The sequence below is a fragment of the Dechloromonas sp. HYN0024 genome (genome assembly GCF_003441615.1).
Classification (GTDB): domain Bacteria; phylum Pseudomonadota; class Gammaproteobacteria; order Burkholderiales; family Rhodocyclaceae; genus Azonexus.
Genome location: NZ_CP031842.1, coordinates 1,275,934 through 1,506,619, shown reverse-complemented (window position 1 = coordinate 1,506,619; position 230,686 = coordinate 1,275,934). Strand labels below are relative to the sequence as shown.

The window sequence follows — 230,686 nt, the reverse complement described above, 5'->3', positions numbered from 1 at the left end:
GGTTGGGTATTCACCGTCTGCGTCAGCGCTTCGGCCGGACCGTCGGCAACCATTGCCCAGAGGTCGTCACCGAGGGAAGCCGAGGCTTCGTCGAAGGTTGCACGGACTACGGCGGCATCGCCGTAGGCGGCCATCATGCCAACGCTCTGCGAGCCCTGGCCGGGAAATACGAAGGCAAAAGACATCAATTCGTCTCCTGGATCAGAATTCAAAAAGGGCTGCGCCCCAGGTAAAGCCACCACCCACGCCTTCGACCAACACCTTCTGGCCGCGCTGGATACGCCCGTCACGCACGGCCTCATCAAGTGCCAGCGGCACCGAGGCGGCCGACGTATTGCCATGGCGATCAACGGTAACGATCACTTTGTTGCGATCAACACCCAATTTCTTGCCAGTGGCTTCAATAATGCGGATATTGGCCTGATGCGGGATCAGCCAATCTATATCGCTGGTTTGCATGCCGGCAATCTGACAAACTTCTTCGGCGATGTCGGCCAGTACGCGCACGGCGAACTTGAAGACAGCCTGACCATCCATGCGCAGGAAGGGGTCACCGGTCACCTGGCCGCCGCAAATCTGGCCGGGCACGTTGAGGATGCCATTCTGGCTGCCATCAGCATGCATCGCCGTGGCGAGAATACCGGGCTTTTCCGAAGCTTCCAGTACGACAGCGCCGGCACCATCGCCAAACAGGACGCAGGTGCCACGATCGTTCCAGTCGAGGATGCGCGAAAAGACTTCCGCACCGATCACCAGCGCCTTCTTGTGGCTCCCCGAGGCGATGAACTTCTCGGCAATGCCCAAGGCGTAGGTAAAACCGGCGCAAACAGCCTGAACATCAAAGGCAGCAGCGCCCTTGTTGCCCAGCTTGGCCTGAATCAGGCAAGCCGTGCTCGGAAAGATGAAATCAGGGGTCGACGTAGCGACAACAATCAGATCAAGCTCGGCGGCGGCAATACCAGCCATTTCCAGAGCCCGTTGCGCGGCGATCAGGCCGAGTTCACTCGACGTCGTACCCGGCGTCGCCAAATGACGGCTGCGAATGCCGGTACGCGTAACGATCCACTCGTCGTTGGTATCGATCCCGCGAGTTGCCAGGTCGTCGTTGCTGACCGGGTTGCCCGGCAGATAACTACCCGTACCGATCAGGCGTGCATACATTCAGACATTCTCCACGACGACAGCCGGATTCGGCGCCATTTGCGCCAGACGACTGGAAATACGCTCGACAACGCGGTTTTCAGCCGCGTCATAGGCACGTGAGATGGCATTGCCAAAGGACAGCACGTCGGCCGAGCCGTGGCTCTTGACCGAAACACCCTTGAGACCGAGCAGGATGGCACCGTTGTAGCGACGATGATCGAAACGCCGCTTGAAGTTATTGAGCACCGAAATGGCGATCAGGGCAGCAATCTTGGTCAGCCAGTTGCGCTTGAATTCCTCGCGCAGCGACGACGCCAGCATCTGGGCCAGGCCTTCCGAGGTCTTCAGGGCGACATTGCCGACAAAACCGTCGCATACGATGACGTCGGCTTCGCCCTTGTAGATCCCATCACCCTCGACATTGCCGATGAAATTCAGACCAGAGGCGCGTAGCAGCCCGGCCGCAGCCTTGACCACTTCATTGCCCTTGATGTCCTCTTCGCCAATATTGAGAATGCCCACCGTCGGCTGATCCTTGTGCTCCATGGCCGAAATCAGCATGGCGCCCATGATCCCGAACTGCAGCAGATGCTCCGGCCCGCAATCGACATTGGCACCCAGATCGAGCATGTGCGTGTGGCCATTGACGGTTGGCAAGGGTGCGCAAATCGCCGGCCGGTCGATACCCGGCAGCATTTTCAGGACAAAGCGGGAGATCGCCATCAGGGCGCCCGTATTGCCAGCCGAAACGCAGGCATCGGCCTCGCCGGACTTGACCTGATTGATGGCCACCCGCATTGACGAATCTTTTTTATTGCGCAAGGCAAGCGCCGGCGACTCATCCATGCCAACGATTTCGGAGGCGTGAACAAGACGGATGCGTGAATCGTTGACATGGTTGCCGAGCAGCGGGCGCAACACTTCTTCCTGACCGACCAGGACGAGATTGGCTGACGGATGCTCCGCAAGAAACTGAATGGCCGCCGGCACCGTCACTGACGGACCGTGGTCACCCCCCATGCAATCAATGGCAATGCGGGTTGTCATGGCAAAATAAAAGGCAGGCGGCTCGTTAGAACCGCCTGCCCTTCATTGAACGATTACTCGCCCTTGCCCTTGACGACTTTTTTGCCGCGGTAGAAACCGGCCGGCGAAATGTGGTGACGCAGGTGGGCTTCGCCGGTGGTCGGCTCGACAGCCAGCGGGGGAGCGGTCAGGAAATCATGAGCACGGTGCATGCCACGCTTGGACGGGGACTTTTTGTTCTGTTGAACGGCCATTTTGTGTTACTCCAAAAAAATCAGTTCGGCTTACCTTTTAGCCCGGACAATTTCGCGAACGGATTGATCCGCTCGCCAGCATCGGCCGCACCAGGTAAACCACATTTTTCGTGCCGCGGCGCCACTGGCAGGGCGAGGAGGATTTCATCCTCAACCAACTCGACCACATCCAGTTCGCGTTCCACCGGCAGGAAATCCCGGGTGTCGTCTTCCAGTTCGTCTTGCGACAAATCGGCACCAAGCGGAACGAGTTCCAGCAAAGCATCGACATCAAGATCGCAAGGCACGGCTTCCAGGCAACGCTGACAGGCCAGCGGGATGATTCCCGAAACCTCCAGATGCAGCATGGGCTCTCCACCATCACCCTTGAACCCGGTCAACTGGAAAGAAACCTCTCCACTGATCTCGGCCAGCAAATCATGCAGGCGTTCAAGGCCCTCAACAGCCAGCGTTCCCTCGAGAACACGACCATCACGGGCAAATGCGAAAGCGTCCGAAATCCTTTTCAATCTTGATCTGTTGCGACTTAAACATTGAATGATATTATTTTTGGCTTTCCAAGTCAAAACAAAGTGCTTCTTGAAGTGTTCAATGCAAGGCTTTGTTGTAACGGATGTTTATGTCGCTTAACCTGATTCTGGCCTCAACTTCCCCATTCCGCCGCGAACTCCTCGGTCGCCTCGGCCTTCCCTTCACCGTTGCCAATCCACAAACCGACGAAAGCGCCCTGCCCGGTGAAACACCCGAACAGATTGCCTTGCGGCTGTCGGAAGCCAAAGCCAGAGCGGTGGCCGCCAGCCACCCCGATGCACTGATCATCGGTAGCGACCAGGTGGCAACGGTCGACGGCAAGATCTACGGCAAGCCGGGCACACACGCCCGTGCCGTTGAGCAATTGCGCGCCCTGTCCGGAAAAACCGTCAATTTCTATACCGGCCTCTGTTTGCTCAACGCCCAAACCGGGGAGGCACAGGTTCGCGGCGTCCCCATGCTGGTCACCTTCAGAGACCTGAGCGACCAGGAAATTGAAAATTATCTGCAACGCGAACCGGCCTACAACTGCGCCGGTTCCGCCAAGTCAGAAGGACTCGGCATCGCCCTGCTCAGCAGCATGCGTGGCGACGATCCCAATGCGCTGGTCGGCCTGCCCCTGATTGCCCTCTGCGACATGTTGCGCCACCAGGGCGTGGCGGTTCTCTGATGGCCGGCACCCTTTTCCTGATTCCCGTACCGCTCGGCCCGACAGCACCGCAGGAATCCCTGCCAGCCAATGTTCTGGCTGCCGTCCGGCCCCTGACGTACTTTGTCGTCGAGCAGGCCAAGACGGCACGCGCCTTCCTGAAAGCCGCCGGCACCGACCTCCCTCTGCAGGAACTGCAACTGCAGGAACTCAACGAGCACACCAAGGCAAACCAACTGGATCGCTTGCTCGAACCGCTGCGCGCCGGTCACGACGTTGGCTTGCTGTCAGAAGCCGGCTGTCCGGCAGTCGCCGATCCCGGCGCCAATCTGGTCGCCCTGGCACAACAGGAAAACATTCGGGTTGTACCACTCATCGGCCCCTCCTCCCTCCTCCTTGCCCTGATGGCATCGGGATTGAACGGCCAACGCTTCGCCTTTCAGGGCTATTTGCCGGCCAAGGACGCAGATCGCACGAAAATGCTGCGCGATCTCGAGAGCGAATCGAAAAAGCGCCAGCAAACGCAATTATTCATCGAAACACCCTACCGCAACCGGGCGATGTTCGATGCCATTCTGCAGGCCTGCCAGCCATCAACCCGACTCACCGTGGCAACCGACCTGACCTTGCCGGGAGAATCGGTCCTGACCCGCTCCATCGCTGGCTGGAAAAAACAAACGCCGCCCGAAATCGAGCGGCGTCCGACGGTTTTCCTGTTGCTGGCCTAGGCTAACGCAGACTGACGCCAGCCGCGCTTTCCGAAAAACCCTTCCAGAATCCAGCCGAGGTACTGGCCCCGAGGCGCTTGGCAAACCGTTCGGCGATATTGTCCTTGACCGAATAATCAAGGACCTTATCAGCCTTGATCACATCGCGTGCTACTGAATCGACGCTACCAAAATCGTCGGCCAGACCCAACTGGATGCTCTGGGCCCCGGTCCACATCAGGCCGGAGAACATTTCCGGCGTTTCCTTGAGGCGTTTGCCGCGCCCGGTCTTCACGACATCAATGAATTGCTGGTGAATATCGTTAAGCAAGGTCTGGGCATGCGCCTTGTGCTGCGGCGCCTGGGGCGAGAACGGGTCAAGGAAGCCCTTGTTTTCGCCAGCCGTCAGCAGGCGGCGCTCGACACCGGCCTTATCCATCGTGCCGGTAAAGCCAAAGCCGTCCATCAGCACGCCGATCGAGCCGACAATGCTGGCCTTGTTTACGTAGATCATGTCCGCAGCAGCAGCCACGTAATAGCCGCCGGAAGCACACATGTCCTCAACCACGACATAGAGCAGTTTGTCCGGGTGCTTGCCGCGCAGACGGCGAATTTCGTCGTTGATGATCCCGGCCTGTACCGGGCTGCCGCCCGGACTATTGATGCGCAGGATGATACCGGCGACGTTCTTTTCCTCGAAGGCACTGTTCAGCGCGGCAACGACATTCTCGGCATTGCTCTCGCCCTTTGCCTCGATCACCCCATGCAGGCTGACCAGCGCCGTGTGGCGCTCCTGGTGCTCGGCACCGGTACCCCAATCGACGACAGCAATAAGCACCGCCAGCAGATACACAAAACCGAGGGTCTTGAAGGCGATGCCCCAGCGGCGACGGGAGCGCTGCTCGTCAAGAGCGGCAAACACCAGTTTTTCCAGGGTTTTCCGCTCCCAGGCGGAATCGTTGTTGGGCGGTTGGGGGCTATCCATGTTTATTTTCTTGGTGTAAAAAAAATCTGTCCGTCGATCTCGTGCATTTTCAGGGGCTTCAAACCTTTCCCCTGACAACGTCCACCGAGACATCTACCCGACTCCGGAGCATAAAGTGCGCCATGAACCGAGCAGATCAAGTATAGCTTGGAATGATCGAAGAATTCGCCGGGCAGCCAGTCGAGTTGGGCCGGAACGTGGCCGCATTCGTTGTAATAGCCATGAACTTGCCCACGAAAGCGAATGACGAAAGCCGGAACCTCCTGGTCGTAACGTTTGACCGTAAAGCGAAAGCCCGCGCCGGCCTCGACCACGTCCTGGCTGGCACAAATCAGGCGAAGTCCTGCAGCCACCTGTCGAGTTCCTGAACAGTATGCAGGCAGGCCACCGGCTTGTGTTCCAGCAGGTGGTTGTGGGGATGGGCACCGTAGGTCACCGCCAGGCTGTCGACACCGGCGTTGCTTGCCATCAGCAGATCATGCGAGGTGTCACCGATCATGATGGTCGACTCGGCAGCGATACCAAACTCCGCCATCAACTCTTCGAGCATTTGCGGATGCGGCTTGGAATGGCATTCATCGGCACAGCGCGAAGCCTGAAAAAGGGGACGCAACCCCGAGTGATCGAAGGCCCGCTCAAGCCCTAGGCGACTCTTGCCGGTAGCCACCGTCAGGATGTGTCCGGCCGCCTGCAGGCGCTGGAGCATTTCCGGAACACCTTTGAACAGGGTCAGACCATGGTCCCCGGAGAGATAGTGAAAACGATAACGCTCAACCATCGCTGCCGTCCCGTCGGCCGGCAGATCTGGCACGGCATGGCGCAAGGCATCGGCCAGTCCGAGCCCAATGACGTGCCGGGCCCGGGCGTCATCCGGGACGGCCAACCCGAGATCCCGGGCCGAGGCCTGAATGGCATGAACGATGGCACCGGCCGAGTCGAGCAGCGTGCCATCCCAGTCAAAGACTACCAGTTCGTATTTCATTGATCGCTCAGTATTTCTTCGAGATTGTCGGCCGTAAATTGACGGTCAGTTCTGACATCGACCGCCGCAATATAGCCGCCAAAACTGTCCGGTAACGGCGCGATACATTCCAGCGGTGCCCCCGTCAGCGGATGGCGAAAAACCATTCGCCAGGCATGCAGGGCCATGCGTTTAAGGCCGTCGCGCTTGAGATTCTTGTTGAGGACGAAATCACCATATTTTTCGTCGCCCAGAATGGGAAAGCCGAGATGCGCCAGATGCACGCGAATCTGATGGGTGCGCCCGGTTTTCAGTTGCGCTTCAAGCAGGCTCATGTCCGGCCAGCGGGCCAGCAGGCGGAAGATGGTATGCGCCGCCTTGCCTTCGGGATTGACCGAAACCCGCCGCTCGCCGCCCTCTGTCAGATATTTGTGCAGGGGCAATTTGACGTGCTGAGTATTGTTCATCCAGCGCCCCTTGACCAGCACCAGATAACGCTTGTCGGCGCCTGCCCCGTGCTCGCGGAACATGTCGTGCAGCGCGGTGAGCGCCAGCCGCTTCTTGCCGACCAGCAGCACCCCGGAGGTTTCCCGGTCCAGCCGGTGGGCCAGTTCGAGAAACTTGGCCTGTGGCCGTTGCCGACGCAAGGCTTCGATAACACCGAAACTGACCCCACTGCCACCATGGACAGCGATGCCTTCCGGCTTGTCGATAACCAGCATGGCCTCGTCTTCGTAGATGATCGGCAGATCGACCCGCGTCTTGGCCGCTTCATCCACCTCATTCTGAGGCCGCTCGGCAATCCGGATGGGTGGAATTCTGACCTTGTCGCCATTGCACAGACGGTAGGTTGCGTCGACCCGACCGCTATTCACCCGTACTTCGCCGCAGCGCAGAATCCGGTAGACATGGCTCTTCGGGACGCCCTTGCAGTGCCTGATCAAAAAGTTGTCGAGGCGCTGTCCTGCTTCTTCTTCGCCAATGATCAAATGGCTGACTGAATTGTTACCTGGGCCGGTCATTTTCTAATATACTGCCTGCGTTCTACGTCTCGGTTTGCAAGAGATGCCGAACCGTCAGACCGTTCATGCCCTCGCGCTAACAGCGCGACCGCCAGGCGGCAGGCTCGGAAGTCTCACCTGTGCCAACTGCCCAGGCCAGACCAACGTAAAACGACTGGTTAAGTTCACTCACCAAAAGTAGTGATGTTAATGGATAAGCCCACTGTAAGCACGCACGGATTGCCCGTTGCAGGAATTTTCAGGTCGCGCATTTCAATAAAAAGCACGCGACCGTTTGTTGATCAGCACATTCACCATCGCCTTTGCCCACCATCTCTCATGACGCAACCCGATAACTGAACCTGTCGCTGCCTGCCCGGGCGTTTCGTTGCAGCGTGCCGCTGTGCGCTGGAGCCCGAAAACAATGAAACGCATGCTATTCAATGCGACACAGGCGGAAGAACTCCGTGTCGCCATTGTCGATGGTCAGAAACTGATTGACCTCGACATTGAGTCCGCCGCCAAGGAACAACGCAAAAGCAACATCTACAAGGGTGTCATCACCCGCATCGAACCGTCACTCGAAGCCTGCTTCGTCGACTACGGTGCTGACCGTCACGGATTCCTGCCGTTCAAGGAAGTCTCCCGCGCTTTCTTCCAGCCAGGCACCGAAGTAGGCCGCGCCCGCATCCAGGACGCCCTCAAGGAAGGTCAGGAACTGATCGTCCAGGTCGACAAGGACGAACGGGGCAACAAGGGCGCCGCCCTCACCACCTACGTTTCCCTGGCCGGCCGCTACCTCGTCCTGATGCCGAACAATCCGCGTGGCGGTGGTGTTTCCCGCCGCGTTGACGGCGACGAGCGCGCTGAACTGCGCGATGTCATGGATCAGCTCGAAGTGCCCAACGGCATGAGCCTGATCGCCCGCACCGCCGCCATTGGCCGTCAGGCTGAAGAGCTGCAGTGGGACTTGAACTACCTGCTGCAACTGTGGACCGCCATCGACGGCGCCGCCCAGCAGCAAAGCGGCGCCTTCCTGATCTACCTCGAAGGCAGCCTGGTCATTCGCGCCATCCGCGACTACTTCCAGCCCGACATCGGTGAAATCCTCATCGATACCGACGAAGTCTACGAGCAGGCCCGCGCCTTCATGGGCACGGTCATGCCGGGCAACGTCAATCGCGTCAAACGCTACCGCGACGACGTGCCGCTCTTCTCTCGCTTCCAGATCGAACACCAGATCGAAACCGCCTTCGCCCGTCAGGTTAACCTGCCTTCCGGCGGCGCCATCGTCATTGACCACACCGAGGCCCTGGTTGCCGTCGATGTGAACTCGGGGCGTTCGACCAAGGGTTCCGACATCGAGGAAACGGCGCTCAAGACCAACCAGGAAGCGGCCGACGAACTGGCCCGCCAGTTGCGCCTGCGCGACCTTGGCGGCCTGATCGTCATCGACTTCATCGACATGGAAAGCCAGAAGAACCAGCGCGACGTTGAAAACCGTCTGCGCGACGGCCTGCGCTTCGACCGTGCCCGTGTCCAGATGGGCAAGATCAGCCGCTTCGGCCTGATGGAGCTGTCGCGTCAGCGCCTGCGTCCGGCCCTTGCCGAAACCAGCTACATCCCCTGCCCGCGCTGTACCGGTACCGGCCACATCCGGTCGACTGAATCGGCTGCCCTGCATATCCTGCGCATCCTCGAAGAGGAGTCGATGAAGGAAAACACCGGTGCCGTGCATGTCCAGGTCCCGGTCGATGTTGCCACCTTCCTGCTCAACGAAAAGCGCCCGGACATCCAGGCCATCGAGTTGCGCCACAAGGTCACCATCCTGCTCATTCCGAACATTCATCTCGAAACGCCGGCCCACACCATCACCCGCCTGCGCCACGATGACCTGAACCAGGATGATCTGCGCGAACCTTCCTACCGCATGGTCGACATGCCGATTGAGGAAGCCATCAAGCAGGCCACCCAGCAGGAAGCCGCCAAGCCGCGCCAGGAAGCTGCCATCAAGGGCATCTCCCCCGATCAGCCGGCCCCCATCCTGCCAGAAAAGGCCGAAGCCCCGGTGGCTGCACCGGTTCAGCCGGAAGCCGGTCTCTTCTCGAAAATCTTCTCCTGGTTCCGTTCTCCGGCCAAGCCGGTCGAACCGGTGGTCGCTCCCGAGCCGGCCAAAAAGCCGCGCGAAGGTCGTGGTGACAACCGCCGCGATCGCGATGGACGTCGCGGTGGCCGTAACGGCAACAAGCGCGATGAAGAGCGTGGCGAACGCAACAACAAGGACCGCGGCAACCGCAACGAACGCAATGTCGAAAAAGCACCGGCGGATGACGCTGCTGCCGCTGGCCATGGCGAACGTCAGGAACGCCGTCCGCGTGGCGAACGCAAGGGACGTGGCGAGCGCCCGCAAGCCGAATCCAACGAAAGCAAGCTGAATCAACAAGCTGCTTCCGCCGACGCCTCGGCCAACGTTGCTCCGCTGGCCGGCAATGGCTCGCCGGATGCTGCTGGCAGCGAAGAACAGGGCAACCGCCGTCGCGGTCGTCGTGGTGGTCGCGGTCGTGGCGAACGTCGCAACGAAACTGAGACGGCCACGCCGGTCGTCGACTCTGCCGAGACCGTCGCTGCACCGGTTCAGGCGATGACCGAAGCGGTCAGCCAGGAACCGGTTGTGGTGGTTATTCCGGCCCCGGAACCGGCCCCCCTGGCGGTGGCCGTTGTTGAGTCAGTCGCACCCGTCGCACCGGTCGCTGACGTTGCGCCGATCATCGCAGAGCCGGTGGCCGTCGCACCGGTCATAGTGATCGAAGCTGCCCCGGTCGATGTTGCACCAGTCGAGCCCGCCCCGGTTGAACCGGCGCATGTTGAAACCGTTACCGTCAGCACTCCGGTCATCGCAACCCCCGTGGTTGAACCGGTAGCTGCTCCGGAACCGGTCGACATCGCATCCGCTCTGGCCGAAAGCGGTCTGGTTCTGGTTCAGACCAGCGCCGCCAGCATCGCCGTCGCACCTGCCGAGCCTCCGGTGAAATTGGGTCGTCCGCGTAAGCCGAAGGCTGTGGTCACCGATGGTGAGCCGCTGATGATGGTTGAAACCGGCAAGTAAATTGACGGCCATGCCGTCATGAAAAAGGGGCTCCCACGGGAGCCCCTTCTTTTTGCGGCTGCGCTTCAGGCGCTGCCGAGTTTCTTCTTGATTTCTTCGACCAGCCCCAGCGATGCATCCTCGACCATATCGAGAACAAGATCAAAGCCGTGGCCGAGGCCGTAGTAGGGATCAGGCACTTCATCGTCGTCGAAGTTGTGCGAGTAGTCCATGAAAAGTCCGATTCGCTTTTGCTGCTCGGGCGTCGCCATGCGCAACAGGTTGTCGAGGTTGCTCTTGTCCATGGCCAGAATCAGATCGAAATAATCGAGATCCTGGCGAGCTACCTTACGTGCCCTTAGCTGTGACAGGTTATAGCCACGTGCGGCGGCAGCACGTTGCGTCCGGGAATCGGGCGCCTCACCGACGTGATAACCGTGCGTTCCCGCAGAATCTACTTCAACATTACTCCCCAAATTATTGATTTTTATGAAATAACGAAAAACGCCTTCCGCTGTCGGTGATCTGCAGATATTGCCCATGCAGACAAGTAGCACGCGATAGCTCATTTTGTCTCTCCATCAGGGTCGTGTCGCGCCACGCCGAACACCCGCTCCCTCAGCCGGAACAGTTCGTCGCGGGCTGCCGCCGCTTTTTCGAATTCCAGGTTTCTTGCGCACTCCAGCATCGATTTTTCGAGACGCTTGATTTCCCTGGCCACTGTCTTTTCATCCATGGCCTCGTAGATTGCCAACTGCTGGGCGGCCTTCTGTTCGGTCTGCGCCGATTCTGCGTTATATACCCCGTCAATGATGTCCTTGATTTTCTTGGACACCCCGCGCGGTGTAATGCCGTGCTCACGATTGAAGGCAATCTGCTTTTCCCGGCGCCGCCCTGTTTCGGCAATCGCCTGCTGCATGGATCGTGTAATCGTATCAGCGTAAAGGATCGCTGTGCCATGAATATGACGTGCGGCCCGGCCAATTGTCTGAATTAATGATCGTTCGGAACGCAAAAAGCCTTCCTTGTCGGCATCGAGAATGGCGACCAGCGAGACTTCCGGTATATCGAGGCCTTCGCGCAGGAGATTGATGCCGACCAGCACATCGAACTCGCCGAGACGGAGGTCGCGGATGATTTCGACCCGCTCGACCGTATCGATGTCCGAGTGCAGGTAACGGACCTTGATCCCGTTGTCGGCGAGAAAATCCGTCAGGTCTTCTGACATCCGCTTGGTCAGGGTCGTCACCAGAACCCGTTCGCCGACCACCACACGCTTGCCGATTTCTTCGAGCAGATCATCGACCTGGGTCGAGGCTGGGCGCACGATAACCTCAGGATCAATCAAGCCGGTCGGCCGCGCCACCTGCTCGACCACCTGGCCGGCATGCTGGTTCTCGTAATCGGCCGGAGTCGCCGATACGAAAACAGTCTGCCGCATGTGCGCCTCGAATTCGTTGAACTGCAAGGGCCGGTTATCGAGAGCCGAAGGCAGGCGGAAGCCGTAATCGACGAGGTTTTCCTTGCGCGAACGGTCACCCTTGTACATGCCGCCGACCTGCCCGATGCTGACGTGCGATTCGTCGATGAACATCAGGGCATCAGCCGGCAGGTAGTCGATCAGCGTCGGCGGTGATTCACCCGCCTGGCGCCCGGAAAAATGCCGCGAATAATTCTCGATACCCTTGCAGAAACCGATCTGGTCGAGCATTTCGAGGTCGAACTTGGTGCGCTGTTCGATACGCTGGGCCTCGACCAGCTTGTTGTTGCGCGTGAAGAAGTCGATGCGCTCGCGCAATTCATCCTTGATCGCCTCGATGGCGCGGAGCACGGTGGCGCGGGGCGTGACGTAGTGCGAGGCGGGGAAGACGGTGAACCGTAGCGCCTTGTGCAGCAGGTGGCCGGTCAGCGGGTCGAAAAACTGCAAGGCTTCGAGTTCGTCGTCGAAGAGCGAGACGCGAATGGCGTGTTCCGCGTGTTCGGCCGGGAAAATGTCGATCACGTCGCCGCGCACGCGGAAGGTGCCACGGTGAAAATCGACGTCGTTGCGCTCGTACTGCATGTCGGTCAGGCGCTTGACGATGGCACGCTGGTCGAGCCGGTCACCGACGCGCATGGTGAGGATCATGTTGTGGTATTCGTCGCGGTCGCCGATACCGTAGATGCACGACACGGTGGCAACGATCACCACGTCGCGCCGTTCGATCAGGCTTTTCGTCGCCGACAGCCGCATCTGCTCAATGTGTTCATTGATCGAACTGTCCTTTTCAATGAACAGGTCGCGTGATGGTACGTAGGCTTCCGGCTGGTAGTAGTCGTAATAAGAGACAAAGTATTCAACAGCGTTTTCCGGGAAGAACTCCTTGAACTCGGAATACAACTGCGCCGCCAGCGTCTTGTTGGGTGCCAGAACCAGAGCCGGGCGGCCGGTGCGGGCGATGACATTGGCCATCGTGTAGGTCTTGCCCGAGCCGGTGACCCCGAGCAGGGTCTGAAAGGACAGGCCGTCGCCCAGCCCCTCGACCAGTTGACGAATCGCCTCGGGCTGATCGCCGGCCGGTGGAAAGGGCTGGTGCAATCGAAAGGGGCTACCCTCGAAGCAGACAACCGGAATGATGTGCTTGGTTTCGCTCATGCTAAAATTCTATGGTTTTCGTCGCGCTGCAAATCCGCTGCGCGGACATTGTTTGTATTATTTCACGGAGTTCCTATGTCCTCTTCGATCTTCGCTGCGGTGGAAATGGCCCCGCGCGATCCTATCCTCGGTCTGAACGAAGCTTTCAATGCCGATGCGCGCACCACCAAGGTCAATCTCGGCGTCGGTGTTTATTTCGACGACAACGGCAAGATCCCCCTGCTGGCCGCCGTCAAGGCCTCCGAGGATGCTCGCGTTAAAGCCGCCCTGCCCCGTGGCTACCAGCCGATCGAAGGCAACCCGGCCTACAACACCGCCGTGCAGAACCTGCTGCTCGGCAAGGACTCCGCCCTCATCGCCAACGGTCAGGTCATCACCGCCCAGGCTCTCGGCGGCACCGGCGCCCTGAAAATCGGTGCCGATTACCTCAAGCGCCTCAACCCGGCCGCCAAGGTCTACATCAGCGACCCGTCCTGGGAAAACCATCGCGCCCTGTTCGAGTCGGCTGGTTTCGAAGTTGAAACCTACCCGTACTACGACGCTGCCACCCGTGGCGTCAATTTTGCCGGCATGAAGGCCTGCCTGAACAGCCTGCCCGCCGGTTCGATCATCCTGCTGCACGCCTGCTGCCACAACCCGACCGGAGCCGACCTGAGCGACGCCCAGTGGGGGGAAGTCGTTGCCATTTGCCAGGAACGCGGCCTGGTGCCCTTCCTCGACATGGCCTACCAGGGCTTTGCCGATGGCATCGATGCTGACGCCGTCGCCGTCCGTGCCTTCTCGGCTTCCGGCCTGCAATTCTTCGCCTCCAGCTCGTTCTCCAAGAACTTCTCGCTGTACGGCGAGCGCGTCGGTGCGCTGTCCATCGTGACCGCTGCCAAGGAGGAGTCTGGCCGCGTCATGTCGCAACTCAAGCGCGTCATCCGCACCAACTACTCCAACCCGCCGACCCACGGTGGCGCTCTGGTCGCCGGCGTCCTCGCCTCGGCCGAACTGCGTCAGATGTGGGAAGCCGAACTGGCCGGCATGCGTGACCGCATCCGTGCCATGCGTACTGGTCTGGTCGATGCCATCAAGGCACAGGGCGTGGCGCAGGACTTCTCCTTCGTCGCCCAGCAGCGCGGCATGTTCTCCTACACCGGCCTGAGCGTTGCCCAGGTTGATCGCATGCGCGAAGAGTTCGGCATCTACGCCGTGTCCACCGGCCGTATCTGTCTGGCCGCCCTGAACACCAAGAACCTCGACTACGTGGCCAAGGCCATCGCCGCCGTCACCAAGGCCTGATCGATCGGGCTTTGAGAAACAGCAGGGGCGGAACTTTGGTTCCGCCCTTTTTCATTTCCGCGAAGTGGCGGTCAGATTCGGCAACACACCCACAATACGAACCGCGCCATTCTGGCTCGATACGGATGTTTGCATGGTGACTGACATGCTGCTCTCGACCTCACCGTTACGCCCGGCCGTAAACTGACCGACCGCCGTCACCATGCCGCCATCCATCCTGACATCACGCCCGACCACTTGCGTCGGTGTCACACTGATCGTTGACCGCAGCTTGTCAAAGCGTGTCACACCGGCCCGCACGTCGGAGACACCACTGCGCCGGACAGCTTCGCCCAGATCGACACCATGAAACGCGCCACGGGTAATTTCCGTTCCCAGCGTCGCTTCGAGATTGGCCCACAGGCCGGCCCAATCACGACCGCTGGCACGCAGGCGCAAGGTGCCGCTTATTTCGCCATCGATTTTCAAGGACGGGACAAAAGCCGCGCCGACCTTCCGGGTATCCAGCCCGCTGAAGTTGCCTTCGCCGGCCATCGCCAGGCCGGCACTCCAGTCGAGTAGCCAGTTGCCGTGCAGAATGCCACCGAGGAAAGTGGTATCAATATTCTGGATAAGCAGCTTGTCTTTCAGCAACAGCCCCTTGGCTTGCAGCGAAGCAAAGGAAACCGTTGTTCCGGCCGGTGTCCAGGCCCGTCCTTCGATATTCAAAACCAGCCCCTGACTGCTCGGGAGGGCATTGACCAGCAGGCTGCGATCAGCCGTCTCCAGCGTGGCCTTTTCCACGACCCCGTCAGGACGAAAAGCGATGTCCCCGAAAAGATCATCAAATGCCAGCCCATCGTTCAGCTTGAGCCGGAAATGATCAAACACTAATTTCCCGACAAGCAGATCTTGCCCACCCGCCTTTTCACCCTTGAGCATTGGCAGGGAAACGAGGCGATTGGCGGTAAGGTTGGCCCCGGAAACCTCTATCCTGGCGACCCGATGCGGGGCACCACCGAGCAGGGAAAGCGGAGCCGCAACCCGAATCTCGGCAATTTCGCCATCGCCCGCACTGCCAAGGTGAACTCCGGCCAGCTTCAGCATAGGTGCTGGTAGAAACGAGACACCGACATGATCAATTCTGACCGGTGTATTGAGCATCCGCGAAGCCGTAGCCTCAAGGGCTGGCTTGAATTGCGCGTAAGGGTAGAAAACCATGGTGGCGACCAGCAGACCAAAGACCACAGCCAGCGCCCATAGGACCTTGCTGCCGGTCGACCGCCCCGGCTGGTACGTCGACTCTTCTGGCTCGGCCAGCTGGGGAGTCGGTCGCGCCGTCTCGCCACCTTGCTTAGACGATGCGGGAAGAATCGGCTTGCCGAAGGATGAAAAATTGCTGGTAACGCTATCGTTTCTCTTCGGTTCCTGAGCTGCCGACGATTGCCGACCAAAACCGGAAAAACGCGACATCGGGCGGATCGAAGCCGGTGACTTGTCGGGCACGGACTTGACCAGCTGGGCCGCCTTCTCCCAGGCCGAGGGTGCATCAGCCAGGGGCACGATGTAGCCGCCCTCTTCGAGCTCGCGCAAAGCCGATTCCACGAGCCGGGTATTGCCGATTTTCGCGGTCAAATCCTCTACGCTCGTATTGCCGTCGATTTGCACCAGGACCATGCGCAGATTCCGCTGTACGACCCGGGTACTCTGGCGAACAGCCTCGTCGCCAATCGGCGTTTTTGCATAAACCAAACTGGAATCCATAAGCCTGTTAATTCTTCTCAAAAAACCACAAGATGCTTGACCAGAGGGGATTCTACTACTATAATGCGCCTCTCTGTTCCTCGATAGCTCAGTCGGTAGAGCGCCGGACTGTTAATCCGTAGGTCCCTGGTTCGAGCCCAGGTCGGGGAGCCATAGAATTAAGCACTTAGCCCAGTTTTCGGACTGGGCTTTTTGCTTTTCTAGGCGACCGTAGCTGAATCGTAGCCAAGGAGCACGGAATTCAGTCGTGAGGCAGCTTCGGCGAGGTGTTCCGGAGCCAGATGAGCATAACGCTCCACCATTGCCCCAGTTCGCCACCCACCCAAGCGCTGTAACTCATGAGTCGGTGTTCCCGCCTGTCGTTGCCACGTTGCCCAGGTATGCCTCAGATCATGCCAACGGAAGTTATCGATCCCCGCCCGTTTCAGCGCCTTTCTCCAGGCACGCGTGTTGGCGGTGTTCAACGGCCTTCCCTGAAACGTAAAAACGCGCTCTAGGTGTTTCCCCTTCTGTCGAAGAAGGACCGCATAGGCTGCCTCATTCAACGGAATGGAAATCGGTCGCCGGTTCTTCGACTGCCAGGCATGAATCCATGCATGGCGCTGTTCCAGGTTGATCTGTGACCATTCGAGCTGGAGGACATTGCTTTGCCTGAGTCCAGTCGCCAAAGCGAATAAAACAACATCGCGCTGGTGTTCCGGTAACTCATCCAATAGACGCCCCGCCTGCTCTCGGGTTAGAGAACGTTCACGGCTTGCAGATTCTTTAAAGAGCCTAATCTTTGGCACCTTGTCGATCCATTCCCATTCATCCCTGGAACGGAGCAGGATGGAGCGCGTCAGTGCCAAATAACGGTTGGTCGTCGCCTTGGCCGCTTCCTTGAGTTTGGCCGATCTGATGGTGTCGATCACATCCAGGGTGATCTCATCCAACATCAGCGCCCCGAGGTAAGTATCAAGCCAATTCAGCTTGCGCTTGTCCTCCTGGTGCGTGGCCTTCTCCGAAGTTTCCTCCAGCCAACGAACTACCGCTTCCTTCCAGGATCGCCGAGCTTTGACCCCCAGACGATTCTGTTCCCACATCTGGGCTTTTAGCCGGTCGTGGAATTCCTGGGCTTTGATTTTGTCGTCAGTCCCAGTACTGCGTTGTATCTTTCGTCCGTCGATGATGATTTTGACCCACCAGCAGGACGAGTCTTTGCGTTTGAAGAGTGACATGTGATGTTCCTTTCATGCGCACCCTGCAACGCTCGCCGCCGGTATTGTGACCGGATGTGCTCGATCAGGTCAATTTCCAGAAAGACCCAGCATTTACCGATCTTGGCGCCGGGAATCTCACCAGCCCTGGCTTTCTCTTGCAGAGTGACCGGATGAATCTTCAGGAAGGCGGCAGCCTGTTGCAGGGTGAGCGTGTCCATGGGATTACTTCCAGGAGCAGGCCCAGCCCGCCGTTTTATCGTCGGCGTTCCAGACAAAGCCAATTGATCCCGTTGCCTGGTGAAGGCTGCTCAAGGCGAAGCCGGTAATATTGCCGTGTTGATCTTTGGGTACTGTCAGGAACTCAATAGGAACCTCGATACCTAATGAGGCCCGAAAGCGACGGGCGTTAAGGTTTCGATCTGTGGAGCTGAACCCCTTTGCTAAGTACTTGCCGAGGTACTTCACAAGGGCGAGCTCCCGAAATCTACTCTTACCCTTAGGTGCGCTTACGTCGATGTTTCCTTCGCCAACGACTTCAAGCCAACAAACACGTAGCAGATCAACATCCTGACGACCACAGACTGCAAGATGCCAATGCCAGGCCCCACGCTCTTGGCGTTCCGCAACGCCAACATAGACCCAGCCGGGGAGCTTTGTTTTGATCTTTCTAACGAATTTCGCCAGGTCGATGGTGGCCTGATTGAAATCAGTTACGTTGGCCCGGTAGGTCATGGTTAGAAGGTGATTGGCTCTCGTAGCCAGGATCAAATGACGTAACCGAGATTTGGCACGACGAGCCGAACGGTCGACGTTTTCTTCGCGCTTTTCGGAAGTGCCGCGCAATGCCTTTGAATGAGGCAATGCTGGAATGAATGACCAACCAATTTCTGCAAGACCGTTGCCGTAATTGCGCAACTTGATCCGATAGGTGGCTTCGTCGAGATGTGTCCTCTTTTCAAGTCTAACGGCGGCTTCGCCGCCTCCCGCTCCAATCGCCGGCGTTCCCGCTTCAAGCACCGCGTTTCCTCCCTCGTTTGGCCGTGCGGTTGCCGCTGGCGCGGCAATCCGCGCGGCCAGCCCGAGGGAGGTCGATTTCTTCTTTGATTCGTGCATACATGCCTCCAAAAAGCAGATGGAGGACGGCTGCCCTGGACCGTCCAAATAAATGGGCAGCCCGAACTATTAAGCACGACCTAGCGGTGAGGCACGGACCGGGTTTCGCCTAAACCGTGTCCTTGATCACCCATGCAATTTTTTGAGATGGCGCAAGAGAGCGGTATTTCGCCTTAAATCGGCGCACTGTTTTGGCGAGGCTCTCTGTGTCACATGCGTCGTTATCTGGTCCATAGATACCAAGTTCCTGGCAGAGATCAGCAAACCGCTCGAAGTCTTCCAGATAGGCATCGAGTAACCCCATGCCGTCCAGTAGGCTGAGAACCAGATATAACGGCTGCAGCGCTGTTCCCGTTTGAAAGGCAGGCTTCTTGCGATATTGCATCAGTCGGCGCACGAAGTTGTCTTCCCCGGCAATCGCCGCCTGGATCAGACGCTCCTGGAAATACGGAATATCGGCCAAGCATTGCTTGTCGATCTGGATGGCTTTCAGCAGCGACTCATCGTCACCCGCTTTGGCTTCTGCCACCAGTTGGAAAAGGGATTTACGGTGCACCATGCACGCGAAGTGGTTGAAGACAACTATCAGTGCTACGGTGATAAATAAAGCTTGGCGAGAAATTGGCTTGCTGTCGTCATCGACGGTGATACCTGGGATCAGCTCAGGTAATCCCATTGTCGCAGCATCAATGGCGTCGTCACTGTCATCGTCCAATACCTGATCAAGGATTTGCCAGGTTTGATCAGCCCAATCTTGGAGGTCATTCAGCGTTTTGACGACCAGGAGTGGCGCAAGGCTCTCGAGTGGATTTCCATAAACGGGTAATGCTGACAAGTGTATCAGCAGGAAATTACCGAACTCTTCATAGGCGCTGGCCCAGCCTCCCACCTCATAGCGGCTGTTCCACTCCTTCAGCTTCGGCGTCAAGCCATCCGGGTCAGCATTTGCTTTGAATAACGCAACCGTCTCGGTGATGAGTGGCGTCATTTTTCGAATGAGCTTATCTATGAGGCGGCGAGGTATGGATAGCGGTTGGAACATAGAGTGAATTATTGTGCCATTTTCGTTATGTACCCAACCCCGACATTCAGGCAACAAAGTCTTGATGGATTATAATCAGCAAAATATAGTCAAAAAACCACGCAAGCGCCCGCAAAATCTACTGATATTAGTCAATGCAAAATACACAATGTAAGTACTTTCCTGCTGTTGATTTCCTGCGAGGCCTTGGGGCATTTGTTATTCTGGTTTGGCACTATCACCACTTTTATTTTGTCCAACCATATTTTTCCCCTGAAACAGGAAATCCGGTCTGGGACTTTGATGTTCAGCCATTCTATGGATGGCTCTGGCCTTTTTATCACTACGGAGCTTGGGCTGTTCAGTTCTTTTGGGTTATTTCTGGATTTGTATTTGCGCATGTATATTCAAATAAGAAAACGGGAGCGAAAACATTTTTCATATTCAGAATGTCAAGGCTATATCCTCTACACATTATTACTCTTGCATTTATTTCGGTCCTTCAATATGGAAGTCTGTATTCAACCGGCAAATTCCAGATTCTAGCAATAAATGATGCATATCATTTTTTTCTTCATTTGCTATTTGCTTCTAATTGGGGGTTTGAAAAAGGTTATTCATTTAATAGCCCAGTATGGTCAATATCTGTTGAAGAAATAGCTTACTGGTGTTTCTGGATAATAGCGGCTCGGCACGGAAATTTCTCCGCAGGAAAATCACTTTTTTCTCAGTCATAGCATTAATTTCAATGCCAATTGCGGGGATAATCGGACAGTGTTTTTTCTATTTTATGTCTGGGTCGACAGCGTATATGTTTTTTGGCTTAGCCTGTACATTAAGATTAAAAAATTATCTGACTATTGCTGTTGCTTCGTGCGCAGTGGCAATTTTTTATCTTAAGACCAATCATTTGTATTTCGATGGGATCCCGTTGGTCTCCTCAAATTTTGCGAAATTCGATAGCTTAATGATGCATTTAGGGATGTCTAGTGCATTCTGTTTTTGTGTGTTGCTTGCAGCAACGATAGATGCATCACAGCTGTGCGTAAAAGCAGAAAAAATCTTTCTTTTTGTAGGAAGCTTGACGTACTCAACGTACCTGTGGCATTTGCCAATCCAGATTGCGGTGATAATTGGTTTTGATATATTTTCTCTTGACAGGTCTTTTTTTAATTATCCGTTGGCGCTTGTGTTATTTTTGTTTTTTATGGTCGCAGTAGGACGTCTTTCATTCATCTATATTGAGAGGCCGATTCAAATTAAAATAAGGAATTATTTCCTATAGCAAAGGTCTATCTAACGGCACACTATAACGTAATTCATAAATGGCAAAGATTGATCGTTATATATAATTACCTTCCAGTGCAGAATGCTGATCCCATTTTCTATTCATGGTTATTCCTTCGCAGGCATCACCTTTTCGCCAGCCTGCTCATATGCCGCCCTTGTGGTTGCCTTCACAGGGTGACTTTGTAAATCGCCGACGTGTGCCAGGTCAGTTTCGCTGGCTACATTTTTTCAGACTTCGAGAAACAGGAAGTCTTTCTCCCCACGAGCTAGTTCTTGCTTCCCCATTTCGGTCGCCGCAATTGATGGGAGGGAGGCTAAAAAATGATCAAACCGAGCGCGAGCCTCCATTTCATCGATTAATTTGTAGGCTTTTGTGTTAGGCACTTTTCCCGAAGGTAAGTGTCGTTTTTGGCTGATTGTTGCCTGTTAGGTGTAGCCAGTTCGTAGCTGTACCTAGGCAAATCGGGACTTTGCTGGCCTGTTTAGGCCTGTTTTTTGAGTTGGCGATCATTGCAAGGTGCTGATATATATACGATTATCTATCGGCTAGTGATTCTGTTAATCCGTAGGTCCCTGGTTCGAGCCCAGGTCGGGGAGCCAGAAAACACATCAGAAAACCCAGCCAATTTGGTTGGGTTTTTTGTTTTCTGGCCAAAAATTCGGTCGATTCCCATCGATTGGGGACACGGCAAAATCCTGGCCTTGCCCCCCCGATAATCTCGGGCAATTTAGCGAAGCTTGCGCAGTTCCTCGGCAAACATCTGGCGTGAAGCATCCAGCATGTCGCCGCTGCGCCGGTAATAGGACTCCTGGTCGAACTGGCCTGCGCCACGGTTATAGGCATCTTTTTGTGTTGTTTCAACCGCCATGCCGGTCGCGTTGAAGTTTTGGGTGCTGACCTGCCCCTTGACCGTCGATGTTTCCGCAATCAGTCGAACATCCGAAACCAGAGGCTGCTTGAGCTTGACGACCATGAGTTCAGGCTGGGTTGTGCTGATGAAGCGGTAGAAGGTGTTGCTGGCGTGCAGATGGTGCAGATTTGCCCCTCGCGTCGAAGCCACCGAAAGAAAACTACTGCCCGAACTCTTCAGTGCGGCGAAGTCGACCACCATGTTGACCGAGACCAGATGAACCTCCTGATTGAGGTCATAGGTCATCATGATTTCCTTCATGCGGGTGTTGGTACCAAAGGTAAAGCCCAGTCCCTTCAGAAAATCTGCCCGGTTGGGGTTGTCCATGTAGAGCGGCATGCCGCTTGGGGCGATGAATACCGATTGTGAATCCTTGGTATCGGTCAGCCAGGGCGAGGCATGCTGGGCAGGCGCTAGCTCGGCGAAATGCTTGGTCGCCTTCAGGCGTTCAAAGGGCACGACTTCGATGCCCATCGAAGCAAAATCTTGGGCAGTTCGGGCATAAAGGCTATCCACCATCTGCTGCAAGCGCGCCACCTCGGGCTGCGGGATTTTCATCGACTTGGTCGAATCGCGTGCGGTACCACCCTGATACTGGCTGCCACCCATGGCGCTAACTTCTTTGAACAAGGCGAATTCGACACTGAAATTAACGATACCGACTTTCTTGATACTCTTGAAGTTGCTACCACGCACGGTCTCAACATATTGCGCGGACTGGCTGGCAGCGGGTGCCTCGAAGCGATAGGGTGGAAATTTCTTGCTGGTATCCTCTTCGAAATCGGCATCACTCTTCGCATCCGCTTTGGCATTGCCCTCGCTGATGGCTTTGGAGAGGTCGGAAATCGCGTCGAAAACCCCGGCCTGCACGGGCGGCGAGAGGGCAAGCAACAGCAATGCGGCAATCCGTACCAACGCAAACCGGTCTGATCGGCTAACCCAAGGGCTGAGAAAGGCTTGAAACATAAAATGCTCCTCTATTGGCGGTTACATTTTGTCGTGATCATACGTCTGGCGACATATTTTTCCATAAATGCATGGCATCGGGTTTACGCACGGAACGGAGCTTAATAGCCCATGAATTGTCCTGGCCAAGGTCGCTCAATGTCCAGATGAAAGAAACTTTCCCGAATTTTGATGTCTCTACTTGTTGAGTCCCTATCAGGCGTTGATAATCGCCCATCAAACAGGCCCCTGACCCTTTGTCGGCCATCACAGAATCGTCCGCCATGCACAATGAGACACTCCGGCAGGAAATGACACCCGCCGGCCTTGCCGATTTCACGCCACACGTTACGCCACCTGCTGCGGGGCATCGCGAAGGCACGCTGCTCGATAAATACGGGCGGCGGATTTCCTATGTCCGGCTATCGATCACCGACCGCTGCGATTTTCGCTGCACCTACTGCATGGCCGAGGAAATGACCTTCCTGCCGCGTCAGGCGGTAATGAGTCTGGAAGAGTGCCTGCGTGTGGCGACGGTGTTTGTCGGCCTGGGCGTCAACAAATTGCGGATTACCGGCGGCGAGCCGCTGGTACGCAAGGATGCGATGTGGCTGATCGAGCGCCTCAGTGCCCTGCCCGGCCTCGATAACCTGGTGCTGACCACCAACGGTTCGCAGCTTGACCGCTTTGCCGCGCCATTGAAGGCGGCCGGCGTCAAGCGCATCAATGTCAGCCTGGATACCCTGAACCCGGAGCGCTTCCGGCAAATCACCCGGATCGGAGATTTGTCCAAAGTGCTGCGCGGCATCGAGGCGGCCCGTCAGGCCGGGTTCCGGCGAACCAAGCTGAATGCCGTCATGATGCGCGGCACCAACGATGACGAGTTCGTCGATCTGGTCAATTTCGCCCTTGAAAACAAGCTGGATATTTCATTTATTGAGGAAATGCCGCTGGGCGATATTCACGGGCGGGGCAACACCTATATTTCGTCCGAGGAAACCCGGGACATGCTGTCGCGCCATCTCGAGCTGCTTCCTTCCACCGAAGATTCCGGTGGTCCGGCGCGTTACTGGCGCACCCCGGGCAGCGAATCACGCATTGGTTTCATCTCCCCGCACAGTCACAATTTCTGCGATACCTGCAATCGTGTCCGGATTACCGCCAAGGGAGAACTCTACCCATGCCTCGGCCAGAACGATGCTGCGAATCTGCTGCCAGCCCTGCGCGAAGGCGACGATGCCGCCCTGCGCCAGGCAATCATCGACAGCATGGGCATCAAGCCCTACGGGCACGACTTTACCCAGCAAATGGATGCACCCCAGGTTGTCCGTTTCATGTCGATGACCGGCGGCTGATAACCGGTTTTGCAGACACAAAAAAGGCGATCCGGAGATCGCCTTTTTTCGTTTGGGCCTGAATTACAGGCCGCGCACGGCGCGCTTGCGCTCGATTTCCGTCAGGTAACGCTTGCGCAGACGAATCGACTTCGGCGTCAGTTCGACCAGTTCGTCTTCCTCGATGAACTCGACGGCGGCTTCCAGGCTAAGCTGGACGGCTGGGACCAGACGGACGGCTTCGTCGGTGCCGGAGGCACGGACGTTGGTCAGCTGCTTGCCCTTGATCGGGTTGACCACGAGGTCGTTTTCACGGCTGTGGATACCGATGATCATGCCTTCGTACAGCTTGTCGCCCGGCACCACGAACATGCGGCCGCGATCCTGCAGCTTCCACAATGCGTAGGCGACGGCTTCGCCGTTGTCCTGGGAGATCAGCACGCCGTTACGGCGCTCGGCAACAGTGCCGTCCTTGACCGGGGCGTATTCGTCGAAGACGTGGCTCATCAGGCCGTTACCGCGCGTCAGGTTCATGAATTCGCCCTGGAAGCCGATCAGGCCACGGGCCGGAATACGGTATTCGATACGGACGCGGCCGCGACCGTCCGGCACCATGTCCGTCAGGTCGCCCTTGCGCATGCCGAGGCTTTCCATGACGCCACCCTGGGTGTCTTCTTCGACGTCAACCGTCAGCAGCTCATACGGTTCGCACTCAACACCATTGATCGTCTTCTTGACGACGCGCGGACGACCGACGGCCAGTTCATAGCCTTCGCGACGCATGTTTTCGAGCAGGATGCCAAGGTGCAGTTCACCACGACCCGAAACGTCGAACACGTCACCATTACCGGTGTCATGAACGCGCAGGGCCATGTTGGTCAGCAGTTCTTTGTGCAGACGGTCACGGATCTGGCGGCTGGTGACGAACTTGCCTTCAGTACCGGCCAGCGGGCTGGTGTTGACCATAAACTGCATGGACAGGGTCGGCTCGTCAATCTTGAGCAGCGGCAGGGATTCCGGCTGTTCCGGATCGGTCACGGTGCAACCGAGTACCAGATCTTCAATACCGGTGATCTGAACGATGTCGCCAGCGTGGCCTTCTTCAAGTTCGATCTTGTTCAGGCCCTTGTAGCCGAAAACCTGACCAATCTTGGCCTTGATCGGGGTGCGCTCGTGTTCGGCGGCTTCTTCTTCGGTACCGAACATGACCAGCACGTTCTGACCGGTCTTGACCTTGCCGCGATTGATCTTGCCAACGCCGATACGACCGACGTAGGAAGAGTAATCGAGGGCGGTAATCTGCAGCTGCAGCGGCGCTTCGATATCGGTATCGGGAGCCGGCACGTGGCGCAGGATGGTATCGAACAGCGGGATCATGTTTTCGCGCGGCTGGTCAAGTTCCATAGCCGCCCAACCATTGAGGCCGGAAGCGTAGACAATCGGGAAATCCAGTTGTTCGTCGGTCGCACCGAGCTTGTCGAACAGGTCGAAAGTCAGATTGACGGCCTGATCGGGATCGGCACCGTCGCGGTCAACCTTGTTGACGAGAACGATGGGGCGCAGGCCGAGGGCCAGTGCCTTCTTGGTGACGAAACGGGTCTGCGGCATCGGGCCTTCAGCGGCATCGACCAGGAGAACGACGCCATCGACCATGCCCAGCACGCGTTCGACTTCACCGCCGAAGTCGGCGTGTCCCGGCGTATCGACGATATTGATGTGCACGCCCTGATATTCAACGGCGGTATTCTTGGACAGAATCGTGATGCCACGTTCCTTTTCCAGGTCGTTGGAGTCCATGACGCACTCGACCAGTTGCTGGTGGGCGGCAAACGTACCGGACTGACGGAGCAGTTGGTCGACCAGGGTGGTTTTACCGTGGTCAACGTGGGCGATGATGGCGATATTGCGAATCGGGCGAGCGGACATGGGAAGGCCTGAAAAATCAAAGGCGTGATTCTATCATCGATGGTGCGCCGCACCATCCCCGCCCGGACTTTTATCCTTCTTTATTTCGCATAAAGTCGGCTGTGTGGAAGAAATTGTTCAGCAGCACCTTGCGAATATCCTCGCTCAGACCGACATCCTCCATCGCCAGCGCCATGCAGGCCACCCACTGATCGCGCTCGGCAACACCGATTTCAAAGGGCATGTGCCGTCCCTTCAGACGGGGATGGCCGAATTTTTCGACAAAAAGATCCGGTCCGCCCATCCAGCCGGACAGGAACATGTACAGCTTGTCGCGTGATCCGGTCAGGCTGGCCGGATGCATGACGCGAATGCCCTGAAACTGGGGAATAGTGTCCATCAGTTCGTAAAAACGATCGCAGAGTTTGCCGATGGTGGCTTCGCCGCCGATCTTTTCGTAGGTCGTGGTGGTGGTAGTTTCCATAAGTGTTTCCGACACGGTGATTTAAGGTTTTCGTCCTGATGGGCGTCCACGTTGCGGCAGCGCCGGCTTGCCGGGGCGTGCCGGGGCTTGCCCGGACGGCCGCGCGGCACGCTGGACAGTGCGGGGCGCGCTACCTGGCTTTTGGACTTTCGAGGCATGCTCCGACGTCCCGAAGGTCTTGCCGGGCACGCCGGCCGGCTGCCAGGCCGGGATCAGTTGTTTCTTGCCATTGCCGATCAGGTCGGCGCGGCCCATTTCCTTGAGCGCCTCGCGCAACAGCGGCCAGTTGACCGGATCGTGGTAGCGCAGGAAGGCCTTGTGCAGCTTGCGCTGGCGACCGTTACGGACGGTGCCCACCTGCTCGCTGCTGCGCGTCACCTTGCGCAGCGGATTACGCTCGCTGTGGTACATCGTTGTCGCCATCGCCATCGGCGTCGGGATGAAGGTCTGCACCTGATCGAGGCGGAAGTTGTTCTTTTTGAGCCAGAGGGCGAGATTGAGCATGTCCTCGTCTTCGGTCCCCGGATGAGCGGCGATGAAGTACGGGATGAGGTACTGCTCCTTGCCCGCCTCGCGGGAGAAACGGTCGAACAACTGCTTGAAGCGGTCGTAGGAACCGATGCCCGGCTTCATCATTTTCGACAGCGGGCGCTCTTCGGTGTGTTCCGGCGCGATCTTGAGATAGCCACCGACGTGGTGGGTGACCAGTTCCTTGATGTACTCGGGCGAGCGCACGGCGAGGTCGTAGCGCAGGCCGGAGCCAATCAGCACCTTCTTCACGCCCTTGAGTTCGCGCGCCTTGCGGTAGAGCGAAATGAGCTTGCTGTGGTCGGTATTCATGTTCTCGCAGATGTCCGGGTAGACACAGGAGAGGCGGCGACAGGCGGACTCGATTTTCGGGTCCTTGCAGGTCAGGTGGAACATATTGGCGGTCGGCCCGCCGAGGTCGGAGACGACGCCCGTAAAGCCCGGCGTCTTGTCGCGCATTTCCTCGATTTCGCGAATCACCGAATCTTCCGACCGGCTCTGGATGATGCGCCCCTCGTGCTCGGTGATCGAGCAGAAGGTGCAGCCACCAAAACAGCCGCGCATGATATTGACCGAGAAGCGAATCATCTCCCAGGCCGGAATCTTCGCTTCGCCGTAGGACGGATGCGGCCGACGGGCATAGGGGAGCTCGTACACCGCGTCGAGTTCTTCGGTCGTCAGCGGGATGGGTGGCGGATTGAGCCAGACATCGCGTTCGCCGTGCGCCTGAACCAGCGCCCGCGCATTGCCAGGGTTGGATTCGAGGTGGAAGGTGCGCGAGGCATGGGCATAGAGCACCGGGTCGTCCTTGACCTGCTCGTAGGATGGCAACCGAATCACGGTATGTGCCCGGCGCTCACGGCGACCCGCCAGTCTTTCCTCACGGGAGACAATGCGAACGGCATGCTCGCCCGGCGCCGTAGCTGGCGCAGTCGTCTGCGCCGAACTCCCGGTATCCATGGCGTAGGGATCGGTATGCCTGACCAGCGGCCCCGGCGTATCAACCGAGGTCGAATCCATCGCCTCCCAATCATCCGAAGGCAGCCAACCCGGCGACACCATGAAGGCGGTGCCACGCAGATCGCGGATATCGCTGACTTTTTCGCCTTTGGCAACGCGATGGGCGAACTCAACGATAGCCCGCTCGGCATTGCCGAAAAACAGCATATCGGCCTTCGAGTCAGGCAACACGGAGCGGCGCACCTTGTCCGACCAGTAATCGTAGTGGGCGATGCGGCGCAGGCTGGCCTCGATCGAACCGGCAATCACGATGCTGCCGGGGAACGCCTCGCGGCAACGCTGGGCATAGACCGTCACCGAACGATCCGGCCGCTTGTTTGGCTCGCCATTCGGCGTGTAGGCATCGTCGGAGCGAATCTTGCGGTCGGCCGTATAGCGATTGACCATCGAATCCATATTGCCGGCGGTCACGCCAAAGAACAGATTTGGCTTGCCCAGTTTCTTGAAGTCGGTCGCGGAATTCCAGTCCGGCTGACAGACGATGCCGACGCGGAAACCCTGCGCTTCAAGCAAACGTCCGATCAACGCCATCCCAAAACTGGGATGGTCGATATAGGCGTCACCGGTGACGAGAATGATGTCGCACGAGTCCCAGCCGAGCGCATCCATTTCGGCGCGAGACATGGGCAGGAAGGGGGCGGGACCGAAGCGGTGGGCCCAGAATTTACGATGACCGAAAAGCGGGCGGGTAACTGGCTGATTTGAATCCATGCAATATTTTACCTGAGAGCGTTTGGTGGCGTGGCATACTTGCCTTTTGTCATAGAATCCACCTTGCGTGATGATGAAACTTCCCACCCGCGAACAGGCCGGCATCCTGATCGTTTCCGTCAGCGGTCGCATAGACCACAACGCGAGCGAAGAGTTCACAAAAGCACTCGACCCCCTGCTTGATCGCTGCACCCAGGGAGCATCTCCCCTCCTCCTCGATTTTTCCGGGGTCGATTACATCAGCAGTGCCGGACTGCGTGTCCTCATGATGGCCTCCCGCCGAGCCAAGGGGCAAATGGGCATATTCGCCATAACCGCCCTGCAACCGATGGTTCAGGAAGTCTTCGCAATCAGCCGTTTCAACCTCATCGTCCCTTGCTACGCCAGCATTGAATCAGCCTGCAAAGCACTGGGCTCATGAAACAGGTTGTTTTCTGGGGAACGCGGGGTTCGCTACCGGTCTCCCTCTCGCACCACGACATCCGGGAAAAAATCGTCGCCGCCCTGACGGCAGCCAATGGCAAGACATTCAAGACCCGCGCCGCCCTCGATGAATTCATCGACAAACTACCCTTTTCGGTGGCCGGCACCTTTGGTGGCAATTCATCCTGCGTTGAAATCATTACCGACCGCAGCGAGCATTTCATTTGTGACATGGGCAGCGGTGCCCGCCCCCTCGGCCAGGCCAAAATAGCCCGCTTCGGCACGCCCAACCCGCAGACCTATCACATCTTCATTTCCCATCTGCATTGGGATCACCTGATGGGTTTCCCCTATTTCGCGCCGATGTACATCGCCGGCAACCGCATCGTCATTCACGGCTGCCATGCCAATCTCGAAGAGGCGGTCCGCCAGCAGATGCAGTCGCCCAATTTTCCGGTCGATTACGCCCAGGCCGGCGCAAAAATTGAATTCGACCTCATGGTCCCGGATGAAACCCGCACGATCTCGGGCATCAATGTAAAGCCAAAGCGCCAGCGACATGCCGGCGATTCGTACGGCTATCGCTTTGAAAGCGGCCACAAGACCGTCGTCTACTCCACCGACTCCGAACACCGGCTGGACAATCCTGCCGAGTACGCCGCGTTCAGCCAGTTTTTCAGCAAGGCCGACCTGGTCATCTTCGATGCCATGTATTCGCTGGCCGAAGCCGTTTCGGTCAAGGCGGACTGGGGCCATTCGAGCAACATTGTCGGGGTTGAGCTGTGTCAGGCAGCGGCGGCCAGGCGACTGGCCCTCTTTCACCACGAACCGGTGCATGACGACAAGCAGCTTTCCCGCCTGGTCGCTGAAACGCGGCGGCTCGAGCAGATTACACGCGGTTTTCGGGCGCCGCTGGAGATCATCTCCGCCTATGACGGCCTGACTATCGACCTGTGAGGCGTCTGACCGGTCTGCTCCTCGCTGCCATCCGGCTCGAACACAGCCGGATCCTCCCCTTGCTGCTGCTCGTTGCCGCCTTGTTGCTACAATTTTCCAGCGAACAGACGCCGCTACTCACCGTTCGGGAAGCCCTGTTCGACCAGTACCAGCGGCAGATGCCGCGAGAGCGCAGCAGCGAGCCGGTTATCGTCGTCGGCATTGACAGCCAGAGTCTGGTCAAACATGGTCAATGGCCGTGGTCACGCGACCTGATGGCGCAACTGGTCAATCGCATTCAGGCCGGGCAGCCGCTCTCGCTCGGCATCGATATCGTTTTTTCCGAACCCGACCGCTTCAGCCCGGCCGGACTCGCCGCCCGCTACCCCGATCTGCCGGCCGACACCCTGGCCCGGCTGCCTGATCCCGACCAGCAACTAGCCAGCGCCCTGAGCGTCCGACCAACGGTCCTGGCGGTCGTTGGTTTGAGCAAGGAGTTACCCGGCTCGACCCAAGCGGCCCGGCCACTCCCCGCATTCAGGGCAGAAGCCGCAGTGCAACAGCAGTTGCCAAACTATGCCGGCGCCCTGGCCAGCCTGCCGCTGCTCGAAAAGGCTGCCGCCGGGGAAGGACTGATCAATGGCAGCCAGGGCCAGTTGCAAGCCGATAGCGAGCGGGGGGTACTGCGCCGCATCCCGGCGCTGGCCACCATCCAACAGTTGCCTTTCCTCTCTCTGCCCCTCGAAATGGTTCGTCTGGCACTGGGCGATCCTGCAGTGGTGCCGGAATCGGGAAGCGATGGGATGACGGCGATACGGATCGGCGACTATCGTTTGCCGACCCAGGGCAATGGCGAAGTGCTGCTGCATTTCGGGCGCGCCTCTTCAAATTACTACCTCTCCGCCGCCGACGTCCTGGCCGGTGTTCATCCCACCGAAATTTTCACGGGCCGCTTCGTCATTGTCGGCTTCAACAGCACCGGGCTGCAGGACCGCATCATCACACCCCTCGGCGAAAGCCTGCCGGGTATCGACATCCACGCCCAGGTGATCGAAAGCCTGCTTGAAGGTACTGCCCTGAAGCGTCCGCCCTGGATGTCAGGCCTGGAAAGTGCGACGCTGCTGCTCGGTGGCCTGCTGCTCATCGTGATGATCCCGGTGTTGCGGCCACGCTATGCCGTTATCAGCTTCGCCACGCTGGGCCTGCTTCTGGTTGGCAGCGGTTTCCTCGCCTTTTTCACCGGTCGCTGGCTGTTCGATGGGCTTACCCCGTTCGTGTTGCTTGTCCCGGTGTTCATCCTGCTTCTGGGAAACACGCTGATTGCCGCCGACAGCCAGCGCCGCACGGCTGAACGAACACTGCAGCAAAGCCGCGAAGAAGCGGCCCGCGCAGCCGGCGAACTGGATGCCGCCCGGCGCATCCAGAGAGGCCTGCTCCCCAACCCGGCGACCCTCTTTGCCGATGAGCAACGCTTTTCCATTGCGGCACTGCTCGAACCCGCCCTGGCGGTCGGCGGTGACTATTACGACTGTTTCATGCTCGATCAGCAGCACCTCTGCCTGGCCATCGGCGATGTCTCGGGAAAAGGCGTCCCCGCCAGCCTGTTCATGGCCATGTCGAAGACATTGACCGGCGCGCTGATGCGCCGCCAGAGCGATCTTGGCCTGGCCGTGCGCGAACTGGAATGTGAGCTTAGCCGCGACAACAGCGAATATCTCTTCGTCACCGCCTTCATCGGCATCCTCAATCTCCAGTCAGGCCATCTCGAATACGTTTGCGCCGGCCATGATGCCCCGATCATCCTGCGTCATGGCCAGCTATTGCGCATCGATACGGCAGAAAAAGCCGGCCCGCCACTCTGCGCCCTCGGCAATTTTCCCTACCAGGCTGGCCATCTGCAGTTGCTGCCAAGCGACCGCCTCTACCTGTTTACCGATGGTGTGACCGAGGCCGGCAATGGTAAGGCAATGTTCGGAATGACCGGCCTCCATGCAGCGATTCTGAAGTCCGGCGCAGACCCGGTCGAACGCGCGACCACGGCCCTGCGCGATGCTGTACGCCGCTTCGAATCAGGTCACCCGCCGACCGATGACCTGACGCTTTTAGTGATGCACTGGCACGGCCAGACCACTAGCGAACGCTGATTTCAACCCGCCGGTTTCTCGGTTCATCGACGTCGTCATCGGTTGGCACCAGCGGATCGCGTTCGCCGCGTCCGACTGCTTCGAGCTTGTCGGCGGCAATGCCTGACTCGATCAGCAAATCACGCAAACTCTCAGCCCTTTTTCTGGAAAGCCGGTCATTGGCCTCGGCGCTACCCACCCGGTCGGTATGGCCGATGACCATGACTTCGGAAGCAGCACGCTGGGCAATCTCCTGACGGATGCTGACCATTGCCGCCTGTGACTCTGCCGTAAGGACATTACCGCCAGCCTCGAAATACAGCACGTAGTTCGACGGTCGGGGCGGTTGCGCAGCAAGAGCCTGGGCGAAACGTGCCCGGACATCATCGGCTGACGACTGGTACGTATCCTTGCCTCCTGCACTGCGCGTTGTTGCGGCATAGGGTTTATCGAGGACCACCTCGCCGCGCCCGTCGCGCACGACAACGGCACTCGGCCGACCATCGTTCGACGGCAACAGGATAACCCGCTCGTTGGCACAAGCCCCGAGCAGCAAAAACGCCATCACGGCCAGGTAGCGATGACCCTTATTCATCGCGATCACCGACGACTTCGACGACGAACTCGGTACCGCGCACGCCGAGCACCGAGGTCGGGGTATGGAAATCGACCGACTCAGGCGTCCGTTTGGCAATCTTGCCCGAGGCGACAGACAGTGTTCCCTTGCGAATCCCGATCGACATGTGGCCATCCTGTGTGGCGTGGTCGAAGGCAAATTTGTCGATGACGAGGACCGAGTTCGGACCGGCCGACAACAGTGTATTGTCGCGCAGGGTCACACCGACCGAGCCATTGGTCCCGGTGCGGAGCTTGTCGGCAATTTCGATGATGCTGCCGACAACCGCTGGCAGTCGCTTGCCGCCGCGTTCGATACTGACTTCCCCGCTGGCGACCTTGATCATCCCTGCGGGTTCGGCTGCCTGGACGGAAAAGGCCAGCAGCGTACAAAGCGCAGCCCAATGTGCTTTAATCATGTGAAAACCTTGATGAATCGATGACTGATTATTCTACGGACATTTCTGTCAGTGCGCGCTACTCCGAGCTTTCCGGACTACTTGCGACCATGACCAAGCATGCAGCCAGCCTCGGCGTTGCCGATGCAGACGCATTGCGCCTGCAACTGGTGGTTGAAGAATTGTTCATGAACACGATCAATCACGGCCATCAGGGCGAGACTGAGCACAAGGTCGGCATCGCCCTTTTTCTCAACGACAATGTCCTGACCCTGCGTTATGAAGACAATGCACCGCCTTTCGACACGTCAGCAATCCGCACGGGAAATGCCGCGCCCGACACCCTTGGCGGCTTGGGCCTGGGTTTGATCCACGGTATGGGAAAGTCCCTTTGCTACCGCCGGATCGATCAGTGCAACGTCACTGAAATTGCCTTTTAGGCGCCGTTGCGCAGCGCCAGCAAGGGTGGCGTGGCGATTAACTGACGAACCGCCAGCCAGCCGATGACGACCGCCAGAAAACCGCCGCCGACCATAGCCAGGGCCGGCAACCACAGCGCGAAAGACAAATCCAGCTGGAACACCTGCTGACCGACTATTTTGCCGAGCAGCATGGCTCCGAGGGCGGCCATCAGCCCGGCGGAACAGCCGATGATGCCCAGCTCGACCAGCATGGCCTGACGCAGTTGCGCCCGCTGCGCCCCGAGGGCCCGCATCACGGCGAGTTCGTGGCGGCGCTCGTCGAGGCTGGCCAACAGCGCGGAATACAGAACAATGCCGCCCGCCAGCAAGGCAAAGAGAAAGACAAACTGCACCGCACCGGCGACCTGACCGATGACCGAACGCAACTGGCCGAGGATGGCCCCGACATCGATCACCGTCAAACCAGGAAAACGCCGGACCAGTTCCCCTCCCGCCTCGGCTTGCCCAGCCGGCAGATGAAAACTGGTGATATAGCTGGCCGGTGCATCCTCGATAACGCCGGGGGGGGTCAGGACAAAGAAATTGACGCGCATCGAATCCCAGGAAAGTTTGCGCAGACTGCTCGTCCTTACCCGCTTTTCAACCCCGGCGATCATGAAAACCAGTTCATCACCCAATTGTATGCCCAGTGTCTTGGCCAAACCCTCCTCGACCGAAGCCAGCCCCTGCCCCGCATCTTCTGCCGCAAACCAGCGGCCGGAAGTGATCTGGTTGCCAACTGGCAAGGTGCTGCGCCAGGATAGATTGAACTCCCGCTCAATCAGGCGCTGAGCCCGTTCGTCATCGGGAAAACTGGCCGGACTGACCGCACGCCCACCGATGCTGATCAGCCGGGCACGGATCATGGGCAGCAGTTCAGCGTCGACACCGGCGGCGCGCAGCAAGGCGTCGATCGGCTGGCGTTGTTCAGGCTGGATATTGATGACGAACCGGTTGGGCGCATCGGCCGGTACTGACTTTTCCCAGGCATCAAGCAATTCAGCCCGTATCACCGTCAGGAGGAGCATGGCCATCAGGCCGATTGCCAGCGCCACAATCTGTACCGCACTGGACGAGGCATGACGCGTCAGGCCGGCCAACCCCTGACGCCAGCCGAACCCGACACCCCCGCGGAGACGGGCGACAATGGCGATGAGTAGTCGGGCAAGCAGCCAGAAACTGCCGAGGGCAACGACAAAGCCAACAACCGCCCAGGCACCCAGCCTGACATTGCCGGCAACACCGATGATCAATCCGGCGAGAAGGACGAGTCCAAGCCCATAAGCACCCAATGAGGCGGGTTTGGCAGTACCCAGTTCGCGGCGCAGCACACGCAGGGTAGGCACACTGGCTAGTTGCAGCAGAGGAGGAAAAGCAAAGCCGAACAGCAGCACGCCGGCAACCCCCATCCCCCCTACCAGCGGCCACCCGCCGGGTGCCGGCAAATCAAGGACAAGAAGGCCGGAAAGCCAGTGAATGAGGACAAAATGTCCACCATAGCCGACCGCACTACCGAAACTGGCGGCGCACAGGGCCAGCCACAGGAACATCCAGCCATGCAGGCGCAACAGGCCGCCCTGGGTCATCCCCAGGCAGCGCATCACGGCACATGCATCGAGATGGCGCTGCATGTAGCGGCGGGCGGCCAGCGCGGCGGCGACTGCAGCCAATACAACGGTGAGCACTGTCGCCAGGCCCAAAAACCGCTCGGCGCGATCCAGCGCCCCGCGGATTTCCGGACGCGCGTTGCGACTGTCCTCAAGCCTTTCACCGCGCGCCAGACGTTCCGCCAGCCAGGCTTGATAACCGGCAACCGCTGTCGCATCACCGGCAGCAAGTAGACTGTAGCGGATACGGGCCCCGGGCTGGATCAGTCCGCTTGCAGGAAGGTCATCGACATGCATCATCAGGCGCGGTGCCAGACTGAAGAAATTGATGCCACGGTCGGGTTCGCGGGTCAGGATGGCGGCAACCCGCAAGGCCCGCGCCCCGACCGTCACGTCACCGCCCGGCATGACCTGCAGAGCCGCTGCCAGTCGCTCATCGAGCCAGACCGTCCCGGGCGGCGGGCCACCATCGGCCGGAACGCCAGCCAAGCCGGCCTGCTGACTGGTTTCGACCCGACCGCGCAAGGGATACCCCGGGCTGACCGCCTTGATGTCGGCCAGTTGCGCCCCTCCCGGACTGACCACCATGCTCGGGAAAACGAGGGTTTGGGCGAGATCGAGGTGACGGCGGCGCGCCTCGGCAGAATAGCTGTCGGGCAAGGCGTGATCGGCGATCAGGATGAGATCGCCGCCCATCATTTGCCGAGCCTCGCGCTCCAGTGCCAGACGTACGCGATCGGCGAAAAAACCAACGGCGGTAACGGCAGCCACCGCTATGGCCAGGGCCGCAAAGAGCAGGCGAAGCTCGCCTGAGCGCAACTCGCGACCGAGCATGCGCCAGGCGGCCCCGGTGTTCACGATTGAATCGACCAGCGAGCGTGAAATTCCGTCGGAGCGACGGCCTTCCCGTGCAGATACCCCTGCAATTGCTGACAACCCAGGGCGGCCAGAAAATCTGATTGTTGGACGGTTTCCACCCCTTCGGCGACCACCTCGAATTCCAGGCTGCTAGCCAGAGCCATGACCGTCCGGATAATGGCTTCATCACCCTGGTTCTTGCCGATGCCATCGATAAAGGATTTGTCGATCTTGAGCTGCTGCACCGGTAGCATCTTCAGGTAGCTGAGTGACGAGTAGCCGGTTCCGAAGTCGTCAAGCGCCAGGCTGATGCCCAGGTCGCGTACCCGTTCCAGCAGCGAAAAAGCGTCACCAACGGCCATCACCACCGACTCGGTCAGCTCCAGCTTGAGACTGGCTGCATCTATTCCGGTTTCATCGAGGATGTCGCTCAGTACCTCGACAAATTCGGGCCGTTCGAGCTGCTTGACCGAAAGATTGACCGAGACCTGGGGCAGGTCAAAACCACTGGCCCGCCATTGCATGACCTGGCGACAGGTTTCACGCAGCACCCAGTTGCCGAGTCCGACGATCAGACCGGAATCCTCGGCCAGCGGAATGAAGCGCATCGGCATGACCAGGCCAAGCTCGGGACTGTTCCAGCGCACCAGCGCCTCGGCGCCGACCAGCTGGCCGGTCGATGTCTCGACCTGGGGCTGTAGATGCACCGATAGCTCGCCGTTATCAAGAGCTCGCCGCAGCAGGTTTTCCATGCGGATGCGCTCCTGCGCATCACGTGTCATTTCCGGCGTGTAAAAGTGGAAATAGCCACGTCCCATGGCCTTCGCGCGGTACATGGCGGTATCGGCATTACGCATCAGATCAAGCACGCTATCGCCATCACCAGGCGACAGGCTGATGCCCACCGAGGCACTGAGGAATAGTTCGTGGTCACCGAGAACGAAGGAATCCTCGAAAGCACCAATGATCTCGCGCGCCAGCATTTCTACCTCGTCCTTGTCGCGCACCCCTTCCATGAGGCAGATGAATTCGTCGCCACCAAGGCGGGCCAGCATGTCGATCAGGCTGACCCGGTCGGACAGCCGGGCAGCGACAGCCACCAGCAGTTCGTCACCAACGCCGTGACCGAGGGAGTCATTCACCTGCTTGAACTGATCGAGATCGATGAAGAGAACCGCAAGGCGGTCATCATCCGGGGCCAGTTCACGAAGATTCTGCTCGAGTCTTTCGATGAAGCTACGCCGGTTGGCCAGCCCAGTCAGGGGATCGTGATAAGCCAGGTAATTTAGCTTGTTCTGGGCCTGACGCCGCTCGGCAATTTCGGCCTCGAGCTGGGTATTGGTTCTTTTCAGTTCATCGGTCCGGGCCGCCACCTGAATTTCCAGCGTATCGCGGGCAGCAGCAATATGCCCCTCCTGGTCTTCGAGGATGCCCTGGGCACGCCTGACAACCAGAAACTGCAACAGGTAGAGACTGGCAAAGACCAGCGCCACCCCCCCGGTGACCAGCCACATATTGCGATGCAGATGGCTGACAAAGGGCGTGACGTTCTGGTACAGCTCGAAAACACCGGTAACCGACTGGTCCGTGCCACGGATCGGTATATAGGTTGCAAGGACATCGACCTTGGCCAGAACCCCCTCGAAACTATCGATGGCGTCCCGGTGCGTCAATTCGCTGGTGATGCCGCCACTGATCGCAGCGCGAAATCCCGGGTTGTCCAGACGGCTCTCGCCGATTTGCCCGGGATCAGTGGAAAACACCGTACTGCCCAGGCGGTTGTAGAGCTTGACCCGGATCACCGCCGTATCGCGCATCAATTCAAGGACATCACCATGAAGACGGCGAGATTCCTCGGATTGCCTGAGGAAATCGGCATCGCGCCCCACCGAATCGTCCATCACCGCATCGAGCGAATGGCGCAGGGAATTCTGAAAGACCTGTGCCATCGCAATATTTCGCCCCTCGGCGAGTTCCTGAAGCTGTTGCATGGACAACTTCTGGTAGAGCGGACCAAGAACGCCTGCGGCAAGCACGACAAGGATGAAGCTGACCGTCGAGAAGTAGCGGGAAAGGTTAAACATATAGGCCGAAAGTTATATACCGGTAGCTTATTCGATCTCGCGAATCCGCGCCACCGCCTCCTCGACGCGCTTGACGGCAATCACCTCCATGCCGGGAATGGCCTGCTTGGGGCGATTCGCTTCGGGAATCAGCGCCCGGGTAAAACCCAGCTTGGCCGCCTCCTTCAATCGCTCCTGGCCGCGTGGTGCCGGGCGGATTTCCCCGGCCAGACCAATCTCACCAAACACTATAAGTTTCGACGGTAATGGTTTATTTTTAAGGGAAGATGTTATTGAAAGTAACACCGCGAGATCGGCTGCCGGTTCGGTAATCTTGACCCCGCCGACGGCATTGACGAAGACATCCTGATCAAAGCACACAATACCGGCATGGCGATGCAGGACAGCCAGCAGCATGGCCAGTCGTTGCGGATCGAGGCCGACCGTCAGACGTCGCGGATTGCCATGCGAGGTATCGACCAGCGCCTGTATTTCAACGAGAAGCGGCCGCGTTCCTTCCTGCGTCACCATCACACAGGAGCCGGCCACATCCTGCCCGTGCTGCGACAGGAAAAGCGCCGACGGATTGTTGACGCCTTTCAGGCCCTTGTCGGTCATGGCAAAGACACCGAGTTCATTGACCGCCCCAAAACGGTTCTTGACGGCCCGTACCAGACGGAAACTCGAATGCGTGTCACCCTCGAAATACAGCACGGTGTCGACGATGTGCTCGAGAACGCGGGGGCCAGCCAAAGCCCCCTCTTTCGTGACATGGCCGACAAGAATCACCGTGATACCGGCCTGCTTGGCCAGACGGGTCAGTTGCGCCGCGCATTCACGCACCTGCGCCACCGAACCCGGAGCGCTGGAAAGCTGGTCGGACCATAGCGTCTGGATCGAATCGATGACCGCTACCGTCGGTCTTTCGGCCTGCAGGGTGGCGAGGATGCGCTCCAGATTGATTTCGGCCATCAGTTGCAGACGCCGGGTATCAAGGCCAAGTCGCCGGGCGCGCAGGGCCACCTGCTCACCGGATTCTTCGCCGCTGACGTAAAGCACCTTGTTGGCGACCGAGAGGTGGGCCAGTGCCTGCAACAACAAGGTGCTCTTGCCGATGCCCGGATCACCACCGATCAGCACGACCGCACCATTGACCAGCCCGCCGCCGAGCGCCCGGTCGAATTCACCGATGCCGGAGGCGATGCGCTCGACTTCACGCGCCTCGATTTCCGAAAGATTCTGCAATTTGGCGGTCGGCGCCAGGGATTCGAAGCGGCTGTTGGTCGGTGCCTTGTCGGCCACCGTTTCGACCAGTGTGTTCCAGTCGTTACAGCCGGGGCACTGGCCCTGCCATTTAGGGCTGGTGGCGCCGCATTCGGTGCAACTGTAGATGGTTTTTATTTTGGCCATTATTTGCCGTCAACAATCACTGGCACACGCGGTGCGACAGCGCAGAACAGTTCGTAGGCGATAGTCCCTGCTGCTGCCGCCACATCGTCGGCCGGAACGCTGCCGGCAATACCGTTGCCCCACAGTGTGACCGGCGCACCGATACCGGCGGCCGGAATATGGCTGAGATCGCAGGCCAGCATGTCCATCGACACGCGGCCGACCGTTTTCGTCGGCTGCCCCATGACGGCAATCGGCGTGCCACTTGGCGCGTGACGCGGATAGCCGTCGGCATAGCCGCAGGCGACAATGCCGAGTCGCATTGGCTGCTCGGCGGTGAAGGTGCCGCCATAACCGACACGGTCACCAACTGCCAATTCCTGCACGCCAATAATCGCACTTTCCAGGGTCATGACCGGCCGCAGACCGAGTGATTCGGCGCTGATACCGGCAAACGGGCTGGCACCATATAGCATGATGCCCGGCCGCACCCAGTCGCCATGGGTGGAGGGATGACGCAGGAGAGCGGCTGAATTAGCCAGACTGACCGGACCACGCCAGTCACCAGCCAGCCCGTTAAAGCGTTCAAGTTGCTCACTGACACCACGCTCACCATCCGCTTCGGCAAAATGGGTCATCAGGGTGACATCAACCTGTGGCACTTCGCGCAGAATCTGCCAGGCTCTGGCCAGCGTCGTAGCCGTAAACCCTAGGCGGTTCATCCCCGTATTCAACTTCAGGTAGATCGACAGCGGTGCAACGACGGCAGCGCTGCCCAGCAGTAATTCGAGTTGCTCCTGGCAATGCACGACGCAGGTCAGCCGATGTTCGACGACCGCCCGCGCATCGCGGGCACTGAAGACGCCTTCGAGAAGCAGGATGGGCTGGGTGATGCCGGCCTCACGCAGGGCCACGGCATTTTCGCATTCGAGCAGGGCAAAACCATCCGCCTCGCCGCGCAGTGCTTCCACGGCCCGCCACTGACCGTGGCCGTAGGCATTGGCCTTGACCACCGCCCAGGCTTTGCTTTGCGGCGCGCTTTCCCTGGCCAGCCGGTAGTTGTGCAGGATCGCCGCCGGGGCGATGCGCGCCCGAATGGGACGGGAGGTTTTCATGACGCCATTTCTTTCAGTTTCTGTCGGGCAAATTCTATAAAGGTAGCCGTTAACCTGGACTGGAAGCGACTTTCCTGGAAAATCAGATAAAGGCTGCGCCTCAGGCACGGATTAAGCGGGATGGCGACCAGCTCGCCGAGCTGGGTTTCCTTGTCGACGACCGCCTTCGATACGATGGCAAAACCCAGTCCGGTCGACACCACGCCTTTCAATGCCTCGGGGCTGCCGAGTTCCATCTGCATCTTCAGGCTGTCGGGTGATACCTTGTGCTTGAGGAAGTAGGCATCCGTCATTTCCCGCGTTCCCGAACCTGGTTCCCGCGAAATGAACTCATAGTCGGCCAGGGCTTTCGGCGTTACCGACTTCATGCCGGCCAGCGGATAGTCGGGGGCGCAGATGACCTGCAACTCGTCCTCGCAGCAAATCTGGCTGGTCAGGCCGGCCAGTTTGGCCGGAACCTCAATCAGGCCGACATCAAGCGTATGTTCGGCGACCCGCCCCTCGATGCTTTCCGAGTTGGCGACAATCAATCGCGCCCGCACCTGGGGATAGGCCGCATTGAATTCACCCAGTACCCGCGGCAACATGAATTCGGCAATGGTCGTGCTGGCACCGACCAGCAGGGGGCCACGCATTTCCCCGGTCATCTCTGATAGACGGGTCTCCATCTCATCGGACAGAGCGAGGATTTTTTCAGCAAAGGAGAGCACCAGATCGCCGGCCGGCGTCAGCGAAATGCCGCCGTGCCGCCGCTCGAACAGGCGCGTGCCATACTGTTCTTCCAGTTGCTTGATCTGGAAGGTAACGGCCGGCTGCGTCATGAACAAGGCGTCGGCCGCCCGCGTAAAGCTCAGATGTTTGGCGACGGCATGAAAGACCTGCAAGCGCCGGTCAGCCATGATTTCTCTCCTAAAGGGTTGCGGGCGATATTCAATCACATTCCGCGCTCCTTCCGGCGGGCTTTTCGGATTTTGGCAAAAATTCCGGACGGCAAGGCCGCCAGCGAAAATCACCTGCATTTTCGACGCCTTGGCTGTCATCAAGACTTAACCGGCGCCCCCTAGGCTCAATTGATTTGCTCAGGGCGCGCGCAACCATGCATAACCGCGACAACCACGCAAGGCTTGCGCCGAATTCTCAGCGTGGTATAAACCTCGCCCAAAGTCATATAAGAGACAACTATTTCGTGCCGTTCGGCTTCTACATCATCATGGCCGCGCAATTCTTCTCCGCGCTGGCCGACAACGCCCTTCTGATCGCCGCCATCGCCGCCTTGCGCGAGATGCATGCACCGTCGGAATACGAACCGCTGCTCAAGACTTTTTTCACCGTTTCCTATGTCGTATTGGCCGCCTTTGTCGGCGCCTTCGCCGACTCGATGCCCAAGGGCCGGGTCATGCTGATCAGCAACGGCATCAAAATTATCGGCTGCAGCATGATGTTTTTCGGTGCCCACCCCCTCGCCGCCTATGCCGTTGTCGGTCTCGGTGCTGCCGCCTATTCGCCGGCCAAATACGGCATCCTGACCGAATACCTGCCACATCGTCTGCTGGTCGTCGCCAACGGCTGGATCGAAGGCCTGACCGTCGGTGCCATCATTCTTGGCGTCGTCATCGGCGGTACGCTGATTCGCCCGGATGTCGCCGAGCATCTGCTCGCCTTCGATTTTCCCATCATCGAAACCGGGGTCGATACCGTCGGCGAAATGGCGCTCTCCGTGGTTGCCGTCCTCTACATTCTCGCTGCCGTCTTCAACCTGTACATTCCCGATACCGGCGTCGACCACAAGGCGCTCAAGAAAAACCCGATCTACCTGATCCACGAATTCAATCACTGCCTGACGCTGCTCTGGCGTGACCGCCTCGGCCAGATCTCGCTGGCCGTCACCACCCTGTTCTGGGGAGCCGGCGCAACGCTTCAGTTCATCGTCATCAAATGGTCGGAGACGGCGCTCGGCCTCGGCCTCTCAAAGGCCTCCATGCTTCAGGGGGTGGTCGCCGTCGGCGTCGCCATCGGGGCCATCGCCGCCGCCAAGTTCATCACCTTGCGCAAGTCGATCCGGGTCATCCCGCTCGGTATCGCCATGGGCCTCATCGTGCTGATCATGAATTTCGTCCACGACATCTGGCTGGCCGTGCCGCTGCTCATTCTCATCGGCGGCCTGTCGGGCTTTTTCGTCGTACCGATGAACGCTCTGCTCCAGCACCGTGGCCACATCCTGATGGGTGCCGGACATTCGATCGCGGTCCAGAACTTCAACGAAAATATCTCGATCCTGATCATGACCGGCCTGTATTACCTGATGGTCAAGATGGATCTGTCGATCTACTGGGTGGTTTCACTGTTCGGCCTGTTCGTCAGCGGCCTGATGTACATGATCCGCCAACGCCATATCGCCAACCAGGCCGAGCAGGACGATGTCCAGCATCTGGACGATTCAGCCCACCACTAAAGCCGTCTAAAACGGCAACTCAGGTGCCATTTGCTCGCGCAACAGACGACGGGCAAAAAGGAGGTCCTCCCAGGCCTTGGCCTTGTCCGGCAGATTGCGCAGCAGGTAGGCCGGGTGATAGGTCACCACCACCGGAATCCCCGCCACCTCGTAGCGTTTGCCGCGCAGGGCAGCCAGCGCCTTGTCATCGTGCAGGAGGGCATGCACCGCTACCTTGCCAAGCAGAACAATGATCTTTGGCTTGAGCAGGGCGATCTGCCGCTCCAGATAGGGCGCACAGGCGGCCAGCTCAACCGCTTCCGGCGTCCGGTTGGCGGGGGGGCGGCATTTGACGGCATTGGCGATATACACCCGCTGGCCGCGGACGATATCAAGCGAGGCCAGCATGTTGTCGAGCAGTTTGCCGGCCTGACCGACGAATGGCTCGCCCTTGGCATCCTCCTCGGCACCCGGCCCTTCGCCGATGAACAGCCAGTCCGGATTGAGATCACCAACACCCAGCACCGCCTGCTTGCGCTGCTCGCACAGCGGACAGGCGCGGCAATCGGTAACCTGCCGCGCCAGTTCCGGCCAATCCAGCGTATCGACCGCCGTCATCGGATGCAGGGCGAAGTCGGCCGGCGGACTGGCAGCCGGCGCAACGACGGCGACGGCCGCGGCAGTCTCCGCTTCGGCCGGCACCACCTGACTCACCGCTGCAGCCGGTTCAACCGGCGCTTCATCGCGCAACACCCAGATCGGCGTTATGCCCATCTCGACCAACATCTGTTCGCGGCTCAGGCTCATGCCAATTCCTTGTCAAACACCAGCGCGTCCTCGCGCCCGATTACCGCCGGATAGTAGCCTTTGCGCAGCCCGATCTGGCGGAATCCGAAGTGGCGATACAAATCGACCGCCCGCTCGTTGGAGGGCCGGACTTCGAGAAACAAGGTTTTGGCGCCACCCAGCCGGGCGTATTCCATGGCGTGGCGAAGCATGCGCGCCCCATAGCCCTGCCCCTGATAACGCTTGCAGATTCCGATGGTAAGCAGATGCGCTTCGTCGATCACCGGCATGACCACCGAAAAGCCGATCAGATCACCGCCCAACCGGAGCACCCAGACGCTATAGCCAGCCACCAGTGAGTCGGCAAAATTGCCGCGCGTCCACGGAAAGATCTGCAGTGTCGCTTCGAGGGCGGCCACCGCGTCGAGGTCGCGCTCGTTCATCGGAAAGAACTCGGCCGGGAGACTCAGGACGCTCACGCCCGGCCGCCTTCGCTGAGTCGTTCGGCCACGGTCTTGGCCACTTTGTCGCGAATATAGAGCGGGACAGCCAGGGCGGCGTCGATCCCTTCACCACGGGCAGCGCGCGGTGCGGCCAAGCGGGCTACGACTGCGGCGGTAGGGGCAATATCGGCGCGAACGTCGATGCCGTCCGCTTCCAGACGGGCCGCCAGGGCCGGATAAGCCGCGATGGCATTGCCACAGGCGAGCCAGCCAGGTTCGCTCGGCAACGGCACCGCATCGGGCGGCGAAACGCGAATATCGCCGCGCAGGATATAGCCGCTGTCGCCACGTTGATAGCTACCGGAATATACCTCGCCCATGCGCGCATCGAGCAGTGCCAGAACACGCTCGCCAGCCGCCTGCGCCACCATCGTTTCAAGACTGGTCACCGGAATCAGCGGCAAATTGGCGGCAACCGCCAGTCCCTGCGCTGCCCCACAGGCAACGCGCAAGCCGGTAAAGGCCCCTGGCCCGACACCAAAAGCGACGGCGTCCAGCTGACTGACTTTCAAGCCAGCCTCAGCCAATAGTTCACGGACCAAAGGCAAGAGCGTTTCGGAATGCGACTTGCCCGGCGGGCAGATGCGTTCGGACACGACTCCGTCGCGCCAGAGCGCGCAGGAGCCGAGTTCGGTCGAGGTTTCGAGTGCGAGGATCAGCATGGGCCAGCATTTTACCGGAGGCGTGGCCCGACCGGGACTTAAGCTGAAAACGCCCAGCCACGAACAATGCAGCCGGACCAGGCGGATTCAGTCTCGACGCCAGCCCCGACCACCGCCCCGCCCTTCGCGTGGCTCGCCCCAGCCCCGTTGCTGACGCTGATCCTGCCAGCCACGCTGCTCACGCATGTCGTCACGCAAGCGACGGCGATCTTCCGGCGGCACGTCACGCCAGCGCGGCGCACCTTCGTCACGGCGAATTTCACGGTCCTGCTGCCAGTGTTCGCGCATCTGCTGCCGCATCTGCCGCCGCTCGTCCGGCGGCAGGTCGCGCCACGATGCCTGCGCCCAGACGCCACCAGCCGAGCCTAGCAGGCTGAGCAGCAAGAGCGAAAGGACAAGACGATGTTTCATGGCAGTGGCACAAAGAAAGTTCCGATGGGGATATTGTCCAACGACCGGGGTCCAGGCCACAGGCCCAAATGTAAGAATATGTTTCCCGGCAAGTCCCTGACAATCCTTGTTACCATTCAAATCGTTCAATTCACTGTCCGCCCTTATCCTTGCCAGCATGAACGAACAACACCAACACATCCTCGTCGTCGATGACGACGCCCGCCTGCGTGACCTGCTGACGCGTTACCTCGGTGAACAGGGCTTTGCCGTAAAAGCGGCTGCCGATGGCCAGCAGATGGACAAGCTGCGCGCCCGCGAACATTACCACCTGATCGTTCTCGATCTCATGATGCCGGGCGAGGACGGCCTGACCATCTGCCGCCGCCTGCGCGGCCAGGGTGACCGGACGCCGATCATCATGCTGACCGCCAAGGGCGATGAAATCGACCGCATCGTCGGCCTCGAGATGGGTGCCGACGACTATCTGCCCAAGCCCTTCAATCCGCGCGAACTGCTCGCCCGCATCCATGCCGTACTCCGCCGCCAGGGCAGCAAGCCACCCGGCGCACCGGCGGACGACCAGGAAAAGATCACCTTCGGCAACATCGAAGTCGACCTCGCCGCCAGAACGCTGACCCGTGGCAACGAATTGCAGTCGCTGACCACCGGCGAATTTGCCGTACTCAAGGTACTGCTCCATCACCCTCGCCAGCCCCTGTCGCGCGACAAGCTGATGACCCTGGCCCGCGGACGTGAACAGGGGCCATTCGACCGCGCCATTGACGTTCAGGTATCGCGCCTGCGCAAGCTGATCGAGATCGACCCGGCGCAGCCCCGCTACCTGCAGACCGTCTGGGGCTTCGGTTACGTCTTCGTGCCGGATGGCGCCGCCAAGGAATAGGCCGTGCCCCCGATCACCCACAGAACAGTGGCGTCGCCCCGGAGCACGAGCTGATGCCGCGCACCCTGCTGGCCCGTACCTTTCTGCTCCTCGCCCTGCTCGTCCTGCTGACCACGGCAGCCTGGCTGAGCCTCTTCCGCTACATTGACGCCGAACCACGGGCGCGTGAAACAGCCCAACTGGCGGCATCCGCGGTCAACCTTATTCGCGCCTCGCTGTTTGCCGCCGCACCAGAAAAGCGTCTGGGTCTGTTTGCCGAATTCTCGACCCGGGAAGGTATCCGTCTATTGCCCGCCGAACCGGAAGACAAGCTCGAAGCAATGCCCGATTCACGTTTTTTTCGGCTATTGCAGCGCGAACTGACGGCACGACTGGGTGATCACACAAGGATCGCCGCCAGCGTCGATGAGGTTTCCGGCTTCTGGGTCAGCTTCCGCCTCGATGAGGCGGACGACGAGGAATACTGGCTGGTCTTGCCCCGCGAGCGGGCCGCCCGCGACTTCGCCAGCCATTGGCTGCTCTGGGGCCTGCTTGCCGTCAGCCTCGCCATGGCGGTGGCCTGGCTGATCGCCTCACGCATCAGTCGCCCCCTCAAAGCCATGGCGCACTCGGCCGAAACCGTAGGGCGTGGCCTGAAACCAGAGCCACTGCCGGAAGACGGGGCCGAAGAACTGAGTCGACTGGCCGCTGCCTTCAACACCATGGCGGCCGATCTCGAACGCCATGAAAACGATCGCTCGGAAGTGCTAGCCGGCATCTCGCATGACCTGCGCACGCCACTCACCCGGCTCCGCCTTGAGGCCGAAATGAGCGTCGCAGACAGTGCCCGTCAGGCCGTCATTGCCGACATTGAACAGATGGAGGCGGTGATTTCGCAATTCATGGATTACGCCCGCACCGAATCCGGCGAAGCGCCGGTCCTCACCGATCTGGCTGACGTTCTGTCCGGGATTGCCGAACGGCAGCGATACGTTGGACACCCCCTGAGCACCGCCATCGAACCACTACCGGAAACGCTGCTCCGGGCGAAAGCAGTCAGCCGCGCCGTTACCAACCTGATCGACAACGCCGTCAAATACGGCGGTGGCGAAATCACTCTGGCGGCCTCTGCGGTCAATGGTGAAATATGGATCGAAGTCCGTGATCATGGGCCGGGCGTCCCCCCCGAAGACATTGAACGCCTGAAACGACCGTTCACCCGACTCGAAAGCGCCCGTACCAATGCAACGGGAACCGGACTTGGGCTTGCTATCGTCGAGCGCATCGCCCGGTTGCACGACGGGCGACTTGAACTACTGCCCAATGCCGGTGGTGGGCTGCTCGTTCGGCTAACCTTACCGATTCGACACTGAGGGTTAGTAGACAGAGAGGTTCCGAGCGGCGGTATATAGAGCCAACCCGCCGTACCAATGGCGCGGAGCGGATCATGACCAGAACGGGATTTGCCACAATCTTCGTGATACCGAGTACCTTTAGCGCAAGATTTACCCACTCAACACCCGGATACGCGCTAATTTCTCAAGGCCAGTGTCCCAGTAAATAGTTCGTTTACCGACGTTACAAGGTCTGAGAGCTCTCGATTCAAGCATCGTCTTACCAGGATGCAGCGTTTCACTCGCAATTCGCATTAAATGCAAAATTAACCAAATTTGATATCAGTGGATATTTATTGTATTTTTGCGCATGAATACGGCATCGCCGAGGAGAGGCAATGAAGCAGAAAATACTCATCATTGAAGATCATGAAGGAGTCGCGACTGCCATTGAACATCAACTGCAGCAAATCGGTAGTTTTCACGTCGACCAGTCAAGAAATGTCGTTCAGGCGCTGAAACGCTTCAGCGCAGCCCACAAGCATCCTTATGATGCCGTGCTCTGCGATTACAACCTTGGCGAAAGCACCAACGGTCAGCAGCTTCTTGAATACCTGCGAGCCGAAAAGCGCATTCCTCGCCGCACGGGATTTATCATGATTACGGCCGAGGCATCTTATAGCAGCGTCGCCAGTGCCGTGGAGCTTGCGCCAGATGCCTATCTCCTCAAGCCGTTTACTCAAGCAGGGCTGGCACAGCGCCTCGAATTTGTCCTGGAAAAGCGCAAGGCGCTGAAAACGGTGTACGGGGCTCTCGATTTGGCATCCCCTGATCTGGCAGCTGCCATTGATGGTTGCAATGCGCTGGTGGTTGCCGCCGACCGCTTTGCGCTCGAAGCCCTAAAGATCAAGGCAGACTGCCTGATTCGCCAGGAACAATGGGGGGAAGCTGCAAACGTCTACGACAAGATAATTGCCTGGCGCCCTACCCCTTGGGCCGAGGTTGGGCGAGCCCGTATTTTGCGGCTAATGGGCTACCCGGAACTGGCTGAAGAAAAGCTGAAATCAACCCTCAGCAATTTTCCCCAGTTTGTCGCCGCGTACGACGAAATGGCCTCGCTGGAATCGGATCGGGGCGAAACCGTCCGGGCACAGGAAATTCTCGAACAGGCGCACGCCATTGTTCCATCTAACCGCCGTACTCGTGCCCTCGGTCTGATGGCACTGGAAAACGGCGACCATGAAAAGGCCAGCCGCTTCCTGAAAATTGTCACCCAGCGGGATCGCCATGGCCTGCTGCGAAGTACTGAAGATTTCTTCGGTTTAGCGAATGCCTTGCGTCAGATGGACCGTCACGATCAGGCGATGGAAGTCCTGAACAGCATTACTGAGCACTTCCCCGAAAGTCGCCCACTGATGGTGCGAAAAATTGCGGCCGAAGCAATCACCCTGGTTGCCGCGAATCGCTCTTTCGATGCCAAAAAGCGGGTACGCGATGCACTTGAACTCCTTAGCGAACAAATGGCCCCGCAAGCCCAGCTTGAACTGGCTGAAGCCTGCCATCGATGCGGCGAAGTCGAGCGTGGCAACGAAATTTTCATCCATGTCGCTGAGAACTGGCAGGAAAATGCAGCAGTTGTCGCACAAGCCAAGGCGGTGATGGGGCGTACTGCTGCCGGCGCCGAAGCCGCCGCGATCATTGACGAATCACTGCGCGAACTTATCAAGATAAATAACGAAGCGGCCCGGCACATGAAGGCCGGCCATTTTGATGATGTAGTAAATAACATGCAGAGGATTGCCAAACGTCTGCTAAATCACGCCACCATTCAAGCCAACTACGTCCAGGCCCTCCTGCGATGGGTAGAGCACAATGCGCCGCAAAATTTGATGAGCCTGCCGCAGCACAGCAGACCACGGCAATATCTGGAACTCGCCCGTGATCACTTGCAACAACTGGCCAAGATTAAACCTGATCATCCCCGCCTGCCGCCCTTGCAGCGCCTGTTGGTCAAACTCACTGGGGAAACGGACATGCTGAAGCCTGCGGTTGACGATCACGGCTCGCTCGACGACGCCTGCACCATGGAGATTGGCGAATGATCGACGTACGAATTGCCAGTCTCATTCACAACGCCCGCAATCGCTTGATGCCCGTCATCGACAGGCTGCGCCGCGAGGGTAATCCCGATGCCGCTGCAGAAATCGACCATATCGGCGCCTTGCTCGGCTTGGCCATGACGCTGTTTCGACAAGGGCGGGAAAGCATCGAGGTTTTTCCAGGAGAGGTCCATCTCGAAGAGTTTTTCAAGGAACTCAGCTCTGAAATCCAGAAGTTCGCGCCCCTTGGGATCAGTACCGAATTGCACTCGGACCTGTCATGCATGCCTTACCCGGTATGGCAGATGGACTACCAGCTGATACAACTGGTTTTGCTTGATGCGCTGATGAATGCTTGGCGCCATGCTCGACATAAGGTCAGCATCAAGATGCAACTCGTTGATGGATACCTTTGTTTCGAGATTCGCGACGATGGTGCAGGCTTCCCAGCGGAATGGCTCGATGAAAACTGTACGTTCGAGAAAAAGTCGGTCGGTACTGGCGTAGGCTTGACGATCGCCCGCCAGGTTGCCGCGCAACATCTCTGCAAGGGACGCCATGGACGTATCGACCTTGAAAACTGTGCTGGGGCGGTATTCAGGCTATTGCTGCCCTAACGACCATGGTGATTGGCATCACGGCTCTCCGCAGCTGCGCTCAAGCCAGAACATCATCATGATGACGAACCGTTACCGTTTGACGACCGTGGTCGCGCCGAGAAACTCCTGCGAACCCCGGGGGGCACCAAGGCAGTCAAATTCGATAGCCAGGGGATACGCGTCAAGTCGTCAGCGATTCCCATCCGGCACTTTCCCCAGTTCCGCCTTTCTCCGCAGCGCCGGGAAAGTTTCCCTCTCGAACCAGCGCCTGAAGCGCAAGACGTGGTGATGCAGGTTTTGCCCCTTGTCAGCCAGCCAGTCGAGCAGGGCCGTGTCAGCGAACCACCATTCCTTCTGGGCGCATTGATAGACATCGCCTGGATAGCGGAGGGCAAGACGGCGGATTATCTTGCGCTGTTCGTCTTTCGGAATGCGAAGGACATTCAGCACATCGACCATGGCCACTTCGCAGAAAGCCCCGTTCCAGCGCACACGGACCTGGAGATCGTCATAGGCGTGATAGATGCCGTCAGTGCCGGCATATGCTCGTTTTCTGAACCACCGAAAGGACTTCCCAGCCCAGTGCTGGACCAGCCAATACGCCAGCAAGCTACCAAACACAGGAGATGTCCAGACCGTCGCCAATACCAGGCCGAGGTACGAGGCCAGAGCAACGTACCCGCACGCCAGAAGGATCAGGGCGAGTAGAAGATAACGCCGGTTTCGCTGGCGAATCTCCTCATCGAGATCCATGACGGCTTTTCTCTTGCTCACCCGACGGACCAAAGAAGACGTTAGGGTTCAGGGACATTGGGTTTGATCAGGTTTGGCCTTCACTCAACCCGTTCGACCAGAACCACCGCCTGGGCCTCGATCGCTTCTTCCCGACCGAGATAGCCAAGCCGCTCGTTGGTCTTGCCCTTGATATTGACGCAATCGGCCGCGATACCGAGATCAGCCGCGACATTGGATACCATCGCGGCAGCATGTGGAGCCAGCTTCGGTTGCTGAGCGATGATGGTGGCATCCACATTGACCGGACACCAGCCACGCTCGGCGAGCAGGGCGACGGCAGCACGGAGGAGGACGCGGCTGTCGGCCCCCTTATAGCGCGGGTCGGTATCGGGAAAATGGCGGCCGATGTCGCCCAGAGCAACCGCACCAAGCAGCGCATCGGTAATCGCATGCAGCAAGGCGTCGGCATCGGAATGGCCGAGCAAACCCGTGGGGTGGGGAATTTCAACGCCGCCGAGGATCAGTTTGCGCCCCTCGACCAACTTGTGCACATCGTAGCCCTGCCCGACGCGGAAATTCATTTGCGTGCCCTCAGTATCATTGCCGCCAGGGCCAGATCGGCCGGATAGGTAACCTTCAGATTGGTCGAATCGGCGCGCACCAGTTTCGGCTTGAGACCCATCGCCTCGATGGCACCGGCTTCGTCGGTGACAGCCATTTCGGTTTTGAACGCCTGATCAAGCAGGGCGTAGCGAAACATCTGCGGTGTCTGGGCCTGCCAGAGGCCATCGCGAGGCTCGGTCACGGCAACGCGCTGTTCGCCATCCGCCCGCTTGAGGGTATCGGCAACCGGCACGGCGAGAATGCCGCCGATCGGGTCGTCGGCCAGTTCGGCAAACAGCGCATCGAGCATGGCGGCGGACAGACAGGGCCGTGCCGCGTCGTGCACCAGAATCCAGTCGTCGTCAGCCGCCACCATCGCTGCTCCGCGCAGCCCGTTGCGCACACTCTCGGCCCGTGTCGCCCCGCCGCAGCGAACCGTTTCGAGTTTGGGGCCGAGGTCGCTCCAGTCGTAACGCGGCCACCACGGATCATCCGGGGCCAGCACAACCCACACCCGTTCGATGTCCGGGCAAGCCGTCAAAGCCTTCAAAGTATGGTAAATCAGTGGGCGACCGAGGAGATCGAGATACTGTTTGGGCTTCTCGCTACCAAAGCGGGAACCGCTGCCGGCAGCGGGAACGATTGCGTAATGGCGTGGCATGGCTTAATTTTACTGAATAACCATCGGAAATGAGGAATCGCATGAGCTTCGTCGTTCCTGAACTGGCTGCGCCGGTCGAGGCTTTTGGCACGGCGCTGGGTATCGGCCTGCTCATCGGCATGGAACGCGAACGGCGTCCCGACGCCTCGGCCGGCCTGCGCACCTTCGCTCTGGTTGCCATGCTCGGTTGCCTGTTTGCCCTGCTCGGCGAAAAAACCGGCGGACCCTGGTTGCTGGTGGCTGGCCTGCTGGTCATCTCGGGCAGCATGGTCGCATCGAATTTCTCGGCGCAGCAAGAAGAGCAATATCGCGGTTTCACCTCGGAAGCTGCCATCATCATTACTTACGGTCTCGGCGCCGCTGTCTGGTTTGGCTATTCGACCCTGTCCGTCATGCTCGCCATCACCGCCACCGTACTCCTCTATTTCAAGGCAGAACTACGCCAGTTCAGCGAACGAACGACACCCAAGGATATCAACTCGATCCTGCAATTCGCCGTGCTCTCGCTGGTCATCCTGCCCATTCTGCCAAGCGAGGACTTCGGGCCGTACAACGCCATCAATCCACGCCAGGTCTGGTACATGGTCGTTCTGATCTCCGGACTGGCGCTGGCCGGCTATCTCGCCCTGCGCATCGTCGGCGCCCGCCACGGGGCTGCACTGCTCGGCATCTTCGGGGGGCTGGCCTCGTCGACCGCAACGACCATGATGTTTTCCCGCCACGCGCGCGACCATGCCGACCTCATCCACATGTCGGCCATCGTCATCCTGATTGCCAACATCATGGTGATGATCCGTATCGGCATCGTCGCCAGCCTCGTCGCCCCCGGACTGGCCACGCCCATTGCCATTGTCTTCGCCTGCGGCATCGTACCGGGCGTGGCGATGTCCTTGTATGGCTGGAAGGTGCTTAGTGCGGCCGGTCCGCTGCCCATGCCGGAGGTCAAGAATCCGACCGAATTGCGCACCGCCATTTCCTTCGGTCTGCTCTACGCCATCGTCCTGCTGGCCTCCGCCTGGCTGCAGGACATCGCCGGCAGCAGCGGTGTTTTCATCGTCGCTCTGGTCTCCGGCCTGACCGATGCGGACGCCAGCGTGCTATCCAGTTTGCGCATGTTCAACCTGCAGAAACTGCCGGGTGGCGATGCGGTCATCGCCGTCACGCTGGCCCTGATGGCCAATCTGATTTTCAAAATTGGCCTGGTGCTCAGTATTGGCGGCAGCAAACTGGCCCGTCACGCCCTGCCCGGGCTGCTCGCCATCGGTGGCGGCATGGCCGCCGGATTATTCTTTATATGAGGCGGCAACCGTGATCAACACCCGTCCTCCCGCCGTCGCCGGCACCTTCTACCCGACTGATCCGGCCACCCTGGCCGCCACGGTCGATCAGCTGCTGGCCGGCGCCGGGGCGACTTCGGCCATCCAGCCCAAGGCGCTGATCGTGCCGCATGCCGGCTATGTCTATTCCGGCTCGACCGCTGCCATGGCCTACGCCACCCTGGCCCCGTGTGCAACAAGCATCCGCCGCGTCATCCTGCTCGGCCCGACGCACCGGGTTGCCGTCGATGGCATCGCGCTGCCCGAAGGCGACGCCTTTGCCACGCCGCTCGGCACTATCCGGCTTGACGCCGAGGCCATCGCAGGAATTGCCGATCTGCCGCAGATTGTCTTCAGTGACCGCGTGCATGCCCTGGAGCACTCTCTGGAGGTGCACCTGCCCTTCCTGCAGCGCGTGCTGCCATCATTCACGCTGGTTCCCCTGGCCGTTGGCAATGCGTCACCGGAAGCCGTTGCCGAGGTGCTCGACCGCTTATGGGATGGCCCGGAAACCCTGATCGTGGTCAGTTCCGACCTGTCGCACTTCCTGCCCTATGCGACGGCCCAGCAGGTTGATCGGAATACCTGCGCGCATATCCTCCAATTCGACACCACGATCAATCCGCAGCAAGCCTGCGGTGCCTACCCGGTCAACGGCCTGCTGTTGGCGGCCCGCCAGCGCGGACTGGCGGCAAGGCTGCTCGGCTCTTGCAATTCCGGCGACACGGCAGGCGACAGGAACCGCGTCGTCGGTTATGCCTCTTTCTCCTTCACGGCAGCCAGCCACCATGACTGATCCGGGTCCCACGCTACTGGTGCTGGCCCGCAACGCCATCGCCGCACAATTAGGTGACACCAGCCAGACCACGGTCGACGACCCGGCATTGCAGAAAATGGGCGCAACTTTCGTCACCCTGACCCAGCACGGCAACCTGCGCGGCTGCATCGGCAGCCTTGAGGCCTGGCGGCCACTGGCCGAGGATGTGGTGCAAAACGCCCGTGCCGCAGCCTTTCGCGACCCCCGCTTCAAGCCGCTGACAGCCGGGGAACTGCCGATCACCCGCGTTGAAGTCTCTTTGCTGGCGCCACCCGAAGCGATGTCATTCACGAGCGAGGCCTACGCCCTCGCCCAATTGCGTCCGAATATCGACGGCGTGATCTTCACCGCCGGCCAGCGTCGTTCGACCTTCCTGCCTCAAGTCTGGGAGCAGTTACCCGACCCTGCAACCTTCATGGCCCACCTCAAACAGAAGGCCGGACTGCCCGCCAATTACTGGGGGCCAGATGTCCGCCTTGAACGCTACGCTGTCAGAAAATGGCGAGAAACTGCGCCATGAGCCACGGCCAACCCAACTTTCCCGGGCGCTGGTGGCATCCACTGCCCGACGGCCGCATTCAGTGCGATCTCTGCCCGCGCGACTGCCAGCTGCACGAGGGCCAGCGCGGCGCCTGCTTCGTCCGGCAGATGGTGGACGGCTCGATGCAACTGACAACCTATGGCCGCTCATCCGGTTTCTGCATCGACCCCATCGAGAAAAAGCCGCTCAATCATTTCTATCCGGGCAGCAGCATCCTGTCCTTCGGCACCGCCGGCTGCAACCTCGCCTGCAAGTTCTGCCAGAACTGGGACATCTCGAAATCAAAGGACATGGACCGCCTGATGGACAGTGCCAGCCCTTCGACGATTGCGGCAGCGGCCCGGCGTTACGGCACTGACGCGGTTGCCTACACCTACAACGACCCGGTCATCTTTGCCGAATACGCCATCGACACGGCGTTAGCCTGCCGCGAGCAGGGAATTCGCAATGTAGCGGTGACTGCCGGCTACATCCACCCCCAGCCAGCCCGCGAGTTCTTCGCCGTCATGGATGCGGCCAACGTAGACCTCAAGGCTTTCACGGAAAATTTCTACCACAAACTCTGTCTCGGCCATTTACAACCGGTCCTCGACACACTGGCCATCATTCATCACGACACCGACTGCTGGCTGGAGATCACCACCCTGCTCATCCCCGGCCACAACGACAGCGCTCAGGAAATCAACGAACTGGCGACCTGGATTGCCCGTGAACTCGGCCCCGACGTGCCGCTGCACTTCTCGGCCTTCCATCCCGACTGGAAAATGGGTGACCTCCCGCCCACACCGCCCGCCACCCTGACCCAGGCCCGACGGATCGCCCTTGATGCCGGCCTGCATCACGTATTTACCGGCAACGTCCACGACCCTGAAGGGGGCACCACCTTTTGCCCGAACTGCAAAGCCGCACTGATCGTCCGCGACTGGTACGATATTCGCCGCTACGACCTGACCCCCGACGGCCATTGCCCACACTGCCAGACCACCATCGCCGGCCGCTTCGGCAAGGTGCTTGGGCATGCCGGTAGAGCCTTCGGCCCCAAACGCATTCCCGTCCGTCTCTCCGCATGAACCGCTACATCACCCAGCAAACTCCCCACGGCTCGCTACACGGCCAGCTTGAACTACCCGAGGAACCACGCGGCCTGATCCTCATCGCCCGCGCCCATCACGCGGCCCAGGATGCCGCCATTTCATCGTGCTTCGTCGAATTCGGCTTTGCCCCCTTCACCATGGAACTGCTGACTGCCCAGGAGATGCAATTCGCCGATGCAACCCAGAACGTACCTCGCCTCACCCAGCGCCTGATCGACCTCCTCGACATGATCCGCCTCGACGGCGACATGGAAAAATTGCCACTGACCATTTTCACCACCGGCGATGTCGCCCCGGCCGCCATTCGGTCAGCTGCCCAGCGCGATACGCAAGTCAAGGCCGTAGCCTGTCATGGCGGTCTGATCGACCGCGCCGGGGGGCAGGCGCTCGACCTCCTGATGGCCCCCCTGCTCATGCTGTTCAACACTGACGATCAGGCCGCAAAGGCCGCCTATCAACGTGCCACCTCGCACCTGGCCTGCCTTCACGAGATGCAGACCATCAATATCGGTGAAGATCCTGCCACGCCGGCCGCCGTATGGTTTTTGCGGCATCTTCCCGGTTAAGCAGGTTTTGGCCAGTACGCCCATTCGGGTGTGGTCTATTGTGGGTATCGCGACTAGACTGATCATGTAGCCAAACATTCAGGAGACTCCGATGTCCATCTTCGATGCTCCCCTCGCCCGTTGCGAGGATTTTCATACCCTCGTCCTGACCGACGAAACCCAGGCCGAATGCGCTCACGAACATGACTGTCCGCCTGGCCACAAGTGTCCGCTCGACACCTACTTCACCAAAGACAGCGGCATCAGCGAAGAGGCCAGCGCGGTAGCGCTGAACGCCAGCCATCAGGCAAAGCTGCCGCATTAGGTTCAGCAAGCCGTTTTGCGGTCGAAAGCCGGGATTTCCCGGCTTTTTCTATTTTTCCGATGATCCGGCGAACCGACAGGAATCGGCTGCGCCATAACGCTATAATTCCTGCCCCTCAACGCTGCCCTTTCCCGAGTGTCCGCTTCACCGCCCCTGCTTCCGCTTCCCGCTCTGCCCAAGGCCGGCAGCCGCATTGACCTGCCGGCGCTGGCCGGCTCTGCGGATGCCCTGGCGCTGGCCGAGATCGCCACGCGCCACCCCGGCAAGTTGCTCGCCGTCGTGACGGCCAGCGCGGCAGACGCGCAGCGACTGCTCGATGAAGTTCCATGGTTCGGGCCTGGCTTGCGCGTCCGCCTGCTACCGGACTGGGAAACGCTGCCCTACGATCATTTCTCACCCCATCAGGATCTCGTATCCGAACGCCTGGCCACCCTCTGGGCCGCCACTCAGGGCGACATCGACATCCTCCTCGTGCCGGCCTCGACGGCCGTTTATCGACTGGCACCGCCGGCTTTCCTGGCGGCCTATACCTTCGCCTTCAAGAAGGGCCAGACGCTCGACGCCGAGAAATTCCGCAGCCAGGTGACGCTGGCCGGCTACGCCCATGTCACCCAGGTCGTGTCACCGGGTGAATACTCGATTCGCGGCGGTCTGATCGATCTCTTCCCGATGGGCTCGCAACTGCCTTACCGGCTCGACCTGTTCGACGATGAAATCGAAAGCATCAAGACCTTCGACGTCGATACCCAGCGGACGGTCTATCCGGTGCCGGAAGTCCGCCTGCTGCCGGCCCGCGAATTCCCCATGGACGACAAGGGACGGACGCATTTCCGCCAGTGCTTCCGCGAGCGCTTCGAGGGCGACCCGGCCAAGTCGGGCATCTACAAGGACATCTCGACGGGCATTGCCAGCGCCGGCATCGAGTACTACCAGCCGCTCTTCTTCGACGAGATGGCCAGCCTTTTCGACTACCTGCCGAAGGATGCCGTCTTTGTCACCCATGGCGACGCACCGGCCGCCATTGCCGCCTTCTGGGCCGATACCCGGTCGCGCTACAACCTGTTGCAGGGCGACAAGTCACGACCGCTACTGCCACCGGATGAACTTTTTCTCTCCGACGAAGCCTTTTTCACCGCCGCCAAGGCCTACGGACGGCTCGCCTTTGAGCGCCAGAATGCGGCCGGCACGCTACCCAACATTGCCGTTGACCGACGCAGCGATACGCCGCTCGGTGCACTGAAAGACTACCTCACCGGTTTCGCCGGCCGCATCTTGCTGGTCGCCGAAACCGCCGGTCGGCGTGAAACCCTGGCCGCGATGTTTGCCGAACATGGCCTGAAACCCGAGGGCCTCGCCGATCTGCCAGCTTTCCTGACCGGCAAGGCCCATCTGGCACTCGGCATCGGGCCGCTGCAAGCCGGTTTCGCCCTGGAAAAACTGGCCTTCATCACCGAGACTGAACTGTTCGCCGGCAGCCCGCGCCGCACCCGGCGGGAGGCACAGAAGAAAGCCAGCTTCGATAACTGGCTGAAGGATCTCACTGAACTCAAGGTGGGCGACCCGGTGGTTCATGAAAGCCACGGCATCGGACGTTATCAGGGTCTGGTCCGCATGGATCTCGGCCTCGGCGAACAAGAGTTCCTTGAACTTCACTATGCCAGCGATGCCAAGCTCTTCGTTCCAGTGGCGCAACTGCACGTCATTTCCCGCTACTCCGGCGCCGACCCGGACAGCGCCCCGCTGCACATCCTCGGTTCCGGCCAGTGGGAAAAAGCCAAGCGCAAGGCCGCCGAGCAGGCCCGCGACACCGCCGCCGAACTACTCTCACTGTATGCCGCCCGCGCTGCCCGTCAGGGCCACGCCTTCGACTTCAAGGAAACCGATTACGAGGCCTTCGCCGACGGTTTCGGCTTCGAGGAGACCAACGACCAGGCCACTGCCATCGCTGCCGTCATCAACGACATGCGCTCTGGCAAGCCGATGGACCGCCTGGTCTGTGGCGACGTCGGTTTCGGCAAGACCGAGGTCGCCCTACGCGCCGCTTTTTGTGCTGTGGCCGGTGGCAAGCAGGTCGCCGTGCTATGCCCGACCACCCTGCTCTGCGAACAGCATTACCAGACCTTTACCGACCGCTTTGCCGACTGGCCGGTGCGCATCGCCGAAATCTCCCGCTTCAAGACCGCCAAGGAGTCAGCGCAGGCGCTGCAGGAACTGGCTGACGGCAAGATCGACATCATCATCGGCACCCACAAGTTGATCGGCAAGGACGTCAGGTTCAACCGCCTCGGCCTCGTCGTCATCGACGAAGAACACCGTTTCGGCGTACGCCAGAAGGAAACCCTGAAAGCCATGCGAGCCGAGGTCGATGTCCTGACCCTGACGGCAACGCCCATCCCGCGCACGCTGGCAATGAGCATGGAGGGCCTGCGCGACTTTTCGGTGATCGCCACTGCGCCGCAGAAACGTCTGGCCATCAAGACCTTCGTCAGCCGCTTCTCCGACGGCATCATCCGCGAAGCCGTGCTGCGCGAACTCAAGCGCGGCGGCCAGGTGTATTTCCTGCACAACGAGGTCGACACCATCGACAACATGCGCGAAAAGCTCGAAAAGCTGGTGCCCGAGGCGCGCATCGTGATCGGCCACGGCCAGATGAACGAGCGCGAACTCGAACGCGTCATGCGCGACTTTACCGGCCAGCGCGCCAACCTGCTGCTGTGCACGACCATCATCGAAACCGGCATCGACAACCCGCACGCCAACACCATCCTGATCAACCGCTCCGAGAAATTCGGCCTCGCCCAGTTGCACCAGTTGCGTGGCCGGGTCGGCCGTTCACACCATCAGGCCTACGCCTATATGCTGGTGCAGGACGAAAAGTCGATGACCAAGCAGGCCAAGATGCGCCTCGAAGCCATTCAGGCCATGGAAGAACTCGGTTCCGGCTTCTTCCTCGCCATGCACGACCTCGAAATCCGGGGCGCCGGCGAAGTGCTCGGCGACAACCAATCGGGCGAGATGCAGGAAGTCGGCTTCAACATGTACGCCGAGATGCTCAACCGCGCCGTTTCCGCCCTCAAACAGGGCAAGCATCTGGCCGCCACCGACCTCACCCAGCCGCTCGGCATCGGCACCGAAATCAACCTGCGTACCCCGGCCCTGCTGCCCGACGCCTACTGCCCCGATGTGCACGAACGCCTGACCCTCTACAAGCGTCTGGCCAATGGCGAAAGCGCCGAGGAAATCGACACCTTGCAGGAAGAACTGATCGACCGTTTCGGCGAACTGCCCTTGCAAGCGCAATCCCTGCTCGCCACGCACCGCCTGCGCCTGCTGGTCAAACCGCTGTGCATCCAGAAGCTGGATGCCACCAATGACCAGATCACCCTGCAGTTCAGTCCGGAATTTGCCCGGCTCGCCCCTATCGAACCGATCAAGATTATCAATTTGATCCAGAAAGACCGCAGCTATAAGCTGGCCGGACAGGATAAAATTTCACTTTTACGCCACTGCCCCACCCTGAATGACAAGGTAGCCGCAGTGAAAGACATGATTCGCAAGCTGACCCAATAGATTATGACCACGCAAAAAATCGACAACGTAAACGTTAGTGCCTTCGACGCCATGCCGACGCCGGACGAAATCCAGCATCGCCTGCCGCTCTCTGCCAAGGCTGCCAAGACCGTCACCCACGGCCGCAACCTGTTGCGCAAGATTCTTGACCGCAAGGACCACCGCCTGTTCGTCGTCGTTGGCCCCTGCTCCATCCACGATCCGATCGCTGGCATGGACTACGCCCGCCGCCTGAAAAAGCTGGCCGATGACGTCGGCGACACGCTGCAGATCGTCATGCGCGTCTATTTCGAAAAGCCGCGTACGACGGTCGGCTGGAAGGGCTACATCAACGACCCGTTCATGGATGATTCCTTCCAGGTCAATGTCGGTATGGAAAAGGCCCGCCAGTTCCTGCTCGACGTTAACGAACTCGGCCTGCCCACCGGCACCGAGGCGCTCGACCCCTATGGCCCGCAATACTACGGCGATCTCATCACGTGGACGGCTATCGGCGCGCGTACCACCGAATCCCAGACGCACCGCGAAATGTCATCCGGCCTGTCCACGCCGGTCGGCTTCAAGAACGCCACCAGTGGCGATCTGGCCGTCGCCACCAATGCCATCCTGTCGGCCTCCAATCCGCACTCCTTCCTTGGCCTCAACAGCGAAGGCCGCGTCGCCATCGTGCGCACCACTGGCAATGCCTACGGCCATGTCGTACTGCGTGGTGGCGACGGCAAGCCGAACTACGATGCGGTATCGGTCGCCGTGGCCGAACAGGCCATGGTCAAAGCCAAGCTGCCGACCAATATCGTCGTCGATTGCTCGCATGCCAACAGCTCGAAAAAACCTGAATTGCAGCCGCTGGTCATGGCCGACGTGGTCAACCAGATCCGCAATGGCAACAAGTCGCTGCTCGGCGTCATGATCGAATCGAACATCGAAGCCGGCAACCAGCCCATCCCGGCCGACCTGAGCCAGCTCAAATATGGCTGCTCGGTCACCGATGGCTGCGTCGACTGGGCCACCACCGAAAAGATGATCCGCGACGCCGCCGTCATGCTGCGCGACGTTCTGCCGGAACGGTTGTCCTGAGAAACTCATAACGCGGAATAATCGCATGACCGGTCAAACTGAAAACCAGCCGCCCGAGCCCCCGGAAACCGCCGCCTGTCACCCCTCCGTTCGCCGGTGGATTTACCTGCGCGGTGCGCTGATCGGTTTGCTCGTTGGCGCCTGGTGGATTTTCTTTGCCCCCGACGACCTTATGGAATCCTCGCTCAAGATCACACTCGGCCTTGTCGCCGCAGTGATCGCCACGGGAAGCTATCTGTTCAATCTCCGCCAGACGCTTTGGCCGTCGACAAATGCGCCGGCTGCCGGCGAGAGCGCCGGGGCACCACGGGAATAAACGCAGCGTCCACCTCAATCGGAACACCATGAACCTGATCATCCAGGGCGGCGCCCTTCCTACCTTCCTGCTTGAACGTCTGGTCGCCGCCACTGGCGCATCGACCGTCGAACCCCGCCCACCGCAGGTGGTTCGCCTCAAGGGTACGACGCGGACGGCGGAATTCGACGCCCTGATCCCGTTGATCGAAGCAGAAAAGCTCGACTGGGCCTTTGTCGAAACCGGCAAGAAGCTCTCCGACTTCGGCCTGATCTGCTTCGACATGGATTCGACACTGATCACCATCGAATGCATCGATGAACTCGCCGACTTCGCCGGCAAGAAGGAAGAAGTCTCGGCCGTCACCGAAGCCGCCATGCGGGGCGAGATTGACTACCGCGAAAGCCTGCGCCAGCGTCTCGCCCTCCTCGCCGGGCTGGATGCCCGCGTCCTCGCCCGCGTCTTTGGCGAGCGCCTGCTGCTCTCACCCGGCGCCCGCGAACTGCTTGAGGCCGCCCAGAACGCCGGACTGCGCACCGCCATCCTGTCGGGAGGCTTTACCTATTTCACCGAACGCCTGCGCATCGAACTCGGCTTCGACTTTGCCACGTCGAACGAACTCGAGATTTCTGGCGGCAAGCTGACCGGCCGCGTCGTCGGCGACATCGTCGACGCCTCTGCCAAAGCCCACCACCTCGCCCGCCTGACCGACGAACTCGGGCTCAAAAAGGCCCAGGTCATCGCCTGCGGCGATGGTGCGAATGACCTGCTGATGATGGCGCAATCAGGACTATCCGTAGCCTTCCGGGCCAAACCGGCAACCCGCGCCAAGGCTGACATTGCGATCAACTTCGGCGGCCTGGATTCACTGCTTAACCTGTTCGACTAGCCCCACCGGCTGGCGCGAATCTACCCCGTCAGTCGATACCGTCCCCCGCCCTGAGCCTTTAGTCACCCGAATGACTACAAGAACGATGGGCTTGGTGGTGGCAAAACCGGTTTTTGGGTATGCGTCACGATTGCCTTGCGCAGTGTAACGAGGCCCTCGAGAAGCACCCGGCTGCAGGCATTTTGCTCGGCCAGCAAGGCACTTGCCTGAGTATGCTCACCACGAGAAAGGCAGGCCCCGATTTCTGCACTGATGCGATAGACGTTCATGTGCAAATCAGGGATTTTCTTGAACTCGGGCATGCTCCCGTAGCGGTCCTTGGCGATTCCGTAATACCAGTGGCCAAAGGAGCTTTTTTGCAAACTGCGGATGCGTGAAAGCAGCAGCTCACTATCTTCGCGCTTGACTGCCGTGGCGACAATCTTTATCCAACGTCGCTGTTCAACTTCCGCCGCGAGTAAGGGAAAGTCGCTACGGCGCCATGGCAACTTGAGGCTGGCTGCCCAGGCCGGGTCTGGTCGATAGGTCTCGACCCAGTTTTGAACTTCGTCGGCCGGCATCGGACGGGCGATGGCATAGCCTTGTACGACGTCGCAGTTAAGGCGCAGGAGCACGATACCCTGCTCGATAAATTCAACACCCTCGGCAACAATTTTACGTTTGAATGCCGAGGCCAGGGCCTGAATGCAGACAATCGCATCGGCGCCTTCCGGGGTATCCAGCAGATCACGCACGAACGACTGGTCGATTTTCAGGGTTCTGGCAGGCAGTCGTTTCAAATAGAGCAGGGACGAATAGCCCGTGCCAAAATCATCCAGGGCAAACTGGACGCCCAGCTCGGTACATTTTTTGATTACCTTTGAAACATGCGCGACATCTTCCAGAGCGGCAGTTTCGAGAATTTCGAGTTGCAGGTCACGTGGATTCAGCTGCGGAAATGCGGCTAGTTGATTGGCAAGACTTGAGACAAAATCCGGATCGAGCAGATGACCACCGGAGATATTCACGCTGACGGGAAGTTGATGCCCTTCCGCCTGCCATTTGGCCATCTGACCGAGGGCCTCACGAATCGCCCAGTTGCCGATATCGACCAGTAGCGGATGGTCGCCGAGGGGCAGCAGAAAGTCGGCGGGAGACAGCAAGCCAAGCTCAGGATGCTGCCAACGGATCAGCGCCTCCATGCCGACAACCTTGCCACGCCGCATATCGACCTTGGGTTGATAGAAAAGGCGAAACTCGTTGTCCTGACAGGCTTTCTTGATACGCGAGACATTCTCCCGCTTACTTCTGGTTCGCTGGTCGTGTTCGATATCGAATAAATGAATCCGGTTTCGGCCTTCCTCTTTTGCGACATACATAGCCTGGTCGGCATGTCGCAACAGGTTGTCCGGGTCTCCATCGTCACCCGGGATCAGGGTGTAACCGATACTGGCCGAGATTACAGCCGTTGCCGAATCGACTGAGTAAGGCCGTGCCACGCTGTCCAGCATGCGCAATATGACCGTTTTGGCATCCTGGGGGCCTTCCAGATCGGTCAGCAGTACCGCGAATTCATCGCCGCCGATACGCGCCACAGTATCCCCTTCGCGGACCGCCTGCTTCAGTCGCTGAGCCACTTCGATCAGAACCAGATCGCCGTTATTGTGCCCGTACAGATCGTTGATCGGCTTGAAATCATCCAGATCGAGAAAACAGACGGCAACCAACCCCTTTCGCCGCGTTGCCTGCGCCAGCCCATGCTGGATCCGATCGACCAGTAGCACGCGATTGGGCAATCCGGTCAATGCATCGTGATAGGCAAGATGCTCGAGTTGTCGCTGACTTTCCTTTAATGCCGAGATATCGGTATAAATGGCAACAAAATGCGTCACTTCACCTATCGAATCGTAGACCGCACTCACCGACATAAACTCGGTACATAGTTTCCCGTTCTTCCGCAGGTTGCTGACCTCTCCGCGCCAGAAACCTTTGGTCTGAAGGCTTTCCCGCAGGGAATCCCGGAATTCAACGGGGTGATGATCCGATGTCAGCAGATTGGATTGACGCCCAATCAGTTCGTCCGGGGGAAAACCGGTAATTTTGCTATAGGCGCGATTCACATCGACGACCACCCCAAGGGGGTCAGTAATCATGATACCGTCATGTGAATTGGCAAATACATTGGCAGCCAGACGTATCCGGCTTTCATCCATGCGTATGACATGAGTGTCAATGGTCGGATTATTGAGTGAGCCGCTGCTAACCAGATTATGTAAGCCAAAGATGGTTGATTCGATCCAGGCCTCGTCATCCAGGTCGACGTGGCGCGCCTCCATCGCGGGGTGCTTTCTAGAAAATGGCATTGCGAATAATTGGCATTGGACGTTAAACAGGCTTATTCCAGAACATACCGATAATTTGATTTTCGTCGCTCATGCAGAATCAACGAGCACAAGCGATACCTCATGGTCTGTTAAAAAATTATTCATGTCATCACCCCGTGGCATGAGAAGGGTGAAACGCCAGACTCCTGTCTGAAACTACCCGATGACCTTCGATAAATTTGTCTTCTCTTCAAACCTGAGCCTCAGGATTGAAAAGAAGGCGGGTAGCAATGCAATGTGAATACAGCTGGATCGCACCCACTCAACGCAGCACATCCGCTTTTGTGACCAGTTCCACCACCGACGCGACTTCCATCTTCTGGAAAACCGCAGCTCGGTGGGTTTTGACTGTATTGACCGTGACGCCCAGCTCCTCTCCAATTTCACGGTTCGTCTTGCCGCTAACAACTAGCCAGAATACGGCGCGCTGAGCCGGAGAGAGTGACTCGAAGCGCCCCCGAACTTCCATTCTTTTCCGTACCGACAACGATCGGGTGGTCGCCGGCTTCGCTATCGTCGGTCGATTGGGAAACACATGCTCGTCGAGCATGGCGACCAATTCACTATCAAAATCAATGCCTTGCCTTATGGCAGAACTGAGATCCACCAAACGGTTATCAAACAGGACAACGTGATCACCCAGCCAATCCTTGAGAAGGCGGTTCATTTGACTGGCTGCAGTCCCCAGATTGTCGTGAATGAATTGAGGCGTGAACTTCTTCAGTTGCTTCAACATCCCTTCGTGAGAAGCCTTGTGCGCCCTGATGTGAGCCTGGCAATTCGACGTTGATGGCAACAATTCCATCATTCTTTCTTCGTAGGTGGAATGTCCGATATGAAACGCCATTAGCTCGCTGACAATCACCGCCAGGGACGTGGCGCATTGCTTGCACTGTAGCGAAGTGCATTCATTGCATGGCGCGCAGAGACTTTGGTCTGCCCTAGGACAAAACGTTGCCAACTCGCCAACCATGCTCTCCAGGATCTGATGCTGCTGATCGATTTCGGCGTGACCAGTATGGTGTGTTTTCATCGGGTTCTCAAAAGACTGATGGGTTTATAACTGTATGAATTATAGGGAGATGGATGCCACGAGACATCACCCCATGGGGTGATGTCTCGGACAGTCGGTGCACCCACTCCTCCGCCAGACAACAAAGGCAAGGCAAAACCGCATTTTTCGTGGTGAATGTCTCAACCCACACTGGCTTGATTACCTCTGGAGAAGCCGAAAACTTTCACTCAAAACCGGCAATAAATCCCGCACGGCACCACCTCACACTATAGGGACATCGCCAAACTGGAAACCACTACAAATAGGGAGGAAAACTGGCCAGGCAAAAGCAAACCCGAATACCAGGTTTCGACGTCGAATGGTGAGTGCCCTGACAGACAATTTCTGTCAGGGAGACAATTGCTCATTAGCAATGCCGGGAAATTCAATCACGGCGGCAACAAGGACCATTCGTCGCAACACTACGGCAACCCTGTCGCATTTGCGACAACGAGACCAACACGACCGTCAGAACAAAGCCCCATCTCACTGATTTAACTGCGAAATTATCACTGGCACAGCGATTGCTGAATAGGCTCCGACTGCATTCGAGGAGCCGACATCGTGGAACTACCAGTTATCAGCAACACAGCCCCCGCCGCTGAAGGTGGCGGTTGTGCATCCAGCGGCTGCGGCACGGCGCCTGACGCCCTGGGCCACCTGCCCGATCATATCCGCGCCAAGGTCCAGGATCACCCCTGCTATTCGGAGGAAGCGCACCACTACTTTGCCCGCATGCACGTGGCCGTCGCCCCGGCCTGCAACATCCAGTGCAATTACTGCAACCGCAAGTATGACTGCTCGAACGAGTCGCGCCCCGGTGTGGTTTCCGAACTCCTCACTCCCAAGCAGGCGATCAACAAGGTGCTCGCCGTCGCCGCCGCCATTCCGCAAATGACGGTACTGGGCATCGCCGGACCTGGCGACCCCCTGGCCAACCCGGCGCGTACCTTTGAAACCTTCGAACAGCTTTCCGAGCGCGCCCCGGATATCAAGCTCTGCGTGTCGACCAACGGCCTCAATCTTCCACAGTACGTGGACCGCATTGCCCAACACAATATCGACCACGTAACCATCACCATCAACTGCGTCGATCCCGAAGTCGGCGCCAAAATTTATCCGTGGATCTACTGGGAGAACAAGCGCATCACCGGCGTCGAAGGTGCGCGCATTCTCATCGAACAGCAGCAGAAGGGCCTGCAGATGCTGACTGACCGGGGCATCCTGGTGAAGGTCAATTCGGTACTCATCCCTGGCGTCAATGACGAGCATCTCAAGGAGGTCTCGAAGATCGTCAAGGCCAAGGGTGCTTTCCTGCACAACGTCATGCCGCTGATCGCCGAACCCGAACACGGCACCTACTACGGCATCATGGAACAACCGGAACCAACGCCCGAGCAGTTGCAGGACCTGCAGGACGCCTGTGCCGGCGACATGGCGATGATGCGCCATTGCCGCCAGTGCCGTGCCGATGCGGTCGGCCTCCTCGGCGAGGACCGCGGTGAGGAATTCACCATGGACAAGATCGACGTCATGGATGTCGATTACGAGTCCGCCATGGTCCGCCGCAAGGAAGTGCATGACTCGATCATCGAGCAACTCGAAGCCAAGCGCGGCGTCGCCAAGCCCAAGGCCGAAGGTATTCCCGAAGGATCGCGGCCGGTGCTCATGGCGGTCGCCGGCAAGAATGGCGTCGTTGCCGAGCACTTCGGCCATGCCAAGGAGTTTCTGATCTACGAAGCCTCGCCGGAAGGCGTGCGCTTCATGAGCCACCGCAAGACCGAACTCTATTGCGGCGGCATGGATGCCTGCGGCGATGGCGATGTCGTCGATGCCGGGGCGACGGAATCCCTGCTCGACCGCAACATCCGCATTCTCGAAGGCTGCGAGGTGGTGCTCTGTTCGAAGGTCGGTTACGAGCCGTGGGCCAAGCTGGAAGCCGCCGGCATTGCGCCGAATGGTGAACACGCCATGGAGCCAATCGAGGAAGCGGTGATGGCGGTGTACAAGGAAATCGCAGCGACCGGCAAGTTACTGCCCAAATCCGAAACTCTCAAGGTGGCGTAAATGGCACTGCAAATCACCGAATCCTGTGTCAATTGCTGGGCCTGCGTCGATGTCTGCCCGAACGATGCGATCTACCAGGACACTCCGCATTTCCTCATCGACGATGGCAAATGCACCGAATGCCTGGGCGATCACGGCGTGCCCCAATGCGCTGCGATCTGCCCGATCGAGATGGCCATCGTCAATGAACTGGGCGAGTTCCTCAACCCGCCCGGGTCGCTGACCGGCATCCCGATTGAAAAACTGAAGGAATTCGGCCTGTGGCGGGAAGCAGCTTAATGGCCATCGTCACTTTCTACGAAAAGCCCGGCTGCAAGGGCAATCTTCGCCAGAAGACCCTGCTCGCCGCAGCCGGCCATACGGTCCAGGCAAAAAGTCTGAAAACCGAGCCGTGGACAGCCGACCGGCTACTCGCCTTCCTCGGCAAGCTACCGGTCAGCGCCTGGTTCAACCCGTCTGCACCGGACATCAAGTCGGGCGAGATCGTGCCGGAGAATCTGGGCTTCGAAGATGCCCTGCACATGCTCCTGCACAACCCCCTGCTCATTCGTCGCCCCCTCATGGAAATCGGCGACGAACGGCTGGTCGGTTTTGACATTGCGGCAGTCGATGCCTGGATCGGGCTGAACAACGTCGAACTGCCGGAAGGCAATATCGAAGCCTGCGTGCATGGCCCGGCCGGCCACGGCAGCTGCGGCAGCCACGCTCACGAGGCAGAGGAAGGCCAGGATGGCCGCTGCGGGACTCACTAAGCTCGCGGTAGAAATCGCGCCGGGCGTCCACTGGGTGGGCGCCCTCGACCCGCATCTGCGCAGTTTCGACATCATCCTCAAAACCGCCAACGGCACCAGCTACAACGCCTATGTCGTGCGCGGCGAACACGGCGTGGCGATCATCGACACGGTGAAAGAAAATTTTGCCGACGACTTCTTCCGTCGCCTCGAATCGGTCGCCCGCTACGACGAAATCACCACCATCGTCCTCAATCATCTCGAACCGGATCACAGCGGTGCCCTGCCCGAATTGCTCAAGCGCGCCCCGCAGGCCAAGGTGTATCTGTCGAGCCGCGCCCAGATGATGCTCAAGGCGCTGCTCAAGCCGACCGGCGAGAAACCGCCCGAATACATCCCGGTGACCACCGACGACGAGGTCGATCTCGGTGGCCGCACCCTGCGCTTTTTGCACACGCCCTACCTGCACTGGCCGGACACCCAGTGCACCTATCTGGTCGAGGATGGCCTGCTGTTTACCGGCGACATCTTCGGCTGCCATTTCTGCGATACCCGGCTGTTCAACGACACCGTCGGCGATTTCCGCTTTTCCTTCGAGTACTACTACGCCCACATCATGCGGCCCTTCCGCGAGTATGTGCTCGATGCCATCGCCCTGATCGAGCCGCTTGATCTCAACCTGATCGCCCCGGCGCACGGCCCCATCCTCCGCCATGCGCCGCGTGACTACGTGCACCGCTACCGCGAACTGGCAACACCGCGTCTATTCAACGAGGCGCGCAGCGAAAAGACGCTGGTTGTCTTCTATATCTCGGCCTACGGCAACACCCGGCGCATGGCCGAAGCACTTGCCGCCGGAGCCGAATCGATGGGTGGCGTACGCGTCTCGCTGTACGACCTGGAAGGTGGCGAATCGGGCATCTTCACCGACCTCATCGAAGAAGCCGACGGCCTCGCCTTCGGCAGCCCGACCATCAATGCCGATGCCGTCAAGCCGATCTGGGATGTGCTGTCCTCACTGACCACCGTCAACGTCAAAGGCAAGCTCGGTGCTGCCTTCGGTTCCTACGGCTGGAGCGGCGAGGCGGTACGCCTGATCGAGGACCGCCTGCGTGGCCTCAAGCTGCGCGTCCCGGTCGAAGGCCTGCGCATCAAGCTGGTACCGGACGCCGGCGAACTGGAAGCCTGCCGTGATCTCGGCGAACAACTGGCGCGTCACCTCACCGGCCGGGTCGAACACCGTGAAATTGACCTGGCGACACTCGCCTAATCCATAACAAACAGGGGGAATCAATGCCTAAAGCCAAAGTTACTTTCGAAGATATCGGCGTCTCGGTCACCGTACCGGCTGGCACCCGGCTCATCGAAGTCTCCGAAAAAGTCGGGGCCGGCATCACTTACGGCTGCCGTGAAGGCGAGTGCTGCACCTGCCTGACCAAGATCGTTTCCGGGGCCGAAAACCTCGCCCCGCCGAGCATGCTCGAAGACCAGGTACTCAAGGACAACCTCGCCCCGCGCAACCATCGTCTGGCCTGCCAGGCCCAGATCATTGGCGGCGACATCGTGGTGAAGCCCGCCTAAGAGCCGGTGCGACCGAACAAGATTAAAAGCCATAACCCAACCCCAACCGAGAAATTCAAATCAACCCGCTATCCAGGAGAACTCAAGCATGGCCCTCATCACTTTCACCAGTCCGCTGCACAAGGACAAGACGGTCTACGCCGTTGCCGGCAGCCACACCCAGACCATTCTGTCGCTGGCCAAGGAACATCACATCCCGATCGACTTCGGCTGCCAGGAAGGCAACTGCGGCACCTGTCTGGTCAAGGTCTCATCGGTTGACGGCAAGCGCGCCCCGATGGGCGGTCCGCTCAATGTCCGCGAAGTCGCCGCACTGAGCGAACTCGGCCACATCACCAAGGCCCAGATCGAGCAGATGTACGTCGACGACATCCCGCCGACCCAGTGGCGTCTGGCCTGCCAGATGATTGTCCGCGACGAGGACATCCTGGTCGAGTATCCGAGCAAGTAAGGCGCTGATCATGAACGGACCGGACCGGCTGCCCTACCGCAGCACCCTGTTTGCCGAGTTGCTGGCCATGCCGGTGGCGACGGCGCGGGCGGCAGCCGATCCGAACCGTTCCCTGCTCGCCAGCCTGGTCGCCGGGCAGATCACCGGCAGCGGTTGCCTGCCAACCGATCTGGGACTGGGCAAAGCCGTCCACACCCACCTCATCACCACCTATTTCCCGGAACTCGACACCCACGGACCGCAACGTAGCGTCGAATCAATTCCGGAATGGAGCGACCTGCAAAAACTGTTGCTCGAGAACCGCGCCTGCGAACATCCGTCCGAACTGCTGATTGCCAATATTGTCGCCACCGCCTGCGCTGGACGCGACCATCTCTGGCAAGATCTTGGCCTGGCCAACCGCGAGGAATTGTCGCGGCTGATGTGGGTCAACTTCCCCGCCCTCGCCCGCGCCAACACCAGCGACATGAAGTGGAAGAAATTCCTCTACCGCCAGTTTTGCGCACAGGAAGGCATTTACGTGTGCCCTGCTCCGTCCTGCGGGGTCTGCAAGGATTACGCCCAATGTTTTGGTCCGGAGAACTGATCGCCCGAACCGCGCCGGTGCGCCGTCGCACCGGGCCGGCCTACCCGCCGCATGTCAACCGGGGCATCGCCGCCTATCTCGGCCTCGCCGTCGGCGACGCGCTGGGGGCGACAGTCGAGTTCCTGACCCCCAATGAAATCCGCCACCAGATCGGCCTGCACTGCGATATCACCGGTGGCGGCTGGCTGCGTCTGAAGGCCGGCCAGGTCACCGACGACACAACCATGTCACTGGCCCTCGGCGAGGCCATCATTGGCCAGGGCCGCGTCGACGCGCAGGCCGCAGCCGATGCCTTCGATGCCTGGATGCGTGGCAAGCCGGTGGACATCGGCAACACCGTGCGTCGCAACCTGATCACTTTTCGCAAAACGGGCAAGCCGGAAGCCGCCGCCTCCGAACACGATGCCGGCAACGGCGCCGCCATGCGCGTCCTGCCCGTCGCCCTCGCCTGCTACGGTCATCCGGAAGAAGACAGCCTGGCCGCCAGCCGCGCCCAGGCTCACGTCACGCACCACAACACGCTGTCTGACGCAGCCTGCGAAACGCTGACCCTGATGGTCCAGGATTTCCTCGCCGGCCGCGATGCCATCGATGTCGAACGGCAGCGGGCCGGCAAGCTGGTCAGCGAGTTTCCCGTTTTTGCCTACGACAAGCGCCGCCGCGAAAACCCCAGCGGCTTCGTCGTCGACACCCTGCAGGCCGTCTTCCAGGCCTTTTTCGCGACGGAAACCTTCGAGGATTGTCTGATCGACGTGGTCAACCGCGGCGGCGATGCCGACACCACGGGCGCTATCGCCGGCATGCTGGCCGGTGCCCGCTACGGCCTGGACAGCATCCCCAACCGCTGGCTCAAGGCCATTGACGAGAAAATCTCAAGTCTGTGTTCGGCTCAGGCCCGCGCCCTGCTGGCCCGGCCCATGGCCGACCAGGCTGAATTCACCCCCGACTGACCAGAAAATCAGGAACCGCCCGGCCGGCCAGCTTCAGGATTCATTCATCGGCAGCTCAAGCCAGTGCACCAGGGTTTCGTACAGTTTGTCAGGCTCGACAGGCTTGCTGACATGGTCGTTCATCCCGGCTTCAATACAGACTTGCCTATCCTCATCAAACGCATTGGCCGTCATCGCCAGAATCGGCGTCTGGCGGTATCCCGGCAAGCCGCGGATTTCCCGCGTCGCATCGATCCCGTTAACATTCGGCATCTGCATGTCCATCAGGATCAGTGCATAGCGGTTTCGCCCGGCCAAAACCACCGCCACGCCACCATCTTCAGCCAAATCAACGACCAGCCCGACCTCTTCGAGCAAGGCCCGCGAGACCTCCTGATTGATCGGCTCGTCTTCTGCCAGCAAGACCTGGGTGCCGGCATGCTGGTTGCGCAATCTTTCTGCGGCAGCTTGCCCAGACATGGGCTGTAGCGCAGCCACAAGGCCGGCACTCGATGTCCCCTTGCCAACCCGGACGGTAAACCAGAAAGTACTGCCTACGCCCAACTGGCTGTCGACACCAATATCGCCGCCCATCAGCTTGGCCAGCCGCTTACTGATGGCCAGCCCGAGCCCGGTACCACCGTACTTGCGGGTCATCGAGCCATCGATCTGCTCGAAAGCAGTAAACAGACGCTTCTGATCGTCGCCCGAAATGCCAATGCCGGTATCCTCAATCTCGCAGCGCACCAGGACGCTGTCAGGACTTTCTTCGACTAGCCGGACGCGCACCGAAACACTGCCGACCTCGGTAAATTTGACGGCGTTGGCGGTCAAATTGAGCAGAATCTGGCCCAGATGCTGGGGATCACCCAGCAAATTCATGCGGGCCAGTACAGGGGGCAAATCGACATGAAATTGCAGGCCTTTGTCCGCGACCTTCTGGCTGATCAGGCTGGTCAGGTTTTCGAGCACGGTGCCGAGCATGAAGTTGTTCTGCGCCAGCGTCATCCGCTCGGCCTCGATCTTCGAGATATCAAGAATATCGTTGATGATGCCGAGCAGGTGATGCGCGGCCTTGTCGACCTTCTCCAGCTGATCCCGAAGTTTGGGGTCATTGGCATGGCGCAGGGCAATGCTGTTCATGCCCATGATGGCATTCATCGGCGTCCGCAACTCGTGGCTCATATTGGCCAGGAAGGCGCTCTTGGCCCGGTTCGAAGCCTCGGCCAGCTCCTTGGCGACGGACAGGGCAGCCGTGCGTTCCTGGACCAGTGATTCGAGATGGTGGCGATGCTGCTCGAGTTCCTGCTCAGCCGCCTTGCGCTCGGTGATGTCGGTGTGGGTCCCGCTCATTCGGATTGGCTTGCCGCTGGCGTCTCGCTGCAGCACATTGGCCTGATCAAGCACCCAGCGAATGCTGCCATCCTTGTGCAGCATGCGATATTCGGCATTATGCGATCGGGCCCGACCTTCAAGGACGTTGTTGATCGACGCCCAGGCCGCCACCCGGTCGTCGGGAAAGATAAAGTCCGTCCATTGTTGCGCCGTGGTCTGGATTTCCTCGTAGGAGTAGCCGAGGATGGTCGCCCAGCGTTCGTTACGATAGACCACACCCGCGGCAATGTTCCAGTCCCAGAACCCAAGATCCGCCCCCTCCAGCACAAAGCGCAGCTGCTCTTCACTGGCCCGCAACTCTTCGGCCCGGGCTTTCAGGGAGGATTCACGCTGACTCAACATCTCCAGCAGCCGGTTGAAGCCGCCGATCAGTTGGCCAATTTCATCCTGACTGGTCACCGGCAAAGGCTGCACCGGTTCGTCGCCAGCCACCTGGGTGGCCAGCACCCGACTGGCCGTGAGCATTGGCGCCAACTGTCCCTGCAGGATGCGAGAGATTAACCACCAGGTCACAGCGCCAGCCAGCAGGGTCGCCAGCAGCGCGCCCAGCAACAAGCGATCAAGGACCGTATCAACCGGGGCGAAGGCTTCCTGGCTGGGCAATGTCGCCAGAACGTACCAGCCCGCCACCGGAATGGTTTTGCCCGACACCAGCACCTGGACACCTTTCGGATTGACGGCAACAGCGGACCCTTCATAGCCGTCAGCGAATTTATCAACCCAGGCATTCACCCCCGGCGGAGGCAGTTGCTCCATGATCCGCGAACGCTCGGTGGCGGTGATGACCAGCCGGCTTTGTGCCGCAATCAGCACATAGCCACCGCTCTGCCCGTAACGGCTCGCGGTCAGTTTGTCGAGAAAGTTGGGCCGCCCCAGATTGACCGCTGCCACCAGGGCGCCGATAACCTTGCTGTGACCATCCCGTATTGGCGTAACCAGGCTTAGCACAGGTGCCTTCAGCGCCTTTCCGATGACGGGTTTGGCGAAGCCCGACCTGCCTTCCCTGAGTGCAGCCGCGATGAAATCACGATCCATGTAATTGGTGCCGACCCGCCCATCAAGCCTCGGCGAATCAGCAATGGCCGTGCCCTCCGACCCGATGACAAAGACGCCGGCGTTGAACAGGATATTGACGAAGGGACGCTGGTCGAGCAGTTCCTGAATCTCCGCCGGCTTGGTCATCATCGACGGCGTAATCTGCCTGGCGATTCCCTCCAGCCCTATCATCCGGTCACGCAACTCCTCGTTCACATGGGCGGCGACAAAAGACACTGTCGCGAACTGCTGCTCACCCAGAGTGCGCTCCATGTCTGCCCGCAACAGGCGACTGCCGTATAAGGCCAGCGACCAGATACTGATCACGAAAACCAGCAGCATAAGCAGGGTTACGCGGGTTTTCAGCGAATACCAGTAGAAGCTATGCAAGGGCATACCTGCTTCCTTGCCCGGATCGGGCAGACGGTCTGGGGTATCGTCTGGTGGCACTGAAAATTCAGCAACACCACACGGTAATCTATAAAACCAACAAAGGTGTTAAAAGTGTATACCGCATCGCCTCTTAAATACAGGGCTTTTCGTTCAGCCCGTCGCTTTCTTGCTGCGCAGCAGGATCAGGCACTCCCGTGAAGCGGCCAGATCAAGGGCACTGAAGTCGTCGAAGTTCTTCAATGTCGCGTTGGCGCCTTTATTCAGCAGCAATTCGACGAGGTCGGGCTTGCTGTTCGAGGCGACGTACATCAGGCAGGTCGCACCGTTGCCGTTCTGCACATCGATACCGATGCCGGCGGCGATCAGCCGCTCGATGAGGGCATGGCTGCCGTTGTAGCAGGCCAGCCACAAGGCATTGCAGCCATCAGCATTGAGGGCGTCGAGGTCGACCCCCAGGGAAATCAGCTCATCGACCAAATCGAGCCGGCCAAGCTTGGCAGCGCGCATCAATGGCGTGAAGCGGCCGTCGGCCTGCGGCGCATTGATGTTGTCGGCGGCAAAGCCGTGTTCGGCGAGGAAGGCTGCAAGTTGTGGGGTCATGGCTGGTCCTGTTGGCGTTGCGGGTAAGGCGGGCCGGTTTCGATCCGTTCATCGGTGATCGCGGTGCCCACCGTAAAGTGATAGACGCTCTGGTAACGCGAATCGCGCAAGCCGATCAACTGGTGCACCGGGTCATCGAAAAAGCAGCCGATACCGGTGCCGCGCACCCCGGCAGCCTCGGCTTCAAGATAGAGCACCTGACCAATCAGACCGGCTTCGCGCAGCAATTCGCGGTAACCGTTCCCCGCGCCGGCGGCGACATCGAATTCGCCGAGCATGCCGAGGGAGAAGGCACTGGTTGAAGCAATATCCTGATGGCAGGAGAGTGATCGCGCCAGACGCTGCATTTCCTGCAACCCGAGTTTGGCCAGCCGGATCAGGCCAAGATGGGGCGGGCATTCGGGGTCGATCTCAGTGACCGGGCAACGGGCGGCAAAGCGCTCGTCGGCCGGCATCAGCGCCTCGGTGAGTTCGCTGGCCGCAGCCGGGGTGCGGGGCAGCAGGTAGAGGCCGGGGGACAGGCCATCGACGCGCAGCACAAAGAGCAGGAGATGGATATGCGGATTGGCATTGTGTGCCAGCCAGGGGCTTTGGGAGCGGGGCAAAACGGCATCGAGCATCCGGTAGAAGACCGCTTTGGGCAGGCTGCAACGGGGATCGAAGCGCTGACCACTGCGTCGCTGGCGAATGATTTTGGCCGCGCCGGCCAGCGTCGTATGAGGGGCCAGCGCCGGCAGTGACAGCAGGCTCGATTCCGGCTGGCGCTCCGCGACACGACTGGCCGCCGCCACCTGATCGATGGCCGGCCAGCGATAGCCGGGCGATGCGTCGATACGGCTGGGCTTGCCTTGCCAGTCGGCGCTTTGCAGCCAATCGGGCAGCGCCATGCCGACGGGCACTGCACTCAGGCCGGCGGCGCGGATGGCGAAGAGGATTTCCGGCTCTTCGTTTTCAGTAAAAGCGAAACGCGAGGCGGGGAAGTCGTCAGACCGGTCAACACCGAGGCAATGGCCCAGCGTGTCGGTGCTGATGGCCAGCGGCACGACTTCCCAGCCGAGCAGCGCCGCCGCATAGGCGAGCGCCCCGGCGGCATGGCCGACATCGAGCTGGCAGTAGCGAAAGGCGCGTTCGCCGTATTTCCAGGCTTCACGCCACATGATGCTGGTCAAACCGACGGCCAGCCAGGCATCACCGCCCCCCGGGGCAGTGAGCGCCCGGCCTTCGAGGGCGTGGTTCTCCGGGTCGTAGTGATGCAGGCCATCGCCGACCCCGGCCAGACCGCAACTCAGAACATAGGCTTCAACCGGGTGCAGGTTGCCGGATGAAGGATTGCAACGCAGCGCCCAGCGGTTCGGCCCCCAGCTTTTCCAGGCGGACAGGCCGAAGGACAGTTCCAGCAAGGCCCCCAGGCTGTTGAGGTCAGCGGCGATGGCAACTGCCGGCTTGTCCGGAAGTTGCCGGTAGGGCCGCTCGAAGCGATCGGCGGCCAGCGGCAATTCGCACAGGGGTGCCCCCGGATAGTGGCGAAAGGCCGCCGGCTGGGCATCCCAGTCAAGCTGACCGGGGCCTTCGGCATAGGCGTCGAAGCGGTGCTTGGTCCGGGCGTGGTAAGCGCGTACAACATCTTGTGAGGTATCCGACACGATGGGGGGTTTCCTTGGCGTTTGGTGGATTTCAGCAAGCCCCGTGCCCGCGTCACATCAGAATCAAGCCAATACTGAAGGGCGGACCGACCGGCGACGATCCCGTCTGCCACGTTGTTTCCGTCAGCAGCCGGGCACCGCCAGCTTACCCCTTCACACGCTCCATCTGCCACGGTGCCAGGCCAATCTGGGTGAGCACCGTACCTTCGTCACCATTCCACCACAGCGCCACCCAGGCAGCACCGTCGGCATCGATGCGCTCGATGTCACAGATGGCACCGACCATATCCCGGAACATCTCGAGATCGTCCTCGTCAAGGTCGGCATCGGTAGTGACTTCAAGTACGCGGACCTTGTCACCCAGACTGACGCTCTGGCCCTTGCAATCGATGGTACTCGGCTTCATGACGAACTCCGTTGGGGTTGGGCTGGCGTTCTCGGCCATGTCGCAAAGTCGACGCTGGCCATGGGTTTCACCCTCCCTCTGCAACGGGCGTGCCAAGTCCGCAAGCATGCCGCCCGGATCGCCGTCGGTCGGTCCGGGCGGTGTTGCTTAGTGGCTGCTACCTGCCGACGCGGCCAACGATGGCGCCGGAACGGCCTTGTTGATGCGGGCAGTGAACCAGAAGACACATCCGTCTCCGGGCGAACTGATGACATCGATCTCGCCACCCATCAGACCAACCAGGCGCTTGCAGATACTCAAACCCAGACCCGTACCGCCGAACTTGCGCGTGGTCGAGTTATCGGCCTGCTCGAACGGACTGAAAAGACGCTCCCGGTCTTCCGGATTGAAGCCAATCCCGTTGTCTTCCACCTCAAAACGCAGCAACAGGCTGTGCTCGTCTTCGGCGCCGACGCCCAGGCGGATGTTGATATCGCCACGATGCGAGAACTTGATGGCATTGCCGACCAGATTGATCAGGATCTGACCCAAGCGCAAGGGATCTCCCTGCAATGCGCGCAGGGCCAAGGTCGGCGATATATCAACCAGCAGATTCAAGCCCTTCTCCGATGCCCTCTGGTCGAACAGCGACACGACATTATCCAGCACACTATTCAGCGCAAACGGGACGGATTCGAGCGTCATTCGGTCGGCCTCGATTTTTGACAAATCGAGAATTTCATTAAGGATAGCCAACAGACGATTGGCCGATATCTTGGCTTTTTCCAGCTGATCCAGGCTCTTTTCATCGACAATCCGACGCTGCAACAAATTCAGCATGCCCAGAATGCCGTTCATCGGCGTGCGCAATTCGTGGCTCATATTGGCCAGAAAGGCGCTCTTCGCCCGGTTGGCTGACTCTGCCAGTTCCTTGGCGACCACCAGGGCTGCAGTACGCTCTTCGACCAGCAACTCCAGATGATTACGGTGTCGATCCAGTTCGTCTTCGGCTTGCTTGCGACGGGTAATGTCATGACCAATACCCAATACCCCGATCAGCCGCGCATCGGCATCACGGATCGCCACCTTGGTGGTTTCAAGTATTTCGCGATGGCCGTCTGAAGCGAAAGGCACTTCTTCTTCATTAACCGCAGGACAATTTTTTTCGATGGCAATCCGGTCATTTTTTCTGAACAAATCGGCCAGATCCTTACTGACGAAATCGTAATCCGTCTTGCCGACGATCTCCGCTTCACGGGCACCAAAAAACAATTCGAACCGGCGATTGCAACTGAGATAAACCCCTTCACCATCCTTGAGCCAAATAAGATCGGGTAACGAGTCGATGACCAGGCGCAGACGCAACTCACTCTCAGCCAATGCCACTTCTGCCGCTAGTCGCGCATCGCTATCAGCCGCCGCCAGACGCATCTGGATGGTGTGGAGGAAGGTGTAGGAGAGCAGTTTTCCGCTATGCGCCACCATGGTGAATTTCTCATGCGGCGACGTTGAAAACAGCATGGAAAGGTCAGACAGAAAGAGCAAGGCACACATCCACGAGATGCCTTCGTAGAGGGGATGTGCCTTTCGTTGCCGGTAGAAAGCGACAACAAGCCAGGCCAACAGCAGCAAAAGCGGGGCCTGAGTTGGCCGCTGAATCCCCAGAATGCCGGTATCCACGTATTTCGGCAGGGACCAGGCCACCAACAACAGGGACACCATAAGCAGCGCCATGATCCCGGCAAACAGTGTCGGCCTGAAAGCAATCCGGCCCTTGAGCAGCAACCAGGGATAAACCAGTCCGATTGGCAGAATGTAGGCGGAGGGTGGCCAGGTGGCTGGCCGTAAGGTTTTAGCCGACTCACTGACCCACTGCATGGGCCCTGACCACTCGATACCAACCAGCGCATGAAGAATTTCGGCAAAGGCGGCATAAGCGAAACAGATCGCCAGCGCCTGACGGACAGCAGCCGGCATGCGGCTCTGCTTGGCGAGCAGGAAGGCCGCCAGAAGGAGGGACAAAATCCCGTTTACGGCATCGAGTTCAAGGTGCAGATGTTCGTAGATATCGGCACCGGAACCCAGCAACCCGACAGCGATCAGCGCATAAGCCGCGAGAAAGCCTGTCGCCAGACGCATTATCCGTTGTGGTTGTGGGCTATGCACAGGGCTCCCTTGAAACCCTTGCATCGTCCAACACTTGATGCGCAGGCAATTTGAGTCGCGAACGAACCTGGAACACGAGGCAGCATATTTAACATAAATATGAAACCAGTGCGACACTAACCCGTGCCCCGACACCTCACCGGATCAGTCGGGATTTCATCTCCACAAGTGCCCTGCCAGCGGACGCTTGTACCTTATGGATAGCCGCATAGGTGAGGTCTGCGTGTACGGTGGCCGGCGCATCAAATGCTTCTGCCCGGCATTTTCTGGTGGTAAACGATCAAACGGGTGGCGCTGACTGGCTGATCGAAGAAACCCGGAAATCGGCAATACCGACCACCCCGCTTTCTTCGTAGCTATCGACCGCATGCAGACGTTCGCCTTCGCACATGGCGCTGACCGAAGCGCCGGTTTGCGGTGTGTAGACGATGCCGTGCATGGAGCAGCGCAGGTAGCGCCCGCTCTGGTCAAAGATCTGCTTCTCTTCGCAATCGAGACGGCGCGGCATATGCACGCAACGGTTGAGATAGGCGAATATCCGGCCATCAAAGCGCAGGACGAGACATTCTTCCTCTTTCGCCTCGAACACCAGGAGCAGTTTGCGATACTGGCCGTTGGCCAGTTCCTGGCTAGTGCAGACGGGGAACTTAGGGGCCATGCGGTCCATCGCCCTCACCCCTTTTTCAAACACCCCGCCAGCGCCGAATCCATGGTGGACAGATGGGTGGCGAACCAGGCCGGGAGGTTGCGGACGTAATCACGAGCCAGTCCAAGGCGGCCGGCTGCCACCCCACGGGCAAAGAAAGCCAGTTCGCCAAGCACCCGCAGGTGCTCGCTGTTGTGTTCGCCGGTCGCCGGGAAGCGGCACGCCTTCATGAGCTTGTTTTCGTCGTCAAAATGCTGGCGAGTATGCTCAATCAGACGAACAAAAAGCCCCGGAAACGCCTCGTCGGACGCCACCAGCAAGGCATACGACAACTCGACGAACTCCCGGTGGGTGTCATCCATTTCGGCGACACCCAGAGCGTGACGGGCCGCATCCCAGGCCATCAGATTGCCCCGTGCGTTTCGCGCTTGGCGTTGTTGGTGGTCTTCAGCGCCTCTTCCACGCTCTGCTCGGCATACTTGAACTTGTAGCTCTTGAGGGCGCCATACACTGTCGCCACCTTGTCAGCGGCGCTCTGCCCCTTGAAATCCCCCTTGTCGAGCGCCACCAGATCGCACAGCTCGGTCCACACCATGCCCTGGACCAACGGGATAAAGGCGATGCTGGCACCATTGGCCGTCGTCACGAAGCCTTTGGGAATATTGACGGTAAAGAAGACCGCAATGGTCCCGGCATTGAAATCGGCACCGAATTTTTCGACGACCAGCGGGAACTGCTGCAATTCGTCGAGTGAACCGGAAATCAACCGGAGACCACCGGCATCGCCGAGCAGGACAGCCTGTTTGAGGACTTCCGTCGGCGGCTTGCGGCGGCCGTTGGCATCGGCCACTTCGCCTTCCTCGAGGATCAGTTCGCCGCGATAGGCGACGAGCGCCCCGGTGCTGGCGGATTCCTTGAAATTGGCGTTAAAGAAAAGGGGTTCGTAACGATCGAGCGACATGTTTCTTCCTTGGTGGATTGAGTAATTTCAGGCAGCGATGGCCGCACCGATCAGATCGAAGACATCCGCTTCGATCAGTTCGAGCTTCTGTTTCTTGCAGAAGCGGCGCTCCTTGTCGGTCGGGTTCTGGATCAGCACCCAGCCAGCCGGCTCAGCAGCGGCGTAGATAACGTCAGACATCACCATGCGTTCGGTGTCGCGGTTGAGGCGCAGGCCCATCAGCAGGTATTGCTTGCCCTTGCGCAGTTCCTTCACCTCGGGCGGAATCGAGAAACCACCCATCAGTTCGGTGATGAAATCGACGTAATCGGCGTCGGAAGCGATGTAGTTGGCTTCCGGCCTGGGCGTCCCCATCGGCTTGTAGAGAATGGGGATACCCGGATTGATCACTGTCGTCTTCTGATAAGCCGTGCCATCCCAGAAATACAGCTTGTAGCGGAAGTCGGTGCCGCCGAGGCGGGCGATGCCGACGATCAGGTTGTGCGGCACATCGGCGTAAGAATCCTGCAACTGGGTATCGCGGTTGATGTCGATCACGTAATGCGGGGCAATCGCCTTGATCCAGTCATGCACGGCGCCCCGCGTCCAAGCCGTCTCGCCGTAGGTACGATTGAGGAACTTGGTGACAGCGCTACGCCCGCGCTTGAGTTCGACGTTCATCGCGGCACGGGGAAATTCGTACATCAGCTTGGGGGCCATCGGCTTGCCATCGTTCATGGCATAGATCAGTGAATTGCTGTCGGCCGGAATGGGTGCTCCGGTCGCTGCATTTTTCACATCCGCCAGCACACCGGGGCCAAGGTAGGGAACGATGCTGCCATCCTTGAGGCCGGCCAGCAGTTTTTCGCGCAGTTCTGGAGTCATTTTGTTTGCTCTGTAAGGGGATGTAGCCCTTTACAGCAAATTCCACGCCCGATTCCCGGTCCTTATTGGGTGCGGCTTTCCGGCCGAAGCATCGGTCGATTGTCGGGTTTGTGACAGGGCATCCAGGGGGCCGCCCGACAATTTTCCGACCGCGCCACCCGCACCGACATTACGTGACGATATTCACGAAGCACCGAAAAAAGCTGCCAAAACCATTCATTTTTGAACGCTGGCCTAGGCCCAAAGCGATAGAATAGTTACTGATTTTATATTTTTACCGTTTCTAATAGATGGCGACGCCATGAAGTCGATCGACATATTTCCGTGGGATGACAATTTCGATACGGGTTTGCCCAAAGTCGACGAACAGCACCGCCAGTTAGTAAGGATGCTCAACGAACTGGCCGGGCATATTGCCTTCAAGGACGATGTTGACCGCCTGGATAAACTGTTTGAACAACTGGCTGACTACACGGTTTATCACTTCGGTTACGAAGAGGGCATCTGGCATACGTATCTGGCAGACGATCCCTACGAACACGAGCACCGCAAGAGTCATGAGGCTTTCATCGACGAGGTTGCCCGGCTGCGTAGCTCGCTCACGACCCGACCATTAACGGAGGTCGCTGACGAAGCACTGTCATTTCTGGCCCGCTGGCTGGCATCACACATCCTTGAATTCGACCGGAACATGGCTTACACCGTGCTGGCCATTCAAGCCGGTTTGTCGCCTGATGCAGCCAAGCAACAGGCCAAGGAGCAGATGGGTGGAACAACGCGTGCCCTGATCGACATCATTCTGTCGATCTACGCCACCCTGTCGAACAATACCCTGCGCTTGATGCGCGAACTATCCGAGCATCGACAGGCAGAAAACGAGCTTTTTCAGGCAAAGGCCGCGCTGGAAAAATCCGAAAAACTCCTGGAAACCATCGTCGACACAGCGCCGATGCGTATCTTCTGGAAAGACCGCGACCTCAACTACTTGGGGTGCAATTCCATATTTGCCCGGGATGCCGGAAAAGACACCCCCGATCAGCTGATCGGTCAGAACGACTACCAGATGTGTTGGGCGGCGCAGGCCGACCTGTATCGCGCCGATGACGAGGCGGTCATTTCATCGACCATTCCCAAGCTGAATTATGAAGAGCCACAGACTACGCCTGATGGCCAAACACTTTGGGCACGCTCGTCGAAAGTGCCGCTACGCGACAGCAACAATGAAGTCATTGGCATACTTGGCATCTACGACGACATCACCGCGCAAAAAAGCAGCACGGTTGCCCTGCAGCAAAGCGAGGAAAGGTTTCACTCTCTCTACTCGGCGATGACAGAAGGGGTTGCCTTACATGAGCTAGTTTTTGATAACGAGGGCACGCCCGTCGATTACCGCTTGCTCGACGTCAATCCGGCCTACGAATCGATTCTTGGCCTGACCAGGGAATCTGTCATTGGGCGACTGGCCAGTGAAATTTATGGCGAAGCCGCATTTCTTGAAGAATTCAGTTCGGTTGCGCAGACCGGCAAGCCGCTCAGGTTTGAACCGCCCTACGAGCCGATGGGCAAGACATTTGCCATCTCGGTCTTTTCGCCGGGGAAAAATCAGTTCGCCAGCATTTTCCGGGATGTGACAGAACAAGCCAGGGCTCAGCTTGCCCTGCGCGACAGCGAAGAAAAGCTCAGGCAGGCGCTGCATGCAGAAAAACAGGCCACAGAAGAACAACGACGGCTCAATCGGGCCTTGCGCCTGCTGAGCCAATGCAACCTGACCCTGCTGCGCGATGCCAGCGAGACAGACCTGTTGAACGACATCTGTCGGTTGATCGTCGAAAACGGCGGCTACCTGATGGCCTGGGTCGGATACGCTGAAAATGACAGTAAAAAGACCGTCCGCGCCGTCGCCCAATCAGGCTATGAAGATGGCTATCTGGAAAATTTGAATGTCTCCTGGGACAGCAACACCGTGACCGGTCAAGGCCCGACCGGCCTGGCCATTTGTACCGGGGAAACCCAGATAAACCAGAATGTCCTGACCAACCCGCGGATGGAACCGTGGCGTATTGCCGCCGTTCAGCGTGGTTATCGCGCCTCTATCGCACTGCCCCTGGGTCGAGACAATGCGGTCTTTGGCTCTCTCACCGTTTATGCGGCTGAACCCGATGCCTTTGGTGCCGAAGAGGTTGCCTTGCTGGAAGAATTGGCCCTGAACCTGAATTTTGGCATTCAGGTACACCGTACTCGCCTGCAGCGCGAAGCGGCCATCGCGGCCAATCAAGCGAAGAGTTCGTTTATCGCCAACATGTCGCACGAAATCCGTACCCCGCTCAATGCCATCAGCGGCATGGTTCATTTGCTCAAACGATCAGGCGTCACGCCCGAACAAGAAGACAAGCTGTCCAAAATTGACACGGCGGGACAACACCTTCTGCAAATCGTCAATTCGGTACTCGACCTGTCCAAAATCGAGGCCGACAAACTCGTCCTGGAAGAAAAGCCGATCCATATTACGACGCTGCTCACCAATGCCGCATCAATGATCAGTGAGAAAGCCAAGGCAAAGAACCTGACGCTGGTCGTTAAGGCGCTCCCCGAGAACATTGCGCTGCAGGGGGATGAAACGAGACTGCAGCAAGCGCTGCTGAATTATTTATCGAACGCGGTGAAATTCACGCAGGCTGGCGAGATCGAAGTATCTTGCGCCGTCATTGAGAAGCGGGTCGATGACGTCAAGATTCGTATTCAGGTCAGAGATACCGGTATCGGCATCGAGCCCGACGTGCTGCCCAGGCTGTTTTCTGCCTTTGAGCAGGCCGACAATTCAACGACCCGGAAGTACGGCGGGACCGGTTTGGGTCTGGCCATCACCAAGGAAATCGCCCGTCTGATGCAGGGCGAAGCCGGTGTCGATAGCACGCCCGGCCGTGGTAGTACGTTCTGGCTGACGGCACGATTGAAGTGTTCGCCGGTCATCGACGAGAAAGAGCCGGCCGTGCCTTCGGCGCAGATCGAGGCGGCATTGATCGATAAATTTTCTGGTCGAACGGTTTTGCTGGTTGAAGATGAACCGATCAATCAGGAAATCGCCCGAATGTATCTGGAATGCGTTGATTTGAAGGTCGATTCGGCCGGCGACGGGGTCGACGCCATTGCCATGTCAAAGGCCAAAACCTACGACCTGATTCTGATGGACATGCAGATGCCGCGCATGGACGGGCTGGAAGCTACCCGGCAAATCCGGCAGCTGGCCAACTATGCCCATACGCCAATCATCGCCATGACCGCCAATGCCTTCGTCGATGATCAGCAGCATTGCATGGAGGCCGGCATGTCGGACTTCATCGCCAAGCCGGTCAGCCCGGACATTCTCTTTGCCACCCTGCTCAGGAACCTGCAGGATTCAACGACGTGAGATGACGGCTTAACAACCGGACAGAGCGCGAACTCCGCCGCTTTGACGTCGATTGCCGGCCGATCCATGGCTGGACGAACCCCCTGCCATCATCACATGGTCGACAACGTCACCTCGACGACACCGCCAATGACCAGGAATTCGTCCTCGCCCTGCAGCACGCCGGGGAGCAGGCCGCAGTGAAAGAAGATTTTGGTCAGGGGAATATCGACCGCCAGAATATAGTCGCCAAACTCACAGGCACGTTCGCGGCTGCAGGTGAATGAATTGAGGTTGTTGAGGAGGACGACATGCTGGCCACCTTCCCCCTTCTTCAGCACTTCGTGATCAGCCAGGCGATTGACCCCCCGATAGAGCGTGACATGTCGCGCCCCCGGATGACGCTCGGCCAATTCGAACTGGCAGAAGGTATATAGCAGGTCGAACTGGGCTTCGAGGGCATTGGTCCCGTAGAGACCATGCGACCGCATTTCCTGATAGCGCCGGTAGCCGTCGCCCGCCGGATCGCGCAGCGGCTGGCCGTGATAGCGTGGCATCAGGCCGAAGCGTGACTCGACCCACCCCTTGAGTACGGCCCCCTCGCGGCTGTCTGAATCAAAACTCCAGCCGCGCACCATGCGAATGTAGTTGGCCTTGGCCCGGCTTTTTTTGTGGCTGCCCGGTTCGCCGCTCAAGCCGATCTCCTCGGGCCGTTCCAGCCGGAAATGCACGGTCAGGTAATCGCGAAATACCTCGCCCCTCGCCTCCGGCCTGGCCGCTGCCAGACGCCGGAAGAGATCAGCATGCAGTTCGGCCACACCGTCGATCAGGAGTGGACTGGGATAGTGCTGATAGGTGAGGCCACCGAGCACCACCGCCGGCAGGTTGCAGCGATTGATCGGCAGACGGGCGTCGCGAGGCAGTGTCGCCTTGTGCGTTGCCCCGTCGGGAAGCCCATGGTGACCTCGCACATTGTCGTCACCCCTACAAAGCGTGGGGGAATTGTCGGAAGCATACACCCCGACAGACGCCGGCTCATTTTCAGGTTTCATTGAATAATCAATCGATTACGGTCTGCCAGTCGACCTGGCACGCTACGTGCAGAAGGTGAGGTGCGACTCTCAATGAATCCTTCGCAAATCGACTGACAGACTAAGGAGATTACACCATGGCAAAACTCCGTCAATGCGCCATCTACGGCAAAGGCGGTATCGGCAAGTCAACCACCACCCAGAATCTGGTGGCGGCACTGGCCGAATCCGGCAAGAAAGTTATGATTGTTGGCTGCGACCCGAAAGCCGACTCGACCCGCCTGATCCTGCACAGCAAGGCTCAGACCACGGTTATGCACCTGGCGGCTGAAGCCGGTTCGGTGGAAGACCTCGAACTCGAAGACGTCCTGTCGGTCGGTTTCGGCGGCATCAAGTGCGTTGAATCCGGTGGCCCGGAACCCGGTGTCGGCTGTGCCGGCCGCGGCGTCATCACCGCCATCAACTTCCTCGAAGAAGAAGGCGCCTATGACGAAGATCTCGACTTCGTCTTCTACGACGTGCTCGGCGACGTGGTCTGTGGTGGCTTCGCAATGCCGATCCGCGAAAACAAGGCGCAGGAAATCTACATCGTCTGTTCCGGCGAAATGATGGCCATGTACGCTGCCAACAACATCTCCAAGGGTATCGTGAAGTATGCGAACTCCGGTGGTGTGCGTCTGGCCGGCCTGATCTGCAACAGCCGCAACACTGACCGCGAAGACGAGCTGATCATGGCCCTGGCCTCCCGCCTCGGCACCACCATGATCCACTTCGTGCCGCGTGACAACGCTGTGCAGCACGCTGAAATCCGCCGCATGACCATGGTCGAATACGATCCGAAGCACAAGCAGGCCGACGAATATCGCCAGCTCGCCAGCAAGATCGTCAATAACACCAACTTCGTCATCCCGACCCCGATCGAGATGGAAGAGCTGGAAGACCTGCTCATGGAGTTCGGCATCATGGAAGCGGAAGACGAGTCCATCGTCGGCAAGACCGCCGCCGACCTGGCCGCCTAAGCAAGACCCCGCAAGCTACGGCGGGGGCCTTGTCCCCCGCCACTTTCAACCAGCACGTCGGCCACAGATTGGTGGCGGCGTCAGGAGGAAAACATGACGACTCTGTCTCGCGAAGAAACCGAAGCCCTCATTGCCGAGGTGCTTGAGGTTTATCCGGAAAAAGCCCAGAAGGACCGCGCCAAGCATCTCGCGGTCAATGACCAATCTGTTGAACAATCGAAGAAGTGCATCACCTCCAACCGCAAGTCCCTGCCCGGTGTCATGACCATTCGTGGTTGCGCCTACGCCGGCTCCAAGGGTGTGGTCTGGGGTCCGATCAAGGACATGATCCACATTTCGCACGGCCCTGTCGGCTGCGGCCAGTATTCCCGCGCCGGGCGTCGTAACTACTACGTCGGTACGACCGGCGTCGACACCTTCGGCACGATGAACTTCACCTCTGACTTTCAGGAGAAGGACATCGTTTTCGGCGGCGACAAGAAGCTGGCCAAGCTGATCGACGAAGTCGAACTGCTCTTCCCGCTGCACAAGGGTATCTCGGTCCAGTCCGAATGCCCGATCGGCCTCATCGGCGACGACATCGAGTCGGTCTCCAAGAAGGCTGCTGCCGTCATCGACAAGCCGGTCGTCCCGGTTCGTTGCGAAGGCTTCCGCGGCGTTTCCCAGTCCCTCGGCCACCACATCGCCAACGACGCGATCCGTGACTGGGTGCTCGACAAGCGCGATGGCGCCGCCTTCGAATCGACCCCCTACGATGTCGCCATCATCGGCGACTACAACATCGGTGGCGACGCCTGGGCGACCCGTATCCTCCTCGAGGAAATGGGCCTGCGCGTGGTTGCCCAGTGGTCGGGCGACGGCACCATTGCGGAAATGATGAACACCCCGAAGGTCAAGCTGAACCTGCTGCACTGCTACCGTTCGATGAACTACATCTCGCGTCACATGGAAGAGAAGTACGGCATTCCTTACCTGGAATACAACTTCTTCGGCCCGACCAAGATCATCGAGTCGCTGCGCAAGATCGCCGCCTTCTTCGACGATTCCGTCAAGGAAAAGACCGAAGCCGTGATCGCCCGCTACCAGCCGATGATGGACGAGATCGTCGCCAAGTACAAACCGCGTCTGCAGGGCAAGAAGGTCATGCTCTACGTCGGCGGCCTGCGTCCGCGTCACGTCATCGGCGCCTACGAAGACCTCGGCATGGAAGTCATCGGCACCGGCTACGAATTCGGCCACAACGACGACTACGACCGGACCATCAAAGAGATGGGTGATGCCACCCTGCTCTACGACGACGTCACCGGTTTCGAGCTGGAAGAGTTCGTCAAGCGCCTGAAGCCCGACATGGTCGGCTCCGGCATCAAGGAAAAGTACATCTTCCAGAAGATGGGCATTCCGCTCCGCCAGATGCACTCCTGGGACTACTCGGGCCCCTACCACGGTTACGACGGTTTCGCGATCTTCGCCCGTGACATGGATATCGCCCTGTCCAACCCGACTTTCAAGAACCTGACCCCCCCGTGGAAGAAGGTTGAAGCTGAAGAAGTCAAGAAGGCCGCCTAAGTTTCAGGAATTGGGATAAAGCAGCGGCGGCGGGTGATTGCGGACTTCGTGTCCTTCACCCGCCCCGCCGCCGGAAGCCCTGATCATCAACCTTTCGCCGGGCACCGCAGATGAGCGGTCCGGGCAAGGAGATAGCAATGCAAACCGCTGACAACATCAAGCCGTGCTACCCGCTGTTTCGTGACGACGACTACAAGAAGAATCTTGCAGAAAAGCGCGAACAGTTCGAAGAAGGTCATGGCCCCGCCAAAGTCTGGGAAACCTTCATGTGGACGACCACACAGGAATACCAGGAACTCAACTTCAAGCGCGAAGCCCTGACGGTTGATCCCGCCAAGGCCTGCCAGCCGCTCGGTGCCGTCCTCTGCGCCTCCGGCTTCCACAAGACCCTGCCCTACGTGCATGGTTCGCAAGGCTGCGTCGCCTACTTCCGCACCTACTTCAACCGTCATTTCAAGGAACCGTGCTCCTGCGTGTCCGACTCGATGACCGAAGATGCCGCCGTATTCGGCGGGCAGAAGAACATGCATGACGGTCTGGCCAACGCCAAGGCCATCTACAAGCCGGACATGATCGCCGTGTCGACGACCTGCATGGCCGAAGTTATCGGTGACGACCTCAACGCCTTCATCAACAACTCGAAGAAGGACGGCCACATCCCCCAGGATTACCCGGTCCCCTTCGCCCACACGCCGTCCTTCGTCGGTTCGCACACCACCGGCTGGGACAACATGCTCGAAGGCATCATCCGCTCCTTCACGCTGAACAGCATGGACGGCAAGAAAGTCGGCTCGAACGGCAAGATCAACATCATTCCCGGCTTCGAGACCTACCTCGGCAACTACCGTGTCATCAAGCGCATGCTGGGTGAAATGGGCGTCGATTACACCATGCTCTCCGACCCGTCGGAAGTCTTCGACACCCCGGCTGACGGCGAATTCCGCATGTACTCCGGCGGCACGACGATGGATGAGGTCAAGGATGCACCGAACGCCATCACCACCGTCCTGCTGCAGCCGGCCCAGCTGGAGAAGTCGAAGAAATTCATCGAGAACACCTGGAGCCACGACGTTCCCAAGCTCAACATCCCGATGGGTGTCGAATGGACCGACGAGTTCCTGATGAAGGTTTCCGAGATCACCGGCAAGCCGATTCCCGCCTCGCTCGAACTGGAACGCGGCCGCTGCATGGACCTCGTCTCCGACAGTCACGCCTGGCTGCACGGCAAGAAGTTCGCCATCTACGGCGATCCGGATTTCGTCATGGGCGTTGTCAAGATGCTCCTCGAAGTTGGCGCCGAGCCGACCCATATCCTCTCCCACAACGCCAACAAGCGCTGGGGCAAGGCCATGGAAAAGCTGCTCGCTTCCAGCCCGTTCGGGGTCAATGGCAAGGTCTATGTCGGCAATGACCTGTGGCACATGCGCAGCCTGTGCTTCACGGACAAGCCGGACTTCCTGATCGGCAACTCCTACGGCAAGTACATCCAGCGCGACACCCGCCACAAGGGTGAAGAGTTTGAAGTACCGCTGATCCGCCTCGGCTTCCCGATCTTCGACCGCCACCACATGCATCGCGCCACCACCATGGGCTACGAAGGCATGATGTCGGTGATCACCCAGCTGACCAACGCCGTCCTTGAGCAACTCGACAAGGAAACCATCGGCATGGGCACCACCGACTTCAACTTCGACCTGGTTCGCTAATCGACATCACCGGCGGGGCCTCGGCTCCGCCGGTTCTGAGGGAGCAGTTGCATGGCTAACATCATGATCCAGCAAGGTGAAAAGGGCGGGCTGGTGTTTTACCTGCCGAAGCGCGATCTGGAAGCCTCCATCGAGTCCATCGAATTCGACACCCCGGAAAAATGGGGCGGCGAACTGAAACTGGACAACGGTGGGACTTACTACATCGACCCCATCGCCAAGCCACCACGCCTGCCTATTTCCCTGCGAGCAAAGCGCCTCGGCGCTGCCGAAGACTAAGGAGATTCATCATGGCAATGAAAATCGACCCCGACATGTGCACCGCCTGCGGCGACTGCAAGCCTGTCTGTCCGACCAAATCGATCAGTTCCGGCAAGATCTTCTTCAAGATCGACGCTGCCACCTGTACGGAATGCGACGGCCACAACGATTCCCCGTTGTGCGTCGATGTCTGCCCGTCAGGCTGCATAGGCCCGGCCTGATCGGAGCCTTGAGCCGAGCGCCGGCAGTCATCTGCCGTCGCTCCACTGAAGACTCTCTCTGGAGACCCGCATGTCCGACACCCCGATTGCCTCCCGCGAAGCCGCCCTGCGCATCGCCCTCGCTGCCCGCGCCCTGAGCGGACTCGATGTCCGTGCGCTGGTCGGCGCCTTGATTGAAAAACTGGAGTCACCGCTCACCGAGACCAAGCTCGGTACGCTCACCGTCGAAGACCTGCGCGTCATCCTGGCCGGCGACTTTGCCGAGCAGGGTTGCCATGTCGGTGTCGACGGTGAGTCACTCAAGGAAGCCGTCCGCCTGCTCTGGGGTCAGGGCGTCGAGAACAAGGATTTTCCGGCGGTCGACGCCTACACCGACGGTGACATGCCAGGCTCCCTGCGCGTTGCCGTGGCGGCCAACCGCGGCGAAACCCTCGATGGCCACTTTGGCTCCTGCGAGCGCTTTCTGGTCTATCAGGTCAGCCCGACCGACATCAAACTGGTTGATATCCGCACCACCGTCGAAGCCGATACGGCCGAAGACAAGAATGCCGCCCGTTCGGCCCTGATCAACGACTGCCAGATCGTCTATGTCCAGTCGATCGGTGGCCCGGCCGCCGCCAAGGTGGTACGGGCCGGCGTGCACCCGGTCAAAAAGCCGGAAGGTGGCAAGGCCCGTGAAGTGCTGGTTGAACTGCAAGGCCGCCTGACCAGCCCGCCGCCCTGGCTGGCCCAGATCATGGGCGTGCCGGCCACCTCGCTGGCGCGGTTCGAAGAGGAACTGGCCTCCGGAGAAGTGGCATGATCACCCCCACCATCCTGGCCCGGGTCGGCGAAGCGGCCTTGCTCGACGGCAGCGCCTCAGCCCTGCGCCAGCGCTTTCCCGACCTGCACTTTAGTGAATGCAGCGAAGACGACGTGTCGCCGCGCTATCGTCCCGCCTTCACCGTCGAAGGCTACGATCTCTTCCTGATTTCCGGCGCTACTGGTCATTGCCTGGAAATGACCAACGATGCCGACGCCGCTACCGGCATCCTGATTGCCACCAAGGTCGATGACGAGTGACAAGACCGCCGCCGATGCAGGCATGGGAAAACTCGGCCTGTGCTCGGGCTGCCGGTATTTTCCCGACTACCTGAACGGCCACAAATGCACGCCCGGCGATGCCTGCATCCGGGCTCACAGCGGCCGGCAGATCGACCGCTTCCTGCGCCGGAACCCGGAACTGGCTGGCAACTACCTGAATGACATCTTCTGGGAGCGGCGCGCCATTGCCACACGTTATGCGGCGGTCGACACGATTTTCGGGCTCAAATCCGACCCCGACGAAGTCGTCCGCCGGGTCGTCGCCATGCGCCTGCCCGTCGAGCAATTGATCGACATGGTCGGCGACCCGGACCGCGAAGTCCGATTGTCAGTCGCCGCCCGCCTGCCCGAGCCCCTGCTCATCCGGCTGATCGACGATGCCGATTATCTGATCCGCGCCACCGTTGCCCGCCGCCTGCCGCATGGCCAGCTGGCAAAACTGGCCAAGGACAGCGAACGCGAAGTCCGCAAGGTCGTCGCGGCGCGCCTGCCGGCCTTCGCCCTGCACCTGCTGGCCGATGATGCCGAACCGGAGGTCCGCGCCATCGTCGCCGAACGCGCCCTGCCCGGTCTGGCTGCCGCCCTGCTGCAGGACGATGAATGGTGGGTAAGGCTGGCCGCCGTGGCCAACGCCCCCATTGAATTTTTGCAGCCACTCACCACCGACCCGGAAATCGAAGTCCGTGAAGCGGCACAAGCGCGGCTCGCCGACTCGGAAAATGCCTGACCACAAGGGAAAATCATGAAACAGAATCAGGGCTGGATCGAATACTGCAAATCACTCTCCCCGGCCATCGTCGAAACCTGCGCCAAAACACCGGTCAATACCGGCCCGGCCGGACTGGTCAAAGCCCTTGGCAACGCCCTGCCCGAGTGGAAATTCCGCCATGCCCTCGGGCGCGGCGGCTGGTATCGGCTTGGTGGCATTGTCGATGGTGCCGGCCAGCGCATCAGCGACAGCCTTGAAAGCTGGCTGGAAAACGCCATCGACGAGCGCGATGGCGATATCGCCCGTCTGATCGATGACTTTGCCGACCAGCAACTCTTTGCCACCCGCCTGGTCGGCCAGACCCATTATCTCGTTGCTTCGGCCGGCCCCGGCAATGAGGACTTCATCCAGCTGGAAATCGAAGACCTGCAGGAAATGCGGGCGCATCAACTGTTTATCAACGAACCGACAACCCTCGAAGAACTGGTCGACCCACGCAGCAGCGATGCGCTGACGCCGCTCGGCCTGCCTTTCTACAAGTTCTGCCGCATCCAGCACATCGCCACCTTCCTCAAGCGGATGCTGGCGCAAAAGCCCGAACCGGCCTCAATCCACCGCATGCTCGACGACTGGAGCAAAAGCAGCGCCGGTGGCACCAGCGCCTTCCACAATCACTGGGTGATCGCCACCCGCGAGCATCTGGACCGCTACCACCAGCCGGTTTTCCGTGCCCAACCAATTGCCACACTGGCCGGCGAACCGCCGGAATTCGAGGCGAGCAGCGGCACCAGCGGCCTTGCCCTGCACGATGCGCTCAGCCAGTTCGACCGCGAAATCGGCTATCCGTCGGCCTGGTATTTTCACATGCTGACGACCAAGGCTGTGCCCCACTGGGTGGCACAGACCGTTGTCGAAGATGCGTTGGCCGGATTCGCCTACCTGCCCCAGCGCGACGTCGAGGTGGTGCGCAACTGGCTGCATCGGCCGTACTCGGTTTAACCACCAGGAAAGCGAACCGGATATCGGCTCACGCAGTACCTTCAGGTGCCTAAGCTCTCAGAGCGTTAGCTGTACTTCAGCAATGACCACCCGTGTCCGCTCGACGTAGGTCGGTGAGGTTACATTTGCGCCATTGCTTGCCTGCGAAGTAATGGTATAGAGCGCAAAGGTTTTGGGAACGCCAGGAGCCACCGACGACTCGCCTTCGTTGAAGAAGGTGGCAACGCAGGTCACCGTAACGGTAAAGCCAAGTTCGGCGTTGAGATTGATCGCTCTGGTCTGCGCAACACCAGGCGTCCCGGCCACGGCAGAGGGGGCACAGGCGGTACCACTCGCCCACCCGGTGCCGGCGTTGCGGGCCATAAACAGCCCCCACTCATTGCCCGCCCTGGCCGCCTGCCAGGCACGTGCACTCAAAACATCCTGGGCCGACGTCAGATGTTGGGTCGAACTGAACACGGCAATGGCCGCAGCCAGCGCCGCCAGAATCACCAGGATGATGATGGCGGTAATCATGCCAAGACCTTGCTGATAACGTTTCATGGTGCGTTATCCACGTGGACGGCGTAACCCAGGGTGATGCTTTCCTGGTTGGCCGGATTGGTCATGATCAGGGTCATCGTCAGCAAACCATTGGTTGCCCCGGCAGTGCCGTAGGTAAAGGTACAACCGGCAATATTGTCGGCGACCAGCACACCGGCCGCACCACAGGCCGCAGCCGGGGCAGCAAAAGCGGGAAGCACCGTGCGGGTCAGGGTACCCCCGCTACAGGTATAGATGACCGACGGCTCGAGTGCCGATACCACCTGGAAACGTCCCCCCATGTAACCGCTGACCGTCGGATTCGACGCCAGTGTCAGGGGCGGGCCCAGGGCTGTAATGGCCGCCCGGCTCGGGCCGTTGTATACGTCGGCGGCATTCTGGTTATTGATGACAACACTGTCACCCACTGCCGGGGGTGTTCCCTGGACCGCCAGAATTTCCATGCGGAATGGCGCTGGACTCGATTCATTCAGCGCATCAGCACCCGGAATTGCTGTGTCGATATCGGTGCGGTAGCGCCCGCCACCGACGGTCGGTACGATCTGGAAACACGCTGCGGGGTTGCCGGCTCCAAAGACCGGTGCAATCAGGTTGAGCGAATTGGGCACGGCCCGACGAATGTCCTGCGCCATCCTGCGCAAAGCCGTATCGGCCGCGTCGGTCATGTCGGCCCGGCGGCGTGCATCGATGAAGGAAACAACCGCCGGCTGAAAAAAAATCGTGACGCTGGCCGCCATAATCCCCATCAGCATGATGACGATGATCAGTTCAATGAGGCTAAAGCCGCGCGCTTTCATGGGCCGTAATTGGTGCGGTGATTGATCAGTACGAAGTTCTGGGTGCCCGAGGCAGCCGTCACGCTAATAGTTGCAGTGTTGGGTATATCCTCCCAAAGCACGCCCGGTGTCACCACGACATTGACACCATACCCGGGCGGACAACTGGCACAGGTTGTCGTCGAGGCCAGCGTCGTAAAATCCTGAAGCATGATCCCCTCCATCTCGGCTTCGGCGATGCTGACCAGTTGCTTGGAGATCAGCGGATCGGCCGAAGACCGGACAGCCACGTTGAAGCTGACGAGGACGCCGGCCAGCCCGATGCCGATGACCACGATGCTGATGATCATTTCGATCAGGGTGAAACCGCGCGACCTAGGTACCAACATAACCTGTCGCCCCCCGAACAACGATTGCGCCGCCATCGACGTCGTTAACAAAATCGGTAGTTGCGAGCCCTGCCGCATCGCTCGTCATCCGCCCATCCGGCTGAAAAAACAAATCGGCGGGAACCGCATTGGTGAAGCCATCTTTCGCGGTCACAACCTGCGCTGCAGTAGTCCCGGGGATCGGCAGCGGGACATCGCAGACGGTGTCCTTGGGTGCGCTGCTATCGATGGCCAGGGTGACCGAGCCTGCGCCGAGCGTGACACAGACCAACCGGCGGTGACTGGTCGCCGTCTTTTGCGCATAACGCAGGGCGGCAATCACCTGATCGTGAAACTCGGCCGAGCGAAACGCGCCTACCGAATTCATTCTCGGCATGGCCACCGCGGCCAGAATGCCAAGAATGACCATGATGACGATCAGTTCAATCAGGGTAAAACCCTGTGCCCGAGACCCGGTCATGTCAGTACAGTTCCCGGACATGGACCGACCGCCGGCTTTCCGGCGTACCGTAAATGCCAACATTGGCATTGGCCGAGGGGGCAACCGGTGTCGCTACCCCGCCCCAGGTCCACTTGAGCCAGTCAGGCACAGTCGCGGTAATGGTTGTGGCCCCCGGTGGCGGCTTGACGATCCTTATTCCGGTCGGCCCTGATGGCAGTATCGAACCCATCTGCCCCGTGGCGAAAGCCGCCGGGGTGAGTATCCAGCCGGTACTCGCCGGCGCTACGGCGAAGGTCACCTGCGGCGTGCCACCCGTCGTCGTGGTGCAGGAGTCCCCAATATTTTTCACCCAGGACAGCCCGCTCCAGTATTGCGCCTCGACCGGCATGTAGATCGGCGACACCGAACCATAGGCATTCGACAGACGCAGACGGCCACTACGCACGTCGGTAACCCCTTCGGCATGGCCGCTGGACGTGACCGTATCGGTATCGACGGCGCGGATCGCCAGCGAGTAAGGTGCGCGCTTGGCGGCGAAGGTATAGGTCGGTGTACTGACCGTGGCGATCCCTGAAACAAATGCGGTGGCCGGGATGGCGGTATTGGTCAGGGTGCCCACCGGAACGGCTGCCGCATCGGACAGGGTGACCGCCTTGGCCCACGTCGCGCCAGCATAGTTCACGGTGTTGGTCCCGTCGCTCGAATCGCCGCCGGTGCGCTTGGCCTTGACCTTGACGGTAAATGGCTGGCCTGCGAGTTTTCCGGTCAGTCCTGCATAGGTGAAGGCGGCGCTGCACCCCGGCGTAACGACGGTGTCGAAATAACCCGGCCGGAATGGCCCGACGGCGCCAGCCCCCCCATTGCAGACAGTCCCGTTGGAACTGGTATTGCCGGTCGCCACAGCCACACTGGAGCCCAGATAACTGCTGGCGGTCAGGGTCGCCACCACATCACCATTGCCGACTTCGCTCCAGATCAGGTTATTCGCAATGGCCGCCCCACCGGAGAACGCACCGAGGGAGCCGGCAAAACTGCCATCCACCGTACCGACGCCGGTCGGCTGGCAGCGCGAGAAGCTCAGGGTCGCACCTTCGGCCGGTGTCTCCAGACCGAAATTCGGGGTGACCGTGCCACTGTTGTTGAGCGCCGTGACCCTGGCGTTGAAAGGAGAACCGGCAATATAGGGCGAACCGCTGACAGCGACGGAAAAACTCTTCGGCGCGGCAATGAAGGTGTCGCTACCGTTCATGACCAGACCCGCATCGGTGCTGCCCGTCGTGCCGGTGAAATTCGCGGTCAGACTCATCTGCCCGACATCGGCATAGCGCACCGTGGTGGCCGCCTTGCCGGTCGCGTCGAAGGCCAGCGAAACGCCACTCGCCGTGCCGCAACTGACATTGGTGCCGCCCACTATCACCGGCTTGGTGCCCGTCGACGGGTTGGTATAGCTGCAGTTGAAGTTAACGGTCTTGCTGACACTGGCGAAGGCCGGGGCACAGGCCAGGCTACTGTCCGATTTCTTGACGGCGCTGATATTCACACTCTGGCTGAGGTCGGCGACATGGTTGGGGACGTCGAAAATGAAACCGGCGTCCACAGACGTAAACTTGCAATCGGTTGCCGCGCCGAACAGGCAGGTTGTGCTGTTGGTCGTTCCCGTCGGGGTCGTCACCGTGGCACCCAGGGTCGCTGCGGTCGTCGTGGTGACCTGGACATCCTTGGTGGCAGTGCCGGAGACGCCAATGCTGAACGACGTCCCCCCCACCCAGTTGGCAGCCCCCCCGGAGGAGGTCATGGTGCCGGTGACATCGCCGCCGGTATACAGCGTTGAGCAGGTCGCATCGGCACAGGCCTTGAGAGTCACCGTCGATGGCGAGCAGGTGATCCCGGCACCATCAGCATGTTCGATCTGGACATGGTGCAGACCGGGAGTACAGGTCGGGGTAGCCGAATCGCGGTCGGCAATGATCTGGGCCAGACTGATCGCGTAGGGATAGTAGTAGAACTCATCGATGGCCCCGTTGGCACTGTCGACGGATAAGCCCGGCGCGCCTACCGCCGTGACGTCGATATCGGGCGCGCGGGCGTCGCCGATAGACAAGGTATCGCCAGATTTCCACGGGGTAAAAATGCCGCTGCTACCGGATGCGACGATCCCGGTACTTGTCGTCTGCACACCATCAACGTAGATGGCGAGGGCATTCTGGCCGGCACGCAAGTCCCAGGTTGCAGCGATATGGTGCCAAACACCGGCCGCATAGCTGAAACCGACAAAGCCGGGCAACCATCCCGAGATGGCCTTTTGGGTTGAACTGCTGTCTACCGTATAGAAATACAGGCCGCCACCGGCACTCTTGCCCAGGTAGAACGGCATGACCGCATTGGCGGCGGTACTGGTGGTGGCATCAAAAAGCGTGGCGCTTTTCGCGCCGGTGCCGCTCCACGCCTGATCGCTCTTATACCAGAAATGCACGGTCCCCTGGTCGCCCGGCACGATCGGTGTCTTGACCGTGCTGTTCACGCCGGTAGTGGCCTGCGGGGCAAAATAGGCAGCACTGCACTTCTTGCCATTGGGGGGGAATATCTTCGTCGGGTAGGTGGCGACCACGCCGCCCAGCGAGTTTCGCTTGTACAGACTGGCATGCCGGGCATTGCCGGAGGAATCACGCACCTCATTGGCCGCCCCTGTCCAGCTGCCTTCATCGAAACGATAAAGGACATCGGGCGAACAGGCGGCCACCGGCAGGGTACACGAGGTGGAACCGCCGAAATTACAGGTCGTAGCACCCGCCAGCGCCGGCGTCGCCGTGACATTGAAGGTGGTCGAACCCGTTGCCGGGAAGGTAATCGGCGAGATATTCACCGTACTGGCCCCGGCTGCGATGGAAAATGCCCCGAGGTTGGGGATCGAAACGGCATTGCCCGTCGCCGTCAGCGTGCCGACTGCCGCCGCTGCCGTGTAGGCGGTGGTCTGCGCGGCATCGGCCCAGGCCTTGATGGTGAAGTTCTCTTTGGTGCACGTCCGGCCGGTGGCCGGCCCCTGGATCTCGTAGTGATGCGGTGGCGGTATGCATGTGGTGTTGCTTACGGCGATGGTGCAAGCACTGGTTGCGGTACCTGCGACGTTGGCGCAGGCCAGGGTATTGGGCGCCAAGGCCGCTTGAATACCCAATGTTGAGGTGCCCGCACTGCCGGCAGGCCAGGTCAGGTTGACCGGTTCTATCGGCGTTGATGGCTGCAGCGTGAAGCTGACCGGTGTGATAGTGGGCGTACCTGCGCCAGCTGCCGTCGCCGTCACCGACGCGTTAATGATCTGCGTCGTAATGATATTGGCCGGCGCACAGGGCGCCGCCCCCGAGCAGGCCAACACACTAATTGGCTCGGCACACAGGGTGGCAGCACCATCGTGGCGAATCTCGTAGTGATTTACCGTAGGCAGGACCGGGCAAGTATTGGCTGCGATGTCCCAGACATACACGTATGACTGATTACTTAGCGAGGCGCTCTGGTTATTGGCCAGGGTGTTACAGCCACCACCGGGGTACTGCAGGCCGATGCGCAACGCGGGATTGGTTGCCAATACGGCCATGCTGCCGTAGGAATAAACAACCTGACCGGTCGCCCAGAGCTGTATCTGCATATTGACGAGGGTACCCGTTGCCCCATAGTAGCCGACTTTCTTAAGCTGGATCACCAGCACCTGAACGCCCGACACGGTGACAGTCTGGTACTGGATGAAGCTGGCAGAGGCAGGTTGAGACGCACTGGTAATATCGAGAACGCCAGTGGCGCTGGCATTCTTGAACAAGTCGGCCCAAAACGGCATGAGCGCCGGCTTGCCAGAAAATGTTGCGGTCGGCAGGTTGCTGGGCGTGTACGAGTTCCCACCTGTACTGCCCGTGCCGGCCGCCCCGGTCTCAAAGAAAATCACGCCATTACTGGACATACTCCAGGTGGTATAGGCGGTGCCGGCAAAAGAGAAACTGAAACCGATGGGCAGTACCGGTGACAAACCGTCGTCGCAGGCCACGTAGGGACTGGCCGTCGCCAGGGTATTGCCGCAATTGCCGCCATACCACGGAACCATGGGGGCAGTGTTACTAATGGTCAACTGAGGATAGGCCGTGGTGATACTGGGCGTGTAGCCAGCCGCATGAGCTTTGGTCACGCCGAGCAGCACAAAGAGGAAACCCAGCAGACACAGGAAATGAACAGGCCAGGATTTTGCGCAACGCGAAAACAGACGGTTCAAAGCTTGCCCCTCATTGAACGGCGTCCACTTGCCAGGCAGCAGACAGCGCCAAGCGGCGACGGAACACGCTCGATGCCATTGTCTGACTGCCGATAAAAGGACCTTGCTGAATCATCGTTCCCCTGCTGGTTACAAGCACTGCGGGTGCTTGGCGCGAATGTTCACATAGTACCGGTAGTGAGTATGGGAAACAACCGGACAAGCCGGCATGCCGGCCTCTGCGCCAACCGATGGGCAAACGCCGCCCGGCCATGCCGCGGCGCCGGCAGGGCCTCAGTCCGCGGCGGAAGACGGTAACTTTGGCGTCAGGAGATAGACCTTCTGCTCAACCCTGACCGGCAGTTTGACGGCCGGGTCGGGATCGGGTTCGAAGACGCTTTCGACATGGCTAAGCTCGATATCGAAAGCGCCGGAATACAGGCTGGCAATTTCGTCGGCCACGGCAAACGGCTGGCCTTGCATTTCACCCTCCTCCGGGTCCTCGGTGGTCAGCAGCAGCATCCGGCTGCTGTCAGGCAGGATGTGGCGAAGCTGGGCGATATAGGCCCCCCGCAGATCATCGGGCAGGGCAGTCAGCGCAGCGCGGTCGAAAACCATGGAAATATCGCCCAGATCGGCCGCACTGAGGTCAAAGAAATCGCCGCACAGGATGGTGATCCGGCCATGTTCCCAGCGGGTGAATTTGCCAATCTTGCGGCGCGTCGGCTGCAGCCCGCTTTCACGGAAAAAAGCACGGACGGCAAGCGGGCTCAGTTCAACGCCGATCACGGCATGCCCCTGCCCGGCCAGCCAGAGCAGATCGAGGCTTTTACCGCAGAGCGGGACAAATACCCGGTCATCCGCGGTCAGTTGAAAATTCGGCCAGAACCTGACCAGATAGGGATTGACTACCGGCTGGTGAAAGGCAATCTCGCGGTCGCGCCAGGACTGCTGCCAGAGTTCATTGTCGCGCCCGGTCATGGCCGACTCCTTGCATCGAATGCTGCCTTGCTGAATCAGAAAAAGTTACTGATCGAAAGACACAACGCTTCGTGAGAAGAGCCATGCAGGCCGAAAAGGCACTCGCGCGTTTGGGACAGTCGGGCTGCCCGGTAGCAATCAGCCTATCACCAAAATTACCGGATCGACGCGACGAGGTGAATTGTCGCGTTCGCTACATTGGCCCCACATCGAGCCAGGCCAATTAAAACTATTCTTTTTTTTCAATAACTTATAGATTGGCACCATCCTTGCTGAAAGACTGGCGAGGAGAATTCCATGACCAACCCGGCTTTCGTCACCATCAACGACACCACCCTGCGCGACGGCGAACAGTCGGCCGGCGTGGCGTTTTCGCTGGGCGAAAAACTGGACATCACCCGCCAGCTGGCCGCCATCGGCGTGCCGGAACTGGAAGTCGGGATTCCGGCCATGGGTGACGAGGAGCGCGACTCGATCCGCGCCGTCGCCGACCTCAAGCTGGCCCCACGCCTGATGGTATGGAGCCGCATGCACCCGGCCGACATCGCCGCCTGCGCCGGTCTTGGTGCCCATCTCATCGATATTTCGGTGCCGTCCTCCGACCAGCATCTGGCCTACAAGCTCAAGCAGGACCGCGCCTGGCTGCTGCGCGAACTGCCCAGATACATCGGCGCGGCGCTCAGCCTCGGCCTTGAAGTCGGCCTCGGCTGCGAGGATGCCTCGCGCGCCGACATGAGTTTTCTCTGCGCCCTGGCCGAAACGGCCGAACGGGCCGGTGCCCGCCGCCTGCGCTTTGCCGACACGCTGGGGATTCTGGAACCTTTCGGCACATTCGAGCGGATCAGCACCCTGCGCCGTCATACCGGCCTTGAAATCGAGATGCACGCCCACGACGACATGGGGCTGGCCACGGCCAATACGCTGGCTGCCTGCAAGGCCGGGGCGACGCACGTCAATACCACGGTCAACGGCCTGGGCGAACGGGCCGGCAATGCGCCACTCGAAGAAGTCGTTCTCGGCCTGACTAAACTTTACGGCATTGATACCGGGGTCAGCCTGAAAGGCTTTCCCGCCCTCTCCAGCCAGGTCGCCAGCGCCTCCGGTCGTGCCGTGCCGTGGCAGAAGAGCGTGGTCGGTGCCGGTGCCTTCACCCACGAAGCCGGCATCCACGTTGATGGCCTTTTGAAGCACCCGGACAATTACCAGGGCTTCGACCCGCAGGAAGTCGGCCAGTCACACCGCATCGTTCTTGGCAAACATTCCGGTTCGCGCGCCGTGCAGGTGGTTTACGCCGGACTCGGCTTCGAACTCGGCGAAGTCGAGGCGCAGGCAATGCTGCCGCGGGTGCGCACCTTTGTCGCCGAACACAAGCATCCACCGGAAGTGTCCGACTTGCGCGACCTTCTAGCCTCCATCCGGAGCCAACCCCATGTCTGAAGCGATGACCATGACCGCCACTGCACTGCCGCAATCCGGCCTCTGGGCAACCCTCAAGGAAGACCTGGCCTGCGTTTTCCAGCGCGACCCGGCAGCCCGCTCAAGGCTCGAAGTGCTGACCACCTACCCCGGTGTCCATGCCATCCTCACCCATCGCCTGTCGCACCGGCTGTGGCAAAACGGCTGGCGTTTTCCGGCACGCTTCCTGTCTTTCCTCAGCCGCATGCTGACCAATGTCGACATCCACCCCGGCGCCACCATCGGCCATCGCTTCTTTATCGATCACGGGGCCTGCGTCGTCATCGGCGAAACGGCCGAGGTCGGCGATGACGTCACCCTCTATCACGGGGTGACGCTGGGGGGCACGTCATGGAACAAGGGGAAACGCCACCCAACGCTGGCCGACGGTGTCGTCGTTGGCGCCGGGGCCAAGATTCTCGGGCCGATAACCATTGGCGAACGGGTGCGCGTCGGCGCCAACTCGGTCGTCGTCAAGGATGTGCCGGCCGACCGGACTGTCGTCGGCGTACCCGGCCGGATCGTCGACACCCGGATCGGTACGGCACGCCCGGCCAATGGCATCAGCCTCGACCACAACCTGATGCCCGACCCGGTCGCCAAGTCGATTGCCTGCCTCATCGAGCGTATCGAGATTCTCGAAAAGGAACTGGCCGAAGTCCGCCATGAACCACCGCCGGCCGACCATAGCGGCGAGTGCCGCACCTGTAGCGCCGGCGACTTGTGCTGCGAGCACGAATCCATGCACCCCTTGAACTGAGCCACCATGGACCTGCTCGACTTCTCCGACTGCAAGCTCTACTTCGAGGACGAACTGCCCGCGGCGGCGGAGCGTCTGATCAGTCAGGCCGCTGAGGACTACGGCGATCCGGCCGCCGAACTGGCCCTGCTACGCGCCCATCTGCTGGCCCCCGAGCATCTCACCGTACTGGTCAGCCTGTATCGCTACTATTTCTACCAGCACCGGCTGGACGATGTGCTGGTCGTCGCCGACCACGCCAAACGCATTTCGGCCCGCCATCTTGGCATTCCCAACGACTGGCGCCTGATCGACGAGAGCCAGCTCGGCTCGGCGGCAGCCACTTCCTTTGGTCTGCTGCGCTTCTACCTGCTCGCCCTCAAGGCCGAAAGCGTCATCCTGCTGCGCCTTGGCCGCATCGCCGAATCGCGTGACCGCCTGAGCAAACTTGCCGCGCTCGACAGCCGCGACCATCTGGGTGCTGCCAAATTACTGGAAGTCGTCGACGAATTCCAGAGTGAAAACCCGGCCCCAGCCGAAGAACCATCCCTAACCCTAGTTGCCGCCTGAGGAAACCATCATGGAAGACACCCTGACCCTTGCCGAAGCCATGGAGGACCTGGTTTCCGCCGAAGACTTTCTCGACTACTTCGCTGTTCCATACGACCCGGCTGTCGTCCACGTCAATCGCCTGCACATCCTGCAGCGCTTTCACGACTATCTCAGCAAGCAGGCCCCCAACCTGCCGCCCGAGGAAGAAATGCAGCGCGGCATCTACCGGCTATGGCTGGAACGCGCCTATCAGGACTTCGTGACCTCGGATTCGCTGACCGAAAAGGTATTTGCCGTCTTTCAGAACGTTTCCAAGCCGGATGGCGGCATGAGTTCATTCGTATCCCTCGACAAGGTGTTCCGCTCATGATGAATGCTCAGTGGGAGTACGGTGAGGCCGTGCGTCTCACCCGCAACGTGCGCAACGATGGTACCTATCCCGGCCTCGAACCGGGCGCACCGCTGGTGCGTCGGGGCAGCGTCGGCTATGTCGTCGATGTCGGCACCTTTCTGCAGGACCAGATCATCTATTCGGTCAATTTCATCGAGGATGGCAAGATCGTTGGCTGCCGCGAGGAAGAACTGATCGGCGCGGAGGAAGCATGGACGCCGTCACGCTTCGAGTTCCGTGACAAGGTCCGGGCCGCCAGGCAGTTGTCGGTCGGCGGTGAGGTGCTGGTCGCCCTGGGGGCCGTTGGCGAAGTCATCAAGGTCATTCGCGATGCCCCCGGCGGGGTCGCCTATCACATTCACTTCGACAGCCTCGCCGGACGCGTCCTGCAGATTCCGGAAACCATCCTCGAACCCCTTCACGGCGGGGAGTAAGCCCATGCAGAACGGCTACCTCGAACTGAAACTGGCCCATGAACTGTTCAAAAAAGCCCCCGACACACTGAGCGAGGCGGAACTGGCCCGCCTCGGAGAAGTCGCCGGCAAGCAGGCCCGTCTTGAGCAGCGGATTCTGGCCAGCACCGAAGCCGCCGTCGTGGTCATCCCCCAGCCGACTATCAAAACCCGGCTCAGGGAAATCAGCCAACGCTATGCCAGTCCGGATGAGATGGCCGCCGATCTTGAACGGATTGGCCTTGATACCGACAAGCTGGCCGATGCCGTCGAGCGCGATCTGCGTATCGAGGCTGTCCTCGACAAGGTCGCCTCAGCTGTGCCGGCGGTCACCGATGTCGATGCCGAAATTTATTATCGGCTGCATCCGGAAGCCTTCGACCGGCCGGAAGCTCGCCGCCTGCGCCACATCCTGATCACCTTCAACAATCCGGTCGAAAAGACCATCGCCCGAGATACGCTGGAAGGTCTGCGACCGACGGTGAAAAAGGTCGAGAAATTTTCTCAAGCGGCGCTGCGCCATTCGCAATGCCCGACCGCCATGGAGGGCGGCCAGCTTGGCACGGTCAAGCGTCAGCAGTTGTTTCCCGAACTTGAGCCGGTCGCCTTTACCCTTGCCACAGGTGACATATCGGGGGTTCTTGAATCACCAATGGGACTGCATATCCTGCGCTGCGACGAAATCCTGCCCTTTGGTTTGGTTCCCTTTGCCGAAGCCTGCCCGCGCATCATCGAAAAGCTCGGCGAGAAACGCCGCCGGGAAGCGCAGCGTGAGTGGCTCAGGAAACAGCTGCCACGGTAGGCTCAGGCGTTCAGTTCCTTGACCAGCCGCAGCACATCCAGGGCATGGCCCTTGTAATTGACGTTGTAGAGAGCGTGGCGAATGATGCCGCGGCGATCAATGATGAAGGTGGATCGGGAAACGCCAAACTTCTTGTGCCCATCGACCTCTTTCGCCTGCCAGACGCCGTATTGCTTGCAGACGGTGCCTTCGGTATCCGACAGCAGTTCGATGCCGATACCTTCCTTGTCACGAAACTCCGCATGCTTCATGCAGTCGTCGCGGCTGATGCCGAAAAGGACGCAGTCCTGCCGCAGGAATTCGTCTTCGTGATCGGAAAAATCAGTTGCTTCCTTGGTGCAGCAGGGGGTCCCATCCTTGGGATAGAAGAAGATCACAATGTGCTTCTTCCCCTGATAGCGGGCCAGGTCGATAGTTTCCATATCGGCATCCGGCAATGAAAACGTGGGGGCTGTTTCACCAACCTTGAGCAGCATGTTGTTCTCCTTTAGCGCTCTGCATGGGGCAACTGCTGCGAACGATTCTAACGGAGGCCAATACCGGTGACTACCGAGGTAGACGAATTTTACGAATTATTTTCCGGGAACTTTTTCCGGAATCTGGACGAAGGTTTCGTCCTGCCTGACCATGCCCAGCTCGAAACGGGCACGTTCTTCAATGGCGTCATAGCCCTGCTTCAGGTCGCGGACCTCGGCATCGAGGCCCGCATTCCTGATTTCCAGCTTGCGGGTGACTTCCTTCTGCTGCTGCAACTGACGGTCATATTCCCAAACCTTCAGCCAGCCCCCCTTACCCACCCACAGCGGGTACTGGAGCAGGCCGATGACTGCGAGAAGGCCGACCGTCAGCCAACGCATTAAACGTTAGCGCAGGTTGTAGAAAGTTTCGCGACCCGGGTAGGAGGCGGTATCGCCCAGATCTTCCTCGATGCGGATGAGCTGGTTGTACTTGGCGATACGGTCAGAACGGGACAGCGAACCGGTCTTGATCTGGCCGGCGTTGAGACCGACAGCGATGTCGGCGATGGTGCTGTCTTCGGTCTCGCCCGAGCGATGCGAAATCACGGCGGTGTAACCGGCGCGCTTGGCCATTTCGACGGCAGCGAAGGTCTCCGACAGGGTGCCGATCTGGTTGATCTTGATCAGGATCGAATTGGCGATGCCCTTCTTGATGCCTTCCTTGAAGATGCGGGTATTGGTCACGAAGATGTCGTCACCAACGATCTGCACCTTGTCGCCGAGGCGGTCGGTGAGAAGCTTCCAGCCGTCCCAGTCGGCTTCGGACATGCCGTCTTCGATGGACACAATGGGGAACTGGTCAGCCAGGTTGGCCAGGTAATCGACAAACTGGGCCGAGGTCAGTTGCAGACCTTCGCCGGCCAGATGGTACTTGCCGTCCTTGTAGAACTCGGAGGCAGCACAGTCGAGGGCGAGCAGCACGTCCTTGCCCGGCACGTAGCCAGCGACTTCGATGGCCTGCATGATGATCTGCAGGGCTTCGGCATGGCTGCCGAGGTTCGGGGCAAAACCGCCTTCGTCACCAACGGCGGTGGAATGACCGGCCTTATTGAGCAGCTTCTTCAGGGCGTGAAAGATTTCAGCGCCGCAACGGATGGCTTCGCGGATATTGGCAGCGCCAACCGGCATCACCATGAATTCCTGGATATCCAGGCTGTTGTTGGCGTGCTCGCCGCCGTTGATGATGTTCATCATCGGCACCGGCATCTGCATCGGGCCCATGCCGCCGAAATAGCGGTAGAGCGGCAGGCCGGATTCTTCGGCAGCGGCCTTGGCCACTGCCATCGAGACGGCGAGGATAGCATTGGCGCCGAGACGCGACTTGTTGTCGGTACCGTCGAGGTCGATCATGGTCTGATCGATGAAAGCCTGTTCCTGCGCATCGAGGCCGATGATCGCTTCGGAGATTTCCGTATTGATGTTCTCGACCGCCTGCATGACGCCCTTGCCGAGATAACGACCAGCATCGCCGTCGCGCAGCTCGATAGCTTCACGGGAGCCGGTGGAAGCACCGGACGGCACAGCGGCCCGGCCCATGACGCCTGATTCCAGCAGGACATCGGCTTCGACCGTGGGGTTGCCACGGGAATCAAGAATTTCACGGGCTACAACATCAACGATTGAACTCATACTTCTTCCTTATTATCAGAAGGTTAAATTAAGAACTTAAATTAAATTATTAACAGCAGGAACGTTCAGCGCCTTACTTCAATTCTTCAAAACCAGCCGACTTGACGGCCTTGTCGAGCGCCACCAGCGTCGCCAGCAGGCTTTCCATGCGCGCCAGCGGCCAGCTGTTCGGGCCATCCGACCAGGCCTTTTCGGGACAGGGATGGGTTTCCATGAACAGGCCGGAAATACCGACTGCCACCGCTGCCCGTGCCAGTACCGGCACGAATTCACGCTGCCCGCCCGAGGTCGTGCCCTGCCCGCCTGGCAACTGTACCGAGTGGGTGGCATCGAAGACGACCGGACAGCCGGTTTCGCGCATGATGGCGAGGCTGCGCATGTCCGACACCAGATTGTTGTAACCGAAGGAAGCGCCGCGTTCGCAGACCATGATGTTGTCCGCGCCGTTGTTCACTTCACGTGCCTTGTCGACGACGTTCTTCATGTCGCCCGGCGCCAGGAACTGGCCCTTCTTGATATTCACCGGCTTGCCGCAGGTCGCGACAGCGTGGATAAAGTCGGTCTGGCGGCAGAGAAACGCCGGCGTCTGCAGGACATCGACAACGCTGGCGACAGCAGGAACGTCCTCGATGGTATGCACGTCGGTAAGGACCGGCACGCCGATCTGGCGCTGCACTTCCGAAAAGATGCGCAGACCTTCGTCCAGACCCAGACCGCGCACCGACTTGCCGGAACTGCGGTTGGCCTTGTCGTAGGAGGCCTTGAAAATGTACGGGACACCGAGTCGGGCGCAGACTTCTTTCATGTGCCCGGCGACATCGAGGCAGAGCTGCTCCGATTCCGCCGTACAGGGGCCGGCGATGAGGAAGAAAGGCTGGTCAAGACCGGCCTCGAAACCGCAGAGTTTCATTGACCTTTGACCTTTTGATTGGCCAGTGCCGCCTTCACGAACGAGGTGAATAGCGGGTGACCCTGACGCGGGTTGGAGGTGAATTCCGGGTGGAACTGGCAACCGACAAACCACGGATGAACGTCATGCGGCAGTTCAACCATTTCGCACAGGTCGGTGCCCGGAGCGCGACCAGCAACGACCAGACCCTTGGCTTCAAGCTGGGCGAGCAGGGTGTTGTTGACTTCGTAACGGTGACGGTGACGCTCGGTGATTTCCGGTGCGCCGTAGATCTGGCGAGCCAGCGTACCCTCGCCCAGCTTGCAGACCTGGCCGCCGAGACGCATGGTCCCGCCGATATCGGAGTCTTCGCTGCGCTTTTCAACCTTGCCGGAGGCATCGAGCCATTCGGTAATCAGGCCGATAACCGGATACGGCGTGTCGTGAACGAACTCGGTGGAATGTGCTTCGGCCATGCCGGCCACGTCACGGGCAAATTCGACCACGGCCAGCTGCATGCCGAGGCAGATGCCGAGGTAAGGCACCTTGCTTTCCCGGGCATAGCGGATGGCGGCAATCTTGCCTTCCGTTCCGCGCCGGCCGAAGCCGCCCGGCACCAGGATGGCGTCGAGGTCTTCGAGAACAGCCGTGCCGTTCTTTTCGATATCTTCGGAGTCGAGATAAACGATATTGACCTTGCTGCGCGTATGAATACCGGCATGCTTGATCGCCTCGATCAGCGACTTGTAGGACTCGGTCAGATCGACGTACTTGCCGACAAACGCGATCTTCACCTCGCCCTGCGGATGCTCCATCGCATCGATCAGCTTTTCCCAGACGGTGAGATCGGCGGCCTTGGCCAGGATATTGAGCTTGTGGCAGACGATTTCGTCGAGCATCTGTTCGTGCAGCATGCCCGGAATCTTGTAGATCGAATCGGCATCGAGACACTCGATGACGGCTTCCGGCATGACATTACAGAACAGCGCGATCTTGCGGCGCTCTTCGAGCGGAATCGAACGGTCGGCACGACAGAGCAGGATATCCGGCTGGATACCGATTTCGCGGAGTTCCTTGACCGAATGCTGGGTCGGCTTGGTTTTCAGCTCGCCGGCCGTCGGGATGTAGGGCAGCAGCGTCAGGTGCATGAAGCAGACGTTATTGCGACCTTCCTGGATACCCATCTGGCGGATGGCTTCGAGGAAAGGCAGCGACTCGATGTCGCCGACCGTACCGCCGACTTCGACAATCGCCACGTCGGCGCCTTCGGCACCGGCCTTGATGCGGTCCTTGATCTCGTCGGTAATGTGCGGAATGACCTGCACGGTCTTGCCCAGATACTCGCCGCGACGCTCTTTCTTGAGCACCGAGTCGTAAATCTGGCCAGTCGTGAAGTTGTTGCGCTTAGCCATCTTGGCGCTGGTGAAGCGCTCATAGTGGCCAAGGTCAAGATCGGTCTCGGCGCCATCTTCCGTGACGAAAACTTCGCCATGCTGGAAGGGACTCATCGTGCCGGGGTCGACGTTGATGTAGGGGTCGAGCTTGATGTGGGTGACTTTGATGCCGCGGGATTCCAGAATGGCCCCGAGCGACGCGGCGGCGATGCCTTTGCCCAATGAGGACACGACACCACCCGTAACGAAAACAAATTTGGTCATGGAAAGACAGGCTGCGGGAAAGCAGAATCATAGCCGATAAGGGCGAAAATCCCCAAGCGTGTCGCGCAAAATCCCGGCGGCCAACACCCTTCCCCACCCGCCAATCTCCCGCCAACCGGAGGCTGGCGGTAGAATTCGCCCGACTCCAATTTTTACAGGCCCCGCCATGTCCGAATTTGCTTTTGACGTTTCCATCCAGGATTTTGAAGCCAAGGTAATCGTGCCGGCCGAGACCGTGCCAGTCGTCGTCGATTTCTGGGCCCCCTGGTGCGAGCCCTGCAAGACCCTCAAACCCATGCTCGAAAAGCTGGCCGAGGAATATCAGGGCCGCTTCCTGCTCGCCATGGTCAATGCCGACGAAAACCCCGAACTCTCGCAACATTTCGGCGTGCGCAGCATTCCGTCGGTCAAGGTGCTCTTTCAGGGGCAACTGGTCGATGAATTCAATGGCGCCATGGCGGAAGGCCAGATCCGCGAATTCCTCGACCGGATTGCTCTGCCGGCCGGGCCCGGCGGCAACCTGCGCGAGGAAGCCGCTGCTTTGGTTCTCGATGGCAAGCTCGACGAAGCCCTGGCCAAACTGGTCGAAGCCAGCCAGGCCAAACCGGAAGACCAGGCCATTCAGCTTGATGCCGTCGACGTCATGATGCAACTCGGCCGCAACGATGAAGCCGGCCAGTTGCTGTCCGGTGACTATACGCAGGAGCCTGACCGCGCCAACGCCCTGCGCGCCCGCCTCGCGCTGTCGGCAGGCGCTGCCGACACGGCAGAACTGGAAGCCAGGCTGGCCGCCAACCCGGCCGATCACGCCGTCCGCCTTGACCTTTCCCGTGCCTACGCGGCACAAGGCAACTTCCGCGCCGCCATGGAAGCGGCGCTTGCGGTTGTGGTCGGTGACCGCTTCTTCAACGAAGGGGCTGGCCGCAAGGCGCTGCTCACCCTGTTCGAAGCCCTTGCCGGCAGCGACCAGTACGACGACCTGATCCGCGAGTTCCGCCGCAAGATGTCGGCTGCTCTCAACTAGGCAGCATCCCCGAAAGGCATCGGTCGTGCGCCTGTTCTACACCGATGTCTTTGTTTTGCCCCTCCCTACCGGGCATCGTTTTCCCATGGAAAAATATTCCCGGCTGCGCGAGTCCCTGCTGGCGAGCGGCCAGTTCAGCCCGGCCGATTTCCATCTGCCGCACGCCGCCAGCGATGCAGAACTGGCCCGCGCCCACGACCCGGCCTACATCGATGCGGTCAGCCACGGGCGACTCGACGCCGCAGCGCAAAAACAGATCGGCTTCCCGTGGAGTGCCGGCATGGTCGAACGCTCCCGTCGCTCGGCCGGCGCCACCATTGGTGCTTGCCGGGCGGCACTGGAAGACGGCGTATCGGCGAATCTGGCCGGCGGTACGCACCATGCGTTTGGTGACCACGGCGAGGGCTTCTGTGTTTTCAATGACGCCGCCGTCGCCGCCCGCGCCATGCAGGCTGAAGGCCGGGTTGAACGGGTTCTGATCGTCGATTGCGACGTCCATCAGGGCAATGGCACGGCCAGCATCCTGCGCGACGACGACAGTATTTTCACCTTCTCCATCCACGGCGCACGCAATTTCCCCTTCACCAAGGAAACCAGCAATCTCGATATCGAGTTGCCTGACAGTTGTTCCGATGAGGCCTATCTGCAACAACTGGAACCGGGCCTGGATATCGCCTTCGACCTCGCCCGCCCCGACCTCGTCATCTATCTGGCCGGTGCCGATCCTTACCAGGATGACCGGTTGGGTCGCCTTGGTCTGAGTTTTTCCGGTTTGGCCGAGCGAGACCGTCTGGTTTTTGAAAAATCCCGTGAAATCAAAAGCCCAGTGGCCATCGCCATGGCCGGTGGCTATGCCCGAAAGATAGAAGATACCGTCAGCATTCATTGCCAGACCATCCTTCTGGCGAAATCTCTCCTGACGGCATAAGCTGTGAAAAAGCAGGGGATATTCAAAGAACGCAATGCAAAAATTGCTGGCCCGGTTCGACTTTCGCTCGCTACAGGTGCGCATCACCATCGGCGTGCTCCTGCTTGGCCTGTTTGTATTGTGGAGCGCGTTCTTTGCCTTGGGCCACACCCTGCGCCGCGACATGGAATCGACCATTTCGGCGCAACAGTTTTCGACCGTCTCGTTGATTGCCGGGGAACTCGACCGCTCCATCCGTGAGCGCCAGCAGATCATCAGGACCATCGCCCAAGGTTATCGCACCAGTCGTCTGAATATCTCTCTGGAGGCACAGGATTCGCTCGAGCGTCACCCTGTTCCCGAGAGCATTTTCAACTGGGGTGTAATCGTCATTGATCGCCGTGGGGTGGCCGTCGCGAGCATCCCGGCCAGACTCAAGCGTACCGGGGTCGATTTTCACGAATACCCGGGCATCAAAAAAGCACTTGGCGGCGTTGGTGATGTGATCACCGATCCTCTCTTCAGCGAACATAGTCAGCAGCCTGTCTTCGCCATCATCTCGCCCATCCTCGACGATAACCAACAAGTCATGGGCCTGGTCGTCGGCGTCACCAATCTCAGCCAGCCGAGTTTCCTCGATCAGATTGGCGCCACGAAATACGGGATGACCGGCGACTTTCTGATCACCGCCCCGACAACCCGCACCTACGTCGTGGCTTCCGACCGGCGCCGCCTGCTCAAGAGCGGCCCGCCGCGCGGCATCAATCCGGTCTACGACAGCTATATCGATGGCTACGAAGGCTCCGGGCTGGCCCGCAGTTCGCGCGGCGTTCTCGAACTTTCCTCAAGCAAGCGGATTCCGGCTACGGGCTGGCTGATGCAATCGGTCCTCCCCGCGTCTGAAGCCTTCGCGCCGATCGATGCCGTCGAGCGGCACCTCATCATGGTCTCGTCGGGGCTGACCCTGCTCCTCGCCATCCTCTGCTGGTGGTGGCTGCGACGACAGTTCAGGCCGCTAGCCGAAGCCTCTAAGATGCTGGCCCAAATGCGCCAGGGAGAGGTTCCCCGACAAGCGCTCCCGATACACAAAAACGATGAAATCGGACAACTGGTGACGGCCTTCAACGGACTCCAGGAAGTGATCATTGCCGAGGAAGCGAAGTCAGCGGAAAACGCCGCCAACAAGCGACTGCGCCAGATTGTCTCGGAAGTGCCCGGCCTCGTCTTCGAGTACCGCCTGTATGCCGATGGCCACGGTGGTTTTCTCTTTGCCAGCGATGCCATCGCCACCCTGTATGGGGTTACCCTGGACGATGTCCGCGACAGCACCGACATCTTGCGCGAGATGGTGCACCCTGACGACTATAGCGATTACATCAATTCACTGAATACAGCGGCGCAGAACCTGACCCCATGGCGGCTTCAATACCGGATCTGCATCGATGGACAGATCAAGTGGCTGCTGATTCGGGCGGTTCCTGAAGCGACCGTCAACCACAGCATCACATTCTGCGGTTTCGTGGCCGACATCACCGATATCAAGGCGATGGAGGGTGAGTTGCGCGAGGCGCTCAACGAACATCAGCGCAAGGATGCCGAAATCGCCGTGTACCGCGACCACCTCGAACAACTGGTGGAGGTGCGCACAGCCGACCTCGAAGCAGCGCGCGCCGATGCCATGCGGCTGGCCATGGCCAAGAGCGAATTTCTGGCCAAGATGAGCCATGAAATCCGCACGCCGCTCAACGGCGTCCTCGGCATGACCCACATTGGGCTACGTGCCACGGAAGATGGCAGCAAGGCCCATGATGCCCTGGTCAAGATCCAGCATTCCGGCAATCTCCTGCTCGGCATCATCAACGACATTCTTGATTTCTCGAAGATGGAAGCTGGCATGCTGAGGATTGAGGCCCTGCCCGTTGACCTCAAAGTCATCCTCGAAGAAACCGTTGAAATGATGCAGGAACGGGCCAGCGGCAAAGATCTGGAACTGCGCCTGGTGATCGCCAGCAACCTGCCCGCCCTGTGCCGCAGCGACCCGCTGCGCCTTCGCCAGATCTTGCTCAACCTGCTCTCCAATGGGGTGAAATTCACCAGCAGTGGCACGGTTAGCCTGGAAGCCGACCTGGACGGCGAGCAGTTGCGTTTTCGCATTATCGACACCGGTATCGGCATTTCGCCGGAGCAGATGGGCAACATCTTCAACCCCTTCGTCCAGGGTGACAACTCGACCACCCGACGCTTTGGCGGCTCCGGCCTCGGGCTGGCGATCACCGACCACCTCGTTGAATTGATGCAGGGCACGATCAGCGTGGACAGCACGCCCAACCTTGGCAGTTGCTTCACCGTACGCCTGCCCTACACGCCCGTCGAGCCCTCGGGCGACCAACCGCCGGATACGGCAGAGACAACGTGGTCGGAGAAACCGCTGGCCGGCCTGCGCCTGCTGGTCGTTGAAGATGTCGACATCAATCGCGACATCATGGGTGAAATCCTGGGCGACGCGGGGGCCGAACCCAGCTTTGCCGTCGATGGGGCACTGGCTGTCGAGGCGGTCGCCCGACACGGCGCAAACGCCTACGATGCCGTACTGATGGATATCCAGATGCCGGTCATGGGCGGTATTGAAGCCACCCGCGCCATTCTCCGGCTGGCCCCCGATCTACCGGTCATTGGCCAGACTGCCCATGCCATGATCGAAGAACAAAGCACCTGCCTGTCCGCCGGGATGGTCGACCTGATTACCAAACCGATTGATCCGGACGCGCTGGTCGCGGTTATTCTCAGACATGTCAAAGGCCCAAGCAGCGATAGAATCACGTCATGAACCCGAACCCGCTGTACCTGACGTCAAGCCTGCGCCGCCTTGAAGCGGCCCACGCTGCCGAGGATCTGATGGAACGCGCTGGCGCTGCCACTGCCGACTGGGCGGCGACACTGGCCAGCGTGCAGAGCCGGCCGATCCTGATCTTGGCCGGGCCGGGCAATAACGGCGGTGACGCCTTTGTAGCGGCCCGCTTGCTGCGTCAGCGCTTCTTCGACGTGCGCGTCGTCTTCATGGCCGACCCGGGCAAGCTGCCCGCCGATGCCGCCGCTGCCTACCGCCACTTTATTGACGCGGGCGGGAGGACGGTCGGCAGCATTCCCGACGACACCCACTGGTCGCTGATCATCGATGGCTTGTTTGGCATTGGCCTGACCCGCGCACCGGACGGCAACTACGCCCAATGGATCGCCACCGCCAACCATTTGGCCCGGCGTGACAACTGCCCGCTACTGGCGCTCGACTGCCCATCCGGACTCAATGCCGATACCGGCACCTGTTTCGCACCGTGCATTCAGGCCAGCCACACCATTACTTTCATCGCCGGCAAGCCCGGCCTGCTGACGGCGGATGGTCCGGATTGCTGCGGTGAAATCCAAATTACTGGTCTGGAACTGACACCGGTCGACGAATTGCCAGCCGACGGCTACATCGTTTCCCTGACTGATTTCGCAATCCGCCTCAAAACCCGCACGCGCAACACGCACAAGGGCAGTTTTGGCAGCGCCGGCATCCTTGGCGGGGCTAGGAGCATGGTCGGTGCCGCCCTCCTGGCCGGGCGCGCCGCTCTCAAACTGGGGGCCGGGCGCGTCTATCTCGGCCTACTCGATGCCGAGGGTCCAAGCGTCGACCTGGGGGCTCCGGAGCTGATGATACGTTCGGCCGAAACGCTGCTCGGCACTGACCTTCAGGCACTCGCCTGCGGCCCCGGGCTGGGTTGCTCGGCGGCGGCGCAAGGTCTCCTTGAACAATCACTGAAAACCTCGCTCCCGCTCGTCCTCGACGCTGACGCCCTCAACCTTCTGGCTGCCGACCGCCGCTTGGAAAGCCAGTTGGTACAACGCGACGCACCGGCCATCATGACCCCGCACCCGGCCGAAGCGGCCCGCTTGCTAAGTTGTTCGGTCGGCGACATCCAGAGCGACCGGATACAGGCCGCCCGCCATCTGGCCAGCCGCTATCACTGCAACATCGCCCTGAAGGGCTGTGGCACCGTGATTGCCAGCACCGACGGCCGCTTCTGGATAAATTCCAGCGGCAATCCGGGCATGGCCACAGCCGGCATGGGCGACGTCCTGAGCGGCCTGGTCACGGCCCTCCTCGCCCAGAACTGGCCGCCCGAAATGGCCCTGCTGGCCGGCGTTCATCTCCATGGTGCGGCGGCCGATCGCCTCGTTGGACAAGGTATTGGGCCGGTCGGCCTGACCGCCAGCGAAGTCGTCGATGCGGCACGTCATCTCTTCAATGACTGGGTAATCGGCCAGCGCAGCCTGTAAAATCGGCCCCCTCAACCGTTTTCTCACTCCCGCAATGACCATCGAATTCGACTTTCCACTTTCCGCTGAAATTGCCCGCAACGTTGACGCCGCCCTCGCCGAGGATGTCGGCGCTGGCGACCTGACCGCCAGCCTCGTTCCCGGCGAACGCCAGGTCCGGGCCACGGTGATCTGCCGCGAACCCGGCGTACTGTGTGGCCGGGCATGGTTCGATCTGTGCGTTGCCCGCCTCGATCCAGACGCCCGCATCACCTGGCATGCGGCCGACGGCGAGCGGATCGTGGCCAATCAGCTACTGTGCGAAATCGACGGCAATGGCCGCGCCCTGCTCACCGCCGAGCGCAGCGCCCTGAATTTCCTCCAACTGCTCTCGGCTGTAGCCAGCAAGGCCCGGATTTACGCCGACGCCATCGCCGGTACCCGGGCGCAGGTGGTCGACACCCGCAAAACCCTGCCCGGCCTGCGCATCGCCCAGAAATACGCAGTTCGCGCCGGCGGTGGCGGCAACCATCGCCTGGCCCTGTGGGACGCCATCCTGATCAAGGAAAACCACATTCACGCCGCCGGCGGCATTGCCCAGGCGATGGCAGCGGCGCAAAAAGTGGCAGCCGGCGCAGCTGATCGCTGCAAATTCATCCAGGTTGAAGTGGAAAATCTTGATGAGCTGGATCAGGCGCTCAAGGCCGGCGCCACCATGATCCTGCTCGACAATTTTGACAACGACCTGCTCCGCCAGGCCGTCGCCGTCAACGCCGACCGTGCCGTTCTCGAAGCGTCTGGGAATGTCACGCTGGATACCCTGCGTGGCATAGCCGAAACGGGAGTAGACCGGATTTCAATCGGTGCCCTGACCAAGGACGTCAAGGCACTTGATCTGTCGATGCGCTTTGTCGGCTAGAATTTTGCACGGATTGCCGCCATAATCGCGACTCGACGATCCAACTATACTCAGGGGAATTAGATGCTGTTTGCGCTGTTTTACGTCGTCGCCATTTTGATTCTGGTGCTGCATTTCACCGGTTTCCTGGCCCGGCGCAATCTCGAGTGGCTGGTCCTCGTGCTGGCAGTGGCCGTTTTCCCGGCCGTCATTTACCTTTAGTCAGGGCTTGCGAGCCACAAGGTCGATCAAGGCTGATCGACCGATGTGCGCCGACCCTTCGGCAATGCTGTCTTCGTGATCGTGGAGCGAAATGATCTCCCAGTCGGCGAAGATTTCCCGCAGCATCTCGTCGGTATAGAGATTTTCCACGGCTGACGGCCCGCCCGTCTTGAATTCCAGCTGTTTCGGGGTATAGCCCTGCAGGAACAGCAGGCCGCCCGATTTGACCGCCTGCTTCATCCCGGCCAATTGACGCGGCCTCTCCGCCGGTGTTGCGAACTGGATGAAGATGCCAACCACGGCATCGTACGCATCCTGCGGCCAGTCCCAGTTCAAAATATCGGCTTCAACGAAGCTGACCTCGACATTGCGACCGCGCGCCAGCTTTGCTGCCTTTTCCAGCGCCACCGGGGAAATCTCGGTCGCCGTCACCTGACAGCCCTGCTCGGCCAGCCAGACCGCATTGCGGCCCTCGCCATCGGCGACCGACAGAACGCTCATGCCAGCCCCGAAGTACGCCTCCTGCGCAGCAAGAAAGCGATTCGGGGCGGTGCCGAACAGGTAGTCGTCGCCCGCATCACGATAGCGGGCTGACCAGAAGGCTTCGTGGTCGAAACTCACACGTGCTCGACGACGAACTGCTTGATGGCAGTGACATCAGGCGCCATGACCACGACCCGCTGCGGCAGGTTCTCGATACCGGCCAGATCGGCCGGGCGAACCGGCTCGGTGCCCAGCGCCTCGCGGATGGTTTCCTCGAACTTGGCCGGTTGGGCCGTTTCAAGAACGATCATCGGCACGTTCGGCAGGCGATGTTCAAGCGCCACCTTGAGGCCATCGGCGGTGTGCGTATCAAGCATCACGTTGTAGCACCCCTGAGCGAAGCGGATCGTGTTGATGCGGTCGAGATGGGAACTCTTGCCCGACACGAAAGCGAATTTCGGCATGTCCTTCCAGTAATCGGTCGCCGACAGATCGAAGGCTTCGCCCTTGTCGACCTTGGCCCACAGCGCCTTGACCACAGAGGGATCGCGACCGACCAGATCGAAAATGAAACGCTCGAAATTGGAGGCTTTGGAAATATCCATCGAGGGACTGGAGGTAATGCTGGTCTGGGCGGCGGTGCGCGGACGATAGACGCCGGTGCGGAAAAACTCGTCGAGCACGTCATTTTCGTTGGTGGCGAGCACCAGGCGGGCGATGGGCAGGCCCATCTGGCGGGCGATGTGGCCGGCGCAGATATTGCCGAAATTGCCCGAAGGCACGGCGAAAGCGACCTGCTCGTCATTCGATTTCGTGGCCAGGAAATAGCCCTGGAAGTAATAGACGACCTGGGCTGCAACCCGTGCCCAGTTGATCGAATTGACCGCGCCGATCTTGTACTTGGCCTTGAAATCGGCGTCGTTGGAAACCGCCTTGACGATGTCCTGCGCGTCGTCAAAAAGGCCAGTGACGGCGATGTTGAAAATATTGGCATCCTGCAGCGAATACATCTGGGCGCGCTGGAAGGCGCTCATCTTGCCGTCCGGCGAGAGCATGAAGACCTTGACGTTGTGCTTGCCGCGCATGGCGTACTCGGCCGCCGAGCCGGTGTCGCCGGAGGTAGCGCCGAGAATGTTGATCGACTCTTTCCGCTGGTCGAGTACGTATTCGAACAGGTTGCCGAGCAACTGCATGGCCATGTCCTTGAAGGCCAGGGTCGGGCCATTCGACAGTTCCTGCGTATACAGGCCATCTTCGAGCTTGGTCAGCGGCGTGATCTGGGCCGCATTGCCACCGTTACGGGTGTGGCAATAGACCTGGGCCGTGTAGGTCTTGGCGACCAGCGCCTTGAGATCGGCGGCCGGGATGTCGGTAATGAAGCGGGAAAGGATTTCGTAGGCCAGGTCGGCATACGACAGATGACGCCAGGCATCAAGTTCGGCCCGGCTGATCTGCGGGTAGCTTTCCGGCAGGTAAAGGCCGCCATCGGGCGCCAGGCCACCGAGCAGAATGTCGCAGAAAGACTGGGGCACGGCATGGCCGCGGGTCGAAAGATAGCGCATGGCAAAAACCTGAAAGGCGAAAAGCCGTGATTTTACCGCGTCGACCGCGCCACGAACACGGCTTGCAACACGCCAATGACAAACAGTGCCATGCCGAATGCTGCCAATGCGCCACCCAGCACATCCAGTCCGCTCAACATGGCCAGTGCCGCCGACAGAAAAAGCCCTGCCCGCTCCGCCCCGGAGGCCGCGAGTTTTCGCCGCATGAGCAGACGCTCCGGCGAAAGCGGGCCAGGCCAGCGCCACACCGGCAGGAGCTGACTCAGCGCCCCACTCACCAAAGGCAGCAGGAAGCCTGCCCCCCATGCCAGTAGGGATGGCCGTGTCGCAATCAGCCCGGCACCATGCAGCAAACCGGCGGCCAGGGTCACCATCAAACCGATGACTGCGGCCAGCAGCGATGCCGTGACGCCATCACGGAACAACGGCCAGAGGCCAAAGCGGCGACTCCATTGGCCGAGCAGACCAAGCCCGGCGACCAGCATGAGCGCCGTACCGGGGGCGGCAAAGGGCCAGGCGATGGCGGCACCAGTCGCCACCATGAGGGCACCGGAGGTCACCAGCCACAAGCGACGGCGCAACCAGCTCCCGGCTTCGGGGTCAGCCTGTCCGAGGGCGGTTGGCAACAGCACTGGCAAAGTGCCCAGTGCGGCAAGACCAACCAGGCCCAGGGTATTGAGATGCAGATGGAAAATCCGCAACACCCGCCAATAGGAGGGCCAGAACGGTATCAGAAGGATGGCCATGAGGGCCAGCATCAGGCAGCCAAGGGCTGTCGCGTACCAACGCCAGCCGGGATGTGGCGAACCGAGCGCGGCGCGGGCCCGACGCGCGATCCAGTTGAGCAGGATGGCGGCGAACAAGAGATCGGCCGCAGCCGCCAGATAGACGCCACCATAGGGCAGCCAGCCCTGCATCGCCGCTACTGCCAGCAATCCGCTGATCTGGGCCGCCATAGGCAACTGTGCCAGACGCCGATCCGGCTCGCCGGTACGCGTGAGCACTGGAACAAAATGCATCATGGCGGCAAATATCAGCGGCACGATGCCGACGGCAAAGGCCAGATGCGCGACCGCCAACGGCGAGCCCCATCCGCTCAGCGCCAGAACGGCGCTGCACAGCAGCGAAAGCAGGGTCAGGCTCGCCGTGACAATCACTCAGCCAACCACAGAAAAATCGATGACGATGGCACCTGCTTCACGCTGCTGGTATTCGATGCTGAGATGAGCGCCATAACGGGCCTGCAACTGGGCGAGCAGCGGCAAGGGATCGTGGTCGTTGCAGAAACGCATGGTTTCACCGACCTGCAGCGCATCGAGTGCCCCAAAAATGGCGGCATGACGGAAACGCTTGGCAATACCACGGGCATCGAAGGGATAGAGAGCCTCAGCGGTCGGACGATCGCAGGAATGAACAGGGTGAATGGTTTGCATATGAGCTCCATGATAGGCATGCCGGGATGGCAATCGAAGCCGATTCTGCCCCGCCGCCTTCGCCATTTCCTTGATCCTGATCGGAATAATGCCCAGCCGGTCGTTGCTTCCACGCGAAAAAACAGGACGAGCGGTCACGGCCGTGAGTTCCTGGCCTGCTCCAGCGCCTGCCGGATTTGCCCTGGATCATTGGTCCGCAAGCCGTCCACCAGCGCCCGCGATGCATCGCGCCGCTCCGCCGCATAGCGGGTCAGGTTTTCTGCCGTTTGGGCGGAGGGCAGATTGGCATCCTGCGGCAAGGCGGAAAGCGCCTCAAAACTGTGTTCATAACGCTCGGTCACCACCGACTCGATGACATCGGCCATTTCTGCAAACGATGCGCCGCTCCTTCGCCCTTGCTGCAAAATACTTTCCCAGGCACGACTGATCGACGCATCTTCCGCCAGAAACAGGCCAATCTCCTCGCGCATCAGCCGCTCATCGCTCCACCGATAGGCCCGCTGCGGCAAGTTGGCGACGATGCCGCCGAGCAGTGCTGCAAGCACCAGTCCGGCCGCCCATCTGGCCGGTTGCGGCAGCGCGGTGGCGTGACCCTCCGGCTTGACCAGCACCCCCATCAGGAGGCCGGCAACCAGTCCGCCCAAATGGGCCGAATTATCGATGCCGGGAACCAGAAGACCGAAAGCGATGGTGGCCACGGTAAAGCCGATGGCCGCCCAGAACAGCCAGCGAAATTCGCCCGGATGAATCTGCGTCCGCTCCAGCCAGAGATAAGCCAGCAAGGCCCCATAGAGCCCGAAAATGGCACCCGATGCGCCACCCGACACCGCCTGCCCGGCATGTACCACCAGCGACAGCAGGTTGCCGGACAGTCCGGCAACAAAGAAAATCAGCACAAACCGCAGGTGGCCGACCATACGCTCGACCCACTGGCCGGCATCCCACAGCGCCCACATGTTCAAGACCAGATGCAGCACACCGAAATGAAGAAACAGTGCGCTGACGAGACGCCACCACTCACCGTCCTGGGTGGCCGGCCCAAAATTCGCGCCCCAGGCCAGTTGAACCCCGTTCTGGGCATGCCACAGGCCGGCTCCGCCAAACAACATGGCAGCGAACACAAGAACGTTGGCGACCAGCAGCAGCGGCGTGATCCGCAAACTCGGCAAGCGCTGGCGCAACTGATCGTGAAGCGTGGGCATGGGGGGAGAAGATAACGGCAACAATGGGGTGAAGGCTTCGATTATGCGCGTCAATCGAGTCGCCATTCAGAAGTGAATTGCCACGACGGCTAAAGTCCGCCCATTTACCCTCGGGCCAATCAGGCCTGCGCTAACTGCCGGTCAGCCAACACTGATCTTGCCGAAAAATCCGCTGGTGCCCTGCCCTCGACCAGCCGCGTCCACAAAAAACGGGAGCCGCTGGCTCCCGTTTCGGTGAATCGTTAATTGCCCTTACTGCAGTTCTTCAAGACGGATGCGCTTGACCTTGCCCTTCTGGGCGGACAGGGCTTCGATCTTGGCAATGGCTGCGTCGGCGGCGCTTTCCTTACAGACGTGGGTAAGGATGATGATATCCGTCTCGCCTTCGCCCTCTTCCGGCTCACGCTGCAGCATGGCGTCGATGGAGATCCCCTGGTCGGCCAGGATGCGGGTGACGTCGGCGAGGACGCCCGGCTTGTCCTCAACACGCAGACGCAGGTAGTAACCGGTCTCGACTTCGCTCATCGGCAGGATCGGCAGGTTGGACATGGCGTCCGGCTGGAAGGCCAGGTGCGGCACGCGGTGGGCGGCATCGGCGGTGGCCAGGCGGGTGACATCGACGAGGTCGGCGATGACCGCAGAAGCGGTCGGCTCGGCGCCGGCGCCCTTGCCGTAGTACATCGTGGCACCGACGGCGTCGCCCTTGACCAGAACGGCGTTCATGGCGCCTTCGACGTTGGCGATCAGGCGCTTGGCCGGGATCAGGGTCGGATGCACGCGCAGTTCGATACCCTTTTCGCGGCGCTTGGCGATACCGAGCAGCTTGATCCGGTAGCCGAGCTGTTCGGCATACTTGATGTCAGAGGCTTCGAGCTTGGTGATGCCTTCGATGTAGGCCTTGTCGAACTGCACCGGGATACCGAAAGCGATGGAAGCGATCAGCGTTGCCTTGTGCGCAGCGTCGACGCCTTCGATATCGAAGGTAGGGTCGGCTTCGGCATAACCGAGGCGCTGGGCTTCCTTGAGCACGTCGTCGAAGGACAGGCCCTTGTCACGCATTTCGGAGAGAATGAAGTTGGTGGTGCCGTTGATGATGCCGGCAGCCCATTCGATGCGGTTGGCGCTCAGGCCTTCGCGCAGCGCCTTGATGACCGGAATGCCACCGGCGACGGCAGCCTCGAAGGCAACCATGACGCCCTTTTCCTGGGCGGCACTGAAAATCTCGGTGCCATGCACGGCGAGCAGCGCCTTATTGGCGGTAACGACATGCTTGCCCTTGGCGATGGCCTGCATGACCACTTCCTTGGCCACGCCATAGCCGCCGATCAGTTCGACAATGATGTCGATATCCGGATCGTTGACCAGCGAGAAAGCGTCGTCGGTCACGCGGGCAGTACCGCCCGTAACCTGTTTGGCCAGTTCGACGTTCTTGTCGGCCACGGCAGTAATCCGGATCGGACGCCCGGCACGACGGGTGATTTCTTCTTCGTTACGCTTCAGAACGGTCCAGGTGCCACCGCCGACGGTGCCGATGCCGATAAGGCCAACATTGATAGGTTTCATTTTAGTGGTTAGTTGTTAGTGGTTAGTTATTAGCAATCAGGGGTCAGGGGGTGCCAGCGACAAGCGACCAGCAACTCCCGACTAGTTGGTTCCGTGACGTTTGCGATAGTTCTCGAGGAAACGGGCAATACGGGCGATGGCTTCGCGCAGGTCATCCTCATGCGGCAGGAAGACCAGGCGGAAGTGATCCGGATGCGGCCAGTTGAAGCCCGAACCCTGAACCAGCAGGACTTTTTCTTCCTGCAGCAGTTCACTGATGAATTGCTGGTCGTTCTTGATCGGATAAACCGCAGGATCGAGCTTCGGGAACATGTATAGCGCCGCCTTCGGCTTGACGCAGCTGACCCCCGGAATGGCGGTAATCAACTCGTGCGCAATATCGCGCTGGCGACGCAGGCGACCGCCTTCCTTGATCAGGTCATCGATGCTCTGGTAGCCGCCGAGCGCCGTCTGGATACCATGCTGACCGGGTGCATTGGCGCACAGGCGCATCGAGGCCAGCATATCGAGACCCTCGATGTAGTCCTTGGCATGGCGCTTGTCACCGGACACCACCATCCAGCCGGCCCGGTAGCCACAGGAACGATAGTTCTTCGACAGGCCATTGAAGGTGATCATCAGGACATCTTCGGCCAGCGAGGCAATCGATGTGTGCTTTACGCCGTCGTACAGCACCTTGTCGTATACCTCGTCGGCATAGATGGTGAGGTGATGCTTGCGGGCAATGTCGATAATTTCGTGCAGGATATCGTCCGGATACAGCGCCCCGGTCGGATTATTGGGATTGATGATGACAATCGCCTTGGTATTGCTGTTGATCTTGCTGCGAATATCGTCGAGATCGGGCAGCCAGCCCTTGCTTTCATCACACAGATAATGCTTCGGCGTACCGCCGGAGAGGCTCACTGCAGCCGTCCACAGCGGGTAATCCGGTGCCGGTACCAGCACTTCATCGCCAGCATCAAGCAGGGCATTCATCGCCATGACGATGAGTTCGGAGACGCCGTTACCGACGTAGATATCCTCCAGTGTCACCCCTTTGATATCTTTCTGCTGGGTGTAGTGCATGATTGCCTTGCGCGCCGCAAAAATGCCCTTGGAGTCGGTGTAGCCGGCCGCATTGGGCAGGTTGCGGATCATGTCCTGCTGGATTTCCTCAGGCGAATCAAAGCCGAACGCGGCCAGATTGCCGATGTTCAGCTTGATGATCTTGTGACCTTCCTCTTCCATCTGCTTGGCTTTTTGCAGCACAGGGCCGCGAATGTCGTAGCAGACGTTGGCGAGTTTGGCGGACTTTTTGACGTGTTTCATGGGACTCTTCCAGCGTGACAACGCATGGCCCGCAGGGGCCAAAGGTATAATCCTACTTTATCGCATGGTGCACCGCAATTTTGGCGGACTTTTCGGACTGATCGCGCAGTGAAACTTCACATTTCCAATACCGCCGGACTCAATCTTTTCACCGCCTACGGCGACGATTATGTGGCCGTAAACCACGAAAAGTACGCCACCAACCTGATCCTGCTCCCCGAGTCGGTCATCCCGGAATGGACCAGCGCCAGCGTCGGTACCCTGACCGAGGCCGACATGCAGAAGCTTCTTGAACTCGGCACCGAGATCATCCTGCTCGGCACCGGAAGCCGCCTGCGCTTTCCCCCAAGCGCCCTGCTCCGTCCCTTTGCCCCGGCCGGCATCGGGCTTGACGTGATGGATCTGCAGGCCGCCTGCCGTACCTACAACATCCTCGCCGCCGAAGGCCGCAAGGTTGCTGCCGCGCTGCTCTTCGACTAATCAGCACAACGGCGCGTTTTCAATGCATTTTTGAGCCAGCCAAAGAAATAGCTGGGTTAGCTACCCGACAGCCCCTTGCGAATATTTTTCCCGTAAACGAAAAAGGCCAATCCGAAGATTGGCCTAACTCGTTGATTCTCTTGGTCGGGGCGGCGGGATTCGAACTCGCGACCCCTTGCACCCCATGCAAGTGCGCTACCAGGCTGCGCTACGCCCCGACAAGCCCGCCATTATACCCAAAAACACTGGGATTCAAAGCTGCAACATCTCAATAATGGACTTTAGTTCACCACGCAGGCCGCCCGGCATCTGACCTGCCTCCGGCAAGTTGACGGCAGCAACCTCGACGGCACCGCCCTCGTCGAGGCGATTGCGCGCACCGCTGATGGTAAAGCCCTGATTATAAAGAAGCTCGCGAATTCGCCGCACAAGCAGAACTTCGTGATGCTGGTAATAGCGACGATTGCCACGCCGTTTGACCGGCTTGAGCTGGTTGAATTCCTGCTCCCAGTAGCGCAGCACATGCGGCTTTACGCCACACAATTCACTCACTTCACCGATGGTGAAGTAGCGTTTGGCGGGGATCGGCGGCAGTTCTTCGCCGCCCGGTGCTTTATGCCGCGGTTCCATCGAAGGCTAGCTCAACGTCGGACTTCAGCTTTTGGCTGGCATGAAAGGTCACAACGCGGCGCGCCGTGATGGGGATTTCCTGACCGGTTTTCGGGTTACGACCCGGACGTTGCGGTTTGTCCCGCAACTGGAAATTGCCAAAGCCTGATAGCTTGACGCCATCACCGGTTTCCAGGGAATTGCGGATTTCTTCGAAAAAAGCTTCGACCATGTCTTTGGCCTCACGCTTGTTGAGACCTACTCTTTCGAAAAGCAGGTCCGCGAGTTCAGCTTTGGTTAGCGTCATCGTTATTATTTCCGTCAGGCACGCAGTTGAGCACCGAATGCCTGTTCGAAACAGGACACCAGTTGCTGCATCGCAGCATCAACTTCCGAATCTTGCAAAGTGCGTTGAGTATCTTGCATAACTATGCGGAACGCAAGGCTTTTTTTGTTTTCAGGCACGCCTTTTCCGACGTAAACATCGAACAGCTGAATGTCCTGAATGAGGCTGGAAACCTGCCCTTTGAGGCCGTCGATAAGTGTCTGCAAAGCCAGCCCCTGATCAACGACAATCGCCAGGTCGCGAATGACCGGCGGGAACTTGGAGACCTCGGCATAGGCAGGGACCTGCACGGCCTTGACGGCATCAAAATCGAGTTCGAAGACGACCGGTGCCAGAGGCAGGTCGTATTTCTGCACCCACTCGGGATGCAACTCACCGAGACAGCCGATGTCACGTCCGTCCACCAGAATGCGCGCCGCGCGACCCGGATGCAGAGCCGGATGGACGAGCTTTTCGAAACGCGGTTGGGCCGGGGACAGCATGGCTTCCAGATCACCCTTGACGTCAAAGAAATCCACCTTGCGCGCCGCGCTGCCCCAGCCTTCCGGCAAGGCGCCACCGTAGGCGAGCCCGGACAGCCTCCATGACTGGACGAACCCAGGCACTGGTGTTCCGGCCGTACTCCGCAGGAAGGCACGCCCCGTTTCAAACAGACGGACACGGTTCTGTTTGCGCTTGAGATTGGTAACGAGATTGGCGATCAGGCCGCCAAACAGGGTCGAGCGCATGACCGCCATCTGGCTGGCAATCGGATTGGCCAGACGGATCAGGTCGGCTTCTTCCATCTTCGCGGCAAAATCGGCTTCCCAGGCTTGTTCGACGAAAGCAAAATTGACCACTTCCTGATAGCCACGGTCGACCAGCAACTGGCGAACCCGCGTTGCCGGGCGTCGGGCTTCCGGCTGCACCATCATTTTCAGGTTGCCGCGCGGAGCCGGGGCCGGGATGTTGTCATAGCCGTGCAAACGGGCAATTTCCTCGATCAGGTCTTCTTCGATCTCGATGTCGAAGCGCCAGGTCGGCGGCGTCACCAGGAAATCATCGCCCTCTCGCACAAACGGCAGGGCCAGCCCATTGAACAGGGCGGCAATCTGCTCAACGGTAAATGCCATACCGATCACGGCACAGGCCCGTGCCGTGCGCAGACGAACTGGCGGGCGCGCCGGCAGTTCGGCCTTCGCTTCGACCACCGGACCAGCGGCACCGCCGCAGATATCAATGATCAGTTGGGTGGCGCGTTCAATGGCGCGGCGGGTGCCGCCAAAATCGACACCACGCTCGAAGCGATGCGAGGCATCCGAGCCGAAGCCGTAGCGACGTGCCCGTCCGGCAATCGCTTTCGGGGCAAAGAAGGCAGATTCGAGGAATAACTCAGTGGTTTCCAGCGTGATGCCGCTCTCTTCGCCACCCATGATGCCGGCCATGGCCAATGCCTTGGCATCGTCAGCGATAACCAGAATGTCAGCGTCGATGGCGATGGTCTGCTCGTTAAGGAGCAGCAGCTTTTCTTCCGGCAGGGCCATGCGGGCATGGACTGCACCTTGCAGCCTGGTATTGTCGAAAGCATGCAGCGGCTGCCCGAGTTCGAGCATGACGTAATTGGTGACGTCGACCAGCGCCGAAATCGAGCGAATACCGCTGCGCTCAAGGCGGCGCTTCATCCATTCAGGCGTCGGCGCCTTGGCGTTAACGCCCTTGAGGACGCGACCGAAATAGAGCGGACAGGCGGCCGGGGCATCAAGCAAGACCGCACGCTGGTCGGCGATGCTTGCCGGAACTTCCGGCACTTCGATCAACCGGACCTGGGCACCGGCTATGGCCGCTACTTCACGCGCCACGCCACTCAGGGAGAGACAGTCAGCGCGATTCGGCGTCAGTTTGAGCTCGAACTGGTTGTCGTCGAGATCGAGATATTGGCGAATGGACTGACCGACCGGTGCATCGGCCGGCAGAATGAGCAGACCAGAAGCTTCTTCAGCAATGCCGAGTTCCTTGGCCGAACAGAGCATGCCGGAGGATTCAATGCCGCGAACCTTGGCGATCTTGATGGTGAAATCACCCGGCAACTGAGCGCCCGGCAGGGCGCACGGCACACGCAGGCCGACAGCAACATTCGGCGCACCGCAGACGATGGTGGTCGGCTCACCGCGCCCCGTATCGACCTTGCAGACGTTCAGACGATCGGCATCCGGGTGCTTTACGACTTCCAGCACGTGGGCGACGACCACATCGTTGAATCGGGGAGCGACTGGCTCCAGACCCTCGACTTCAAGGCCGGCCATGGTCAGCAGATGGGACAGTTCTTCGCTCGTCAGCGTGGTATCAACCAGCGTACGCAGCCAGGATTCAGAGAATTTCATGCGAATTGCCTCAGGAAACGGAGGTCGCCTTCAAAGAAGAGGCGCAGGTCATTGACGCCATAACGCAGCATGGTCAGGCGGTCCTGACCGAAGCCGAAGGCGAAGCCGGTGTATTTTTCTGGGTCGATGCCGGCAATGCGCAGCACATCGGGATGCACCATGCCGCAACCGGCGATTTCCAGCCAGCGGCCTTTGAGCGGGCCGTTCATGAAGGCGACGTCGATTTCGGCCGAGGGCTCGGTGAAGGGGAAGAAGGACGGACGGAAGCGAACCGTGAGGTCGTCGGTCTCGAAAAAGCTCTTCAGGAAATCGGCAATGACGCCCTTGAGATCGGCAAAGGAAACACCCTCGCCCACCCACAGACCTTCGACCTGATTGAACATCGGCGAATGGGTCGCATCGGAATCGACGCGATAGACGCGGCCCGGCGCGATGATGCGGATTTCGGGCATTTTTTCCAGGTGGCCATGCTGGGCGACGTGTGCCTGCATGTAACGGGCCTGGATCGGGCTGGTGTGGGTGCGCAGCAGCACCTTGTCAGCCACCGTGCCGTCCGGATTCTGCAGATAAAAGGTGTCGTGCATGGAACGCGCCGGATGATCCTCGGGCGTGTTCATGGCCGTGAAATTAAAAAAGTCTTCCTCGATTTCGGGGCCGTCGGCCACATCGAAACCAATCGAACGGAACAAGGATTCAATACGTTCCAGCGTGCGCGTCACCGGATGCAAGCCACCGCGCGCTTCAGCGCGACCGGGCAGCGTGACATCGAGTGCTTCTTCGGCCAGGCGGGCTTCGAGGGCCGCCTTGCGAATGGCTTCACGGCGCTCATTAAGTGCCGACTCAACGGCCGTCTTGGCGACGTTGATCGCGGCACCGGCCGTTTTCTTCTCTTCCGGCGGCAATTTGCCCAGGCCCTTGAGAAGTTCGGTGATCTGCCCACTCTTGCCAAGGAAACGGGCTTTTACCTGTTCCAGCGCATCGGGGTCAGAAATGGCAGCAAAAGCCGACCGCGCTTCGCTAACGATTTGATCAAGATTGTCCATAGACGTCCACCTACAAAACCACCAACAAAACGCACGTTTCAGTGAAAGCTGATGTCGGCCTAGCCGACGTGAGGCCGCAAAGCGGCGGCCGAAACTAAAAAAGGAGGCTTGCGCCTCCTTTTTTTAATTACGCTTTCGCTCAGGCGCCGAGCTGTGCCTTGGCCTGGGCGGCCAGTGCGGCAAAAGCCGGCTGATCGAAGACGGCCAGATCGGCCAGGACCTTGCGGTCAACTTCGATATTGGCCTTCTTCAGACCGTTCATGAAGGTGCTGTACTTCATGCCCAGCTCACGAGCTGCGGCATTGATACGGGCGATCCACAGGGAACGGAACTGACGCTTGCGTTGACGACGGTCACGGTACTGGTATTGACCGGCCTTCATCACCGCCTGCTTGGCGATGCGATATACGTTCTTGCGACGACCGCGGTAACCCTTGGCCTGAACGAGAATCTTCTTGTGACGCGCGCGCGCCGTTACACCACGTTTAACTCTAGGCATCTTCTATCTCCTTATGCGTAGGGCATCATGGCGCGGACGGATGCTGTATCGCGCGCGTTAACTTCAACGGAACCGCGCAGATGGCGTTTCACCTTGGTGGTCTTCTTGGTCAGAATGTGACGCTTGAAGGCTTGACCGCGCTTGATGGAACCACCAGCGCGAATCGAGAAACGCTTTTTGGCGCTGCTCTTGGTCTTCATTTTGGGCATTGGATGCTCCTTAATGACATGCCGTCAGGTGGCTCCCACTACGGGAACGCTTCAACTACCCGAAAGCACTTCTTGTTAGCTGCCAGTAATCAGCTATTAGCCAAAAACCAGCAACTCGCTGCTACAACTTCTGCTACTACTTCTTCTTGGCCGGCCCGATGATCATGATCATCTGACGGCCTTCCATTTTCGGCATCTGCTCGACTGCACCGACTTCGTCGAGGTCTGCCTTGATCCGTTCCAACTGGCGCATGCCGAATTCCTGATGCGCCATTTCGCGGCCCCGGAAGCGTAGGGTCACTTTGACCTTGTCGCCTTCTTCCAGGAAACGCGTCATGTTCCTGAGCTTGATCTGGTAGTCGTTTTCGTCGGTACCCGGGCGCAGTTTGATTTCCTTGACCTGGACCTGCTTCTGCTTCAACTTGGCTTCGTGAGCCCGCTTCTGTTCCTGGTACTTGAACTTGCCGTAGTCCATGATGCGGCAGACCGGCGGCTTCGCAGTCGGGGCGATCTCAACCAGATCAACGCCCGCTTCTTCCGCCATGTGCAAGGCTTCGCGAATGCTGACGATGCCAAGCTGTTCACCTTCTGCACCCTGGAGACGAATCTCCGGAACCGTGATTTCTTCGTTGAGGCGATGCGCCTTGTTCTGAGCTATGGTAAAACCCCCGAAAACAACAAAAATTAAGCCGTGCCACTCCGCGCGGCAACTTCATTCTGAAGATGCCTGATCAGATCATCCACGGACATCTGTCCGAGATCCTGACCACCGCGAGTACGCACGGCCACTAGTCCGTCCGCTTTTTCCTTATCGCCCACAACGAGCTGATAAGGCAGCCGGTTCAAGCTATGTTCCCGAATTTTATAGGTAATTTTCTCGTTACGCAAATCCGACTCGGCCCGGAAGCCTGCCAGATGCAGCTTTTGCGCAACATCGGCGGCGTAATCGGCCTGTTTTTCGGAAATATTGAGGACCACCACCTGTACCGGCGCCAGCCACAGCGGCAACGCGCCCGAGAAGTTTTCGATCAGGATGCCGATGAAACGCTCCAGTGAACCAAGGATGGCCCGGTGCAGCATGACCGGCACCTTGCGCGTATCGTCGGCCCCGACATATTCGGCACCAAGACGGCCCGGCATCGAGAAGTCGACCTGGATGGTGCCGCACTGCCAGGAGCGGCCGATGGCGTCGCGGATGTGGAATTCGATCTTCGGACCATAAAAGGCCCCCTCGCCCGGCAGTTCCGTCCATTCCAGACCGGAAGCCCGCAGACCCTGACGCAATGCAGCCTCAGCCTGATCCCAGACCTCGTCCGAACCGACACGTCCATCCGGGCGCAAGGCCAGCTTGATCGCCACATCGTTGAAGCCGAAATCAGCGTAGACCTTCTTGACCAATGCATTGAAGGCCGTCACTTCAGCCTCGATCTGGTCTTCGGTACAGAAGATGTGACCATCATCCTGGACGAAACCGCGCACACGCATCAGGCCGTGCAATGCACCAGCCGGCTCATTGCGGTGGCAGGAACCGAATTCGCCGTAACGCAGCGGCAGTTCGCGGTAGGAACGGAGGCCGGCATTGAAGACCTGGACATGACCCGGACAGTTCATCGGCTTGACCGCGTAATCGCGATTTTCAGAAGCCGTCGTGAACATGTTGTCCTTGTAGTGCTCCCAGTGCCCCGACTTTTCCCACAGGGTCTTGTCGAGAATCTGCGGGCAGCGCACTTCCTGGTAGCCGTTGTTGCGATACACGGCGCGCATATAGCCTTCGATTTCTTGCCAGATTGCCCAACCCTTGGGGTGCCAGAAGACGAGGCCCGGCGCTTCATCCTGCATGTGGAAGAGGTCGAACTGCTTGCCGAGGCGACGGTGATCGCGCTTCTCTGCTTCTTCCAGCATGTGCAGATAGGCCTCGAGATCTTCCTTCTTGGCCCAGGCCGTGCCGTAGATGCGCTGCAACTGCTCGTTGCGATGGTCGCCACGCCAGTAGGCGCCGGCCACCTTCATCAGCTTGAAGACCTTGAGCTTGGCCGTGGTCGGCACGTGCGGGCCGCGGCAGAGGTCAATGAAATCGCCTTCGCGGTAGAGCGACACCTGCTGGTCGGCCGGGATGGCGCCGATCAGTTCGGCCTTGTACTTCTCGCCGAGGTCGAGGAAGAACTTGACCGCATCGTCACGCGCCCACACTTCGCGGGTCACCGGGATGTCCTTCTTGGCCAGTTCAGCCATGCGCTTTTCGATGGCCGCCAGATCGTCCGGCGTAAACGGGCGCTTGTAGGCAAAGTCGTAATAGAAGCCGTTTTCGATGACCGGACCAATGGTGACCTGGGCTTCCGGGAACAGTTCCTTGACGGCATAGGCGAGCAGGTGGGCGGTCGAGTGACGGATCAGTTCCAGCCCTTCGGGATCGCGTTCGGTGATGATCGCCAGATCGACATTTTTTTCGATCAAATACGAGGTATCGACCAGATTGCCATCGACCTTGCCGGCCAGCGCCGCACGGGCCAGCCCGGCGCCGATGCTGGCCGCCACTTCGGTGATTGTTACCGGCTGTTCAAAAGAGCGGATGGAACCATCGGGCAGTTTGATATCAGGCATGGCAAATCTCTAGGCGAAAAAAAAGTGCGGGGGTGAGCCGCACTTTTTTGGTCAAACGAAGGCTGACTCGATTAGTGTTTCTGAACTGCAGTGCAAGTTCGGAAAATCATCAAATTCAGCTCCGTCAGGAATTTTGGTAGGCGGTATTGGAATCGAACCAACGACCTCCACGATGTCAACGTGGCGCTCTAACCAACTGAGCTAACCGCCTAAAGAAGCGCGCATTATATAGACGTAGAAGCCGATGTCAACAGCCCTTCGCGTTTTTTTGAGAAGTCTTTTCAGAAGACAAGTACACTTGCCGCCCATGCATTGGAGAAACTCATGAACGAAGGCTGGATTATTTTCGGCATCTGCCTGATCGTCGTCCTCGGTGGCGCCCTGCCGCTGATCCGGCCGCCGCGTAATGACGCGCCCCCGCCACCGCCCAAGGAAACCCTGCGCGACTGGCGCAGCGAAGAATAAGGAAAATTTGTGGAATCCCGCATCACCGAACTTGAAATCAAGATCAGTTACACCGAAGACCTGGTGGAAGAACTCAACCGGCTCGTTTATCGCCAGCAGGAGCAGATCGATTTGCTCTTCCGCGAAATACGCAGCCTGCGCGAGCAGGCGCAAAGTGCCCAGCCGAATGAACAGCGCAGCCTGCGCGATGAACTGCCGCCGCATTACTGAGCATGTCGGCACAACCCGCGTTCGTGGTCATCTACCACGCTGACTGTCTTGATGGCTTCGGTGCCGCCTACGCGGCCTGGCGCCACTTTGGGGACACCGCCACCTATTGGCCAATGCACCATGGCGATACTTGGTCGCTCGACGATATTGCCGGCCGCGCCGTTTTCATCATCGACTTCTCCTATCCGCCTGAAAGGCTCGAAGCGATGGCCGCAGTTGCGGCTTCGGTCACCCAGATCGACCACCATGCGTCGGCGCTGCACGCCTGGGGCAGCAAACTGCAGATCGACGAAAACGGCATGCGCAGTTACCAGCACCCAACACTGCCGCTGCGTGTCGCCTTCAATCTGGAAAAGTCCGGGGCCCGTCTAGCCTGGGAGCATTTTCACCCCGACCTGCCGACGCCACTGGCCCTGCGCCATATCGAAGAGCAGGACATGTGGCGCTTCACCCTGCCCGGCACCCGCCCCTTCTGCCGCGCCCTGCGCCTCCTGCCCTTCGATTTCGCCGCCTGGCACCAACTGGTCACCGAGACTACCGACGAATCCACTCCGCGTTACCGCGAAACGCTGGTTCAGGGTGCTGCCATCGAACAGTTTTATCAGCAGGAAATCACGCGCATGGCGCAGAGTGCGTTGCGCCGTCCGGCCGACCTTCGCGGCGAACCGGTCGATGCCCTGCAGGCACTGCGCCACGGCCAGGAAGTCGTCACCCATGATGATCAGGCCTGGCTGGCGGTGCGCGGTGTTGCCATCAATGCCAGCCCGCTGTTTGCCTCGGAACTGGGCAATGAACTAGCCGGACAGAGCGGCAGTTTCGGGCTGATCTGGCAATTGTCGAGCGATGGCGAAGTGAAGGCTTCGCTGCGGTCAAAGGGGAAGACCCTCGATGTGTCGGTCATCGCCACGCGCTATGGCGGCGGCGGCCATCCGAATGCAGCAGGCTTTCGCATGCCGGCCGAACAGTTTTTCAGCGAAGTGCTGAAAATGGTGCCCAGGAAGGGACTCGAACCCCCACACCTTTCGGCGCCAGAACCTAAATCTGGTGCGTCTACCAATTTCGCCACCTGGGCAGGCGGGGCGAATTCTAGCACCGACTAAGCCTCACCCTCCAGAACAGATTCCCATGTCCGTCGATCATTACGAAAACTTTCCTGTCGCCTCACTACTGCTAACGCCCGAACTGCGCCGGCCGATCAAGGTGATCTACCGCTTCGCCCGCAGCGCCGACGATATTGCGGACGAAGGCGATGCCACACCGGCCCAAAGGCTGGCCGCCCTGAACGCCTACCGGGACGAACTAACGCGCATTGAAGCCGGCGGCACGCCGCAAACGCCGCTGTTCGTCGCGCTGGCCGAGGTCATCGCTGCGTATAACCTGCCCATCCAGCTCTGCCGCGACCTGCTCGACGCCTTTGCCCAGGATGTGGTCAAGACGCGCTATGCCGATTACCCGGAACTGCTCGATTACTGCCGCCGCTCGGCCAACCCGGTTGGACGACTGGTGCTGCACCTGTTCGGGCGGACCGAGCCGAAACACCTCGACCAGTCCGACTGCATTTGCACCGCCCTGCAATTGATCAATTTCTGGCAGGACGTCGCCATCGATTGGCAAAAAGACCGGGTATACATCCCGCAAACCGATTTCCCGCATTTTCGCGTCACCGAGGATGACATCGCCAACCACCGCTGGTCGGCCAATTGGGCGGCCCTCATGGATTTCGAGATCGACCGGGCAGCCGCCCTGATGAAGCGTGGCTCCCCGCTCGTCCATGCCCTGCCCGGCCGCCTTGGCTGGGAAATCCGCCTGACCGTGCAGGGCGGGCTGCGCATCCTCGAACGCCTGCGCCAGGTGCGCGGCGACGTGTTCACACGGCGGCCAAAGCTGGGCAAATGGGATTGGCTGGTGCTCGCCGGTCGATCCATTAGAATGTGAGCCTATGAATCCCGACCAATACTGCCAGGAGAAGTGCGCCGCCAGCGGCTCCTCCTTCTACTACAGCTTTCTCTTCCTTCCCCTTGAACGGCGCCGCGCCATCATGGCACTCTACGCTTTCTGCCGCGAGGTCGATGATGTCGTCGATGAATGCAACGATGTGTCGATTGCCTCGACCAAGCTCGCCTGGTGGCGGCAGGAAGTCGAACGGATTGCCGACGGCCAGCCACAACACCCGGTCGGTCTGGCCCTCAGGGGCCTCGACAAAAGCATCCATCTGCCCAAGGAGCAGTTGCTCGAAATCATCGACGGCATGGAGATGGACCTGACCCAGTCGCGCTATCTCGACTTCAAGGGCCTGTCGCTTTACTGCTACCGTGTCGCCAGCGTCGTCGGCCTGCTCGCCGCCGAAATCTTCGGCTATACCGACCGCCAGACGCAAAAATACGCGCACGACCTGGGCATGGCCTTCCAACTCACCAATATCATTCGTGACATCGGTGAAGACGCCCGGCGCGGCCGCATTTACATCCCGATGGATGAACTCAAACGTTTCAACGTGCCGGCCGTCGACATCCTCAACGGCAAGTATTCCGATAATTTCACGGCGCTCATGCAGTTCCAGTACGAACGCGCCGAGCAGTATTACGAGCAAGCCTTTGCCCAGTTGCCGGCCGTCGACCGCAAGAGCCAGCGTCCAGGCCTGATCATGGCGGCGATTTACCGCACCGTACTCGACGAGATCAAGCGCGAGAACTTCCAGGTCCTGCACCAGCGCATTTCGCTGCCGCCCATGCGCAAGCTGTGGCTGGCCGCAAAAACCTGGATCAAAGGCTAGCACGCCGTTCCGCCAAGCCGCTTGCATGAAATTGCGCCTTCGCCCGCCATACGTCGTTGCAAATCGTCGCCATAGCAATGACTATGGCTGCGGTTTACGCCTAGCCTGGCCAGCGAATCCATCGATTTCATCGGCAAGCTCTTGGACAGAACGGAGTACTTCATTTTGAAAGTTGCCGTCATCGGTGGCGGCTGGGCAGGGCTTGCGGCGGCCATCGAACTGACGGCAGCCGGCGTCGACACCACGCTATTCGAAGCCGGACGCGTCCTCGGTGGCCGGGCACGCGGCGTTGACCTTGATGGCCGCAGGCTGGACAACGGCCAGCACATCCTGCTCGGCGCTTACCGCGATACGCTGGCGCTGATGCGCCGGGTTGGCGTCGATCCTGAGCAAGTCTTCGACTGCCGTCCACTGCGGGTCATCGACCACACCGGCTTTCGCCTCGCCCTGCCCCGTCTGCCTGCCCCGCTCAATGTCGCCTGGGGCCTGCTGACAGCACATGGAGTCGGCTTCGGAGAAAAGCTGAAAACCGCCCTCTGGATGGACGGCATCAAGCGCGGTGGCTTTCGCCTGGCGCATGAGATGACGGTCGCACAATGGCTCGATGCCGCCGGGCAAACCGGCACCCTGCGCCGCCATCTATGGGAGCCGCTCTGCCTCGCCGCCCTCAACACCCCGGCTGAGCACGCCTCGGCGCAACTTTTTGCCAATGTCCTGCGCGACAGCCTGGGCAGTACGCGTCGGGCCGACACCGACCTGCTGCTGCCGCGCGTCGATCTCGGTCAATTACTGCCGGAACCCGCCGGACAATGGCTACTGGCACACGGGGCGAAAATCTGCCTGAGCACGCGAGTCGGTCAAATCACGGCCATCGAAGGCGGCATTGAAATCGATGGCGAAACCTTCACCGCCGCCATCCTCGCCACCGCACCCCAGCACCTCGCGGCGCTCTGGCCTGCTGCCGCCACGGATTTCGCCTATGAGCCGATTGCCACCGTCTACCTGCAATTCGGACCAGGCACGAAAGCCGAATTCCCGCTCAGCAACCGCCTCGGCGGCCACGCCCAGTGGATCGTCGACCGGGGCGATGGTCTCTTCGCCTGTGTCCTGAGCGGCCACGGCGAATGGGAAACCCTTGATGACGCAACACTGGCCGCCACCCTCGAAGGCGAACTGGCTCTGCCCGAAGCGACTCTCTGGCACAAGGTGATCCGCGAAAAACGCGCCACCTTTTCAGCCAGACCGAAGTTATCGCGCCTCGATTTCAGCACATCAAATCCGCGCCTTTTCCTGGCCGGCGACCACACCTGGGCCGACTACCCGGCCACCCTTGAAGGTGCTGTGCGCAGTGGCGTGCGGGCAGCCCGAACGATCATATCGGGCAAGCTGGATCTGACGCCATCAACAAGCTGAGACGCGGCGGCCATTCGGCCAATCGGCAGATCCGTTGTCGCCCATCATTCAATCGCCCAGCGGCGCTCATGGCCGAGAAGCGCCTTGGCGGCATCGATACGCATAGGCAAGGGCACACTCGGCTCGTTCATCACCGCCAGCAAGAAGTCACGCGGCTCACTATAGCCACCGCCCAGGATCGTCGGCGTTGCCTGCGCCACCGGTCCTGTCTCTTGCCGCTCGCTGACCGTCATGACCGCAAGGGCACGCTTGAAATCATCCAACTCAATAGGCCTGATTGCAGCCAGCAAATCTGCCTGACGATCCGGATTGGGCTCAAAATCAAGGCCTCCACCCTCGGCGAACATGCCCCCCATGCTCGGGTCGATAAAGGCCGACCAGCGATCACTCTCGGCTGACCATGCTGGGATGCCAGGCAGCCTGTCCGGCCCGTCCGCCAGCGGTAGCAGGCCAAGATCCTTATCGTCGATATCGGCAAGAAACTGGCGGCGCAAGGCAAGAAGAAAGCCGGCGGCAGTCTCGCGAGCCACCGGCTCGGCCAGCGGCAGCCATAACTGAAATCCGGCCGCACCACTGACCGACACGGCCGGCAGAGGCAGATCAAGGTTTTCCCGCAGGCCGTCGAGCAAGCCGGCGACGACCGGCCAGTCTCGGGAGCGGGCGATAGTGACGACCAGCGTTGTCACCAGCCCATCGTGATTGACCAGACCAATACGGTCAGCTGCGTTATCCGATGCCCGGAACAAGCGTCCAAGCTCGCTTTTCAAACGTTTCATGACTGCCCTCACTTAATCCGTCGGCATTCCCTGGCAACACGCTGTTCTGCCAAATAACTGCCCGGAATTATCCTGTTCGTCATTCGAGCCAAACCACCAGCCGCCCCGACTGAATACGCAGGATGCGCCCGCAGCGCGCAGCGATGGCTTCGTCGTGCGTAACCAGCAGCAGGGTCGTTCCCTGCCTGGCATTCAAATCAAACATCAGGTCAATGACCTGCTGGCCGGTCGCCGCATCGAGATTGCCGGTCGGCTCGTCGGCGAGCACCAGTTGCGGATTGGCGGCGAAGGCACGGGCCAGGGCGACGCGCTGCTGCTCGCCGCCGGACAGGTGCTTCGGATAATGCCGGAGGCGATGTCCAAGACCAACGCGTTCCAGCCATTCGCCTGCAGCCACCGCCGGCTTGCCAGAGCCTGCCAGTTCGAGCGGCAACATGACGTTTTCCAGCGCCGTCAGGGAAGGCAGCAACTGGAAGGACTGGAAGACAAAACCGAGCAGACGACCACGCAATCTGGCACGCTCGTCCTCATCGAGCGCATTGAGCGACACATCATCGAGCCGCACCTCGCCCGCTGTCGGCGCATCAAGCCCGGCGAGCAGTCCGAGCAGGGTGGATTTTCCGGACCCGGAAGCGCCGACAATCGCCACTGTTTCACCCGGCATGACCGAAAAGGAAATATCCTGCAGAATCGTCAGCAGTTCGCCGCCGTTATCGACGGTTTTGCCCAGCCCCGACACTTCAATTACCGATTTTCCAGCCATGCGTTTCGCTCTCTTCCTCTGTGCCCTGCTCTTCACGGCCCTGCCAGCACTGGCCGCCAAAACCATTCTGATCATGGGCGACTCGTTGTCGGCCGGCTACGGCATTCGGCCCGAACAGGCCTGGCCGTCGCTGCTCAACGCACGCCTGGCCGAAAAGCGTCTCGATTATAGCGTCACCAACCTGTCGATCTCCGGCGAAACCACGGCCGGCGGGCGCTCCCGCCTTGGCCCGGCGCTCAAGGCCTACCAGCCGGCCATCGTGGTCATCGCCCTTGGCGCCAACGACGGCCTGCGCGGACTGCCGCTGGTCCAGATGCGCGACAACCTGAACGCCATGATCAGCGCCTCAAAAGCTACCGGCGCGCGCGTCGTGATGGCCGGCATGCGCCTGCCACCCAACTACGGACCCTATGCAATGGATTTCTTCGGCAGTTTCAAAACCATCGCCCAGCAACAGAAAATCCCGCTGATCGATTTTCTGCTCGAACCGGTGATCGCCCGACCCCAGCTTTTCCAGGCTGACAACCTGCACCCGCTGGCCGAAGCACAGCCGCTACTCGTCGACCATGTGTGGCCGGCGCTTGCACCGCTGCTCAAGTGAGTTTTGCCGGCGGGTATTACCCCCCGCTCAGCCGCGTCAATCCTTTGGTTTGAGGACGGAGGCGATTCGCGCCAGCAGCATTTGCGAATCAATCGGCTTGGTCAGGTAATCATCAGCACCATACAGGCGACCGGCGGCCAGATCCGCCTCCTGCGTCAGTGAACTCATGATGATGACCGGGGTCTTCTCCAGCTCGCTTATTGATCGAATTTCGTGACAGACCGTCAGCCCATCCATTTCACCGGACAGCAATACATCGACCAGAACGACATCGGGCCGATGACTGATCACCAAAGCCAGACCCATTTCACCCGAATCCGCCTCGAGAACCTCATATCCGGCCTTCACCAGCGTCGCCTTGACCACTTCCCGGATCAACCGAGCATCCTCAATAACCAACACCGTGTTTATTTTGGGCATAGCACCGACTTTACGAATTAGGGACCACCGAATAGAAAACTCGCCGCTTGCGTTTGCTGCACAGCAATTCTCGTTGCTGGAAGAGTAAACCCAAGGCAAAGAATAACGCAAACAACTTTCTACGACTGCCTTTTGCACTGACATGGGCCCATTCTTGATCTACCCGTTATAAAAGCTGGGACATGGCGCAATGAGATTGAAAAGATGATTTGATCTGGCTATACCCCTAAAATAGACGGATGAAGCCTTCCCGCCCTACCGTGGCCGACCTTGCGGCCTATGACGAAATCATCGATGTCCGCTCGCCAGCGGAATACGCCGAAGACCATATACCCGGCGCCATCAACTGCCCGGTTCTTGATGATGCCCAGCGCATCCAGGTCGGCACGCTGTACAAGCAGGTATCACCCTTCGAAGCGAAAAAAATTGGTGCCGCGCTGGTCTCCGAAAACATCGCCCGCCACCTCAAGGAACGCTTCCTCGACCGCCCGAAAAGCTGGAAGCCGCTGATCTACTGCTGGCGCGGTGGCGACCGCAGCGGATCGATGACAACCATTTTCAAGGCTATCGGCTGGCCGGCCGGGCAACTCGATGGGGGCTACAAGGCCTGGCGCAGCCATGTCATCGCCAGACTGGAAGAACTGCCGCAACATTACCGCTTCATCGTCATCGGCGGTGCCACCGGCAGCGCCAAGACGCGCATCCTGCAAGCCATTGGCGATTCCGGCGAGCAGATTCTCGACCTCGAAAATCTGGCCAATCACAAAGGGTCGGTGCTCGGCGTCCTTCCGGATTCCCCACAGCCCTCGCAAAAAGCCTTTGAGACCGCCCTGCTCAAGGCCCTGGCCGGCCTTGATCCAGCCCGCCCGGTCTTTGTCGAGGCAGAAAGCCGCAAGATCGGCAACCTGCATGTCCCGGAAGCCATGATCGAACGTATCCGGGGCGGCCAGTGCGTCGCCATCGAGGCCACGCTCGATGCCCGCGTTACCTTTCTGCTCAAGGATTACGATTACTTCCTGACGCGCCAGGATTTTCTCTGCCAGCGCCTCGATACACTGCGCACGCTACAAAGCAGGGAAACGCTCGGGCGCTGGCAGCAACTGGTGCACGATGGCGACTGGCCGACCCTCGTCGGCGAGTTGCTGGAACAGCATTACGACCCGCTCTACCAGCGTTCGCAGGACCGAAACTACGCCGGCATGCAGGATTCAGGCAGTTTTCCGACCGACGATCTATCCGTGGATGGCATCAAGCGCCTGGCGACTGCCATCATTCACTCGCGAACCGCACAGATTGCCTGACGCATGGCCGGTTTCGGGCTGTCCGTGTAGCCTTCCTCGAAAGCGATTTCACGCAGACCAGCAGCCTGCGTGACTTCCCGCAACTCGCCCGGAGATAGCAAAAATGCCGGACTCGATGGCTTGCCATAGGCTTCATTGCCCCGCATGAAAGTTTCGTAAATCAACACGCCACGAGGTGCCAGCATGCCCAGAAGGTCGGGGAGACGCGGCCGCCACAGGTAATTGGTGACGACGATGCCAGCAAATGTCTGGCCGGTCAGCGGCCATTCAGCATTCTCCAGATCAACTTGCCTGGCGACCAACCCCGGCACCTCGTGCAGACTCAGGATAGCCTCGCCATCCCGGTCTACCGCTGTCACCGCAAAACCCAGTCCGGCCATGAGACGGGCATGGCGGCCGTTGCCGCAAGCCAGGTCGAGCACGGCTCCGCCCGGGGCTATCAGGCCACAATGGCGCACTACCCATGGGGATGGCGGTATCATCCGGGGCAATTCATTGAGGGAGGCAGTCATGTCAGGCATTGTCGTCGTTGCAGAGAATGGTCAGGGAAGATACCAGCAGGCAGTCACCGTCGGCCAGCACCAATTGATCGCCGATGAGCCGCCCAGCCTGGGCGGTGCCGATGCCGGCCCGGCCCCCTTCGATTTCGTCATGGCCGGCCTTGGTGCCTGCACCGCAATCACCCTGCGCATGTACGCCGAACGCAAGGGTATCGCCCTGACCCATGTCAGTGTCTCGCTGAGCCACGCCAAGATCGACGTCGACGGGGTTGCGCGCGACCACATCGAGCGCAGTATCACGCTGCTCGGCACGCTCACCGACGAACAGCGTCAGCGCCTGCTGGAAATTGCCAACAAATGTCCGGTACACCGAGCCCTGTCGTCATCCTTCGTCATCGCAAGCACGCTTGCATCATCAGGAATAACCCCACAAGCTCAATGACAATGAGCGGCCGTTGTGCCAGAATTCTGCACTGCACAAAAAATATACTGACAAGGGGAACACCATGTTGGAACAGCACTATTTAACCTCGCTTTTCGAGCCGAAATCAGTCGCCGTCATTGGTGCATCAGACCGCGAAAACTCGGTCGGCAACGTTATCTTCAAGAACATCCTGGGCTCGGGTTACAAAGGGCGCCTGTACGCCATCAACCCCAAGCACGAAACCATTCAGGGCCAGCAGTCCTACAAGTCGATCGAGGAGATCGGTGCCCGCGTCGAAATGGCGGTCATCGCCACCCGCCCGCAGACCGTCCCGCAATTGATCGAGCAGTGCGGCCGCTCCGGCGTCCGCAACGTCATCGTCATCGCCTCCGGCTTCTCCGAGGCCGGCCATATCGGTGCTGCGCTGGAACGCAAGGTGATGGAAATTGCCCGTTCCTACAACGTGCGCATCCTCGGCCCCAACTGCCTGGGCATCATCCGCCCGGACCTCGGCCTCAACGCCACCTTCACCAAAATCAGCGCCGCCCCCGGCAATCTCGCCCTCGTCTCGCAGTCCGGCGCCATGTGCTCGGCCGTGCTCGACTGGGCCAAGTCCAACCAGGTCGGCTTCTCGTCGGTGATTTCAATCGGTATGACGGCCGACGTCGATTTCGGCGAAATCCTTGATTACCTGATCTACGACAGCCGCACCCACTACATCCTGATGTACGTCGAAGGCATCCGTAACGCCCGCCGCTTCATGAGCGCCCTGCGTTCGGCCGCCCGCATCAAGCCGATCATTCTGCTCAAGGCCGGCCGCCATGCCGCCGGCTCGGCCGCTGCCGCCACCCACTCCGGCATGGCCGCCGTCTCCGACACCGTGTTCGATGCCGCCGTGCGCCGTGCCGGCGTTGTCCGTGTCCAGAACGTCGGCCAGCTTTTCTACGCCGCCAAGGCGCTGGCCTCCAAGTTCCGCCCCCTCGGCAACCGTCTTGCCATCATCACCAACGGCGGCGGGCCGGGCGCCATGGCCGCCGACCGCGCCGGCGACATGGGCATTCCGCTCGCCGAGCTGTCCAATGAAACAATGGCCGTGCTCAACAAGGCGCTGCCCACCAACTGGTCGCACAGCAACCCCATCGACATTGGCGGCGACGCGACGCCCGAACGCTACCGCGACGCCATCATGGCGGTCACCCACGACCCCAACGTGGACAGCACCCTGGTCATGCTCTCGCCGCAAGCGATGACCGACCCGTTGGCCGTCGCCCAGGCCATCATCGAAGTTTCCGACACCCTCAACCGCTCGCTGATCTGCTGCTGGATGGGCGAGGAGCAAGTGCGCGAAGCGCGCAACCTGCTCGAAGCCGCCGGCATCCCGGCCTTCCGCATGCCGGAAACGGCCATCGAGCTGTTCCACCACATTTCCAAGTACTACCGTAACCAGAAGCTCCTGCTGCAGACGCCGGAACCAACCCGCCAGCACGGCCGGCCGGAAGCCGAAGGCGCCAAGATGCTGATCGAAGCCCTGCTCGCCGAACGGCGCAAGGTGCTTTCGGAAATGGAGTCGAAGGCCATCCTGCGCGCCTTCAAGGTGCCGGTCGCCCAAACCATGGTCGCCCGCACTGCCACTGAAGCCCTGCTCCTCGCCGAGCAGATCGGCTTCCCGATTGCCATGAAGGTCGATTCGCCTGACCTCACGCACAAATCCGACGCCGGCGGCGTACGCCTCAACATCCAGAATGCACCGGCCGTCCGCAACGCCTATCACGACATTATCGACACCGTGCAGAAGCGCCACCCGAACGCCAAGATCAATGGCGTTTCGATTGAGCCCTTCCTGTCACGTCCGAATGGCCGCGAGCTGATGATCGGCGTCTTCCGCGACCCGATTTTCGGGCCGGTCATCACTTTTGGTGCCGGCGGTTTCGATGTTGAGATCTTCAGCGATCGCTCGGTCGCCCTGCCGCCGCTCAACAAGTTCCTGGCCAAGGACCTGATCGATTCGACCCGGGCCTCGATGATTCTCGGCCAGTTCCACAACATGCCGCCAGTGGACAAGGAAGCCATCAAGGAAGTGCTGCTCTGCATTTCCGAAATGGTCTGCGAACTCCCGTGGATCCAGGAACTCGATCTCAATCCGCTGATTGTCGATGAGAACGGTGCCATCGCCGCCGATGCCCGTATCGTCATCGACCACGCCGCCAGCTCCTCGGGCGACCGCTACGCCCACATGTCGATCTACCCCTACCCGGTCCACCTGATCCAGGAATGGCAGATGAACGACGGCAAGATCGTCACCATCCGCCCGATCCGCCCGGAAGATGCCGACATGGAGCAGGAATTCGTCAAGGCCATGTCCGACGAGTCGCGCTATTACCGTTTCATGGACACCCTGCGCGAACTGACGCAGACCATGCTGGTCCGCTTCACGCAGATCGACTACGACCGTGAAATGGCCCTCGTTGCGACGATGCCCGAACTCAACGCCGATGGTGAAGACGAAGGCAAGGAAAAGCAGATCGGCGTCGCCCGCTACGTCGGCAATCCCGATGGCGAATCGGTCGAATTCGCGCTGGCTGTTGGCGACGACTGGCAGAAATGTGGTGTCGGCCGCAAGCTGATGACGGCGCTGATCGAATGTGCCCGCTCGAAGGGCTACCGTGCCGTGGTCGGTGACGTGTTGTCGACCAACGCCAAGATGTTCCGCCTGATGACCAGCCTCGGCTTCACCATCCATCCGCACCCGGACGACACCGCCGTCAAGCGCGTCGTCAAGCCGCTCACGGGCTAGGCGCGGTACCCCGCGCCGGTTCGCCCGGCGCGCAGGCAAACAAAAAGCCGGTCAATGACCGTAATGCCGTTCAGTTAAGCCTGAACGGCATTTTTATTTTGTACGCAAGCTATTGTAAACATTAGCTAAGGCTGTTAACTTCTGGCTCGATGCTATCGAGCCAACTTCACGCAACGACGGATGTTCTGCCAGTAGCCGGACTTGACCGGCTGGCTGAACATTTGCCGCTGGCGTGGATTGAACAGGCGCTCAAGGCGACGGGAACGGCCAGTATCCGGCGACGGCGACTTCCTGCCGAACAAGTTGTATGGCTGGTAATTGCCCTGGCGCTGTATAGACACCAATCGATGCCTGAAGTATTGGCGACGCTGGATTTGGCGCTCCCCTCGTCGGAGGAGTCGGCCGTCAGCAAGAGTGCGGTGACGCAGGCCAGACAACGTTTGGGTGTGGCGCCGATGGAAGATTTGTTCAGCCAAACAGCCAGTGTCTGGTGTGCCCAAGACGCCGAGCGGCATGCCTGGAAAGGGCTCTCTCTGTGGGCCATGGATGGCACCACCTTTCGCGTGCCAGACAGTGCCGAGAACCGGGCACATTTCGGAGCCCAGTCGTACGCCAGTGGCAAGGTGGCCAGCTATCCGCAGGTTCGGGCCGTGAGCATCACGGCTATTCCGACGCATCTGGTCGCCGATATGGCCTTCGGGCAGTACGGCCAGAACGAGATGTTGTACGCCAAGACCTTGGTCGAGCGCATCGCCGATCATTCTCTGACCATTTTTGATCGCGGCTTTCTCAGCGCAGAAATCCTCTTGGGCCTTAGTTTGGCAGGAGAAGCGCGGCACTACCTGATTCCCGCCAAATCCAATACGAAGTGGGAATTACTATCCGGGACGGCGGAGGATGGCGTTGTGCGTATGCGGGTGTCGCCGCAGGCCCGAACCCAAGCTCCATCGCTGCCCGAATACTGGACAGCGCGTGCGATCCGTATCGTTTCGGCGAATGGCAAGGTACGGGTTCTGCTCACCTCCCTGCTGGACCGACGCCGCTTCAAGGCAACAGATTTGGCCGAGTGCTATCGTCGGCGCTGGGAAATAGAGACCAGTTATCGCGAACTCAAACAGTCCATGCTCGGCACGGCGCTGACCTTTCGTAGCCAGCAACCGTCAGGGGTTGAACAAGAAGTCTGGGGCGCTTTGATTGCTTACAATCTCGTCCGTCTGGAAATGGCCAAGGCGGCCATTCAGGCCAAGGTGGAACCGACGGGCCTCAGCTTCCTACGCGCCTTGCACATCCTGCAAAGTGAAATGATCTGGGCTGCCGGGATGGCGCCAGGAAAACTACCTGCACATCTGCTGCGCTTACGCATACAGCTTCAGTTCGCCATCGTGGAAAAACGACGGGGGCGTCAATGCCCCCGTGTCGTTAAAGCCCTGCCAAATCGCTATCCCGCTAAATATCTGAAAAAAGATCCTTAACTGAACGGCATTACGGTCAATGACCGGCTTTTTTATCGACTGAAATACCGCAGCGATTATTCGCCGTAGAAATTCACATCGTAAGGATAGGGCTTCTGCGGCACCTTCGAGCCGGCATTGCGGGCCGAGCTGTCGACATCCTGCTTCTTGTCCCACCACAGGGCGCGACCGGCCTTCTGGTCTTCGACCCACTCGGGATTCTTTTCCAGTTGCTCGTTCATCCAAGTCTGGTGATCGGACACGTAGCTGGTATTAACTTCCGCCATTTCGGTGCTTCCTCTAGATATTCAAGACGATCCCGTGATTCTAGCATGGCCGTTCATCGCTTGCCCCTGCCACAACGCGGCAAAATCAATGACAGTCCTGAGCGACCACTCAGTCGACCTGCGCAAACCGTTCACGCAGCGCCTCGATCACCAGGCTTTCACCGCGCACCAGGAAGAACGCCCCTGCTGCATCCGCCCGCTCCTCGAGCACCTCGCAACCGGCAAAGATATCCTTGCGCAGCTGCTGCGCCGACCAGGGCAGGAAAAGCTCAGCCTCGACATGATCGCGCTGGAAAAAATTGATGATCTTCTGACGTAGCCGTGCCACCTCGTCCGGACGGCGCGCGCTCATTACGACGCAATCGGGGTATTTCTCCCGCAGTCCTACCTCGCACTCCGCCTGAGCCGCATCGTCGCCAACATGATCGATCTTGTTGAAGATGCGCAGGCGCGGCACGACATCGGCGCCGATCTCTTCAAGCACCTTGTCGGTCACTTCAAGCTGGCGCTCGAAACCCGGGTCGCTAGCATCGATTACGTGCAGCAGCAAGGAAGCATCGAGGGCCTCGTCGAGGGTCGATTTAAAGGAAGCGACCAGGCCGTGTGGCAGATTCTTGATGAAACCGACCGTATCGCTGACCAGCACGCGTGGCACGCTTTCCGGGTAAAGGGCGCGGACGGTGGTGTCGAGGGTCGCGAACAGCTTGTTGGCGACCAGCACCTCGCTGCCAGTCAGTGCCCGCATCAGGGTCGATTTGCCGGCATTGGTATAGCCAACCAGGGCAACAGCGGCCTGACTCTGGCGTTCCTGGCGGCGGGCCCGCTGCGTCTTGCGCTCGGCCTCCATGGCGAGAATTTCGAGTTGCAGTTCGGCGATGCGGTCGCGAATCTTGCGTTTGTCGAGTTCGGTATGCGATTCGCCGGCACCACGACCGCCCACGCCGCTGCGCTGTCGTCCCTGCGACCCGGCCAGCTTGGCCGCCTCGCGCAGGCGCGGGGCCATGTAGCCAAGGCGGGCTATTTCAACCTGGGCCTTGGCCGCCCGTGAGCGGGCATTGCGATGGAAGATTTCGAGGATGACCATGGTCCGGTCCATGACCTCGCAACCCGCCTCGATTTCCAGATTGCGCGCCTGCGATGGCGAAATCTCGTGATCGACGAGAATCGCCTCGATCTCCGGCAGATTCGCCTCGGCCAGTGACGGCAGTGCCTCGCCCGACTCGTCGTACACCGCCCCGCCATGAACGAATTCGTGAATCTCCTGGCGCTTGCCGACCCCCATATAACCGGTGGTATCAAAGCTCGAACGCTTCTGTATGAAGGTATGGATGACCTTGAAGCCCAAGGTCTTCGCCAATTCGCGCAGCTCGGTCAGCGACGCCTCAAATTCGGTATCGCTCACGCTTGGCAGTTGGACAGCCGCCGCGACGGCATACCTGAGCTTCTGTTCTACATCCATTTGCATCCGGAAGTGCTTTTCTAGAGAGGGAAAAGGCAGATAGTAACCGGCACACCGTCAAATGCCGGCATTGACCAGAGGTTTCAACACGTAAAATATCCATCTGCTGCCCAGCACAATATGTCCCATCACCCTTCGACCAGACGAGACCACCATGCCTGACTCCCTCTACGACATCCCCCTGAAAAGCCTCGATGGACGCGCCCTGACTCTGGGTGAATTTCGTGGGCAGGTGCTGTTAGTCGTCAATGTCGCCTCCAAGTGCGGGCTGACGCCGCAATACGCCGGCCTGGAAAGCCTGTACAAGGAATATCGCAGGCGCGGCCTGCAGGTGCTGGGCTTTCCCTGTAACGACTTTGCAGCGCAGGAACCGGGGTCAGCCAGCGATATTCAGGCTTTCTGCACGACCAACTTTGGCGTCGACTTCCCCATGTTCGAGAAATTGAACATCAACAGCCAGCCGCGCCACCCGCTCTACGCCCAACTGATCGCCGCCCGGCCGGTAGCCGTCTTTCCTGCCGGCAGCGATTTCCGTGAAAAACTCGCTGGCTACGGCATCTCGCCGAAGCAGCCGGAAGATGTGCTGTGGAATTTCGAGAAATTCCTGATCGGTCGCGACGGCGTCGTGGTGCGGCGTTTCTCGCCCGACATGACGCCGGATGATCCGGCTCTCATCGCGGCGCTTGAAGCGGCGCTCAATAGCCAGCCCTAAGTAGACCCATGCCCCGTATTCGCAAACCCGATGTCTGCCAGCCGACCGGTTCGGCCGAACTGGCCATGCTGGACGTCTATATGCCGATGATGAAATCGTCGGCGATCATTTCGGCAGGCCGCCTGGGACTGTTTGAGGCACTGGTCGATGGCCCTCTGACGCCGCAGGCCCTGGCCGAAAAAATTCATTCAAGCCTGCGTGGCACGAGCACCCTGGTCGACTTTCTGGTCGCCATCGGCTATCTGGAAAAGCATGGCGACGCTTTTGCCAACACGGCCAGCACCCGACGCTGGTTTACCAGTGCCGGTCAGGTCGATTACACCCCCGGCCTGCTGTGGACGCATGAGGCCTGGGCGATGATGGGCAGCCTGGCCGAAACCGTGCGCAAGGGCGAGCCGGAACAGACACTGTGGGAGGCGATGATCGAGAAGCCGCATCTCGGCCCGCTGTTCTCTTCCTACATGGGAGCGTTTGCCGCCGATCTTGGCCCCGACCTGCTTCGCCATGTGCCGGTCTCCACCGCCTATCGCCGCCTGCTCGATCTCGGTGGCTCGCATGGTCTGCACTCGATCCGCTTCTGCCAGCACTATCCGCAGCTCGATGCCGTGATCGTAGACATGCCCAGCGCCCTTACCGACACCGGGCCGGAAATCGCTAGGGCGGGACTGGCTGACCGCATTTCCCTGAGCCCCGGCACCTTGCAGGAACATGACTGGGGTGCCGACAACGACCTGGTCTTCTACCTCTCCGTCGCCCACAATCACTCCGCCGACGAAAATCGTCTGGCCATCCGGCAAATTGGCGAATCAATGCGCCCCGGCGGCCTGCTGGTCATTCACGAGTATCTTGCGGAAACCTCGCTCGATGCGCTCAACGCTGCGTTCAGGCTAACCCTGCTGCTGGAAACCGGCACCCAGACGCATCGCCATGCCGATTATTGTGATTGGCTTGCCACCGCGGGATTTTCCGCAGTCGAACGAATCGACCTGGAACCCCGCGAAAAAGGTTCGCTGATCCTGGCCCGACGTTAGCAGCACATCACGGATACAAGCCGCGGATCGCGCGTGCTTCCAGCACCCGGCTGCAACCGATGACGAAGGCCGCCGAGCGGAGCGGCATTTTGCGGTCGGCGGCCATCTGCCAGATGGCGTTGAAGGCTTCCGACATGATCCGTTCGAGGCGGCTGTAAATTTCATCCTCGGTCCAGAAGAAACTCGAGAAATCCTGTACCCACTCGAAATAGCTGACCGTGACTCCACCCGCATTGGCCAGCACATCGGGCACCACGACAATGCCGCGCTCGGCGAGGATGACATCGGCTTCCGGCGTCGTCGGGCCATTGGCCCCCTCAACCACAATACGAGCAGCGATGCGCTCGGCGTTGTAACGGTTGATCTGCGACTCCAGCGCAGCCGGCACCAGGAAGTCACAAGGAATTGCCCAGAAATCGTCATTGCTGATCGTCTCGGTGCCGGGGGCACCCAGCAAGGTCTTGTGCTCGGTCAGGTAAGCCTTGAGGGCGACGACATCAAGCCCGGCCTCATTAACTACCGTGCCGCTGACATCCTGGATGGCAATCACCCGGGCACCGTTCTGGGCGAAGATACGGGCGCTGGCCTCGCCGACATTGCCGAAGCCCTGCACGATCACCCGCGCCCCCTCGATCGGCACGTTCAGGCGACGCCCGGCCTCGCGAGCGGTAACGAAAACGCCCCGCCCGGTGGCATCTGAACGACCGAGCGAACCGCCGAGCGACACTGGCTTGCCAGTGACCACACCGGTGACCGTGCGCCCCTCGCCCATCGAATAGGTATCCATCATCCAGGCCATGACCTGGGCATTGGTATTCATGTCAGGGGCCGGGATATCCTTGTCCGGCCCGATCATGGCGCTGATCTCGCTGGTGTAGCGGCGGGTCAGACCCTCCAGTTCGGACAGCGACAATTGGCGCGGATCGACCCGTACCCCACCCTTGGCGCCGCCGAAGGGCACGTTGACCACGGCATTCTTGATGGTCATCCAGCCGGCCAGGGCCATTACTTCCGACAGGGTCACGTCCTGATGAAAGCGGATACCCCCCTTGCCCGGCCCACGCGAGGTGTTGTGATGCACGCGATAGCCTTCAAAATGCTCGACCACGCCATTGTCCCGGCGGATCGGCACATCGACGATGAGCGAGCGCTTGGGATGGCGCAGCGTATCGACCCAGGGCCACAGGGACTGGTCGAGCAGCGGCGCAACCTGTTCCACCTGTTGCAGGAAAATATGCCAGGGACCAATATTTTCCTTGGAAAGATAGGAAGGCAATTGAGGTGTGTTCATGGCGACTCCTTGGCGACCGATTTTTCATCAGTGTCGCGCAATGAGCGTCTCCTGACTAGCGCGCCAACCGGGCTTGCAGGTATGCTCTCAAAAATATTGTTTAACCGGAGAGTTCCTGTGCCCGCTTTGCTGCCGCAACCCGATCCCGAAGGCCTGCTTGAATACTCGGTGGTCTATACCGATCGTGCCCTGAATCACATGTCGCAACGCTTCCAGGGCGTCATGAAGGACATCTCGCGCCTGATGAAGAAGGTTTACCACGCCAAGGCCGCGATCATCGTACCCGGCAGCGGCACCTACGGCATGGAAGCCGTGGCGCGCCAGTTCGCCACCCAGCGCAAGGTACTGGTCATCCGCAACGGATGGTTCAGCTTCCGCTGGACGCAGATTTTCGACATGGGCCGCATCCCGGCCGAAAGCATCGTGCTCAAGGCCCGCCAGGTCGGTACTGGTAGTCAGGCCCCCTTCGCGCCGGCACCGATCGAAGAGGTGGTCGCCGCCATCCGCGAACATCGCCCGGAAGTCGTTTTCGCACCGCATGTCGAAACCTCATCGGGCATGATCCTGCCCGACGACTACCTGCGTGCTGTCGGCGAGGCGGTTCGTTCGGTTGACGGGATGTTCGTGCTCGATTGCATTGCCTCCGGCACCATCTGGGTCGACATGGCGGCCAATAACGTCGACGTGCTGATCAGCGCCCCGCAAAAGGGTTGGAGTGCCTCGCCATGCTGCGCCATGGTCGCCCTTGGCGAACGCGCCCGCGCCCATATCGACGCGACGAGCAGCACCAGTTTCGCCTGCGACCTGAAAAAATGGCTGCAGATCATGGAAGCTTTCGAAAACGGTGGCCATGCCTATCACGCGACAATGCCGACCGATGCGCTGGCCACCCTGCGCGATGTCATGCTGGAAACCGAAGCCTACGGCTTCGACAAGGTCTGCCAGGAGCAGGTCGAACTTGGCCGTCGCATCCGTGAACTGCTCGTTGCCAAGGGCTACCCGAGCGTTGCCGCCGAAGGCTTCCAGGCTCCCGGGGTGGTGGTCAGCTACACCACCGACGCGGACATTCACACCGGCAAGAAATTCATCGCCCAGGGTGTCCAGACCGCCGCCGGCGTGCCACTGCAATGCGATGAACCAGCCGATTTCCGCACCTTCCGCCTCGGCCTGTTCGGGCTGGAAAAACTGCACAACCCGGCGCAAACCGTCGACAACTTCAAGAAGGCGCTGGACTCACTCGCCTGAACGATATTTCATTTCGCCAGCCGTCACCGGAAAGGACAACCAGTTTTCCGGCGGCGGCAGCGGACAGGTGGCGAAGGGTGTGAACGCGCAGGGTGGGTTGTAGGCACGGTTGAAGTCGAGGCGGATTTTTCCCTCAGCAGCGGGCTCTGTCTTCAAGAAACGCCCGGCACCGTAGCTTTCCTTGCCACTTGTCCGGTCACGAAAAACGAAAAAAACGTCTTGATCGCTGACCGCCATCGGCAATAGCCGGACCTTTTGTCCGGCCAGTTCGAACACCGCCTGATAAGCCACCTCGACGCTTTTCAGATCGCCGCTCACATTGGGTACTTCCATCGTGATCGGCGGCGACAGTGCCTGCCAGTCGGCCTCGATCTGCCACGCCGGGTCGACATCAAAATAGTCCACCCCGGCAAAAGGCCGATGCCTTGCCCAGTCCCGGTCACGCAGACGGGCCGCCAGTCTGCCCTCGCGGTCAACAATAAAAAACGACCAGTTTTCGACGTCGACCACCGTCGCCTTTCCGGCGCTGTCGGTTTGCAATTCACATGCGTCACCGGACACCGGATGCCACAGCACTCGCCCATCCTGCCAGACCAGATCGCCGAGATGCGCCGGTCCATCGGCCAGGCGAACCAGCGCTTCTGCAGCGCTGCCGACACGGTTCACACCCGGCTCCAGCCAAAACAGGCCGGCCAGCCCGAGCCAGCTGCCAGGGGCGGCCAGCTCATCGTGCCTGGCCTGCCGCCAGTCGGCAAAAGCCTTATTTGGCAAAGCGCATGATCCCGCCGGTAGCCGGATCGCAGCTGACATGGATGACATCCTTGGCAGCAAACCTGCCTTCGAGGATGGCCTTAGCCAGCGGATTCTCGATCTGCTGCTGGATCGCCCGCTTGAGCGGCCGCGCCCCGAATACCGGGTCGAAGCCAGCCTGGGCCAGTTCGGCCAGGGCGCTGTCGTCCACAACGAGGCCCATGTCGAGCTGGGCGAGGCGCTTTTCGAGATAGCCAAGCTGGATCTTCGCAATGCCGGCGATGTGCTTTTCATCGAGGGCATGGAAAACGACGACTTCGTCGATGCGATTGATAAATTCCGGCCGGAAGTAGTTTTTCACCTCAGCCATCACCGCCATCTTGATCACGCCGTACTCGTCGCCCGACATCTGCTGGATCATCTGGCTACCGAGGTTGGAGGTCATGACGATGACCGTGTTCTTGAAATCCACGGTACGCCCCTGACCATCGGTCATCCGGCCATCGTCGAGGACTTGCAGCAGCACATTAAAGACGTCCGGGTGGGCCTTCTCGACTTCATCGAGCAGGATCACCGAGTACGGCTTGCGGCGCACCGCTTCGGTCAGATAGCCACCTTCCTCGTAGCCGACATAGCCCGGCGGCGCGCCGATCAGGCGGGCAACCGAGTGCTTTTCCATGAATTCGCTCATGTCGATGCGGATCAGGTGATCCTCGGCGTCGAACATGAACTCGGCCAGCGCCTTGCACAGCTCGGTCTTGCCGACGCCGGTCGGGCCGAGGAAGAGGAAGGAACCGTAGGGGCGATTGGGGTCTGACAGACCGGCGCGCGAGCGACGGATCGCATCACCGACCAGACGAACCGCTTCATCCTGCCCGACGACGCGCTTGTGCAACCGTTCTTCCATCTTCAGCAGCTTCTCGCGTTCGCCCTGCATCATGCGGCTGACCGGAATGCCGGTGGCGCGGCTGACCACCTCGGCGATTTCCTCGGCGCCAACCTGCGTGCGCAGCAAAATATTCTTCCTGCCCTCGCCCTCACCCGCCTTTTCGGCCGATTTCAGCTGCGCTTCGAGTTGTGGCAGCTTGCCGTATTGCAGCTCGGCCACCTTGTCGAGTTTGCCTTCGCGCTGCAGGCGGGTGACTTCAGCCTTGAGCTTGTCGATTTCTTCCTTGATGTGGGCCGAGCCCTGAACCTGCGCCTTCTCGGCCTTCCAGATTTCCTCGAGGTCGGAGTATTCCTTGCCGAGCTTGGCGATTTCCTCCTCGATAAGGCCGAAACGCTTTTTCGAGGCTTCGTCCTTCTCGCGCTTGACCGCCTCGCGCTCGATCTTGAGCTGGATGATGCGGCGGTCAAGCTTGTCCATGACTTCCGGCTTGGAGTCGATTTCCATCTTGATGCGCGCCGCCGCCTCGTCGATCAGGTCAATCGCCTTGTCGGGCAGGAAGCGGTCAGTGATGTAGCGGTGGCTCAACTCGGCTGCGGCGACGATGGCCGGGTCGGTAATATCGACGCCGTGGTGCAGTTCGTATTTCTCCTGCAAGCCGCGCAGGATGGCGATGGTCGATTCAACGCTCGGCTCCTCGACCAACACTTTCTGGAAGCGCCGCTCAAGCGCTGCATCCTTCTCGATGTACTTGCGGTATTCGTTGAGCGTCGTCGCCCCGATGCAGTGCAACTCGCCGCGCGCCAGGGCAGGCTTGAGCATGTTGCCGGCATCAATCGCGCCCTCGGCCTTGCCGGCCCCGACCATGGTGTGCAGCTCGTCAATGAAAAGAATGATGCGCCCGGCCTCCTGCGAGACCTCCTTGAGCACGGCCTTGAGACGTTCCTCGAATTCGCCGCGATACTTGGCGCCGGCGAGCAGGCCGGCCATGTCGAGGACCAGCACCTTCTTGCCCTTGAGCGTTTCCGGCACCTCGCCATTGATGATGCGCTGGGCGAGGCCTTCGACGATGGCGGTCTTGCCAACGCCCGGTTCGCCGATCAGCACCGGATTGTTCTTGGTGCGTCGTTGCAGGATCTGGATGGCGCGGCGGATTTCGTCGTCGCGCCCGATCACCGGGTCGAGCTTGCCCTGGGCAGCGCGTTCGGTGAGGTCGATGCAGTATTTCTTGAGCGATTCGCGCTGCCCTTCGGCCTCCTGCGAATCGACGCCCTGCCCGCCGCGCACGGCCATGATCGCCGCCTCGACAGACTTGCGGCCAAGGCCATGCTGCTTGGCGATACGGCCGGTTTCATTCTTGTCGTCGCAGAGGGCGAGCAGGAACATTTCGCTGGCGATGAACTGGTCGCCACGCTTTTGTGCTTCCTTGTCGGTCAGGTTGAGCAGGTTGGTCAGATCGCGCCCGATGGAGACATCGCCGCCATGGCCCTGAACCTGCGGCAGACGGGTCAGGGCCTGCTCCAGGTCGCGCTTCAGACCCGGCACATTGACGCCGGCCCGGGCCAGCAGCGACGTCGTGCCACCGTCATCCTGGTTAAGCAGGGCCAGCAACAGGTGCTGCGGTTCGATGTACTGCTGGTCACCGCCGATAGCCAGGCTCTGGGCATCGGACAGGGCTTGCTGGAACTTGGTCGTGAATTTATCGAGACGCATGGTTAACTCTCCGGATACTGATTTTCGGTTATCGGAAAGATGGGGCCTTTTGCCCGAATTTCAACCCGGATGGGAAATAGATTTCCACGCCAGAACACAACAAAATCCTTTTCGCATAAACGTATTGTGCTAAATTTATAAATATCAAATTTGAACCATTCGCCACATCTGCGAAAGAGGGTGAAATATGGCCAATCAAGGAATAAGCCTGCGCGGCAAACTTCTTGCGATGACCGCCATGACGGTCGTCGCACTAGCTATTCTGTTCTCGGCACTGCTGATCAACGGCAAGAACCAGATGCTCGACGATCGCCAGGCCAAGGTGCGCAACCTTGTCGAAGCAACCCACGGCATCGTCGCCCACTTCGAAAAGCGCGCCCGCGACGGGCAACTGTCGGTGGAAGATGCCAAGAAGGCTGCGGCGGAAGCCATTCGCGGCATGCGCTACGACAAGGTCGAGTACTTCTGGATCAACGACCTCCAGGACGTCATGGTCATGCACCCGATCAAGCCCGAACTGGAAGGCAAGAAACTCGACCAGATCAAGGACAAGAACGGCAAGCTGCTGTTTGTTGAGTTCAACAAGACGGTGAAGGCCAAAGGTTCGGGATTCGTCGACTATCTCTGGCCCAAACCGGGCGCAGAAGAAGGCGTACCCAAAATTTCCTTCGTCATGGGGTTCGAACCCTGGGGCTGGGTCATCGGTTCGGGAATCTACGTCGACGATGTCGAAGCCAAGTTCCGCAGCGACGCTGTCAAGCTGCTGATCTGGGGCCTCGGGATTGCCGGTTTCATCGCCATTTCATTGCTGCTGCTCTCCAACAACATTATCAAAACGCTGGGTGGCGACCCTGCCGTAGCCTCGGCCATCACCAAGCGCATCGCGGCCGGTGATCTGGCCACCCCGGTCGACTGTGCGGCCAATGACAAAGACAGCCTGCTCGCCAACATTCGCACCATGCAGGAAACCCTGCGTACCATGATCGCCGGCATCGTCGCCAATGCCGAGCAGGTTTCCGGCGCAGCCAACCAGTTGTTCAAAGCCTCCGAACAGGTCGCCGAGCGTGCCAGCCAGCAAAGCGATGCTGCTTCGTCGATGGCCGCCTGTGTCGAGGAAATGGCCGTCAGCATCGATCAGGTCAAGGAAAATGCCGGCGAGGCGCACAGCATCTCGCAGACTGCCGGCACCCTTTCCGAAGATGGTGCCGCCGTCATCCACAACGCTGCCAGCGAAATGCGCAAGATTTCCGAGGCGGTACAGGCCTCATCGATCATCGTCGAAGACCTCGGCCATCAATCCGACCAGATCACCTCCATCGTCAATACCATCAAGGAAATTGCCGACCAGACCAACCTCCTCGCCCTCAATGCCGCCATTGAAGCTGCCCGTGCCGGCGAACAGGGCCGCGGCTTTGCCGTGGTCGCCGACGAGGTGCGCAAACTGGCCGAGCGCACCGGTCATTCGACCAAGGAAATCGGAGACATGGTGGCCAAGATCCAGAACGGTACGCGCAGTGCCGTCAGCAGCATGCAGGATGGCGTCCGCCAGGTTGGCAACGGCGTCCAACTGGCCAACCAGGCCGGCGACTCGATCAACCGCATCCGCGACGGCGCGTTGCGCGTCACGGCCGTGGTCAATGGCATTTCCGACTCGATTGCCGAACAAAGCATGGCCAGCAACGAAATCGCCCAGAAGCTCGAAACCATCGCCCAGATGTCCGAAGAAAGCGCCGCCGCCGTCCGTCAGACAGCCGACGCGGCCCGCCAGTTGCAGGCCCTGTCCAGCTCGCTGCGGGAAACCGTATCCCAGTTCAAGACCTGAGTGGCAAGCAAAGCATGATCGGGGAGCTACGGCTCCCCGATTTTGTTTCAGGTGACCCGCTCAGTGACTGGCAGGTTCCGGCCATGCTGCGTTACAGCAGAGACGGATCGCTACTTGCTGCTGGGGGAAAGGGCTGAGTTGCTCCTACGTGCCTATTCTGTTGAAAAACCCGATTTAATGGCCGAGATTGTTGGCCGAAATTCCGGTGATTGATGAAATTTAGGCATTAAACAGAGTGAAATCGCGTGCTAAAGGTACATTTGCTCGCTTATTTATGCCATTTGGTAATTTTTAGGCGCATCTATCCTATGTGATGACCAGAGCAACTTGGTCATGCGGTGCAAGTTTTGCACGAGGGCGGCCAGCGTAAATTCATCAGTTGCACCAGATAGCCCCCGTAACCTCAGGCGATCAAGTTTCAGAATGCGCTTGAGGTGAGCAAAGAGCATCTCGACCTTTTTGCGCTCGCGACGTGACTGTTGATATTCCTGAGTCTTGGCAACCTGGCGTGCCACATCTCGCGCCGCCTCATGAATGCTGCGGGCTATCTTGCGAAAGGGGGTGTTCTGGCAGCAAGATATTTTCATGGGGCATGCCGCGCAGTCGGATTGTCGTGACTTGTAGAGAATGGTGTCGGCTTTCGTGATGCGCGTACGTGGATTCTTGAATTGGCGCCAGTCGCAACGCAGCGCCTTGCCTGCAGGGCAGCGATACTCGTTGGCGGCTTCATCCCACTGGAAGTCACTGCGGGAGAAGGAGCCGTCATGACGCTCTGATCTATCCCAAAGGGGGATGTGGGGTTCGATGCCCTTCTCTTCGACCATCCAGGCCAACATTGGCGCAGTACCGTAAGCCGTGTCGGCAATCAGGCGATCCGGAACTAGGTTAAACCGAGATTCGACGCGGTCAATCATGAGCTTGGTAGATTCGACTTCTGCGGTTCGATAGGCCGGCGTCGCTTCCACGTCGAGAATGACCCCGTGAGCAGTATCAATCAGATAGTTGGTCGAGTAGGCATAGTACGGTACGCCGCCTTCGGCGCCCGTCCAACGGGATTGGGGGTCGCTGATCGATATCTTGCGGGGTGCTGGCGTACCGGGCAACTCGCTATCGAGTGCCTCAAGATACTCGCGCACCGCGTGGGTTCTTGAGGTGGGATCACCCCACTGTAGCGGCTCACCCTTAGGGATGCCCTGCTGACCACTGGCATCGGCCGCCACAATACTGGCATCTATAGCAAATCCTTCTCCCCGCACAAGACCGGCGGCCATACAGCCGCGCACCACCTCGTCAAATATCCAGCGAAAGGTTCCGTTCTGCCGGAATCGCCCATGTCGATTTTTTGAGAATGTCGAGTAGTTTGGAATGGCATCTTCGAGACCCAATCGGCAGAACCACCGATAAGCCAAATTGAGATGAACCTCCTCGCACAGGCGCCGTTCAGAACGAATGCCATAGCAGTAGCCGACGATCAGCATTCTGATCATCAGTTCAGGGGCAATCGAAGGACGCCCTGTATGGCTGTAGTGACTGGCCAGACGCTGGCGAAGCCCGCCAAGGTCGAGGCATTGGTCGATGCCTCGCAATAGATGATTCGGAGGAACGAAACTTTCCAGGTCAAACGAATAAAACAGTCGATCCTGACTTCCGCTCTGTTGACCCATCATCACGGCACCATCAATGCGTATGCGATACGCATATTTCACCAGGCAGCCTTCCCTACGGGGTGTTTTTCAACAGAATATGCCCATTCCGGTCATCGCAGTTTCCCGATAGCGGCCGCTCAGCCAAACCGGTGTTTTTCGAACTGGAGTTCTCGGAAGCGGACGTTGGCGACCTCACCCAAGCGGCCACAACCGACCTTTCGAGGCTGGTATCCAAACTGGGTGGCGCAGGTGATTTTAATGTCCGGTATTCGGTAACCGAAATAAACAGCTAAAGGGGTTATCCATGTAGGAGTAACCACCTACGAACTCAACACGATTACGTATATTTCGTTTGACTATGTAGACGGCTTGGTCAGCAGACTTCATCAAATCTTCGACCATTTACATTATAGATGTACCGACGTCCCCCCGGAATTGAGTAGCACGTGACTTTGGAGTCCAATCCCACCATCAAGGAGATTGGACATGAAGAAGCGATTCACTGAAGAACAGATCATTGGTTTTCTGCGTGAAGCAGAGGCAGGAATGCCTATTGCGAAGCTTTGCCGCAAACACGCCTTCTCGGAAGCCAGCTACTACCTCTGGCGCAGCAAGTTTGGCGGGATGAGCGTCTCAGATGCCAAGCGCCTGAAGGAACTGGAGCTGGAGAATTCCCGGCTCAAGCGCTTACTTGCGGAATCTCTGCTGGAGAACGAGATTGCGAAAGAGGCCCTGCGAAAAAAGTGGTGAGCGCACCGTCACGACGTGATCTGGTGCGCTTCCTGATCGACAAGGGACTCAGCGAGCGGAAATCACTCCGTTTCGTTGGCATGAGCCCGAGCGCTTTCCGGTACCGGCCGGTGATGGATCGCAATACCGCCTTGAAAGAAAGGATCATCACGCTCGCTCAGCGCCACCGGCGCTACGGGGCTGGGATGATCTATCTGAAGCTGCGTCAGGCAGGAGAGGTCGTGAATCACAAGCGGGTGGATCGGCTCTATGCCGAGGCAGGTCTGCAAGTGAGAAGGCGCAAGCGGAAGAAAATCCCGGCGGCCGACCGGCATCCCTTAGAACGCCCCTTGGCGGCCAACTAGGTCTGGTCGATGGATTTCGTGTTCGATCGGACAGCAGAAGGACGTGTCATCAAGAATCTCACCGTGGTCGATGACGCGACTCATGAAGCTGTGGCCATTGTTCCTGAACGAGCACTGGGCGGTCTGCAACTAACCCGTGTTCTCGACCAGTTGGCAAAGACGAGGGGACTCCCCAAGGCGATCCGAACCGATAACGGCAAGGAGTTCTGCAGCCGGGCCATGCTGACCTGGGCGCATGCCCGTGGTGTTCAGTTGTTCCTCATCGAGCCAGGCAAACCTAACCAGAACGCCTATATCGAATCGTTCAACGGACGTTTCCGCGATGAATGTCTGAATGAACACTGGTTCACCAGCATGCGCCACGCCCAAGTCATCATCGAAGCTTGGCGGCGGGAATATAACGAGGAGCGGCCCAAGAAATCCCTTGGCGGAATGACCCCTGCTGCTTATGCCAGATCACTTGCCCAGAAATCGGTTAAATTAACCCCGGACTCTAAAGCCTACTGCTACTGAAAACGGGGGGGCGTCGTCCTCACCGAACCAGGTCTGGTCGATGGATTTTGTCAGTGACGCATTAGCCAATGGCCGCCGGATCAAGGTGCTGACCATCGTCGATGACTTCAGCAAGGAGGCCATCGATCTCGCTGTCGATTTCGGAATATCGGGACATTACGTGACCCGGGTGCTCGATCAGGCTGCGCGTTTCAGGGGCTATCCCAAGGCGATCCGGACTGATCAGGGACCGGAATTCACCGGCAAGGCGTTGGACCAATGGGCCTACCAGCACGGCGTGCAGCTCAAGCTGATCCAGGCTGGCAAACCGACGCAGAATGCGTTCATCGAGAGCTTCAACGGCCGGTTCCGGGATGAGTGCCTGAACGACCATTGGTTTACGAGCTTGCCCCAGGCTCGTATCCTGATTGCCGCTTGGCGCCGAGACTACAACCAGCATCGGCCACATAGCTCACTGGATTACCTGACGCCGGCAGAGTTTGCGGCCAAGCACCGATCCAGTGATCCCGATGATCCCGTCGGAAAAGGATGTCTTTAGCAGTGCAAACCAAGGACTTTTACTAAAATGCCCTTGGCACTAAATCTGGGGGCACCTCAATCCTGCCGCAAGAGCCACATCATGTTGAGTTGCACGTAAAACTGACCCACTAGCCCCATAGATTTGCATCGAATTTTGACCCACGTATAGACACTGACCTGCTCGGGGAACGAGCGGGGGAATCAGGAGTGATCGACGTGGCGTTATTAAGCGTAATCAGGCGCTGGCACCTGCGCGATGGCATGGCCATCCGTGAAATAGCCAGACGAACGGGGTTATCCCGAAACACGATCCGAAAGTATCTGAGCACCGGCATCGTCGAACCGAAGTATCCCGAGCGACACAGCCCGAGCAAGCTCGACCTGTTTGCGCCGAAGCTGGCGGCATGGTTGAAGACGGAGTCGAAGAAGAGTCGCAAGCAGCGGCGAAATCTCAGGCAGATTTATGCCGATCTATGCTCGCTGGGCTACGAAGGCTCCTATGACCGGGTCGCCGCCTTCGCCAGGCATTGGCGACAAGCTCAGCAGGAAGCTGCCGGGACAACCGGGCGTGGCACCTTCATTCCCTTGACCTTCGCGCCGGGAGAAGCCTTCCAGTTCGACTGGAGCGAAGACTGGGCGGTCATTGCCGGGGTAAAAACCAAACTCCAGGTTGCCCAACTGAAACTCTCCTACAGCCGGGCGTTCTTCCTGCGGGCCTATCCGTTGCAGACCCACGAGATGCTGTTCGATGCCCATAATCACGCCTTCCGGGTGGTAGGTGGCGTTCCAAGGCGCGGCATCTACGACAATATGAAGACGGCGGTGGATCGGATCCGGAAAGGCAAAGCTCGGGACATCAACACCCGTTTCAAGGCCATGGTCAGCCACTTCCTATTTGAGGCCGAGTTCTGCAATCCAGCCTCTGGTTGGGAGAAGGGGCAGATCGAGAAGAATGTTCAGGACTCCCGACATCGCATCTGGCAGGGTGCGCCGGCCTTCGAGAATCTGGATGCCCTCAATGCCTGGCTGGAACAGCGATGTCTGACGCTGTGGCAAGAATTGAGACACCCTGAATTGCCCGGCACGGTCGCAGACGCCTGGGCCGATGAACTGGCTCTACTGATGGCAGTGCCAACCCCTTTCGATGGGTTCGTCGAACATACCAAGCGTGTCTCACCAACCTGCCTGATCAACTTCGAGCGTAACCGTTATAGCGTCCCGGCCTCATTTGCCAATCGGCCAGTCAGTTTGCGGGTCTACGCCGATCATCTCGTCGTAGCAGCAGAAGGTAACGTGATCGCCGAGCATTCGCGCGTGATTGATCGCCGCCATCACGATTCAAGTCAAACCATCTATGACTGGCGCCACTATCTTTCGGTCTTGCAACGTAAGCCGGGCGCTTTAAGGAATGGTGCGCCCTTTGCAGAATTCCCCGATGGCTTCAAGCGCCTCCAGTCGTCGCTCATGAAGCGGCCAGGTGGTGACCGGGAGATGGTCGAGATTCTTGCCCTGGTTCTACATCACGATGAGCAAGCGGTACTGACGGCGGTCGAGATGGCCCTCGATGCAGGCGTTCCCTCGAAGCAGCATGTGCTCAATCTGCTTGGGCGATTGGTGGAGTTGCCGCCACCGGCGCCGATTGATGCGCCTCAGGCACTGGTGCTGAAGATTGAACCGCTCGCCAACGTCACACGTTACGACAGTCTGCGGGAGGTGCGTCATGTTGCCTGAGGCCATGGTCACTACTTTGAAATCCCTGAAGCTCTTCGGTATGGCACAAGCCATTGAGGAACTGGCTGCCCAGAGTTCGCCGGCCTATCTGAATGCACAATCAATTCTGGACAGCCTGCTCAAGGCCGAATTGGCTGAACGAGAGGTCCGCTCGGTCAATTACCAGATGAAGATTGCCCGTTTCCCTGCTTACCGTGATCTGTCGGGATTCGATTTCACGCAGAGTGTCGCCAATGAGGCTCTGGTGCGCCATCTCCACCGTGGAGAGTTCATGGATTCAGCTCACAACGTTGTGCTCATCGGTGGGCCAGGCACCGGCAAGACCCATCTGGCCACCGCCATCAGTGTGCAGGCCATCATGCATGCTCATCAGCGTGTCCGCTTCTTCTCGACGGTCGATTTGGTCAACGCTCTGGAACAGGAGAAGCAGTCAGGCAAGCAGGGGCAGATTGCCAACCGTCTGGTGCATGCTGATCTAGTGATCCTTGATGAACTGGGCTATTTACCGTTCAGTCAGAACGGTGGTGCTTTGCTGTTCCATCTCATGAGTAAGCTCTACGAGAAGACCAGCCTGATCATCACGACCAATCTGAGTTTCTCTGAATGGGCCAGCATCTTTGGCGATCCGAAGATGACTACTGCACTGCTCGACCGGCTGACTCATCACTGCCATATCGTCGAAACGGGCAACGAAAGTTACCGTTTCAGGAACAGTTCAACCAAGGTTAGCAAGGAGGTGAAGACTAGAAATCCATCTGTGACTTGAGCCATACTGAGGCTCATCGGGTGGGTCAGATTTCAGTGCAAATCCCGGGTCAGTTTTACGTGCAACTCAACACACATCAGAACCAATGATCTTAGCTAACCTGATGAAGTCAGGTTCATCCTTGGCCATCTCATTATCAATGTCCTGCAATATTGTAGGACGAGGCGGAATACCAATATCCCGAATTTCCGTTCGCATTTGAGTGGCAAGGTCAGGTAGTTGTGCAGTAGCGCTCGCAGCGGTGGCGACCATTTTATTCAACGGCTTTCGGCAATAACCAGATAATGAATGAGAGCCGAATTCACAACGTTTTAAGTTGATTGGCTCTCCCAAGCCTTCACTCTAGCAAGTAACATTTGTCTCGACATCACCTCGCGGGGTGACGCCAAGACTGCACCTGATTTCCTATAACTCAGTCAGCTTGGAGCCGGCCTAACTAGGCAGTCGGAGCGTTACGCTATCTGAAAGAATTGATACTGGTTCCTACCATGCTTCTTAGCCATATACATGGCTTCGTCTGCGTGTCGAAGTAGCTCTTTAGGTGTGGCATCGTCGCCAGAGAAAAGAGTGACCCCGATACTCACAGACACAGCGGCAAAAACGTCATTGATCTGGACAGGCTCAGCGACAGCAATCAGGATTCGTTCCAGAAGCCTTTCGACGCTATCTCTAGAGGCGATCTCCTCTAGCAGCAAAACAAATTCGTCACCGCCCAAGCGTGCGATTGTGTCTTGGCCGCGCAAGGCTTCGGTCAGTTTTGTGGCTACATTCTTGAGAACCAGATCACCCGCCTCATGCCCCATCGAATCGTTGATTTGCTTGAAGCCATCAAGATCCAAAAAGCACACTGCGACCATTTTCTTACTCCGCTGGCTGCGGATCATAGCCTGAGCTAGTCTGTCCATAAGCAGCCTTCGATTTGGCAGCCCGGTCAACGTGTCATGGTTGGCTGCATCAAGAAGGTTGCGCTGTCGCTCTAGCAATTGGGAGGCAGACGAGAACACGCCGATAAAATGATTGATATCGCCGAGAGGGTCCTTGACGGCAGACAGTGTCAGCCACACCGACTCTAGTACGCTGTTCTCGTTGCGGCCAGAGACCTCGCCTGCCCAATGTCCCATTTCTCGAGCCACCTGAAGGATTTCTTCTTGCCGATCAGTAGTAAACATGGCGGGCATGGCTTCGATCAAGCTTTGCCCGACCAAGTCCTCGTGTTGCCGATTTAGCCCATCACAGAATGAGGGGTTGGTATCGAGAATCCGGCACTCCGCATCGGTAACAACGATCGCTTCCAACGTATTTTCTATCACACTCTTATACAAACTCAGCCTGGCCTCGGCGCGCTGGCGTTCTGCAATCTCACGCATCAACTGCAAGGTCCGTATTGATAGGCTGTCGTACATGCTAAGCACTGTCTCGATCATGACTCGCATCGCACTGTTCATCTCGCTACAGGCTCTTTTCTTGGCGTCCTGCAACGACAGCCCCTGCTTTAGCGAAAGAACAATTTTCGCCATGTGCTTGTCGTCCTCAAGAATATGGAAGGCAAGCCAATGAGTGAGGAAAGAAACGATGCCATCAATAACTTGATCGTCGCTCTTATACTGAATCTCTGCCTTAACATTGAGCACATCAGCTACAAAGTTCTGATGAGTTTGGTTGTGTGCAACGCTCATTTCATCATGCGGCAGCCACTTATCCCAAATTGCTTGCTCGGTTCTGAAGTGATGAACGGCATAGTCAGCGAGTTCTTCAAATACCCGATTCAACTCGAGTGCATCGGAACCATAGGCTAGATGGCTGGCAAGCGAGTTCAGCAATTCAACTAGTCGATGATGCTGTTCGTCGACAATGGCAATCCCGATGGCAAAGTTCTCATTCCAAGGGAAAATAACGTTGGGTGTTCCGGGATCAGTCATTGAATTGTTGAAACAAATTACCAGGGGAAGAGTCCGGTTTCGTCGTGGCCACAAACGGAATCGGATGAGTTAACAAGGCGGTCGATGGTTTCGTGCGTTCCGAAAAATTTTTTAGCCAACTTAATTGTAGGAGTTCATGTGACCCCACACATCACCCCATGAGGTGACGACGAGGCTAATTCGACTTGGTAGAGTGAAGCTTCGCTGGAATCCACTACGTCCATAGTTGTGACATTGAACTTAGGTCGGATAATTTTGGCCACCGGTATTCAGGCCTAAACAGCAAAGGGGTTTTCAATGTTTGGTGAAGTGAATCAGGGCAAGGCAGATCAAGGTTTGGAAGAGTTCGAGATTTTTCCATGGAACAAAAACCTCGAAACCGGCATTCAGACCATAGACAATCAGCACCGGCAACTTGTGGCCTTGATTAATCGGCTAGCGGCTCACGTAGCGGACAAAGCGTCTGAATTGACACTGAATGAGGTATTTGATCATTTGGCCGCCTATGTCAATTATCACTTCCAAACGGAGGAACAAATATGGCACTCGTTTATTGCCGGAGACCCTTCGTTTTCTGCACATCAGGAAGTTCACAATGGCTTTGTTGAAAAGGTAACCGCATGGCGGAATAACCGGTCAAACCTTGCAAACCATGACGAAGTCATTGGAGATCTACTGGGTTTCCTGACGCACTGGCTCGCCTACCATATTCTTGACAGTGACCGCCGTATGGCATGGGTTGTTCATGCCTTGCAGAGTGGGTTGGACATCGAGGCAGCAAAGAAAAAAGCTGATCTCGAAATGAGCGGTGCCATGAAGGTGCTGATCGATACGGTATTAGCCATGTATGACAGCCTGTCTGCCCGGACTCTTGACTTACTTCGCGAACGAACGGAGCGCCGGCGGGCTGAAGAGGCGCTGCAGGCCAGTGAAGATCGCTGGAAATTTGTTCTCGATGGCGCCGGAGATGGCGTCTGGGATTGGGATATCGTTAATGATGAGATCTTCCGCTCAACGCAAAGCAGCACCATTCTTGATTTTCTTAATGTGGGTGTTGATGGCGAAAGCGGAAAGATTCATCCCGATGATATAGGTCGGGTACGAGTTGCATTAAAAGACCACCTGGAAGGAAGAAGTGCCTCGTTTGTTAATGAGCATCGTGTCGTGCACCCGAATGGCTTGTGGTCATGGGTATTGACCCGCGGCAAGGTTACAGCGCGGGATGCCAGCGGTCTGGCGCTACGCATGATTGGTACGCATTCCGATGTCACCGAACGTGAACTGGCGATGATATTTTTTCAGAACACCAATGAAGGCATGGTGGTCGTTGACCAGAATGAACGAATTATTGCAATCAACCCTGCATTTCAGCGACTTTCCGGTTTCGGATCCGAGGAATTACTCGGTCATTCAATGTCTGATCTATGGAAGGAAGATAGTTTGGGCGAGTTGCCTGGAGTTCTCTCTGGTCGTCTGGCGGTATCGGGGGCTTGGTCGGGTGAGATCTGGATGGCCCGTTCAAATGGTGAAAGCGCCCCGGTTTATCTCGAGTTGAATACGGTGTCGAACCCAGATGGGTCTCCCAATTACCGTATCTGCCTAGTTGGCGATTTGTCGGAAAGGAAACTGCGTGATCAAACGATTTGGCGCCAGACTAATTTTGATGCACTGACAGACCTGCCTAATCGCTACATGATGATTGATCGTTTGACACAGCATCTTACCTCGTCATTCTTGGACACTAATCACAAGGTAGCCTTGCTGATTTTCGATCTTGAGCGCTTGCGTGATGTCAATTCCGTTTTTGGCCGAAAGGGTGGCGATGGACTGATCCGGCAAATGGTCGAGCGATTGAAAAGTTGTCTGGGTAACAATGGGGTGCTCGGCCGTCTTGGCGGTGGAGAATTCGTCATAATTTTGTCCGGCATTTCTGACTTGCAACAAATTGACCGGTGTACCGAAGCGTTGCTGGAGCAATTTGAGTCACCGTTTGTCATCAATAATGAAAACGTGTTTGCCACTGGCAGCATTGGTATTACCTTGGCACCCGATGACGGGGATGATTCAGAGACCTTATTCCACAACGCCGAGCAGGCTATGTATCAGGCCAAAAATCTCGGACGCAATCGCCATGCCTACTACGCTGCTTTTATGCAACAGGGGGCTCAGATTCGCACACGGATGGCCAACGAACTTCGCCAGGCGTTGACGACAGGCCAGTTAGCGGTGCATTACCAGCCTATCGTTGATTTACATAGCAGGCAGATCGTTAAAGCGGAGGCCTTGTTGCGCTGGCAGCATCCCGTTCACGGGGCAATTAGTCCAGCAACTTTCATCCCGATCGCGGAAGAGTGCGGGTTAATCGTCGAAATCGGAAACTGGGTATTCCGTGAAGCAGCCTCAAAGGCTGCCATCTGGCGTCAAACTGTCCCCAATTTTCAGATCGGTATTAATAAGTCGCCGATCCAGTTTAAGGATGAATGTGATCAGGCAGATGCCGATCCACATGGCTGGTTCACCTTTCTTGCAGAATTGGGCATCCCCGGAGAAACGGTGGCAATCGAAATTACCGAAGGGACCTTGATGGGAGATCAGCCAAAGGTACTCGATCGTATGCTTGAGATGCGTCGGCGAGGGATGTCTATTTCTTTAGATGATTTTGGCACGGGATATTCTTCCCTTTCTTATTTGCAGCGGTTCCCTATTGATTTCATCAAAATTGACCGCTCCTTCGTTATGCATCTCACTGCAGGCTCAAGCCAATTTGCTCTCTGCGAAGCAATGATTGTTATGGCGCATAAATTGGGTATCCAAGTTGTTGCCGAGGGTATCGAAACGGAAGAGCAAAATCGCCTGATCGCCGATGCTGGATGTGATTACGGTCAGGGATACCTCTACTCCAAGGCTGTTGATTGGGAGACTTTTAGCTTTCTTCTTTCGGATGGCCCCCTAGAGTGAAGCTGCACTTTGGATAACGCCCCCCACATTTCAAGCTGGATTGCCGCTGTGCATGGCCGGTTTTGGTCGATTGGGTGAGGTCGTCCACGACCGCTTGAATCTGAACCACGCCGGAAAGCTGACGCGAGCAACTCCGCCTGAGCACCCATTGGGATGCCTTTTGGGCAACCACAGGAATATGTCCTTGGATTCATCGGTTGCTGCCGTCTATAGCATCGAGCGTCTTGGCAAAGGACCTCATAAACGCCGTGTGGTATCTGTTGCCACCGTGAGACCAAAACGCTTCGCATCCTTGACGAAGTAATGATTGCCGAATTTTTCAGCCCGATACTAGGCATCCCGCCGACCCATTGCATATGATGAAGTGATATTCCGAATATCGGCAGCGTCTTCAATATCGCGGCGTCCGAAAAGCATCAGGGTCATTGCCTCTCCGAACTGCTCGGCACTCAGTCCTTCAAGAAACTGAATAATCTCCTCTCGTTTGGCAACCCTAGTCTGATCCGGATGGAGGATTCTTTCGATACGTGCTTCGCGATCAAATTATTGCAGCTTTTCATCGCTTCGCCGAGTGAGTGCAAGTGCTCGAAGGTGTACGGGTCCAAGTTGTGCAGGAATGTTGTGTTCGAACTAGGCGGACGCTTCAGCAATTCCACTGATTGAAATTCATCGATGAATCTCAAGCATTGGCCATTTGGCACCTTCCCTTACACGCAGCCAGAAAGCAGCGACCCGACAGCCAATTTCGTGAGAAATGTCCAAGGACACACAGGCTTTACCTCTGGAGAAGTCGGAAATTTACGGTCAAGACTGGCAATAAAGGCCGCGTAGCGCCACCCCACAATATAGGGACATCACCAAACTGAAAACCACCACAAATAGGGAGAAAAAAATATCATGAAACCGTATTCTGAAACAAGCCAAACAGTCCGGAAATATATCTATGGCATCACGAATTTCTTGCATGATTATCGGGATTAATTTTGAGGTTAGTCCATCAGATTAAAAACCTGATTAATCCCATTTTTCCCAGCCAGCCTCACCTCTCGGGGTGATTTCTTCCTGGGCCGAAAAACGTAAAATGAAATTATATCCGTATGACTTCGTCAACAAATCGGGGTCTGGAGTAAACCATTTAAAAATATACCAGAACAATATTTCGTTAATCAAAAACGGGAAACCATAACGCATGCATCAAAACCCGGAATCATCCACAGAATACATCCGTTTTGCACCATATTTACTGGCACGAGCAACTCGATCATTGCGTATTTATTACGGGCTGATGCGAAAGTATTTGGTAATTTTTTTATTGGCACCATGCCTTTCGCACGGGGCCTCGCTAAACGATTTTCTTTGGGTTATCGGAGAACAGCACCCACGGATTGTCGCCGCCACCGAAAGCGCAACTTCCAGTGCATACCTGACAGATGCTGCCCGTGGCGCTTGGTTGCCGCAAGTTGCCGCCAATGTCCAGGCAGGTTCAAGCCACTCGGTTCTTTATTCAGGATCGAACAATAGCGTCCGACCCGGAGTGACCGCATCGCAGCTGCTTTTTGACGGTGGAAAAACGAGCAACAGCATCAAGGCAAGAGAAGAAGATACCGCCGCAGCTATCGCACAACACAATGAACTGAAGCTCACGCTGACATCGCGCCTCGCCGAAACCTATCTCGAGTGGCATCGACAAACCGAACTTCAAAAGTTAAGCAACGAGCAACTCCTTGCCTTGCGAAAAATTGAAAAAACGGTTGCCGATATTGCGTCATTTGACAAAGGGCGTGCATCCGATCTTACTTTGGTCAAGATGCGAATTTCCCAACTCGCCAATTCGCAAGAGGCGCGAAACCTTTCCATCCGCGATGTTGCGATGCAATTGCAGCAAATCTGCTCATGTACGCTTGTCCCGACTGAAGCGCCCCCAAATTTCGGAAAATTCCTGCCTGCGCACGAACCGGACAACATTGGCAACCTTTTGCGTACCCAACATCCCGCAATCCTTGGTGCGACGGCTCGCCGTAACAGCGCAAACGCCGATGCAGAGGCCGCCGCCGCTTGGTGGAAGCCCTCGGTAGCGTTGCAGCTTAGTTCGCAAACGGAACAGGATTACTTTGGCAAGACTCGTCAATTTGGACTTAACACCATCGGCCTCAACGTCAGTGCCCCCCTGTTTGACGGCAACACGTCCAACGCGCGGGAATACGCGGCTCGGGCCAGAACACGTTCAAGTGATGCCTCCCTGGCTGCTGGCATCTCCGAACTAGAGGCCGAGTCGCACAGACTCTGGATGCTGGTCGAACAGCGAAAGCAGCGAATCGCGACGCTCAAGCAACTCATTCAAGAAACGAATATCACGTTCGACATTGTCCTCGAACAATTCAGACTGGGTCGCCGGAATGTCATCGAAGTGCTTTCTTATGAAAACGAACGCTTTGCTGCCCGTGGGCAAGCCCTCTCGGAAGAGGTGGATCAAGACCTCGCGCGAGCGAAATGGCTGGCGTCTATTGGCAAGTTGAACGAAAAACTCGAGACCCTGAAATAGCTCGATGGGCCTCGATACCACATCACACCCGTCGAGCCAGGGCAAACTGCCAGACGAATCGCTAGTAGACGCTGCGGCAAGTTGCCTCAGACTGCTTGGCTTCCCCAAAAGCCGCGACGTCATTTTTGCCAACATCACGCTGGATGGCATCAATGACTCCGGGGCGCTGGCGGAGGCACTCCTGACGCTAGGCTTTGCCGCCAACCTGATCAAGACAGAGCTGAAAGCGATTACCGGAGAGCAATTGCCTTGCCTGGCCTTGCTTACCGGTGGACGGGCGGTGGTAATCACCGAAACAGGTCAGGAGCACATCGGCATTGTAGGCAACAAGCATCGCGCCAATTACTCCGTCACCAAAGATCAACTGGCCGGGCTGTACACCGGAGAACTCCTCCTCATCCGGCAACGCCAGACGAGTGATTCGCGAGCCGACGAACTTGTTCCACGCCACAAGGAAAACTGGTTCTGGCCTGTCATCTGGCGCTACCGCCGCTATTATTTCGAGGCCATGTCGCTGGCCGGGATCATCAATATTCTGACCCTGGCCAGCATCATCTTCACCCTCACGGTATACGATCGGGTGCTCCCCAATCAGGCCTATGTCACCTTGTGGTCACTGGCCGGTGGTGTCGTGCTGGCGATGGTTCTGGAATTCATCTCCCGTACCGCTCGCACCAGGGTGCTCGACAGTGCCGGGAAAAAAATTGACCTGGTCCTCGGTGATGCCATCTTCGATCACGTCCTGCGGGCCCGTCTCGAGCACCGTGCCCAGTCTTCCGGTGCATTCGCCAACATCTTCAAGGAATTCGAGCAGGTGCGGAACTTTGTCACCTCGGCGTCACTGGTGGCGATCGCCGACCTGCCCTTTGCCCTGCTCTTCATTGTCGTCACGGCAGTGATTGCCGGACCACTGGCCATTGTTCCGCTCGGCACGTTCTGCCTCGTTGCCTTAATGGCAATCGCCCTCCAGTGGCCCTTGGCCGGTCTGGCCCGCGAGGGATTGCGGGAATCTTCCATCCGACACGGTACCGTCATCGAATCGCTGGAAGGCATCGAAACCCTAAAAACCACCCGCGCCGAGCCGCGCATGCGGGCCCGATACGATGCCTCTAGCGAAGGCATTTCGAGAACTGCGGTAAAAAGTGCCACGCTTTCCGGCATTACCATCAACGCCACCGTTTTGGTACAACAATTAGGTACCGTTGTTCTCCTCGTTTGGGGTGTATACCTCGTCGCTGCGGGTGAGGTTACTGCTGGTGCGATAATCGCAGCCGTTCAACTGACATCCCGAGCGCTTGCACCACTGACCAATCTCACGTCGCTTGCGCTGCGCTTCCAGAACATCAAGAGCGCGCTATCCAGCCTCAACCGGATCATGAGTCTGCCCCTTGATCGTGATCCACAGCAGCAATATTTGAGTGGCAGTCACTGGTCTGGCGAAATGCACTTGCGCCAGGCGAGCTTTGCCTACAAGGCGGACGAGCCGGCCATTATTCGATCTGCCAATCTGATCATCCGCAAAGGTGAACGCGTTGGAGTCATTGGCCGAATGGGCAGTGGAAAATCGACGCTTCTGCGCTTGCTGGCCGGGCTTTATCAACCGACCAGCGGCAGCCTGTTGATGGACGGCGTAGACGTTAGCCGGATTGAGCCCGCCGACATGCGCGCCACGGTTCTCCTCCTGCCTCAGGATGGCCGCCTTTTCCACGGCAGCCTGCGCGAAAATATTGTCCTGTCTGCACCTGACACCACCGACGAAGAACTACTCCGCGTCGCCAGCTGGACCGGGGTCAAATCCATAGCCGCGGCCCACCCCAAGGGATTTGAGCGCCTTGTCGGTGAGCGCGGCGACACCCTTTCAGCCGGTCAGCGCCAGGCCATAGCCCTAACGCGCACCATCCTGGCACGTCCCAGGGTATATCTGCTGGATGAACCTACTTCGGCCATGGATCAGGCGAGCGAAGTCGCCGTTCTCCAGGGAATCCACCGAGAAATCGGCGACGCTACGCTCATCCTGGTCACCCACAAGGCCTCGACCCTGGAACTGGTTAGCCGGCTGATCGTCGTCGACAACGGCCAAATTGTGGCCGACGGCCCAAAACTTGACGTACTGAAGGCACTGAAGGATGGCCATGTCAAAACAGCCTGAAGCCATCGTTAACGCCACCAAAAGGACCGTCACTGGGGAAAGCCGGCGCGCCTACGCGACAGCCATTCGTATTGATCGCTCCCCACTTTGGAGCAGGGTTTCCGTACTCCTCCTGATATCCCTGCTATCCCTCATTATCTGGTCGCGCCATGCCCAAATCGAGCAGATCACCAAAGGCATCGGCGAAGTCGTTCCATCCAGCCGCGTTCAGATTATCCAGTCTCTTGAAGGCGGCATCCTGTCCGAACTCAAGATCAAGGAAGGCATGGTTGTCGAGCAAGGCGCGCTGCTCGTCGTAATTGACCCGACACGCGCCGAATCCTCTTTCTCCGAAATGAACAAGCGGCGTCTAGCTTTGCTGGCTTCAGTCGCCCGTCTGCAAGCCGAGTCCCAAGGAAAGGAACCCAAATTCCCACCTGAGGTCATCGATGACAAAGATCTCATCGACAGCGAACGCGCGACCTATAGCTCGAGGCAACGCGCGCTGCAAGAATCTGTCGCCAGTTTGCAAAGGAGCGTCGGCCTCATCGCCGATGAACTCAAAATCACCGAGCCCATGGTTAAACGAGGTCTCGTGCCTGAAGTCGAAGCCCTGCGCCTCCGCCGCCAACTAAACGAAACCAGACTGCAGCTCACCGACCGCATTAACCGTTTCCGCGCTGATGCCAGTACCGAGTTGCTCAAAACACAGTCCGAACTGGCGCAAGTCGAGGAGGTCACCGGTGCACGCCGAGACCTGATGGAGCGAACCACCCTCAAAGCCCCGCTTCGCGGCACCGTCAAGAACATCCGGATCAATACTGTTGGCGGCGTCATTCAGCCCGGCGCAGACATTATGGAAATTGTTCCGCTCGATGGAGGGCTGCGTATTGAAGCCAAGGTCAGCCCCGCCGACGTCGCCTTTCTCTATCCAGGCATTCGCGCCGTCGTCAAACTCACAGCCTACGACTACCTCCAATACGGCGTACTTGAAGGGGAAGTCGAGTCGGTCAGCCCTGACACCATGCGCGAGGACAAGCGCAGCAATGAGCAGCCCTTCTATCGCGTGGTCGTGCGCACCCCTGTCGAAACGCTGTCCAAAGGCGGCAAGCAACTACCCGTTCTGCCCGGTATGCAAGCGACGGTGGATATCGTTACCGGCCAAAGAACCGTCTGGCAATACTTCATGAAACCTTTGCTGCGCGTCCAGGAAGCCTTTCGAGAAAAATGATCAAAACCGCGACTCAAAGAATGTCCACAGCACCCCAACATTGATTAACTGGAATTGACGCCATGACTTTACTTAACAGCATCTCTCCCGACGGCAAGTCCAGGCTCCAGCGCGTTGGGCGCCAAACAACCATCAATGCCATGCCGAACACGCGCTACGAGCTGATTGATGAGCGCACCGGACAAGCCCCGGAAGACATGCGCCGGCGCCGTGTCGGGCGCAAACTTGTCGTAGAAAGTGCGACACAATCTACGTCCGTCGAAATCATTGACTTCTATCCCGGCCAAGGTGCCGGTCCGCAATTCAGCAACCCCGAGGCCACGCTCGATAGCACGCTGACCCTCACTGATACCACGCAACCACTGCCCGCCGCAGGCGTTGCAGAGGGTGACCCGGCATCCGGCATGCTTCCCCTTCCAGCCAGCGGTCATTCGCTGACCGCTGCAAGTATAGGGGCAGCCGAGGAAACAGGACTATCGATGGGCACTTTCCTCGGCCTCATTGCCGGCGGTGTGGGAATAGCCGCCGCAACGGGTGGGCTTGGAGGCAGCGGAAGTAGCAGTAGCACCACACCGCCCCCCCCTGCAAATAACGTCCCAACGGGTGAGGTGGTCATTAGTGGCACGGTTCAACAAGGTCAAATACTTACTGCCAGCAACACGCTGATGGACGCCGATGGCATAGGTCCCATATCGTATAAATGGTATGCAAACGGAAATCTCATTTCCGGTGCCAACAGTTCCACTCTGACACTCACCGCCGGCGAAGTCGGCAAGAAAATCACGGTAATTGCCAGCTATACCGACGGCCTCGGGCATCTGGAAAACACCACCAGCCTGGAAACCACTGCGGTAACCACACTATCGACGACCAATCACGCTCCAACACTCGCCGCTCCCGCCAGCGCGGCCTACACAGACACCAGTAGCCCCGACACATTCGCCAATATCACTGGAATCCTCGCTGGCAATGACACTGACGGAGATACCCTCTCATACGGCATTGTCGGGAGCAGTGTGGCTGGAGGCATAGCCACGAAGATCGGCACCTACGCGACACTCGAGGTCATCACCAGCAGCGGTGCTTATACTGTTAAACCAAACAATACGAGCATCAACGGTCTTACCGCCAACGCCAGCGAAGACTTCGTGGTCACGGTTTCTGATGGTCTTGTCAGCACCCAGTCAATTCTCTCCTTAAACCTCACCGGCACTAACGATCTCCCTACCGGCACAGTCACCATAAGCGGCACCGCGACACAGGGTCAAACGCTCACGGCCAGCAATTCGCTGGCCGATGCCGATGGACTGGGGGCCATCACCTACACCTGGAAAGACAATACCGGTGCCACCTTGGGCACCGGCTCAAGCCTGACCCTGGCTGAAGGACAGGTCGGCAAGGCGATCACCGTCACCGCCGCGTATACCGATGGTCATGGGACCGCCGAAAGCAAAACCAGCCTGGCCACCAGTGCAGTCGCCAACGTCAATGACCTGCCGACAGGCTCTGTCACCATCAGCGGCACCGCCACAGAGGGTCAAACCCTGACGGCCAGCAATTCGCTGGCCGATGCCGATGGACTGGGGGCCATCACCTACACCTGGAAAGACAATACCGGTGCCACCTTGGGCACCGGCTCAAGCCTGACCCTGGCTGAAGGACAGGTCGGCAAGGCGATCACCGTCACCGCCGCGTATACCGATGGTCATGGGACCGCCGAAAGCAAAACCAGCCTGGCCACCAGTGCAGTCGCCAACGTCAATGACCTGCCGACAGGCTCTGTCACCATCAGCGGCACCGCCACACAGGGTCAAACCCTGACGGCCAGCAATTCGCTGGCCGATGCCGATGGACTGGGGGCCATCACCTACACCTGGAAAGACAATACCGGTGCCACCTTGGGCACCGGCTCAAGCCTGACTCTCGCTGAAGGACAGGTCGGCAAGACGGTCACGGTCACCGCCGCGTATACCGATGGTCATGGGACCGCCGAAAGCAAAACCAGCCTGGCCACCAGTGCAGTCGCCAACGTCAATGACCTGCCGACAGGCTCTATCACCATCAGCGGCACCGCCACACAGGGTCAAACCCTGACGGCCAGCAATTCGCTGGCCGATGCCGATGGACTGGGGGCCATCACCTACACCTGGAAAGACAATACCGGCGCAACCCTGGGCACCGGCTCAAGCCTAACCCTCGCTGAAGGACAGGTCGGCAAGACGGTCACGGTCACCGCCGCGTATACCGATGGTCATGGGACCGCCGAAAGCAAAACCAGCCTGGCCACCAGTGCAGTCGCCAACGTCAATGACCTGCCGACAGGCTCTGTCACCATCAGCGGCACCGCCACACAGGGTCAAGCCCTGACGGCCAGCAACTCGCTCGCCGATGCCGATGGACTGGGGGCCATCACCTACACCTGGAAAGACAATACCGGCGCCACGCTCGCTTCTGGCTCCTCCTTTACGCTTACAGCAGCCCAGGTCGGAAAAACCGTGACGGCGACGGCCTCATACACTGACAGTCATGGTACTGCTGAAAGCGTTGCGAGTGCGGCAACGACATTGATTGCCAGTAGTGGTGGCAGCGGTGGAAATACGTCCCCGACGCTGGCCACACCGAACCCTATCGCGTACGTCGATACTAGTTCCGCCAACATCTTTGTCAGCAGCGGTGCAACGCTGAGTGGTTCCGATGCCGACAACAACACACTGACCTACGGCATTTCGGGCGGCACGGTGATTGGCAGTCTCTCGTCGCTAGTCGGGGTTTATGGCAGCTTGCAGGTCAATTCCGGCACCGGCGCCTATACATTCACACCCAACAATGCGGCGATCAACGCGATCGCCACCAATATTTCGGAAACGTTTACGGTCACCATCACGGATGGCATTGTTACAACACCGACGACAGCCGACCTGGTCATCAACCTGACCGGCGCCAACGATCTGCCGACCGGCAGCATCGCGATTACTGGCGCAGTCACGGTTGGCAATGTTCTGACCGCCTTGAACACGCTCAATGACGCCGACGGCATGGGAGCGGTTAGCTACCAATGGAATGCCAACGGCTCGGCAATTACCGGAGCAACGGGCAGCACCTACACCCTGACAGCCAGCGAAACGGGGAAGACAATCTCCGCCACGGCCAGCTATCTCGATGGTCATGGCACGGCCGAGTCGTCAACCAGTGCCGCCACCGCCCTGGTCAGTGCGGTGGGCGCCAACCACGCCCCCGTCGTCAGTCTGGGCGGCAACCTCGATCCGACCTTTAGTAGTGATGGCAAACTGGAAACTGACATAGTTGCCCCCGCGACGCCAGCAGCCAACGATTTCGCCATGTCCCTTGCCATACAAGGTGATGGGAAATATATCGCGGCAGGCTATTCGGGAAGTGACTTTGCGGTTGTTCGCTACAACACTGACGGCTCGCTCGATACCAGTTTTTCTGGAGACGGAAAACTAACGACGGATCTAAGTGGCGTTGACGAGGAACATGCACTGGCATTGCAAACCGATGGGAAAATCGTTGTCGCCGGTAGTTCTGGCAGTAAAACCGATCTGGCGCTCGTCCGTTACAACACGGACGGATCACTCGATACCACGTTCAATACCACCGGCAAAATCACCTACTCGACCGGCACCGCTGCGGAACAACTAAATGCATTGGCTATCCAGTCGGATGGCAAGATCATCGCTGGCGGATATGGCGGGACCACTGGCTCCCAGTATGAACTCCTGCGCTACAACGCCAATGGAACGCTAGACACCACCTTCAACACGACAGGCACGGTCGCCGGCTACTTCGTTGCGTCGCAAATGTCTGAAATCGATGGCCTTGCGCAGCAAAGCAACGGCAAGATCATTGTCGCGGGTACGACAACACCAAACGGTACCAATGTTTCTGACTTCGCAATCGCCCGCTACACCAGCGCTGGCGCCTTGGATGCGACCTTCGGTTCGGCCGGTAAACTGGTCTTGGATCACAACAAATACGACTACATCACCGACGTCAAGGTTCTCGCCGATGATTCGATATTGCTCGCCGGCTACTCCCGTGCATCGGGTGGCACCTTCGATGGCGTGGTGATTCACCTGAGTGCCAGCGGAACGCTCGATACGACTTTCGGAACCAACGGCTATGCCACTTTTGGACAGGGGAATGGGGCGAACGACAAATTCTTCAGCCTGGACATTGAAGCCGACGGGAAGATTCTCGTCGCCGGCAGCACCGACTCAAACGCCAGCGGACTGATCGCCCGCTTTAATACGGATGGATCGCTGGATACCAGTTTCAACGCGATGGGCTCATTGACCGCAAAGTTTGGCGCGAACACTTCCATTATTCACGATATTGCCATGGCAACATCCGGCGAACTGGTCGCCATCGGAGAAAGCACCAGCAACAATTTTGGCGCGCTACGTTTGGGCGGCGGGCTGACCAACCATGCCCTGATGGCCTCGGCCGGGAGCATCCGGCCAGCCAGCATGACCACCAATATCCTGAATTATCAGATTCCAGCCAACGCCTTCTATGATGCCGATCCAACAGACGTGCTTACCTACTCGGCGACACAGGCAGATGGTAGCCAGCTTCCAGACTGGCTGACTTTCAATGCTGCCACGCGCACTTTTTCCGGAACCGCCGGAGCGGCCGATTTCGGCCAGCTTCAAGTCAAGGTGACGGCCAGCGATGGCATCTCCAGCGCCGCCAGCACCTTCACCATTGATATCAAGACCGATTTCATCAACTGCGTGGAAAACGCTGCGGGAAGTCGCTGGAACAGTGCCAGCCCGCTCGGTACGCCGATACATATCAGTTATAGCTTCATGAAGGCCCAGCCGTCGTATGAAACCACGCTTGACGGCCCGTTCAGGGAGTTTACCGATGCGCAAAAAGTTGCTGCCAGAACCGTTCTCGCCAAATATTCCAGTATCAGCGGCATCATCTTCGATGAAGTCATTGAAGATGTGAGTACCTCTGCCACAGCCAGCGCCGCCGCTGGGACATGTGGTCAACTGCGCTATGGCAGCTATGACGATCCAGCCGTAACCAGCACCGGATCGGCCTATTACCCGGGCTCGGGCGAATACTGCGGCGATATCTGGCTGAATGTCAGTACCAATTACGCCAATGCTACCAACCCGTTCGAAGGGAGCCGCCCCTATGGCACGATGACCCACGAAACCGGGCACGCACTTGGTCTTAAGCATCCAGGAGCGAATCCCGGCGAAGCACCTCTTTTGGAGACTTACGGTCTGGTGGACATGCGCACCAACTCGATCATGTCTTACGTATATCGCAACGATGCGACCATCAACACCAGCACCGGCGACGAGATTTATCCGTCGACACCGATGATTTACGATGTCGCAACCATTCAATATCTCTACGGGGTCAACAACAGCTACAACGCTGGAAACGACGTCTATACCTACGATCCAACACAGCCATTCTTCAAGAATATCTGGGATGGTGGTGGCATCGACACGATCGATATCTCAAATTACACCTTCGGCAGCACCATCAACCTGACGCCGGGAACCTTCAGTTCGTTGCATACCCGCGCCACAGCCCCCTCCAGCGCCAGCACTTACTGGGGTACGGACAATCTCTCCATCTCCTACAACTGCATTATCGAAAACGCTATCGGCAGCACTGCGGCTGACACGATCATCGGTAATGATGCCGACAACAATCTCGACGGCCGCGCCGGTAATGACACCATAAATGGCGGCCTGGGGAATGACACCCTGACGGGGGGGCTGGGTAACGACAGTCTGACCGGAGGATCTGGGACCGACCGTGCAATCTACGCGGGAGGGCGTAGCGAATACACCCTGACCGACCTGGGCGGCGGACGATACACCGTGGTGGACAACGTCACCGGCAACGGTAACGATGGCACAGACTCACTGATCGGCATCGAAACACTGGTCTTTTCCGACCAGACCCTCAGTCTGGGCAACTCGCCACCTCTCGTTGCCGCCAGTACTCATGCCAGTGCAGATATAAACGCGGTCAATGTCACCCTGGCATCGCTATTCACCGACACCGATGCCCTGACCTACCAGATCACCAGCGGCGCTTTGCCGGGCGGTCTCGCCCTCGACAGCAACACTGGCGTCATTTCCGGCGCCACCGCCAGCATTACGGCCCCAGTCAGCCTGACCATCCAGGCAACCGATTCAGCGGCACAAACCGCCAGCACTTCGCTAAAACTCTACCTGAGCGACATGGGTGCGATCACGCCGAGCAGTAGCACACGCGTCGGCAACATCCTGAGCTTTGACTTCCTTGTTGATGAGTCTGTCGATCCGGGCAAGCTGAATCCGGCGGACGACAATGGCAGTGGCACAGGTCTCAGCCTGCTCAATCTGACCTTGGGTTACGATGCCTCCGTGCTGCATTTCAACAGCGTAAGCACGACTGAAGAAGGAGCCAATGTCGCCGCAACAGGTACGGCCACAGAAAGTGGAAGCACAGGAAGCATCGCACTGAACTGGAACGATACCAGCCCGATGACCGGTCATTTGCAAATGGCGATGTCAGTTTCCTTTGCCGTGGTGCAGGAGGGCGATTTCAAGCTTGAGATAACGCCCACCAACTACGATGGTTTTGATCTGAGCGCACAGGCAACACACGCTTGGTTCTCAACAGTTTGATCTGGCTTGGAAAAAGAATACCCAGATAAAAGTCTTGTATGGCGATAGTCATGCGCTGGCTGTCTATTTCACCCACCTTCAGGGCCGCCACTTGCCTGCGCGCAATCCGGTGCCGTAGGCCAGAAAGAGAGTACGGTCTGATACTTGGTGTTCCCTGCCGCCTCGATCAGGAGCGCCACTTCCTCGCGACTCAGGGCAACCGGCACCTGCATCAGCCGGTAGGTTGCAGCGGCAATGTCGTCAATTTGATCTCCGAATAGCGGCCGTTCAACTCGATCAACTGGCGCGCCACGCGCAAAATTGAAACGTAACCGCGACCGGCTGGTTGTGGCCCAGAGTGTGTAAAAACGTGAACGAATTGTGCTTGGCTGGGTCAATGCAATAGGCATTGATATTAAGGTGGGCGAGATGAAGCGTTTCGTTCAAGGCGAAAGCAGGACTCAAAGCACATTGCTGCCAGAGTTACTCGACGACTACATAACTGAGTCGAATCCAGTCCGGGTTATTGATGTCTTCGTCGATGAACTGTCGCTAGGTAATCTCGGTTTTGATGGTGTTGATCCGGCAGAGACGGGTCGGCCAGCCTACCATCCAGCGGTGCTACTGAAACTCTATATCTACGGTTATCTCAACCGCATCCAGTCGAGTCGCCGGTTAGAGCGAGAGGCACAACGAAATGTTGAACTGATGTGGCTTATGGGGCGCCTCACGCCTGACCACAAGACGATTGCCAACTTCCGCAAGGACAATGGCAAGCCCATCCGCAATGTTTGCCGTCAATTCGTCGTTCTGTGTCAGCAATTGAATTTCTTCACTGAAGCCTTGGTCGCCATTGATGGCAGCAAATTTAAGGCGGTGAATAACCGGGACCGGAATTTCACCAGGGCGAAATTACAACGCCGAATGGAAGAGATCGAATCGAGCATCAATCGATATTTGACCGAGCTGGATACGGCAGATCGGCAGGCGCCGGAAATCGCCCAAGCCAAGACAGAGCGGCTCAGTGATAAGATTTCGGCACTGAAGGCGCAAATGCAAAAGCTCAAGGAGATCGAGGTCGAACTTGAGCAATCGCCAGACAAGCAGATTTCCCTGACCGATCCGGATGCTCGCTCCATGAAGACGCGCGGCACAGGCGTCGTGGGCTACAACGTCCAGACGGCGGTTGATGCAAAGCACCACCTGATCGTGGTTCACGAAGTCACCAACATTGGCACTGACCGAGATCAACTCTCGAATATGGCCAAGCAAGCACGTGAGGCCATGAGTGTCAGCGATCTAACGGTGATCGCTGATCGTGGGTACTTCAAAAGCGATGAAATCCTCGCCTGCCAGCAGGCTGGCATTACCGCAATCGTCCCCAAAACGGGAACCTCTGGAGCCAAGGCCGATGGCCGTTTCGATAAGGCCGACTTCATTTACGATCCGGCAGCCAATGAGTATCAGTGCCCGGCAGGACAGCGTTTGATCTGGCGCTTCTCACGCATCGAAGCTGGGTTGAAACTTCACCGCTACTGGAGTTCGCACTGCCCGCGCTGCACTATCAAGGAACAATGCACACCAAGTGATTACCGACGCGTTAGTCGCTGGGAGCATCAAACGGTGCTCGAAGAGATGCAGATTCGGCTAGACCAGGCTCCTGACAGCATGCGCATCCGCCGCCAGACGGTTGAACATCCCTTTGGTACTCTCAAGTTATGGATGGGTGGCGCTCATTTCCTGACTCGAACACTGGATCGAGTTAGTGCCGAAATGAGTTTGCAGGTGCTTGCCTACAATTTGAAGCGGGTGATGAAAATATTGGGAGTTGCGGCATTAATTGGAGCGATGCAGGCCCAATAGGGCCTTTTTGCTTTGCCCATTGCGCTTCCCAATCAATATTTCTGCCTTGCTACAGCCAAACTACTTGCGACAACTTTCCGTGGGGTAGATCTGCGCAGCGTTTTTACACGCTCTGGGCCGAAAAGAGCCGTCCCCAGAACCGCCAGTCCAACCGCCGCACCGCACAATAAATCCAACTGGCGACGCCGTAATTTCTACTTCTGCCAGCGCGCTGCCGCGCTGTCGTCGGTGTCGCGGGCGTCGACCCAGCGGGCACCTTGCGGGGTAGCTTCGCGCTTCCAGAAGGGGGCGCGGGTTTTCAGGTAATCCATGATGAATTCGCAGGCGGCGAAGGCTTCGCCGCGGTGGGCGCTGGTTACGGCGACCAGGACGATCTGGTCGCAGGGCTGGAGTGGTCCGACGCGGTGGATGACCAGTGCGTCGTAGATGTCCCAGCGGCCTTTCGCCTCGGCAACGATCTCGTCGAGTGCCTTTTCGGTCATGCCGGGGTAGTGCTCCAGCATCATTTCGGCGACGCTGGCCCCATCATTCATGTCGCGGACCAGGCCGAGAAAACTGGCCAGTGCGCCAATCCGGGCATCAGCCGCACGGAGCGCCAGCAATTCGGCACCCAGATCGAAATCGGCTTCCTGTACCCGGACGGTCATGCTCAGATCACTTCACGTGCTTCAAGGAATCGAAGCTTGGGATACTTTTCCTTGACCATGTTGAGATAGACATTGTTCGGTGCCAGATAGACCGGGTCATCGGCGCCGTCGAGTGCGACGTTGGCGCTGTAGCGGTCGGAAATCTGGCGCAGTTCGTCGGCGTCACCATGGATCCAGCGGGCCGTCGCGCAGTTGTAGTGCTCGAAAATGACCTGCACGCCGTATTCATGCTCAAGGCGGCTGGCCACCACGTCGAACTGCAGTGTGCCGACCGCGCCAAGGATCAGGTCGGTTCCCGACAAGGGACGGAACAACTGGGTCGCCCCCTCCTCGGCCAATTGCTGCAAGCCCTTTTGCAACTGCTTGATCTTCAGCGGATTGGCGATGCGGGCCAGACGGAAGTGTTCCGGGGCAAAGGACGGGATGCCGGTGAAGCGCAGTTCTTCGCCCTCGGTGAAGGTTTCGCCAAGGCGGATCGTGCCGTGATTGGGGATGCCGATGATGTCGCCCGGATAGGCTTCGTCAGTGGTGCTGCGGTCGCGCGCCATGAAGGTGATGGCGTTGTTGACGGACAGCAACTTGCCGGCCCCACCCTGCTTGACCTTCATGCCCCGCTCGAACTTGCCGGAACAGACACGCAGGAAGGCGATACGGTCACGGTGCTTGGGATCCATATTGGCCTGGATCTTGAAGACAAAGCCGGAGAACTTCGGCTCGTTCGGCTCAACCTTGCGGGTCACGGCAGGACGGGCTATCGGCGCGGGTGACAGGTCAACCACGGCGTCAAGGAGGCTTTGCACACCAAAGTTGTTAACCGCCGAACCGAAGAAGACCGGCGACTGTTTGCCGGCCAGATAGGCTTCGGCATCGAAGGCGTGCGACGCTCCGCGAACCAGTTCGATATCAGTGCGCAACTCGTCGGCCTGCGAGCCGATCAGTTCGTCCAGACGCGGGTTGTCGAGCCCCTGGATGATCTCGGCCGTGCCCTTCTCGGCCTGCGGATCAAAGAAGGCGATGGCGTCGTCGTAGAGGTGATAGACGCCGCGAAAACGCTTGCCCATGCCGATCGGCCAGGTCATCGGCGCACACTGGATGCCGAGAACCGACTCGATTTCGTCGAGCAGGTCGATCGGCTCCTTGCCTTCGCGGTCGAGCTTGTTGATGAAGGTCAGGATCGGCGTATCGCGCATGCGGCAGACGTTGAGCAGCTTGATCGTCTGCGCTTCCACGCCATTGACCGAGTCGATGACCATGGTTGCCGAGTCGACGGCGGTCAATGTACGGTAGGTGTCTTCCGAGAAGTCCTCGTGGCCTGGCGTGTCGAGCAGGTTGATCATGCATTCGCGGTAGGGGAACTGCATGACCGACGAGGTGACCGAAATGCCGCGCTGCTTTTCCAGTTCCATCCAGTCCGAGGTGGCATGGCGTGAGGCCTTGCGGGCGCGCACTTCGCCGGCAACCTGGATAGCGCCGCCGAACCACAGCAGCTTTTCGGTCAGCGTCGTTTTACCGGCGTCGGGGTGGGAAATGATCGCGAAGGTGCGACGGCGGGCAATTTCAGTATCGAGGGGAGTCACGGCGGTGCTTGGGAATGCGGAAAGGCGGCAATTATACCTTTGCCGCCGGCCAAGCACCGGCGCTTACGCAACCGGCAGTGCCTGCCGGTACAAGGCGCGACTGGCGTAGGCTAGCCACGGCAGGGTCAGGGGCAGCAGGGGCAATAGAAGAATGCTGCCGATGACGACCGTCGATAGCAGAAATGCCCAGACAATGGCCGGCGCGAAGTTTGCGAAGACGATACGGACGCTGGTTGCCACCGCCTCGACCAGCCCGGCCCGGCGTTCGCACAGCAGGGGCGTGGAAAATGCCGCGATGGCGTAGAGCAACAAGGCCAGCACGAAGCCCGAGATTCCAGCCCAGCGGACAAAGGCGAGCACATTGCTGTTGGCCGGCAACAAATTATCCAGCCAGACCGGGGTCACCCCCACCACGTAGGCGTAGAGGATGGCCGCATCGGTCATAAAGATCATGAACAGTAGCCCGCAAACCAGGGCCAGCGCCCAGAGCGCCGGCGAAGCCCGGACAAAGCCGCTGGCGATACTGCCGGGACCGACGGGCTGGCCGCCGTCAAGCGCCCCGGCGATACCAAAAAATCCGGCCATGGTGATTGGCCCGACCAGCATGAAGCCACCAGCTGCTGCAATGATGAAAGGTGTCCAGCCGAGGGCCAGCAGGCTGCCGATGATGAGCAGTCCGCCAAGCGTGAATATCAGTGCATAGACAAAGCTGATCCTGCGTGTTGCGCTGGCGATATGCCAGCCTTCAGCCAGTGCCTGACGCAGGCTGGCAAAGGTAAGAGGGGAAAGAGTCATGGCCGGTCCGATCAAAAGACAGCCGCCCCGTTGGCGTGGCTGCGCTATTGACCGAGACTAACGAAAAGAGGCCCCGCCCCGCTCTAATGCACATCAAATTTGCCGGCGCAGGCGAATGCCGGCCCCTCAGACGACGACCAGCGTCTGCCGCCCGTACCACTCCTCGCCCGCCGGCAAGGTAATCGGCCGGGTGGCCGCCGCCTCGACACAGAGCATGTGGCGCCAACCGTTGGCTGGCATGTCCTTCATCTCGGCACAGCGGTCGACAAAGGGATTCCACACGACCACATCGGGGAAGCCCTGATTTTGCATGGCCAGACTCTGCTTTCCGGCGTGCAACAGTTGCGGACGCTTGGCGTTGAGATAAACCCGGTCTACTTCACGATCAATCGTCAATTCCTCATGCGCCTCACGCACCACACGGTTGTCGTCGAGCGCATCGCGATACTCCAGTCCGTGCAGCCCTTCGAGCACCGCCTCCTCGACCTGCGGCACCCGCAGGTAGGTATGCAGCGCCCCGGTAAACGAAAGCGGCGATCCGCCGGTGTTGGTGATGCACAACTCCATGTCGATTCGGTCGGCTTCGACCATCAGCGCCAGTTCGGCATGAAAGGCATGCGGCCAGAGCGTCAGGGTTGCTTCGTCGCTGCTCGTCTCCATGGTCACCAGCGCGAAATCGTCGCCGGCACGCTGGCTATTGACTGACCATTGACAGGTCCGCACCAGACCGTGCCGGGGCAGATCGCCGAGTTGACCAAATTGCGGGAAACAGACGGGAATGCCGCCACGGATGGCGACACTGCCGTCGAAAACTGCGTTATCGGATAAAAACAGACGCTCCTTGCCATCGGGCGGCACCCAGGACAGAACTTGCGCCCCCAGTTTACTAATGATGGCCGTGGCCCCGCGCGGGCCGATCAGGCGCAGGGCTTCGATGCCGTGGAAATCGATGGATTCAATGGAGGGTTTCATGGGTGTTCGGAATGACGTAAAGGTGGGGACGGACGTGCAGGATTTCGACATCGTGGCCGAGCATGGTAACGCTGCCAGGACGCCGGTCGTTCCCCGTATCGCTATATTCGAAAGAATAAACTCGGCGCAGCTTGAGGCGTCCTTCGTCGTCGCGGGCCAGACGCAGTGAGTGGCCGACCACCGTTTCATCGAGGAACTGGAGTCCCTCGTCGTGGCAGGCATCGCGCGCGGCTTTGACACCGATTTCCCGGGTTTTCAGGCTGTCCAGCCAAAACCAGACACCGGCGATGAGAACGAGAAGCAGCAGCAGTTCTGTCAGATTCATGGGGCAAGTATACGTAAAGTGGAAATACTCCACAGAAATTCCCATAAAATAGCCCGATAATCCAGATGTCAATTCCCTCACCGTGAACATGGACTCTCCCCTGCGGGTACTTCGCGAACTTTTTCCCTTCGGCCAAGCCAGCGCCGAACAGAAAAGTGCGGCTGCCGTGCGCGGTTTGCTCGACACGATCACCGGCCTGTCGCCCGAGGAAACCATCGCCAGGCTCGCCGGCAGCGTGCTGCCCAGCATCAGCGGGCAATCCAACCTGCACATGCGCTTCAAGCTGCTGGAAGACGTCCGGCTCGAGGCTGAGGAGGCTCTGCCCCCACTCGAAAAACAGATCGGCCAGTCTGTTCTGCCCCTGCCGCTCAATGCCGCCACCTCCGCCCTGAACGCCGACAACCTTCTCAAGGGCCTGGCCCTGGCTTATTCGGGCGTTGCCCGAAGCATCAGCAGCGATCACCCCGGCGGTGGCTTGAGCCACCTTTTCCATCGCAGCGTGCAACGCGCCATGGCCATGATCGCCCGCCGCCAGTTGCTCGCCTACCGTGCCTATGCCACGCCCTCGGCCAGTTCCTGGCACACCCTGCACGAACTCTACCAACTGGTGCGCGGCCAACGCAGCAAACCACTCAATGGCGAAACGGCACCGATTGAGCACGAATATCTCGGCGCCCTGCTTTTTGCCTACCTTGACCCCACCAAACTGCCCCGCACCGACCTCGAGAAGATCAACATCTGCACCCGGCAACTGGCGGCTTATGCTCAGGTTGGCGAAGTCACGCCGGAAACCGGCATCACCATCGGCAAAAACACCGATCACTTCTTTCTCGTTCGCCCCGACGAAGGCAATCCGGGCTATCCGCTCATGCGCATCCCGGCCGGGACCTCCGTTTTTGGCGGGCTGCTGGTCGATTGCAACCAGGTCATCGCGGCGCTTGACCGAAACATCACCCGTCGTCCCGGCAAGGTCATCGACCCCGACCTCAACGCCTCACCTGCCCTCCTGCAGACCCTTCGTCTGGCCATCAGCGGCAAAAGCGCCCGCCGTTTCAGCCGGACCCGCTTTCGGCCACGTGGCGACCTGGTCAGTGGATTCGGTTCGGTCCTCAGCCTGCTCGACGGCAATGCCCTGTCCCGCCGTTCGGTTGACGCCGCCTCCCGTTACGACAGTGGCGATTACGCATCAAGCGAATGGGCCATGATCGACGAAAGCCCTGACGGTTTCCTGCTCCGCTTTATCAAGGGCGAGAAGCGAAATCTCGGCACGGGCGATATCGTCGCGCTGCAACCGCGCGAGTCGAGCAAGATTCATGTCTGTCTGGTCCGTCGCATCTCGTCTTCCGATGTTCGTCTGGAACTAGGCCTGCAACTGATGTCGCCGCAGGTTTCCGTGGTCGATATCATGGCTGACGAGACACCTGAACAGCGGGCAGTTTTTCTCCACAGTCTGCCAGCCTATGGCAAGCATGCCGGGCTGATCGCCGCGCCTGGCGCCTGCCGCACCGGCCAGAAAATCATGCTGAAACTGCCGGGTCAATCGCTTCACCGGCAAATCGGCGCATGCATGGAAGCCAATGAGGGGCTAGAATTCTTTGCCCTGGATCACCCGCCCAACTAATGCTCAGCTACCGCCATGCCTTTCACGCCGGCAACCATGCCGACGTACTGAAACACCTTATCCTGATCGAGATCGCCCAATACATGGCTGAAAAGCCGGTGCCGTTCTGGATCATCGACACCCATGCCGGGGCCGGGCGTTATGCCCTGGAGTCCGCCCACGCCAGCAAACTGGCCGAATACCGCGACGGTGTCGGCCGCCTCTGGGATGCCAAGGGCCTGCCCAAGGCAGCGCTCAATTACCTGGATTTCGTCAAGATGCTCAACCCGGACGGCCAGTTGCGCCACTATCCGGGCTCACCCTGGCTGGCCCGGCAGTTGCTGCGCGACAGCGACCGTCTGCGCCTTTATGAAATGCACAGCACCGACGGCAAACTGCTGACCGAGTGTTTCAAGGGCAGCGGGCGCGCCGTGGCCATCACCAACGGTGACGGATTTGCCGGACTCAAAGCCATCCTCCCCCCGCCGCCGCGCCGGGCACTGGTCCTCATCGACCCGTCCTATGAAACGAAAAACGACTACGCCGCCGTCGTCAAGGCCCTACAGGACTCGCTGACGCGCTTTGCCACCGGAACCTATGCGCTGTGGTATCCAATGCTGGGCAAACCGGAGTCCCGCCAGTTACCGGATAAACTGAAACGCATGGGTGCGACCAACTGGCTGCACGCCACGATTGAGGTCAAGGCCCCGTCGCGGGATGGCTTCGGCATGCACGGCAGTGGCATGTTCATCATCAACCCACCCTGGACGCTGGAAAAAACCCTGCACGATACGCTGCCCACACTGGCGACGCTGCTCGCTCAGGGCGACGGGGCGAAATACACGCTGGAAAGCGAATCAACCTAATTCGGTGTATTTGGCCCGCGAGCCAAAAGCCTTGTCGACCGGATATTTCAGTTCGTTTTTCGCCAATTTGGCATGGGCGGCCGAGGCCAGGTCGATGCCAGCCTTGTCGGCAATCAGCAGCAGGTAGAGCAGGATGTCGGCGCACTCGTCGCGCAGGGCTTCCGCCGCCTGCGGATCGGTCGGCAGCGCCTCGACTTCTGCGTCGCTTTTCCATTGCGTCAGTTCGAGCAATTCCGCTGATTCCAGATTGAGCGAGGTGATCAGATTGCGCAGCGTATGGAACTGCCGCCAGTCGCGGGCATCGCGAAAGGCCCGAATGGCTGTGGTCAATGCCGACAAATCACTCATTTCAAAATCCTCACGACGGAACGGACCGATCATGCCAGCCCGGCCCGGATGCGGCAATGCAGGCAGATCGAAAGCGGCCCCGTGCAGGTAAGATTGACAGACGTTCGGCAAGCCGCAAGGTCAGCCATTTGCCAATCCCTCAAGGAGCCCACATGCCCCTCTTCCGCCTCGGTGCAAAACAACCCCAACTCGCTGACAACGCCTGGGTCGCCGCCAATGCCACGGTGATCGGCGACGTTCGCCTCGGTGCCAACAGTTCGATCTGGTGGAACGCCACACTGCGCGGCGACAACGATCCGATCCACATCGGCGACAACACCAATATCCAGGACGGCTCGGTGCTGCATACCGACGAAGGCGTTCCCATGCACATTGGCAACAACGTCACCGTCGGCCATCTCGTCATGCTGCACGGCTGCACCGTCGGCGACGGCAGCCTGATCGGCATCGGCTCGGTCATCCTCAACCGCGCCGTGATCGGCAAGGGCTGTATCGTTGGGGCCAATACGCTGATCCCTGAAGGCAAGGTCTTTCCCGATCGTGTGCTGATTGTCGGCTCGCCCGGCAAGGTCGTGCGCGAGTTGAGTGACCAGGATGTCGCCAATCTGCAAAAATCGGCCGAACACTACGTCGCCAACGCCCAACGCTATCGCGACACGCTGTCACCGGTTTGATCGCCGCCACACGCCACCGCCGGTCGATCCACCGGCTCCCCCTGCTCCCCCTGCTGCTGGTCGCCGGCCCGTGCTGGGCAGACCCCTGCGGCCAGTTGCCGAAGCCCTCAGTCACGGTCAAACGCATCGAGGTGCCGATTACCTACAACACCGAGTATAGCTTTCGTTCGCTGACCAATATCGCCGCCGATCTGGCGCGCCCCGGCAGGCATGTCCTGGGACTGACGCGCGGCAATGCGACGGTCAGTTTTGCCTCGAATACGCCGTCGATTGTTGACTCCCGCGGCCGCTGGGAATGCGCCAGCCCACAGATTACCCTGAGCTACGGATTCAACCCGATGACGGTGTACGTAGCCAGGGAATTCCCACGTGGAACCTGCGCCTTCCAGGAAATTCACGAGCATGAGATGCGCCATGTTGACGCCTACATGCGGCATATCAACAGCATCGAAAAGGAGCTGACCGATACGCTGACCGCGCGTTTTGCCGGAGAAAAAATCTGGCGAGGCCCGGTCGGTCAGACCGGCCGGTTGATCCAGCAGGAGTTCAATTCGCGCTGGGTCCCTTACGTTCAGCAGCAGATCAAGCGCGTAGATGAAGCCCAGGCAAAGATAGACACCACCGCCGAATATGAGCGGGTCACCAATGCCTGCCAGGGCGAAATCAAAAAGCGGCTACGCTGAAGAATACCGTTGCCAGAGGCTGACGCAAAAAAGCCACTGTCGGCACGACAGTGGCATTCACCACACCCGGACTGCGATACTCAGCCTTAAACGGAACTGACCAGATTAGACAGGGTAATGTTCGGGCGCATGGTTTCCATGATCTTCTGCAGACCAACCCGGGCCCGCGTATTGATCACCAGCGGGGCGCGCAGAATCGGCATGATCTGCGACTTGCCGCCCTCGTTCTGCTTGAACAGCATCTGCATGACCACCACATCTTCAGGAGCCGGCGATTGCAGCAGTGCATTTTCGGCGTCATTGAGTTCCAACTCGTAGTTGTAGCCAAGGGTCGTCGGATCAACGATCTCGAAGGCCAGGTTCGGGTCATCGACTGACTGCAGCGTATAACTTGCCGGATTCTCCTTGCCCTCTTCATGCGCCAGCATGAAACGCTTGTTTTCTTCGAACCCAGCCAACCCGCTCGGGAACGTAATTATTTTTTCGGGGCTGACTTCAACCGTGCCAAACAAATAGGTTTCAATTTTCATTTTTTCTCCTCGCAAATGGAATACGCCTGCTGCATCGTACTCCAATCGACAGCGGTTGTATTTTCCAGCTGGATTGCGCATAGTGCACCCCCCATTTTTGCTGTATTGCCGCACCCATGCTGCCACCCATCGAACACCGCATTGCCGTCGAACTCGGCGTCCGCCCGGCTCAGGTCAATGCCGCCATCGCCCTGCTCGACGAAGGTGCTACCGTGCCTTTCATCTCGCGCTATCGCAAGGAGGCGACCGATGGCCTCGACGATACCCAACTACGCAATCTGGAAGAACGCCTGACCTATCTCCGCGACCTTGAAGACCGGCGCGGCGCCATCCTCGCCAGCATCGAGGAACAGGGCAAGCTGACGCCCGAACTCAAGGCCGAGATCAGCGACGCCGAAACCAAGCAGCGCCTCGAAGACCTCTACCTACCCTACAAGCAAAAACGCCGGACCAAGGCGCAGATCGCCCGCGAAGCCGGCATCGAACCGTTGGCCATTGGCCTGCTGGCCGACCCCAACCTGACCCCGGACGACGAGGCCGAGAAATACCTCAACGCCGATGCCGGCTTTGCCGATGCCAAGGCTGTCCTCGACGGTGCCCGCCAGATCCTCATGGAAAAGTTTGCCGAGGACGCCGAACTGCTCGGCCAGTTGCGCCAGTACCTGAGCGAACATGGCCATGTTCGGTCTACCGTGGTTGAGGGCAAGGAAACCGAAGGCGCCAAATTCCGCGACTGGTTCGACTTTGCCGAGCCGGTGGCGAGCATGCCCTCGCACCGCGCCCTAGCCCTGCTGCGCGGGCGCAATGAAGGCATGTTGCAGGTGGCGCTGGTCCTCGATTCCGAACTTGACCCGGAGGCCATCAAGCCGGGCACACAGAACCCCTGCGAACAGCGCATTTCCGTGCGCTTCGGCATCAAGCCGCAGAATCGCCCGGCCGACAAGTGGCTGGCCGACACCGTGCGCTGGACCTGGAAGGTCAAGGTCTACACCCACCTCGAACTCGAACTCATGAACGAGCTGCGCGAGCGCGCCGAGGAAGAAGCCATCCGCGTTTTCGGGCGCAACCTGAAGGACCTCCTGCTCGCTGCCCCGGCCGGCCAGCATGTCACCATGGGCATTGACCCCGGCATCCGCACCGGCTGCAAGATCGCCATCGTCGACGCCACCGGCAAAATGCTCGACCATGCCACCATCTACCCACACGAACCGCGCTGCGACTGGGACGGCTCGCTATCCACCATCGCCCGGCTAGCCGCCAAACACCAGGTCAGCCTGGTCGCCATCGGCAACGGCACGGCCAGCCGCGAAACCGACAAGCTAGTGCAGGACGTCATCAAACGCTACCCGGAAGCCCGCTTGCAAAAAATCGTCGTCTCGGAAGCCGGCGCCTCGGTTTATTCCGCCTCCGAATTTGCCGCCCGCGAATTTCCCGACCTCGATGTCTCGATTCGCGGCGCCGTCTCGATTGCCCGCCGCCTGCAAGACCCGCTGGCCGAACTGGTCAAGATCGACCCCAAGTCCATCGGCGTCGGCCAGTACCAGCACGACGTCTCGCAGACCAAGCTGGCGCGCAATCTCGATGCCGTGGTCGAAGACTGCGTCAATGCCGTCGGCGTCGACGTCAATACCGCCTCGGTGCCCCTGCTCACACGCATTTCCGGCCTGACCGCCGGGCTCGCTGCCAATATCGTGAGCTACCGCGACACGCACGGCGCCTTCCGTTCGCGCGACGAACTCAAGAAAGTGCCGCGCCTGGGCGACAAGACCTTCGAACAGGCCGCCGGCTTTTTGCGCGTGCCGAACGGCGACAACCCGCTCGACAGTTCCTCGGTGCACCCGGAAGCCTACCCGGTGGTCGAAAAAATCATCGTCGACCTGAACAAGTCGATCAAAGAAATTCTCGGCGACAGCCGCGCCCTGAAAGGCCTCAACCCGTTAAAATACACCGATGAACGCTTCGGCCTGCCGACCGTCCAGGACATCTTCAAGGAACTTGAAAAACCCGGTCGTGACCCGCGCCCCGAGTTCAAGACCGCCACCTTCACTGATGGCGTCGAAAAGGTCGGCGATCTGCGTCCGGGCATGATCCTCGAAGGCGTCGTCACCAACGTCGCCGCCTTCGGTGCCTTCGTCGACATCGGCGTGCATCAGGACGGCCTGGTACACGTCTCGGCCCTCTCCTCCTCTTTCGTCAAGGATCCGCACACGGTGGTCAAGGCCGGCCAGATCGTCAAGGTCAAGGTGCTCGAAGTCGACCTGCAACGCCAGCGCATCGCCCTGACCATGCGCATGGGCGACGAGCCCGGCCAGGCCAAACGCCATGACAGCGCACCGAGCGGTCGCGGACAAGCACCGAATCGCGCCCAGCAACGCAGTACCGGCCCAGCCCCAGTCGGCAATACAATGGCAGCGGCGTTCGCCAAGTTGAGGAAGTAACATGAAAGTCTATGGCATCAAGAACTGCGACACGATGAAGAAGGCCATGAACTGGCTGGCCGACAACGGCGTCGCCTACGAATTTGTCGATTACAAGAAGGCCGGTGTGGCCGCAGCGCACCTGCCGGACTGGGCTTCCCGCGCCGGCTGGGAGAAACTCCTCAATACGCGCGGCCTGATGTGGAAGAAACTGAGCGATGATGAGCGTTCAGGAGTGGACGAGGCAAAAGCCCTGACCCTGATGGCGCAATACCCGAGCCTGATCAAGCGGCCGGTGCTCGACACCGGCAAGCAATTGATCGTCGGCTTCTCACCGGAAAACTATGCGGAGCTATTGAAGTGAGTGACAGTTTCGTCCAGCGCTTCATTTTCGAAGGCCTCGATATCCGCGGTGCCGTCGTTCATCTCGGCGACGCCTGGCAGCAGATGCAGGCCGGCCGCGACTACCAGCCGATCGTCGCCCAGTTGCTTGGCGAAACGGCTGCCGTCACCGCCTTGATTGCCGGCCAGTTGAAGCAACCCGGCCGCCTCACCCTGCAACTGCGGGGCAACGGCGCGATCCAGTTGCTGGTCATGGACTGCAACGAAGCGTTGCAGATGCGCGGCATGGCCCGCAGCAACCCGGTCGTTCTCGCTGCACCGGTGCCGGAACTGCTCGGGGCCCATCAAGGTGGCCAACTGATGATGAGCCTCGATATGCCGGAAGCCCGCCAGCCCTATCAGAGCTTCGTGCCGATGGTGGGCGAGAGCATCGCGGCCATCTTCGAGCATTACCTTGAACAGTCGGAGCAGCAACCGTCGCGCCTGTATGCCGCGACCAGCCCCGATGCTGCCACCTGCCTGTTCCTCCAGAAGCTGCCGGCAGCCGATCACCATGATCAGGATGGCTGGCAGCGCATCACCCAGCTGGCCGCGACGGTCAAGCCGGAAGAGCTTCTTGGGCTGGATACAGAAAGTCTGCTCACCCGTCTTTTCCATGAAGACATGGCAGCCCACGGCATCCGCCTCTACGATCCACGAACGGTGGTTTATCATTGTCCCGAAGACCGCAACAAGGTAGCCGACATGATCCGCAGCCTGGGCCGTGCCGATGCCGAAGCCATTCTGGCCGAACATGGAGAAATCGTGATCCGCGACGACATCTGCAACCACAATTACCATTTCAGCCCCGACGATGTCGCTGCGCTGTTTGACGGTACTGAAGGCAAGGCCCTGCATTGAGCCAGACCAACGATCCTTTCGTCCTCGGCCGCCGCGTCGAGCTGCTCTACCGGAACGTTCTGCTCGGCCAGATCGTTTCCATTATCAATGCGACGGCGTTGGCCTGGGTCGCTGCCTCACTGGTCCACAATCCGCTCATTTATGTCTGGTGGCTGGCCGCCATAGCCCTGGCAGCCTTGCGACTGGTTCATTTTTCTGCCTACCGGCGACAGGACGAAACGAGCCGGCGTGAACATGCAATCGACTGGCGTCGGCGCGTCCTTCTAAGCGCCAACGGCTCCGGCGTCGTCTGGGCGGCCGGGGCCCTCCTGCTGATGTCGCAGGGCAACACCCATCTGCAGGTATTCGCCGGCTTCGTGATGTCCGGCATGATCGCCGGTGCAGTCCCCATCCTCGCCGCTGACCGTGTGGTTTTCCGCTGCTATGCGTGGCCGATTTCAATCGCCGTCGCCTTTGGTGCCATCGGCAGCGATCCCTTGCACATCGCCTTTACAGCACTATCCTTGCTCTTCATGCTGGCCGTCACGCGCAGTGCCGATTTCTTTCATGGCGCGCTGCACGACACTTTCCGGCTGGAGCACGAAAAGGACGGCCTGCTCAGCCGTCTGGAACACGCCAGTATCCTTGCCGAACGCTCAAACCGCGCCAAGACCGAATTTCTCGCCAACATCAGTCATGAACTGCGGACACCGATGAACGGCATCATCGGCATGGGCGATCTGCTCGCCCTCGAGGAACTGAATGCCGACCAGAAGGAACTCCTCCTCCATTTGCGCGAATCGGCTAACCACCTGATGCGTCTGATCAATCACCTGATCAAACTATCGGCCCTGGAGGCCGGTCATATCAAGGTCATCCCGGCCCCCTTCGCCGTCGGCGGCTTGCTCGAGGGGATGCTCTCCGGCCTGCACAACGATGCAGCGGCAAAAGGCCTCACCCTGTCACTGCAAGCCAATGAATTACCCAATGTTCTGATCGGGGACCTCAACCGCCTGCGGCAGATTTTCGAACATCTGGTCGGCAACGCCATCAAGTTCACCGAGGAGGGTGGCATCACGGTGGCGAGCAGGGAAGTCGAACGCCACGGCAGCACCGTCAAAATCGAGTTCTCCATCGTCGATACCGGTCTTGGCATGACGCCGGAACAGCTTCAAGCGATCAACGGCCTGCTCATTCAGGCCGATGGTTCGACCATCCGCCGCTTCGGCGGCATTGGGGTCGGGCTGCCGATTGCCCGCAAGCTGATCGAACTGATGGGTGGCGATCTGGTGGTCGAGAGCCAACCTGGCGAGGGCAGCAGCTTCCGATTTACGCTGCCGTTCGAACTCCCCGAGATTGATGCCGGGCAGAGTCTGCCGGAAGCCTGAACCCGTCCTAGAGCACCTTGCCGGGATTCATCAGGCCACGCGGGTCGAGCGCCTGCTTGAGGGAACGCATCAAGGCCATTTCAACTGGACTCTTGTAGCGCAGGATTTCCTTGCGCTTGAGCTGCCCGATGCCATGTTCGGCTGAAATCGAGCCGTTCAGGGCGTGAACCGTGTCATGAACCAGCCGATTGACCGCTCCCTGATGGGCAATCAAGACCGCATTGTCGACCGCAGCGGGTTGCGACAGGTTGTAGTGCAGGTTGCCGTCGCCGACATGACCGAAAGCCACCACTCGCACGCCAGGGAATGCCTTTTCCAGTGCTGCATCGGCCCGTGCGAGGAATTCAGCAATACGCGAAACCGGGACAGATACGTCGTGCTTGATGCTGAGGCCCTCGATTTTCTGGGCCTCGGAAATAGTCTCACGTAGCGACCACAGGCTTTTCGCCTGGGTTTCCGACTGTGCCATCGCGCCATCACCAACCTCCTCCGCTGCCACACGTTCGGCCAGCCAGCCTTCAACGGCAGCCGGATCGGCATCCGAGAACTCGGCCAGGACATACCATGGCGATGGAGCGCTCGGCCGGCGCGTATCGGGAATGTGCTTGAGCACCAGCCCGAGCGCCGTTTCCGAGACCAGTTCGAAGGCCGTCAACTGGGCATCGAAGCTGGCTTTGGCCGAATTCAGAAGCTTGACCGCCGCCTCTGGCGAAGCGACGTTGAGCCAGCAGGTTGCCAGCTTTTTTGGCAACGGAAAGAGCTTGAGCACAGCCCCGGTAATAATGCCCAGCGTGCCTTCGGCACCAATGAACATGTGCTTGAGGTCGTAGCCGGTATTGTCCTTGCGCAGGCCACGCCGTCCGTCCCAGATATCGCCGTTGGGCAGCACTACCTCAAGGCCCAGCGTCAGTTCGCGGGTGTTGCCGTAGCGCAGCACCTGGACACCGCCGGCATTGGTCGACAGGTTGCCGCCGATCTGGCAGCAGCCTTCCGAGGCCAGCGCCAGCGGAAAGAGCCGGTCGACGGCACGTGCCGCGTCCTGAACAGTGGAGAGCGTGCATCCGGCTTCAACGGTTACCGTGCTGTTGAGGGGATCGATCGCAATGATCCGGTTCATCCGGCTCAAGCTGACGACTACGGCCCGGCCAGCCTCGTCCGGCGTTGCTGCACCACACAGGCTGGTGTTGCCCCCCTGTGGCACGATGGGTACGTCAGCTTCGACGCAGACTTTAATAACCGCCGCCACCTCTGCCGTGCTGCCGGGGCGAACAACGCATTGTGCTGCCCCGCGGTAGCGGCCGCGCCAGTCGGTAACGAAAGGCGCTATATCGGCCGGCTCGGTCAGCACCTGCTGGGCACCGACGATCCCGGCCAGAGCGGCAATCAGGTCAGATGACCTGGGCGTAGAGGTCATGGTGGTCGGCATCGATAACCTTGACCTGGAGGAAGTCACCGGGCTGGGCATCGAAATGGCCGTCGAGATAGACCACCCCGTCGATTTCCGGTGCGTCGGCCTTCGAACGGGCAATCGTCCCCTCCTCGTCCACCGCATCGACCAGCACCTGAATGACGGTATCGATCTTGGCCTCGAGCTTGGCGGCGGAAATATCCTCCTGGACCTGCATCAGCCAGCGCCGGCGATCCTCGCGTACAGACTCCGGGGGCAAGCCTTCAAGTTCATTGGCCTTGGCGCCTTCGACCGGCGAATAGGCAAAGGCACCAACACGGTCGAGCTTGGCATCTTCGAGGAACTGGATGAGCTGATCGAAATCCGCATCGGTTTCGCCGGGGAAGCCGGTGATGAAGGTCGAGCGGATAACGATTTCCGGGCAGATTTCACGCCATTTGGCGATCCGTTCCAGGGTGTTCTCAGCCGAAGCCGGGCGCTTCATCGCCTTGAGGATGCTCGGACTGGCATGCTGGAAGGGAACGTCGAGGTAAGGCAGGATCTTGCCCTCGGCCATCAGCGGAATAACGTCATCCACCGACGGATAAGGATAAACGTAGTGCAGACGAACCCAGATGCCGAAACTGGCCAGCGCCTCGCACAACTCCTTGAGACGCGACTTGACCGGCTTGCCGCCCCAGAAGGCAGTGCGGTACTTGAGATCGACGCCATAGGCGCTGGTGTCCTGCGAGATGACGAGAATTTCCTTGACGCCGGCTCGCGCCAGATTCTCGGCTTCGGCCAGCACATCACCCACCGGGCGTGAAACAAGCGGGCCACGCAGCGAGGGAATGATGCAGAAGGTGCAGCTATGGTTGCAGCCTTCGGAAATCTTCAGGTAGGCGAAATGGTCCGGCGTCAGACGGATGCCCTGCGGCGGCACCAGGTCACTGTACGGATCGTGCGGCTTGGGCAGGTGGGCATGAACATAGCCCATGACTTCATCGGCCGCATGCGGACCGGTCACGGCCAGCACGGACGGATGCGTGGACTGGACGATGTCGCCCTTGGCCCCGAGGCAGCCGGTGACAATGACCTTGCCGTTTTCGTTGAGGGCCTCGCCGATGGCGTCGAGCGACTCTTCAACGGCGGCATCGATGAAGCCACAGGTATTGACGATCACCAGATCGGAATTGTCGTAGCTCGGAGAAATCTCGTAGCCTTCGGCCCGCAGCTTGGTCAGGATGCGCTCGGCATCGGAACTGGCTTTCGGGCAGCCCAGGGAGACGAAGCCGACGGTCGGCACTTTTTGCGAAATAGTCATGCGCTGGAAACCTTATCCGGACTGGCCGGCAAACAAAGGGCGTATTTTACGGGGGAATCAGCTCGGCAGGCGGGCAAGTGCCTGTTTCAGTGCGTCAAAACATTGCGCATCGATGGCCGTACCGACATTTTCGGCCATGATCTCGAGCGTCTTGGGGATAGGCACGGCACCGCGATACGGGCGCTCGGCCGTGATTGCGTCGAAGATGTCGGCGGTCGTGATGATCCGCGTTTCCAGACAGATCTCGGCAGCCATCACACCACGCGGGTAGCCCTTGCCGTCGAGGCGCTCGTGATGCGCCGCCGAAACCACCGCGAGTTCAGCAAAGGCATCGATGCGCGAGAGGATGGTCTCTGTATACATGGCATGCGCCTTGACCGCTTCCCACTCCTCATCGTCAAGCTTGCCAGGCTTGTCGAGAATGCTGTTGCTGACGCCCAGTTTGCCGACATCGTGGAGCAGCGCCCCACGTTTCAGCCAGCGGCGGCGCTCCGGCGCCAGGCCGAGGGCTTCGGCAATGAGATCGGTATAGAGTGCCACCCGCACGCTGTGGCCGCTTGTGTAGGGGCTCTTCGAGTCAACTACCTGACCGAAGGCGGCCGCGATGTCGTCGAGATAATCGTCGTCCAGCGCCACCACATGCCCCGCCGGTTCGAGCGCCAGCACCGCCGCCATCACATCCGGTGCCGCCAGCGTACGCCAGAAAACGTCGTCACCTGCCAGCTGGTCGAGCGCCTCGACCAGCACCGGATCAAACCACCCGCCTGCGCGCGCCCGAACTTCGTCGAACGCGGCCTGTCGGCCACCAGCGGTATGGAATACATCCACCACCTGAGCCAGTAGCGCAATGCGCGAATAGAGGGGAATCGCCCCGCCGGCCAGTCCCTGCGGCCTGCCCTGCCCGTTGAAGTGCTCGTCAAGGCTATAAATGCCGGCCGCAACACTCTCGGGAAAACGCAGCAAACGGGCGATTTCAGCCCCCCGCTGGCAACGGGTGGCAATCAGTTCCTGAGCGATTTCCTGACCATCGCGCATGATCGTCAGGACACTGCGGAAACGCTCAGCCAGTGGTGCCTTCAGCCCGGTATGGCTGAGCACGAACTGAAGCACCTTGGGCAGGCTGTTGCCAACCTTCTTGAAATCACGTTTGAAGCTCAGGTCATCGGTGAGATACAGCTCGCAAATGCGCGCCGCATTGCTGCTGCAGCCAAGATCCTTGAGCAACAAGGTGTAATAGAGATGCCACAAATCGTCCTCGCCGAGTCCGAGACGACGACCGACATGCATACCGATCCAGCAACAACGTACGCAGTGTCCCTCCGGCTGCCCCTCCGTAATGTCAAGTGCGTGACTGAGCGCCGAGATAAGTTCGGAAAGCTTCAGGCCAGAAAGGGCTGGTATTGAGAACTGAACCGGGGAGTTCGCGGGCATATTGATAGATTACCAATAAATGTCAGATTTATCTTGTTCTCTACAGCATCGGTCAGCCGATCCGGCGCACTCGCCCATGCCACGGGATCAACTGGCATGACGCACGGCAGATTATTGGATATAATGCGCGCCCCAGCGTTCTTAGCTCAGTTGGTAGAGCGTCTGCCTTACACGCAGAATGTCGGCGGTTCGAGCCCGTCAGGACGCACCAGGATTCTGGGCCAGCAAGTAATGCCAGCCCGTCAAGCAAAAAGCCGTTCAGTCAAACCTGAACGGCTTTTTGCTTTTACCCGCAAGCGCTTCTGCCGACTCAGTAACGCACCCCGGCCGGCGGCGTGAACGAGTTCAGCACATGCAGATAGGAAGCCCGGGCGAAAGTGCTCGGGTTGGGTGAGTTCTGCTGGCTCATCGAGCCCTTCATCTGCGCCACCGAGGTGTATTCACGTACCGTGAGCCAGTCGGTCATGCCCTGAAGTACCTCGCTGAGCGCCTGCGGCCCCCGTTTGAGCAGGGCGCTGGCCATGTGCACCACATCGGCCCCAGCGAGCAGCATCTTGAGCGCATCTTCGGCTGTGTGGACGCCGCCAGTGGCGGCCAGCGACAGGCGGGTGCTGCCGCGCAGAACGGCGATCCAGCGCATGGTGAGCAGCGCATCGGCCGATGACGACAGTTGCACCCGGTCGACCACGGTCAGGCTGTCGAGATCGATATCCGGCTGAAAAAAGCGGTTGAACAGCGAGACACCCGCCGCACCGGCCGCGCCCGCCTGATGGACGAAATGCGGCAGTGACGAGAAAAAGGGCGACAGCTTCATGCCGACCGGAATGCTGACTACCGTCTTCAACTCCTTGAGCAAGGATATATGGTGGTCCTCAATCGCCTCACCGGAAACCCGGGGGTCGCTCGGCATGTACCAGGCGTTCAATTCGAGTGCATCGGCACCGGCCGCCTGCAGTTCCTTGCCGAGTTCGACCCAGCCGCTGAGCGACGAGCCGTTGAGGCTGGCAACGACGGGGATGGAGAGGCGCGACTTGAGGCGCTGGATCTGTTCGAGATAGCCGTCAAGCCGGCTCTGGTAGTCATGGCCGAATGGCAGGTGACCAGCCGACTCGCCGAAGGTATCGGGATGCACCAGGAAACGGTCGATCATGCGCTCGTCGTGACGAACGTCTTCCTCGAACAGCGAATGCATGACGATGGCAGCCGCACCGGCATCTTCAAGATGCAGAATGGCATCGAGATCGTGACTGAGCGGCGTCGACGACGGGACCAGCGGATTTTTCAGGCGCAGGCCGAGGTAGGTGGTGGACAGATCAGGCATCAGGCGTCTCCTTCTTTTCGGCGGCCGCTTTGGCCTGCTCATCGATGGCCGCTTCGGGCAGCAACATTTCCGACAATTCGACATATTCCTGATGCCGCAGACGGGCGTCCTTGCCGGCCTGCGCCATGAAGTAGACGGAGGCATCCGGCTTCAGGCGTTCAAGGATTGTAAAGCGTGCCTCGGTGCGGGCGAAATCGCTGAAGGGAATGCTCGGCGCCGCACTGTCCACCGATAGCGGATTTTTGCCCTGCTGGCGCAGGCGCGGGTCGTAGCGGAGCAACGGCCAGTGCCCGGACTTGACGGCCAGATCCTGCTGACGCAGGTTATTCGAGAGATCGACACCATGCGCGATACACGGACTGTAGGCAATGATGATCGAGACGCCGGGATAACTTTCCGCATCAAGGAAGGCCTTGAGGGTATGGACATCCTTGGCGCCGTAGGCAACCTGCGCGACATAGACGTTCTCGTAATCCATGGCGATACGGGCCAGATCTTTCTTGCGATTGGGCTGGCCGCCGGCGGCAAACTTGGCGACCGCACCCCGCGGCGTCGCCTTGGAGTTCTGGCCGCCGGTATTGGAGTAAACCTCGGTATCGAGGACCAGGATATTGACGTCCTCACCCGACGACAAAACGTGGTCAAGGCCGCCGAAGCCGATGTCGTAGGCCCAGCCGTCGCCACCGATGATCCACACGCTGCGCCGGATCAGGTACTCGGCCACGGCCGCCAGCTGATCGGCGGCCGGGGTGGCAATTTCGGCCAGCCGGGCAAGCAGGCTGGCGACCCGATCCCGCTGCTCATGGATGCCGGCTTCGGTCGTCTGGTCGGCATTGAGCAGCGCCTGAACCAGGGCATCGCCAATTTCCAGCGCCATCGCCCGCAGTTGCACGCGGGCCACTTCGCCCAGCTGCTTGGTGGCCAGCCGCATACCCAGGCCGAACTCGGCATTGTCTTCGAACAGCGAATTGCTCCAGGCCGGGCCGCGGCCATGGGCATCGGTGGTGTAGGGTGTAGTTGGCAGGTTGCCGCCGTAGATCGACGAACAGCCGGTAGCATTGGCCACCATCATGCGATCGCCGAAAAGCTGCGTCGCCAGCTTGATGTAGGGTGTTTCACCGCAACCGACACAGGCCCCGGAAAACTCGAACATCGGCTGCAACAGCATCGAACCGGGTATGGTGTTGCGCTTGGCGACCGTGCGGTCGTAATCAGGCAGCGTCAGGAAGAAATCCCAGTTGGCAGCTTCCGGCGCGCGCAGCGGCGGCTGTTCGGCCATGTTCAGGGCCTTGCGCGAGACGTTGGACTTGTCGCGGATCGGGCAGACCTCGACACACAGGGTGCACCCCGTGCAATCCTCGGGCGCTACCTGATAGCTCATCTTCCAGCCGGCCGGGTAATCCTTGCTGCGGATCGCCATGCTCTTGAAGGTGGCCGGTGCGCCATCCAGCAGTTCCGGCGCGAAAGCCTTGGCACGAATGGCCGAATGCGGGCAGACGAAAACGCACTTGCCGCACTGCGTACACAAGTCGGTTTCGAGAACCGGAATTTCCAGGGCCAGATTGCGCTTTTCGTACTGGGCAGTGCCGGTCGGGAAGGTACCGTCAACCGGGAACACTGACACCGGCAGGCTGTCGCCCTTGCCGGCGATCATTGGCAGGGTCAGCTTGCGGACGAATTCGGAGGCATGCCGGGCGGTGCGCTCGGGGATGCAGATTTCGCCAGCGACGAACTCAGCCGGGACGGGCACTTCATGCAGGCAGGCCAACGTCTTGTCGATGGCCCGGTAATTCAGTTCGGCAATGCGCCGCCCCTTCCGGCCATAGGTCTTTTCAACGGCATGCTTGATCGCGGCAATGGCTTCGTCCTGCGGCAGAATTCCCGAGATGGCAAAGAAACAGGTCTGCATCACGGTGTTGATGCGCCGCCCCATATCGGCTTCGAGCGCTACCTGGTAGGCGTCGATGACATGGAAGTGGATGCGCTTCTCGACCATTTTCTGCTGCATTGCCGCCGGTAAGGTCGCCCACACCTGGTCGGAGGTGACCGGCGAATTGAGCAGGAAGACCGCGCCCGGTGCGGCATGGGCCAGCAGGTCGTGGGTTTCGAGGAAGAGCGGCTGATGGCAGGCGATGAACTTGGCATCCCCCTCGCCGGTCAGGTAGGTGGCGCGAATCGGCTGCGGCCCGAAGCGCAGGTGCGAGACGGTCATCGCCCCCGATTTCTTCGAGTCATAGACGAAATAGCCCTGGGCGAAGAGATCGGTTTCGTCGCCAATGATCTTGATCGAATTCTTGTTGGCCGAGACGGTGCCGTCCGACCCCAGCCCATAAAACACGGCACCGAAGGTCTCGCGCACGGCATCGGTGCGGAAAGCCGGGTCGTAGGGCAACGACAGGTGCGTCACATCGTCGTAGATGCCGACGGTGAACTGGCGCTTTGGCGAAGGTGCGTCCAAACCGGCAAAAACCGCCACCACCATGGCCGGGTTGAATTCCTTTGAAGCCAGCCCGTAGCGCCCGCCAACCACCTTGGGCAGCCTCGAAAAACGCGGCGCTTCACTGCTCGCATTGTCGGCCAGGGCGACCAGTACATCCTTGAACAGCGGTTCGCCATCGGCGCCTGGCTCCTTGCAGCGATCGAGTACAGCGATGGCTTTAGTCGTGGTCGGCAAGGCCGCCAGCAGCGCTTCAGGCGCCCACGGCCGGTAGAGGCGAACCTTGAGCAGGCCGACTTTCTCACCCTGACGATTCATGTGCTCGACAGTTTCCTGCGCCGTTTCCGCCCCCGAACCCATCATGACAATGACGTGCTCGGCATCCGGTGCACCGACGTAATCGAACAGCTTGTACTGGCGGCCAGTCGCCGCACCGAACTGATCCATCGCCTGCTGGACAATACCGGGGAAGGCGTCGAACCACGGATTCTGTGCCTCGCGGGCCTGAAAGAAGACATCGGGATTCTGCGAGCTGCCGCGCAGCACCGGATGTTCCGGCGACAGCGAGCGGTGGCGCTGGGCGGCGATAAGGTCAGGCGGCAGCATCTGGCGCAGGACGTCATCGTCGAGTGCCGTGATCTTGGCCACCTCGTGCGAAGTGCGGAAACCGTCGAAGAAATGCAGCACTGGCAGGCGTCCGGCCAGCGTCGCGGCCGAGGCAATCGCCGCCATGTCCTGCGCTTCCTGTACCGAATTGGAGGCGAGCAGCGCAAAACCGGTGCCGCGCACGGCCATTACGTCGGAATGGTCGCCGAAGATCGACAGGGCATGCGTCGCCAGGGCGCGGGCGGCGACATGGAAGACCGTCGGTGTCAATTCGCCGGCAATCTTGTACATATTGGGGATCATCAGGAGCAAACCCTGCGACGCCGTGAAGGTTGTCGCCAGCGAGCCGGCCTGCAGCGCACCGTGAACCGTGCCGGCGGCACCGCCTTCCGACTGCAGCTCGACAACGCGGGGGACGCAACCCCAGACATTGGTTTTGCCCTGCGCCGCCCATTCGTCGGACAGCTCGCCCATGCCGGACGAGGGGGTGATCGGATAAATGGCGATCACTTCAGAAACGCGGTAAGCCACGTTGGCGACGGCTTCATTGCCGTCGATGGTCAGCATCTTGTTCATGTTCGGTCCAGCCCATAAAGCTGCGTCGCCTGGCGAGGTGTCTCTCCCTCTTTCTTATGCTGCGACGCAACAATGCCATTCTACGCCCGCCCGGCAAGCATTCAGGCGAAATTCCCACAAAAAAATTGTGCTCACAAAGGGGGCGCGAGAGGCTGTCCGAAAGCTTTATAATGTCCGGTTTTCAAGACTCTGGACGCCCCGCCATGGAAGCCGAACACATCAACAGCATCTCCTACAAGCTCGACGATCTGGCGCAGCGCGCCGCCGAGCTGCGGAGGTATCTTTGACTACGATCAGAAACGCGAGCGCCTGACCCTCCTCACCCAGGAGATGGAAGACCCGAAGATCTGGGACGACGCCAAGCGCGCCCAGGAACTCGGTCGCGAGAAGAAGTCGCTGGAAAACATCGTGCTCGTCCTCGAGGAAGTTGCCGCCGGCCTCAGCGATGGCCGCGAACTGTTCGACATGGGCAAGGAAGACGGCGACGAAGAAACCCTGCTCTCGGTCGAGGCCGATAACGCCGATCTCGAAGCCAAGGTCGCCGCCCTCGAATTCCGCCGCATGTTCAACAACCCCTCCGACCCCATGCCCTGCTTCCTGGAAATCCAGGCCGGCGCCGGCGGCACGGAAGCCCAGGACTGGGCCTCGATGCTCTTGCGCATGTACCTGAAATACGGCGAAAAGAAGGGCTTCACCGTCGAAGTCATGGAAGAATCGGAAGGCGACGTAGCCGGCCTGAAGAGCGCCACCGTCAAGTTCACGGGCGACTACGCCTACGGCACCCTGCGCACCGAAACCGGCATTCACCGCCTCGTCCGCAAGTCGCCCTTTGACTCGGCGGCACGTCGCCACACGAGTTTCACCTCGGTCTTCGTCTTCCCGGAAGTCGATGACTCGATTGAAATCAACATCAATCCGGCCGACGTGCGCACCGACACCTACCGCGCTTCCGGCGCCGGCGGCCAGCACATCAACAAGACCGACTCGGCGGTGCGCCTGACCCACGTCCCGACCGGCATCGTCGTCCAGTGCCAGAACGACCGCTCGCAGCACCGCAACCGTGACGAAGCCTGGCAGATGCTGCGCGCCCGCATCTACGAGTTCGAACTGCGCAAGCAGCAGGCCGAACAGCAAAAGCTCGAAGACGCCAAGTCCGACATCGGCTGGGGCCACCAGATTCGCTCTTACGTGCTCGACCAGTCGCGCATCAAGGATCTGCGCACCAACCACGAAACCGGCAACACCCAGGGCGTACTTGACGGCGACCTTGATCCCTTCATCGAGGCCAGCCTGAAACAGGGCGTGTGACCACCCCAACCAGCCTGTTCGCCGGATTGCCGTCAACTGCCACGTTTGACGAGCAATTCAGCGAACTGCTCAGCCGCCCCGGCCTGCGCATCGAGCGCATCGTGTCGACTGGCCAGAGCAGTCCGCCAGGTTTCTGGTACGACCAGCCTGAGGGCGAATGGGTCGCCGTTCTGCAAGGCCGGGCAAGGCTGCGCCTTGAAGACATGCCTGAGCCCGTTGCACTGGGTCCTGGCGATTTCATCGACATCGCCCCGCATTGCCGCCACCGCATCGAATGGACAGACCCCGACCAGACCACCATCTGGCTGGCTGTCCATTACTCGGCAGCCTGACCATTTCGGGTATCTCAACCCGATCTAACGCCCTACTCGCTGCCACACTCGTCCTGGCCGCGACAGGTACAATGTTCAACCTACAGCTTGTTTGAGTGCTTCCATGAATGTCGATATAAATTTTGCCAGCAACCCGCTGCATGGCATTAGCCTGAAACAGGTAGTAACCGAAATCGTTAGCCATTACGGTTTTGAGATTCTGTATGCCTACCTGAATATCAACTGCTTCAATAAAAACCCTAGCATTGATTCCAGTGTGAAGTTCCTGAAAAAGACGGATTGGGCGCGCGAGAAGGTTGAAGGGTTTTATTTATACAAATTCAAGAGCTTGCCTCGTGCATCTGACGATCAGTTTGAATTGCCGCCGAGGGATCGCATTATTCCACCGGGTCAAATACCGGGAAAGCCGGCTGAATTGAGCCTGGAAGATGCCGAGCGCCTGTCCGAAAAGCGGGCCAGGAAAGCGGCCGAGCATGACGAGAACAAGGGCCGCCGCCCCCGCCCGGAAAAAGGTGTAACAAATCGCTCAAGAACACCTGTTCAGGGCGACACAGACCCTTGGGCGAAGTGGCGAAAATAGGTCTTTTTCAGGACATACCAGGATCAGCCATGGGCCTGGTCATCTAAACGCCGGGACGAATCCCCACTATTTCCTGACCGGCAGATTGCGCCCGGAAAACTCGTCGCTCAGGCGCATCGCCCCCTCACTGAACTGGCCAGCCGGATTGCGTGAGCAATAACGATTGATCTGCACCTCGATCGTGCCACTCGAAATACTCGACACCTGCTGGTTCGGCAAGGCGTAGTTATGCCCGGTAAGAAAGCCTCGCACCCAGACAACGTAGGCGGTGCGTTGGTCGGGATCGTCCTTGGCCTTGTTCCAGGCAACACAGGACATGTCGTCGAAACCCAGCAGATTGACGGGGGCCGCCACAGCGGTGCCTAGAAGCATGCCACTACAGGCCGCTACGATCAAACGGGAAAGTGTGCGTCGGTTCATACAGCCAGTATATGTCCGACCGTGCGTACTGCAATACCGATACAGGCACCGAGGGCGGCCGGCTTCCACACCGCCGCTATACGTGGCCCGGCCGAAATCAGCACGGCCACCCCCGGCAGATCGAAGGGCGAAATGAGGAAACCAGCGCTGGCATTGAGCAGATCAATGCTGATCTGGCCGGCCTTGCGCATCTCGTCCATGACCCCCATCATCGCCGTCCCGCCCGCCATGTACTTGGTCAGGGTTGGCAGGATCAAGGCACTGTCGATCGAAGCCGACGCCAGTAGCGGCGCCAGCAGTTGCGTCAGGGCATCGATGGCACCGCCAGACCGCAAGGCGGTGACAATGACCAGCGACAGCACAAGCATCGGAATGGCCCCGGTGGACAGTCGAAAGGCTTCGGCTCCAGCCCGGTTGATGACGTCGAGCACACCCTTGGCGCTCTCGGCAACCGGATGCTGTAGCGTTTCATCGAGCTGCCCTTCGCGATCCGACAAAGCCCGGCCAAACAGGTAATAGGTTGCCGCCGCGGCGGTCAGGCCACCAATCAGCGAATAGGTCAGGGTCAGGCCGAGATTGAGGCCCATGGTCATCATCGGCAAGGCTGCATTGGCCTGCGACATGGCAAAGACCATGGCCAGCGTGGCAGCGATGTGGCGATCCGATGCGCCGCGCTGCTCCATCATGGTCAGCGTCGCCATCGGTGCAGCGAAGCTGACGAAATTGATCTGCAGGGCCGCGAAGACGCCCAGCCCGGTCAGGCCGAGCGGTTTTAGAAGCGGGGCCAGACGGCCGACAAGCCAGTCAAGGACGCCGCGTGCCTCGAGCAGGCGCATCAGGGAAAGCATGACGACCATGACCGGCAGCAGGACGAAAAAGGCCAATTCAATGGCCGAACGACCCGCCTTGAGGATGATATCGATGAGAATTTCCATGGCCCGGATTATTACATTGCTATCGCCTTATCCCCGATTGGCGATTTCCCTTGCCACGCCCCTCCCAGCCCGGGATTTCCCGTTCAAGACCCCTGCTTGATGGCGAGAATGGCCTGATTACGCAGGGTGCGCAGCAACTGCAACTCCTTCTCGGGAATCGAAATACCACCCGGCTCATCGCGGTCGGCATAGATCAGCGCCACCGGACTGCCCTTGATGTTGAGCGGAAACAGGACAAAAGAATTGGCTGGCACGGCCTTGCGATACCAGTCCGGGATGCGGGTGGAAATCTTGGGGTCGTTGATGTCGCTGATCAGCAGATCAACCCCCTTCGAGGTCGCGGCATGGAAAATATCGGGGGTAAAGCTGAGCGGAAAACGGAATGCCCTGGCCACCTCATTGGCCTCCGGCCCGAAGCCGAAGCGCCCCTGCATTACCCCGGCCTTGGCATCACGAATGCACAGCACAACCCGCTTGAAACCCATGGCCCGATACATGGTTTCGAGAATGATACGGAGAATGTCGTTGAGCTGAAAACCGTCAATCAGGGTGTTGCTGATGTCCTGAATGCCGGCTGTCAGAACGGCCTGGGCATCGACCTCCGGGCCGCCGGGAAGACCGTGAACACCACCCAGCGGATCGCCCTCCTTGATCACCGTGCTATCGGCAAAATCGCTGCCATTCGGGTCATCGACAACCATCTTGTCTGTCGCCCCGGCTTCGGCAAACGAACGCATCTGCTTGCCAAATGTCGTTTGCTGCAGATTGAGCTGGATGATGCGGGCAAAATCGGTCACTTCTTCGACCGCCCGCTGCACCGTCTGCATGACTTCGTTACGGCCAAGTGTCAGGGCGTCGGCATAACGCGCCATAGCCTTCTTCAGCTCCGGATCGCGCAACTCGGGGGTGGCCAGGGCGATGACGTCGCACAACTCGTTGGAAAATCCGGACAACATGCGCAAACGGTCTTCAAGGTCGACCGGCTTCTTGATCGAGCCAGCCGGCAGACGCCGCATTGAGGATACGATCAGAGGCGGGAAGCCCCACAGGCGAGCCACGGCAATTCCCATCTCCTCAAAGGAAATACCCAGCACCTGCTTCGCCGCCAATTCCTCGCTGCACTCCTTCTGGGAAATGATGCGACGAATTTCTTCGGCATCCTCCGGGAAATAATATTGCGACAGCAAACGTCCGAGGCTGTGAAAAAGCGAGCAGATGAACGATTGCTCCAGATCACGCAGGTGCGCCGTCGCACCAATATCCTTGGCCAGCACGCCGGCCATGTTGGCGCGCAGGAAGTCTTCCTTCAACTGGTTGGCATTGGCCTTGTTTTGCAGATGATCAAAGAGCAGAACGGTAATGGCAATGTTGCGCACGGCCTCGAAGCCGAGGACGATCACGGCACGCGACACGGTACTGATGCTGCCCCCGCCCGCCTGCCGGAAATAGGCTGAATTGACCAGACGCAGCAGCTTATTGGTCAGGGCAAAATCCTTGAGGATGGCGTTGGAAAGCTTGTCGATGCTCTCCGTTTCGCTGTTGGCGATCCGGTTGATCGTACTGACCGACTCGGACAACGCCGGGAAGTCGCTCTTGTGGCGCATGCGCCGCAACAGGAACTCAAGCGTTGCCTGGCGACCGCCGGGGCTCGCCACAACGTCGTCCTCAGGATCGAGATAGCGGTCCAGCGCCTCACCAAACTGGGTCGCCGTCTGAAAGCGCAACTGCGGGTCGCGCGCCAGTGCTTTGTGCACAATGGCACTCAGGGACTCGTCGACCGCCGCATCCTGAGGCAACCTTATTTCATCCCTGGCCAGACGCTGCATCATCGCGGCCGGAGTGTCACCGACCACCGCCCGCTGTCCGGTCAGCATTTCGAAAAGAATCAGGCCGGCCGCAAAAATATCCGAACGTTCGCTGCTCTCCCGGCGCAGGATGTACTCCGGTGCCATGTAGGCTGGCGTCCCGGTTATCCGGTCGGCCGCATCAGCCGAAGCATCCACCCGCGCAGCGATACCGAAATCCATGACATGTGGCCGGCCATTGTCATCGAGGAGGATATTGGAGGGCTTCAGATCACGGTGAATGACACCCTGCCCGTGGGCATAGGCGATCGCCTCGAGAATCGGCCGCACCATTGATATGGCCTTGACCGGCGGCAAGGCGCCACTCTGCCGGAGAAACTCGCCAAGGCTCTTGCCCGGCACATACTCGAAGACGAGATAGAGATCCCCGTCCTGCTCGCCGGCTTCGAAAATCGGCACGATACCGGGATGACGCAAGCGGCTGACCGTACGCGCCTCGTCGAGCAACAGGCCTTTATGGACCGGGTCCGGACTGGCGAAATGCAGGGTCTTGATGGCAATTTCGCGTTGCAACTGAGGGTCGAAACCGAGGTAAACAATGCTTTGCGCACCACGCCCCAATTCGCCCCGCAGTTCGAAACGGCCTATTTTTTGGCTCATTGCTCGCAATCTTCTATCCAGACCAGATGGGGAATGCCATCGGTGCCACCGCAAATAATGGCGTTCTGCCCATAATCGGCGGCCAGTGCGCAGGCATCCTCGGCTGAAATATCGGGGACAAAGCAGCTTTCTTCATTCGGCCAGTCGTCGCCATCCGCTTGGTGTTGCGCCACGTAGGGTTCGTAGTTGCCTTCGAGCAGGTCGCACTCCAACTGCGACTGGCGTTCGGCGTTGGTCGCTGCGTCCAGCGGCTGCCCCGCCGGGTTATGGGCCGTAATCAGGGCAAATTCAGTGCTGTCAGCCGTTTCCAGCCAGCAGCGCAAGGTTTCGCAGGGCTGGCCGATGCGCAGTTCGCAGATGCCACCGGGCAGAAATACGCGGTATGTCGTCGCCTTGTAGGCGACTTCCAGTTCACTCGTCTTCGCCATCGAAATCCACCACACCTATCAATTGTTCGGCCTCGGCCACCGGCAGCGCCTCGACCTCCTTGAGCCGGCGTGACAACTGCCGGGTCCGGGTTTCTGCCTTGCTGATGCTGTTACTCGCCTCATCCAGCTTTTTCTTGGTGTGGGCCAGCGCCTCGCCGAACTTGCCGAATTCGGTCTTGACCGCCCCGAGCACCGCCCATACTTCGGCTGAGCGCTGCTCGATGGCCAGCGTCCGGAAGCCCATCTGCAGGCTGTTGAGCATGGCGGCCAGCGTCGTTGGCCCGGTCAGGCTGACCCGCCAGTCGCGCTGCAGGGCTTCGGCCAGCCCCGGACGGCGCAGAGCCTCGGCATAAAGCCCCTCGAGCGGTAGATAGAGCAAGGCAAAATCGGTGGTGTGGGGTGGCGAGACATATTTTTCGTGAATACTCCTGGCCTCGCTCTTGAGTCGGGTTTCGATGGCCCGCGAGGCCTCCTCCACCCCGGCCGGATCGCCGCGATCCTGGGCATCGAGCAGGCGCTGGTAATCCTCGATCGGGTATTTGGCGTCGATCGGCAGCCAGACAACGGCGCCGTCATCCTTGCCGGGCAGACGGATGGCGAAATCAACCCGCTCGTTGCTGCCCGGTTTGGTCGCCACGTTGCTGCCGAATTGCTCGGCCGTCAGCAACTGTTCAAGCAGGGCCGACAGTTGAACCTCGCCCCAGGTGCCACGTGTCTTGACGTTGGTCAGGACCCGCTTGAGATCACCAACACCGGCCGCCAGCGTCTGCATTTCGCCAAGACCGCGGTGCACCTGCTCCAGGCGGTCGCTGACCAGCTTGAAGGACTCGCCGAGGCGTTGTTCCAGTGTCGCATGGAGTTTTTCATCGACCGTTCGGCGCATCTCTTCGAGCTTGTTGGCGTTATCTGCCTGGATCGCCGACAGGCGCGATTCGACAGCGATTTTGAGACGCTCGAAACGTTCGTCGAGACCGAGCGAAAAGCGGCTCAATTCACGGGCAAAGGCTTCCAGCCGCTCAGCCTGTGAGGCGCCGAACTGGCTGACCTGGGTTGTCAGACTCTGCCCGAGCAGACTTGACGACTGGGCCCTTTCCTCACGATCACGGAAAGCCTCTTCGCCCACCTCACGCCGCCCCCGCGCCAGTTCCTCGCGCAGTTCGCGCTCCAGCCGCATCAGCCCCTTTTCCTGCGCCTCCTGCTGCGCCCGGAAACGTTCCTCGTCCTGCCGCCGGTTGCCGCGCAACAGCAAGGCAACCTGCAACAGGATGACCACCACTACGCCGACGATCAGCGCCAATCCCATCGTTTCGCTCATGCCTGGCTCATTTCAGCGAAAAATCAACACGACTGGCCTTGCCCTTGTCATCCGCCCCAACCTTGGGCGGCAACAGGAAAACCCGTTCCGGCGGCACCTTGCCCTGCTCAACCAGCCAGGTGTGTACGACCTCGGCCCGGCGCCCGGCCAGCGCCTTGATATCCTCGTCGGTGGCCGGCAGGTTGGTCAGCATCAACTTTTCCATTTCCTCGACCGGCAAATCCTTCTGCAAACCGACCACGTTACGTGGCTTCGGGAACTTGGCTTCCTTGTAGGCCCGCGTCAGGTAGGTCGCTTTTTCTTCTGGCAAAATCTCGATCTCATCCAGTGACCGGCCTTCGCCGGCCTTCTTGAGGTCCTTGAGCTTCTCGACCTGCATGGCACGCTCCAGGGCGGCCCGCTTGGCACCATCCCGATCAATCTCGAGGTCGGCCCGGCCAGTGATTTCAAGCTTCAGCGAATTGCGTTCGTTGAGCGCCTTGGCCATCGCTTCAAGCTTCTTGCCGGCGGCATCGTTGAGCGTCGCCCGACCGGCGGCAAATTCGATATTGGACAGTTCATCGCCACTGCCGAACATCGAACCGAGCAAGGCGAAAGGCGAAGTCACGGCCTTGACGAAGAGATTGACGATGACCTTGACGATCAGCCCGCCAATCGAGAACTGGGGATCGTCAAGCGAACCGGAAATCGGCAGGTTGAGATCAATCTCGCCGCGATTGTTCTTGAGCAGCGAAATGGCGAGATTGACCGGCAGGGTCGTCGCATCCGGACTGGCAACCTTTTCGCCAAAGGTAAACTGATCAATGAACAATCGGTTTTCCGCAGTCAACTGGTTGTTTTCGAGCTTGTAGGCGACGCTCAGCGACAGTTTGCCCTTCTCGATGGCATAGCCGGCATATTTACCCGAATACGGCGAGAAACCGACCAGATCGACCCCGCTAACTTCAGCCTTGATATCGAGATAGGGCTTGCTGGCGAGCGGATTGAGCTTGCCCAATATCTGCACCGGGGCCGTATTGCCATACCGGCCGCGCAGTTCCAGATCGGCCACCGTATCGGCCGCCGACGACAGATTGGTCACGCGACCGCCCAAGCGGTTCAGATTGACCGAATAATTGGGCTTGACGAAGAGGTCCGAAAAATTGACCGTGCCATTCTGCAGGGTGACCTTGCCGATCTTGATCGGGATCACCGGCTTGGCTGGTGCGGCATCCTTGGCAGCAACTTTGGTGTCATCCATGCTTTCAATTTTGGCTTCTGCCTTCGCTTCTGCCTTGACCTCGGCCGGCCGGGACTCGCCCGCCGGCTTCCTGACAATATCGGCAACATTGAGTTTGCCGTCCTTGTTGAGGATCAGGCGTGAAAAATAGTCACTCAGCGCAATTTCGGCCACATTGATCGCCAGCGGTTCGAGGCGGAAGTCGATGCCCCCGAAGTAAAGCGATTTCCACTTGAGAAAATCAGCACTGTTTTGCTTGTCGACGGCGACAAAATCACCCAGCGTGAAGGATCCCTTGTAACCAGCCTTCAGGCCCGAGGGCTCGAGCTTTGCTGTCGCCTCACCCTTGTTCGAGACCAGACCACGCGTCAGCGAAATATTGAGGAACTGGCCGAAATAGGGCTCCAGCGGCACCAGCGGAATAGCTATCGTCTCGACTTTGACGGCCACATCAAGCGGGTAGATCTGCAGGGCGCCATCGACATTGAGGCTGCCCTTCTTGTTAATCTTGCCCTTGAGCGAAATCCTGCCCTTCTTGTTGGGTTCGTTGGTCAGCTCCTCGCCGAGCAGATTGAATCCCTCGATTTCCTGAACGGCAACCTGATCCAGAGAACGATCCTCAAAGCGGAATCCCAGGTCATCGATAGCCAGCTTGCCGACCTTGCCGATCCACTCCTGCTTTCCCTCCGCCTCGGCAACTGCCCTGGCCTTGCCGTCGTTGCGGGTATTGGTCGCCCGGACCACCTTGAGCACCGGCGAACTGACCCATTCAATCTGCCCCGCCTTGTTGCGCAGCATGCGGGCGCGGGTACCACTATTGATTACTTCGGCGATGGCGACGCGATGCGACGGCAGGTCGACCTTGATGCCCTTGATGGCCATTTTCTCAACGCGGAAACGCTCGCCAAGATCGATCTGATAACTGACTTCGCCGATCTCGATCGGCTCGACCAGCTTGCTGTTGACCTTGCCGACACTGACCTGCAACTTGCGCACCTCGCCAGCCACCGGGGTCGGCGTGGACTCGTCGTGCCAGCGGATCAGGCCATCGCTCAGGGCGAATTCGCCGAGCGACCACGCCAAGGGTTTGCCGGCGACCGGCTTTGGTGCTGGTGCTGCCACCGTCGGCCCGGGCGCGGTCATTTTGTCTGCGACACGCAGGACATTGAATTCACCCTGCTTGTTAACGGCCAGCGCTACATCCAGCCCGTCGAGCCCGACCCGCTTGACGGCGATCTTGCTGTTGATCGGGTCAACATTGTCGAGTTCAACATCAAGGCGCCTCCAGCCAACTAGAGGCTGGCCGTCGCCTTCCGTAACAGCCAAACCGGAAACATGGGCGGCACCGACTACGGAAAGCGAATAAACATTGTCTGAAACTTCCTTGAACATGACCTTCAATTCGGAATCGAGCGTTCCCGATTTCAACCGGAAAGGCAGCGAATCAGGCAGGTATGGCTGGAGGACAGCTAGTTCGAAGCGATCGAGATCAAGGTTGAGCTGGCTTTCACGTGTCTGTGAAAACGGCTTGCTGTCACCGGTCAACGCCAGTGGTGAGCCATTGATGCTGGCTGAAAACGACGGTTTGACCAGCACGTCGGCCTGATACGACAGGCTGGAGACAAAGGGCAGCGCCAGATTGATGTCGCTGACCGTATGCAACTTGCCCTTGGGCTGGTCGTCAAAAACGATCTTGCCGTTGATCAGCTGAATATTGTTGATCGAAAAACGCGGCGTACCGGTATCCGGCTCGTCCTTGGGTTTCATCCACTCATCAAGCAGATCGGAAATATCGTAACGCCCCTCGCCAACGCGTGATACGGCAAGGCGCAGGCCCTGCAGGCGCACTTCGTCGACCACGGCGGCCAGGTTGAAAATGGACGCCGACGAGACGTTGACAAAAAGCTCGTCGAAGCCAGCCACTTCCTTGCCGCCCTCAGCCTTGATGGAAAGGCCACTGACCCTGGCGGACAGACCATAGGGATTGATATCGATGTTTTCGATACTGACATCGCGATGCAACTGCTGCGATAGCTGCTTCTGCAACACCGACTTGAGCAGCGGTGGCGCGGCCAGAAAACCGAGTACGCCGACGAGCACAAAAATAGCCGCCACCCATTTGCCAATTCTCTTGGTACGCGGTGATTTCAGCGCCTCAGTCAGACGTGACATCAATGCTGGATTGCTGGCGGTCGGCTCGGCCATGATATTTTGCCTTTCTTGTTTTATAACCACGAAATTTAGCACACCGACAGCCCGGAAAGATGGCCAGAAACACGGATGCGCCTGAACTTTACGTACGCCACCCGAATGTTCGACAAACCAACGCACCTCGCGAGAATGGCGGCGCCTTGACCGTCGTCAACCCGGCCGGCACGAACTTTGTTTTCTTCCAGCGACAATGCCGCTAGACTGCACGTATCAAGGCTTGGCAGGCATCATGAAAATTCTTGTCGTCGAAGACAGTCGCTCCAACCGCGTCATGCTCACCCACCGTGTCGAGCGCTTCGGTGCCACGGCGCTGTCGACTGAACGTGGCGAAGATGCCGTCGCCATGTTTGCCGAACATCATCCCGACCTCGTACTGCTCGACGTGGTACTCCCCGATCTTGACGGGTTTTCGGTGGCCCGGCGTATTCGCGCCATGGAAAAGCCCGGTGAGTGGACGCCGATCATCTTTCTCTCGTCACTCGGCGACGACTCCGACGTCGAGCAAGGCATTGCCGCCGGGGGTGACGACTATCTGCAAAAGCCGATCAGCGAAGTCGTCCTCGGTGCCAAGATCAGGGCCATGCAGAGACTGGTCCTGATGCGTGCCTCGCTGCTTGCCGTTACCCGCAAACTTGATGCCGCCAACCAGGAGCTGGTCCGCATTTCATCGAGCGACGGCCTGACCGGCGTCGCCAACCGGCGCTACTTCGACGAAGCGATCTCGGTTGAATGGCGTCGGGCACGCCGCCATTCAAACAGCCTGGCGATGATGATGTGCGACGTCGACCACTTCAAGTTATACAACGATACCTACGGTCATCAGGCCGGCGACGATTGCCTGCGCCAGGTGGCCAATGCCATTCGCCAGCATACGGAACGACCATCCGACATTGTGGCCCGCTACGGCGGCGAGGAATTTGCCGTTGTCCTGCCCGAAACAACCGTCGGCGGCGCACTGATGGTGGCCGAAAAAATCCGCCATGCCGTCCGCGCCCTGAATATCCCGCATGCCGCCTCGCCCAACCACATTGTCACCCTGAGCATCGGCATTGCCTCGGCCGCCCCCGGTTTCGACAACCCGCCGGACGATCTCATCCAGGCCGCCGACAAGGCACTCTATCGGGCCAAACACGAAGGAAGGGATCGCGTCTGCCGGGCAGACGCCGCATAAGAAAATGGCCAGAAAACGCATTTCCATCGTCATTGCCGACGACAACGACATGATGCGCAGCATCCTGCGGGCCATGCTGCGCGGTGAAGAATACGACGTGGTCGGCGAAGCCAACAACGGACAGTTGGCGATCGACATCGTCAAACGCCTGAAGCCGGACATCGTCTGCATGGATGTGATCATGCCGGAGAAGAACGGCATCGATGCCCTGTGCGAGATCAAGGTGAGCAATCCGGCCACCGAAGTGATCATGGTGACGGGCAATTCCGACCCGGAAACGGTTCAGGAATCGATCCAGAACGGGGCCAGCGGCTTCATCATCAAGCCATTCAACGCTGCCCGCGTCCTCGACACGCTGGCCAAGGTCAGCAGCCGCGTCCGCCAGGCCAAGCCCTAGAAGTTAGCCCTAGAAGTTGTTTCGCCAGGCCCGAATGGCGGCGAAAATATCCGTTTTTTCCTGACTCGTTGCCCCTTGCTGCAGGGCTGCCTTGATGACGGTCGGCTCGGCACACCGCAAAAATGGATTGGTCGCCTTTTCCTCGCCAAGCGTCGACGGCACGCTGGGCAGCCCAGCCGCCCGCAACGCCGCCACCTTGTCCACGCGGGCCCGCAAGGCGGCATTTTGCGGCTCGACGGCCAGGGCGAATCGCAGATTCATTTCGGTGTACTCGTGAGCACAATAGACCCGCGTTTCGTCCGGCAAGGCAGCCAGGCGATCAAGCGAGGCCGACATCTGGGCTGGCGTACCCTCGAACAGGCGGCCGCAACCCGCACCGAACAGCGTATCGCCGCATAGCAGCGCGCCCGGCGCGACGTAGGCGAGATGCCCCAGGGTGTGACCGGGAACGGCAATCACTTCGACCTGCTGATCGAGCATATCGATCCGCTCTCCACCATAAAGTGGGCGGGTACCGCCTGAAATAGCCTCATTTCCGGGTGCATGAACATCGACTGGCCAACGTGCTCGCAGTTCGCCGATGCCCCCCTGGTGATCGGCATGGTGATGCGTGATCAGGATGCCTTCCAGCTTCAGACCATCGGCCTCCAGACGGGCAATGACCGGCCCGGCATCGCCAGGATCGACAACGACGGCGCGCTTACCCTCGGTCAGCAGCCAGATGTAATTGTCCTTGAATGCGGGAATGAACGAGATTTCCATATAAGTTACGATCCAAGCCTGAAAAAACAGTCATCTCCCGGCATGGCGATCAGCCGAGACGCCGCAGCGCCATGTGCGAAGCGATCATTGCAGGAATCCGCCGGTCAAGATCGGAGCCCTTTTGGCAGCCGAGCATCAGGTGCAGCAGGCCACTGGTGAAGGCCCAGGTATCCCGGGCAGCGGCTTCTGGATCAAGCCCGCGTCGCAATACATTTTTATCCGCCGCCTTGCCGTAGACGCGTTCCATTTTTTCCAGAAATTCGTAGGCCGGGCGACCGGCCTCCTCCTGAACGGCGGCGAATTCATCGACATATTCGCAGCGCGAAATCATGATCTCGAAGACTTCGCGCACCACCGGGCAATCGTCGAGAACGCGAAAAAATTCCTTGAGCGAGGCTTCGATGGCATCGAGCGGGTTATCGTAAACGTCCGAGAGCAGCAGGGCATCGGTCCGCTCGACCATAGGCGCAAAGACATCCTCGCGCATGGCAAAAAACAACTCCGCCTTGTCCTTGAAATGCCAATAGATCGCCCCGCGGGTTACGCCCGCTTCCTTGGCGATCTTTTCCAGTGTCGAACGGCTGACGCCGCACTGGTGAAACACCGCGCGGGCTGATTCGATAATGTCCTGACGGGTTTTTTCCGCGTCTTCCTTGGTTTTTCTGACCACTTTGATCTCTCCGGGCTTGGCATTTTTTGCCCTTGCCACTGTCCATGTTAAGCCATTGGTCCGATCGCCCAAAATCTTTTACATACATTCGTGTTTGTATATAATAGCCCAAACATTTCACTTTTTGGAGCAAGCCCATGAATTCCGGAACCCTGCCTGAGCGCAAAACGATTTCCATTCTGCTGGGCGCGGCCGTACTGGGCACCACCCTGCTCGCTGGTTGCTCGGACACCAAGCCGGCCGGCCCGCCCGCCATGGGCCCCATGCCGGTCACGGTGCTCGACGTGCAGCCGCAGCGCGTCCCGTCGTCCATTGAAGTCATGGCACAAACCGAAGGCGCCCGTGAAACCGAAGTCCGGGCGCGTGTTGGCGGCATCCTGATCAAGCGCCTCTACCAGGAAGGCGAAACCGTCAAGGCAGGTCAGCCACTGTTCCAGATCGACCGCTCCAGTTATGAAATTGCCCTGGCCGAAGCCAGGGCCAAGGCTGAACAAACCAGCCGCGAAATGAATCGCCTGAAGAGCCTGATTGAAGCCAAGGCCATCAGCCAGAAGGAATACGACGACGCCACTTCGGCCAACGCCATTGCCCTGGCTACGCTCCGCCAGGCCGAGCTTAACCTATCGTGGACAACCGTTACCGCGCCGGTTTCCGGCACGACCGGCCGTGCCGCGAAGTCTGAAGGCAATCTGATCACGGCCGGTGCCGACAGCCTGCTCACATCAATCTATCAAAGCAATCCGATCTGGGTCCGTTTCAGCCTCGGCGACAGCGACCTGGCCAAGCTGGCCGGTGGCCGGGTGACCAGCAAAAACATCAGCGGCGTCGAACTGATCCTGGCCAATGGCACGGTTTATCCCAAGACCGGCAAGCTCAACTTCCTCGCCGGCAACATCGATACGACGCTTGGCACCCAGGCCTTGCGTGCCGAGTTCGACAACAACGACAACCAGCTTTTGCCCGGCCAGTTCGTCCGCATCCGCCTGCTCACCGGGGCGCGCGACGGCGTTTTCCTGGTGCCACAATCAGCCGTCGTGCAGTCCGAGCAGGGGCCGCTCGTCATGCTTGCCGGCGAAGGCGACAAGGTGACGCCGCGCGCCGTGCAGGCCGGCGAATGGCGCGGCAAGGACTGGGTCATCCTGGGCGGCCTCAAGGCCGGTGACAAGGTCATCATCGACAATCTCATGAAGCTGCGTCCGGGTGCTCCGGTCGCTCCGCATCCGCCTGCTGTGCCCGGAGCCGAGCCAGCTGCCAAGCCGGCCCCGAAGGCTTAAGGAGCGGCCATGTCGAAATTCTTCATCAACCGGCCGATTTTCGCCTCGGTCATTTCGATCATTATCATCATTGCCGGCCTGGTCGCCTCGCAGGTGCTGCCCATCGCGCAATACCCGCAGATCGCCCCGCCCACTGTCCTGATCACTGCCAATTACCCGGGCGCGTCGGCCGAAACGCTGGCCAAGACGGTCGCTGCCCCGATCGAGGAGCAGTTGAACGGGGTCGAGAATCTGTCCTATTTCACGTCCTCGGCATCGGCCAACGGCGCCATCACCATCACCGCCACCTTCGATGTCGGCACCAATGTCGACGTCGCTGCAGTCAACGTCAATAACCGCGTCAAGGCCGCCGAACCCCGTCTCCCGGCCGAGGTACGCAACAACGGTGTGATCGTCCAGAAGCGCTCCAACGACATCCTGCAGGTCGTAGCGCTCGATTCCGAGAAAGGCCGCTACAACACGCTCTTCCTCTCCAATTACGCCAGCCTGAACATTGCCGACGAGCTGAAGCGGGTCAAGGGTGTCGGCGACGTCACCATTTTCGGCGCCCAGGATTACTCGATGCGCGTCTGGCTGAAACCGGACCGCATGGCCCAGCTTGGCCTGACGATCAGCGATATTGCCGATGCCATCCGCGCCCAGAATGCCCAGAATGCGGCCGGCAAGATCGGTCAGGAGCCAGCCCCGGCCGACCAGATGCTGGTCTACACCGTGACCGCCAAGGGGCGCCTGCTGACGCCAGAGGAATTCGGCAACATCGTGATCCGTTCCAGCGGGCCCGGGGGCACACTCCGCCTCCGGGATGTTGCTCGCCTCGAGCTGGGTGCCTACAGCTACGACCAGAGCGTGACACTCGATGGGCAGCCGACCATCGCCATGGGCGTCTTCCTGCAGACGGGTGCCAATGCGCTGGACGTTGCCGAAAAAGTGCGCGTCAGGATGGAGGAACTGAAGAAGAAAATGCCGGAAGGCATGGGCTACGTCATCCCCTTCGACACGACGCGTTTCGTTTCCGCCTCCATCCATGAAGTCGTCAAGACGCTCATCGAGGCGATGATCCTGGTCCTCGCCGTCGTCTATATTTTTCTGCAAAGCTGGCGCGCCACGCTGATCCCGATGGTCGCCGTACCGATTTCACTGATCGGCACCTTCGCCGGCCTCTGGCTGTTCGGTTTCTCGATCAACACCCTGACGCTGTTCGCCATGGTGCTGGCGATCGGCATCGTCGTCGATGACGCCATTGTCGTCCTGGAAAACGTCGAACGACTGATGGCCGAAGAAAAGCTGTCGCCGCGAGACGCTGCGATCAAGGCCATGCAGCAGGTTCAGGGCGCGCTGATCGCCATCGTTCTGGTTCTTTGCTCGGTCTTCATTCCGGTTGCCTTCCTCGGCGGCATTGCCGGCCAGCTCTACAAACAATTTGCGGTCACGGTCGCTGTCGCCGTCGTCCTCTCCGGTGTCGTCGCCCTGACGCTGACGCCGGCGCTCTGCGCCCTGCTGCTCAAGGCCCAGCACACCGAACACAAACTGTTCATCCCGTTCAACCGGCTATTCGAGCGATTTACCCGTTCCTACGTCAGCACCGTCGGCCTGACCCTCAAGCACGGAGTTATCGGCGGCATCATTTTTGCACTGGTCATTGCCGCGACCGTCGCCTTCTTTCGCTTCATTCCCGGCAGCTTCGTGCCGGCTGAAGACCAGGGCTACCTGATCTCGGCGCTAATGCTGCCCGATGGCGCAACGCTGAAGCGCACCGAGAAAACCGGCGAAAGCATGCGCCAGATGGTTGCCAACGATCCGGCGGTGGCTCACACCTTCGTCGTTGCCGGCTTCGACCTCATTGGCGGTGGCAACAAACCCAACGCCGGCACCATCTTCATTCCACTCAAGGACTGGAGTGAGCGCGATGCCAAGGCGCAGGACCTGGCCGGCAAGTTCATGGGCATGGGCATGATGCAGCCGGATGGCATGGCATTGGTTTTCAACCCGCCGCCCATCATGGGTCTGGGCACGGCAGGCGGTTTCGAGGTGTACCTGCAGAACCGCATCGATGGCGACAGCAAGAAGCTCAACGAAATCACCCAGCAATTGATCACCGAACTGCAGAAGCGCACCGAGTTCACCCGCATCAGCACTTTCTTCCGGCCAACCGTGCCGCAACTGTTCGTCGAGGTCGATGAAGCGAAGGCGCTGGCTCTCGGCATCCCGCTCAACGAGATTTACCAGACCCTGCAAAGCACCATGGGGGCGCTCTACGTCAATGACTTCAACAAGGCGGGGCGCGTCTACCGTGTGCAGTTGCAGGCCGAAGCCAGCTACCGGATGAAGCCGGACGATCTTGGCAAAGTCTATGTCCGCAGTACGACGACCAAGGCCATGATTCCGCTGTCGGCAGTCAGTACGGTCAGGAACATTGTCGGGCCGGAACAGGTCGAGCGCTTCAACGGCTTTGTCGCCGCCAAGATCATGGGCGACAGCAAGCCCGGCATCAGCTCGGGCGACGCCATCAAGATCGTCGAGGAAGTGGCCGCCGCCACACTGCCCAATGGCTACGAAATTTCGTGGACCGGCCAGGCCTTCCAGGAAAAACGCGCCTCCGGCTCGTCGCTGCAGGCCTTCGTCTTCGCCATCATCATGGTCTTCCTGATCCTCGCCGCCCAGTACGAGAAGTGGTCGCTGCCGGTGGCCGTCATCATGGCTGTTCCCTTTGCCCTGATGGGGGCGCTGACCGGGGTCTGGCTGCGCGGCATGCCGAATGACATCTACTTTCAGATCGGCCTTGTCGTATTGATTGGCCTGGCCTCGAAAAACGCCATCCTGATCGTCGAGTTCGCGGCGCAAAAATACGATGAAGGCAAGACCATCACCGAGGCCGCCCTGGAAGCCGCCCGCCTTCGCCTGCGTCCGATCATCATGACCTCGCTCGCCTTCGTGCTCGGCGTCTTCCCCTTGGTCAAGGCTTCCGGCGCTGGCGCCTCGGCCCGGCAGTCAATGGGTACCGGCGTTTTCGCCGGGATGATCGCGGCGACCTTCATCGCCACCATTTTCATTCCGCTCTTTTTCCAGTGGGTGGAGCACGGCAAGCAAGCAGAGCCGACCGCCTCGACGGAGGAGAATCAAGATGCCTAAGCCACTCATCAAGCACACAAAAATTCACCTTGCGCTGGGGCTATCCGCCGCACTCGTCCTGAGTGGCTGCGCCGTCGGACCCGACTATGTTCGCCCGACGTCGACCCTGCCGCTATCTGCTTCAGCTGACGCCAGCGTCGAAGCGGCCATCAATCCGGCCTGGTGGACACTGTTCGGCGATACCGACCTCAATGCACTGATCGAGCAGACCCTGGCCGCAAACCAGGATCTGCAAGCGGCCATTGCCCGCCTTGAAGCGTCCGAAGCAGCAGCCCGTGAGGCTGGCGCCGACTATGCGCCGCGCCTTGGCCTTGAGGCCAGCACTGCGCGCAGCAAAACCAGCGGCGAAACCTTCAACGGTAAAAAAATTGGCAGCGCCACCTACGACAATTCCCGAGCGGCCTTGTCGCTGAGCTACGAGATTGATCTCTGGGGTCGCCTTCGCCGCAATAACGAAGCGGCTCGCAGCGACGTGCTGGCTAGTCGCTTCGGTCGGGACAGCCTGCGCCTCACGCTGATCGGTCAGGTGACCAACGAATACCTCAATTTGCGCAGTCTGGACGGCCAGATCGAGGTCACGGCACAGACGCTTGAATCCCGTCGGCAAGCCCGGAAAATCGTCGAGGCCCGTCTGCATGCCGGCACCGCCTCGGGCCTCGAACTGGCTCAGGCCGATAGTGCGCTGAATGGCGCCCAGGCACAGTGGAGCCAGTTGCAGCGCCTGCGCGCCCTGTCCGAAAACCAGATTGGCCTACTCAGCGGCCAGCCCGGCCTAAGGATCAGCCCGTCCAGCCTCGATAAACTACCACTGCCGCCAACACCACCGGCCGGTCTGCCGTCCGCTTTACTCGAAGCCCGTCCCGACATCCGCCAGGCCGAAGAAAAGCTGGTCGCCGCGAACGCACGTATCGGTGTCGCCAAGGCGGCCTATTATCCGACCATCAGCCTGACCGGCTTATTCGGCAGTGAAAGCATGGCGCTCTCCAACCTGTTCTCAGGTGGTGCCGGCATATGGTCAGCCGCCATCGGCCTCGCCATGCCGGTCTTCGATGCTGGTCGCACGGGTGCCCGGATTGATCAGGCCACGGCAGCGCAAAAGGAAACACTGGCTAATTACCGGAAGACCGTGCAGACCGCCTTCAAGGAGGTGAACGACGCAATCGTCGGACTGCGAGAATATAGCGAAGAGGAAGCCGCGACTTCGGCTCAGGTTGAGGCGGCGCAACGGGCACTTGATCTGGCTCAGAAGCGTTATGCGGCAGGCTATTCTGGCTACATGGACCTGCTTGATGCCCAACGCACGTTGAACGGCGCTCAATTACAGTATCTGGCTAGCCGCAAGAGCCGCCTGGGCGCTGCGGTCGATCTCTTCAAGGCCCTCGGCGGTGGCTGGGTGTCCAGCTAACTTGTGAGACTCACACATTTATCTCAGGGACCTTGTTGTAGGTCTCATACGCCAAGATTATCCGTGACCTATTGAGCAGACAAAAACCGATAGAAGGACAACGATTTGACTGCAGTTCAAACGCAGCAACATGCCCGCGCAATTCTTCTTTTATCGATTGCCGCATTTGCCAGTGCTGCATCTGCGCGATTATGTGACCCAATGCTGCCTGACTTGGCACACGCATTCTCCGCATCCTCCACAGAGGTTGCGCATGTCGTCTCAGGCTTCTCGGTAGCCTATGGGCTGCTACAGGCGATCTTCGGCCCGCTAGGGGATCGGATCGGCAAATATCGCCTTATTGCATTCACCACACTTGCCTGCACAGTCGGCTCATTGGGGGCAGCGCTGGCCAGCTCACTGGATTTATTGGTTCTCTCGCGCATACTCACCGGCGCAACCGCGGCTGGAATCATTCCTTTGTCGATGGCATGGATAGGGGATACCGTTCCCTATGAAGAACGACAGCCGACTCTGGCTCGCTTTCTCGGCGGACAAATACTCGGGGTCATCGGCGGCCAATTCATCGGAGGTTTCTTTGCCGATACATTGGGCTGGCGCTGGGCATTCGCCTTCCTTTGCTTGGTGTATTTTCTGGTCGGAATATTTGTATTGCTCGAATCCCATCGCAATCCGTCAACGCACCACCAATCAACACCTAGCTCGACAGGGCGTGGCCTTATTGCACAAGCATCGATTGTGTTGGGCACTCCCTGGGCTCGCGTTATCATTGCCGTTGTATTCTTGGAAGGGATGACCGTTTTTGGTGCCCTCGCCTTCGTGCCAACATACCTTCACGAACGCTTTGAACTGACGCTGTCGATGTCTGGCGCACTGGTTGGGTTGTTTGGGGTGGGCGGCTTTTCATATATTGCCTACGCAAAATATTTCGTCCGCCGACTGGGCGAAAAAGGGCTGGCGCTCCTCGGCGGGGTGCTCATTGCCAGCGCCTGGGCATTGCTCGCATTTGGCCCAACCTGGGCCTTTGCCACGGCTGCAGCCTATCTGGCCGGCCTGGGCTTTTACATGCTGCACAACACGCTACAAACCAACGCGACACAAATGGCACCGCAGGTCAGAGGAACATCGGTGTCGTTGTTCGCTTCATCATTTTTTCTCGGGCAATCACTGGGTGTAATACTTGCAGCGAAGCTGCTGGCAACGCAGGGAGCATTTGCGCTATTCATCGCAGCCACCGTACTGATGCCGCTTATTGGCATCGTATTTTCCCGCCTGCTTAGAAATAAGCCGCAATAACGTTACTACCGGTTTCGAGGAGGATCGGCTTGGATACACCCGGTCGATGCCCCCCAGAGACTGCACAAGAAGAATAAACCGACCCGGCCAACCGAATGAGTCCTCGAGAGAGATTCAACGTGAGTCAACCACTTACCTAAAACGCAGAACAACTGTCGAGGGACTGCTTACCACCGAATTGTTATCTGATGTCCTCTGCAATAGGCAGTTGATCGGCCATAACGGCCGATCAATCGGGCAGCATCCGGCACTTACCCGCCATTCAGCCCTGAGAGGTCGCGACGTCAGCTTGGTCATTCATTCAATGAGTACTCCGTGCCCTTTGCTGCCATCCGCCGTCCTTCAAACCAGTCCAGTGAGCCAAACTTAGGTTCAGCCAACCGGACTGCTCCGAAGCGGACCGTGGCAATCTCAGCCTGTCCTCCACAAGCATACGCTCCGGATTGTGTTTAATTTCTGTCGCTAGCACGCCCGTCTATCGAGCTTAGTTGCATTTAACGACAACGGGCTTGGGGCGCATATCCATGCCAACAAAAGACGCAACGCCCTTGTAGTCTGGGGTAAATGTGAATTCTTTTGTTTTGATCTTTTTTGCAGCCACAGCTAATTCCTGTGCGGCTGGGTAAATTAGAGCATAGTCTGCCGTGTTAGGCATGGACTCGAAATGACGAATGCCTTGGTCGAGATCGCTACAATAGGCTGGCGCTCCCGATAGAAATGATTTTTTCTTGCCATCGGCATTAAACTTTCTTTCCGCCTCCATGTCCTTCACCGCCGTGCAGAACCCTAGAATTTGCATGGCAATTGAATTGGGGGCATGCATATCCATCACTTTGCCAGTTGCACCCTCACAGGCTCGTTGCAGCCCACTGACATAGGAGTACATGCTTTGAGTCTCCGAATTGGCCTCATACGTTATGGATTTAGCGAGCTCAATCCATGCCTTTTGCCGTTCCTCAGTAAAGTCGCCGGCAATGGAAGTAATTTCGGCACTTACGAGTGTCGAAAAGCTTGCCAACGCCAAAATGGATACTAACGATGAAATTTGTCTGACTTTATTCACAACGAGACTCCTCTGTTCCAATCATAAATTTGCAAGACATCCTGACCCTTGAGCGATGACGCAGTATAGCAATTTCATTATCTAAAACGCATTTTCAGTTTCTCCCTATGGGGACAAATCTTGGGGAACGACTGCATATGGAATTCATGCCTGACCAGCTACTCCTGGCCAGTTGTACTCAATCACATACCCGCCGCATTACAGACGTTGAAATTTTCGGGGCTGGGCGGACGGCGGCTTACTGGGTCGCCTAAGCTTGGCCATAGAATAGAGACCAATTAATCGGGAAAAGGCGAAGAATTCAATCGTCTCGATTTCCTGCCTAAATAACAAAGCATCCTTCGAGGATGTAACGAAGACAAGCGAAACCATGAAAAAATTGCCAAATCAATCACGAGCCAGTTATCTGAATGGGACGTTTTTACTGCCAATTGGGCTGCTCGGACTGCCATTCGCCGCACCGGCAATGGCTGATAGCGTGATTGAACGCAGCTTTGCCTTGGTCCGCGAAAGCGCCCCGTCTGTCGCCCCCGGCACGGTGATCAATAAAGCCAATGTCGACCAATATCGCGAGTTTCTTGATGCGGGGATGATCCTCGCC

General features: G+C 59.3%; 206 protein-coding genes, 5 tRNA genes and 3 pseudogenes (2 of these 214 running past the window's edge). 102 read left to right on the top strand and 112 right to left on the bottom strand.

Going from position 1 to position 230,686, the window contains the following annotated elements; translation table 11 throughout:
* The 5 genes in view from fabD to HYN24_RS07100 are tightly spaced (at most 53 nt apart) and all read right to left on the bottom strand, a layout consistent with a single transcriptional unit that may run on beyond the window.
* On the bottom strand, window positions 1-185 hold the start of the coding sequence (gene fabD, locus HYN24_RS07120) for an ACP S-malonyltransferase (protein ID WP_117608602.1). Its footprint begins 742 nt before the window's first position; 185 of the gene's 927 nt are visible here — the first part of the coding sequence; the start codon lies at window positions 183-185; its stop codon lies off the left edge, out of view.
* Between the two features lie 16 nt (window positions 186-201).
* The gene (locus tag HYN24_RS07115; RefSeq protein WP_117608601.1) at window positions 202-1,161 is read right to left on the bottom strand and encodes a beta-ketoacyl-ACP synthase III; all 960 of its coding nucleotides are present in this window, start codon (window positions 1,159-1,161) and stop codon (window positions 202-204) included.
* Window positions 1,162-2,190, bottom strand: a complete 1,029-nt coding sequence (gene plsX, locus HYN24_RS07110; protein ID WP_117608600.1) for a phosphate acyltransferase PlsX — start codon at window positions 2,188-2,190, stop codon at window positions 1,162-1,164.
* Window positions 2,191-2,243: 53 nt separating this feature from the next.
* Window positions 2,244-2,423 carry a 50S ribosomal protein L32 gene (gene rpmF, locus HYN24_RS07105; RefSeq protein ID WP_117608599.1) on the bottom strand — a complete coding sequence of 60 codons (180 nt, stop codon included), beginning with the start codon at window positions 2,421-2,423 and terminating at the stop codon, window positions 2,244-2,246.
* Window positions 2,424-2,443: 20 nt separating this feature from the next.
* A complete protein-coding gene (locus tag HYN24_RS07100; RefSeq protein ID WP_240327754.1) occupies window positions 2,444-2,989 on the bottom strand; it encodes a DUF177 domain-containing protein in 546 nt (181 codons plus the stop codon).
* A gap of 53 nt (window positions 2,990-3,042) precedes the next feature.
* On the opposite strand from HYN24_RS07100, the gene HYN24_RS07095 reads away from it, so the two are divergent.
* Window positions 3,043-3,624 carry a nucleoside triphosphate pyrophosphatase gene (locus HYN24_RS07095; protein WP_117608597.1) on the top strand — a complete coding sequence of 194 codons (582 nt, stop codon included), beginning with the start codon at window positions 3,043-3,045 and terminating at the stop codon, window positions 3,622-3,624.
* A complete protein-coding gene (locus HYN24_RS07090; protein ID WP_117608596.1) occupies window positions 3,624-4,331 on the top strand; it encodes an SAM-dependent methyltransferase in 708 nt (235 codons plus the stop codon). Before HYN24_RS07095 ends, HYN24_RS07090 begins: the two co-directional genes overlap by 1 nt.
* 1 nt (window position 4,332) lies before the next feature.
* On the opposite strand, the gene HYN24_RS07085 is transcribed toward HYN24_RS07090, so the two are convergent.
* Genes HYN24_RS07085 through HYN24_RS07070 form a run of 4 tightly spaced genes read right to left on the bottom strand, consistent with a single transcriptional unit; the run spans window position 4,333 to window position 7,278 of the window.
* Window positions 4,333-5,295: a S49 family peptidase gene (locus HYN24_RS07085; RefSeq protein ID WP_117608595.1), complete on the bottom strand. Its 963-nt coding sequence runs from the start codon at window positions 5,293-5,295 to the stop codon at window positions 4,333-4,335.
* Window positions 5,296-5,297: 2 nt separating this feature from the next.
* Complete coding sequence (locus HYN24_RS07080) at window positions 5,298-5,648, bottom strand: Rieske 2Fe-2S domain-containing protein (RefSeq protein WP_117608594.1); 351 nt, start codon at window positions 5,646-5,648, stop codon at window positions 5,298-5,300.
* Window positions 5,627-6,277 carry an HAD family hydrolase gene (locus HYN24_RS07075; RefSeq protein WP_117608593.1) on the bottom strand — a complete coding sequence of 217 codons (651 nt, stop codon included), beginning with the start codon at window positions 6,275-6,277 and terminating at the stop codon, window positions 5,627-5,629. Before HYN24_RS07075 ends, HYN24_RS07080 begins: the two co-directional genes overlap by 22 nt.
* On the bottom strand, window positions 6,274-7,278 hold the full coding sequence (locus HYN24_RS07070) for an RluA family pseudouridine synthase (protein ID WP_117608592.1): 1,005 nt from the start codon (window positions 7,276-7,278) through the stop codon (window positions 6,274-6,276). The genes HYN24_RS07075 and HYN24_RS07070 overlap by 4 nt, the downstream gene beginning before the upstream one ends.
* 403 nt (window positions 7,279-7,681) lie before the next feature.
* On the opposite strand from HYN24_RS07070, the gene HYN24_RS07065 reads away from it, so the two are divergent.
* On the top strand, window positions 7,682-10,363 hold the full coding sequence (locus HYN24_RS07065; RefSeq protein WP_117608591.1) for an Rne/Rng family ribonuclease: 2,682 nt from the start codon (window positions 7,682-7,684) through the stop codon (window positions 10,361-10,363).
* A 65-nt stretch (window positions 10,364-10,428) separates the two neighbouring features.
* Here the strand turns inward: HYN24_RS07065 and HYN24_RS07060 are convergent, their stop codons facing one another.
* Window positions 10,429-10,911: a low molecular weight protein-tyrosine-phosphatase gene (locus HYN24_RS07060; protein WP_117608590.1), complete on the bottom strand. Its 483-nt coding sequence runs from the start codon at window positions 10,909-10,911 to the stop codon at window positions 10,429-10,431.
* Complete coding sequence (uvrB, locus tag HYN24_RS07055) at window positions 10,908-12,977, bottom strand: excinuclease ABC subunit UvrB (RefSeq protein ID WP_117608589.1); 2,070 nt, start codon at window positions 12,975-12,977, stop codon at window positions 10,908-10,910. Before uvrB ends, HYN24_RS07060 begins: the two co-directional genes overlap by 4 nt.
* A 75-nt stretch (window positions 12,978-13,052) precedes the next feature.
* On the opposite strand from uvrB, the gene HYN24_RS07050 reads away from it, so the two are divergent.
* Complete coding sequence (locus HYN24_RS07050) at window positions 13,053-14,261, top strand: amino acid aminotransferase (RefSeq protein ID WP_117608588.1); 1,209 nt, start codon at window positions 13,053-13,055, stop codon at window positions 14,259-14,261.
* A gap of 51 nt (window positions 14,262-14,312) precedes the next feature.
* On the opposite strand, the gene HYN24_RS07045 is transcribed toward HYN24_RS07050, so the two are convergent.
* Window positions 14,313-15,917 carry a hypothetical protein gene (locus tag HYN24_RS07045; protein WP_162888636.1) on the bottom strand — a complete coding sequence of 535 codons (1,605 nt, stop codon included), beginning with the start codon at window positions 15,915-15,917 and terminating at the stop codon, window positions 14,313-14,315.
* Between the two features lie 164 nt (window positions 15,918-16,081).
* Here HYN24_RS07045 and HYN24_RS07040 point away from each other — a divergent pair.
* Window positions 16,082-16,157 (top strand) — tRNA-Asn (locus HYN24_RS07040).
* A 47-nt stretch (window positions 16,158-16,204) separates the two neighbouring features.
* On the opposite strand, the gene HYN24_RS07035 is transcribed toward HYN24_RS07040, so the two are convergent.
* The 4 genes from HYN24_RS07035 to HYN24_RS07020 form a co-directional block, all read right to left on the bottom strand.
* Window positions 16,205-17,170, bottom strand: coding sequence for a tyrosine-type recombinase/integrase (locus tag HYN24_RS07035; protein ID WP_371413249.1), 966 nt, complete (start codon window positions 17,168-17,170; stop codon window positions 16,205-16,207).
* On the bottom strand, window positions 17,095-17,421 hold the full coding sequence (locus HYN24_RS16355) for a helix-turn-helix domain-containing protein (RefSeq protein ID WP_162888635.1): 327 nt from the start codon (window positions 17,419-17,421) through the stop codon (window positions 17,095-17,097). The genes HYN24_RS07035 and HYN24_RS16355 overlap by 76 nt, the downstream gene beginning before the upstream one ends.
* A 4-nt stretch (window positions 17,422-17,425) precedes the next feature.
* Window positions 17,426-18,316, bottom strand: coding sequence for a hypothetical protein (locus HYN24_RS07025; RefSeq protein WP_117608585.1), 891 nt, complete (start codon window positions 18,314-18,316; stop codon window positions 17,426-17,428).
* Window positions 18,317-18,425: 109 nt separating this feature from the next.
* A complete protein-coding gene (locus tag HYN24_RS07020; RefSeq protein ID WP_162888634.1) occupies window positions 18,426-19,304 on the bottom strand; it encodes a hypothetical protein in 879 nt (292 codons plus the stop codon).
* 188 nt (window positions 19,305-19,492) lie between these two features.
* Between HYN24_RS07020 and HYN24_RS15815 the strand changes: the two genes are divergently transcribed.
* Window positions 19,493-20,074 (top strand): acyltransferase, encoded by a 582-nt coding sequence (locus HYN24_RS15815; protein ID WP_162888633.1) that lies wholly within the window; start codon window positions 19,493-19,495, stop codon window positions 20,072-20,074.
* 1,281 nt (window positions 20,075-21,355) lie between these two features.
* On the opposite strand, the gene HYN24_RS07010 is transcribed toward HYN24_RS15815, so the two are convergent.
* Both HYN24_RS07010 and HYN24_RS07005 read right to left on the bottom strand, forming a co-directional pair.
* Window positions 21,356-22,504 (bottom strand): hypothetical protein, encoded by a 1,149-nt coding sequence (locus tag HYN24_RS07010; RefSeq protein ID WP_162888632.1) that lies wholly within the window; start codon window positions 22,502-22,504, stop codon window positions 21,356-21,358.
* Window positions 22,505-22,541: 37 nt separating this feature from the next.
* Window positions 22,542-22,769 carry a hypothetical protein gene (locus HYN24_RS07005; protein ID WP_117608581.1) on the bottom strand — a complete coding sequence of 76 codons (228 nt, stop codon included), beginning with the start codon at window positions 22,767-22,769 and terminating at the stop codon, window positions 22,542-22,544.
* On the opposite strand from HYN24_RS07005, the gene moaA reads away from it, so the two are divergent.
* Window positions 22,768-23,838, top strand: coding sequence for a GTP 3',8-cyclase MoaA (moaA, locus tag HYN24_RS07000; RefSeq protein WP_117608580.1), 1,071 nt, complete (start codon window positions 22,768-22,770; stop codon window positions 23,836-23,838). The two genes, HYN24_RS07005 and moaA, sit on opposite strands and share 2 nt — an antisense overlap.
* A gap of 63 nt (window positions 23,839-23,901) precedes the next feature.
* Here the strand turns inward: moaA and typA are convergent, their stop codons facing one another.
* The 3 genes from typA to HYN24_RS06985 all read right to left on the bottom strand — a co-directional run bounded on the left by typA (window position 23,902) and on the right by HYN24_RS06985 (window position 28,378).
* Window positions 23,902-25,743: a translational GTPase TypA gene (gene typA / locus HYN24_RS06995; protein ID WP_117608579.1), complete on the bottom strand. Its 1,842-nt coding sequence runs from the start codon at window positions 25,741-25,743 to the stop codon at window positions 23,902-23,904.
* Between the two features lie 70 nt (window positions 25,744-25,813).
* A complete protein-coding gene (locus tag HYN24_RS06990; protein ID WP_117608578.1) occupies window positions 25,814-26,206 on the bottom strand; it encodes a group II truncated hemoglobin in 393 nt (130 codons plus the stop codon).
* A gap of 21 nt (window positions 26,207-26,227) precedes the next feature.
* Window positions 26,228-28,378 carry a YgiQ family radical SAM protein gene (locus HYN24_RS06985; RefSeq protein WP_240327772.1) on the bottom strand — a complete coding sequence of 717 codons (2,151 nt, stop codon included), beginning with the start codon at window positions 28,376-28,378 and terminating at the stop codon, window positions 26,228-26,230.
* 160 nt (window positions 28,379-28,538) lie between these two features.
* On the opposite strand from HYN24_RS06985, the gene HYN24_RS06980 reads away from it, so the two are divergent.
* Genes HYN24_RS06980 through HYN24_RS06970 form a run of 3 tightly spaced genes read left to right on the top strand, consistent with a single transcriptional unit; the run spans window position 28,539 to window position 31,968 of the window.
* Complete coding sequence (locus tag HYN24_RS06980; protein WP_162888631.1) at window positions 28,539-28,886, top strand: STAS domain-containing protein; 348 nt, start codon at window positions 28,539-28,541, stop codon at window positions 28,884-28,886.
* Window positions 28,883-29,845, top strand: coding sequence for an MBL fold metallo-hydrolase (locus HYN24_RS06975; protein WP_117608575.1), 963 nt, complete (start codon window positions 28,883-28,885; stop codon window positions 29,843-29,845). Before HYN24_RS06980 ends, HYN24_RS06975 begins: the two co-directional genes overlap by 4 nt.
* Window positions 29,842-31,968 (top strand): CHASE2 domain-containing protein, encoded by a 2,127-nt coding sequence (locus HYN24_RS06970; RefSeq protein WP_117608574.1) that lies wholly within the window; start codon window positions 29,842-29,844, stop codon window positions 31,966-31,968. The genes HYN24_RS06975 and HYN24_RS06970 overlap by 4 nt, the downstream gene beginning before the upstream one ends.
* Here HYN24_RS06970 and HYN24_RS06965 read toward each other — a convergent pair.
* Window positions 31,955-32,542, bottom strand: a complete 588-nt coding sequence (locus tag HYN24_RS06965; protein ID WP_117608573.1) for an OmpA family protein — start codon at window positions 32,540-32,542, stop codon at window positions 31,955-31,957. The two genes, HYN24_RS06970 and HYN24_RS06965, sit on opposite strands and share 14 nt — an antisense overlap.
* Entirely contained in the window at window positions 32,535-32,981 is a 447-nt protein-coding gene (locus HYN24_RS06960; RefSeq protein WP_117608572.1) for a FecR domain-containing protein, read from the bottom strand. The genes HYN24_RS06965 and HYN24_RS06960 overlap by 8 nt, the downstream gene beginning before the upstream one ends.
* A gap of 20 nt (window positions 32,982-33,001) precedes the next feature.
* Between HYN24_RS06960 and HYN24_RS06955 the strand changes: the two genes are divergently transcribed.
* The gene (locus HYN24_RS06955; protein WP_117608571.1) at window positions 33,002-33,400 is read left to right on the top strand and encodes an ATP-binding protein; all 399 of its coding nucleotides are present in this window, start codon (window positions 33,002-33,004) and stop codon (window positions 33,398-33,400) included.
* Here HYN24_RS06955 and HYN24_RS06950 read toward each other — a convergent pair.
* Genes HYN24_RS06950 through HYN24_RS06930 form a run of 5 tightly spaced genes read right to left on the bottom strand, consistent with a single transcriptional unit; the run spans window position 33,397 to window position 41,352 of the window.
* A complete protein-coding gene (locus HYN24_RS06950; RefSeq protein ID WP_240327753.1) occupies window positions 33,397-35,886 on the bottom strand; it encodes an ABC transporter permease in 2,490 nt (829 codons plus the stop codon). The two genes, HYN24_RS06955 and HYN24_RS06950, sit on opposite strands and share 4 nt — an antisense overlap.
* Window positions 35,883-37,970, bottom strand: a complete 2,088-nt coding sequence (locus tag HYN24_RS06945; RefSeq protein WP_117608570.1) for a bifunctional diguanylate cyclase/phosphodiesterase — start codon at window positions 37,968-37,970, stop codon at window positions 35,883-35,885. Before HYN24_RS06945 ends, HYN24_RS06950 begins: the two co-directional genes overlap by 4 nt.
* A gap of 27 nt (window positions 37,971-37,997) precedes the next feature.
* Complete coding sequence (gene radA / locus HYN24_RS06940; protein WP_117608569.1) at window positions 37,998-39,359, bottom strand: DNA repair protein RadA; 1,362 nt, start codon at window positions 39,357-39,359, stop codon at window positions 37,998-38,000.
* The gene (gene alr, locus HYN24_RS06935) at window positions 39,359-40,453 is read right to left on the bottom strand and encodes an alanine racemase (protein WP_117608568.1); all 1,095 of its coding nucleotides are present in this window, start codon (window positions 40,451-40,453) and stop codon (window positions 39,359-39,361) included. The genes radA and alr overlap by 1 nt, the downstream gene beginning before the upstream one ends.
* Complete coding sequence (locus HYN24_RS06930; protein WP_117610239.1) at window positions 40,450-41,352, bottom strand: LysR family transcriptional regulator; 903 nt, start codon at window positions 41,350-41,352, stop codon at window positions 40,450-40,452. Before HYN24_RS06930 ends, alr begins: the two co-directional genes overlap by 4 nt.
* Here HYN24_RS06930 and HYN24_RS15810 point away from each other — a divergent pair.
* On the top strand, window positions 41,323-41,517 hold the full coding sequence (locus HYN24_RS15810) for a hypothetical protein (protein WP_162888630.1): 195 nt from the start codon (window positions 41,323-41,325) through the stop codon (window positions 41,515-41,517). The genes HYN24_RS06930 and HYN24_RS15810 overlap by 30 nt on opposite strands.
* A gap of 122 nt (window positions 41,518-41,639) precedes the next feature.
* Window positions 41,640-42,905 carry a lysophospholipid transporter LplT gene (gene lplT, locus HYN24_RS06925; protein WP_117608567.1) on the top strand — a complete coding sequence of 422 codons (1,266 nt, stop codon included), beginning with the start codon at window positions 41,640-41,642 and terminating at the stop codon, window positions 42,903-42,905.
* A gap of 6 nt (window positions 42,906-42,911) precedes the next feature.
* On the opposite strand, the gene HYN24_RS06920 is transcribed toward lplT, so the two are convergent.
* From HYN24_RS06920 to HYN24_RS06905, 4 genes are all read right to left on the bottom strand, one after another.
* Window positions 42,912-43,691: a uracil-DNA glycosylase family protein gene (locus HYN24_RS06920; protein WP_117608566.1), complete on the bottom strand. Its 780-nt coding sequence runs from the start codon at window positions 43,689-43,691 to the stop codon at window positions 42,912-42,914.
* On the bottom strand, window positions 43,688-44,149 hold the full coding sequence (gene rimI / locus HYN24_RS06915) for a ribosomal protein S18-alanine N-acetyltransferase (RefSeq protein WP_240327752.1): 462 nt from the start codon (window positions 44,147-44,149) through the stop codon (window positions 43,688-43,690). Before rimI ends, HYN24_RS06920 begins: the two co-directional genes overlap by 4 nt.
* Window positions 44,146-44,835 carry a tRNA (adenosine(37)-N6)-threonylcarbamoyltransferase complex dimerization subunit type 1 TsaB gene (tsaB, locus tag HYN24_RS06910; protein WP_117608564.1) on the bottom strand — a complete coding sequence of 230 codons (690 nt, stop codon included), beginning with the start codon at window positions 44,833-44,835 and terminating at the stop codon, window positions 44,146-44,148. The genes rimI and tsaB overlap by 4 nt, the downstream gene beginning before the upstream one ends.
* A gap of 87 nt (window positions 44,836-44,922) precedes the next feature.
* The gene (locus tag HYN24_RS06905) at window positions 44,923-45,246 is read right to left on the bottom strand and encodes a hypothetical protein (RefSeq protein WP_117608563.1); all 324 of its coding nucleotides are present in this window, start codon (window positions 45,244-45,246) and stop codon (window positions 44,923-44,925) included.
* Window positions 45,247-45,403: 157 nt separating this feature from the next.
* Here HYN24_RS06905 and ompR point away from each other — a divergent pair, with 157 nt between their 5' ends.
* The 4 genes from ompR to HYN24_RS06885 all read left to right on the top strand — a co-directional run bounded on the left by ompR (window position 45,404) and on the right by HYN24_RS06885 (window position 50,158).
* A complete protein-coding gene (ompR, locus tag HYN24_RS06900; protein WP_117608562.1) occupies window positions 45,404-46,129 on the top strand; it encodes a two-component system response regulator OmpR in 726 nt (241 codons plus the stop codon).
* A gap of 53 nt (window positions 46,130-46,182) precedes the next feature.
* Complete coding sequence (locus tag HYN24_RS06895; protein WP_117608561.1) at window positions 46,183-47,481, top strand: ATP-binding protein; 1,299 nt, start codon at window positions 46,183-46,185, stop codon at window positions 47,479-47,481.
* 359 nt (window positions 47,482-47,840) lie between these two features.
* Window positions 47,841-49,544, top strand: a complete 1,704-nt coding sequence (locus HYN24_RS06890) for a response regulator (RefSeq protein WP_117608560.1) — start codon at window positions 47,841-47,843, stop codon at window positions 49,542-49,544.
* A complete protein-coding gene (locus HYN24_RS06885; RefSeq protein ID WP_117608559.1) occupies window positions 49,541-50,158 on the top strand; it encodes a sensor histidine kinase KdpD in 618 nt (205 codons plus the stop codon). The genes HYN24_RS06890 and HYN24_RS06885 overlap by 4 nt, the downstream gene beginning before the upstream one ends.
* Before the next feature lie 171 nt (window positions 50,159-50,329).
* Here HYN24_RS06885 and HYN24_RS06880 read toward each other — a convergent pair whose 3' ends face one another.
* The 3 genes from HYN24_RS06880 to ispD are packed head-to-tail and all read right to left on the bottom strand — an operon-like array spanning window position 50,330 to window position 52,139.
* Complete coding sequence (locus HYN24_RS06880) at window positions 50,330-50,914, bottom strand: hypothetical protein (protein WP_162888629.1); 585 nt, start codon at window positions 50,912-50,914, stop codon at window positions 50,330-50,332.
* Between the two features lie 59 nt (window positions 50,915-50,973).
* Window positions 50,974-51,456 carry a 2-C-methyl-D-erythritol 2,4-cyclodiphosphate synthase gene (gene ispF, locus HYN24_RS06875; protein WP_117608557.1) on the bottom strand — a complete coding sequence of 161 codons (483 nt, stop codon included), beginning with the start codon at window positions 51,454-51,456 and terminating at the stop codon, window positions 50,974-50,976.
* Entirely contained in the window at window positions 51,453-52,139 is a 687-nt protein-coding gene (gene ispD, locus HYN24_RS06870; RefSeq protein WP_117608556.1) for a 2-C-methyl-D-erythritol 4-phosphate cytidylyltransferase, read from the bottom strand. The genes ispF and ispD overlap by 4 nt, the downstream gene beginning before the upstream one ends.
* A 41-nt stretch (window positions 52,140-52,180) precedes the next feature.
* Here ispD and HYN24_RS06865 point away from each other — a divergent pair, with 41 nt between their 5' ends.
* The 10 genes from HYN24_RS06865 (at window position 52,181) to serB (ending at window position 62,608) form a co-directional block, all read left to right on the top strand.
* Window positions 52,181-53,437, top strand: a complete 1,257-nt coding sequence (locus HYN24_RS06865; protein WP_117608555.1) for an MgtC/SapB family protein — start codon at window positions 52,181-52,183, stop codon at window positions 53,435-53,437.
* A 10-nt stretch (window positions 53,438-53,447) separates the two neighbouring features.
* Complete coding sequence (amrB, locus tag HYN24_RS06860; protein WP_117608554.1) at window positions 53,448-54,251, top strand: AmmeMemoRadiSam system protein B; 804 nt, start codon at window positions 53,448-53,450, stop codon at window positions 54,249-54,251.
* Window positions 54,244-54,792: an AmmeMemoRadiSam system protein A gene (gene amrA / locus HYN24_RS06855; RefSeq protein ID WP_117608553.1), complete on the top strand. Its 549-nt coding sequence runs from the start codon at window positions 54,244-54,246 to the stop codon at window positions 54,790-54,792. Before amrB ends, amrA begins: the two co-directional genes overlap by 8 nt.
* Window positions 54,789-55,883 (top strand): AmmeMemoRadiSam system radical SAM enzyme, encoded by a 1,095-nt coding sequence (gene amrS, locus HYN24_RS06850; RefSeq protein WP_117608552.1) that lies wholly within the window; start codon window positions 54,789-54,791, stop codon window positions 55,881-55,883. Before amrA ends, amrS begins: the two co-directional genes overlap by 4 nt.
* Window positions 55,880-56,473, top strand: a complete 594-nt coding sequence (locus HYN24_RS06845; protein WP_117608551.1) for a hypothetical protein — start codon at window positions 55,880-55,882, stop codon at window positions 56,471-56,473. Before amrS ends, HYN24_RS06845 begins: the two co-directional genes overlap by 4 nt.
* 91 nt (window positions 56,474-56,564) lie before the next feature.
* Window positions 56,565-56,777 (top strand): hypothetical protein, encoded by a 213-nt coding sequence (locus HYN24_RS06840; RefSeq protein WP_117608550.1) that lies wholly within the window; start codon window positions 56,565-56,567, stop codon window positions 56,775-56,777.
* A 135-nt stretch (window positions 56,778-56,912) separates the two neighbouring features.
* Window positions 56,913-60,347, top strand: a complete 3,435-nt coding sequence (gene mfd / locus HYN24_RS06835; protein WP_117608549.1) for a transcription-repair coupling factor — start codon at window positions 56,913-56,915, stop codon at window positions 60,345-60,347.
* A gap of 3 nt (window positions 60,348-60,350) precedes the next feature.
* Window positions 60,351-61,424, top strand: a complete 1,074-nt coding sequence (locus tag HYN24_RS06830; protein WP_117608548.1) for a 3-deoxy-7-phosphoheptulonate synthase — start codon at window positions 60,351-60,353, stop codon at window positions 61,422-61,424.
* A 25-nt stretch (window positions 61,425-61,449) separates the two neighbouring features.
* Window positions 61,450-61,740, top strand: coding sequence for a hypothetical protein (locus HYN24_RS06825; RefSeq protein WP_117608547.1), 291 nt, complete (start codon window positions 61,450-61,452; stop codon window positions 61,738-61,740).
* Between the two features lie 28 nt (window positions 61,741-61,768).
* Window positions 61,769-62,608 carry a phosphoserine phosphatase SerB gene (serB, locus tag HYN24_RS06820; protein WP_117608546.1) on the top strand — a complete coding sequence of 280 codons (840 nt, stop codon included), beginning with the start codon at window positions 61,769-61,771 and terminating at the stop codon, window positions 62,606-62,608.
* Between the two features lie 74 nt (window positions 62,609-62,682).
* Here serB and HYN24_RS06815 read toward each other — a convergent pair whose 3' ends face one another.
* Window positions 62,683-64,923, bottom strand: coding sequence for an EAL domain-containing protein (locus HYN24_RS06815; protein WP_162888628.1), 2,241 nt, complete (start codon window positions 64,921-64,923; stop codon window positions 62,683-62,685).
* Window positions 64,924-65,233: 310 nt separating this feature from the next.
* Window positions 65,234-66,004, bottom strand: coding sequence for a LuxR C-terminal-related transcriptional regulator (locus HYN24_RS06810; protein ID WP_117608544.1), 771 nt, complete (start codon window positions 66,002-66,004; stop codon window positions 65,234-65,236).
* A gap of 585 nt (window positions 66,005-66,589) precedes the next feature.
* On the opposite strand from HYN24_RS06810, the gene nifB reads away from it, so the two are divergent.
* From nifB to draG, 8 genes are all read left to right on the top strand, one after another.
* Window positions 66,590-68,092 (top strand): nitrogenase cofactor biosynthesis protein NifB, encoded by a 1,503-nt coding sequence (nifB, locus tag HYN24_RS06805; RefSeq protein WP_117608543.1) that lies wholly within the window; start codon window positions 66,590-66,592, stop codon window positions 68,090-68,092.
* On the top strand, window positions 68,093-68,371 hold the full coding sequence (locus HYN24_RS06800; protein ID WP_117608542.1) for a 4Fe-4S binding protein: 279 nt from the start codon (window positions 68,093-68,095) through the stop codon (window positions 68,369-68,371).
* Window positions 68,371-68,844, top strand: coding sequence for a hypothetical protein (locus HYN24_RS06795; protein ID WP_117608541.1), 474 nt, complete (start codon window positions 68,371-68,373; stop codon window positions 68,842-68,844). The genes HYN24_RS06800 and HYN24_RS06795 overlap by 1 nt, the downstream gene beginning before the upstream one ends.
* Entirely contained in the window at window positions 68,822-70,093 is a 1,272-nt protein-coding gene (locus HYN24_RS06790; protein ID WP_117608540.1) for an FprA family A-type flavoprotein, read from the top strand. Before HYN24_RS06795 ends, HYN24_RS06790 begins: the two co-directional genes overlap by 23 nt.
* A 23-nt stretch (window positions 70,094-70,116) precedes the next feature.
* Window positions 70,117-70,404: a 2Fe-2S iron-sulfur cluster-binding protein gene (locus HYN24_RS06785; protein ID WP_117608539.1), complete on the top strand. Its 288-nt coding sequence runs from the start codon at window positions 70,117-70,119 to the stop codon at window positions 70,402-70,404.
* Window positions 70,405-70,492: 88 nt separating this feature from the next.
* On the top strand, window positions 70,493-70,855 hold the full coding sequence (locus tag HYN24_RS06780) for a 2Fe-2S iron-sulfur cluster binding domain-containing protein (RefSeq protein ID WP_117608538.1): 363 nt from the start codon (window positions 70,493-70,495) through the stop codon (window positions 70,853-70,855).
* 10 nt (window positions 70,856-70,865) lie between these two features.
* Window positions 70,866-71,441: a nitrogen fixation protein NifQ gene (locus HYN24_RS06775; protein WP_117608537.1), complete on the top strand. Its 576-nt coding sequence runs from the start codon at window positions 70,866-70,868 to the stop codon at window positions 71,439-71,441.
* A complete protein-coding gene (gene draG, locus HYN24_RS06770; protein WP_117608536.1) occupies window positions 71,420-72,391 on the top strand; it encodes an ADP-ribosyl-[dinitrogen reductase] hydrolase in 972 nt (323 codons plus the stop codon). Before HYN24_RS06775 ends, draG begins: the two co-directional genes overlap by 22 nt.
* 33 nt (window positions 72,392-72,424) lie before the next feature.
* On the opposite strand, the gene HYN24_RS06765 is transcribed toward draG, so the two are convergent.
* From HYN24_RS06765 to HYN24_RS06725, 9 genes are all read right to left on the bottom strand, one after another.
* Window positions 72,425-75,250, bottom strand: coding sequence for an ATP-binding protein (locus HYN24_RS06765; protein WP_117608535.1), 2,826 nt, complete (start codon window positions 75,248-75,250; stop codon window positions 72,425-72,427).
* Between the two features lie 93 nt (window positions 75,251-75,343).
* Window positions 75,344-75,793, bottom strand: a complete 450-nt coding sequence (locus HYN24_RS06760; RefSeq protein ID WP_117608534.1) for an ankyrin repeat domain-containing protein — start codon at window positions 75,791-75,793, stop codon at window positions 75,344-75,346.
* A complete protein-coding gene (locus HYN24_RS06755; protein ID WP_117608533.1) occupies window positions 75,790-77,436 on the bottom strand; it encodes a SagB/ThcOx family dehydrogenase in 1,647 nt (548 codons plus the stop codon). The genes HYN24_RS06760 and HYN24_RS06755 overlap by 4 nt, the downstream gene beginning before the upstream one ends.
* Window positions 77,437-77,581: 145 nt before the next feature.
* Window positions 77,582-77,842 (bottom strand): hypothetical protein, encoded by a 261-nt coding sequence (locus HYN24_RS06750; RefSeq protein WP_162888627.1) that lies wholly within the window; start codon window positions 77,840-77,842, stop codon window positions 77,582-77,584.
* 147 nt (window positions 77,843-77,989) lie between these two features.
* Window positions 77,990-79,960 carry an ATP-binding protein gene (locus HYN24_RS06745; RefSeq protein ID WP_162888626.1) on the bottom strand — a complete coding sequence of 657 codons (1,971 nt, stop codon included), beginning with the start codon at window positions 79,958-79,960 and terminating at the stop codon, window positions 77,990-77,992.
* Between the two features lie 307 nt (window positions 79,961-80,267).
* Entirely contained in the window at window positions 80,268-80,645 is a 378-nt protein-coding gene (locus HYN24_RS06740) for a Rieske 2Fe-2S domain-containing protein (RefSeq protein WP_240327751.1), read from the bottom strand.
* A 14-nt stretch (window positions 80,646-80,659) separates the two neighbouring features.
* Window positions 80,660-81,037, bottom strand: coding sequence for a bacteriohemerythrin (locus HYN24_RS06735; RefSeq protein ID WP_117608529.1), 378 nt, complete (start codon window positions 81,035-81,037; stop codon window positions 80,660-80,662).
* Window positions 81,037-81,594 (bottom strand): hypothetical protein, encoded by a 558-nt coding sequence (locus HYN24_RS06730; protein WP_117608528.1) that lies wholly within the window; start codon window positions 81,592-81,594, stop codon window positions 81,037-81,039. The genes HYN24_RS06735 and HYN24_RS06730 overlap by 1 nt, the downstream gene beginning before the upstream one ends.
* Before the next feature lie 27 nt (window positions 81,595-81,621).
* Entirely contained in the window at window positions 81,622-82,458 is an 837-nt protein-coding gene (locus HYN24_RS06725; RefSeq protein WP_117608527.1) for an SIR2 family protein, read from the bottom strand.
* A 301-nt stretch (window positions 82,459-82,759) separates the two neighbouring features.
* Between HYN24_RS06725 and HYN24_RS06720 the strand changes: the two genes are divergently transcribed.
* Window positions 82,760-85,867, top strand: a complete 3,108-nt coding sequence (locus HYN24_RS06720) for a bacteriohemerythrin (protein ID WP_117608526.1) — start codon at window positions 82,760-82,762, stop codon at window positions 85,865-85,867.
* A 92-nt stretch (window positions 85,868-85,959) separates the two neighbouring features.
* On the opposite strand, the gene HYN24_RS06715 is transcribed toward HYN24_RS06720, so the two are convergent.
* Complete coding sequence (locus tag HYN24_RS06715; RefSeq protein ID WP_117608525.1) at window positions 85,960-86,898, bottom strand: NAD(+)--dinitrogen-reductase ADP-D-ribosyltransferase; 939 nt, start codon at window positions 86,896-86,898, stop codon at window positions 85,960-85,962.
* A 116-nt stretch (window positions 86,899-87,014) separates the two neighbouring features.
* Between HYN24_RS06715 and nifH the strand changes: the two genes are divergently transcribed.
* The 9 genes from nifH to HYN24_RS06670 all read left to right on the top strand — a co-directional run bounded on the left by nifH (window position 87,015) and on the right by HYN24_RS06670 (window position 94,441).
* Window positions 87,015-87,896, top strand: a complete 882-nt coding sequence (gene nifH, locus HYN24_RS06710) for a nitrogenase iron protein (RefSeq protein WP_117608524.1) — start codon at window positions 87,015-87,017, stop codon at window positions 87,894-87,896.
* A 93-nt stretch (window positions 87,897-87,989) separates the two neighbouring features.
* Window positions 87,990-89,462, top strand: coding sequence for a nitrogenase molybdenum-iron protein alpha chain (gene nifD, locus HYN24_RS06705; RefSeq protein ID WP_117608523.1), 1,473 nt, complete (start codon window positions 87,990-87,992; stop codon window positions 89,460-89,462).
* A gap of 137 nt (window positions 89,463-89,599) precedes the next feature.
* A complete protein-coding gene (gene nifK / locus HYN24_RS06700; protein WP_117610238.1) occupies window positions 89,600-91,168 on the top strand; it encodes a nitrogenase molybdenum-iron protein subunit beta in 1,569 nt (522 codons plus the stop codon).
* Window positions 91,169-91,219: 51 nt separating this feature from the next.
* Window positions 91,220-91,447 carry a putative nitrogen fixation protein NifT gene (gene nifT / locus HYN24_RS06695; protein WP_117608522.1) on the top strand — a complete coding sequence of 76 codons (228 nt, stop codon included), beginning with the start codon at window positions 91,220-91,222 and terminating at the stop codon, window positions 91,445-91,447.
* Window positions 91,448-91,458: 11 nt separating this feature from the next.
* A complete protein-coding gene (locus HYN24_RS06690; protein WP_117608521.1) occupies window positions 91,459-91,650 on the top strand; it encodes a 4Fe-4S binding protein in 192 nt (63 codons plus the stop codon).
* 70 nt (window positions 91,651-91,720) lie between these two features.
* Window positions 91,721-92,452, top strand: coding sequence for a dinitrogenase iron-molybdenum cofactor N-terminal domain-containing protein (locus HYN24_RS06685; RefSeq protein ID WP_117608520.1), 732 nt, complete (start codon window positions 91,721-91,723; stop codon window positions 92,450-92,452).
* Window positions 92,449-92,712: a DUF6129 family protein gene (locus HYN24_RS06680; protein WP_117608519.1), complete on the top strand. Its 264-nt coding sequence runs from the start codon at window positions 92,449-92,451 to the stop codon at window positions 92,710-92,712. Before HYN24_RS06685 ends, HYN24_RS06680 begins: the two co-directional genes overlap by 4 nt.
* Window positions 92,702-93,460, top strand: a complete 759-nt coding sequence (locus HYN24_RS06675; RefSeq protein ID WP_117608518.1) for a 4Fe4S-binding leucine-rich repeat protein — start codon at window positions 92,702-92,704, stop codon at window positions 93,458-93,460. The genes HYN24_RS06680 and HYN24_RS06675 overlap by 11 nt, the downstream gene beginning before the upstream one ends.
* 15 nt (window positions 93,461-93,475) lie before the next feature.
* On the top strand, window positions 93,476-94,441 hold the full coding sequence (locus tag HYN24_RS06670; RefSeq protein WP_117608517.1) for a hypothetical protein: 966 nt from the start codon (window positions 93,476-93,478) through the stop codon (window positions 94,439-94,441).
* 57 nt (window positions 94,442-94,498) lie between these two features.
* On the opposite strand, the gene HYN24_RS06665 is transcribed toward HYN24_RS06670, so the two are convergent.
* The 6 genes from HYN24_RS06665 to HYN24_RS06640 form a co-directional block, all read right to left on the bottom strand.
* Window positions 94,499-94,984, bottom strand: coding sequence for an MSHA biogenesis protein MshP (locus HYN24_RS06665; protein ID WP_117608516.1), 486 nt, complete (start codon window positions 94,982-94,984; stop codon window positions 94,499-94,501).
* Window positions 94,981-95,781, bottom strand: a complete 801-nt coding sequence (locus HYN24_RS06660; RefSeq protein ID WP_117608515.1) for a type II secretion system protein J — start codon at window positions 95,779-95,781, stop codon at window positions 94,981-94,983. The genes HYN24_RS06665 and HYN24_RS06660 overlap by 4 nt, the downstream gene beginning before the upstream one ends.
* The gene (locus HYN24_RS06655) at window positions 95,778-96,149 is read right to left on the bottom strand and encodes a prepilin-type N-terminal cleavage/methylation domain-containing protein (protein WP_162888625.1); all 372 of its coding nucleotides are present in this window, start codon (window positions 96,147-96,149) and stop codon (window positions 95,778-95,780) included. Before HYN24_RS06655 ends, HYN24_RS06660 begins: the two co-directional genes overlap by 4 nt.
* On the bottom strand, window positions 96,136-96,609 hold the full coding sequence (locus HYN24_RS16130) for a Tfp pilus assembly protein FimT/FimU (protein ID WP_162888624.1): 474 nt from the start codon (window positions 96,607-96,609) through the stop codon (window positions 96,136-96,138). Before HYN24_RS16130 ends, HYN24_RS06655 begins: the two co-directional genes overlap by 14 nt.
* A gap of 1 nt (window position 96,610) precedes the next feature.
* Window positions 96,611-100,843 (bottom strand): LamG domain-containing protein, encoded by a 4,233-nt coding sequence (locus HYN24_RS06645; protein ID WP_117608512.1) that lies wholly within the window; start codon window positions 100,841-100,843, stop codon window positions 96,611-96,613.
* Window positions 100,844-101,116: 273 nt separating this feature from the next.
* A complete protein-coding gene (locus HYN24_RS06640) occupies window positions 101,117-101,803 on the bottom strand; it encodes a thiopurine S-methyltransferase (RefSeq protein WP_117608511.1) in 687 nt (228 codons plus the stop codon).
* 297 nt (window positions 101,804-102,100) lie between these two features.
* Between HYN24_RS06640 and nifV the strand changes: the two genes are divergently transcribed.
* Genes nifV through nifM form a run of 6 tightly spaced genes read left to right on the top strand, consistent with a single transcriptional unit; the run spans window position 102,101 to window position 106,194 of the window.
* Window positions 102,101-103,240, top strand: coding sequence for a homocitrate synthase (gene nifV / locus HYN24_RS06635; protein ID WP_117608510.1), 1,140 nt, complete (start codon window positions 102,101-102,103; stop codon window positions 103,238-103,240).
* Window positions 103,233-104,018: a serine O-acetyltransferase gene (gene cysE, locus HYN24_RS06630; RefSeq protein ID WP_205421457.1), complete on the top strand. Its 786-nt coding sequence runs from the start codon at window positions 103,233-103,235 to the stop codon at window positions 104,016-104,018. Before nifV ends, cysE begins: the two co-directional genes overlap by 8 nt.
* A gap of 6 nt (window positions 104,019-104,024) precedes the next feature.
* Window positions 104,025-104,567: a hypothetical protein gene (locus tag HYN24_RS06625; protein WP_117608509.1), complete on the top strand. Its 543-nt coding sequence runs from the start codon at window positions 104,025-104,027 to the stop codon at window positions 104,565-104,567.
* Between the two features lie 10 nt (window positions 104,568-104,577).
* On the top strand, window positions 104,578-104,919 hold the full coding sequence (nifW, locus tag HYN24_RS06620; protein WP_117610236.1) for a nitrogenase-stabilizing/protective protein NifW: 342 nt from the start codon (window positions 104,578-104,580) through the stop codon (window positions 104,917-104,919).
* Window positions 104,916-105,374: a nitrogen fixation protein NifZ gene (locus HYN24_RS06615; RefSeq protein ID WP_240327750.1), complete on the top strand. Its 459-nt coding sequence runs from the start codon at window positions 104,916-104,918 to the stop codon at window positions 105,372-105,374. Before nifW ends, HYN24_RS06615 begins: the two co-directional genes overlap by 4 nt.
* Window positions 105,375-105,378: 4 nt before the next feature.
* Entirely contained in the window at window positions 105,379-106,194 is an 816-nt protein-coding gene (gene nifM, locus HYN24_RS06610) for a nitrogen fixation protein NifM (RefSeq protein ID WP_162888623.1), read from the top strand.
* A 2-nt stretch (window positions 106,195-106,196) separates the two neighbouring features.
* On the opposite strand, the gene HYN24_RS06605 is transcribed toward nifM, so the two are convergent.
* The 5 genes from HYN24_RS06605 to HYN24_RS06585 form a co-directional block, all read right to left on the bottom strand.
* Window positions 106,197-106,667 (bottom strand): peroxiredoxin, encoded by a 471-nt coding sequence (locus tag HYN24_RS06605; protein WP_117610235.1) that lies wholly within the window; start codon window positions 106,665-106,667, stop codon window positions 106,197-106,199.
* A 99-nt stretch (window positions 106,668-106,766) separates the two neighbouring features.
* Window positions 106,767-107,051, bottom strand: a complete 285-nt coding sequence (ftsB, locus tag HYN24_RS06600) for a cell division protein FtsB (protein WP_117608506.1) — start codon at window positions 107,049-107,051, stop codon at window positions 106,767-106,769.
* A 6-nt stretch (window positions 107,052-107,057) separates the two neighbouring features.
* Entirely contained in the window at window positions 107,058-108,341 is a 1,284-nt protein-coding gene (eno, locus tag HYN24_RS06595) for a phosphopyruvate hydratase (protein ID WP_117608505.1), read from the bottom strand.
* A 73-nt stretch (window positions 108,342-108,414) separates the two neighbouring features.
* Complete coding sequence (gene kdsA / locus HYN24_RS06590; RefSeq protein ID WP_117608504.1) at window positions 108,415-109,251, bottom strand: 3-deoxy-8-phosphooctulonate synthase; 837 nt, start codon at window positions 109,249-109,251, stop codon at window positions 108,415-108,417.
* Window positions 109,248-110,888: a CTP synthase gene (locus HYN24_RS06585; RefSeq protein WP_117608503.1), complete on the bottom strand. Its 1,641-nt coding sequence runs from the start codon at window positions 110,886-110,888 to the stop codon at window positions 109,248-109,250. The genes kdsA and HYN24_RS06585 overlap by 4 nt, the downstream gene beginning before the upstream one ends.
* A gap of 166 nt (window positions 110,889-111,054) precedes the next feature.
* Here HYN24_RS06585 and HYN24_RS06580 point away from each other — a divergent pair, with 166 nt between their 5' ends.
* From HYN24_RS06580 to HYN24_RS15805, 6 genes are all read left to right on the top strand, one after another.
* On the top strand, window positions 111,055-111,912 hold the full coding sequence (locus HYN24_RS06580; RefSeq protein WP_117608502.1) for a tetratricopeptide repeat protein: 858 nt from the start codon (window positions 111,055-111,057) through the stop codon (window positions 111,910-111,912).
* 25 nt (window positions 111,913-111,937) lie between these two features.
* Complete coding sequence (locus HYN24_RS06575) at window positions 111,938-112,840, top strand: histone deacetylase (RefSeq protein WP_117608501.1); 903 nt, start codon at window positions 111,938-111,940, stop codon at window positions 112,838-112,840.
* Window positions 112,841-112,874: 34 nt separating this feature from the next.
* Window positions 112,875-115,646: an ATP-binding protein gene (locus tag HYN24_RS06570; protein WP_117608500.1), complete on the top strand. Its 2,772-nt coding sequence runs from the start codon at window positions 112,875-112,877 to the stop codon at window positions 115,644-115,646.
* A complete protein-coding gene (locus HYN24_RS06565) occupies window positions 115,643-117,139 on the top strand; it encodes an NAD(P)H-hydrate dehydratase (protein WP_117608499.1) in 1,497 nt (498 codons plus the stop codon). The genes HYN24_RS06570 and HYN24_RS06565 overlap by 4 nt, the downstream gene beginning before the upstream one ends.
* A gap of 34 nt (window positions 117,140-117,173) precedes the next feature.
* Window positions 117,174-118,037 (top strand): carboxylating nicotinate-nucleotide diphosphorylase, encoded by an 864-nt coding sequence (gene nadC, locus HYN24_RS06560; RefSeq protein WP_117608498.1) that lies wholly within the window; start codon window positions 117,174-117,176, stop codon window positions 118,035-118,037.
* A gap of 63 nt (window positions 118,038-118,100) precedes the next feature.
* Entirely contained in the window at window positions 118,101-118,238 is a 138-nt protein-coding gene (locus tag HYN24_RS15805; protein WP_162888622.1) for a hypothetical protein, read from the top strand.
* Here the strand turns inward: HYN24_RS15805 and HYN24_RS06555 are convergent, their stop codons facing one another.
* From HYN24_RS06555 to HYN24_RS06525, 7 genes are all read right to left on the bottom strand, one after another.
* Entirely contained in the window at window positions 118,239-118,859 is a 621-nt protein-coding gene (locus tag HYN24_RS06555) for a cyclopropane-fatty-acyl-phospholipid synthase family protein (RefSeq protein WP_117608497.1), read from the bottom strand.
* The gene (gene thrC / locus HYN24_RS06550) at window positions 118,856-120,283 is read right to left on the bottom strand and encodes a threonine synthase (protein WP_117608496.1); all 1,428 of its coding nucleotides are present in this window, start codon (window positions 120,281-120,283) and stop codon (window positions 118,856-118,858) included. Before thrC ends, HYN24_RS06555 begins: the two co-directional genes overlap by 4 nt.
* Window positions 120,284-120,315: 32 nt before the next feature.
* Entirely contained in the window at window positions 120,316-121,440 is a 1,125-nt protein-coding gene (locus HYN24_RS06545) for a hypothetical protein (protein WP_117608495.1), read from the bottom strand.
* Window positions 121,441-121,716, bottom strand: a complete 276-nt coding sequence (locus tag HYN24_RS06540; RefSeq protein ID WP_117608494.1) for a DUF2249 domain-containing protein — start codon at window positions 121,714-121,716, stop codon at window positions 121,441-121,443.
* Between the two features lie 134 nt (window positions 121,717-121,850).
* Window positions 121,851-122,972, bottom strand: coding sequence for a rhomboid family intramembrane serine protease (locus tag HYN24_RS06535; protein WP_240327749.1), 1,122 nt, complete (start codon window positions 122,970-122,972; stop codon window positions 121,851-121,853).
* Between the two features lie 198 nt (window positions 122,973-123,170).
* On the bottom strand, window positions 123,171-124,481 hold the full coding sequence (locus HYN24_RS06530; protein WP_117608492.1) for a homoserine dehydrogenase: 1,311 nt from the start codon (window positions 124,479-124,481) through the stop codon (window positions 123,171-123,173).
* Window positions 124,482-124,562: 81 nt separating this feature from the next.
* Window positions 124,563-125,792, bottom strand: coding sequence for a pyridoxal phosphate-dependent aminotransferase (locus HYN24_RS06525; protein WP_117608491.1), 1,230 nt, complete (start codon window positions 125,790-125,792; stop codon window positions 124,563-124,565).
* Between the two features lie 108 nt (window positions 125,793-125,900).
* Here HYN24_RS06525 and HYN24_RS06520 point away from each other — a divergent pair, with 108 nt between their 5' ends.
* Window positions 125,901-126,272: an Mth938-like domain-containing protein gene (locus HYN24_RS06520; protein WP_117608490.1), complete on the top strand. Its 372-nt coding sequence runs from the start codon at window positions 125,901-125,903 to the stop codon at window positions 126,270-126,272.
* Window positions 126,273-126,413: 141 nt separating this feature from the next.
* On the opposite strand, the gene HYN24_RS06515 is transcribed toward HYN24_RS06520, so the two are convergent.
* The 10 genes from HYN24_RS06515 to HYN24_RS06470 form a co-directional block, all read right to left on the bottom strand.
* Window positions 126,414-126,490: transfer RNA gene (locus HYN24_RS06515), tRNA-Pro, on the bottom strand.
* A 34-nt stretch (window positions 126,491-126,524) separates the two neighbouring features.
* Window positions 126,525-126,902, bottom strand: coding sequence for a MerR family transcriptional regulator (locus tag HYN24_RS06510; RefSeq protein ID WP_117608489.1), 378 nt, complete (start codon window positions 126,900-126,902; stop codon window positions 126,525-126,527).
* Window positions 126,886-127,194, bottom strand: a complete 309-nt coding sequence (locus HYN24_RS06505; RefSeq protein WP_205421478.1) for an integration host factor subunit alpha — start codon at window positions 127,192-127,194, stop codon at window positions 126,886-126,888. The genes HYN24_RS06510 and HYN24_RS06505 overlap by 17 nt, the downstream gene beginning before the upstream one ends.
* Window positions 127,195-127,202: 8 nt before the next feature.
* Entirely contained in the window at window positions 127,203-129,587 is a 2,385-nt protein-coding gene (gene pheT / locus HYN24_RS06500) for a phenylalanine--tRNA ligase subunit beta (protein WP_117608487.1), read from the bottom strand.
* On the bottom strand, window positions 129,584-130,630 hold the full coding sequence (gene pheS, locus HYN24_RS06495; protein ID WP_117608486.1) for a phenylalanine--tRNA ligase subunit alpha: 1,047 nt from the start codon (window positions 130,628-130,630) through the stop codon (window positions 129,584-129,586). Before pheS ends, pheT begins: the two co-directional genes overlap by 4 nt.
* A 139-nt stretch (window positions 130,631-130,769) precedes the next feature.
* Window positions 130,770-131,129 (bottom strand): 50S ribosomal protein L20, encoded by a 360-nt coding sequence (gene rplT / locus HYN24_RS06490; RefSeq protein ID WP_117608485.1) that lies wholly within the window; start codon window positions 131,127-131,129, stop codon window positions 130,770-130,772.
* Between the two features lie 11 nt (window positions 131,130-131,140).
* The gene (gene rpmI / locus HYN24_RS06485; RefSeq protein WP_117608484.1) at window positions 131,141-131,338 is read right to left on the bottom strand and encodes a 50S ribosomal protein L35; all 198 of its coding nucleotides are present in this window, start codon (window positions 131,336-131,338) and stop codon (window positions 131,141-131,143) included.
* Between the two features lie 136 nt (window positions 131,339-131,474).
* On the bottom strand, window positions 131,475-131,996 hold the full coding sequence (infC, locus tag HYN24_RS06480; protein ID WP_117608483.1) for a translation initiation factor IF-3: 522 nt from the start codon (window positions 131,994-131,996) through the stop codon (window positions 131,475-131,477).
* 26 nt (window positions 131,997-132,022) lie between these two features.
* A complete protein-coding gene (thrS, locus tag HYN24_RS06475; protein ID WP_117608482.1) occupies window positions 132,023-133,939 on the bottom strand; it encodes a threonine--tRNA ligase in 1,917 nt (638 codons plus the stop codon).
* A 134-nt stretch (window positions 133,940-134,073) separates the two neighbouring features.
* A tRNA-Val gene (locus tag HYN24_RS06470) sits at window positions 134,074-134,150 on the bottom strand.
* Between the two features lie 113 nt (window positions 134,151-134,263).
* Here HYN24_RS06470 and HYN24_RS15800 point away from each other — a divergent pair.
* Window positions 134,264-134,404 carry a hypothetical protein gene (locus tag HYN24_RS15800; protein ID WP_162888621.1) on the top strand — a complete coding sequence of 47 codons (141 nt, stop codon included), beginning with the start codon at window positions 134,264-134,266 and terminating at the stop codon, window positions 134,402-134,404.
* Between the two features lie 9 nt (window positions 134,405-134,413).
* Window positions 134,414-134,614: a SlyX family protein gene (locus tag HYN24_RS06465; RefSeq protein ID WP_117608481.1), complete on the top strand. Its 201-nt coding sequence runs from the start codon at window positions 134,414-134,416 to the stop codon at window positions 134,612-134,614.
* Here the strand turns inward: HYN24_RS06465 and HYN24_RS16125 are convergent.
* Entirely contained in the window at window positions 134,608-134,931 is a 324-nt protein-coding gene (locus HYN24_RS16125) for a hypothetical protein (RefSeq protein ID WP_240327748.1), read from the bottom strand. The two genes, HYN24_RS06465 and HYN24_RS16125, sit on opposite strands and share 7 nt — an antisense overlap.
* Window positions 134,932-134,982: 51 nt before the next feature.
* On the bottom strand, window positions 134,983-135,330 hold the full coding sequence (locus HYN24_RS16120; protein WP_240327747.1) for a hypothetical protein: 348 nt from the start codon (window positions 135,328-135,330) through the stop codon (window positions 134,983-134,985).
* Here HYN24_RS16120 and HYN24_RS16115 point away from each other — a divergent pair.
* A pseudogene (locus HYN24_RS16115) lies at window positions 135,235-135,543 on the top strand (phosphoesterase); the annotation flags it as partial. The gene HYN24_RS16120 and the pseudogene HYN24_RS16115 overlap by 96 nt on opposite strands.
* A gap of 58 nt (window positions 135,544-135,601) precedes the next feature.
* Here HYN24_RS16115 and HYN24_RS06455 read toward each other — a convergent pair.
* Window positions 135,602-135,686: transfer RNA gene (locus tag HYN24_RS06455), tRNA-Leu, on the bottom strand.
* 53 nt (window positions 135,687-135,739) lie between these two features.
* Between HYN24_RS06455 and hpnC the strand changes: the two genes are divergently transcribed.
* The 3 genes from hpnC (at window position 135,740) to hpnE (ending at window position 138,800) form a co-directional block, all read left to right on the top strand.
* Window positions 135,740-136,549 (top strand): squalene synthase HpnC, encoded by an 810-nt coding sequence (gene hpnC / locus HYN24_RS06450; RefSeq protein WP_117608480.1) that lies wholly within the window; start codon window positions 135,740-135,742, stop codon window positions 136,547-136,549.
* A gap of 4 nt (window positions 136,550-136,553) precedes the next feature.
* A complete protein-coding gene (gene hpnD, locus HYN24_RS06445) occupies window positions 136,554-137,387 on the top strand; it encodes a presqualene diphosphate synthase HpnD (RefSeq protein WP_117608479.1) in 834 nt (277 codons plus the stop codon).
* Window positions 137,388-137,552: 165 nt separating this feature from the next.
* Window positions 137,553-138,800, top strand: coding sequence for a hydroxysqualene dehydroxylase HpnE (gene hpnE, locus HYN24_RS06440; RefSeq protein ID WP_117608478.1), 1,248 nt, complete (start codon window positions 137,553-137,555; stop codon window positions 138,798-138,800).
* 44 nt (window positions 138,801-138,844) lie between these two features.
* Here hpnE and HYN24_RS06435 read toward each other — a convergent pair whose 3' ends face one another.
* Both HYN24_RS06435 and HYN24_RS06430 read right to left on the bottom strand, forming a co-directional pair.
* Window positions 138,845-139,576, bottom strand: a complete 732-nt coding sequence (locus HYN24_RS06435) for a hypothetical protein (protein ID WP_117608477.1) — start codon at window positions 139,574-139,576, stop codon at window positions 138,845-138,847.
* Window positions 139,577-139,655: 79 nt separating this feature from the next.
* Window positions 139,656-140,339 (bottom strand): ABC transporter ATP-binding protein, encoded by a 684-nt coding sequence (locus HYN24_RS06430; protein WP_117608476.1) that lies wholly within the window; start codon window positions 140,337-140,339, stop codon window positions 139,656-139,658.
* On the opposite strand from HYN24_RS06430, the gene HYN24_RS06425 reads away from it, so the two are divergent.
* Window positions 140,338-140,940: an arylesterase gene (locus tag HYN24_RS06425; RefSeq protein WP_117608475.1), complete on the top strand. Its 603-nt coding sequence runs from the start codon at window positions 140,338-140,340 to the stop codon at window positions 140,938-140,940. The genes HYN24_RS06430 and HYN24_RS06425 overlap by 2 nt on opposite strands.
* A 36-nt stretch (window positions 140,941-140,976) precedes the next feature.
* Here the strand turns inward: HYN24_RS06425 and HYN24_RS06420 are convergent, their stop codons facing one another.
* Window positions 140,977-141,360 (bottom strand): PleD family two-component system response regulator, encoded by a 384-nt coding sequence (locus HYN24_RS06420; protein WP_162888620.1) that lies wholly within the window; start codon window positions 141,358-141,360, stop codon window positions 140,977-140,979.
* 239 nt (window positions 141,361-141,599) lie between these two features.
* On the opposite strand from HYN24_RS06420, the gene mnmH reads away from it, so the two are divergent.
* On the top strand, window positions 141,600-142,661 hold the full coding sequence (gene mnmH / locus HYN24_RS06415) for a tRNA 2-selenouridine(34) synthase MnmH (RefSeq protein WP_117608473.1): 1,062 nt from the start codon (window positions 141,600-141,602) through the stop codon (window positions 142,659-142,661).
* Here mnmH and HYN24_RS06410 read toward each other — a convergent pair.
* Window positions 142,634-143,173: a bifunctional 2-polyprenyl-6-hydroxyphenol methylase/3-demethylubiquinol 3-O-methyltransferase UbiG gene (locus HYN24_RS06410; RefSeq protein ID WP_162888619.1), complete on the bottom strand. Its 540-nt coding sequence runs from the start codon at window positions 143,171-143,173 to the stop codon at window positions 142,634-142,636. The two genes, mnmH and HYN24_RS06410, sit on opposite strands and share 28 nt — an antisense overlap.
* Between HYN24_RS06410 and HYN24_RS06405 the strand changes: the two genes are divergently transcribed.
* From HYN24_RS06405 to HYN24_RS06395, 3 genes are all read left to right on the top strand, one after another.
* The gene (locus HYN24_RS06405) at window positions 143,172-143,603 is read left to right on the top strand and encodes an OsmC family protein (RefSeq protein ID WP_117608472.1); all 432 of its coding nucleotides are present in this window, start codon (window positions 143,172-143,174) and stop codon (window positions 143,601-143,603) included. The genes HYN24_RS06410 and HYN24_RS06405 overlap by 2 nt on opposite strands.
* A gap of 64 nt (window positions 143,604-143,667) precedes the next feature.
* Window positions 143,668-146,379, top strand: a complete 2,712-nt coding sequence (locus tag HYN24_RS06400; protein WP_117608471.1) for a bifunctional acetate--CoA ligase family protein/GNAT family N-acetyltransferase — start codon at window positions 143,668-143,670, stop codon at window positions 146,377-146,379.
* A 149-nt stretch (window positions 146,380-146,528) separates the two neighbouring features.
* The gene (locus HYN24_RS06395) at window positions 146,529-147,851 is read left to right on the top strand and encodes an IS4 family transposase (protein ID WP_117608263.1); all 1,323 of its coding nucleotides are present in this window, start codon (window positions 146,529-146,531) and stop codon (window positions 147,849-147,851) included.
* A 56-nt stretch (window positions 147,852-147,907) separates the two neighbouring features.
* On the opposite strand, the gene HYN24_RS06390 is transcribed toward HYN24_RS06395, so the two are convergent.
* Window positions 147,908-148,117 (bottom strand): DUF3460 family protein, encoded by a 210-nt coding sequence (locus tag HYN24_RS06390; protein WP_117608470.1) that lies wholly within the window; start codon window positions 148,115-148,117, stop codon window positions 147,908-147,910.
* Between the two features lie 109 nt (window positions 148,118-148,226).
* Window positions 148,227-149,582, bottom strand: a complete 1,356-nt coding sequence (hflX, locus tag HYN24_RS06385; RefSeq protein ID WP_117608469.1) for a GTPase HflX — start codon at window positions 149,580-149,582, stop codon at window positions 148,227-148,229.
* 148 nt (window positions 149,583-149,730) lie between these two features.
* On the opposite strand from hflX, the gene HYN24_RS06380 reads away from it, so the two are divergent.
* Window positions 149,731-150,288 (top strand): glutathione peroxidase, encoded by a 558-nt coding sequence (locus tag HYN24_RS06380; RefSeq protein ID WP_117608468.1) that lies wholly within the window; start codon window positions 149,731-149,733, stop codon window positions 150,286-150,288.
* 8 nt (window positions 150,289-150,296) lie between these two features.
* Window positions 150,297-151,319, top strand: coding sequence for a methyltransferase (locus HYN24_RS06375; protein WP_117608467.1), 1,023 nt, complete (start codon window positions 150,297-150,299; stop codon window positions 151,317-151,319).
* Window positions 151,320-151,326: 7 nt separating this feature from the next.
* Here the strand turns inward: HYN24_RS06375 and HYN24_RS06370 are convergent, their stop codons facing one another.
* On the bottom strand, window positions 151,327-152,610 hold the full coding sequence (locus HYN24_RS06370) for a Glu/Leu/Phe/Val dehydrogenase (protein ID WP_117608466.1): 1,284 nt from the start codon (window positions 152,608-152,610) through the stop codon (window positions 151,327-151,329).
* Window positions 152,611-152,727: 117 nt separating this feature from the next.
* Between HYN24_RS06370 and HYN24_RS06365 the strand changes: the two genes are divergently transcribed.
* The gene (locus tag HYN24_RS06365) at window positions 152,728-153,855 is read left to right on the top strand and encodes an alanine--glyoxylate aminotransferase family protein (protein WP_117608465.1); all 1,128 of its coding nucleotides are present in this window, start codon (window positions 152,728-152,730) and stop codon (window positions 153,853-153,855) included.
* On the opposite strand, the gene HYN24_RS06360 is transcribed toward HYN24_RS06365, so the two are convergent.
* Both HYN24_RS06360 and clpB read right to left on the bottom strand, forming a co-directional pair.
* On the bottom strand, window positions 153,844-154,665 hold the full coding sequence (locus tag HYN24_RS06360; protein WP_117608464.1) for a DUF1684 domain-containing protein: 822 nt from the start codon (window positions 154,663-154,665) through the stop codon (window positions 153,844-153,846). The two genes, HYN24_RS06365 and HYN24_RS06360, sit on opposite strands and share 12 nt — an antisense overlap.
* Window positions 154,616-157,204, bottom strand: a complete 2,589-nt coding sequence (gene clpB, locus HYN24_RS06355) for an ATP-dependent chaperone ClpB (protein ID WP_117608463.1) — start codon at window positions 157,202-157,204, stop codon at window positions 154,616-154,618. The genes HYN24_RS06360 and clpB overlap by 50 nt, the downstream gene beginning before the upstream one ends.
* A 187-nt stretch (window positions 157,205-157,391) precedes the next feature.
* Here clpB and HYN24_RS06350 point away from each other — a divergent pair, with 187 nt between their 5' ends.
* The gene (locus HYN24_RS06350) at window positions 157,392-159,026 is read left to right on the top strand and encodes a methyl-accepting chemotaxis protein (protein WP_117608462.1); all 1,635 of its coding nucleotides are present in this window, start codon (window positions 157,392-157,394) and stop codon (window positions 159,024-159,026) included.
* A gap of 272 nt (window positions 159,027-159,298) precedes the next feature.
* Here the strand turns inward: HYN24_RS06350 and HYN24_RS06345 are convergent, their stop codons facing one another.
* Window positions 159,299-160,693, bottom strand: coding sequence for a transposase (locus tag HYN24_RS06345; protein ID WP_117608461.1), 1,395 nt, complete (start codon window positions 160,691-160,693; stop codon window positions 159,299-159,301).
* 465 nt (window positions 160,694-161,158) lie between these two features.
* On the opposite strand from HYN24_RS06345, the pseudogene HYN24_RS06340 reads away from it, so the two are divergent.
* The 4 genes and pseudogenes from HYN24_RS06340 (at window position 161,159) to istB (ending at window position 165,295) form a co-directional block, all read left to right on the top strand.
* Window positions 161,159-162,263, top strand: a pseudogene (locus HYN24_RS06340) (IS3 family transposase).
* 32 nt (window positions 162,264-162,295) lie between these two features.
* Window positions 162,296-162,817: pseudogene (locus HYN24_RS06335) on the top strand (IS3 family transposase); the annotation flags it as partial.
* A 188-nt stretch (window positions 162,818-163,005) separates the two neighbouring features.
* On the top strand, window positions 163,006-164,529 hold the full coding sequence (gene istA, locus HYN24_RS06330) for an IS21 family transposase (protein WP_117607375.1): 1,524 nt from the start codon (window positions 163,006-163,008) through the stop codon (window positions 164,527-164,529).
* Window positions 164,519-165,295 (top strand): IS21-like element helper ATPase IstB, encoded by a 777-nt coding sequence (gene istB, locus HYN24_RS06325; RefSeq protein ID WP_117607374.1) that lies wholly within the window; start codon window positions 164,519-164,521, stop codon window positions 165,293-165,295. Before istA ends, istB begins: the two co-directional genes overlap by 11 nt.
* A 66-nt stretch (window positions 165,296-165,361) precedes the next feature.
* Here the strand turns inward: istB and HYN24_RS06320 are convergent, their stop codons facing one another.
* Window positions 165,362-165,628: a hypothetical protein gene (locus tag HYN24_RS06320; RefSeq protein WP_162888618.1), complete on the bottom strand. Its 267-nt coding sequence runs from the start codon at window positions 165,626-165,628 to the stop codon at window positions 165,362-165,364.
* A 119-nt stretch (window positions 165,629-165,747) separates the two neighbouring features.
* A complete protein-coding gene (locus HYN24_RS06315) occupies window positions 165,748-167,214 on the bottom strand; it encodes a bacteriohemerythrin (protein ID WP_117608459.1) in 1,467 nt (488 codons plus the stop codon).
* A gap of 297 nt (window positions 167,215-167,511) precedes the next feature.
* Here HYN24_RS06315 and HYN24_RS06310 point away from each other — a divergent pair, with 297 nt between their 5' ends.
* From HYN24_RS06310 to HYN24_RS06290, 5 genes are all read left to right on the top strand, one after another.
* Window positions 167,512-170,172 carry a bacteriohemerythrin gene (locus HYN24_RS06310; protein ID WP_117608458.1) on the top strand — a complete coding sequence of 887 codons (2,661 nt, stop codon included), beginning with the start codon at window positions 167,512-167,514 and terminating at the stop codon, window positions 170,170-170,172.
* Between the two features lie 1,189 nt (window positions 170,173-171,361).
* Entirely contained in the window at window positions 171,362-172,714 is a 1,353-nt protein-coding gene (locus HYN24_RS06305; RefSeq protein WP_117608457.1) for a TolC family protein, read from the top strand.
* A 4-nt stretch (window positions 172,715-172,718) separates the two neighbouring features.
* Entirely contained in the window at window positions 172,719-174,863 is a 2,145-nt protein-coding gene (locus tag HYN24_RS06300) for a type I secretion system permease/ATPase (RefSeq protein WP_117608456.1), read from the top strand.
* The gene (locus tag HYN24_RS06295) at window positions 174,847-176,073 is read left to right on the top strand and encodes an HlyD family type I secretion periplasmic adaptor subunit (protein ID WP_162888617.1); all 1,227 of its coding nucleotides are present in this window, start codon (window positions 174,847-174,849) and stop codon (window positions 176,071-176,073) included. The genes HYN24_RS06300 and HYN24_RS06295 overlap by 17 nt, the downstream gene beginning before the upstream one ends.
* Before the next feature lie 62 nt (window positions 176,074-176,135).
* Window positions 176,136-182,738 (top strand): putative Ig domain-containing protein, encoded by a 6,603-nt coding sequence (locus HYN24_RS06290; RefSeq protein ID WP_117608454.1) that lies wholly within the window; start codon window positions 176,136-176,138, stop codon window positions 182,736-182,738.
* A gap of 68 nt (window positions 182,739-182,806) precedes the next feature.
* Here HYN24_RS06290 and HYN24_RS15795 read toward each other — a convergent pair whose 3' ends face one another.
* Window positions 182,807-182,950, bottom strand: coding sequence for a hypothetical protein (locus HYN24_RS15795; protein ID WP_162888616.1), 144 nt, complete (start codon window positions 182,948-182,950; stop codon window positions 182,807-182,809).
* Window positions 182,951-183,146: 196 nt separating this feature from the next.
* Here HYN24_RS15795 and HYN24_RS06285 point away from each other — a divergent pair, with 196 nt between their 5' ends.
* The gene (locus tag HYN24_RS06285) at window positions 183,147-184,580 is read left to right on the top strand and encodes an IS1182 family transposase (RefSeq protein WP_117610233.1); all 1,434 of its coding nucleotides are present in this window, start codon (window positions 183,147-183,149) and stop codon (window positions 184,578-184,580) included.
* A gap of 194 nt (window positions 184,581-184,774) precedes the next feature.
* On the opposite strand, the gene moaE is transcribed toward HYN24_RS06285, so the two are convergent.
* The 5 genes from moaE to HYN24_RS06260 all read right to left on the bottom strand — a co-directional run bounded on the left by moaE (window position 184,775) and on the right by HYN24_RS06260 (window position 188,896).
* Window positions 184,775-185,227, bottom strand: a complete 453-nt coding sequence (moaE, locus tag HYN24_RS06280; RefSeq protein WP_117608453.1) for a molybdopterin synthase catalytic subunit MoaE — start codon at window positions 185,225-185,227, stop codon at window positions 184,775-184,777.
* Window positions 185,228-185,229: 2 nt separating this feature from the next.
* Window positions 185,230-186,804: a peptide chain release factor 3 gene (locus tag HYN24_RS06275; protein ID WP_117608452.1), complete on the bottom strand. Its 1,575-nt coding sequence runs from the start codon at window positions 186,802-186,804 to the stop codon at window positions 185,230-185,232.
* Window positions 186,805-186,867: 63 nt separating this feature from the next.
* Window positions 186,868-187,599, bottom strand: a complete 732-nt coding sequence (locus tag HYN24_RS06270) for a DUF2189 domain-containing protein (RefSeq protein WP_117608451.1) — start codon at window positions 187,597-187,599, stop codon at window positions 186,868-186,870.
* A gap of 126 nt (window positions 187,600-187,725) precedes the next feature.
* On the bottom strand, window positions 187,726-188,571 hold the full coding sequence (locus tag HYN24_RS06265) for a D-hexose-6-phosphate mutarotase (protein WP_117608450.1): 846 nt from the start codon (window positions 188,569-188,571) through the stop codon (window positions 187,726-187,728).
* Complete coding sequence (locus HYN24_RS06260) at window positions 188,555-188,896, bottom strand: DUF3301 domain-containing protein (RefSeq protein WP_117608449.1); 342 nt, start codon at window positions 188,894-188,896, stop codon at window positions 188,555-188,557. Before HYN24_RS06260 ends, HYN24_RS06265 begins: the two co-directional genes overlap by 17 nt.
* A gap of 88 nt (window positions 188,897-188,984) precedes the next feature.
* Between HYN24_RS06260 and HYN24_RS06255 the strand changes: the two genes are divergently transcribed.
* Together HYN24_RS06255 and HYN24_RS06250 are read left to right on the top strand one after the other, a co-directional pair.
* Complete coding sequence (locus HYN24_RS06255; RefSeq protein WP_117608448.1) at window positions 188,985-190,517, top strand: hypothetical protein; 1,533 nt, start codon at window positions 188,985-188,987, stop codon at window positions 190,515-190,517.
* Window positions 190,517-191,362 (top strand): 23S rRNA (adenine(2030)-N(6))-methyltransferase RlmJ, encoded by an 846-nt coding sequence (locus HYN24_RS06250; RefSeq protein WP_117608447.1) that lies wholly within the window; start codon window positions 190,517-190,519, stop codon window positions 191,360-191,362. The genes HYN24_RS06255 and HYN24_RS06250 overlap by 1 nt, the downstream gene beginning before the upstream one ends.
* On the opposite strand, the gene HYN24_RS06245 is transcribed toward HYN24_RS06250, so the two are convergent.
* On the bottom strand, window positions 191,354-191,710 hold the full coding sequence (locus HYN24_RS06245; protein ID WP_117610232.1) for a nucleotide pyrophosphohydrolase: 357 nt from the start codon (window positions 191,708-191,710) through the stop codon (window positions 191,354-191,356). The genes HYN24_RS06250 and HYN24_RS06245 overlap by 9 nt on opposite strands.
* 152 nt (window positions 191,711-191,862) lie before the next feature.
* Here HYN24_RS06245 and HYN24_RS06240 point away from each other — a divergent pair, with 152 nt between their 5' ends.
* Entirely contained in the window at window positions 191,863-192,384 is a 522-nt protein-coding gene (locus tag HYN24_RS06240) for a gamma carbonic anhydrase family protein (protein ID WP_117608446.1), read from the top strand.
* Entirely contained in the window at window positions 192,381-193,067 is a 687-nt protein-coding gene (locus HYN24_RS06235; protein ID WP_117608445.1) for a hypothetical protein, read from the top strand. The genes HYN24_RS06240 and HYN24_RS06235 overlap by 4 nt, the downstream gene beginning before the upstream one ends.
* Before the next feature lie 86 nt (window positions 193,068-193,153).
* Here the strand turns inward: HYN24_RS06235 and fliW are convergent, their stop codons facing one another.
* A complete protein-coding gene (fliW, locus tag HYN24_RS06230) occupies window positions 193,154-193,597 on the bottom strand; it encodes a flagellar assembly protein FliW (RefSeq protein ID WP_117608444.1) in 444 nt (147 codons plus the stop codon).
* A 116-nt stretch (window positions 193,598-193,713) separates the two neighbouring features.
* On the opposite strand from fliW, the gene HYN24_RS06225 reads away from it, so the two are divergent.
* Genes HYN24_RS06225 through HYN24_RS06210 form a run of 4 tightly spaced genes read left to right on the top strand, consistent with a single transcriptional unit; the run spans window position 193,714 to window position 198,623 of the window.
* Complete coding sequence (locus HYN24_RS06225) at window positions 193,714-196,035, top strand: Tex family protein (protein WP_117608443.1); 2,322 nt, start codon at window positions 193,714-193,716, stop codon at window positions 196,033-196,035.
* A 1-nt stretch (window position 196,036) separates the two neighbouring features.
* Window positions 196,037-196,378, top strand: coding sequence for an arsenate reductase (locus HYN24_RS06220; RefSeq protein ID WP_117608442.1), 342 nt, complete (start codon window positions 196,037-196,039; stop codon window positions 196,376-196,378).
* Entirely contained in the window at window positions 196,375-197,256 is an 882-nt protein-coding gene (locus tag HYN24_RS06215) for an Hsp33 family molecular chaperone HslO (RefSeq protein WP_205421456.1), read from the top strand. The genes HYN24_RS06220 and HYN24_RS06215 overlap by 4 nt, the downstream gene beginning before the upstream one ends.
* Window positions 197,253-198,623, top strand: coding sequence for a HAMP domain-containing sensor histidine kinase (locus tag HYN24_RS06210; RefSeq protein ID WP_117608440.1), 1,371 nt, complete (start codon window positions 197,253-197,255; stop codon window positions 198,621-198,623). The genes HYN24_RS06215 and HYN24_RS06210 overlap by 4 nt, the downstream gene beginning before the upstream one ends.
* Window positions 198,624-198,630: 7 nt before the next feature.
* Here the strand turns inward: HYN24_RS06210 and HYN24_RS06205 are convergent, their stop codons facing one another.
* The 3 genes from HYN24_RS06205 to HYN24_RS06195 are packed head-to-tail and all read right to left on the bottom strand — an operon-like array spanning window position 198,631 to window position 202,621.
* Window positions 198,631-200,037, bottom strand: a complete 1,407-nt coding sequence (locus HYN24_RS06205) for an FAD-binding oxidoreductase (RefSeq protein WP_117610231.1) — start codon at window positions 200,035-200,037, stop codon at window positions 198,631-198,633.
* Complete coding sequence (gene rimO, locus HYN24_RS06200) at window positions 200,012-201,334, bottom strand: 30S ribosomal protein S12 methylthiotransferase RimO (protein ID WP_117608439.1); 1,323 nt, start codon at window positions 201,332-201,334, stop codon at window positions 200,012-200,014. The genes HYN24_RS06205 and rimO overlap by 26 nt, the downstream gene beginning before the upstream one ends.
* A 57-nt stretch (window positions 201,335-201,391) precedes the next feature.
* Window positions 201,392-202,621 (bottom strand): HD-GYP domain-containing protein, encoded by a 1,230-nt coding sequence (locus tag HYN24_RS06195; RefSeq protein ID WP_305790971.1) that lies wholly within the window; start codon window positions 202,619-202,621, stop codon window positions 201,392-201,394.
* A 279-nt stretch (window positions 202,622-202,900) separates the two neighbouring features.
* Here HYN24_RS06195 and HYN24_RS06190 point away from each other — a divergent pair.
* A tRNA-Val gene (locus HYN24_RS06190) sits at window positions 202,901-202,976 on the top strand.
* A gap of 99 nt (window positions 202,977-203,075) precedes the next feature.
* Here the strand turns inward: HYN24_RS06190 and HYN24_RS06185 are convergent.
* Together HYN24_RS06185 and nifJ are read right to left on the bottom strand one after the other, a co-directional pair.
* Window positions 203,076-204,086, bottom strand: coding sequence for a dihydroorotate dehydrogenase-like protein (locus tag HYN24_RS06185; RefSeq protein ID WP_117608437.1), 1,011 nt, complete (start codon window positions 204,084-204,086; stop codon window positions 203,076-203,078).
* Entirely contained in the window at window positions 204,079-207,705 is a 3,627-nt protein-coding gene (nifJ, locus tag HYN24_RS06180) for a pyruvate:ferredoxin (flavodoxin) oxidoreductase (protein WP_117608436.1), read from the bottom strand. Before nifJ ends, HYN24_RS06185 begins: the two co-directional genes overlap by 8 nt.
* Before the next feature lie 203 nt (window positions 207,706-207,908).
* Between nifJ and prfB the strand changes: the two genes are divergently transcribed.
* From prfB to HYN24_RS06165, 3 genes are all read left to right on the top strand, one after another.
* Window positions 207,909-209,013, top strand: a protein-coding gene (gene prfB / locus HYN24_RS06175; protein WP_117608435.1) for a peptide chain release factor 2 whose coding sequence is annotated in 2 segments (ribosomal slippage) — window positions 207,909-207,989 and window positions 207,991-209,013 — 1,104 coding nt in all. Because the reading frame shifts where the segments join, the coding sequence is not laid out codon by codon here.
* Complete coding sequence (locus HYN24_RS06170) at window positions 209,010-209,345, top strand: cupin domain-containing protein (protein WP_205421455.1); 336 nt, start codon at window positions 209,010-209,012, stop codon at window positions 209,343-209,345. The genes prfB and HYN24_RS06170 overlap by 4 nt, the downstream gene beginning before the upstream one ends.
* Window positions 209,346-209,448: 103 nt before the next feature.
* Window positions 209,449-209,925 (top strand): VF530 family DNA-binding protein, encoded by a 477-nt coding sequence (locus HYN24_RS06165; protein ID WP_117608434.1) that lies wholly within the window; start codon window positions 209,449-209,451, stop codon window positions 209,923-209,925.
* 66 nt (window positions 209,926-209,991) lie between these two features.
* Here the strand turns inward: HYN24_RS06165 and HYN24_RS06160 are convergent, their stop codons facing one another.
* The 6 genes from HYN24_RS06160 to HYN24_RS06130 all read right to left on the bottom strand — a co-directional run bounded on the left by HYN24_RS06160 (window position 209,992) and on the right by HYN24_RS06130 (window position 218,912).
* Window positions 209,992-210,297, bottom strand: a complete 306-nt coding sequence (locus tag HYN24_RS06160; protein WP_205421454.1) for a hypothetical protein — start codon at window positions 210,295-210,297, stop codon at window positions 209,992-209,994.
* A gap of 44 nt (window positions 210,298-210,341) precedes the next feature.
* On the bottom strand, window positions 210,342-211,280 hold the full coding sequence (locus tag HYN24_RS06155) for a nucleoside recognition domain-containing protein (protein ID WP_117608432.1): 939 nt from the start codon (window positions 211,278-211,280) through the stop codon (window positions 210,342-210,344).
* Window positions 211,281-211,363: 83 nt separating this feature from the next.
* Window positions 211,364-213,745, bottom strand: coding sequence for a serine/threonine protein kinase (locus HYN24_RS06150; RefSeq protein WP_117608431.1), 2,382 nt, complete (start codon window positions 213,743-213,745; stop codon window positions 211,364-211,366).
* Window positions 213,742-214,173 (bottom strand): DUF3293 domain-containing protein, encoded by a 432-nt coding sequence (locus HYN24_RS06145; protein WP_117608430.1) that lies wholly within the window; start codon window positions 214,171-214,173, stop codon window positions 213,742-213,744. The genes HYN24_RS06150 and HYN24_RS06145 overlap by 4 nt, the downstream gene beginning before the upstream one ends.
* Window positions 214,157-215,488: a DNA recombination protein RmuC gene (locus HYN24_RS06140; RefSeq protein ID WP_205421453.1), complete on the bottom strand. Its 1,332-nt coding sequence runs from the start codon at window positions 215,486-215,488 to the stop codon at window positions 214,157-214,159. Before HYN24_RS06140 ends, HYN24_RS06145 begins: the two co-directional genes overlap by 17 nt.
* Window positions 215,489-215,495: 7 nt before the next feature.
* Window positions 215,496-218,912, bottom strand: coding sequence for a DUF748 domain-containing protein (locus HYN24_RS06130; protein WP_117608428.1), 3,417 nt, complete (start codon window positions 218,910-218,912; stop codon window positions 215,496-215,498).
* A gap of 235 nt (window positions 218,913-219,147) precedes the next feature.
* On the opposite strand from HYN24_RS06130, the gene HYN24_RS06125 reads away from it, so the two are divergent.
* Together HYN24_RS06125 and HYN24_RS06120 are read left to right on the top strand one after the other, a co-directional pair.
* On the top strand, window positions 219,148-220,089 hold the full coding sequence (locus tag HYN24_RS06125) for a diguanylate cyclase domain-containing protein (protein ID WP_117610228.1): 942 nt from the start codon (window positions 219,148-219,150) through the stop codon (window positions 220,087-220,089).
* 4 nt (window positions 220,090-220,093) lie between these two features.
* Window positions 220,094-220,486 carry a response regulator gene (locus tag HYN24_RS06120; RefSeq protein WP_117608427.1) on the top strand — a complete coding sequence of 131 codons (393 nt, stop codon included), beginning with the start codon at window positions 220,094-220,096 and terminating at the stop codon, window positions 220,484-220,486.
* Window positions 220,487-220,495: 9 nt separating this feature from the next.
* Here the strand turns inward: HYN24_RS06120 and gloB are convergent, their stop codons facing one another.
* Together gloB and HYN24_RS06110 are read right to left on the bottom strand one after the other, a co-directional pair.
* Window positions 220,496-221,248 carry a hydroxyacylglutathione hydrolase gene (gloB, locus tag HYN24_RS06115; RefSeq protein ID WP_117608426.1) on the bottom strand — a complete coding sequence of 251 codons (753 nt, stop codon included), beginning with the start codon at window positions 221,246-221,248 and terminating at the stop codon, window positions 220,496-220,498.
* A gap of 49 nt (window positions 221,249-221,297) precedes the next feature.
* Complete coding sequence (locus HYN24_RS06110; RefSeq protein WP_117610227.1) at window positions 221,298-221,918, bottom strand: TetR family transcriptional regulator; 621 nt, start codon at window positions 221,916-221,918, stop codon at window positions 221,298-221,300.
* A 137-nt stretch (window positions 221,919-222,055) separates the two neighbouring features.
* On the opposite strand from HYN24_RS06110, the gene HYN24_RS06105 reads away from it, so the two are divergent.
* The 4 genes from HYN24_RS06105 (at window position 222,056) to HYN24_RS06090 (ending at window position 229,022) form a co-directional block, all read left to right on the top strand.
* Window positions 222,056-223,192: an efflux RND transporter periplasmic adaptor subunit gene (locus HYN24_RS06105; protein WP_117608425.1), complete on the top strand. Its 1,137-nt coding sequence runs from the start codon at window positions 222,056-222,058 to the stop codon at window positions 223,190-223,192.
* Between the two features lie 9 nt (window positions 223,193-223,201).
* Window positions 223,202-226,321 (top strand): efflux RND transporter permease subunit, encoded by a 3,120-nt coding sequence (locus tag HYN24_RS06100; RefSeq protein ID WP_117608424.1) that lies wholly within the window; start codon window positions 223,202-223,204, stop codon window positions 226,319-226,321.
* Window positions 226,314-227,726 carry an efflux transporter outer membrane subunit gene (locus HYN24_RS06095; protein ID WP_117608423.1) on the top strand — a complete coding sequence of 471 codons (1,413 nt, stop codon included), beginning with the start codon at window positions 226,314-226,316 and terminating at the stop codon, window positions 227,724-227,726. Before HYN24_RS06100 ends, HYN24_RS06095 begins: the two co-directional genes overlap by 8 nt.
* A gap of 105 nt (window positions 227,727-227,831) precedes the next feature.
* Window positions 227,832-229,022 carry an MFS transporter gene (locus HYN24_RS06090; protein ID WP_117608422.1) on the top strand — a complete coding sequence of 397 codons (1,191 nt, stop codon included), beginning with the start codon at window positions 227,832-227,834 and terminating at the stop codon, window positions 229,020-229,022.
* A gap of 484 nt (window positions 229,023-229,506) precedes the next feature.
* On the opposite strand, the gene HYN24_RS06085 is transcribed toward HYN24_RS06090, so the two are convergent.
* Window positions 229,507-230,085: a hypothetical protein gene (locus HYN24_RS06085; protein WP_162888615.1), complete on the bottom strand. Its 579-nt coding sequence runs from the start codon at window positions 230,083-230,085 to the stop codon at window positions 229,507-229,509.
* A 478-nt stretch (window positions 230,086-230,563) separates the two neighbouring features.
* On the opposite strand from HYN24_RS06085, the gene HYN24_RS06080 reads away from it, so the two are divergent.
* Window positions 230,564-230,686 carry the 5' portion of a DUF1329 domain-containing protein gene (locus HYN24_RS06080; RefSeq protein ID WP_240327746.1) on the top strand. 1,098 nt of this gene lie beyond the right edge of the window, so only the first 123 of its 1,221 coding nucleotides appear in the window; its start codon is at window positions 230,564-230,566; the stop codon falls past the right edge of the window.

What these genes read in the sequence shown, in the direction of transcription:
- HYN24_RS06100 (WP_117608424.1), top strand. Translation starts at nt 223,202, where the DNA reads ATGTCGAAATTCTTCATCAACCGGCCGATTTTCGCCTCGGTCATTTCG.
- thrS (WP_117608482.1), bottom strand. Translation starts at nt 133,939, where the DNA reads ATGCCTGATATCAAACTGCCCGATGGTTCCATCCGCTCTTTTGAACAG.
- HYN24_RS06150 (WP_117608431.1), bottom strand. Translation starts at nt 213,745, where the DNA reads ATGAGCCAAAAAATAGGCCGTTTCGAACTGCGGGGCGAATTGGGGCGT.
- rplT (WP_117608485.1), bottom strand. Translation starts at nt 131,129, where the DNA reads ATGCCTAGAGTTAAACGTGGTGTAACGGCGCGCGCGCGTCACAAGAAG.
- HYN24_RS06290 (WP_117608454.1), top strand. Translation starts at nt 176,136, where the DNA reads ATGACTTTACTTAACAGCATCTCTCCCGACGGCAAGTCCAGGCTCCAG.
- amrS (WP_117608552.1), top strand. Translation starts at nt 54,789, where the DNA reads ATGAGCCACGGCCAACCCAACTTTCCCGGGCGCTGGTGGCATCCACTG.
- HYN24_RS06240 (WP_117608446.1), top strand. Translation starts at nt 191,863, where the DNA reads ATGCCCCTCTTCCGCCTCGGTGCAAAACAACCCCAACTCGCTGACAAC.
- HYN24_RS06665 (WP_117608516.1), bottom strand. Translation starts at nt 94,984, where the DNA reads ATGAAACGTTATCAGCAAGGTCTTGGCATGATTACCGCCATCATCATC.
- clpB (WP_117608463.1), bottom strand. Translation starts at nt 157,204, where the DNA reads ATGCGTCTCGATAAATTCACGACCAAGTTCCAGCAAGCCCTGTCCGAT.
- HYN24_RS06725 (WP_117608527.1), bottom strand. Translation starts at nt 82,458, where the DNA reads ATGACTCCAGAACTGCGCGAAAAACTGCTGGCCGGCCTCAAGGATGGC.
- eno (WP_117608505.1), bottom strand. Translation starts at nt 108,341, where the DNA reads ATGAGTTCAATCGTTGATGTTGTAGCCCGTGAAATTCTTGATTCCCGT.
- plsX (WP_117608600.1), bottom strand. Translation starts at nt 2,190, where the DNA reads ATGACAACCCGCATTGCCATTGATTGCATGGGGGGTGACCACGGTCCG.
- HYN24_RS06145 (WP_117608430.1), bottom strand. Translation starts at nt 214,173, where the DNA reads ATGGCGAAGACGAGTGAACTGGAAGTCGCCTACAAGGCGACGACATAC.
- HYN24_RS06640 (WP_117608511.1), bottom strand. Translation starts at nt 101,803, where the DNA reads ATGACCGGGCGCGACAATGAACTCTGGCAGCAGTCCTGGCGCGACCGC.
- HYN24_RS06530 (WP_117608492.1), bottom strand. Translation starts at nt 124,481, where the DNA reads ATGAAACCTATCAATGTTGGCCTTATCGGCATCGGCACCGTCGGCGGT.
- HYN24_RS06655 (WP_162888625.1), bottom strand. Translation starts at nt 96,149, where the DNA reads ATGTTGGTACCTAGGTCGCGCGGTTTCACCCTGATCGAAATGATCATC.
- HYN24_RS06985 (WP_240327772.1), bottom strand. Translation starts at nt 28,378, where the DNA reads ATGTCTCGCGCCGAAATGGATGCGCTCGGCTGGGACTCGTGCGACATC.
- HYN24_RS06425 (WP_117608475.1), top strand. Translation starts at nt 140,338, where the DNA reads ATGCGTTTCGCTCTCTTCCTCTGTGCCCTGCTCTTCACGGCCCTGCCA.
- HYN24_RS07060 (WP_117608590.1), bottom strand. Translation starts at nt 10,911, where the DNA reads ATGAGCTATCGCGTGCTACTTGTCTGCATGGGCAATATCTGCAGATCA.
- HYN24_RS06625 (WP_117608509.1), top strand. Translation starts at nt 104,025, where the DNA reads ATGGACCTGCTCGACTTCTCCGACTGCAAGCTCTACTTCGAGGACGAA.
- moaA (WP_117608580.1), top strand. Translation starts at nt 22,768, where the DNA reads ATGCACAATGAGACACTCCGGCAGGAAATGACACCCGCCGGCCTTGCC.
- HYN24_RS07075 (WP_117608593.1), bottom strand. Translation starts at nt 6,277, where the DNA reads ATGAAATACGAACTGGTAGTCTTTGACTGGGATGGCACGCTGCTCGAC.
- HYN24_RS06265 (WP_117608450.1), bottom strand. Translation starts at nt 188,571, where the DNA reads ATGAAACCCTCCATTGAATCCATCGATTTCCACGGCATCGAAGCCCTG.
- HYN24_RS06580 (WP_117608502.1), top strand. Translation starts at nt 111,055, where the DNA reads ATGTCCGAATTTGCTTTTGACGTTTCCATCCAGGATTTTGAAGCCAAG.
- hflX (WP_117608469.1), bottom strand. Translation starts at nt 149,582, where the DNA reads ATGCAAATGGATGTAGAACAGAAGCTCAGGTATGCCGTCGCGGCGGCT.
- HYN24_RS06865 (WP_117608555.1), top strand. Translation starts at nt 52,181, where the DNA reads ATGAGCTTCGTCGTTCCTGAACTGGCTGCGCCGGTCGAGGCTTTTGGC.
- HYN24_RS06800 (WP_117608542.1), top strand. Translation starts at nt 68,093, where the DNA reads ATGGCACTGCAAATCACCGAATCCTGTGTCAATTGCTGGGCCTGCGTC.
- HYN24_RS06400 (WP_117608471.1), top strand. Translation starts at nt 143,668, where the DNA reads ATGTTGGAACAGCACTATTTAACCTCGCTTTTCGAGCCGAAATCAGTC.
- HYN24_RS06905 (WP_117608563.1), bottom strand. Translation starts at nt 45,246, where the DNA reads ATGAAACATCGTCTTGTCCTTTCGCTCTTGCTGCTCAGCCTGCTAGGC.
- HYN24_RS07095 (WP_117608597.1), top strand. Translation starts at nt 3,043, where the DNA reads ATGTCGCTTAACCTGATTCTGGCCTCAACTTCCCCATTCCGCCGCGAA.
- HYN24_RS06690 (WP_117608521.1), top strand. Translation starts at nt 91,459, where the DNA reads ATGGCAATGAAAATCGACCCCGACATGTGCACCGCCTGCGGCGACTGC.
- HYN24_RS06810 (WP_117608544.1), bottom strand. Translation starts at nt 66,004, where the DNA reads ATGAAAACACACCATACTGGTCACGCCGAAATCGATCAGCAGCATCAG.
- HYN24_RS06775 (WP_117608537.1), top strand. Translation starts at nt 70,866, where the DNA reads ATGAACGGACCGGACCGGCTGCCCTACCGCAGCACCCTGTTTGCCGAG.
- nadC (WP_117608498.1), top strand. Translation starts at nt 117,174, where the DNA reads ATGACCATCGAATTCGACTTTCCACTTTCCGCTGAAATTGCCCGCAAC.
- HYN24_RS06345 (WP_117608461.1), bottom strand. Translation starts at nt 160,693, where the DNA reads ATGATGGGTCAACAGAGCGGAAGTCAGGATCGACTGTTTTATTCGTTT.
- thrC (WP_117608496.1), bottom strand. Translation starts at nt 120,283, where the DNA reads ATGCGCTATCTTTCGACCCGCGGCCATGCCGTGCCCCAGTCTTTCTGC.
- HYN24_RS15805 (WP_162888622.1), top strand. Translation starts at nt 118,101, where the DNA reads ATGCTGTTTGCGCTGTTTTACGTCGTCGCCATTTTGATTCTGGTGCTG.
- ftsB (WP_117608506.1), bottom strand. Translation starts at nt 107,051, where the DNA reads ATGCGTTGGCTGACGGTCGGCCTTCTCGCAGTCATCGGCCTGCTCCAG.
- HYN24_RS06890 (WP_117608560.1), top strand. Translation starts at nt 47,841, where the DNA reads ATGAAGCAGAAAATACTCATCATTGAAGATCATGAAGGAGTCGCGACT.
- HYN24_RS06155 (WP_117608432.1), bottom strand. Translation starts at nt 211,280, where the DNA reads ATGGAAATTCTCATCGATATCATCCTCAAGGCGGGTCGTTCGGCCATT.
- rimO (WP_117608439.1), bottom strand. Translation starts at nt 201,334, where the DNA reads ATGACTATTTCGCAAAAAGTGCCGACCGTCGGCTTCGTCTCCCTGGGC.
- uvrB (WP_117608589.1), bottom strand. Translation starts at nt 12,977, where the DNA reads ATGAGCGAAACCAAGCACATCATTCCGGTTGTCTGCTTCGAGGGTAGC.
- HYN24_RS06195 (WP_305790971.1), bottom strand. Translation starts at nt 202,621, where the DNA reads ATGCATGTCGGTCGTCGTCTCGGACTCGGCGAGGACGATTTGTGGCAT.
- draG (WP_117608536.1), top strand. Translation starts at nt 71,420, where the DNA reads ATGTTTTGGTCCGGAGAACTGATCGCCCGAACCGCGCCGGTGCGCCGT.
- HYN24_RS06510 (WP_117608489.1), bottom strand. Translation starts at nt 126,902, where the DNA reads ATGGAACCGCGGCATAAAGCACCGGGCGGCGAAGAACTGCCGCCGATC.
- HYN24_RS06660 (WP_117608515.1), bottom strand. Translation starts at nt 95,781, where the DNA reads ATGAAAGCGCGCGGCTTTAGCCTCATTGAACTGATCATCGTCATCATG.
- HYN24_RS06410 (WP_162888619.1), bottom strand. Translation starts at nt 143,173, where the DNA reads ATGACTGCCTCCCTCAATGAATTGCCCCGGATGATACCGCCATCCCCA.
- HYN24_RS06680 (WP_117608519.1), top strand. Translation starts at nt 92,449, where the DNA reads ATGATCACCCCCACCATCCTGGCCCGGGTCGGCGAAGCGGCCTTGCTC.
- HYN24_RS07045 (WP_162888636.1), bottom strand. Translation starts at nt 15,917, where the DNA reads ATGGTCCTGGTGCAAATCGACGGCAATACGAGCGTAGAGGATTTGACC.
- HYN24_RS06120 (WP_117608427.1), top strand. Translation starts at nt 220,094, where the DNA reads ATGGCCAGAAAACGCATTTCCATCGTCATTGCCGACGACAACGACATG.
- nifV (WP_117608510.1), top strand. Translation starts at nt 102,101, where the DNA reads ATGACCAACCCGGCTTTCGTCACCATCAACGACACCACCCTGCGCGAC.
- HYN24_RS06830 (WP_117608548.1), top strand. Translation starts at nt 60,351, where the DNA reads ATGACCACGCAAAAAATCGACAACGTAAACGTTAGTGCCTTCGACGCC.
- tsaB (WP_117608564.1), bottom strand. Translation starts at nt 44,835, where the DNA reads ATGCTGATCCTCGCACTCGAAACCTCGACCGAACTCGGCTCCTGCGCG.
- HYN24_RS15810 (WP_162888630.1), top strand. Translation starts at nt 41,323, where the DNA reads ATGAAAGACCTGCAAGCGCCGGTCAGCCATGATTTCTCTCCTAAAGGG.
- kdsA (WP_117608504.1), bottom strand. Translation starts at nt 109,251, where the DNA reads ATGAAACTCTGCGGTTTCGAGGCCGGTCTTGACCAGCCTTTCTTCCTC.
- HYN24_RS06525 (WP_117608491.1), bottom strand. Translation starts at nt 125,792, where the DNA reads ATGAAACACGTCAAAAAGTCCGCCAAACTCGCCAACGTCTGCTACGAC.
- HYN24_RS06160 (WP_205421454.1), bottom strand. Translation starts at nt 210,297, where the DNA reads ATGCTTCTAGGCACCGCTGTGGCGGCCCCCGTCAATCTGCTGGGTTTC.
- HYN24_RS06845 (WP_117608551.1), top strand. Translation starts at nt 55,880, where the DNA reads ATGAACCGCTACATCACCCAGCAAACTCCCCACGGCTCGCTACACGGC.
- HYN24_RS07025 (WP_117608585.1), bottom strand. Translation starts at nt 18,316, where the DNA reads ATGCACGAATCAAAGAAGAAATCGACCTCCCTCGGGCTGGCCGCGCGG.
- fliW (WP_117608444.1), bottom strand. Translation starts at nt 193,597, where the DNA reads ATGAAAATTGAAACCTATTTGTTTGGCACGGTTGAAGTCAGCCCCGAA.
- HYN24_RS07005 (WP_117608581.1), bottom strand. Translation starts at nt 22,769, where the DNA reads ATGGCGGACGATTCTGTGATGGCCGACAAAGGGTCAGGGGCCTGTTTG.
- nifM (WP_162888623.1), top strand. Translation starts at nt 105,379, where the DNA reads ATGCAGAACGGCTACCTCGAACTGAAACTGGCCCATGAACTGTTCAAA.
- ispF (WP_117608557.1), bottom strand. Translation starts at nt 51,456, where the DNA reads ATGAATTTCCGCGTCGGGCAGGGCTACGATGTGCACAAGTTGGTCGAG.
- HYN24_RS06930 (WP_117610239.1), bottom strand. Translation starts at nt 41,352, where the DNA reads ATGGCTGACCGGCGCTTGCAGGTCTTTCATGCCGTCGCCAAACATCTG.
- HYN24_RS06685 (WP_117608520.1), top strand. Translation starts at nt 91,721, where the DNA reads ATGTCCGACACCCCGATTGCCTCCCGCGAAGCCGCCCTGCGCATCGCC.
- HYN24_RS07115 (WP_117608601.1), bottom strand. Translation starts at nt 1,161, where the DNA reads ATGTATGCACGCCTGATCGGTACGGGTAGTTATCTGCCGGGCAACCCG.
- HYN24_RS06670 (WP_117608517.1), top strand. Translation starts at nt 93,476, where the DNA reads ATGAAACAGAATCAGGGCTGGATCGAATACTGCAAATCACTCTCCCCG.
- hpnD (WP_117608479.1), top strand. Translation starts at nt 136,554, where the DNA reads ATGAATCCCGACCAATACTGCCAGGAGAAGTGCGCCGCCAGCGGCTCC.
- HYN24_RS06965 (WP_117608573.1), bottom strand. Translation starts at nt 32,542, where the DNA reads ATGAATAAGGGTCATCGCTACCTGGCCGTGATGGCGTTTTTGCTGCTC.
- HYN24_RS06760 (WP_117608534.1), bottom strand. Translation starts at nt 75,793, where the DNA reads ATGACCCCACAACTTGCAGCCTTCCTCGCCGAACACGGCTTTGCCGCC.
- HYN24_RS06720 (WP_117608526.1), top strand. Translation starts at nt 82,760, where the DNA reads ATGAAGTCGATCGACATATTTCCGTGGGATGACAATTTCGATACGGGT.
- HYN24_RS15815 (WP_162888633.1), top strand. Translation starts at nt 19,493, where the DNA reads ATGCAAAATACACAATGTAAGTACTTTCCTGCTGTTGATTTCCTGCGA.
- mnmH (WP_117608473.1), top strand. Translation starts at nt 141,600, where the DNA reads ATGAAGCCTTCCCGCCCTACCGTGGCCGACCTTGCGGCCTATGACGAA.
- HYN24_RS06350 (WP_117608462.1), top strand. Translation starts at nt 157,392, where the DNA reads ATGGCCAATCAAGGAATAAGCCTGCGCGGCAAACTTCTTGCGATGACC.
- HYN24_RS06980 (WP_162888631.1), top strand. Translation starts at nt 28,539, where the DNA reads ATGAAACTTCCCACCCGCGAACAGGCCGGCATCCTGATCGTTTCCGTC.
- nifJ (WP_117608436.1), bottom strand. Translation starts at nt 207,705, where the DNA reads ATGAACAAGATGCTGACCATCGACGGCAATGAAGCCGTCGCCAACGTG.
- HYN24_RS06895 (WP_117608561.1), top strand. Translation starts at nt 46,183, where the DNA reads ATGCCGCGCACCCTGCTGGCCCGTACCTTTCTGCTCCTCGCCCTGCTC.
- hpnC (WP_117608480.1), top strand. Translation starts at nt 135,740, where the DNA reads ATGTCCGTCGATCATTACGAAAACTTTCCTGTCGCCTCACTACTGCTA.
- HYN24_RS07010 (WP_162888632.1), bottom strand. Translation starts at nt 22,504, where the DNA reads ATGTTTCAAGCCTTTCTCAGCCCTTGGGTTAGCCGATCAGACCGGTTT.
- HYN24_RS06815 (WP_162888628.1), bottom strand. Translation starts at nt 64,923, where the DNA reads ATGGAGGCGCGCCACGTCGACCTGGATGACGAGGCCTGGATCGAATCA.
- HYN24_RS06295 (WP_162888617.1), top strand. Translation starts at nt 174,847, where the DNA reads ATGTCAAAACAGCCTGAAGCCATCGTTAACGCCACCAAAAGGACCGTC.
- HYN24_RS06745 (WP_162888626.1), bottom strand. Translation starts at nt 79,960, where the DNA reads ATGCGTCTGGCGACAGGCTTTCTCGCGGCTTATGCGCTGATCGCTGTC.
- HYN24_RS16355 (WP_162888635.1), bottom strand. Translation starts at nt 17,421, where the DNA reads ATGGACACGCTCACCCTGCAACAGGCTGCCGCCTTCCTGAAGATTCAT.
- pheS (WP_117608486.1), bottom strand. Translation starts at nt 130,630, where the DNA reads ATGGACAATCTTGATCAAATCGTTAGCGAAGCGCGGTCGGCTTTTGCT.
- HYN24_RS06840 (WP_117608550.1), top strand. Translation starts at nt 56,565, where the DNA reads ATGTCCATCTTCGATGCTCCCCTCGCCCGTTGCGAGGATTTTCATACC.
- HYN24_RS06885 (WP_117608559.1), top strand. Translation starts at nt 49,541, where the DNA reads ATGATCGACGTACGAATTGCCAGTCTCATTCACAACGCCCGCAATCGC.
- HYN24_RS06285 (WP_117610233.1), top strand. Translation starts at nt 183,147, where the DNA reads ATGAAGCGTTTCGTTCAAGGCGAAAGCAGGACTCAAAGCACATTGCTG.
- amrA (WP_117608553.1), top strand. Translation starts at nt 54,244, where the DNA reads ATGACTGATCCGGGTCCCACGCTACTGGTGCTGGCCCGCAACGCCATC.
- HYN24_RS07070 (WP_117608592.1), bottom strand. Translation starts at nt 7,278, where the DNA reads ATGACCGGCCCAGGTAACAATTCAGTCAGCCATTTGATCATTGGCGAA.
- HYN24_RS06205 (WP_117610231.1), bottom strand. Translation starts at nt 200,037, where the DNA reads ATGACCTCTACGCCCAGGTCATCTGACCTGATTGCCGCTCTGGCCGGG.
- HYN24_RS16120 (WP_240327747.1), bottom strand. Translation starts at nt 135,330, where the DNA reads ATGGGTGACGACTTCCTGGCCGTGGCGCAGTGCCTGCAGGGCATCGAC.
- nifT (WP_117608522.1), top strand. Translation starts at nt 91,220, where the DNA reads ATGGCTAACATCATGATCCAGCAAGGTGAAAAGGGCGGGCTGGTGTTT.
- HYN24_RS06825 (WP_117608547.1), top strand. Translation starts at nt 61,450, where the DNA reads ATGACCGGTCAAACTGAAAACCAGCCGCCCGAGCCCCCGGAAACCGCC.
- HYN24_RS06305 (WP_117608457.1), top strand. Translation starts at nt 171,362, where the DNA reads ATGCATCAAAACCCGGAATCATCCACAGAATACATCCGTTTTGCACCA.
- HYN24_RS06165 (WP_117608434.1), top strand. Translation starts at nt 209,449, where the DNA reads ATGAATGTCGATATAAATTTTGCCAGCAACCCGCTGCATGGCATTAGC.
- HYN24_RS07085 (WP_117608595.1), bottom strand. Translation starts at nt 5,295, where the DNA reads ATGGATAGCCCCCAACCGCCCAACAACGATTCCGCCTGGGAGCGGAAA.
- cysE (WP_205421457.1), top strand. Translation starts at nt 103,233, where the DNA reads ATGTCTGAAGCGATGACCATGACCGCCACTGCACTGCCGCAATCCGGC.
- nifK (WP_117610238.1), top strand. Translation starts at nt 89,600, where the DNA reads ATGCAAACCGCTGACAACATCAAGCCGTGCTACCCGCTGTTTCGTGAC.
- HYN24_RS07090 (WP_117608596.1), top strand. Translation starts at nt 3,624, where the DNA reads ATGGCCGGCACCCTTTTCCTGATTCCCGTACCGCTCGGCCCGACAGCA.
- HYN24_RS06790 (WP_117608540.1), top strand. Translation starts at nt 68,822, where the DNA reads ATGGCCGCTGCGGGACTCACTAAGCTCGCGGTAGAAATCGCGCCGGGC.
- HYN24_RS06780 (WP_117608538.1), top strand. Translation starts at nt 70,493, where the DNA reads ATGGCCCTCATCACTTTCACCAGTCCGCTGCACAAGGACAAGACGGTC.
- HYN24_RS06095 (WP_117608423.1), top strand. Translation starts at nt 226,314, where the DNA reads ATGCCTAAGCCACTCATCAAGCACACAAAAATTCACCTTGCGCTGGGG.
- HYN24_RS06300 (WP_117608456.1), top strand. Translation starts at nt 172,719, where the DNA reads ATGGGCCTCGATACCACATCACACCCGTCGAGCCAGGGCAAACTGCCA.
- HYN24_RS06245 (WP_117610232.1), bottom strand. Translation starts at nt 191,710, where the DNA reads ATGAGTGATTTGTCGGCATTGACCACAGCCATTCGGGCCTTTCGCGAT.
- radA (WP_117608569.1), bottom strand. Translation starts at nt 39,359, where the DNA reads ATGGCCAAAATAAAAACCATCTACAGTTGCACCGAATGCGGCGCCACC.
- HYN24_RS06380 (WP_117608468.1), top strand. Translation starts at nt 149,731, where the DNA reads ATGCCTGACTCCCTCTACGACATCCCCCTGAAAAGCCTCGATGGACGC.
- HYN24_RS06360 (WP_117608464.1), bottom strand. Translation starts at nt 154,665, where the DNA reads ATGTCAGCTGCGATCCGGCTACCGGCGGGATCATGCGCTTTGCCAAAT.
- HYN24_RS06430 (WP_117608476.1), bottom strand. Translation starts at nt 140,339, where the DNA reads ATGGCTGGAAAATCGGTAATTGAAGTGTCGGGGCTGGGCAAAACCGTC.
- HYN24_RS06735 (WP_117608529.1), bottom strand. Translation starts at nt 81,037, where the DNA reads ATGGCCTGGGATGCGGCCCGTCACGCTCTGGGTGTCGCCGAAATGGAT.
- HYN24_RS15795 (WP_162888616.1), bottom strand. Translation starts at nt 182,950, where the DNA reads ATGCAGGTGCCGGTTGCCCTGAGTCGCGAGGAAGTGGCGCTCCTGATC.
- ispD (WP_117608556.1), bottom strand. Translation starts at nt 52,139, where the DNA reads ATGCCACGCCATTACGCAATCGTTCCCGCTGCCGGCAGCGGTTCCCGC.
- HYN24_RS06405 (WP_117608472.1), top strand. Translation starts at nt 143,172, where the DNA reads ATGTCAGGCATTGTCGTCGTTGCAGAGAATGGTCAGGGAAGATACCAG.
- HYN24_RS06270 (WP_117608451.1), bottom strand. Translation starts at nt 187,599, where the DNA reads ATGACTCTTTCCCCTCTTACCTTTGCCAGCCTGCGTCAGGCACTGGCT.
- HYN24_RS06740 (WP_240327751.1), bottom strand. Translation starts at nt 80,645, where the DNA reads ATGGCCCCTAAGTTCCCCGTCTGCACTAGCCAGGAACTGGCCAACGGC.
- HYN24_RS06420 (WP_162888620.1), bottom strand. Translation starts at nt 141,360, where the DNA reads ATGCCCAAAATAAACACGGTGTTGGTTATTGAGGATGCTCGGTTGATC.
- HYN24_RS06315 (WP_117608459.1), bottom strand. Translation starts at nt 167,214, where the DNA reads ATGACTGATCCCGGAACACCCAACGTTATTTTCCCTTGGAATGAGAAC.
- HYN24_RS06750 (WP_162888627.1), bottom strand. Translation starts at nt 77,842, where the DNA reads ATGAAGCCGAGTACCATCGATTGCAAGGGCCAGAGCGTCAGTCTGGGT.
- HYN24_RS15800 (WP_162888621.1), top strand. Translation starts at nt 134,264, where the DNA reads ATGAACGAAGGCTGGATTATTTTCGGCATCTGCCTGATCGTCGTCCTC.
- HYN24_RS07050 (WP_117608588.1), top strand. Translation starts at nt 13,053, where the DNA reads ATGTCCTCTTCGATCTTCGCTGCGGTGGAAATGGCCCCGCGCGATCCT.
- istB (WP_117607374.1), top strand. Translation starts at nt 164,519, where the DNA reads ATGTTGCCTGAGGCCATGGTCACTACTTTGAAATCCCTGAAGCTCTTC.
- serB (WP_117608546.1), top strand. Translation starts at nt 61,769, where the DNA reads ATGAACCTGATCATCCAGGGCGGCGCCCTTCCTACCTTCCTGCTTGAA.
- HYN24_RS06730 (WP_117608528.1), bottom strand. Translation starts at nt 81,594, where the DNA reads ATGTCGCTCGATCGTTACGAACCCCTTTTCTTTAACGCCAATTTCAAG.
- HYN24_RS06960 (WP_117608572.1), bottom strand. Translation starts at nt 32,981, where the DNA reads ATGATTAAAGCACATTGGGCTGCGCTTTGTACGCTGCTGGCCTTTTCC.
- HYN24_RS06955 (WP_117608571.1), top strand. Translation starts at nt 33,002, where the DNA reads ATGACTGATTATTCTACGGACATTTCTGTCAGTGCGCGCTACTCCGAG.
- HYN24_RS06125 (WP_117610228.1), top strand. Translation starts at nt 219,148, where the DNA reads ATGAAAATTCTTGTCGTCGAAGACAGTCGCTCCAACCGCGTCATGCTC.
- HYN24_RS06570 (WP_117608500.1), top strand. Translation starts at nt 112,875, where the DNA reads ATGCAAAAATTGCTGGCCCGGTTCGACTTTCGCTCGCTACAGGTGCGC.
- HYN24_RS06540 (WP_117608494.1), bottom strand. Translation starts at nt 121,716, where the DNA reads ATGCAAACCATTCACCCTGTTCATTCCTGCGATCGTCCGACCGCTGAG.
- HYN24_RS06585 (WP_117608503.1), bottom strand. Translation starts at nt 110,888, where the DNA reads ATGACCAAATTTGTTTTCGTTACGGGTGGTGTCGTGTCCTCATTGGGC.
- nifD (WP_117608523.1), top strand. Translation starts at nt 87,990, where the DNA reads ATGACGACTCTGTCTCGCGAAGAAACCGAAGCCCTCATTGCCGAGGTG.
- HYN24_RS06920 (WP_117608566.1), bottom strand. Translation starts at nt 43,691, where the DNA reads ATGAGCCTGAGCCGCGAACAGATGTTGGTCGAGATGGGCATAACGCCG.
- HYN24_RS06785 (WP_117608539.1), top strand. Translation starts at nt 70,117, where the DNA reads ATGCCTAAAGCCAAAGTTACTTTCGAAGATATCGGCGTCTCGGTCACC.
- moaE (WP_117608453.1), bottom strand. Translation starts at nt 185,227, where the DNA reads ATGACCGTCCGGGTACAGGAAGCCGATTTCGATCTGGGTGCCGAATTG.
- HYN24_RS06395 (WP_117608263.1), top strand. Translation starts at nt 146,529, where the DNA reads ATGCTATCGAGCCAACTTCACGCAACGACGGATGTTCTGCCAGTAGCC.
- HYN24_RS06260 (WP_117608449.1), bottom strand. Translation starts at nt 188,896, where the DNA reads ATGAATCTGACAGAACTGCTGCTGCTTCTCGTTCTCATCGCCGGTGTC.
- HYN24_RS06675 (WP_117608518.1), top strand. Translation starts at nt 92,702, where the DNA reads ATGACGAGTGACAAGACCGCCGCCGATGCAGGCATGGGAAAACTCGGC.
- HYN24_RS06310 (WP_117608458.1), top strand. Translation starts at nt 167,512, where the DNA reads ATGTTTGGTGAAGTGAATCAGGGCAAGGCAGATCAAGGTTTGGAAGAG.
- nifH (WP_117608524.1), top strand. Translation starts at nt 87,015, where the DNA reads ATGGCAAAACTCCGTCAATGCGCCATCTACGGCAAAGGCGGTATCGGC.
- HYN24_RS06390 (WP_117608470.1), bottom strand. Translation starts at nt 148,117, where the DNA reads ATGGCGGAAGTTAATACCAGCTACGTGTCCGATCACCAGACTTGGATG.
- HYN24_RS16130 (WP_162888624.1), bottom strand. Translation starts at nt 96,609, where the DNA reads ATGACCGGGTCTCGGGCACAGGGTTTTACCCTGATTGAACTGATCGTC.
- HYN24_RS06795 (WP_117608541.1), top strand. Translation starts at nt 68,371, where the DNA reads ATGGCCATCGTCACTTTCTACGAAAAGCCCGGCTGCAAGGGCAATCTT.
- HYN24_RS07065 (WP_117608591.1), top strand. Translation starts at nt 7,682, where the DNA reads ATGAAACGCATGCTATTCAATGCGACACAGGCGGAAGAACTCCGTGTC.
- HYN24_RS06225 (WP_117608443.1), top strand. Translation starts at nt 193,714, where the DNA reads ATGCTGCCACCCATCGAACACCGCATTGCCGTCGAACTCGGCGTCCGC.
- HYN24_RS06990 (WP_117608578.1), bottom strand. Translation starts at nt 26,206, where the DNA reads ATGGAAACTACCACCACCACGACCTACGAAAAGATCGGCGGCGAAGCC.
- HYN24_RS06715 (WP_117608525.1), bottom strand. Translation starts at nt 86,898, where the DNA reads ATGAAACCTGAAAATGAGCCGGCGTCTGTCGGGGTGTATGCTTCCGAC.
- HYN24_RS06565 (WP_117608499.1), top strand. Translation starts at nt 115,643, where the DNA reads ATGAACCCGAACCCGCTGTACCTGACGTCAAGCCTGCGCCGCCTTGAA.
- HYN24_RS06250 (WP_117608447.1), top strand. Translation starts at nt 190,517, where the DNA reads ATGCTCAGCTACCGCCATGCCTTTCACGCCGGCAACCATGCCGACGTA.
- HYN24_RS06975 (WP_117608575.1), top strand. Translation starts at nt 28,883, where the DNA reads ATGAAACAGGTTGTTTTCTGGGGAACGCGGGGTTCGCTACCGGTCTCC.
- pheT (WP_117608487.1), bottom strand. Translation starts at nt 129,587, where the DNA reads ATGAAATTCTCTGAATCCTGGCTGCGTACGCTGGTTGATACCACGCTG.
- HYN24_RS06375 (WP_117608467.1), top strand. Translation starts at nt 150,297, where the DNA reads ATGCCCCGTATTCGCAAACCCGATGTCTGCCAGCCGACCGGTTCGGCC.
- rpmF (WP_117608599.1), bottom strand. Translation starts at nt 2,423, where the DNA reads ATGGCCGTTCAACAGAACAAAAAGTCCCCGTCCAAGCGTGGCATGCAC.
- HYN24_RS06185 (WP_117608437.1), bottom strand. Translation starts at nt 204,086, where the DNA reads ATGCCTGATCTGTCCACCACCTACCTCGGCCTGCGCCTGAAAAATCCG.
- rpmI (WP_117608484.1), bottom strand. Translation starts at nt 131,338, where the DNA reads ATGCCCAAAATGAAGACCAAGAGCAGCGCCAAAAAGCGTTTCTCGATT.
- HYN24_RS06945 (WP_117608570.1), bottom strand. Translation starts at nt 37,970, where the DNA reads ATGTTTAACCTTTCCCGCTACTTCTCGACGGTCAGCTTCATCCTTGTC.
- HYN24_RS06255 (WP_117608448.1), top strand. Translation starts at nt 188,985, where the DNA reads ATGGACTCTCCCCTGCGGGTACTTCGCGAACTTTTTCCCTTCGGCCAA.
- HYN24_RS06105 (WP_117608425.1), top strand. Translation starts at nt 222,056, where the DNA reads ATGAATTCCGGAACCCTGCCTGAGCGCAAAACGATTTCCATTCTGCTG.
- ompR (WP_117608562.1), top strand. Translation starts at nt 45,404, where the DNA reads ATGAACGAACAACACCAACACATCCTCGTCGTCGATGACGACGCCCGC.
- gloB (WP_117608426.1), bottom strand. Translation starts at nt 221,248, where the DNA reads ATGGAAATCTCGTTCATTCCCGCATTCAAGGACAATTACATCTGGCTG.
- HYN24_RS06130 (WP_117608428.1), bottom strand. Translation starts at nt 218,912, where the DNA reads ATGGCCGAGCCGACCGCCAGCAATCCAGCATTGATGTCACGTCTGACT.
- HYN24_RS06435 (WP_117608477.1), bottom strand. Translation starts at nt 139,576, where the DNA reads ATGAAACGTTTGAAAAGCGAGCTTGGACGCTTGTTCCGGGCATCGGAT.
- alr (WP_117608568.1), bottom strand. Translation starts at nt 40,453, where the DNA reads ATGAAAACCTCCCGTCCCATTCGGGCGCGCATCGCCCCGGCGGCGATC.
- HYN24_RS06615 (WP_240327750.1), top strand. Translation starts at nt 104,916, where the DNA reads ATGATGAATGCTCAGTGGGAGTACGGTGAGGCCGTGCGTCTCACCCGC.
- nifW (WP_117610236.1), top strand. Translation starts at nt 104,578, where the DNA reads ATGGAAGACACCCTGACCCTTGCCGAAGCCATGGAGGACCTGGTTTCC.
- typA (WP_117608579.1), bottom strand. Translation starts at nt 25,743, where the DNA reads ATGTCCGCTCGCCCGATTCGCAATATCGCCATCATCGCCCACGTTGAC.
- HYN24_RS07020 (WP_162888634.1), bottom strand. Translation starts at nt 19,304, where the DNA reads ATGACGCCACTCATCACCGAGACGGTTGCGTTATTCAAAGCAAATGCT.
- HYN24_RS06220 (WP_117608442.1), top strand. Translation starts at nt 196,037, where the DNA reads ATGAAAGTCTATGGCATCAAGAACTGCGACACGATGAAGAAGGCCATG.
- HYN24_RS06370 (WP_117608466.1), bottom strand. Translation starts at nt 152,610, where the DNA reads ATGAACACACCTCAATTGCCTTCCTATCTTTCCAAGGAAAATATTGGT.
- HYN24_RS06140 (WP_205421453.1), bottom strand. Translation starts at nt 215,488, where the DNA reads ATGAGCGAAACGATGGGATTGGCGCTGATCGTCGGCGTAGTGGTGGTC.